This is a genomic window from Herminiimonas sp. KBW02, from assembly GCF_003852535.1.
Classification (GTDB): domain Bacteria; phylum Pseudomonadota; class Gammaproteobacteria; order Burkholderiales; family Burkholderiaceae_D; genus Oxalicibacterium.
On sequence record NZ_QAJP01000004.1, the window covers coordinates 676263 to 906948 of the forward strand.

Genomic DNA, 230686 nt, shown 5'->3' on the forward strand with positions numbered 1-230686 from the left:
ATCGACATCGATCCATCGTCGATTTCGAAGCGCGTCAAGGTTGACATTCCTATCGTCGGCAACGTCAAGGAAGTGCTGGTTGAATTGCTGGCGCAACTGGATGCAGCTGACGCCAAACCGAACAGCGTTGCGCTGTCGGCATGGTGGAAACAAATCAATGAATGGCGCAAACGCGATTGCCTGAAGTTTACTGATTCGACTGAAGTCATCAAGCCGCAATCGGTGATCCAGAAAGTCTGGGAAGTCACCAAGGGTGATGCATTCATCACTTCGGACGTAGGTCAGCATCAAATGTGGGCGGCACAGTACTATCCGTTCAACAAGCCGCGTCGCTGGATCAACTCGGGTGGTCTCGGCACCATGGGCGTCGGCTTGCCATACGCGATGGGTGTGCAAAAGGCGAATCCGGATGCAACCGTGGCCTGTATCACTGGTGAAGCATCGATCCAGATGTGTATCCAGGAGCTGGCGACCTGCAAGCAGTACCACCTGACACCGAAAATCATTCTGTTGAACAACCGCTTCCTCGGTATGGTTCGTCAGTGGCAACAGCTGGAATACGGTTCACGTTATTCCGAGTCCTACATGGATTCCCTGCCTGACTTTAACAAGCTGGTTGAGTCTTACGGTCACGTCGGTATGAAGATCGAAAATCCGGCTGATGTCGATGGCGCACTGAAAGAAGCGTTCGACATGAAAGACCGACTGGTATTCATGAATTTCATTACGGATCAAACCGAAAACGTCTGGCCTATGGTCAAGACAGGCAAAGGTTTGACTGAAATGCTGTTGGGTTCGGAGGATCTGTGATGCGCCATATCGTTTCTGTTTTACTGGAAAATGAAGCGGGTGCCTTGTCGCGCGTAGTAGGCTTGTTCTCTGCGCGTGGTTACAACATTGAAACGTTGACCGTGGCCCCAACCGAAGATGCAACCTTGTCGCGGATGACAATTGTCACCAGCGGCTCGGACGATGTGATTGAGCAAATCACGAAGCATTTGAACCGTTTGATCGAAGTGGTGAAAGTGGTCGACCTGACCGAAGGTGCGTTTATCGAACGTGAGCTCATGCTCATCAAGATACGTGCAGTCGGTAAGGAACGTGAAGAAATGAAACGTACTGCGGATATCTTCCGCGGTCGCATCATTGACGTCACGGACAAGACTTACACCATCGAGTTGACCGGTAACAAAACCAAGCTCGACGCGTTTATCGATTCGATCGATCGCACCGCGATTCTGGAAACTGTCCGTACGGGCGGCTCCGGTATCGGTCGCGGCGAACGCATACTCAAAGTTTAAGTAGTTCATTCACACCAACAACACCATTTAGGAACATCATGAAAGTTTTCTACGATAAAGATTGTGATCTGTCGCTGATCAAAGGTAAAAACGTTGCCATCATCGGTTACGGTTCGCAAGGTCACGCGCACGCGCAAAACTTGAACGATTCCGGCGTCAAAGTGACAGTCGGTCTGCGTAAAGGCGGCGCATCCTGGGATAAAGTGAAGAACGCAGGTCTGAACGTTGCAGAAGTCAATGACGCAGTTAAAGCTGCTGACGTCATCATGATCTTGCTGCCAGATGAAAACATCGCTCAGGTCTACAACGAAAATGTTGCTCCTTACGCTAAACAAGGCGCAGTACTGGCATTTGCACACGGCTTCAACGTTCACTACGGTCAAGTAGTGCCACGCGCTGATCTGGACGTCATCATGATCGCTCCAAAAGCGCCAGGTCACACCGTACGTGGTACTTACTCGCAAGGTGGCGGCGTGCCTCACCTGATCGCTGTGTACCAGGACAAATCCGGCGTCGCACGCGACATCGCTTTGTCGTACGCAATGGCTAACGGCGGTGGCCGTGCTGGTATCATCGAAACCAACTTCCGCGAAGAAACAGAAACCGATTTGTTCGGCGAACAAGCTGTTCTGTGCGGTGGTGCAGTTGAACTGATCAAAGCTGGTTTCGAAACCCTGACCGAAGCTGGTTACGCTCCGGAAATGGCTTACTTCGAGTGCTTGCACGAACTGAAATTGATCGTTGATCTGATCTATGAAGGCGGTATCGCTAACATGAACTACTCGATCTCGAACAATGCAGAATACGGCGAATACGTGACCGGCCCACGCGTCGTCACTGAAGACACCAAAAACGCAATGCGTCAATGCCTGAAAGACATCCAGACAGGCGAATACGCGAAGAGCTTCATCCTGGAAAACAAGGCAGGCGCGCCTACCCTGATTTCCCGTCGTCGTTTGACAGCTGAACACCAAATCGAAGAAGTTGGTGCAAAACTGCGTGCGATGATGCCTTGGATCGCAAAAAACAAACTGGTTGATCAAACCAAAAACTAAGATTCTTAGATCTTAAGCCGGGCATCATCCGGCATGTGCTTGCAAGCACATGCCGCGCTCGGACGAAAAGCCACGCATTAGCGTGGCTTTTTTTCGTCCTTACGTGCCTTGGATCGCTAAAAACAAATTACCTAATCTTGTAAAAAAGTGTGACGATTGCTGGTCGGAAAGAACTTAAGCAATAAGCTGGCTGTCGAATCGCAGCTTGCCTTTCTTTTACGGAGATTTCATATGTCACAATTCAAAACCCTGCTGGCTCTTGGTTGCGTTGCCGCTAGTGCGACTGCATTTGCTCAGGCGCCGGTACAAACGACAGGCACCCTGGTCATCGTTCCTGCTTACGGCGAAGTCAAACATGCGAATGACGAAGCGCGCCTGACGTTGATGGTGGAAGAGCAGGATAAGGACAAAGCTGCGGCTGCTTCGCGCGTAAATCAAAAAATGAAGCAGGGTACCGAGATCGTCCGTAAAGCCGATCCGCAGGCCGTGTTGAGCACACGTGGCTATTACACCTATGCGGTTTATCCAGAAGACCAGCCGCGCCAGTCCAATAAAGCGCGCCAGCCTACCGCATGGCGCGTCGGCCAGTATCTGGAAGTGAAAACTACCAACCTGAACGCTTTGCCTAAGACGGTCTCGGCAGCCCAGGGCGTGCTGGCCCTGAATGGCCTGCAATTCGGCCTGACCGATGCGACGGCGAAGAAACTCGATGCAGAACGTATCGACGCCACTTATAAAAACCTGACTGAACGTACTGCCGCGATTGCACGTGCGATGGGGCGCAATCCGGCTGATGCCGTGATGGATACCGTGGACTTTGAAGGTTCCGGCAACTACGCAGAAATGGCGGCTGCGCCCAAGATGATGCGTGCCTCGATGGCGGCGGATGCGGCGCCGGTGGAAGAGCCTAGCTTTGAACCTGGTGAAACAACGCTGAATATGCGCGTGGTAGGCAAGGTCAAGTTCCGTTAAGAGCGGCCGCGATATCGTCGCGGCTGCTTGATATCGCATCGCAGCATAAAATCCAAGGATGGCCGCTACCCCGGTAGTGGCCATTGTCGTTTTTAACGCATTTTCATCCCTGTTGCAGGGCAAGAATTATGCGATGTTTATAGCTGCCAGCCGCCGGTTACATTGCCCGTCTGATACACTACGCCTCCTGATCCTCCATCCATAGCGCTAGCTGAAAACAGGATAAGCATGTCAAGTTTCAATCGTCGAAAAGCGAAAAATAGCAAAGTCCCTTTTACCAAGCCACGTCCACTGGGCCGACTTGCACGTAGCAATCAAATTTTGCCATCCGAGACGGAGGAGGTTGTTATGCCGCGTCCCACTTTGCGCCGCCGTGGTATTTACCTGTTGCCGAATGCATTCACTACCGCCGGACTGTTTTGCGGCTTTTATGCAATCGTGATGGCAATGGGACAAAAGTTCGACTACGCTGCAATTGCGATTTTCGCCGCGATGGTGCTGGATGCGATTGATGGTCGTGTCGCGCGTCTGACGAATACCCAAAGCGAGTTTGGTGCGCAGTACGATAGTCTGGCCGATATGGTTTCCTTCGGCGCAGCACCCGCGTTGGTGGTGTATGTCTGGGCACTGCAGGATATGGGCAAACTTGGCTGGCTCGCCGCTTTTGTTTACTGCGCGGGCGGTGCTTTGCGCCTGGCACGTTTCAATACGAATATTGCCGTGGTCGATAAACGTTACTTCCAGGGCTTGCCTAGCCCGGCCGCAGCGGCACTGGTCGCTGGTTTTATCTGGCTGATGCAAGACCTGGGTTTTGTCGGTCCTGACCTGAGCTGGATCGCGTGGGGTATTACCCTGTACGCCGGTCTGACCATGGTGACTAACGTCCCGTTCTATAGCTTCAAGGACATCAACTTCCGCAAGTCGGTACCGTTTATCGGGATTTTCCTGATCGTGCTGGCTTTCGTGGTGGTATCCAGCGATCCGCCTAAAGTTTTGTTTGGTTTGTTTGTTCTGTATGGCTTGTCTGGCTACTGTGTTTATTTCTGGCGTCTGGCCAAAGGCAAGCCGGTCAGCAGCATCGTGCAGACCGAACTGGAACCACACGACGATCATTAATCTGATTTTTACAATAACACTTACACGAATAGCTTTTACCAGAAGCATTTCCCAAGGCGCATTTCCCAAGGACTCAACATGTCATCCAACAAACTCATCATATTTGACACCACCCTGCGTGATGGTGAGCAATCTCCCGGCGCTTCGATGACGAAGGATGAAAAAATCCGTATCGCACGACAACTGGAACGTTTGAAGGTAGACATTATCGAAGCTGGTTTCGCTGCTGCGTCGCAGGGCGATTTTGAATCCATCCATGCGATCTCCGGCATCATCAAGGATGCGACGGTGTGTTCGCTGTCGCGCGCGAATGACAAGGATATTGCACGTGCTGCCGAAGCGTTGGCGCCAGCCGAAAGAAAGCGTATCCATACCTTCCTCGCGACGTCTCCGTTGCACATGGAGAAGAAGTTGCGCATGACGCCGGATCAGGTATTTGAACAAGCGAAGATGGCGGTGCGTTATGCGCGCAATTTCACTGACGACATCGAGTTTAGCCCGGAAGATGGCAGCCGTTCAGATATCGATTTCCTGTGCCGCGTAATTGAGGCAGTCATCAAGGAAGGTGCGACCACCATCAATTTCGCAGATACCGTCGGTTACGGCGTGCCTGGTCTGTACGGCAATATGCTGAAGACCTTGCGTGAACGCATCCCGAATTCGGATAAGGCAGTCTGGTCCGTGCATTGCCATAACGATCTCGGTATGGCGGTGGCGAACTCGCTGGCTGGCGTGATGATCGGTGGTGCGCGTCAGGTGGAATGTACGATTAATGGCCTGGGCGAGCGTGCGGGTAATACCGCACTGGAAGAAATCGTCATGGCGGTGCGTACCCGCAAGGATCACTTCAATCTGGAAGTCGGCATCGATACCACTCAAATCGTGCCGACCTCCAAGCTGGTGTCGCAGATTACCGGTTTCGCCGTACAGCCGAATAAATCCGTGGTCGGTGCAAATGCATTTGCGCATGCATCCGGCATCCATCAGGATGGCGTGTTGAAGGCGCGTGACACCTATGAAATCATGCGGGCGGAAGACGTGGGCTGGAGCACCAACAAGATTGTGTTGGGCAAATTGTCCGGTCGCAACGCATTCAAGCAGCGTCTGGAAGAGCTGGGCATCACACTTGATTCCGGCGCAGAGATGGACGCTGCGTTTGTACGCTTCAAGGAATTGGCGGATCGTAAGTCCGATATTTTTGATGAAGACATCATGGCCCTGGTATCCGATGAACAGCAATCACACGAGAAGGAATACTACAGCTTTGTCTCCTTGTCGCAGCAATCGTCGACTGGTTCTAAACCGGCAGCGAATGTCGTCTTTGCTATAAATGGCAAGGAAGAAAGCTGCAAAGGCGAGGGTAATGGCCCGGTTGACGCTATCGTCAATGCGATTGAGTCCAAGGTTGAGAGCGGTGCTGAGTTGTTGCTGTTTTCGGTGAATGCCATCACTACCGGTACCGAGTCGCAAGGCGAGGTAACCATGCGTCTGTCCAAGGCAGGTCGTATCGTCAATGGCGTTGGTGCGGATCTCGATATCGTTGTCGCTTCAGCCAAAGCCTATATTTCTGCATTGAACAAATTGCATTCGAAGATAGAGAAGCTGAATCCGCAATTGTAGTGTGCGCGGGTAGTTGATCATGAAAAAGGCCTTGCTTGATAGCAAGGCCTTTTTGTTTGCAGCTGTGCAAAAATGATTTGTCGTCTGGGTGCGGCAGCGCACAGAGAGATGTATCGCGTCAATTTAAAATCGCAGCTCCTATACATCGCTTGATCACACTTGTTGTGCAAGGGGAGGCTGTATGGAGCATGCAGATAATCCGCATATCTTCCGACTTTTCCTGACCGCTTTGAGTCTGGTGGTTTTTACCATTGCTGCTGCAATAGCGATCGTTGCCTGGATCTCTGCGGTACCGGAAGCATACGCTGTTGATCTGGGACAGGCGCAGACATTGACTCCATATATGGTGTGGCACCAGTCCTGGCACTACAGCGCATCCTTATATGATCCGCTGACACTGGCCTACTGCCCAAAATAAATCAATGCTGGATCTGCAGGCCGGTGCTGCCCATGTTGTCTGGCGCATGCAGATTTAACTGCATGGCCTTCAGCGCATCAATAGCTGCAATGAATTGTTCGGACGCCATCGGGTGGCCCATAAAATAGCCTTGCAGCGTATCGCAACCCAGGGTCGTAAGAAATTCCTGCTGCTTCTCGGTTTCTACGCCTTCCGCCACGATACGCAAATTCAGCGAACGGCCCAGCGCCACAATGGCGGAGACGATAGACGCATCATCCGTACCCTGCGCCAGATCACGTATAAAGCCGCGATCTATCTTCAGTTCAGTCGCAGGCAGGCGCTTCAGGTAGAGCAGGCTGGAATAACCAGTGCCGAAATCGTCTATCGAAATTTCCACGCCGAGGTTGACCAATTGTTCAAGGATGGTCAGGCTGGCTTCGACATTGTGCATCGCGGTGGATTCGGTGACTTCCAGCATCAGCGATGTTGCGGGCAAGTTGTTGCGCTCCAGCGTTTCTTTGACCATCTCAACCAGATTGTCATTGCTGAACTGGACGGATGACAGATTGACCGCCATCTTCCATTCCTGGTAACCCTCGTCATACCATTTACGCATTTGTCGGCACGCTTCATCCAGCACCCATTCACCGATAGGGACGATCAGGCCGGTTTTTTCCGCCAGGCCGATGAAGTCAGCAGGTGCAATGATGCCGCGCACAGGATGTTGCCAGCGCAGCAGTGCTTCGGCACCGACGACGACGCCATCGGTGGTATTGAACTTGGGCTGATAGTGCAGACGGAATTCCTTGCGCTCCAGTGCCGTGCGCAAATCCTGTATCACCTGCAACTGATTGTGCGCATTGATATTCATCGATGATTCGAAGAAGTGATAGCCGTTACGTCCGGTACTCTTGGTGTGGTACATCGCTGCATCGGCGTGCACCAGCAAATCATGACGGGTCTTGCCGTCTTCCGGATACACCGCAATACCGATACTGGCCGAGATGCCAAGATTGTATTGCGCGATAGCGAAAGGCAGGCTTAGCGTGGTACAGAGTTTGTCCGCGACTGAGGCAGCATCTTCCGGCTCCTTGACTTCGATCAGCATGACGAATTCATCGCCGCCCAGACGGGCGGCAGTATCCTGCGCGCGGATGTTGTCGCGTATGCGTTGCGCCACATCGATCAACAACAAGTCGCCGATATGATGGCCGAGCGAGTCATTGATGGCCTTGAAACCATCGAGGTCGATAAACATCAGGGCAAAGCGACCTTGCTCGCGCACTGCCTTGTGCACCATTTGATCCAGGCGGTCTTCCAGTAAGGTGCGATTAGGTAATTTGGTCAGGTTGTCCTGCAATGCCTGCTTGGTCAATTCCTGGTTGGCAAGAGCCAGTGAACGCACCAGTTTGCCGGTCTGCGAATCGAGGCGGGCATCGAGTACGGAGGTCAGCAGTGCGATCGCCAGCACGGCGAGGGTGGTGACGATGACGACGATAGCCAGCCAACCGGGGCTGACGCCTGCGATCGCGGCACTGCAGATACTACCGAGCGGAAAACTAGCTGCGGCCATACCGGTGTAGTGCATGCCGATGATTGCTACACCCATCACAATGGCCGCCATTGCACGTAAGCGGCCGACATTTGGGGTGTTACGACGCAGGCGGAAAGCAATCCACAATGCAGCACCTGACGCACTGATCGCGATCAGGATCGATAGTGTAAATAGCCACGGATCATATTCAATGCCCGGTGTCATACGCATTGCTGCCATCCCGGTGTAATGCATGGCGGCGATGGCTACGCCCATCAATACGGCGCTGCTCAGCAATTTCGGGAATGGTAGTTCGGGTTGGCTGATGCGCCATAAGGCAAAACCGGAAGCGATTATTGCAATTAATAATGAGAGGATCGTAATGCCCAGATCGTAGCCGAGTGCGATCGGCAGGTTGAAGGACAACATGCCGATGAAGTGCATGGACCAGATGCCTATACCCATCGCTATTGCGCCGCCGACCAGCCATAAGGCGGCCCCCTTGTCGCTGGCGGAGTTGATCCTGCCAGCCATGTCCAGCGCCGTGTAAGAGGCGAGAATGGCGACCAGTAATGAGATCAATACCAGTAGCGAGTCGTAGTGTGCGGTCAGCATAGAAAGGCTTTATTCATTTAAAAAGGCAAACTGGTTTGATACGAAATTCGCAAGCTTCCTTGGTATTTCTTTCAGCGCGACTCTTGGCAGAAAAGCGCAGACGCTTTCTGTCTTTTATGCTCGTTTGGCTAAATGAAGATTGGCTTGATATTTCAACAACTTCTGCGGTGTTGAGGCAGCAAGAATGAAGTGGAATGGCGCGGATACTACGATTCCAATCGATGGCTCAGTATGCCTAACGCAGCGGACATTGTACCTTGCCTGTCAGAAATGTGGATTTAGCAGCAATAAGCGCCTATTTTGCCTTGAATTGCGCATCTGAATATATAACTAATGTGAAATCGAGACTTCATAGTTATATGTGCGTTGCCGAACAGAGTTGTGCGCGACATTGCTTCATATTGATTTTTACTGCCATCCCATACTGATAGTTATCGATCGGTATCTTCCACCAAAGAAAACGCGCTCAAAAAATTTTCACGCATGCTCGGATCGGTAGTGGCGATTCGCGGTCGAAGTTATACGTGACAGAATTCTCTACGGCACTCAGAGGAAAAACATGAGGGTCGGATTTGATGTTTTCTGAAAGGAATGATGATGAGAGAGGACGTGCTGGCGACCCTCAATGAATTAATTGAGGCATGCAGAGATGGTGAAGCAGGTTTCAAGAGCTGCGCCGAAGATATACATGATGGTCAATTGAAGCAACCTTTCCTGAGCCTCGCGCATGGTTGTAATGATGCGGCTCAGGAGTTAAGTGTCTTGCTGGTTTCACGCGGTGGTAATCCCGAACGGAGTCAACGTACGGCTGGTGGCTTGCACCGCCGCTGGATAGATATCAAGTCATCGCTAATGGGTAAAGACGATGATGCAATCATGAAGGAATGCGAACGCGGTGAAGATCTGGCGCTGAAAAGTTATCGTCGTGCGCTGGAGCAGGATTTGCCGCTGGATGTAAGAGCCGTGGTGGAGCGTCAGTACCAGGGTGTGATCCAACAACATGAGCTCATGAAAAATTTGCGTGATCGAGCTCATTTGTCCATGAATTGATAGCCCGCCCCTGATGCTTTGAACAGGGCGTTTTTTCGTACCGCTGCCAGGCGGAACATTGATGCACCTTTTAGGAGAAAACGATGATGGAATCCAAAGTAGATGATATTTCGAAAGATCTGCAAGCCTTGTCCAAGGATACGAAAGAGTTGGCACGTGAAGCCAAATCGCAGGCGGTAGAGAAAACCGGTGAGCTGAGTAAGAAATATGTAGAGTTCATGGACTCTGCTATTGCCGCCGCCAAAGAAATCCCGACCGTTGCAGTAAAAAAAACCAAGGAAGTTGCGTCGACCACAGATGACTATGTCACGCATAACCCATGGCGCGCAGTTACCATTTCCGCGGGGCTTGGTCTGGTGCTGGGATTTTTGTTTTCGCGCAAATAAGTCAGGCTTATGCCTTAGCGCGTATGTTCGCTCCGACCGAGGTCGGATAAATTCATCAGCCAGTCAGGTTCACGCCTGACTGGTTTTTTTACGAACTTAGGTTGCCTGCGAATTTATTTTCTATCCAGTGCCGGATAGAACGGTTTCCTGGGATGTAGCGCGCTGCCTTGCACATAGCCGATGCCTATGCTGCGCAATCGCTCCAGGGTCGCGTCGCTATCGACATTCGGTGCGATTGTTTTGATGCCCATTACATTGCTGATGTGTTGTATCGCTTCTATCTTCGCGAAATCGACCGGATCGTTTTCCATGCCGTGGATATAACCGCCATCGATTTTCAGGAAGTCCACGTCCAGATGTTTCAGGTAAGTGAAGGAAGACATGCCGCTACCGAAGTCATCCAGCGCGAAGCGGCAACCAAGTGGTTTCAATGTATCGATAAAACTCAATGCACGCGTGAGGTTGGTGATGGCGGTGGTTTCAGCAATCGCGAAACAAATCGAATCATAAGGCAGGGCAAAATGCACGAATTGTTCCCGTACGAAATCGATGAAGGTTTCATCATCGAGTGAACTGCCGGATATCTTGATCAGCAATACACGCAGATTGCCCTCTGACTTTAGTATCGATGCGGCTTGTTGCGCGAATACGGTACGTATTACCCAGCGATCTATGGTGGGCATGTAGTGGTAACGTTCGGCGGCAGGAATGAATGCGGTAGTCGGAATCAGGCGGCCGGCATCATCTGTCATGTAGAGACGTAGTTCATCAAAGAAGAAGCTGCCGTTGTCGCGGCGGATGTTGACGATTTCTTGTGAGTAGAGACAGAAGCCATCGTTTTCAAAGGCTTTTTGTATGCGCTCATTCCATTTGATTTCGCCTTGGTTCTGCGCCAGTTGATGATCTTCCGCGCGGTAAATATGAACGCGATTGCGACCGGTGTCCTTGGCGACATAGCAGGCGGCATCGGCAGCGCTCAGCAAGTCCGGCAGGGAGAGCGCATCGCTGTTGAAATTAACCAGGCCTATGCTGACGCCGATAGGAAAGATTTTGTCTTGCCACACAAAATGGAAGTCGCAGATAGTCTGGCGTAATTTTTCAGCAATGCGTACCGCGGAATCAGGTGTGCAATTCTCGAGGAAGGCACCAAATTCATCGCCACCCAGGCGTGCCAGTGTATCGCTGTCACGCACCAATGGTTGTAGCAAGGCAGTGATCTGGCGCAGTAGCTCGTCACCAGCGCTGTGGCCGCAGGTGTCGTTGACGATCTTGAATTGATCCAGATCCATATATAGCAAAGCATGCTGTTTGGATTGCAATGCCAGTGTATCGATAGCCACTTCCAGCCGGCGCTCGAATTCGCGACGATTGAATAAGCCAGTTAAAGGATCATGTGCGGCCTGGTGCGACAGCTGTATGGCAAGTTTGCGCGAGTCACTGACATCGTGGAACACCAGTACCACGCCGATGATTTTTCCTTCGCGATCGCGTATCGGCGCAGCTGAATCTTCAACCGCGTATTCGTTGCCATTGCGGCTGAGGAGAACCGTGTCCTTGATCAGCTCCACATTGCTTTGCTGCTCGAATACCAGTTCCACCGGATTCGGTACAGGCTCACGCGTGTGACCATTGATAATTTTGAAGACGCGGGTCGATGGCAAACCTTCGGCTTCAGTTTTACTCCAGCCGGTCAGGTTTTCAGCAACCGGATTCATGTATTCAATATTGCCCAGCTTATCGGTAGTGATGACGGCATCGGCAATCGATTCCAGCGTAACTTGTGCACGTTCTTTTTCAGCGAACAGAATAGCCTTCGATTGTTCACGTTCTGCTTCATGTTCCTGTAGTGAGTTGGCCATGCTGTCGAAGGCGCGTGCCAACTGGCTGATTTCTTCTTTACCGTATCTGATGCCGGTACGCGCATTCAGGTTGCCGCCCGCAAGCTGATCTGCGGTGCGTACCAGTGCTTTGACCCGGCGCAAGATGATGACGTCACCGACAAACCAGGCAGCGATCAGCGCCAGTAAAGCAATCACCGCTAGCGTGGTGAGTTCCATCATCTGCAGATGATTGGCGGGTGCCACGATGTCGTCCATCGGGATGCCGATGCTGACCTTGAAATTCGAGATATTGTTGGTGCCGACCGGTGCGAACGCATGCAGACGCGTCACGCCATCCGCATCTGTCAATGCGGAGGTGCCGAAGCCGACTTTGATCATCACATCGAACAGCGATTGCGGGGTACGTGTGCCTATCCATTTTTCCGGATTCGGTCGTCGCGCAATGATGGTGCCGTTGCTGTCCGCGGTGACCAGTACTGCACCGACCGGCAGTTCGATATCACTGACAAAACGATCCAGTACACTTAAATCGAGCGCCGCAAAAATCACGGCTTGTACATCACCGCTGTTGCCAATGATCGGATACATCAGGTTGATCGTATGTTTGCGTACGGTGCGGCCCATGATGTAATCGCCGGTGGCAAATGTTTTATTCTGCACAGCGCGTTTGAAATGAGCGCGGTCACCGAGATTGGTTTTTTCGGCCAGAGGTAGTGCGCTGCAACTGACGTCACCATTTAATTGAGCCACGCCAAAATTGACGTAGCCTTCATTTTTCTTAAGGATGGTGTTGAGGAATTGACCACATGTTTTTGCATCGCCACGCAATTCCGGAATAACCGACAGGACTGTTAACAGCTGTCGTGCTCCTTCGATTGAACGTGCTTCACTGGTCGCTGCCAGTTGCGTCAATTGTTGCAGATTGTCTTCTGCCATGCGTATGGCTTGTTGCCGCTCCTTCCAGGCGCCGTAGACCGTCAGAATGACCGGCGGCACAATCGCGAGCAATACCAGTACCAGCAAGCGCACGCGCAAGCTGTCGAAATTGGAACGGGAGGGCAGAGTTTTTTTCAATGCATGATCTTTTCAAATGGCGACGGCTTGCACGAAGCCCGGATTGACGCCGGACTGTACAAGCTATCTAGGCGCTGAAAGATATGTCTGAATGAGGATTTTCAGCGACCGCTGCTTACCTTGCGGTAGTGGTATGGTTAAGAATTTTCCTGCTTTGTTAGAAGCTAACGGGTAGCGGCAGCCTCGTCAAGCAGGGCGGGCTAATTAGCCCGTTGCTTGTAAATTTTTCAAATCGTTTTCAAACTGCGCTGCGCATTTTTTTAATTGTATAGTCTTTGACTTCCTTGGCTGGTTTGACCAGTTTGACTATGGCTAAAGTGCAATTGTCGGCCTTGCTGCCGGCGGCGCGTTTGCGCGCATTCGTAATCAGCATTTCGGAAGCCTTGCGCGGTGTATTCATGGCGATTGCAGCACCAAGTTCTGCATCGCTGAAATATGACCAGAGGCCATCGGTACATAAGAGGAAGGAATCACCCGCCTTCAGACCGTCGCGGCGATTCAGGCTGATATTGAAATCATTGTTACTGTTGCCAAGCACATTCACCAGCAGGTTGGCCAGCAAGGGATCTCTGGCCTGGGCCTCATCCAGCTTGTTTTCGGCTTTTAGCTGCTCCAGATAGGTGTGATCTGTCGTGCGCTTGATGCAGTTCGGGCCGTCGAAGTAATACAGGCGGGAATCACCTACATGCGCCCAGATCGCACTGTTTTGTGGCGTGATGACCAGCAAGACGACGGTGCTGTGTGGTTTCTTGTCGGATGACATGGCCGACAGCTTGATGACGGTATCAGCTTCACCCGCTATCGTATGCAGGACGGCTTCCGGATTGTCGGTCAGCGGCGAGAAACGCTCAAAAATCTGTTGCGCCGTACGCACGACTTGCTCTGCAGCCAGGGCGCCGCCGGATAAACCGCCCATGCCGTCGGCAATGACGGCTAACATATAGCCAGGTGCTTTTGGTGCGGCAAACAGGGCGACACGATCCTGTTGTTCGCTGCGGTCGCCTATGTGTTGCCCGGTTCCTGCTTCTATCTCGTATTGGCGCATGCGTGTTAGTGGATTAAACTGATGGCTAGGAATTGTTGCGTTTGATTATTGCATGCAGAGTCCTGCTGAAGTGAAAGCAGGGCTTTTAAATTTGTAAGAATTTTTTACAATTGAATGACGGTAGTTGACCGATGGTTTGAGGGCATTTGACGGCTGCAAAATGGCTGAATACCAGGGGAGGAGCCTGATCGCCGCTGTTTGCCGGGCCGGATGCGGCTACCCTGAAAATTTGAATTGTTTCATCGACAAGAAGACAGACAAGATATGACTATGAACACTGCGCACGCTCTTCTTCATCAACGTATAGTCGAACTGGAAGTCGAGCACCGGGATCTGGATGCCGTGATTGAAACCCTGGTAAGTGACGGACGCCATGAAGAGTTACAATTGCGCCGTTTGAAGAAACGGAAATTGCAGCTGAAAGACAATATTACATTGCTTAAAATGCAATTGATTCCGGATATTCCAGCCTGAGTCCTGCCCTCAGTCGCACGGATATTTTGATGTGCGCTTGTTCCCTTATTCCCCAACGTTTATAGCTAGACAGTTATTTTGATCGACGAACCTTCTGCATTGCCTGTAGCCGCCACACACGATGCCGAGATCGATCAGTTGTTTGGTGTAGATAGTCCGCTGGGTCATGCGGTGGGCGCTTTTCGCCCGCGTCAGTCCCAGACTGAGATGGCCAAGGCCATTGCACATGCCATCTCCAATCAAAGTACGCTGATCGCGGAAGCCGGTACCGGTACCGGCAAGACGTTCGCCTATCTGGTGCCTGCGCTGCTATGGGGCGGCAAGGTGATCGTTTCGACCGGTACCAAAAACTTGCAGGATCAGCTATACCTGCGTGACATCCCGAGCGTACGCAAGGCTTTGAATGCACCGGTTTCGGTTGCGTTGCTGAAAGGGCGTGCCAACTACGTTTGCCACTTCCATCTGGAACGCACTTTGCAAAACGGGCGCCTGACTTCGCGTGATGACGTCGGCCACTTGCGCGAGATTTCTCGCTTCATGAAAACCACCAGTTCCGGCGATAAGGCAGAGCTGTCGAAAGTGCCGGAAACCGCTTCCATCTGGAATCTGGTGACGTCGACTCGCGATACCTGTATGGGCGCAGAGTGTCAGTACTACCAGGACTGCTTTGTGATGAAGGCGCGCAAAGAAGCGCAGCAAGCCGATGTGGTCGTGGTCAATCACCATTTGTTCTTTGCCGATGTGGCATTGAAGGATACTGGCGTCGCCGAATTACTGCCGTCGGCCAATACGATTATTTTCGATGAGGCGCATCAGTTGCCGGATACCGCGACGCTCTTCTTTGGTGACACGATTTCAACGTCGCAAGTGCTGGAGCTGTGCCGCGATGTATTGGCCGAGGGTTTGTCACATGCCCGTGATGGTGCCGACTGGGCGGCTACGGTAACTCCGGTGGAGCGTGCGGCGCGCGATTTACGCCTGACTTTCCCGCAGGATATCGTGCGTCTGGCAGTCAACCAGATTGCTCCTTCGAGCACCTTCTTCCCGGCGCTGGAAACCCTGAAAGACCAGCTCGACAATATGATCGCCGTGCTGCAAAAGCAGGCTGAACGGGCAGACACCATAGAACAGTGTCGGGTGCGGGCGCTGGAACTGGCGATGCGACTGGACGCATGGAACAAGCCGCAGACCGAAGATGTCATCATCGGCCAGGAGTGCGTGTTGTGGGTGGAAGCGTACTCGACCTCGCTGCAATTGCACCGGACGCCTTTGTCTATCGCACCGATTTTCAACAAGCAACGCGAAGGTGTGCCGCGCAGCTGGATCTTTACTTCCGCTACGCTGGCAGTCAAAAACGATTTCAATCACTACAGCGCGCAAATGGGTTTGTGGGACGAACCGGCGCAATCCTGGCCCAGCCCGTTTGAATATGGCGAGCAGGGTTTGCTCTATGTGCCGACCAGCTTGCCGCAGCCGAATTCGCCGGAGTATACCGACGCCGTGATCGATGCCGCCTTGCCGGTAATCGAGGCTGCGGGTGGCGGCGCCTTCCTGCTCTGCACCACGATACGCGCGGTCAACCGTGCGGCCGAGCGTTTGCGCGAAGAGTTTGAACGACGCAAGCTGCCATTCCCGTTAATGGTGCAAGGCGAGGCTGGACGTACCGAATTACTTGATCGCTTCCGCGCTGCCGGAAATGCGGTGCTGATAGGCAGCCAGAGTTTCTGGGAAGGCGTGGACGTGCGCGGCGACGCTTTATCTGTCGTGATTATCGACAAGCTGCCATTTTCACCACCGGATGATCCGGTGCTGGCAGCGCGTATCGAAGCACTGGAGCGCAAAGGGCTGAACGGCTTTATGCATCATCAGTTACCTGCTGCCATTATCAATCTGAAGCAGGGTGCAGGCCGTCTGATCCGTGATGAGAGGGATAAGGGTGTGCTGATGATTTGTGATCCGCGTCTGATTTCCAAGCCCTATGGCAAGCGCATCTGGCAAAGCCTGCCGCCATTCAAGCGCACGCGTGAACTGGCAGTGGTGCAGGATTTCTTTAGCGCGATAGATGCGGCAGCCGGGATGGCAGAACAATCTGTGCATACAGACCAAGCCTGACAGACGCAGAATTTATGTGAATTGAGCTGCAAGCTTATGCGGCAGCGGCACTTGCTTCAGGTAAAATTCAGGGATGAAAATCCTTATCAGTAACGATGACGGTTACCTGGCACCGGGGCTGATTGCCCTGGCCGACGCGATGGCAGCAATTGCCGACATCGTAGTGGTAGCGCCAGACAGCAATCGCTCCGGCAGTTCCAATTCCCTTACCCTTGATCGTCCTTTGTCCGTTTACCAGGCGGCGAACGGTTTTTATTTCATCAACGGTACACCATCGGATTGCGTCCATATCGCGCTGACGGGGATTATGTCGGAACCGCCGGATTTGATCGTCTCGGGGATTAATCAAGGGCAAAACATGGGGGATGACACCCTGTATTCCGGCACGGTGGCTGCGGCTACCGAAGGTTTCCTGTTCGGTATCCCGGCCATAGCGTTTTCACAAGTCAACAAAGGCTGGGATCAGATTGATGCTGCAGCACGGGTGGCACGCGATATCGTCGAACGTCGTTTCGATAACTATGGCAAGCCGTTTCTGCTGAACGTCAATATCCCCAACCTGCCTTACGAGCAATTGAAACCGCCAGTGGCGACCCGCCTTGGCAAACGCCATCAATCGGAGGCAGTGATCAAGACACAGGATCCGCATGGTCGCGACATATTCTGGATCGGTCCCTGTGGCGGGCAAAAAGATGCGGGCGAGGGTACTGATTTTCATGCCACTGCGCTGGGTCATGTATCGATTACGCCATTGCAGATCGATTTGACGCATACCGCGCAACTGGAAGCCTTGAAGAAGGTTTTGGTATGACCGAAAAAAGCAAGCGCTTCCCGCTGTCCCTGTCTTCCATCGCCGAGAAAACACCGCGCAACGGTGCCAGGGCGGAACCGCAGCGCAAGGTAGCTACGCCGCAAACTGCCACCCTGAATGCCTCGCAACACAGCAAACGCACAGTGACTACGACGCGCACTGTTGAAGTGCCACGCAAAGCCGCCGCAGCGCCAGTGGCAACAGAACGTGCGACGCCGCTGGTATCGGAGTCCGTGCGCAAGGCGATGACTGCGCGCGTTGCGAAACAAGGGGTCAAGGACAGCAAGGTGCTGGCGGCGATGGACGCTGTGCCACGTCATTTATTCATGGAGCCGGCGCTTGCCAGCCAGGCCTACATCGATGCTTCGTTGCCAATTGGTTATCATCAGACCATCTCGCAACCGTACATCGTGGCAAGAATGATTGAAGTCATGCGGAACAATCAGCAGGGTGGTGTACTCAATCGTGTGCTGGAAATCGGCACCGGCTGCGGTTACCAGGCTGCGGTTTTGTCGCTGGTGGCCAAGGAAGTCTATTCCATCGAACGGATCAAGGGTTTGCACGAATTGGCAAAAGCCAATTTACGGCCTATGCGGGTTGCAAATATCCGCTTGCATTACGGAGATGGTATGCTTGGTTTGCCCCAGGCGGCCCCGTTTGATGGCATCATTTTGGCTGCGGCCGGACTGGAAGTGCCGCAGGCTCTGCTGGAACAAATGACGATAGGCGGGCGTCTGGTCGCCCCGGTTGGCGAGCGTCATCAGGTGTTGCAACTGATAGAGCGCGTCAGCAAATTTGAATGGAAAAGTTCGACGCTGGAGGATTGCCATTTTGTGCCGCTCCGTCCAGGTACCGTAACTTAGTCCCCGTATGCATAACATCGCTAAAGAATAATTGAACGTAATGAGAATAAACACAACTCGACAGATATTCCTGATATCGCTGGTCGGCTTACTCAGCGCCTGTAGTTCTACCCAGAACTCGGCCCCGGTTAGTGAGCGCAGAATCGGCGGTACCACCACTCCGCCCAAAGCGGCGGTGGAAGACCGTACCAGCTACACCGTAAGAAAAGGCGATACCCTGTATCGCATTGCGCTCGATTTTGGTCAAAGTTATAGCGAAATCGTGGCCTGGAATAATTTGGCCAATCCGAACGATATTAAAGTCGGGCAGGTGTTGCGTGTGGCACCGCCGGATGCCGCTTCCGGACGTAGTGGCGGTGCCCAGATCGGCACGATAGCCAGTTCGTCAGGCGTGGAAAGCCGTCCTCTGGGACCGCCGTCGGGTGCAACGGCCAGCACGGCCGCCAGCAATAAAACCAGTCCGCGCGGTGAAAAAAAGCCGTACTCGGATGCGACTTTAGCCGAAATGCAAAAACCGGATAGCGCGCAGACGGCGGCTACGGCGCCAGTACCTGTTGCCTCAACTGCCAAACCGGCAGCGCCGACCGAACCTGCCGCACCGGTAACATTGGCTACGGACGACGACAGCGTATCCTGGATGTGGCCAGCCGAAGGCAAGGTAGTCGGTACTTTTGATGACGGTCGCAAAGGCCTGGATATCGCGGGCAAGTCGGGGCAGGCTGTCATGGCAGCTGGTGCCGGCAAAGTGATGTATGCGGGTAGCGGTATCCGTGGTTACGGCAACCTGGTGATCGTCAAGCACACCAGCAATTTATTGTCCGCATACGCCCATAACAAGGCTATCCTTGTAAAAGAAGGACAAAATGTTAATAAAGGTCAAAAAATTGCTGAAATGGGGGATTCCGATTCCGATTCAGTTAAATTACATTTTGAAATTCGCCAGCAAGGCAAACCAGTCGATCCATCGAAGTTTTTACCTGGCCGATAATCGCTAATGACACGCAACCGCGACGTTCACGCAGAAGATGATGAAAACTCGGATGCATTGTCGTCCGAGCTCTCGCTGCAAGCCGACGATGATGCCGAGAAATCCGACATCACCGATGAAGACGGCGACGCTGTCGAATTGGGGGAGCGTGTCGCACCGGTAGAAGTTGCCGGTATCGACGAACTCAAGAAGGTTCTGGCAACCGAGCTGTCAACGGATGCCACCCAGCATTACCTGAATCAGATCGGTACACGTCCTTTGCTGACAGTGCCGGAAGAAGTGCATTACGCAACGCTGGCCAAACAAGGTGACTTTGCAGCGCGCCAGAAAATGATAGAGCACAACCTGCGACTGGTTGTGTCTATTGCCAAGCACTACATCAATCGCGGCGTCATCCTGCTGGACCTGATCGAAGAGGGCAATCTCGGTCTGATGCGGGCGATCGACAAATTTGAGCCTGAGCGTGGTTTTCGCTTTTCGACCTATGCCACCTGGTGGATACGCCAAAGCATAGAGCGCGCGATCATGAACCAGGCGCGTACCGTGCGTTTGCCGGTGCATGTGGTACGCGAACTGAATCAAACCTTGCGTGCCAAATTCCATCTTGAGGCCCAGCATCACGACGGCAAGGATGCGACCGCCGAAGATATCGCCCATCTCGTCGATCGCAGTGTGGAAGATGTGCAGGACATCCTGGCGCTGTCTGAGCATGCAACTTCGCTGGATGCGCCGCTGGATGGCGATCCGCAATCCAGCCTGATGGATTTGCTGCAGGGTGACCATGCCAACGATCCGGATGCGCTGGCCGAGCACAATGAAATGACAGTGCTGGTGCATGACTGGCTGGAAAAATTACCCGATAAACAGCGTCTGGTGATCACCCGTCGTTTCGGTCTGGACAACGATGATCCGGCCACGCTGGAGGCATTGGCAGCTGAGATGCACGTTACCCGTGAACGCGTGCGGCAGATTCAGCAAGAAGCGTTAGTCAAACTGAAACGTTCGTTGACGCGCACCGGAGTCGGCAAGGACTCCTTGCTCTAGTCTTGCCCAAATACGCGACAAAATGAGCGGAATTCGGCGCCAGGGCGCCGCAGTTTGATATCATCCGCCTTCGCTTTCTTTATCCCATTTAACGCAAGCCGCTTACGCACCTGATTCGCTTACGCGCTTGATTCTGAATTAGCTCCTATGCAGCAAACCATTATTGATATCGAATCCCTCGACATGGAAGCACGCGGTGTCGGCCATTTGCAAAATGAGGATGGCACACCGGGCAAAGTAGTTTTCGTCGAAGGTGCGCTGCCGAAAGAGCGCGTCGTTTACTCTTCCTATCGCAAGAAACCGAACTGGGAAGCAGCAAAAATGATGTCGCTGATCAAGGAATCGTCGCTGCGTACCAATCCTAAATGCGTATATTTTGGCGTTTGCGGTGGCTGCTCCATGCAGCATCTGGAGCCGAGTGCGCAGGTCGCATTGAAACAGCGCATTCTGGAAGATAACCTCAAGCACATCGGCAAGGTTAAGGCGGAAACCATGCTTCGTCCGATACATGGGCCGACCTGGGGTTACCGTTACCGCGCCCGTATTTCAGTGCGGAATGTGGTGAAAAAAGGTGGTGTGCTGGTTGGTTTCCATGAGCGCAAATCGTCTTTCATCACCGATATGAAGACCTGCGAAATCCTGCCGCCACATGTGTCGGCGATGCTGGTTCCCTTGCGTGAACTGATCGCATCGTTGTCGGTGATAGATGATTTGCCGCAAATTGAATTGGCGATCGGCCAGGGGGCGCAAGAGAAAGTCACGGCGATGGTCTTGCGCATCATGACGGCGCTGACAGCTGATGACGAAGTGAAGTTAAAGGCTTTTGCAGACCTGCATCAGGTGCAATGGTGGTTGCAGCCAGCAGGGCCGGACAGCGCTTATCAGTTCTATCCGACAGAAAATAACCTGCACTACGCACTGCCGGAATTCAACGTAAAGATGCCGTTCAAGCCGACAGATTTCACGCAGGTAAATCACCAGATCAATCGCGTGTTGGTCGCGCGTGCCTTGCGTTTGCTGGATGCGCAGCCGACCGATCGTATCGCTGATTTGTTCTGCGGATTGGGTAACTTCACTTTGCCGATCGCGACGCAAGCGCGTGAAGTCGTCGGTATAGAAGGCAGCACCACGCTGACGGAGCGTTCGCTGGAAAACGCGACTGCCAACGGCCTGGCCGATAAGACATCGTTTTATTGCCGTAACCTGTTTGAAGCGAAAGCAGGGGACTTTGTTGAGTTGGGTAAATTCGACCGCATGCTGATCGATCCGCCGCGTGATGGTGCGTTGGCCGTATGCGAGGCCTTGTCGGAATTGGGCAAGAGCCATCCGGACCTGCTGCCTGGTCGTATCGTTTATGTCTCGTGTAATCCATCGACGCTGGCACGTGATGCTGCGGTATTGGTGAACGAAGGGCAGTACGATTTGAAGAATGCGGGTGTGATCAATATGTTCCCGCATACCTCGCATGTGGAATCTATGGCAGTCTTTGAGCTGCGTCAGACACCTGCAGCGACTGCGTAAGCAAGCTGCAGGAATTAAAAAAAGCCGACTGAAAAGTCGGCTTTTTTGTTTATTGCACTGAAAGTTTATCAGTCGCGTTCGCCACCAAAGATGCCGAGCAGTGCCAGCAAATTGGAGAAAATGTTATAGACGCTCAGGTAAATGCCCAGGGTCGCGGTGACGTAGTTGGTTTCGCCGCCGTTGATGATGCGTTGTACATCATACAAGATGAAGGCAGAGAAGATACCGATCGCTACGACCGAGATCGTCAGTTGCAAAGCTGGCAATTGCAGCCAGATATTTGCCAGTGCGGCAACGATGATCACCAGTACGCCCATGAACAGCCATTTGCCGAGGCCGCTGAAGTCGCGTTTGGATACGGTTGCTACCGATGCCATAGTTGCAAGGATTGCAGCAGTGCCGCCAAAAGCCGTCATGATCAGCGAAGTGCCGTTGGCAAAGCCGAGGATGTGACCGATCAGGCGCGACAGCATCAAGCCCATGAAGAAGGTGAAGCCCAGCAGGAGGGCGACGCCCAGGCCGGAATTTTTGGTCTTTTCAATTGCATAAAAGAAACCGAATGCAATTGCCAAAAAGATAATCATGCCCATGAATGGGCTGCCAGCGAAGAAGGCAAATTTAAACTGTACGCCTATCCAGGCACCCAGCACGGTAGGGATCATCGAAAGGGCGAGCAGCCAGTATGTATTGCGCAAGACGCGATGGCGTACCGCCGTGGTGTCATAGGTAGACCCAAAGGTCTGCTGTAAATTGCTCATGGTTTCTCCAGGTAAATATCAAGCTCGAGTTGTTGCCAAGCAGGTTCTTGACATGCACATAGTATAAACGGTTCTGTTCTTAACGCTATCTTCACATTAAAAGCTCTTGTTTCTGCTTCAAGTAGATGGGGCTTTCATGGTAGAATTAAAGGTTAGTTGAAATATCAGAATTTTGTCTTAACCCTTTCATTTTATTGGAGTTTTTCAGATGGCAATCGAACGCACACTGTCGATTATTAAACCGGATGCAGTAGCAAAAAACGTAATCGGTCAGATTTATAGCCGTTTCGAAGGCGCAGGCCTGAAAATCGTCGCTGCTCGCATGACGCAATTGTCGCGTGCTGAAGCCGAAGGTTTCTACGCTGTGCACAGCGCACGTCCTTTCTTCAAAGACCTGGTCGATTTCATGATTTCCGGTCCTGTCATCATCCAAGTGCTCGAAGGCGAAAACGCAATCATCAAGCACCGCGACCTGATGGGCGCAACCGATCCGAAAAAAGCAGACAAAGGCACCATCCGTGCTGATTTCGCTGATTCAATCGATGCAAATGCTGTACACGGTTCCGACGCAGAAGAAACAGCGAAAGTTGAAATCGCTTACTACTTCCCGGCATTGAACGTTTACTCGCGTTAATTTGAAATTCTGTCTGTCGCCGACCATACTGGTTAAGGCGACTGGCAGACAGAAGCAAAAAGTGTTTTTATGACGACTCTCACCAATTTGCTGGATCTGGATCCTGCGCAACTCATCGCTTACTGCGGCGAGTTGGGTGAGAAGCCGTTTCGCGCCAAGCAATTGCAACGCTGGATACATCAATTCGGTGCCAGCGATTTTGACGCGATGACCGATTTGGCTAAATCGCTGCGTGACAAACTCGCCACGCGCGCGATCATCGCTGCACCCGCCGTGATTTCTGATCACACCTCTGCCGACGGCACCCGCAAGTGGCTGGTCGATGTGGGGCAGGGCAATGCAGTTGAAACAGTTTTTATTCCTGAAGAAAACCGCGGCACGCTGTGTATTTCGACACAAGCCGGATGCGCGGTGAATTGCCGTTTTTGCTCGACTGGCAAACAGGGCTTTAACCGGAATCTTTCGGTTGGCGAAATCATCGGCCAACTGTGGATGGCCGAGTTCGAATTACGTCGTACCAAAGGCATAGAGCCAGGCCCTAAGGGCGAGCGCCAGATCACCAATGTGGTGATGATGGGCATGGGCGAGCCTTTGTTGAACTATGAGCCTACCGTTACCGCATTGAAGCTGATGCTGGACGATAATGCCTACGGCCTGTCGCGCCGCCGTGTAACGCTGTCGACCAGCGGCGTGGTGCCGATGATAGACAAGCTGTCGCAGGATTGCGCAGTTGCGCTGGCAGTATCGCTGCACGCATCGAACGATGCCTTGCGCGATGGGCTCGTGCCATTGAACAAAAAATACCCGCTGGTGGAATTGATGGCTGCCTGCAAGCGCTATCTGGAGTTCGCGCCGCGTGATTTTGTTACCTTCGAATATTGCATGCTGGATGGTGTCAACGATAGTGACCAGCACGCACGTGAACTGATCGCTCTGGTGCGTCAGGCCGATGTGCCGTGCAAATTCAATTTGATCCCGTTTAATCCATTCCCTGAATCGGGTTTGACGCGCTCGCAGAATCCACGCATTAAAGCCTTCGCACAAGTGTTGATGGATGCAGGCATCGTGACCACTGTACGCAAGACGCGCGGTGATGACATCGATGCGGCGTGCGGACAGTTGGCAGGTGAAGTGCAAGATCGTACACGCGTACAAGACCGCATGAAGAAAATGGCGGAGTACCAGGAAAAATTTGGCAAGAATTTCGGGCGTATTGTGGAGATTTCATCTTGATGACAGCACGTCGATCGGCTTGGTTGGGAATGTCCCTGTTATCTGCAATCCTGTTGTTGGGTTGCGCCGCCAAACCTGCTGTTGCACCTGATAGTGAGCTGGCCACCAGTTTCGACAAAACAGATAATCAAAAGCGTGCCCGCATACGCTTGCAACTGGCGATAGGATATTACCAGCAAGGCCAGTTGAATGTGGCCCTGGACGAAGTCAAGCTGGCTTTGCAAACCGATCCTAATTCGGCTGATGCTTATAGCATGGCGGCCCTGATTTATATGGACCAGGGTGAAGCTCGCCAGGCTGAGGAAAATTTCATGCGTGCGCTGCGTCTGGCGCCGAACGATCCGGATTTGAGTAATAACTATGGCTGGTTCCTGTGTCAGAACGGACGCGCGAGTCAAGCCATTCCGTATTTCGAAGCAGCCCTGCGCAGCAAGACTTATCAGTCTCCTGCGAAGGCGCTGAATAATGCCGGCACTTGCAGCCTGATCCTGAAGGACAAGGTCGCCGCAGACCGTTATTTTAATGAAGCATTTCGCCTTGATCCCGGCAACCTGACGACCAGTACCAATCTGGCGCGTCTGAATTATGAGCGTGGTGATCTGGAGCGTGCCCGGTTTTATATCAATCGCGTGACCAAAGCAGATGTGCTGAGCGCGGAAGTGTTGTGGTTAGCAATCAAAATTGAGCGCAAGGTGGGCGATCGTGCCGCAGAAAACAGCCTCGTGACGCAATTGCGCCGCCGTTATCCGGACTCGGCTGAGTTTGCTGCCTATCAGCGTGGAGCCTTTAATGAGTAATGACGTGCCTGTGAATGAAGCTTTGAATGATGCGGTCCCGGAAGCGGCGCCAGAAACCGAGAAACGTGAGCCTGTGATTTCCGCAGGTGTACAACTCGCGGCCTTGCGCGAAGAACGCGGCTGGACCGTAGAGCAGGTCGCGAATCAACTGAACCTGGCCAGCCGTCAGATCCTGGCACTGGAGGAAGATAACTATGCGGCTTTGCCTGGCATGGTGATCGTGCGTGGTTTCATCCGTTCGTATGCGAAAGTCTTGCGCGTTGATCCTGCACCTATCCTGGCAGGAATCAAGGATGACACAGCCGCACCGGCGGTTTTGCCGCCTGAACGCAGTCCGCTTTCTGCTTCGTTTTCTGAAACCAAATTGCTGGCGTCGAATTCGCGTGGTCTGAATTCGAAGATGGTGCTCGGTGGCGGCATACTGGTAGTGCTGGGTGCGCTGGCTTATGCCGGTCAACACATGGGGTGGTTGTCGCACAGCACTTCCGGCTCACCGGCCAAAGTGGAAGAAAAGCTGGCGCCGATAGAGTTATCGGACGCGCCTGCAGCTGCGGTAGTAGAAGTGCCGCCGCCGATAGAAATTACTGAAGCCGGCCCGACAGAAAGCAAGCCGGCTGAAGTCAAACCGACCGAAGCTGCCAAGCCTGCGGCTGAAGCTGTGGCTGCGAAGTCGGCCGCGCCTGCAGTCGCTGCCGCAACAACTGCTGCGCCAGTAACGCCTGCCGCGGCACCTGCTGCAAAACCGACGCCGGTTGCAGCGGTGGTCAAGCCTGTTGTTCCGGTTGATAGCAAGAATGCCCTGGCGATCAATGTACGCGAAGATTCCTGGGTGGAAATCAAGGGCGCTGACAATAGCGTGTTGTTGTCCCGTCTGCTGAAAGCTGGCAGCTCTGAAGCTGTTGCCGTCACCGGTCCGGTGTCGGTAGTCATTGGTAACGCAGCAGGTGTAGATGTCACTTTGCGCGGTGCGCCGGTTGATGTGGTCACTGGAAACAGCAGCAACGTTGCCCGATTGAATTTGAAATAAAGCACTTATGTCGTCATCCAATCCGATAGCTACCGGCCCAGTTACGCGTCGCCAAAGCCGTATAGCGGTAGTCAGTTACGGCGGCCGTGAAGTTCGTATAGGCGGAGACGCGCCGGTGGTGGTGCAATCGATGACCAATACCGATACCGCGGACGTCATCGGCACCGCGATCCAGATCAAGGAATTGGCACGTGCCGGTTCGGAAATGGTGCGTATCACCGTCAATACGCCGGAAGCTGCAGCGGCAGTGCCGGAAATTTGCGAGCAACTCGACAAGATGGATATCGTCGTGCCGCTGGTCGGCGACTTCCATTACAACGGTCATAAATTATTGAATGACTATCCGGAATGCGCGAAAGCGCTGGCGAAATATCGCATCAATCCGGGTAATGTCGGCAAGGGTAATAAACGCGATACGCAGTTCGCGCAAATGATAGAAACCGCGTGCCGCTTTGATAAGCCGGTACGCATAGGTGTGAACTGGGGCAGCCTGGATCAGGAACTGCTGGCACGCATCATGGATGAAAACGCGGCACGTGCGACGCCGTGGAGTGCGCAAGCCGTCATGTATGAAGCATTGGTGACGTCGGCAATAGAAAACGCAAAGCGCGCGGAAGAAGTCGGCCTGGCGGGTGATCGCATCATCCTCTCGTGCAAGGTATCAGGTGTACAGGATTTGATCGCGGTGTATCGCGAACTGGCGCGTCGTTGTGATTATCCGCTGCACCTTGGTCTGACTGAGGCAGGGATGGGCAGCAAGGGTATCGTTGCTTCGACGGCAGCCTTGTCGGTGTTGCTACAGGAAGGCATAGGCGACACCATACGTATTTCGCTGACGCCGGAACCAGGTGGTGACCGCACCAAGGAAGTCGTAGTGGGGCAGGAAATTTTGCAGACCATGGGCTTGCGTAAATTTACGCCTATGGTGATTGCATGCCCGGGTTGTGGTCGCACGACTTCGACTGTGTTCCAGGAATTGGCAGACGGCATACAAACCTATCTGCGTGATCAGATGCCGGTATGGAAGAAGGAGTATCCGGGCGTGGAAGCGATGAACGTCGCAGTCATGGGTTGCATCGTGAATGGTCCCGGTGAATCCAAGCATGCAAATATTGGCATCAGTTTGCCGGGTACCGGCGAATCGCCGGCGGCACCGGTATTCGTTGATGGTGAAAAAACCGTGACCCTGCGCGGCGACAATATCGCCGAAGAATTCCACGCGATTGTGCTCGACTATGTAAAGAGCCACTACGGTAAAGAAAAAACCAGCGCTGCTTAAATTGCAGGCGCCACAAACAACTAGTTGCAGTAAATAAGTCTTTAAAAATAAATGTCAGATACCAAAAAAACAGAAAAAATCGTCGGCGTAAAGGGAATGAATGACATTCTTCCGGCTGACGCGCCTTTGTGGGAATTGTTTGAAAACACCGTGCACACTGTGCTCAAGAGCTATGGTTTTCAACAGATACGTACCCCTATCGTAGAGCCGACTGCATTGTTTGCACGCGGCCTGGGCGAGGTGACCGACATCGTCGAGAAGGAAATGTATTCCTTCACCGATTCCATGAACGGCGATCAACTGACTTTGCGTCCTGAATGCACGGCAGGTGTGGTGCGTGCTGCGCTCGAACACAATCTGACCTATGACGGCCCGAAGCGCTTGTGGTACGCGGGTCCGATGTTCCGTCACGAAAGACCGCAACGTGGTCGCTATCGCCAGTTTCATCAAATCGGTGCGGAAGCAATCGGCTTTGCTGGTCCGGATATCGATGCCGAACTGATCATGATGTGTCAGCGTCTGTGGGATGACCTCGGCCTGCAGGATGTGCGTCTCGAACTGAACTCTATCGGTAATGCCGAAGAGCGTAACAAGCATCGCGCCGATCTGATTGCATACTTTGAAAAGAATGAAGAGTTGCTGGATGCAGAAGCGAAAAAGCGCTTGCACAGTAATCCTTTGCGCATCCTGGATACCAAAAATCCGACTATGCAGGATATGGTCAATGCCGCGCCCAAGCTGCTCGACTACCTGGGTGAAGAATCGCGCGCGCACTTTGAAGGCGTGCAAAAGATTTTGCGTCACAATGCGATTCCGTTCACCATCAATCCGCGCCTGGTGCGCGGGATGGATTACTACAATCGCACCGTGTTCGAATGGGTCACTGATCAACTCGGTTCGCAAGGTACGGTTTGCGGCGGTGGTCGTTATGATCCGCTGGTTGAAATGTTTGGCGGCAAACCGACGCCGGCCTGTGGTTTCGCGATGGGTGTGGAACGCTTGCTGGAGTTGATGAAAGCAAGCGGCGAACAGTTTGCGCCGAACCAATGCGACGTCTATATCGTGCATCAGGGCGAGGAAGCGCAGTTGCAGGCGTCAGTCGTGGCGGAACGTTTGCGTGACGCCGGACTCGATGTGGTATTGCACTGCGCTGCAGCGACCGGCATCGGCAGCTTCAAATCGCAAATGAAACGCGCGGACGGCAGCGGTGCTGCTTACGCCGTGATTATCGGTGAAGACGAAATTGCGCAGGGCACGGCAGTCGTCAAGGAAATGCGCAACGTGGAAGCGGCTGGCAACCAAGCCAGTGTGCCATTTGAAGGCATTGCGGATTATCTGGTTGATCAGATCGTTGGCGCGCATGACCATGCGCACGACGAACACGTACATTATCATCATTAAACTTGGACCATCATGGCATACGATCACGCAGAGCAAGAACAATTAGCTACTCTTAAATCCTGGTGGAATCAGTACGGCAACATCGTTACCTGGGTACTCATCGTCGTGCTCGGTGCGTATGCAGCCTGGGCCGGTTGGGGGGCTTACCAACGTAGCCAGGCGACGCAGGCAGCGCAGTTGTATGAAGAGCTGCAAAAAGCCGTCGCTGCGCAAGACAAGGAAAAAGTGCAGCGCGCTGCAACGGATATGGAAGCCAAGTTCGCCGGCACTGCTTATGCGCAAATGAGTGCGCTGGCAGCGGCCAAGTCGGCATTTGATGCGAATGACTTCAAAACAGCCAAGGCGCAATTGCAATGGGTAATCGACAAAGGCAACAGCGATGAATACAAGGCTGTCGCCAAAGTCCGCCTGGCTGGCATTCTGCTGGATGAAAAAGCATACGATGAAGGCCTGAAAGTATTGGCAGGTACATTCCCGGCGCAATTCGCGAATGTAGTCAGCGATCGTAAAGGCGACATCCTGGTTGCACAGAACAAGCTGGATGAAGCGCGTGCTGCATATCAGGCTGCACTGGAAAAAACCGATGCCAAGAATCCTGCGCGTCAGCTGATCCAGATCAAGCTGGACGCCATCGGCGGTGCACCGGTCAAAAAAGCAGCATAAAAGCTCAAAGGAAAAGAAATGCAGAAGTATCGAATCGCATTAAAAGTACTGTCGGCCAGCCTGTTGTTGGCGACTGCCGGATGCTCATTCCTGTCATCGATGAATCCGTTTGCCAGCAAGCCATCGACGCGTAATACACCAGCGCCGCTGGTTGAGTTCAAGCAAACCATGACTGCCCGTACTACGTGGACGGCATCTGTCGGTAAAGCAGGAAACTATGCTTTTTCACCAGTTTTGGTGCGTAACGATCTTTATACTGCAGCTGCAGACGGTACGATTACCCGTCTGGATGCGACCAATGGCCAGTCGCTCTGGCGTATCAATGCCGGCATGCCTTTGACATCCGGTGTCGGCAGCGATGGCCAGACTATTGTCGTCGCAGGTGAGAAGGGCGTGGTACTGGCCTTTGATAACCAGGGCAAACTGCGCTGGAAGGCACAGGCCAGCAGCGAAATCCTGTCGACACCAGCGGTAGGCATGGATACTGTCGTTATCCGCAGCCTGGATAATCGCGTCGTTGCCTATGATGCAGAAACCGGCACCCGTAAATGGTTTGCCCAGCGTACAGCGCCACCATTGACGCTGCGTACTTCACCAGGCATCAGCATTGCGAATGGCAATGCCTACATCGGCCTGGCTGGTGGTCGTTTGCTGGCGGTTGCGTTGAGCACCGGTGCGCCACGCTGGGAAGTTGCGGTGGGTGATCCACGCGGTACCACCGAGCTGGAACGTATTGCTGATATCTCCGGCGCGCCGTTTGTCGCTGGTCGTGACGTATGCGCAGTATCGTATCAAGGCCGTATTGCCTGCTTCGATACCGTCAGTGGCACGCCGCGTTGGGGTAAAGCCTTCTCCAGTGATGTCGGCGTCGATGTTGATGGCAGCGCGGTGTATGCTGCGAATGAGCGCGGTACCGTGCAGGCATTTGCCCGTGATAGTGGTACCAGCATCTGGCAAAACGAGCAGTTAAAAAACCGTCGTCTGTCGACGCCGGTTTCATCCAACCGTGCGGTAGCGGTTGGTGACTACCAGGGTTATATCCATTTCTTCTCGAAAGACAATGGCTTGTTATTGGCACGTGTGAACACTGACGGCAGCCCGATACTCGGCGTGCCGGTTCGCACTGATGCGAATCTTATTTTTCAAACTCAATCAGGAACAGTGGTTGCCATCGCAGCCGAGTAAAACATTTGATGAAGCCGGTTATTGCACTTATAGGTCGACCTAACGTCGGCAAATCCACGCTATTCAACCGACTAACCCGGTCGCGTGATGCGTTGGTCGCTGACCTTCCGGGCTTGACGCGTGACCGGCACTACGGCGAAGGCCGTGTGGGCGAACGTCCGTTCCTGGTGATAGATACTGGCGGTTTCGAGCCTGTTGCCAAAGAAGGCATCATGCATGAAATGGCCAAGCAGACGAAACAGGCTGTCGCAGAAGCGGACGTCGTGGTTTTCATCGTTGACGGTCGTCAAGGCTTGACGCCGCACGATAAAACTATCACCGACTTCCTGCGCAAATCCGGTCGTTCCGTGATGCTGGTGGTGAATAAAGCCGAAGGCATGAAGTACACGACGGTTACTGCCGACTTCTATGAGCTCGGCATGGGTGATCCTTATGTGATCTCGGCCGCGCATGGTGACGGTGTTGCCGATCTGGTCGAGGAAGCACTGAACATTGCGTTCGCGCAGCGTCCGCCGGAAGAAGAAACACCGGCATCGAACGACAGAAGTATCAAACTTGCGATTGTCGGCCGTCCGAACGTAGGTAAATCCACGCTGGTCAATACCTTGCTGGGTGAAGAGCGCGTCATCGCATTCGATTTGCCGGGTACCACCCGCGATTCGATCGAAATCCCGTTTGAACGCGACGGCAAGCATTACACCTTGATTGATACTGCGGGTATCCGCCGTCGCGGCAAGGTATTTGAAGCGATTGAGAAATTCTCGGTAGTCAAAACCCTGCAATCAATTTCGGAAGCCAATGTCGTCTTGCTGTTGCTGGACGCCCAGCAAGATATCTCCGAGCAGGATGCGCATATCGCCGGCTTTATTCTGGAGTCTGGTCGCGCCCTAGTCATCGGTGTGAATAAATGGGATGGCCTGACTACTGACCGTCGTGATGCGATCAAGATGGATCTGGAGCGCAAACTGAATTTCCTGTCCTTTGCAAAAACACATTTTGTTTCGGCCTTGAAATCGAGCGGTATCGGTCCGATGATGAAATCTGTTGATAGCGCTTACGCGGCAGCCATGACCAACCTGTCTACGCCTAAGCTGACGCGTGCACTGATCGAAGCGGTCGAGCATCAGCAGCCGCGGCGTAAAGGTTCTATCCGTCCGAAACTGCGCTATGCGCATCAGGGTGGTATGAACCCGCCGATTGTTGTCATTCACGGTAATGCGCTGGAAGCGATCGATGCAAACTACAAACGCTTCCTGGAAAAGCATTTCCGAGAAACTTTTTCGCTTGTCGGGACTCCACTACGTATCGAGTTACGTTCTGGTAAGAATCCTTTCTCGCGTTCGGAAAAATAAGCGATTTGGCGAAAATGCCAGAAATCGATTACATTCCAATGGTTGGAACACTTGAAAAATAGCAAGATGCCTCAACCTCTTAAACACAACAACACACTGGAGCTGTCATGACCAACAAAGGGCAACTGTTACAAGACCCATTCCTCAATGCTTTGCGCAAAGAGCATGTACCCGTTTCGATCTACCTCGTTAACGGCATCAAACTCCAGGGTCATATCGAATCTTTTGATCAATACGTCGTCCTCTTGCGTAATACTGTCACCCAAATGGTGTACAAACACGCAATTTCCACCGTTGTTCCTGCACGTGCCGTGAACCTGAGCCTTGAATCAGAAGCTGAATAATTTATACGTCACCCAGTCGTGGGCGCAGGATTAATATGCGCGCAGTACTGGTAGGCCTTGATTTTGGCAAAGGCGATTTCGCTGCAAGCCTCGAAGAACTTTCCCTTCTTTCCAGATCGGCAGGTGCCGATCCGATCATGACGATCACTGGCAAGCGTTCCAGTCCGGACGCTGCCTTGTTTGTCGGCTCGGGTAAAGCAAATGAAATCGCTGATGCGGTCGTCGACCACGAGCTTGATATTGTCATTTTCAATCATGCTCTGTCGCCGGCGCAGCAGCGTAACCTTGAGCGTCATCTCAAGGTGCGCGTGGTGGATCGTACCAGCCTGATCCTGGATATTTTTGCGCAAAGGGCGCAAAGCCACGAAGGTAAGGTGCAGGTTGAATTGGCACAGTTGCAACATCTGGCGACGCGGCTGATACGCGGCTGGACTCACCTGGAGCGGCAAAAGGGTGGTATCGGCTTGCGCGGACCGGGTGAAACGCAGCTCGAAACTGATCGTCGTTTATTGGGTGTGCGGGTCAAGGCCTTGCGCGCCAAGCTGGATAAGCTGCACAAGCAGCATGCTACGCAGCGTCGTGCGCGTGGTCGTAATAATGCATTTTCAGTGTCGCTGGTCGGTTATACCAATGCTGGTAAATCGACCTTGTTTAACGCGGTGGCTAAAACCAGGGTACTGGCAGCCGATCAGTTATTCGCGACGCTGGACACGACCTCGCGTCGGATTTATTTGGGCGAAGCCGGGAATGTAGTCATTTCCGATACAGTTGGATTTATTCGCGAATTGCCGCACCAATTGGTTGCCGCTTTTCGCGCTACGCTGGAAGAAACCATCCATGCGGACTTGCTGTTGCACGTGGTCGATGGTGCGAGCCCGGTCCGGATGGAACAGATAGAGCAGGTGAATATGGTCTTGCGTGAAATCGGCGCCGACCATATCCCGCAGATTCTGGTTTGGAACAAGATTGATGCTGCCGGTCTGGAACCTGCTTTGGAACGTGATGAATATGATAAAATTCGTCGTGTTTTTATTAGTGCCCAGACTGGAAGCGGATTGGATCTATTGCGAGAAGCAATAGCCGAATGTGCGCAGGAGCGCGCCGCTGGATTAGAAGATGTATCACTAGTTGCATCTGACGACGTCAACGTATAAGTATTTACTTGGCCTTCCAACCCATTATTTTTCAGCCCGGACCGCAAAAGAATGCTCGTTTCCCTACTTAAAAAATTTGGTTTGAAGTTTTCGCTCAATGACCCGCGTTGGGGTCGTGGTTCCGATGACAATAATAAAAATCAGGATAACAAGCGTCCGAACGACGGCCCGCCTGATCTCGATCAATTGTGGCGCGATTTCAATCAGCGCCTGAGTGGCATTTTCGGCAACAGGAAAAATGGCGGCGGCGGTAACGGTGGCGATTCTTCCGGCGGCGGCGGCATAGGCGGCTTCAAGCCCGATATGCGCGGTGCCGGCATAGGCGCTGCCATCATTGCGGCGATCGTTGCATTCCTGTGGCTGGTCAGCGGCTTCTTCATCGTGCAGGAAGGTCAGACCGGCGTGGTCATGACTTTTGGTAAATACAGCCACATGACACCTGCCGGTTTCAACTGGCGCTGGCCGACCCCGATTCAAAGCCATGAAATCGTCAACGTCTCGCAAGTGCGTACGGTTGAAGTCGGCTATCGCGGCAACGTCAAGAACAAGCAACAGCAGGAATCGCTGATGCTGACTGAAGATGAAAACATCATCGACATCCAGTTCGCCGTTCAATACACATTGAAAAACGCATCCGATTGGGTCTTCAACAATCGTGAACAGGAAGAAATGGTCAAGCAGGTTGCCGAGACCGCGATTCGTGAAGTAGTCGGCCGCAGCAAGATGGATTTCGTCCTGTATGAAGGCCGTGAAAAAATCGCCTTCGACAGCAGCCAGTTGATGCAGCAAATCGTTGACCGTTACAAGTCAGGCGTACAGATTACCAATGTCACGATGCAAGGCGTTCAACCGCCAGAGCAAGTGCAGGCATCTTTTGATGATGCGGTTAAAGCAGGACAGGACCGCGAACGTCAAAAGAATGAGGGGCAGGCTTACGCCAATGACGTGATTCCACGTGCGCGTGGTGCGGCTTCGCGCCTGATGCAGGAATCGGAAGCATATCGTTCCAGCGTGACTGCGAATGCACAGGGTGAAGCGTCGCGCTTCAAACAAATTCTGGTTGAGTATCAAAAAGCGCCTGCCGTTACCCGGGATCGTATGTACCTCGAAACGATGCAGAAAATTTTCTCTAGCACTACTAAGGTTATGGTCGATTCAAAAGGTAATAACAGCCTGATTTATTTGCCGCTCGATAAGTTGATTTCCCAGTCTGCGGCGCCTGCCGGTGCTGCAGCGGATGTCGGTGCGATCAGACCGCCTGCTACCTCGTCTACAAGTGCGCCGGATACGGCCGCGCTGGAAGCACAGGAGTCGAGAGCCCGAGATAGCCGTAGTTCGCGTGATCGGGAGGTACGATAATGAATCGCCTGATCTCTTATGTCATCGTCGCGGTCATCGGCTTCATCGCTTTGTCGTCGACCCTGTTTGTGGTTGATCAACGCCAGTACGCAATTGTGTTTGCGCTGGGTGAAGTAAAGACTGTTATCAGTGAACCTGGCTTGCACTTCAAATTGCCGCCACCGTTCCAGAACGTCGTATTCCTGGACAAGCGCATCCTGACTCTGGATACGCCGGATGCAGATCGCTTCATTACTGCGGAAAAGAAAAACATCCTGGTTGATGCTTTCGTTAAATGGCGCATTGTTGATCCACGCCTGTACTTCGTCAGCTTTAGCGGTGACGAACGCAGCGCGCAAAACCGTATGGCGCAGATCGTCAAGGCTTCGCTGAACGAAGAAATTACCAAGCGCACTGTACGTGAAGTGATTTCCGGTGAGCGTGGCAAGGTGATGGACGGCATCCAAAAGAAAGTCACGGAAGAAGCCAAACAGATCGGTGTTGAAATCGTTGATGTGCGCCTCAAGCGCGTTGACTATGTCGACCAGATCAATAACTCGGTGTTTGACCGTATGAAGTCTGAACGTGCACGCGTCGCCAATGAGTTGCGTTCGACCGGTGCGGCGGAGTCTGAAAAGATCCGTGCAGATGCCGACAGACAGCGTACCGTTATTCTGGCTGAAGCCTATCGTGATGCTGAACAGATCCGCGGTGAAGGTGATGCCAAAGCGTCGCAAATCTATGCACAGGCATTTGGTCAAAGCCCCGAGTTCTATAAGTTTTACCGTAGCCTCGAAGCGTATCGTGCCAGCTTTAAAACACGTAACGATATGCTCGTGATCGATCCTAACTCCGAGTTTTTCAAGTATTTTAAAAACCCGACTTCGAGCGGAGCAGGCGCGAAAAAATAAGCCTGAGCGCCGTGTAAGCGAAATACATGCATGAAGTGATAGCCATCACTTCATGCAGTTTCTTTTTTATGGCGGCGACATGCATAAACGCAAATAAATTTAGTTTCTGGCGGAAATAACCCGTTTGCGGGTTGTCTCTTGCCTCGCTGATATAAGCCTGCCGTACGCTGTATCCCAATTTCCTTTTTCTGACTTTTTCGTTTCCCGTCATGCCAAACTGGCTGCTGCCTGAAAATATTGCTGATGTTTTGCCGTCTGAAGCGCGCAAAATTGAAGAACTACGTCGTGTCATTCTCGACAACTTCCACCTGTACGGGTACGAACTTGTCATGCCACCTATGCTCGAGTACCTGGACTCTCTGCTGGCTGGTGCAGGGCATGACATGGATTTACGCACTTTTAAACTGGTTGATCAGTTGTCCGGTCGTACGCTGGGCCTGCGCGCAGACATGACTACCCAGGTAGCACGGATAGACGCGCATTTGCTGAACCGTGCTTCGGTCACGCGCCTTTGCTACTCCGGCAGCGTGCTGCATACCCGCCCGAACGGTTTGCACGCTACCCGTGAGCCTTTGCAGATCGGTGCCGAGATATACGGCCACGGTGGACTGGAAGCCGATGCTGAAATCCAGGAATTGGCGCTGGCGTCGCTGGCTTTGGCTGGTTTCACCCAGGTAAGACTGGATTTATGCCATGTCGGCGTGTTGCGGGCGATCATCGAAAATGACGCAAATGCGCAAAAAGACGAGTCGGCACTGTATACTTTGCTCCGCGCCAAAGATGTTCCGGCGCTGCAGGAGATAACAGCTGCTTACAGCGACGAATCACGCCGTGCCTTGCTGGCTTTGCCTAGCCTGTATGGTGATGTGACGGTGCTGGCGCGAGCGCGCAAGGAATTGCCGGCTTTGCCGGGTATTACCAAGGCCCTGGATGAGCTGGCAGCATTGGCCAGCCTCGCGGGTGAAGCAAACGTGACGATAGACCTGGCCGATCTCGGTGGCTATCAGTACGAGAGCGGTGCGATGTTTGCGATTTATGTGCCGGGCCTGCCGAATGCTGTCGCGCGTGGTGGTCGTTACGATCACGTTGGTGAAGCGTTTGGACGTGCCCGTCCGGCGACTGGTTTCTCTATGGATTTACGCGAACTGGCGCGCTTATTGCCAGTAGCGGAACGCAAGCGCGCAATTCGTGCGCCGTGGGGCCGCGAAGCAGCATTGCGCACCAAGATAGTTGCATTGCGCAAGGCTGGGGAAGTAGTGATACAAAGCTTGCCCGGCTACGAAAACGATCAGGACGAGTTTGAGTGCGACCGCGTACTCGTACTTGAAGATGGAAACTGGATTATCAAAAATTTAGGTTAAGTGATGTCAACAAAAAGCATGGCAAAAAACGTTGTAGTTGTCGGTACCCAATGGGGCGATGAAGGTAAGGGCAAGATCGTCGACTGGCTGACAGATCACGCGCAAGGCGTAGTGCGCTTCCAGGGCGGCCATAACGCAGGCCACACACTGGTGATCGGTGGTCATAAGACCGCACTGCAATTGATCCCTTCCGGCATCATGCGCGAAGGCGTTGCATGCTACATCGGTAACGGCGTGGTCTTGTCGGTACCTGACGTATTGCGTGAAATCGACAAGCTGGCAGCGATCGGTGTAGAAGTCCCGTCGCGTCTGAAGATTTCGGAAGCCTGTCCTATCATCCTGCCGTACCACACTGCACTGGACGTGGCGCGTGAAGTTGCGCGCGGCGATGCAAAAATCGGTACCACCGGTAAAGGCATCGGCCCTGCGTATGAAGACAAAGTCGCACGTCGCGCTATCCGCGCTGCTGACTTGCTGAACGAAAAACGTTTCGCAGAAAAACTGCTGGAAAACCTCGATTACCACAACTTCGTGTTGTCGCATTACCTGAAGGTTCCGGCTGTCGATTATCAAAAAACCCTGGATGATGCGCTGGCTGATGTGCCACGTCTCAAGCCTATGGTCGGCGATGTATCGAGCGCACTGTACGCAGCGTATAACGACGGCGCCAACCTCTTGTTCGAAGGTGCACAAGGTAGCTTGCTCGACGTCGATCACGGTACTTATCCATACGTTACTTCGAGTAACTGCGTGGCAGGTAATGCTTCTACCGGTTCCGGTGTTGGCCCTAACATGCTGCACTATGTGCTCGGTATCACCAAGGCTTACACCACACGTGTCGGTTCGGGCCCATTCCCATCGGAATTGCCTACTGATGCAGGCGTTGGTAAACACCTGGCAACAGTTGGTCACGAATTCGGTACCGTTACCGGTCGTGCCCGTCGTTGCGGCTGGTTCGATGCTGCCTTGCTGAAACGTTCGGTGCAAATCAACGGCGTAACCGGTATGTGCTTCACCAAGCTTGACGTGCTGGATGGCCTCGAGTCGCTGCGCATCTGCACAGGTTACAAACTGAATGGCAAAACAATAGATATCTTCCCGGTCGGCGCAGAAGACGCGGCTGCCTGCGAACCTATCTATGAAGAAATGCCAGGCTGGAAAGAAACCACGGTTGGTGCAAAAACACTGGAAGCCCTGCCTGCAAATGCACGTGCTTACATCGATCGCATCGAGAAACTTGTAGGTGTGCCTATCGATATGATTTCGACCGGTCCAGACCGCGAAGAAACCATCGTATTGCGTCATCCTTTCAAATAAAAATTACTTAGTCCGACGAGTTGCACGATGCCAGAATCAGGCGATAAAGATCTATGGGTGACATGGGAAGCCTATCACCAGGCAATCGAGCGTCTGGCTCTGCTTGTGCACGAGTCGGGTTGGGAATTTGACCAGGTACTATGCCTGGCGCGTGGCGGTCTCCGCCCCGGCGATGTGTTCTCACGTATCTTCAATGTGCCGCTGGCGATTTTGTCGACCAGCTCATATCGCGAAGATGCGGGCAAAGAGCAGGGCTCGCTGGATATCGCCAAACACATCACGATTACAAACGGAACTCTGGGTGGCAAGGTATTGCTGGTCGACGATCTGGTCGATTCCGGAGTCACGCTGGAACAAGTGCAGCGTCATCTTTCCGAAAAATTCCCCGCAGTGACAGAAGTAAAATCTGCCGTCATCTGGTACAAAGCTTGCTCGTCTGTAGAGCCGGATTTCTATCTCGACTATTTGCCGCATAATCCGTGGATACACCAGCCATTTGAAGAGTACGATGGCTTGCGTCCGCATCAATTAGCAGCATGGTTGCGCAAAGGTGAAACAGAATAGGGCACGTCGTCACTGATGTGTCATTTTCTGCAGGCAATATCTATGCGTTGCAGAAGTAAGCAACAAAATAAGTAACGAAGAAAAAACGTAGGAATTAAAAACAAGTTTTCGCAAAGAGATTTTTGCGATATCTGAAGTGTGCTGCGTGCGTTTGAAGTGAGCTCGTATGAGCCAGGAAATAAATGCGACCGGAAAAAGAAAAACCCCGTTGACGAATCAACGGGGTTTTAATAACTTGGTGCCCACGGAGGGACTCGAACCCCCACACCTTGCGGCACATGGACCTGAACCATGCGCGTCTACCAATTCCGCCACGTGGGCCTTACATGAAAGATGAGCAGTATAGCGGATATTCATTGGAAGTCAATCATTGATTGCGATTAATTTGCATGTTTCTCGACTTATTATGCAAATACTGTCGTCGTCCGTTACACTGACTCCCGTTCTAATAACAATTAACCAAAACAGCTTTTGAGCCAATACTCTTATACCATTCCCAGCCGCGAGGAAATTCTCGGCATCTTACGTACGGCCACCGGTTCGCACGACGCCTCCACACTTGCTACTGCTCTCGGCGTAAAGCCTGATGAGATGGACGGTCTGATGCGTCGCCTGAATGCGATGGAGCGCGATGGACAAATCAAACCAGATCGCGCCGGCAATTATCAGCTTGCCCATTCTTCCAACTTTATTGAAGGCCGCGTAAGCAGTCATCGTGACGGCTACGGTTTCCTGATTCCTGACGACGCCAGTGCCGATATCTTTTTGCCTGAAAAAGAAATGCAAAAAGTACTGCACGGTGATCGCGTGCAGGCACGCATCATAGGCACTGACCGTCGTGGTCGCCCTGAAGGCACCATCGTCGAAGTTGTTGCACGTGCAAACACACATGTCATCGGTCGCTTGCTGAACGAAAACGGCGTGTGGGTAGTTGCACCTGAAGACAAGCGCATCGGCCAGGACATCATGCTGGCCGGTTCGCCAGGCAAGGCAAAAACCGGGCAGGTCGTCAGTGTAGAACTGACCGAGCAACCTTCGCGTTTCAGCCAGCCTGTCGGCAAGATCGTCGAAGTCCTCGGCGACATTGATGACCCAGGCATGGAAATCGAAATCGCAGTGCGCAAATATGGCGTACCGCATGAATTTTCTGAAGCAGCGAAAAAAGCGGCAGCCAAATTGCCGAACGAAGTGCGTGCGGTTGATTTGCATGATCGCGTCGATTTACGCGATGTGCCTTTGGTCACCATTGATGGTGAAGATGCACGTGACTTCGATGATGCCGTGTATTGCGAACCATGCAAAATTGGTCGTGCTGATGGCTTCCGTCTGATCGTTGCGATTGCAGACGTTAGTAACTACGTCAAACCGAATGAAGCAATCGATGTCGATGCACTGGAGCGCAGCACCTCGGTGTATTTCCCGCGTCGCGTGATTCCTATGCTGCCGGAGAAATTGTCTAACGGTTTGTGTTCGCTCAATCCGGGCGTGGATAGATTGACGCTGGTGTGTGATGCCGTGATTACTGCCAAAGGCGAAATCAAGGCTTACCAGTTCTATCCGGCAGTCATCCATTCGGCTGCGCGCCTGACCTATACCGAAGTAGCGGCTATCCTGGGCAATACCAAGGGCATAGAAGCGACCAGGCGTCCGGCGCTGGTGCCGCACCTGCTGAATCTGTATGGCGTCTACCAGGCCTTGCTGCAAGCACGTCATGCACGCGGTGCGATCGACTTTGAAACAACCGAAACCTATATCGTCTGCAATGAAGTCGGCAAGATCCAGCAGATCCTGCCACGTACGCGTAATGAAGCGCACAAACTGATTGAAGAGTGCATGCTGGCGGCCAACGTGTGCGCAGCTGACCTCTTGCAGCGTCACAAGCATCACAGCCTGTATCGTGTGCATGCGCTGCCGACCAAGGAAAAATTGAATCAGGTTCGCACCTTCCTCAAGCAGGTCGGTTTGAATCTGGGTGGCGGTGATAAGCCGACTGCATCGGATTACGCAGAACTGATGCCGAAGATTAAAAATCGTCCGGATGCATTACTGTTGCAGACCATGTTGTTGCGCTCCATGCAGCAAGCTGTCTACAGCCCGGAAAATATCGGCCACTTTGGTTTGTCGTATGAAGCCTATGCGCACTTCACCAGCCCGATCCGTCGTTATCCGGATTTGCTGACCCATCGCGCCATCAAAGCCATCCTGCAAGGCAAGAAGTATGAGCCGCGCGGTATGGATACCAGCACGCTGAATACCATGTTGTCGCCTGCAGCGCGCAAGAAGCACGCGCAGGACAAAGCCGAAGGCAAGCAAAAGGCAGAAGGCGACCTGGCGATCTGGGAAGCACTGGGCATCCATTGCTCGGCGAATGAACGCCGTGCTGATGAAGCATCGCGTGACGTTGAAGCCTGGCTCAAGTGTTACTTCATCCGTGACAAGCTGGGTGAGGAATTCACCGGCACGATTTCCGGCGTGGCGACTTTCGGCATCTTCGTGCAGCTCGACTCCCTGTTCATCGAAGGCATGGTGCATGTCACCGAGCTCGGTGCGGATCATTTCAAATTCGATGAGGCGCGTCATGAGTTGCGCGGTGAACGTACCGGCATTCGTTATCAGCTGACCGACCGTGTAACCGTCCAGGTCAGCCGTGTCGATCTGGATGCGCGCAAGATAGATTTGCGTCTGGTGAACGAACCTGGCATCCGTACCGTGCTGAAAAACGAAGCACGTCGTGCCGACAACGAACATCAGCAACGTAGCCAGAAAGCGGAAAAGAAAGCAGCGAAATCTGCAACGAAAACAACTGCTGTGCCGACCGCGGCGGCTAAAAAGACCAAAGCCAAGCGCACCCCGGCAACACCGCATAAACAACGTGCACCAGCAGTGCACTCTAAATCAGGTAAGAAGAAGCGATAAAAATGAAGAGCAAGATGATTTTCGGCTTTCACGCCGTCACGGCGCGTTTGCGCCATGAAGCCTCTTCGGTAGAAGAAATCTATATTGACGCCGGTCGTCATGACCAGCGCATGAAGGACTTGATACGCGCGGCCGAAGGTGCCAAGGTACGTATTATTCCCGCCGACGACGCACGTCTGAGCAGCATCGTCGGCACCCGTCGCCATCAGGGCGTGGTGGCCAAGGCCGGTGAATTGTCGCTGGCGCGCAATCTCGACGAGTTGCTGGACGCGATTGAAGGCCCGCCTTTGTTGCTGGTACTGGATGGTATTACCGATCCGCATAATCTCGGTGCCTGCCTGCGCGTCGCTGACGGTGCCGGTGCGCATGCGGTCATCGCACCGAAGGATCGCGCTGTCGGCCTGAATGCGACCGCTGCCAAGGTCGCCAGTGGTGCTGCCGATACCGTGCCTTACATCACGGTAACGAATCTGGCGCGTACCCTGCGCGAATTGAAAGAGCGCGACATCATGCTGATCGGTACAACCGACGACTCCGAAAAAGGTTTGTACGAAGCCGACTTCTCCGGCCCGGCTGCTCTGGTCATGGGCTCGGAAGGTGAGGGCATGCGTCGCCTGACGCGCGAAACCTGTGATGTCCTGGTTGGCATCCCGATGTTTGGCTCGGTAGAAAGCCTGAATGTCTCGGTAGCCTCCGGCGTCTGTCTCTACGAAGCCCGCAGACAGCGCATCGCCACCGGTTCTTAAGCAGCGCCTGACAGCATGGCGGCACCGGCCAGAAATCGCCGGTGTCCGCCATGATTTTCGTTAACAGGCTAATATTGCTACCTGAGCATTTTCCGCATATCCATATTTACTTTATGTTTAGCCGTATTCGAGAAGACATCGCCAATATCATCGCCCGCGACCCTGCTGCGCGCAGCGAATGGGAGGTTATTACCTGCTATCCGGGCTTGCACGCCATCGTCATGCAACGCTGGGCACATTGGTTCTGGAACCACGATTTAAAGTGGCTGGGACGCTTTACTTCGCATATCGCACGCTGGCTGACCGCTATCGAAATCCATCCTGGTGCAAAAATAGGACGTCGCGTTTTTATCGACCATGGTTTCGGCGTAGTGATCGGTGAAACCGCTGAGGTCGGTGACGATTGCACGATTTATCAGGGGGTGACCTTGGGTGGTACTTCGCTCAGTAAAGGGGCGAAGCGACATCCTACCCTGGGTGCAGGTGTGATTATTGGTGCCGGTGCGCAAGTCTTGGGTGGCTTTACGGTCGGTGAGGGCGCCAAGATCGGTTCCAATGCAGTGGTGGTGCGCGAAGTCCCGCCAGGTGCCACCGCAGTCGGTAACCCGGCGCGGATTATCCAGAAAGACAATGCCCGCGATGAAGCCGCTGCGCGCATGTTTGCTGCGTATGGTGTGACACCAAATGGCGATGATCCTTTATCCAAGGCTTTGCACGGTTTGATCGATAATGCCGCGACACAGGAACATCAGATCGAGCGTATTCTGGCGGCACTGAAGTGCGCCGGCATCGATTGCGAAACCCTGAATGCCACCGAGAAATTTGATCCTGAACAGTTGAACAAACTGGTTGAGTAAGTAAAGCCATGACAGATGAAGTAAGCAATATTCCTGCTGCCGATGCGCAGGGTGACGGACAGGTCGTATTCGATGCGGGTGCACTGCGTGTGCTGGCAGTATTAGCCGAAAAAGAAGCGCTGACGCCGGATGCCTATCCGATGTCTATCAATGCACTCACCAATGGCTGTAACCAGCTGACCAGTCGTGATCCGGTGATGGCGCTGACCGAAGCTGATGTGCAGCGTATCCTGCAGGATTTGATCGCAGACAAATTTGTCTCCGAGGTGAATCAGGCGGGCGCACGCGTGAGCAAGTATGAGCACAGACTGCGCATGAAGTGGACGCTGGAGCAGGATAAGCTGGCCGTGCTGACGGTCTTGATGTTGCGTGGTATCCAGACTGCTGGTGAGATACGTACGCGCTCAGGCCGTTTGCATGAGTTCGCTACGATTGCTGATGTGGAAGCAGCATTGCAATTCCTGATCGACAAATATCCGCCGCTGGTCGCACGCTTGCCGCGCGCGCCTGGTACCAAGGAAACGCGTTATGCGCCCTTATTATCGGGAGAGGTATTTCCTGAGTCGGGTGAGTTGCCTGCAGCTGCAAGCGGTGGTGTAAGCCGCCATGACCGCATCGGTCAGCTGGAAGCAGAAGTGGCTGGCCTGCGCGACGAAGTCGAAGCTTTGAAAGCGCAGTTCCAGCAATTCAAACAGCAGTTCGAATAAGTATTAGCCAAGTCGGTGCCTAGTTGCCGACTTCGCTTCCATTCAAGGTGTAACGGTGGATATTGCTTGCCGTATCCAGTGCCAGCCAGTCACCGCGCTCCGCCGGAGCGTGATCCAAATCCCAGTCTGACAATACATAGCGTATGCGTGCTGCACCATCGATTTGATAATCGTGTTTTGCCGGGCGATGAGTATGACCATGGATCATGGTGGCACTGCCACTGAGACGGAATAAACCTGCAATCGCTTCCTGATTTACATCCATGATGTCGTAAGACTTGTCACGTTGGGCGGCACGGCTGCCGGCGCGCAAGTTTTCGATGATGGCTTTGCGTTGCGCCAGAGGCTGAGCCAGGAAGTTTTGTTGCCATTCGGGCTGGCGTACTTGCGCACGGAATTGCATGTATGCGGCATCGTCGGTGCAATAGGCGTCGCCATGTGTCAGCACCAGCAAACGGTTGGCGATCGTGGAGACATAGGGATCGGGCAGCAAGCGTATACCGGTTGCCTCTGCAAACCTGGTTCCGACCAGGAAGTCGCGATTGCCGGCCATCCAGAAGATTTCTACGCCGCTTGTACTGACTCGTTTCAGTGCATGGACGACTTGCTGATAGTAGGGATCGTCCAGGTCGTCATCACCGGCCCAGGCTTCGAAGATATCGCCGAGCAGATAAAGTTGTCGCGTGTGTACTGCGTGTTGTTGCAGGAAATTAAAAAAAGCCTGCGTGGTGCGAGGCATGGCTGCCTGCAAATGCAAATCGGAAACAAAAAGCGCAGCCATTGCTGGCTGCGCTTGATTCGTCGAAGCAGAGGATAGGGAAGAGCTCATATCGTGCATCGAGATAGCTAAGTAAGTAAATGTCGGGCGCTTAGATTACTTCTGCTTTTTCGATGACTACGTCGTCTACCGGTACGTCTGCGAACATGCCGCTGCGTGTGGTTTTGACTGCGCGGATTTTTTCAACGACATCGGTACCGTCGGTGACTTTGCCGAATACGCAGTAGCCCCAGCCGTCCTGACCTGGATAGTCGAGGAAGCTGTTGTTGTTGACGTTGATGAAGAACTGAGCGGAAGCCGAGTGTGGTGCCGAAGTACGTGCCATTGCCAGTGTGTACATATCGTTTTTCAAGCCGTTCTTGGCTTCGTTTTCGACTGGTTCATTGGTCGGCTTTTGTTTCATGCCAGGTTCGAAGCCGCCACCCTGAATCATGAAGCCATCAATGACGCGATGGAAGATGGTGCCGGCATAGTGACCAGAGTTCACGTAGGCGAGGAAGTTCTCTACCGTTTTTGGCGCTTTTTCTGCGTCGAGTTCGATAGTGATGTTGCCGTGATTGGTGGTGAGCAGAACTGCCATATTTATTCCTTGATAAATGTAGGGGGATGAAAAAGACTAAAAATCAGTGTTGATGATTAATTGATGACGGTAGCTGATTCTATGATGACTGGTGTGGTTGGTACATTTTGATGGCCGCCACGATTGCCGGTGCTGACGTTCTTGATCTTATCGACGACTTCGGTGCCTTTGATGACTTTGCCGAAGACTGCATAGCCCCAGCCGTCACGGCTAGGATAGTTCAGCATACTGTTATTTGCGGTGTTGATAAAGAACTGTGCAGTAGCGGAGTGCGGCGAGCTGGTGCGTGCCATCGCGATGGTGTAGATGTCATTCTTCAGGCCGTTCGACGCTTCGTTCTGGATAGGCGCGCGTGTCGCTTTCTCTTTCATGTCTTTATCGAAGCCGCCGCCCTGGATCATAAAGCCATCGATCACGCGGTGGAAAATGGTGCCGTTGTATTGGCCGCTTTTTACATACTGCACAAAATTCTCTACGGATTTAGGTGCTTTGTCCTGGTTCAGTTCCAGCACGATCTCGCCCATATTCGTTTTCAGTAATACCTGTGGTGCATCGGCAGCTTGCGCAAATTGCAGCATGCCTGACATTGATACGGCGGCAACCATGGCCAGGGCGTGGCGACGAGAAAATTTCATGCGGGCTTCTTTCATTTAAATGAAGGTGGGTAGTTCTGTAAGCTAGAGCTGGTTCCTGGTACAGATGAAGCTAAAGGATAAATATTCAATAGCCCTCAGCTTGCAGGATCACTCGCGCTGTCATATTATGCCGTCCCGCTTGCGCTTCGGTACGGAGCCGTCTCTAATTTTGTGCAGGTTTCAGTGCGGCGGGAAAGGCAAAGATAAAATGCAATCTTGCGCCAGAACCAGTGCAGATAAGCAACTTGGTCGGCGGTTGCGCTTTTTATCAATGCTATACTGCTACAAATTCGTGCTGCCTAACATGCCGCGAAACGAGCATTTTATCAAAAAAGAAGCATCACTAAGTGTTTTGGCAGCGTTGCCGCAGCTGCGCCCCGGAGTTGCTGATGCGCGTAAATGGCGATGCGCAGCTAGCCTTGTGACAAATCTTAGCCGAAACAGACAACCATTCATGAGTGCCCTGAAGATCTACAATACGCTGGCGCGTGATAAGCAGCCGTTTACTCCTATTGAACCGGGCAAAGTCCGGATGTACGTATGCGGCATGACCGTATACGACTACTGTCACATCGGACATGCGCGCGTTATGGTGGTATTCGATCTGGTGCAGCGCTGGTTGCGGGCTTCTGACTATGAAGTTACTTATGTGCGCAACATCACCGATATAGACGACAAGATCATCAGGCGTGCCGCCGAAAATGGCGAGTCCATTTCTGCCCTGACACAACGCTTTATCGATGCGATGGATGAGGATGCCGCTGCGCTGGGCGTACAAAAACCGGATCACGAACCGCGTGCGACCAATTTCGTGCCGCAAATGCTGGGTCTGATCGAAGCGCTGGAACGTAATGGCCTGGCTTATAAATCATCCGATGGCGACGTGAATTATTCCGTGCGCGATTTCCCCGGGTATGGCAAGTTGTCCGGCAAGTCGCTGGATGATCTGCGCGCGGGTGAGCGTGTGGACGTCAACACCGGTAAACGTGATCCGCTGGATTTCGTCTTGTGGAAATCATCAAAAGAATCCGAGCCGGAAGAAGTGAAGTGGGCATCGAAATGGGGCAGTGGTCGCCCGGGCTGGCATATTGAATGCTCGGCCATGGCGTGCGAGTTGCTGGGTGAGCAATTCGATATACACGGCGGCGGTGCCGATCTGCAGTTCCCGCATCACGAAAATGAAATTGCACAGTCCGAAGGTGCGAGCCAGCATACCTTCGTCAACTACTGGATGCACAATGGTTTCGTGCGTGTCGACAATGAAAAAATGTCGAAGTCGCTGGGTAATTTCTTCACTATTCGTGAAGTACTGGCGAAATACGATTCCGAAGTCGTGCGCTTCTTCATCTTGCGCGCGCATTACCGCAGCCAACTGAATTATTCCGATGCGCATCTGGATGATGCACGCAACGCCTTGACACGTATGTATACCGCACTCAAGGATGTGGCGCCGGATGATGCACCGCTGGACATGGCGGAAGCACATGCCGTGCGCTTTGCCGATGCGATGAACGACGATTTCAATACACCGCTGGCAGTGGCCGTATTGTTTGAGCTTGCAAACGAAATTAATAAAACAAAATCGCCCGCTTTGGCGCGCCAACTGGTTGGACTCGCTGGTATAGTCGGTCTCTTGCAGCGCCCGGCCCAGCAATTCCTGCATGCCGGACTAGCTAACGGGGAAGATGGCGGGATGGAAACATTTGTCGTCGAGCAAATCAATGCGCGTGTTAACGCCAAGAAGGCGAAGAACTTTGCCGAAGCTGACCGCATCCGTGCCGAGCTGCTGGAGAAAGGTATCATCCTGGAAGATAAACCGGGTGGCCTGACTGAATGGCGAAGGGCTTGAGCTGATGGGGAAAACGATCGCCACTGCGGAAACCCGTATCCTGCCAGTCTACTGGGAGGAGGCCAAGGCCGAGCTGATGAAGCGCGACCGTATCCTGCGCAAGCTCATCCCGCAATTTGGCGATTTGCATCTGGTCGGTCGCGGTGAGGCATTTTCCACATTGGCACGTTCCATCATCGGACAACAAATTTCGACCAAAGCTGCCGACTCGGTCTGGCAGCGCTTCCTCGAAGTCTGCCCAAAATGCACGCCGGCACAGGTGATCAAGGCTGGTGACAAGCTGGCAACTTGTGGCTTATCCAAGCGCAAAGCAGAGTATATTTTCGATCTGGCCGACCATTTCAAGGCAAAACGTGTCAATTGTGACAAGTGGGCCGAGATGGAAGATGAAGAAGTTATCGCAGAGTTAATTCAAATTCGCGGCATCGGACGCTGGACAGCGGAGATGTTTTTGATATTTAATCTGCTCCGACCAAATATTTTGCCGCTGGACGACCTTGGTTTGCTGGCGGGTATTAGCCGTAATTATTTTTCTGGCGAGCCGGTTTCGCGCAGCGATGCGCGGGAAGTAGCCGCCAACTGGGAGCCTTACCGTACTGTTGCGACCTGGTATCTGTGGCGTAGCCTGGATCCGGTAGAAGCAGCAAACTAGGTAGATACGAAATCCACCACGTGTTGAATCATAAAGGTGCACGATGAGTAAAACGACTTTCCTCGGCTTTGAACAGCCGATAGCAGAACTCGATTCCAAGATCGAAGAGCTGCGCTTTGTACAAGATGACTCTGCAGTTGATATCTCGGAAGAGATCGATCGTCTGTCGAAGAAGAGCCAGCAACTGACTAAAGATATCTACGCCAAGCTCACGCCATGGCAAGTGTCGCAAATCGCACGTCATCCGCAACGTCCATACACCATGGACTATGTGAATGAAATCTTCACTGACTTCCACGAATTGCACGGCGACCGCAGCTACGCGGACGATTTGTCCATCGTCGGCGGCCTGGCACGTTTCAATGGCATGCCTTGCATGGTCATCGGTCATCAAAAAGGTCGTGACACCAAAGAACGCAGCATGCGTAACTTCGGTATGCCGAAGCCGGAAGGCTATCGCAAGGCGATGCGCCTGATGAAGCTGGCTGAGAAGTTCGGTTTGCCGGTGTTCACATTTGTCGACACCCCGGGTGCATTCCCTGGTATCGACGCGGAAGAGCGCGGACAGTCAGAAGCGATTGGCCACAATCTGTACGTTATGGCCGAATTGAAAGTGCCGCTGATTGCAACCATTATTGGTGAAGGCGGTTCAGGCGGCGCGCTGGCAATTGCAGTCGGTGATGCAGTATTAATGTTGCAGTACTCGACCTACTCGGTGATCTCGCCGGAAGGTTGTGCTTCGATTCTGTGGAAATCTGCAGAGCGCGCATCTGATGCTGCAGAAGCACTCGGTCTGACCGCGCATCGCCTGAAAGCCATGGGCCTGATCGACAAGATCATCAATGAGCCGCTGGGTGGCGCACATCGCGATCCTAAGCAAATGGCTGCATTGGTCAAACGTGCGCTGGCCGATACCGTGCGTCAGTTCCAGGGCATGAAAACCAAGGACCTGCTGGCAGCACGTCATGAGAAACTCATGAGCTACGGTAAATTCAAAGAGCTCAATACACCGGAATGATGCGTGACGAATAAAGAAACTGCGTCTATGCAAGCTGGGTTTGAACGCGCGTTAGGGGAGATCCGGACGCGCGTTTCTCTTTCCGGCTCCGGTGTCGCTAAAATCGCGCTGGCTTACAGTGGTGGCCTTGATTCAGCGGCCTTGCTGAATTTACTGCATGCATACGGACAAGCGCAACAGCTGGAAGTCTATGCCTTCCATGTACATCATGGCTTAAGTGCAAACGCCGATGACTGGCTGGAGCATTGCCGCGCGCAGTGTGCCGCACTGGGTGTGACTTTCGATGCGCGTCAGGTACAGATCGTCAATAAGGAAAAGAGCGGTGTAGAGGAAGCGGCGCGGCAAAGCCGCTACGCGGCATTGGGCGATATGTGCCGTGCGCATGGCGTGCCGCTGCTATTGACTGCGCATCATCTGGATGACCAGGCAGAAACCGTGTTGCTGCAACTCTTGCGTGGCTCCGGTGTGGCTGGGCTGTCAGGCATGGATAGCGCGAATCATGCAGCGGATCTGCTCGGTGATGCGAGCTTGCTGATGGGGCGTCCGTTGTTACAGGTGACACGTGAGGATTTGCAGGCCTACGTTAGCGCGCACGCGATCCAGTTTGTCGAAGATGAATCCAATCTTGATCCGCGCTATGCGCGTAATTCCTTGCGTCATCAGGTCATGCCTAAACTGGAAGAGCATTTTCCAGGTTTCCAGCAACGCTTTGCGCGCACCGCACAGCACGCACAATCAGCACAACGTTTATTGATAGAACTGGCCGCTGAAGATTTGCAGCAATGCTTGGATGGCAAGTGCGTGGATGTGAGCAAGCTGAAGCTGTTCAGCGCAGACCGCATCGACAATATGCTGCGTTACTGGTTTGGTTTGCGCGGTGTGCGCATGCCGTCAACTGCCTGGCTGAATGAAATGCGCACGCAATTGCTGGAAGCAAAACACGATGCGCAGTTATGCGTCACGCATGCAGACTGTCATATCCGGCGCCACCGTGACCGTGTCTACATCACGCCTAAATTCGATCCGGACCTGTTGCTGCAGCCGCCGCGTTCGTTCAACTGGCAAGGCGAAGCCAGCCTGCATTTCCCCAGTTTCGGCGGCACTTTGTTCTTTGATCCGGCGGAGCAGGGCATCGCTGCCGATTGGTTACGTGCGCAAACACTGTCTATCCAATTGCGCAGCGGCGGCGAACGTTTGAAACCGGCATGGAATCGCCCGACCAAAAGTTTGAAGTACCAATACCAGGCGTGCGATGTCCCTGCCTGGGAGCGTGAGCGCCTGCCACTGGTTTTTGCAGGCAGGCTGTTGTTTGCTGCTGGTATCGGCATGGATTGTCACGCACTCAACACCGAGGCCGGCAGCAATATTCAACTACGTTGGCAGTTCGATCAGACTTAAATAGCGCCGTATCAAGAACAGAAAGCGCGCAGACCCGGGATTTTTGGTGATTTTGATAAGGCAAGGCGCTGGCACGGCCTTGTCGGACTTGTCATTCTGCGCTGCACGCTGTAAAGTCGAGGGTTGATTTTTCACGCTTTTCTCTTCTTTTAAGAGCTCGTTCACTATCCCTATGGCTTTAATCGTTCACAAATACGGCGGCACTTCGATGGGCTCCACCGAGCGCATCAAAAATGTTGCCAGACGCGTCGCCAAATGGCATGACGCTGGTTATCAAATCGTAGTGGTGCCATCGGCGATGTCCGGTGAGACCAATCGTTTGATCGGATTGGCCAAAGAAATCATGCCGCAACCGGATCCACGCGAACTGGATATGCTGGCTTCGACCGGCGAGCAGGTTTCTGTCGCCTTGCTGGCCATGGCTTTGCAATCTATCGGCAAGGAAGCCGTATCGTACGCAGGCTGGCAAGTCGCGATTAAGACGGATTCCGCTTTCACCAAAGCGCGTATCCAGTCTATCGACGATGTAAAAGTGCAGAAGGATCTGGATGCAGGCCGTATCGTCATCATCACTGGTTTCCAGGGAGTGGACGATGACGGCAATATCGCAACGCTGGGTCGTGGTGGTTCCGATACTTCGGCAGTGGCTGTTGCAGTAGCGTTGAAAGCGCAGGAATGCCTGATTTACACAGATGTTGACGGCGTCTATACGACTGACCCGCGTGTCGTGTCGGAAGCGCGTCGCCTGAATACCGTTACCTTTGAAGAGATGCTTGAAATGGCATCGCTGGGTTCGAAAGTACTGCAGATTCGTTCTGTCGAATTTGCTGGTAACTACCGGATGCCGACACGCGTGCTGTCGTCGCTGACCGATCCTATGATACCGCTGGAAGAAGAAGCAAAATCCGGCACCCTGATTTCGTTTGAGGAAGATACACACATGGAACAAGCTGCCATCACCGGTATAGCATTCAATCGCGATGAAGCGAAAATTACCGTACTGGGCGTACCAGATCGTCCAGGCATCGCGTATCAGATCCTGGGGCCGATTGCTGCGGCAAATATCGAAGTCGACATGATCATTCAAAACCAGTCCGTCGACGGCAAAACAGACTTCACCTTCACCGTGCCACGCGGCGATTACGCCAAGGCTGTGGATGTGCTGAATGAAAGTGTGAAAGCACACATCGGCGCTGCCAGCATCCAGGGCGACACTAAAGTATCCAAAGTATCCGTGGTTGGTGTCGGCATGCGCAGCCATGTTGGTATTGCATCGCAAATGTTCCGTACTTTGTCGGAAGAGGGCATTAACATCCAGATGATCTCTACTTCGGAAATCAAGATTTCGGTCCTGATCGACGAGAAGTATATGGAATTGGCGGTTCGTGCTTTGCACAAGACATTTGATCTGGAAAAAAGTAACTAAAAAAGAAAATAAGTCATACTGAAATGCATAGTTTTGGGTTGACCAGACATGCATGAAAAGTTATGATGCTGGACCTTCTGGTAACGGGCTGTCGACGTTGCTGAAGTAATGTGGAGACGTGGCCGAGTGGCCGAAGGCACTTCCCTGCTAAGGAAGCATATGGGCTTAAACCTGTATCGTGAGTTCGAATCTCACCGTCTCCGCCAAAGAATTGAAAGCCCTTGATGAAAATCAAGGGCTTTTTTTCTTTCTCGAATTGGATAGAGTCACTTTTACTGGAATACGTATTTTGAACACGAAGAGAAGCAAGCGCTGGGATGGGAAGATAGATACGCTGACCGCGGATTACCTGAAGGATGTCGTAACGCAGATGAAGTCCTACGGCGATCGCGTGCAGTTCGCATTGAATGGGCCGGGACAAAAGCCTCACTATCAGGTCATCAATAGTTTTGAAAAAAAAATGGCATTCGACAGCAATAATCATTTGCTGCATCCGACTGAAGAAGAGTTCGTCGGCGCCAATGCAACGCCTGTGCTGACGCTGGCGCAGATAGAGAATGCAATAGCCAGTGTTGGTGTGAAGCGTGTGACCACCACCACGCGTGCGGTACGCAGCGTACGAGGCAGCAGCACGCCGGCAACGCGTCCGGGTGACCTGATCGATATCCAGAAGTACGAATACTTCAAGAACAACGTACAGAAGCTGCCGGAAGGCATACGCGCCTATTCGCAAGACATTACCAATCTGATGAAGAAGGGCATGACGGCTGAAGCTGCTTTTGGTGAGATCGTCGAACAATACTTCTGACGGACCGGCGAGCATGACTCGCCTGGTCTGGATCTAAAAAAGCCCGCATCGTCTGGATGCGGGCTTTTTTATTGGCCGTAGCGGTCAGTGTGTGGCCATCCGGCGCTGAGATGACGTCTGTGCGTAATTGGCGCACTCAGACTCGGTAAATTTTTTCCCCGGTCTGCACAATTTTAAATTTTGCATCGGATAGCGGGTCGAGTGCGCGGCCATCTGCCAATTGATAAGTTTTGGAGCCTGGCAGTTCGTCCGGGTCGGGCGTACTGATAGGCGTTTGATAAACCTCAACGTGGTAAGCGGCACCGGTCTTTCCTTTGGCATCGAATTTTTCTACCAAATCCATAAGAGTCTCCTTTGGGTTGAGGGTGAGATAACAATACCAGATTTTGTTAGTCGTGCCAGTGGCATTCTGATGGTCGTTAAATGATTGCCTGAACAATAACAAATCATTTATCAACTAAGGAGAAGGGCATCTGATTTGCTTATTGAGTTGTCAATTCAATAAGCAAAGTGTAATAAATCGAAAAAAAATCAAAATATTTTCATGTAAACCCTAAAGTTCCGGTTTTCGCGGCCGTTATCAAATTCAGACAGCAGGGATTCTTTCCTGATTTTGGGCTCTGAAAATATTTTAAAAATATTTTGTTTGAACCCTAAAGTTTGGAAAAAACGTGCCGTTAAAGAGACAAGAGCCTCAAAAGAAGTTCATTTTTTTGTCTCTGGAGTCGATTTTTGGAAAATTCTGTATCCCCCAGAATTACTGAAAATTGCCCCAAAACATGCTTTTTTATAAGCAACATCTGAATATGGAATGAATGCTCAGATGCAATATACAAGCCACTCTCCGCCTCATTTCATGTGAGCGCGTATTGAATGCTGGTCGACGTTTGTAAGACAAACGCCTACCGGCTTATTGTCGTTTTCTCTGTATAAAAATACAGAGGCCTGCCTATTCCAGCCCCTAGTTTCCCCCTGCAGAATGCAATCACTGGCTACACATTACCGCCAGGAAATTCACAGATCAGGGGATAACATGACAACTAACGACATCATTGCTGAAATTCGTGACGCCAATCTGGGTTACTTAATGCTTGCACAACAAATGATCCGTTCCGATAAGGCGACCGCAATTTTCCGCCTCGGGATCAGCAATGAGATCGCTGACCTGATCGAAGGCATGAACAATGCCCAGATCCTCAAACTCGCTGGCGCCAATATGATGCTGGCCCGCTTCCGCTTCGATGATGGTGCCATCCTCGGCATGCTGACCAATTACAACAAAGATCGTTCGCTTGCGCATTCGCACGCAGCTATCCTGATGGCAGGACAAGCTGTTGAGCAAATCGCTTAATTAAGCAGTCGCTGATCGTATTGTTGTAATTCTTCAGAAGCGAGCGAAAAAAATGGCCAAGAAAAGTGTAGTGACAGAAGCACAAGAAATTCAGCTTGCAATCGAGCTCATTAATTTGGGTGCACGTCTGCAGTTGCTGGAATCGGAAACCACTCTGTCGCGCGAGCGCTTGCTGAAGTTGTATAAAGAATTGCGTGGTGTATCTCCACCTAAGGGGATGCTGCCATTTTCGACTGACTGGTTCATTACCTGGCAACCGAATATTCATTCTTCATTGTTTATGGGCATCCATAAATACCTGATCGAACACGCACAAATCTCTGGTATTCAGGCTGTGATGAAAGCGTACAAGCTTTATCTGGAGCAGGTTGAGCTGGGTACTGATGGCGAGCCTGTTTTGTCATTGACGCGCGCCTGGACTCTGGTACGATTCTTCGATAGCAAAATGCTGGCAACCGCATGTTGCAGCGAGTGTGGCGGCAACTTCGTCGTGCATCGCCTCGATTTGAATGCAAATTACACCTGTGGCTTGTGCCACATGCCATCCCGCGCAGGTAAAACCAAACGTGCCAAGGCAGACAGTCTGCTGGCAGCCTGAACGGATCGCCTTATTATTGAAAGAGTGTCTGTGTGAAGAAAGTGGGGCGCTCCGGCGCAAAGTCGGCGCCTCCAGGGACGGTATTCCAGATACCGGCAGTGCAAGCCCTCCTGTTTCAAATCTCCTCCTTTTTTATAGTCTTGCTGCTGGCTTATAGCCTGGCGGCGCTGTCCGGCTGGTCCATGAATGTGCTGGTCGCTGCATGCCTGCAAGGTGTGATCGCTGCCGGGCTGTCATGGTGGCGCGGCATGGCGCCGTGGTGGTTGCTGATACAATTGCTGTTTTTACCGGTGCTGTTGCTGACCTTGAGCTTGCAGTGGTCGCCATTTATTTTCCTGGCGGCCTTCCTGATCTTGTTATTCCTGTACTGGAGTACGTTTCGTACGCAGGTTCCGTATTACCCGTCACGTCTGTCTACATGGCAGGCGGTCGAAGGTTTGCTGCCGCCTGAGCAAAAAATCAGCTTTATAGATATCGGCAGTGGTCTTGGCGGCCTGGTGATGAGTCTGGCACGACGACGCCCGGAAAGTCGTTTCGTCGGCATTGAAATTGCACCATTGCCGTGGCTGGTGAGCAGCTTGCGCGCGCGCTTCGGTGCCAGTGGTGCACACTTTGAGCGGGGTGATTACGGTCGCCTGAATTTTACCGATTACGATGTGGTGTTTGCCTATCTGTCGCCAGCCGCGATGCCGGATTTGTGGCGCAAGGCGAAGGCAGAAATGCGCAGCGGTACTTTGCTGCTTAGTTATGAGTTCATCATCCCCGGGGCTCCGCCCGATATCGTGCTGGCACCCGACGCAAGTGGCGTCCAGCTTTACGGCTGGCGTATCTGAGCCAATCTAAGCTTGCCTCCGGACTTTATTTCAGCGATTCCTCTCCGATAATCACTCAAGTTCCAATAATTCACGCCGTTGAATGCATATGAGCGCTTGAGCGGTCAATACCACCCTTATATACAACAGGTACGGTGTCATCCTGGTTGCGCGTATGCAACTGTTAGGGCAATAATGGCAGTCTAAACCTAAGAAAAACGGAGCGAGCGCACTTGTTAGTCATCATTGGATATCTAGTAGTCGTCCTATCGGTCTTTGGCGGCTTCGCTCTGGCCGGCGGTCATTTGGCTGCCTTGTTTCAACCCCTTGAGTTGCTCATGATTGGTGGTGCTGCGGTTGGCGCCTTCTTTGTCGGTAATAACGGCAAGGCGATCAAGGCGACGATGAAGGCTTTACCCAGCGTTTTCAAAGGTTCCAAATATACGAAGAGTTTGTATATGGAACTGATGACGCTCTTATTCGAAATTCTGACCAAGGTCCGTAAAGAAGGTCTGATGTCGATCGAAGGTGATATCGAGTCGCCGGAAGAAAGTGCGATTTTCGCCAAGTACCCGACGGTGCTGGCCGATCACCACACCATCGAATTCATGACTGATTACCTGCGTCTCATGGTGTCCGGCAATATGGATGCCTTCCAGATCGAAAATCTGATGGATAACGAAATCGAAACCCATCATGCCGAAGGTGAAGTACCGGTGCATTGTGTGGCTAAAGTCGGTGATGGCTTGCCGGCATTCGGTATCGTGGCAGCGGTGATGGGTGTGGTACATACGATGGAATCGGTGGGCCTGCCACCGGCCGAGCTGGGGATGCTGATCGCGCACGCGCTGGTTGGTACCTTCCTCGGTATTTTGCTTTCCTATGGTTTCGTGACGCCTTTGTCGAGCCTGCTGGAACAAAAGCTGCATGAATCTTCCAAAATTTTCCAATGTGTGAAAGTGACTTTGCTGGCTAGTCTGAATGGCTATGCTCCGGCGCTGGCAGTGGAATTTGGCCGTAAGGTATTGTTCTCGACTGAACGTCCTTCCTTCAGCGAGATGGAAGAACACATCAGACAGTCGAAAACAAAATAAACCCATTTATTAATTTTGCATCGCAAGTAAAAAAGCAATTTAACGGAGACTGGCATGGCTGACGAAGGACTCCGTCCCATCATCATCAAACGTATCAAAAAATCCGGGGGCGGCCATCACGGCGGCGCCTGGAAAATCGCCTACGCCGATTTCGTCACGGCGATGATGGCGTTCTTCTTATTGATGTGGTTGCTGGGCTCAACCACCAAAGGCGATCTGCAAGGGATCGCCGATTTCTTCAGTACCCCTTTAAAAGTAGCCATGGCTGGCGGTTCCGGTAGCGGCGACAGCTCGAGCGTGATCAAGGGCGGCGGCAAGGACATGACGCGCATCGACGGTCAGCAGAAAAAAGGTGAAGACCTGACGCCGGCCAAGAACTTCAACCTGAAAGCGGCGGAAGCAGAGCTTGAGCGCCAGGAAGTCAATCGCCTCAAGGCTTTGAAGGAACGTATAGAGAAAGCCATCGATACCATACCCGGTTTGCAGCAATTCAAAAATCAGTTACTGATCGACATCACGACTGAAGGTTTGCGCATTCAGATCGTGGATGAAAAAAATCGTCCGATGTTTGCATTGGCACGTGCAGAGTTACAGCCTTATACCAAAGTCATCCTGCATGAGATCGCCAAGATTCTGAACGATATTCCTAACCGTATCAGCCTCTCCGGTCATACCGATGCATCCCGTATTCCAGCGGCGAAAAAAGCTATAGCAACTGGGAGCTGTCTTCCGATCGCGCCAATGCGTCACGGCGTGAACTGGTCGCTGGTGGCATGGCCGAGAACAAGGTATTGCGCGTGGTTGGTTTGTCGTCAGCGGTGTTGTTCGATAGTTCTGACCCGCTGAATCCGGTTAATCGCCGCATCAGCATCATTGTGCTGAACAAGAAAGCAGAAGATTCGATCACGAAAGAAAATAAGAAAGTCGAAGTGAGCGACAAGGAGAGTGCGCAGGAAGTCGTCGAGAATGCGGTGAATGCGCAGCAAGTGAAGCCAGCCCCAGTTGCACCAGCAGCTCCGGCAGCCCCAATTGCAAGATAAGCAAAGTGCTGTAAGTAAACGAAATGAGCGGGTGCTTCCATGACAATAAAAAAATCGTTGGCGCTGGAAATAAAAGAACTGTTGACTGGCTTGTCTGAACACGGGAGCCAGCATCTGTCGGAAATCGAAACGGATCTGGTGCAGACCAACATCCTGTTAAGTGAAGCGATAGACAAACTAAGCGCCAGTTTCATGGCGATACACGCAGCGGTGAGTGCGCAACAGCAAATGGTCGATGCACTGCTGGTACAGGCCCCGGCCGCGGCGGTTGGCGAACTTCGGACCAAGGCAGCGCAGATCGACCAGCATGTGAATGCCGCGGTCACGGGTTTGCAGTTCCAGGATATGACGAATCAACTGATAGGTCGCGCGATGCAACGCCTGGTCGGAGTACGCGATGTACTGGAAGTACTGGGCACACATAGTGCAGCGATACCGGGTGATGCAGATCAGAACCAGTTGCAGGCTTCGCTGGAGCAAGCGAATGCCAGCCTGAATACGCAAAGCACTAACCTTGAGAATGAATTGTGGAAAGCCGTGCGTCAGACGCATATGGAAAGCGGCGACGTCGAACTGTTTTAAATACGAATTTAAATTTAGATAACCAGGCCTACAGGCCTGAAACGAAAATGGGCAGGGGTAAAGATGGCAAAGACAATATTGGCGGTCGATGATTCGGGTTCACTGCGACAAATGGTGGTCTTCAGTTTGAGGGCGGCCGGCTATCAGGTGACGGAAGCCGTTGATGGACAAGATGGTCTGGATAAGGCGAAGACGCAGGTTTTTGATCTGGTATTAACCGATCAGAACATGCCGCGTATGGATGGTTTTTCGCTGATACGAGCGTTGCGCGCGCTGTCGACTTATCAAAAAACACCGATCCTGGTCCTTACCACCGAGTCCAGCGACGAGATGAAAGCCAAAGGCCGCGCCGCTGGTGCCAATGGCTGGCTGGTCAAGCCTTTTGATCCGCAACGACTGACTGAAGTCGTGAAAAAAGTGATAGGTTAATACATATCATGAGTTGCAACATCATCATGCGCACAGATAACGGAGCAGAACGATGACCATCGATATGAGTCAGTTCTTCCAGGTATTCTTTGATGAAACGGAAGAACTCCTGGCCGAGATGGAAAAACTGCTGCTGGCGGTGGACGTATCGGCTCCTGATGAAGAAGACTTGAATGCGATTTTCCGCGCCGCCCATTCGATCAAGGGTGGTGCTGCCACATTTGGCATTACGGATCTGACCGAAGTCACGCACGTGCTGGAAACCTTGCTGGACAGAATCCGCAAAGGTGAGATGGCCTTGATGGCCGAGCACGTCGATGCATTCTTATCCGCTAAGGACGTGCTCAAGATGCAGCTGGATGGTCATCGCCTGCATACGCCGGTGGATCTGGATGCGGTTGCTGATGTGCGTATCTTGCTGGAGTCCTTGTCGCAGGACGAGGCACCGGCACCACAAGCTGCTGCAGTAGTTGCCGCAACACCGGGTGATGTTTCAGGTGATCGCCGCTTCCGCATCGAGTTACCACAAACCTCAGCACGTGATGTGGATGCACTGGCGGCCGAACTGGGCTTGCTGGGCGAGATACAGCGCGATGTACTGCCCGATCAACGCGCGGTATTTACGCTGAGTACGCAAGAAAGTGCAGACGACATCATTGCGATTTGCTCGTTTATTCTTGATCCACAAGACTTAAAAATTACCGAAGAAGCCGTCATCAAGGGTGTGCATCAATCGATCGATGACCGCAGTCGCAATGAGGAGGAGCAGGGCTACGGTTTCTTCGAGCCGCTGCACTCGACGATTGCCGAAAATGCGCAAGGTTATGGTTTCTTTGCGCCGTTTGTTCCCTTGCCTTTGCCGGATGCCGGCAGCAAGGATGCGTCCGAACAGGATGAAGAAAAAAACAATGCGCTGGCGGTGGAGGAAGTGCACGCGGTAGCTGCAACGGACAAAAAGCCAGCGGCGAAACGCGATGCAGACAAGACGACTGTCAGTGCAGAGTCGTCATCGATACGTGTTGGTATAGAAAAAGTCGATCAGCTGATTAATCTGGTCGGCGAACTGGTCATCACTCAAGCGATGATAGAGCAGCGCACCGGCGCGCTTGATCCTATGCAGCACGAGCGCCTGCTCAACAGTGTCTCGCAATTGACGCGCAATACACGTGATCTGCAGGAAGCGGTGATGTCTATCCGCATGATGCCGATGGATTACGTGTTCTCACGCTTTCCGCGCATGGTGCGTGATCTGGCTTCCAAGCTGGGCAAAAAAGTGGAATTCGTCACGCATGGTGCGGCGACTGAGCTGGATAAAGGTTTGATCGAACGGATCGTGGATCCGTTGACGCATCTGGTACGCAACAGCATAGACCATGGCATTGAAATGCCGGAGGCGCGACTGGCGGCAGGCAAGTCGGCGTCTGGCCAATTGTCGTTGTCAGCCGGTCATCAGGGCGGCAATATCATTATTGAAGTCAGTGATGACGGTGGTGGTTTAAGCCGCGACCGTATCCTGGCCAAAGCCAAGCAACAGGGTTTGCCTGTCTCCGACGATTTGCCGGATGAAGAAGTCTGGCAACTGATCTTTGCACCGGGTTTCTCAACCGCCGAAGCTGTAACCGATGTCTCCGGCCGTGGTGTCGGCATGGATGTGGTGAAGCGGAATATCACCGCGATGGGTGGTTCGGTTGATATCCGTTCCAGCAAAGGTTATGGCACGACGATTTTGATTTCCTTGCCGCTGACGCTGGCTATCCTGGATGGCATGTCCATCAAAGTCGGCGACGAGATTTATATCCTGCCGCTCGGCTATGTGGTTGAGTCGTTGCAACCGGAGCTGGCAGATATCAAAGAGATCAGCGGGCAAGGCCAGGTCATCAAGGTCCGTGGTGATTATTTGCCATTGATCCCGTTGTATAAGATTTTCAGCATAGAGCCGCGCTTTGTCGATCCGTCGGAAGGCATCGTTGTTATCCTGGAATCGGAAGGCAAAAAAGCCGCATTGTTTGTCGATGATTTGGTCGGCCAGCAACAAGTTGTAGTCAAAAATCTAGAATCGAATTATCGTAAGGTGGCTGGAATATCGGGAGCCACGATTCTCGGTGACGGCGGAGTCGCGCTGATTATCGATGTGGCGGCCTTACTGCGTTCAAGCCGTCAGTTAAACGACGAATCCATTTATTCCTGAAGAGGAGAATCGCATGATTCACAATATACAAAACAATACGACCGGTGCAGAAAACGGCAATGAATTCCTGGCATTCACCCTGGGCAAGGAAGAGTACGGTATCGATATCCTGAAAGTTCAGGAGATCCGCGGCTATGAAGCCGTCACCCGTATCGCTAATGCGCCTGAGTTCGTTAAAGGCGTGGTCAACCTGCGCGGCATCATCGTGCCTATCGTTGACATGCGCATCAAATTCAACCTGGGTGAGCCTACCTACGATCAATTTACTGTCGTGATCATCCTGAACATCGCCGGTCGCGTAGTCGGCATGGTGGTAGACAGCGTATCCGACGTGATCACCTTGTCTCCTGAGCAAATCAAGCCAGCACCGGAAATGGGTACCGCTTTCAATACCGATTATCTGATTGGTCTGGGTACTCTGGACGAGCGCATGCTGATCCTGGTGGATATCGATAAATTGATGTCCAGCAGCGAAATGGGTTTGATAGAAAAAATCGCAGCTTAAGACTGAGTCGTAAAAGATTGCCGGGTAGGCGAGCAGCAGGACGCTACGCAAACAGTCGCGTGTAAGTTTTGGCAATACGCATATCGGACAGAGGGGAAATGAGTTCCAATATGCAGCAGGCGAAAGGGGAATCTGCAGTATGAAAACAACTACTCAAGGTAGGGCAGAAGGTAGCAAAGAGTTCGAATTCACCGCGCGTGATTTCGAACGGGTCCGCGCCTTGATACATAAGAAGGCTGGCATCGCACTGGCCGAAAGTAAGCAGGAGATGGTTTACAGCAGGCTCGCACGCCGTTTGCGTGCGACCGGTATCGGTTCTTTCGTCAGCTATCTGGATCAGCTGGAGCAGGGGGGCAGCGATGAAGAGTGGGAAGCATTTACCAATGCGCTGACCACCAATCTGACTTCGTTCTTTCGCGAGGCGCATCACTTCCCGATTCTGGCCGATCACATCAAAAAAATTAAGGAGCCTATCGAGATCTGGTGCTCAGCCGCTTCTACCGGTGAAGAGCCGTATTCGATAGCGATGACCGCGTGTGAAGCGTTCAATACGCTGACGCCACCGGTTCGTATTATCGCGACCGACATTGATACCAATGTGCTGAATACCGGTGCCAATGGTGTCTACTCGATAGACCGGCTGGACAAGATGGCGCCGGAGCGCGCCAAACGCTTCTTCCTGCGCGGTAAAGGTGCACGCGAAGGCATGGTGCGGGTGCGTCCGGAATTGCGTCAGATGATTACCTTTAAACAGGTCAATCTGCTGGAAAGCAACTGGGGTATTTCAGGGCAATTTGATGCGATCTTTTGCCGCAATGTAATGATCTATTTCGATAAGCCGACGCAGGGCAAGATCCTGGATCGCTTCGCGCCGCTGATGAAGCCGGACGGTTTGTTGTTTGCCGGTCACTCCGAAAACTTCCTGTATGTCACCGATGCATTCAAATTGCGCGGAAAAACGGTTTACGAGTTGGAGCCCAACAAGAAGGCGGGCTTGTCGCAACCACGTCGGGCGTAAGAATCTATGAATGAACTGACCAAAGAGCATTTCGCTACGAACGTCTATTACGACCGGACATTCGACCGCGACGCAGCCAAGATCCTGCCGGGTGAGTATTACTACACCGGCAAGGACATGCTGATTGTCACTGTGCTTGGGTCATGCGTATCGGCTTGTATACGTGATCGCGTAACCGGCGTCGGCGGCATGAATCACTTTATGCTGCCGGATGGTGGTGGCGATGCGGATAGCCCGATTTCTGCATCGGCACGCTATGGCACCTATGCGATGGAAATCCTGATCAATGATTTGCTGAAGGCGGGTGCGCGTCGTGAAAATCTGGAAGCCAAAGTGTTCGGTGGCGGCAATGTACTGAGCGGTTTCACTTCGATCAACGTTGGTGAACGCAATGCGCAGTTCGTACGTAATTTTCTCAAGGTGGAAAACATACGCATCGTGGCGGAAGACCTGAACGACATCCATCCGCGCAAGGTTTACTACTTCCCGCGTAACGGCAAAGTGCTGGTGAAGAAACTCAGGCAACTGAACAACAATACACTGGCCAATCGCGAGCAGGATTATGCAAACCGTCTGCAATCAGGCGCTGTCAGCGGAGATGTAGAACTCTTTTCCTGATGCAAATAAATATATCTATCAATAACTATAAAAACGTTTTGCCAGGGTAGCCTCATGAAAATTAAAGTATTGATCGTCGATGATTCCGCGCTGATACGTAGCGTCATGAAAGAGATCATCAACAGCCAGCCGGACATGGAAGTCGTCGGCGTCGCACCAGATCCCATCGTTGCCCGTGAACTGATCAAGCAAACCAATCCGGATGTATTGACACTGGACGTCGAGATGCCGCGCATGGATGGTCTCGATTTCCTGGAAAAACTCATGCGCCTGCGTCCTATGCCGGTGGTGATGGTTTCTTCGCTGACGGAACGCGGTTCGGACATTACTTTGCGTGCTTTGGAGCTGGGCGCGGTGGACTTTGTCACCAAACCGAAGATGTCGATCCAGAGCGGCATGCTCGAATATACCGAATTGATAGCAGACAAAATCCGTACTGCTTCCAAGGCGCGTATCAAGTCGCGTCAGATCACACCGCATGATGCCAACAAGGTTGCTGGCGAAGTATTGCCGATGATACGCAACCCGCTGACCAGTAGTGAGAAGCTGATCATCATCGGCGCATCCACTGGTGGTACCGAGGCGATCAAGGATTTCCTGATGCAAATGCCATCCGATTGCCCGGGTATTTTGATCACGCAACATATGCCGCCAGGCTTCACCAAATCGTTCGCACAACGGCTCGACAGCTTGTGCAAGATCAGTGTGAAGGAGTCTGAAGGGGGCGAACGCGTACTGCCGGGACATGCTTATCTCGCGCCTGGTCATTCGCATTTGCAACTGGTGCGCAGCGGTGCCAACTACATGACGCAACTCGATCAGGGGCCACCGGTCAATCGTCATCGTCCTTCAGTCGATGTGCTCTTTCACTCCGCTGCTGTGCACGCAGGTAAGAATGCTGTCGGTGTGATTCTTACAGGTATGGGTAAAGATGGTGCATTGGGTATGCTCGAGATGAAGAACGTCGGCGCCTACAACTTTGCGCAAGACGAAGCTTCATGTGTCGTATTCGGCATGCCGCGCGAAGCAATTGCGGTGGGTGCGACCCATGAGGTTGGTCCCTTGCAAGCCTTGCCAGGCATGGTTCTGGGCTATCTTGCTGCACACAGCAGCCGCGCCTTGCGTGTCTAAGTGTTGATTTACGACAAGTGCTATCGGATTTCTCGCAAAATTTATGTATCCTCAGTGCATAATAGTGAGAGCTCAAAAAAGCAGATGTTGTAGACCATGTTCGATTCCTTGCAGGATCGATAAACATTTAGAGATTTAATGGAGTAATTCATGTCAGGCCCAAACACCAAATTTTTAGTTGTTGATGATTTCTCAACGATGCGTCGCATTGTGCGTAATCTCTTGAAGGAACTGGGCTACACGAATGTAGACGAAGCCGAAGACGGCGCGATGGCACTTGCCAAACTGCGGAGTGAACAATTCGATTTCGTCGTGTCAGACTGGAATATGCCTAACATGGATGGTCTGACGATGTTGCAGCATATCCGTGCCGATCCGGCACTGTCGAAGTTGCCGGTGTTGATGGTGACGGCTGAAGCCAAGAAAGAAAACATCATTGCAGCAGCACAGGCAGGTGCAAACGGTTACGTCGTCAAGCCGTTCACTGCTGCGACGCTGGATGAGAAGCTGGCAAAGATTTTCGAAAAACTGGCTGCTGCAGGAGCCTGAGTTGACTAGCCAATCATCTGTACAGATGGTGGATGCTGTAGCGGGGATACCGCAGGATGAAGTGCTGTCGCGCGTCGGTCACATGACGCGTGCCTTGCACGAAAGCTTGCGTGGCCTGGGTTTCGATCAATTGGTAGAGCGTGCATCGCATGATATTCCGGATGCACGTGATCGCCTCGACTATGTAGCACGCATGACCGAACAGGCAGCCCAGCGCGTATTGAATGCGACTGAAGCAGCCGGGCCATTGCAGGAGCAAGTACAGTCTGATGCGGCCGCGATGTCGGCACAATGGCAACAGGCCTTGCAGGGTGGTTACTCGGAAGACAAATACAAAGCGTTGGCAGAGCAAACCATTGCACATCTGAACGCGACGCAAGCGGCGACGACGGAAACACGCCAGCATCTGATGAATATCATGATGGCGCAGGACTTCCAGGATCTGACTGGTCAGGTTATCAAAAAAGTCACCGAGCTGGCGCACGGCCTGGAGCAGCAACTGCTGCAACTGTTGGTCGATTACGCTCCGGCGGAGAAAAAGAAAGAAGTTGATAGCGGTTTGTTGAATGGACCGCAAATCAATCCGACCGGCCAGGATGTAGTGGCAGGGCAGGAGCAGGTCGACGATTTGCTTGAAAGCCTGGGTTTTTGATTGACTCCCAGGCCACGCCACGCATGCCGCTTTCGGTCACTGTGTAGTACTTATCCCTGAATTCCCATGTCTGAATTGAAATTCATCGTACGTGAGCCTTTGCTTAACGCCGCGCAGCAAATCCTGGGCTATGAGCTCTCGTGGTTTGGTGGTGAGCAGGGTGGCGGCATGGCCAGCGATGAAGACTTGCTGGAATTGGTGGAGGTGGTTGCTGCACAATTACAGGGTAGCGACACTGCCGGCCAGTTGAACGGCAGCTTGCTGTTCCTGGAGGCGACGCCGGCTTTGATCGCCGCAGATGTGGTGCGCAAGCTGCCAGCGAAGAATACGGTATTTCGCCTGACTGTGACGGATCTTGCTGATCCCGAAACACTGAAGGCAGCCAGCGCATTGCGGCAGCGAGGTTACGGTATTTCCTTGCGCGGCGCAGATGCGCTCAAGACAGGTAATCCCTTGCTGCAGGTCGTCAGTCATATCGAAGGACGGCTGAGTCATGAGCAGGGCGCTGCGATACCGATCGCTGCCTTGCAGTCGGCGAGCGTCAAGGCGGTCGTGCGCAAGCTGTCATCCTGGCAGGAATACGACGTTTGTGCGTTGCAGGGCTTGCACGCGTTTATTGGAAATTTGTACCTGACACCGCGTGCCAACGCCGAGAAAAAAGGATGGAACGCGGCACAAATCATCATCCTCCAATTGATGGAGATGTTGCGCCAGAACGCGGACATCCGTGAACTGGAAGAAGTCCTGAAACGCGACGCCGCGCTATCCTACAAACTCTTCCGTTATATCAATAGCGTCGGCTTCGGCCTCGGCGCCGAAATCCAGTCCCTGCGCCATGCAGTGACCATGCTGGGTTACTCGCCGCTGTACCGCTGGCTGTCGTTATTGCTGGCTACCGCCAGTACCGGCAGCCATGCTGCCGTCCTGATGCAGACCGCGATCGTGCGCGGGCGCTTTGCGGAATTGGCCGGGCAGGGCATTCTGCCGAAAAATGAAGCCGAAAACCTGTTCGTGGTTGGCATGTTTTCATTGCTGGATCGTTTGCTGGGCATGCCTATGGAAGAAGTCCTGGGCAAAATCCAGCTGGCGGAACCAGTCGTCCAGGCCTTGTTGACGCGTGATGGCATGTACGGCCCTTTCCTTGCATTAGCCGAGGCGTGTGAGCAGAATAATGGCAATATTGCAGCACTGGCCGATTCGTTGTTCATCAGCGCGCGCCAGGTCAATGAAGCCCATTTGGCCGCCTTGTTGTGGGCCCAGGCCCTCAAAATTTAGTTTTTCCCTGCCATTCTCCGCTTTGCATGACCGAAAAGCGGCACCTTCCCCCCCTTATTCCCCCGATTAGTTCGGGGCGTTCTGACCAATAATCTACTCATAGGTCCGTATAGCGTCGTGTTGCACGCTGGCGGAAGCACCTCAGGAGTCGGCTTTGGCTGAAGAAAGTGATCTCGAAAAGACGGAACCCGCGTCACCGCGCAAGCTGGAACAAGCGCGGGAGCAGGGTGACGTGCCGCGTTCGCGCGAGCTGGCGACTTGTACGCTGTTGCTCGCCGCGGGTGCTGCTTTCTGGATCCTGGGTGGTCGTATGGTAGGCGAGCTGAACAAGATGCTCGCCGCCGGTCTTTCCTTTGATCGTGAGATGGCTTTCGACATGGAGCTGCTGCTGGCACACGCCGCTGCCAGCATTATTGATCTGTTGATTGCGTTTGCTCCGGCGGCCCTGATTCTGATCGTGGTGGCATTGGCTTCGCCTGCGCTGATCGGCGGCTGGCTGTTCAGCGGCAAGGCGCTGCAACCGAATTTCGGCCGCATGAACCCGATCAAGGGGCTCGGCAATATGGTCTCCAGCCGCGCTGCCGTCGAGCTGGGCAAGGCGATCGCTAAAACCATATTGATCGGCTGGATCTCGTGGATGGTGATGCGGCATGAATTCGACGCCGTCATGGCGCTGAGCGTCGAACCGCTGAAAAGCGGTACCGAACATTTGGGACACCTGCTGGTGCTCAGCTTCATTTTCATTGCAGCTGGTCTGGTGATCGTGGCTGCGATTGATGCGCCTTACCAAATGTGGCAACACGCGAAGAAACTGATGATGTCGCGCCAGGATGTGCGCCAGGAGTCCAAGGAGTCCGAAGGTAACCCGGAAATCAAGGCGAAGATCCGTCAGCAACAGCGTGAAATGGCCCGCCGCCGCATGATGTCCGAAGTGCCGACCGCAGACGTGGTGGTGACTAACCCGACGCACTATGCGGTCGCACTCAAATATTCCGAAAACGGCATGCGTGCCCCACGCGTCATTGCCAAAGGTGCCGATGAAGTCGCGGCCAAGATCCGTGAGCTCGCAATGGAAAACAATGTTGTGTTGCTGGAAGCGCCGCCACTGGCGCGTGCGCTGTTCCGCCACACTGAACTCGGCGATGAAATCCCTGAGGGCTTGTACATCGCAGTGGCTGAAGTCTTGGCTTATGTATTTCAGTTGCGTGCGTATAGCAAACATGGTGGTGCGCGTCCGGTCAAACCGGGCGATCTGGATGTACCGCCGGAGATGGACCCACTTAATCCCTCTGCAGCCGATGCAGATTCGAATGGCCTGCCACAATGAATAGCCTGAAATTACCCGCCTGGATGACCGGTCAAGGATCGCGTGCCGTTGCTGCGCCGCTGATTATCATCATGATGCTGTCGATGATGGTGCTGCCGCTGCCGGCGATCGTGCTGGACATCTTCTTCAGCTTCAATATTGCGCTGTCCATTATCGTGCTGCTGACTGCGCTGTACACAGTCAAGCCGCTGGATTTCATGGTGTTTCCGACCGTACTGCTGGTCAGTACCATGCTGCGCCTGTCGCTGAACGTAGCTTCGACCCGTGTCGTGTTGACGGAGGGGCATAACGGCCCGGATGCCGCAGGTAAAGTGATTGAGGCTTTCGGCCACTTCCTGATCGGCGGTAACTACACAGTCGGTATCGTGGTCTTCGTGATCCTGACCATCATTAACTTTACGGTCGTCACCAAAGGTGCTGGTCGTATCGCCGAGGTGGGTGCACGTTTTGCCCTGGATGCGATGCCGGGTAAACAGATGGCGATTGACGCCGACCTGAATGCCGGCCTGATCGGTGAGCAGGATGCACGTCTGCGTCGTACCCAGGTAGCGCAGGAAGCAGAATTCTATGGTGCGATGGACGGTGCCAGTAAATATGTGCGCGGTGATGCGATCGCCGGCATTATCGTCACCGTCATCAACGTGGTTGGTGGCCTGGTAGTCGGTATGGTGCAGCATGATATGGGCTTCTCCGCTGCGCTGGAAAACTATACATTGCTGGCGATTGGTGACGGCCTGGTCGCACAGATTCCTTCGCTGATCATCTCGACTGCTGCCGGTATCGTCGTATCGCGCGTCGCCAGTGAGCAAGACATTGGCGGCCAGCTGATCGGTCAATTGTTTGCGCGTCCACAAGTGCTGTACATCACCGCAGCTATTATCGGCGGCATGGGTCTGATCCCGGGCATGCCGCACGTGTCGTTTCTGTTCCTGGCCAGCCTGATGGCCGGTGCTGCCTACCTGATCTCGCAGCGCAACCTGAAAGCACCGGAAGTTGAACCGGAAGTGACGGCACCGCCGCCAGCACCGGAAGTAGAAGAAGCGACCTGGCAAGACATCGTGCAAGTCGATACGCTGGGCCTCGAAGTCGGCTATCGCCTGATTCCATTGGTTGATAAATCGCAAAGCGGTGAACTACTGCGTCGCATCAAGGGCATACGTAAAAAATTCGCCCAGGAGGTCGGCTTCCTGTCGCCGCCAGTGCACATCCGCGACAACCTGGAACTGAAACCATCTGCTTATCGCATCACGCTCAAAGGCGTGGAAGTAGGTAGCGGTGAAGCGCTGGCGGGTCAATTCCTCGCGATCAATCCGGGCATGGTCAGCGGCACTTTGCCGGGACCGACCACCAGCGATCCAGCCTTTGGTTTGCCGGCAACCTGGATCGATTCCAGCATGCGTGAACAGGCGCAAGGCATGGGCTATACGGTGGTAGATGCCGGTACCGTGGTGGCAACTCACCTGAATCATTTGATCACCACGCACGCAGCCGAATTGCTGGGTCGTCAGGAAGTACAGCAATTGCTGGATCACCTGACCAAGGAATCACCGAAACTGGTGGAAGACCTGGTGCCTAAACTGATCCCGCTGTCGACCCTGCAAAAGGTCCTGCAAAATCTCCTGATCGAAGGCGTCCATATCCGCGATATGCACACCATCATCGAAACCATGACCGAACATGCCGCCTACATCCAGGACGTCAATGAACTGACCGCTCTGGTACGTGTAGCGCTGGGGCGCGCCATCGTGCAGCAACTGTTCCCGTCCTCCAATGAACTGTCGGTGATGACACTTGATAACCGCCTTGAACGTCTGTTGACACAAGCGTTGCAGGGTAGTGGCGCAGACGGTGCCGGTATCGAGCCAGGCCTGGCCGATACCATCGCCGCGCAGGCAGAAGCCGCGACGCGTCAACAGGAACAATTAGGATTAACACCGGTACTGCTGGTGCCAGCGCAATTGCGCGCATTGCTGGCGCGCTTCCTGCGCCGTGCCTTGCCGCAACTCAAAGTGCTGTCGCATGCAGAAGTCCCGGATTCAAAAACAATCAGAGTAACTAGCTTAGTTGGAGGTCAGATATGAACGTCAGGAAATTCACGGCAAGCACGTCACGCGGCGCATGGAGTCTGGTGCGCGAAGCACTCGGACCTGATGCGGTCATTCTCTCGAATCGCGCTATCGATGGCGGGGTTGAGATCCTGGCGCTGGCTGGTGAGGATATGGCCTCGCTGGCAGAACCCATGGTCGAGCGTGCTGCCATTTCCGAAACCACACTGGCTTCGCTGGTGCCGCATCACAAGCCGACTCAGCCAGCGCCATTGGCCCTGACCTCGAACGTATCAGATGCAGCCCCGGCGTCTGACCGCGTGGAAATCAGCACTGCTGAACTCAACAATATGATGAGCGAAATTCGCTCCATGCGCGGCATGCTGGAAATCCAGCTGTCTGAACTCGCATGGAACGATCCGCAAAAACGTGAGCCGGTGAAGTCGACTGCATTGCGTGAAATGCTGGCAGCCGGTTTCAGCGCCAGCCTTGCGCGCTACCTGATCGCCCGCTTGCCTGCCGGTGCCAGCAATCAAAGCGGTATGGACTGGATCAAATCCATCCTCACCCGCAATCTGACGACCATAGGCGATGAAAATGAAATCCTGGAAAAGGGCGGCGTCTATGCGCTGGTTGGTCCTACCGGTGTAGGTAAAACAACAACCACAGCCAAACTGGCCGCGCGTTGCGTCATGCGTCATGGCCCAGGCAAGCTGGCACTGATCACGACTGACGGCTACCGTATCGGCGGCTACGAACAGCTGCGTATCTACGGCAAAATCCTCGGCGTCATGGTGCACTCGGTCAAGGATGAAGCCGACCTGCGCATCGCGCTGGATGAGCTCAAGGGCAAGCATACTGTCCTGATCGACACTGTGGGCGTCAGCCAGCGCGACCAGATGGTGGCGGATCAGATCGCCATGCTGGCTGGTGCCGGTGACCAGGTGAAGCGTCTGCTGTGTCTGAATGCGACTTCGACCGGTGAAACGCTGAATGAAGTTGTACGTTCTTACATGGGCGATGGCCTGGCAGGTTGTATATTGACCAAACTCGATGAAGCTGCAACCATTGGCAGTGCACTAGATGTAGTCATTAGACAGAAATTGAACTTATACTACGTCGCGAACGGACAACGCGTGCCGGAAGACCTGCACGTCGCGAATCAACAGTATCTGGTAGACCGGGCCTTTAAACTCAAGCGTGAAACAGCGCCATTCCAATTGGGTGATGCGGAGATACCTGCTGTGATGGCAAATACCGTCCGTGCAATGAATGATAAGAGTTTGCGTGAGGTGATTCTTGGCTAGTTTCGAATGTGATCAGGCAGAAGGTTTGCGGCGTATGCTCGCAGGACCGAAGCCGCGCATTTTTACATTTTTATCTGCGACTTCGGTGGCTGATAAAAGCGCGATGCTGGTCAATCTGAGCGCCTCGCTGGCTTTAAGCGGTAGTGATGTGGTGTTGCTCGACGCCTGCATTTCAAACGATGGCATCAGTCATCGCATGGGCGCAGAGTTGCAGGCGACGCTGCTGGATGTGGCACGTCAGGAGCGTGCTCTGAACCAGGTCGTGCATGCGATGCCGCAGGGCTTTGGCCTGGCTTCGCTGACGCGTGGTTCCTTGCGCGCTGCGAATGGCAGTGATCAGCATCAGCAACGTCGTTTGTCGAACGCCTTTGGTGTGTTGGCAGCGCAATCCGATGTACTGATGGTCGATGCTGAACTGGATATGAACGATAACTTTGCTATCCCGGCGATGGGCAATGGCGAAATCATCGTGCAGGTAACACCCGGTGCTGCCTCCATCAAGAAAGCATACGCACTGATTAAAAGATTAAACGCGCAATTGGGTCGCCGTCCGTTCGGCATCCTGGTGACTGGTGCCGATGCACAGGAAGCCGCCGTTGTTTATCAAAATATGGCGCAAGCTGCCAGTCGTTACCTGGCCTTGCAATTACATTCCGTTGGTTTTGTACCGCAGGACGATCATCTGACACGCGCTGCGCGTTTGGGACGGGCAGTTATTGATGCCTTCCCGCTGGCAGGCGCATCAGTCGCGTTCCGCGGCCTGGCTGAACGTTTTACCTTGCCCGCTCACAGCGCCAAGTTTGGAGCCTGATTCACACATGTATACAGCGGCCGGAAAATCGGACAAAAATCATCTGGTAGGTGAGCATGCGCCGCTCGTCAAGAAGCTGGCGCACCAGATGAAAGCCAAGCTGCCGCCCAGCGTAGAAGTCGATGATTTGATACAAGCCGGCATGATCGGTTTGCTTGATGCGGTCAGCCGCTATGAAGAAACGCACGGTGCGCAGTTCGAAACCTATGCAGTGCAACGCATACGTGGCGCCATGCTGGATGAGCTGCGCAGCAGCGACTGGATGCCGCGCAGCATGCGGCAGAACATGCGCAAGATCGAGGTGGCGATGAACACCTTGCAGCAACGCCTCGGACGTGCGCCGAATGAAAGTGAAGTGGCGAAGCAGCTCAAGCTGTCGCTGGCCGACTATCAGGACTTGCTCAGTGATGGTGGTGGCCACCAACTGGTGTACTACGAAGATTTTCACGATACCGAGGACAACGAACACTTCCTTGATCGCTATTGCACCGATGAGTCTCCGGATCCTCTGCAGAACCTGATGAATACCGGCTTCCGCGCCGCCGTGATCGAAGCGATCCAGGCACTGCCGGAACGTGAAAAAATCCTCATGGGTTTGTACTACGAACAGGAAATGAACTTGAAGGAAATTGGCGCCGTCATGGGGGTCACCGAATCACGCGTATCGCAATTGCATAGCCAGGCTATCGCCAGGATGCGTGCGAACTTAAGGGAGAAAGCGTGGACTGGGGTAGCTTAGTTGGTATAGCACTGGCGCTGGGCGGCATCCTCCTCGGGCAAATACTCGAAGGCGGCGCTTTAGGTTCGCTGGTACAGCCTGCAGCCTTCATCATCGTCGTAGTCGGCACAGTCGGTGCGGTCCTGCTGCAAAGCGGCTGGCGCAACTTTGTGCAGGGCGTAAAAATGGCCGGCCAGGTCTTTATGCCGACGGACGACAACTATCCGGGTTTGGTCAAGGACATTACTGCGTGGAGCGTCATCGCACGCCGTGAAGGTTTGCTCAGCCTGGAGCGCGTGATCAAGGACGTCAAAGATCCATTCGTCGCACATGGCCTGCGCCTGATCGTCGATGGCGTTGACCCAACCAAATTGCGTGACGTGCTGGACCTGGAGATAGGTGCATACGAAACGCGTCAACGCCTGGCTATTAAAATATGGGAAGCGGCGGGCGGCTATGCGCCGACCATCGGTATTCTGGGTGCGGTATTAGGTTTGATCCACGTGATGGAAAACCTGTCCGATCCGAGTCGCCTCGGTAGTGGCATCGCAGTAGCTTTTGTGGCGACGATTTATGGTGTGGGTTTTGCCAATCTGGTATTCCTGCCTATCTCAAGCAAGCTCAAGGCGCTTGTCAGCCGCGATATCTTCAAACGTGAAATGCTGGCAGATGCGTTTGCCGGTATTGCAGCAGGTGATAATCCGCGCTTGATCGAAGAGCGGATGAGCGTCTATACGAGGTAAGCTATCTTGCCCACAGCGTCGGCAGATTAATCCACCATGACACGTAGAAGAAAATACGAAGAAGAGCATGAAAACCATGAACGTTGGCTGGTGTCTTACGCCGATTTCATTACGCTCCTGTTCGCCTTCTTTGTTGTCATGTACGCGATTTCATCCGTCAACGAAGGTAAATACCGCATCCTCTCCAGCTCACTGGGTATCGCCTTCGGTGGGGTAGCTGCGAAGACAGAAACCATCAAGGATCCGGTCAGCCCAAGCACTCCCGTTCTGCCGTTACCGATTCAATCGCCTGCGCAACGCGCGAATGAAGCTGTCGTCAAACGTGAAAAAGCACGCATGACCAGCATCGCACGCGACATCCTCAAGGCCATGGCACCTCTGGTTAGTCAGGGCAAGGTGCGCGTCACGCAAACCAATCGCGGTGTCAGTGTTGAAATCAATGCGAGTGTGTTGTTTGCGCCGGGCGAGGCAAAGCTGAATGCGCAATCGGAAGCGGCATTGCGTGCGGTGGCTCAGGTTCTGAAGGACGTAGATAACGACATCCAGGTCGAAGGCCACACCGATAACACGCCTATCAACAACTCCATGTTCCCATCCAACTGGGAACTCTCTGCCGTACGCGCCAGTAGCGTAGTGCGCTTATTCCTGGCCAGCGGTGTCGCCGAAAAACGCCTGGTCGCCATGGGCCACGGTGCCAACCTTCCTGTCGATAGCAATGACACGACAGAAGGGCGCTTACGCAATCGCCGCGTGCAATTGATGATCCTCTCGGGCATGCCTGATGTGGTGACTGAAGTGCCGGTTACTGCGGAAGATTAAGGCGATCTTTTCAGGTCGTTGTCCCTCTTTTGCGACGTAGTATGCGGTGCAAAGCTGCATTTGAGACAACTCTCCAGTCATCCATTTTTCTTTAGATTAGTTTCGGAAAGCCAGTTTTCATGCACCAACTATGTGCATGTCTACTTTCCCTGTACGCCTTGCCCAGCTTGACTTTGCTTCACATGTAAAGTCATTGAATTCAATAAATTCTTTTAATTGTTTTTAAAAATCATTATTTGTCGATAAGAATCATCTTTTCGCATTTATCATTATTTAACAAAATGCCCCATGATCATGGGAGGCGCTTGCGCTACATTCTCTATATTGTCTTGTATTTCCTTATGGCAACATTTTGAATGGTTCTGGAGCCGCAATCGCAATGCATAAGCAAGTCGCTGTACATCCTCTCTTTCGCAAGTCGCTTTTTTCATCTATTTATTTGCTGATCGGCGGGTTCCTCTGTCTCTCCCCAGTGTTTGCGCAAAGTCCTGCGGCCGACGAGTTGTTACGTCAGCAGGAGCGCGAGCGGCAATTACGTCTGCAACAAGAGCAGACGCCAGACGTTCGCCTGCAGGCTCCGGCAGCACAGCCGATAGCAATACTCCCGGAGAATGAAGCACCTTGTTTTCGCATTGATCATATTTCGCTACTCGGTGATGCTGCCGAGCGTTTTCAATTCGGCCTGAAAAGCGTGATTGCAGGTACCGACTCGCCTATAGGCAGATGTCTGGGTGTAAACGGTATCAATCTGGTAGTGAGCCGCATACAGAACGTGATCGTCGATAACGGATACGTAACGACTCGTGTACTGGTGTCGCCGCAAGATCTGAATGCAGGCAACTTAGTGCTCACGGTGATTCCAGGGCGCGTGCGCAACGTCAGGTTTGCGGCTGACTCTGATCCACGCGGCACCAAATGGAATGCGATCCCGGTTCAGTCCGGAGACATTCTGAATCTGCGCGATATTGAGCAAGGACTGGAAAACTTTAAACGTGTTCCGACTGCGGCGGCTGATATCAAGATAGAGGCAGCAGAAGGTGAAGGCGCGCAGCCAGGACAAAGCGACCTGGTGATTTCATATAAGCAGGGCATTCCTTTTCGCATGTCTGTTTCTGTCGATGATTCAGGTTCCAAATCGACCGGTAAATATCAGGGTGTTGTCACGCTGTCCTATGACCATATGCTGACACTGAATGATTTGTTTTATGTCAGCTTCAATCACGACTTGGGTGGTGGCGATAGCGGGGCAAGGGGAACGCGTGGTGGCGTCGCGCATTACTCGATACCGTTGGGCTATTGGTTGCTGAGCACGACCGCTACACGTAATCGCTACTTCCAGACCATCGCAGGTATAAACCAGAATTACGTTTATTCGGGTATCAGTGCCAGCAATGACCTCAAGCTGTCTCGTGTTGTGTATCGGGATGCGCAACGCAAAACGACGCTGGCCGTACGCGGCTATCTCAAAGAATCCAATAACTACATCGAAGACGCTGAAATAGAAAACCAGCGCAGGCGCACTGCAGGATGGGAATTCAGTGTCGCCCATCGTGAATTCATGGGCCCGAACACGCTTGATATCAATCTCGCTTATCGCCACGGCACGGGCGCATTCCAGGCACTACAAGCACCGGAGGATGCGTTTGGTGAGGGAGCTTCGCGTCCCAAAGTCTGGAATGCAGACGTTTCCTTATCTGTCCCTTTCCAGCTCGCACAACAAAACTTTCGTTATCTCGGTGCATTACGTGCACAGTGGAACGACACGCCGTTGGTACCGCAGGACAGATTTGCAATCGGCGGTCGTTACTCGGTCCGTGGTTTTGACGGAAACATGATGCTGTCTGCTGATCGCGGCTGGACTTTGCGTAATGACATAGGCATGGTCCTTGGCCCGATAGGTGCAGAGCTATATCTCGGCGTCGACTACGGCGAAGTTGGTGGGCAGTCGAGTCGCTACCTGATAGGCAAGCGGCTGGCGGGTACTGCGCTGGGGCTGCGCGGTAGTGTACTGGGCGTTTCATATGACATTTTCGTAGGTCAGCCAATAAAAAAACCAGATGGGTTCAGGACTGCAAATACGACCGCGGGCTTCAATCTGAACTGGAGCATCTAGTAAAAACGTGTGATTCGTATCTATCACGTTCTCATATTGAATAAATCAGGCAAGAGGCAGACATGAACAAGCACCTATATCGCATCGTCTTTAATAAAACACGCGGCATCATGATGGCGGTCGCGGAAAATGTATCTGCACAAGGTAAGGGCGATGCCGCATCGTCTTCGTCAGGCGTGTTTAAACCGACGATGGAACAGATTTGCTTGCAGCTGAAATCTATATCTTTCGCTGCCAAACTGACTGCGGGTGTCATGACAGTCATCATGCCTTTTGCTCATGCGCAGATCGTCGCAGATCCAACTGCACCGAATAATCAGCGTCCTACCATCGTGCAAACAGCGAATGGTCTGCCGCAAGTCAACATTCAGGCTCCATCGGCAGCAGGTGTATCGCGTAATACATATAGCCAGTTCGACGTGCAGAGCAATGGTGCCATTCTCAATAACAGCCGGGACAATGTACTTACCCAAACCGGCGGCTGGGTGCAGGGTAATCCATGGTTAAACGGAGGCTCCGCACGAGTGATCCTGAATGAAGTCAACTCCAGCAATCCTAGTCATCTGCGTGGCTACGTCGAAGTCGCAGGGCAGAAAGCAGAAGTCATCATCGCTAATCCGGCGGGCATACAAATCAATGGTGGCGGATTCATCAATGCTGATCGCGTCACACTCACGACGGGAACTGCAACAAGCAATCCGGTCAATAACGGATCATTGGAAAACTATCGCATCACGCAAGGCACCATCAGTGTTGAAGGCCTGGGTCTGGATACGCGTGGCGCAACCTACACAGACATCCTCGCCAGATCGGTGCAAGTCAATGCCGGTATCTGGGCTAATAAGTTAAAGGTTGTGACAGGTGCTAATGAAGTCAATATCAACAACCTGGATTACGCGGGTAATGTGGCGCAAGGTATTACCCCTATTACAGGTACAGGGTCGGTTCCGCAGTTCAGTCTTGATGTCGCAGCATTAGGTGGCATGTACGCTGGCCACATCTTTCTGGTTGGAAGTGAAAGCGGCATGGGTGTGCGTAATCAGGGTGCCATCAATGCGAATGGCGGCAACCTTGTTCTGCTATCAAATGGATTCCTTACTAACGAGGGGGCAATGCAGGCTGCATCGTCGAATGGCAGCGGTGGCAAGCTACATATTGATACGGCGGGAAATATCACCAACAGTGGCGCTCAAGCAGTTATCAGTGCGCAGGATCAGGCCGATATAGTTACGAGTGGAAATCTACTCAATACTGTAGCTGCGCGTATCGATGCGAATAATAATCTTGCTATCACGGCAGGTTCACTAAGCAATGAAGGTAAGCTAGGTGCAACAGATAAGCTGGTCGTGAATGCTACAAATATCGATAACGCAGCAACGGGTGAGATAGCTGCCAACATAGCAAAGTTAACTGCAGCGAACAATCTCAGCAATCGCGGCTTGATCGACGGAACGGAAACCGTCTTACGTGCGGATCAACTCGACAACATAGGCACGGGTCGCATCTATGGTGATCAACTCGCTATTGCGGCAAATACACTGAATAACGACAGTGAAACACTAGCCAGCCTTCGCTCTGATGCCGTCATCGCTGCTCGTCAGCGTATGGATTTGGGTGTCGGTACCCTCAACAATCGAAATGGATCATTACTCTTTAGTGCAGGTACAGAAGAAACTGCGTTGAATATCGGACGTAGTCTGGATGCGCAAGCGCATGCCACAGGTAAGGCTGATGTCGTCACCAATCAAGCAGCAACGATAGAGTCGATGGGTGGCATGACCATTGCTGCGGCCAAGATCAATAATCTGAATCCTGATTTCAGCACGCGTACCGATACCACTAACGAATCTACCTATATTCACTACATACGTTTGGGTGGCACCAGATATCTGGAAAGTTCGCTGGGGCGTTGCTTTAAATGCGCATCGGATCGCTTCGATGACGGTGATCCAAGTTTGCCTCGACTCGAATATGTGGCCCCTAGCAGTGCCTATCCATTTGAGGCTGGCTTTTCTCGTGTTCCGTATCAACTGAATACATATGAATACTATGAGACAGAAACAGGAGGGATGTCTGTCCAAATTCCTTATCTGTATCCAGCGGATAGTCCGGTTTGGAAACTCTTTGGTGTTGCGGTCGGTGATCAGGTAACACTGAGAAGTTATCTGCAAAGCTACAACCAAAGCATCATTTCCCGCGCCTATCGCGACTTCTATCAGATATGGGTAACGAGTACGCAAACCGTGCAGACCGTTGTCGATAATGCCGGCACGCCAGGACGGATCATCTCGGCTGGTGGAATGACGCTATCTGGTGCTGCGATTCTCAATGACAACAGCCAAATCATGGCTGGCGGTAATCTGGACATCTCCGGCGCTAGTCTGACAAATACAGAAACGATGGGGCAGCGGGTGGTGACCGATTTTGGCTCCTTCCGCGGCGATAGTGTGAAGTACAAAGGTTACGGCATACACGCGGGCTACTTTGGTAGCGGTGCTTATGTCGAAGTGACGGAGAGCGTCACAACCAAACTCGATACATCGGTCGCCAAAGGCAACACCAGCATCTCAGGAAGCGGGACGCAAGTTGCCGGGCCGCGTACGCCACCTAGCAGCCTGCTGATACTTAATCCTGATCCGAACGATAGTCATATCTACAAGGGCGACCCACGGTTCAATAACAAGCAACAATGGCTATCCAGTGATTACATGTTGCAGGAACTTTCTACTGATCCAAACACGATACAAAAACGTCTGGGTGACGGCTTCTATGAACAAATGCTCATTCGCGAACAAGTCGCGGAACTGACAGGGCGCAGATTCCTTGATGGCTACGCCAGTGACGAAGCGCAGTATCAGGCACTGATGCAGGCTGGCACTGCTTATGCGAAGCAATGGGAGCTAGTACCTGGCGTTAGCCTGACACCTGCACAGATGGCGGCGCTCACTAGCGATATCGTCTGGCTGGTTGCACAAGAGGTAGTGCTGCCGGATGGAACGATCACTACAGCGTTGGTGCCGCAGGTATATGTCGTGCCTAGACCTGGCGATTTGTCCACTGGCGGCTCATTGCTGGCAGGACAGAACGTTAATATCCAACTCTCGGGAGATCTCAAAAATTCCGGCACCATCGCTGGGCGTAACGTCATGCAGATCAACGCAGACAATGTGCAGAACTTTGGAGATATAGCCGGCAAAACAGTGAATGTAGCGGCACAGGAGGATTTGCTTAATATTGGCGGCAGCATTGTCGCAAAGGATAGTCTGACTGCAAGCGCAGGCAGAGACTTTGTCATCGAAAGTACAACCAGTACGGGCACAGCATCGTCTGGACGCTCCAGCAGTTCTCTCACTCAGATAGACCGCGTAGCTGGGCTGTATGTAACAGGTGATAAGGGCATTCTTGTAGCCAGTGCAGGTAATGACTTTAGCGTTCTGGCAGGTGTGCTAGCTAGTTCAGGTGATATGCAGGTTTCAACTGAAAATAATATGAACCTGGGTACGGTAGGGACTGGATACAAAAGCGATCTCACTGCGAATGATCGTAACTACATGCGGGCATCCGGAACTCAAGATGTTGGTAGCCAGATTGTTTCCGTTGGTAAAACTACTTTAACCGCGGGGAATAATTTTGAAGCAAAAGCCGCTACTGTTAATGCCATAGGTAATGTAAGTGTTAATGCCACAGGTGACGTCCAAATTGCCGAAGGCCGTGCGACCAGCCAAAGCGATGATGCACGGTATGCCAAGAGCAAAGGATTTCTTTCTTCATCCAGTACCGAAAGCCGTGAGCAAAGTTCGAGTAATAGTGCCATTGGTAGCTACTTTGGTGGTGACAGCGTAACCATAACATCCGGTGGGAATGCTGTAATCAGAGGCTCTGTAGTCATTGGCGACGCCGATACGAAAATAGCCGCGGATAAAAATTTGATCATCGAAGCGGCGATCAGCTCTAGTCAGTCAAGTACATTCTCTGATTCGCGAAAAGGTAGTCTAATCTCGAGCAAGGAAAACAAAAAAACTACCGAAAGCTTTAATACACAAGTGGTGGGGAGTTCCGTCAAAGGAAATAACGTTACGCTTTCTGCAGGCAGTGATATTGCAGTGATAGGTAGCCAGGTTGATGCAGTGAAGGATGTTACCGTCAGTGCCGGGCAAGATGTCTTGATTGCTGCGGCAATTGAGGACCACAATACTGCACAAACAAGTGAAACAAAACGATCCGGATTCTCGGGAAGTTTCCAGACAGGTTTGTCCGTGGGTAGCAGTAAGAGCAATCAGACCCTCGATCAACAAGGGCAGCTTGCGATTACATCCAGCATCTCCGGAAGCAATGTCAAGATCAATGCAGATCGAGATGTGAATGTGCTCGGCAGTGCGGTACTGGCTGATAAAGATATCAACATCGCCGCGGGCAGGAATATCAATATAGACGTCGTCAAAGAAGCACAGAGCACGACAAGTACCAGTAAAAGTTCCAGTACCAGCATAGGGCTGCATCCGAGCCTGAGCGGCAGCATGACCATCCTCGGCATCAATTCTGACAAGCAGAATGGTCAAGCGGACGGACAGAGCTCCGTCCCCAGCTTACTGTCAGCTAATAGCGGCAACCTCACCATGGTGGCTGGTAATGCGGGTACGCAGGATGCCACCATCACGACACGCGGAGCGGATCTGTTGGCGGGAAATGCGATTAAGCTTGAAGCTGATCGCATCGATCTGTTAGCAGCACGTGACACGAGCAGCAGTAGCAACCAGACAGAAAGTAAGAGTTTCACTGTGGGTAGCAAACCTGCGGGGCAGATCGGCGGGCTCATCAATAGCGCAATCGAGTCGGCGATGGCGGCCAGTCAAGGGAGCGGCAACGACAGGCTGGATAATGCCCTGGCCTTAAAGGCTGGTTACGACACATACAAAGCGATAGAGAAAGGCGCTGCACTTGCCAATGGTGTCAAAGACCTGGCACAAGGCGCGGACCCAGGTGGAGCTGCGTTTGGTGTATCCATTAGTGTCGGTAGCTCTAAATCGAGTAGCACTAGCAGCTCAGCAAGTACGGAGGTTACAGGTAGCAATTTGCAAGCCAAGTCTATCGACCTGAATGCACGTCAGACCGATATCACCATGGAGGGCGCTAAACTTCAGGCAGAAACGATTAACCTGGAGGCCAAGCGGGACGTGATCTTGGTCGCCGCTGCCAATACCAGCGAAGTACATAGTGCTAATAAATCGTCGAGTGCAAGTGTCGGCATCACCATCGGCATGGGTCAGCAAAGTGGCATCAGTCTCCAGCTAGGTGTGCAAAATGCCAAAGGCAAAGCCAATGGAGAAGAAACCACCTATGACAACACTCTCATCACTGCCACAGATAAGCTCACGATAAAAAGCGGTAATGACACGACCTTGCAGGGGGCGCAACTCGCAGCCCAGCAAGTGAAAATGGAGGTGGGTGGCGACCTTACTATTCAGACTTTGCAGGATCAAAGCAAATACGAAAGCGAACAGAAGAGTAGTGGCTTTGGTCTTAGCTTATGTATCCCCCCGTTCTGCGTGGGGGCTAGCTCGGTCTCCGTCAATACAAGCAATCAAAGTATCAAACATAATTACCAAAGTGCACAAGGACAGAGTGGTATCTCGGTGGGTGATGGCGGCTTTGATATCACCGTAGCCAATGCGACAGATCTGGTTGGTGCAGCTATTACCAGTACAGCCGACAAAGCAAAAAATAACCTTAGCACTGGTAGTCTGAGCAGCAGTGATCTGAACAACGTACAAGACACTGCGACCAAAAGCAACAGCTTTAGTGCTACGGCTAGTTTGGGAAAAGGGGCCACGATCTCTGAAAATATAACTAAATTAGGTAATGACAGTGCACTCAATTTACTAGGAAATGCTGCTGCAAATAAAGCCTTGCCAAAAGATGAGCATGAGCAAAGCCAGACCCTCAGCGTCATCAGTCCGGCCAACATCACCATCACTGGTAGCGACGCAGAGCAGAACGCACTAAGCCAGCAAACGGCGGAAGAGCTTACTAACCGTGACGCATCGACGGCCAACGGCGCACTCAGCAATACGCTCACACTGCAGCAAGCAGCCGAGCTGGAGAAAAAGATGCAGCAGGCGCGCCTAGAGGAACAGGCCGCTCGTTTGATGGGGACTTTAGGGCAGCAGTTAGCTGGTGATATTGGGGATCTAGCAGGGAAAAAAGAAGCTGGTCTTAAGATTCAAGCGATGGAAGAAAATGACATTGAAAAAAAAGCTATGCTTAACGCGGAGGCTGAAAAATGGTCTGAAGGGGGGATTTATCGTGTTGGGCTTCATGCCGTTGTAGGTGGTTTAACCGGGAGTTCTGCTGGAGCGTTAGGAGCAGGTGTTAGTGCCGCGCTTATACCCGAAATAGGCAAGACTATTCAAGCTCTCGAATTATCTTCTGAAAGCAAGCAAATGCTCACTATTCTAGTTGGTGCTGCCATAGGCAGTGCTGTGGGAGGAGCAAACGGTGCAGCAACATCATTAAATCAAACTAATAATAACTATCTTAAACATCAAGAAAATGCCAAGTTACAAGAAGAAATGAGTGCCTGCGCCATTTCTTCTAATAGTTCAACTTGTAGAGAAAATGTGGCAAATAAGTACGTCGAAATATCTAGAAAAAATGATGATGAACTACGTCAGGTTTGTAATACGTCTCCTATGAGTGATAGTTGTCAAAATGGGGTTAAAGAAGTACTGAACTATACGGGGGATCAAAGTTGGAAAAAATATTTTGTGATGTTTCCATCTGCTCTATCTGAAACACCAATCGGTTTTAATGAAATGGATAATGATATTGCTAGAACCAGAAACGATATGCTTGGTTTAATCATTGGCAGTAGTGCGCTGTATTCGGCAATAAATGATATTGAGTCGCGCGCCGATTTTTTCGGCACGATGTATGCGCAGACCGGAGCGGTTTGGTTTAGAGAAGCGGAGAAGGTCTCTAGAAATGATTTACAAGGTATGTTATTTGAATTGGGAAATAAATTGAATCAATTGGGATCTTGGCGAGATGAAGCAGGAAAAGTAATTATGTCGTCAGGTTATGACGAGTTTAAGAATATCTACAATAATCCAAATATTGATCCTACTTTATGGAGCATAGATAGGCTGAAGAACGAGCAAAATAATATTGAATTGCAAAAAATTCATGAAAAATTTATCCCTCAATTTGCGGTTGGAACAAAAGGCTTTATGGAGTGGAAGGGAAAAGTTGGGAACATATTAGATTCAAATGAGAGAATTAAAACAGGCTGTATAAATATGGGAATAACTCAAGGGTGTGCGAAGTGATCGTCAACTTTTTAATTGCGTTATCTTTTCTATCGATGCTAATTCTAATGCCGATAGGGGTGATTGTTTTCTCTGTGATATTGGCGAAATCGATTCTTCATAAAGAATGGATTAGAAGGATTGAATACATTAAAAGGTATTTACCTTTCGTTGGAATTATTTGTGTAGTGCCATCGTTGGTATTTACTGCTCTGTTGCTCCACGCTATTTTCTTTTCTAAAAGTGAAATTGAGTATTTTCATTTTCATTATATGAATGTTTTATTATTTTCCTGTCTTGTTTCGACGATAATTTTTTTACTTTGGTGCGTTCAGGTAAAAATGGAGCGGGTGATTAGCGACAAAATTTACATAATATGGTTTGCAAATACTGCTCTCTTCACCTATCCAATCTCGGTATATATGCTTCTTAAGATGATCGTAAATTTTCTTTCTGGGGAATTACTGTTGGCTTAGTGCTTTACCTTATCTGTCTTTCATTAAGTACCGGCTTTTCCAAAAAATCTTCACAAATGTGTAAAAAAATTTCTTTAATAGCAGCAGGTTTACTCCTAAGCGGCTGCAACACACTCAAACAAAACGTCGTTGTCAGCGAACCTACAGGAGGAGAGCGCGCAAGAGTCCGAGTCGTTATTCAAGACATCGATTACCGTGGAGTGCGTGCTTATCCAAACAGCGCATGCGTGAATGATAAGTTGCCAGGAAATGGCATGGTAGCCAATGTTCAAATGGTTCTTGGCTTTGAAAAAAATCTGAACAATAAAAAAATCGGTATGCCTGAGACGGAATATTCTGTTGACAAGAATTTTGTGAGTTCAGAGATTTATGTCGCAGCTAATGAACCGATTACATTCAGGTTTCACAAGCCAAACACAAAGATTGAAAGAGGGATATATTCGACCTGGCTTAATGACGGTTGTTATATGAAAAAAACATTCATCCCCGAGCCTAACGCTGATTATGAGCTGATTTTTACCGACGTTCCGCAATGTCTGGCAACAGCGCAGAAGATAGTCAAGACTAATGAGTCCGTGACGATGGTGCCGGTTGAGTATAAGGATACGACTGACTGCGGAAGAAAGAGATAAACGATCAGATGGTCGATGATTAAAATGCCTGGCATGTGCCAGGTATTTTTTTGTCTGCTCTGTATGCAATGGAGGCGATAAACTGGACTTGGGGCTAAAGACCATGCGCGAGTGGCGAATAAACGGTAATCTGATGTTGTTTAGTCTGGATGGCCCATATAGCACCTATGCCTAAAACATCTCATTTGACTCGTTCCCACCTGCGCCTGACGTCTATCATCCTGATCGCCGTCATAGTCGCGCTGATCATGCCTGATTCATGGAATCTCGTCACGCGCGCCCTGGCCGGATGGAATGTCGCGGTGTGGGCGAATTTGTTGCAGATGGGATGGTTGATGACGACGTCTAGCCATGCGCGGGTGAAGGCGATAGCGGAGCGTGAGGATGCCGGAGCAGGGACGGTGGTGGGGATTTTGTCTATTGCTGCGCCTTTGAGCTTGCTCGCGATTATTCTTGAGCTGACTTCGGCCAAAGGCCTGGCTGGCTCTGAGCAGCTTTTACATTACGCGTTCACCGGCGTGACGGTGCTCGGTTCCTGGTTGTTGCTGGGTGGTGTGTATACGCTGCATTACGCACGGCTGTATTACCAGTCGTCGGTGAAGAGCAGGGCCTTGAAGTTCCCGGATGCGGAATTGAATCCCGATTATTGGGACTTCCTTTATTTCTCTTTTACGATTGCCGTCGCGGCGCAAACTTCTGATGTGACGGTGATGTCTTCTGGCATGCGCAAGGCGGTGCTGGCGCAGTCGGTGTTGAGCTTTTTGTTCAATGCCGCGATTATCGGTTTATCGATCAATATTGCGGCAGGTTTGATCGGTACCTGATCACGCTAGCTTCGTGACTCGTCTTATTTCTTTTTACGTCGTGCCAGCTCGGCAGTCAGCTTGCCCATTTGTTTGTAGAGCTTGCCATAGCGTTTATCCCAGCCGTTGACGGCGCGATATTGTTTGACGACGGTAGCGATGTCACCACGCGCTATAGGACCAGTCAGCGCCTGTTCCGGGCCTATCTGCAATACGTTCTCGCTTGTTTCACGTACCAGTGACGCAATCATCTTTAACGCGATGTCTTGCGGTATGTCTGCCTGGCCGTAAGTTTGTACTGCGGTATCTAGCAGTGTGACGAGATAGTTGGAGGCGAAGACCGCGCCTGCGTGATACAGCACTTTGCTTTCTCGCTTGATAGCAACCGTTTGCGCGCCTATGGCGGCAAATATGGGCGCGAGTGCATTGAGTGCAGCCTGATCGCCTTCCATGCCGCAGTACGTGCCCGCAAAATCTGCTGCTACTTTCTCAGGCACTGCAAAGCTGCGTATCGGATGAATGCTGGCAACTGCTGCGCCGCAAGCACTGGCACTGGCCAGTATGCTGGAAGAGAGCGCGCCGCTGCAGTGGAAGACTATGCTGCCTGCCGGCAAGCGCCCGCTGTCAGCCAATGCGTCGCAGCAAGCTGCGATCTGGTCGTCGGGTGCGGCTATGAGGTAGATGTTGGCTGTCTGCAGGTCGGCGTAGCTGCTTGCCACGCGACCAGTGCCTGCAAAAGCAGCGGCGCGTGCGCCGCTAGTGACCGAAGTATTGAGGATGTCCAGTATCTGGACAGTCTGATGCTGCACCCACAAGCGCGCCAGCGTCTGGCCGACTTTGCCGCAACCGATGATGGAGAGTGTTTGCGGTTTGCTCATGGGTTCAGACCTAGCTGTTGACCTGTTCCAGCGCTTCCTGCTGTTCCAGCCATTCCGCTTCCAGTTGTGTCACTTCCTTGGTGTAGAAGGTCTGGTCGGCCAGCAGTTGCTTCAGTTCTTTTTTGTTTGCAGCATCGTAGATGAGCGGATCGGCCAGTTTTTCATCTACGCTGGCTTTTTGCGCATTGCGCTTGGCAATTTGTTCTTCCAGCTTTTTGATTTTCTGTTCTATCGGCTTTTTACGGGCCGCCAGTTTTTGGCGTTCTTCCGCTTCCTGCTTTTTCTGTTCACGCTTGTCTACTGCGCTGACAGTGGCAGCGGGTGCGACCGGGCTGGCCGATTTTTCCTTGACTGGTGGCAGGCTGGCATTGGCGGCTGCATTTTTTGCATCCAGCTTGGTTTTGAAGAGCCAGTCTTTGTAGTCGTCGAGGTCGCCATCAAAAGGTTGCAGCTTGCCGTCGGCAACGATGATGAATTGATCGGTGGTCGCGCGCAATAAGTGCCTGTCATGGGATACCACAACCAGTGTGCCTTCGAACTGCGCCAGCGCCATGGTGAGCGCTTCGCGGGTTTCCAGATCCAGATGGTTGGTCGGTTCATCGAGCAGCAAGAGGTTAGGGCGTTGCCAGACGATGAGCGCCAGCGCCAGGCGTGCTTTTTCTCCACCGGAGAACGGCGCGATTTTGCTGGTGACCATGGTGCCGTTGAAGTTGAAGCTGCCGAGGAAGTTGCGCAGCTCTTGTTCACGTACGGTCGGTGCGATGTGCATCAGGTGCCACAGCGGCGATTCATCATGGCGCAGCATTTCTACCTGGTGCTGGGCGAAGTAGCCGATAGCCAGGCCTTTGCCGAATTGCGATGAGCCGTTGAGTGGCTCCAGTTCACCTGCGATGGTTTTGATCAGCGTGGATTTACCGGCACCGTTGACGCCGAGCAAGCCGATACGCTGGCCGATTTGCAGCGAGAAGTTGATGCCGGAAACGATTTTCTTTTCCGTGATCGAGTAGTCTTTTTCATCCTCAATACGGTAACCGGCATCGACGGCCTCCATTACCAGCAATGGATTTGGTGCATTCGCCGGTTCGCGGAATTCAAACGAGAACTCTGCCGCTGCACGCAATGGTGCGAGCTCTTCCATCTTCGACAGGGCCTTGATCCGGCTTTGTGCCTGGCGGGCCTTGCTGGCTTGTGCCTTGAAGCGGTTGATGAAGGATTCCAGATGCGCACGTTGGCGAGCTTGTTTTTCCATCGCGCTTTGGGCGAGGATCATTTGCGCGGCGCGTTGACGCTCGAAATCCGAGTAGTTACCGGAGTAACGCTTCAGCTTGCGCTCATCAATATGCACGATGACGTTGACGACGCCGTCGAGGAAGTCCCTATCATGCGAGATGACGATCAGGGTGCCGGCGTAACGCTTGAGCCAGTCTTCCAGCCAGATGATGGCGTCCAGATCCAAATGGTTGGTCGGTTCATCGAGCAGCAAGAGGTCAGACGGGCACATCAGCGCTTGCGCCAGGTTCAGGCGCATACGCCAGCCACCAGAGAAGCTGGCGACCGGTTGATCCATTTGCGCCATGGTGAAGCCCAGGCCGAGCAGCAGTTGCTCGGCGCGCGAACGGACGGTGTAAGCGTCAGCATCCGCCAGCGCGCTGTATAGCTCGCCGATCAGGGTGCCGTTGTCTATGGTGTCCGGTTCGCTTTCGAGGAAGGCGAGTTCTTCTTCCAGGCGGCGCAGCGTGACGTCGCCGTCGATGGCATAGTCGATGGCTGAGCGTTCCAGCGGCGGGGTTTCCTGCGCTACATAGGCGACGCGCCATTTGGCCGGGAAGTCGATGGTGCCGAGGTCGGCATGCAGTTCACCGCGCAGCATGCCGAACAGGCTGGATTTGCCCGCACCGTTGGCACCGATCAGGCCGATTTTGTCGCCCGGATTGAGCGTGACATCGACGTTGTCGAGTAGCGGCTTGATGCCGCGCATGAGGGAAACTTGCTGAAAACGAATCATGTAATTTGTAAGCCGCTGGCACGTTGTGTCTGTGTGCCAGTGGCTTTGCTTCTTTAGAGAATGATTAAAAATGGCTGGCTTGTCATAGCCAACCGAAATCGCGGCTCGCAGCATTCATGGGAATAGCTACCAGCGGCGGTGCAGGCTTCAGGCCTGCCGGATTACTGTCAACCACGCTCACGCATCAGCACGATGCGGGCAGGTACGACCTTATTGCAATTGATCTGCAGTGATCAGGAATACCATGTCGTCACCGGCGCTGGTGGTGAGCCAGGTCAGGTTCAGTTCCGGGAATGCCGCTTCTGCGAATTCACGTTCATTACCGATTTCGACCATCAGCAAACCGTTAGGCGTCAGGCGTTGACCTGCGCCGGCAACGATTTTGCGTACCAGATCCATACCGTCGGTACCGCCTGCCAGTGCAATTTGCGGTTCACGCAGGTATTCCGGTGGCAGCTTGCTCATGGAGCCCGAATTGACGTACGGCGGGTTGGTGATGATGAGATCGTATTTGTATTCAGGCACGTTCGCATACAGGTCGGATTCGATCAGGCTGATGCGGTGATCCAGTTCGTATTCGGCGACATTGCGCTTTGCTACATCCAGCGCATCGGTGGAGATATCCACTGCATCCACATGTGCATTCGGGAAGGCGTCGGCCAGCATGATAGGCAGGCAGCCGGAACCGGTGCAGAGCTCGAGAATGTTATTCACTTTGTCCGGATTGCTGACCCACGGCGAGAATTGCTCAGGGATCAGTTCGGCGATGAAGGAGCGCGGCACGATGACGCGTTCATCGACATAGAAGCGATAGCCGCCGAGCCAGCCTTCATTCGTGATGTAAGCCGCAGGCAGGCGCTCATCAGCGCGTTGTTCGATGACGCGCAAGACTGCATCGACTTCTTCCTGCAGCAGGCATGCATCGAAGAAAGGATCGAGTTTGTCCAGCGGCAGCTTGAGTGTGTGCAGGATCAGGTAAGCGGCTTCATCCAGTGCATTGGTGCTGCCATGGCCGAAGAATAGTTTCGCGGTATTGAAGCGGGTAACTGCGTAACGCAGCAAGTCGCGAATGGTAGTGAGTTCGTTAGGCTTGGTAGGCATGGTTCGGTGCAACTAAGTAAAAGGATGATGCCTGATGCAGAATGACTGCAGCAGGAGGTTTTTTATCGATGCTGTGCGCCAGCCTCAGAGCAGCAGGTTTTCCATCGTACGGCGATAGATGTTTTTAAGCGGATCGATGAAGCGAACTTCGATGTGTTCATCGATCTTGTGGATGCTGCCATTCGGCGGGCCAAACTCGACGACTTGCGGACAGATTTGCGCAATGAAGCGTCCGTCCGAGGTGCCGCCTGTGGTTGACAGTTCGGTGGTCACGCCAGTTTCGGATTTGATCGCATCGCTCATCGCATCGCTCAGTGTGCCTTTCGGCGTGAGGAAGGGATGCCCGCTGATCGACCATTTCAAATCGTATTCGAGGCCGTGTTTGTCCAGGATTGCGTGTACGCGTTTTTGCAAACCTTCTACCGTGCTGGCGGTGCAGAAGCGGAAGTTGAAGTCGATGACGACGTTGCCCGGAATGACGTTCGATGCGCCGGCGCCGCCATGGATGTTCGATACTTGCCACGAAGTCGGCAGATAGTATTGATTGCCGTCATCCCATTTCTCGGCGACCAGTTCTGCCAGTGCGGGTGCGCATTGGTGGATAGGGTTGCGTGCCAGTTGCGGATAGGCGATGTGGCCTTGTATGCCTTTGACGGTGAGCTTGCCGGACATGCTGCCGCGGCGACCGTTCTTGATGGTGTCGCCCAGGACGTCGGATGAGGTCGGTTCACCGACTACGCAGTAATCGAGTTGCTCGCCGCGTGCTTTCAGCGCGTTGCAGACGATGACGGTGCCGTCGGTCGCCGGGCCTTCTTCATCGCTGGTGATGAGGAAGCCGATCGAGCCTTTGTGGTCAGGGTGTGCGTGCACGAATTCTTCTGCCGCCACCACCATCGCCGCGATTGAGGTTTTCATGTCAGCGGCACCGCGGCCGTAGAGTTTGCCGTCGCGCTGGGTAGGGACGAACGGTGGCGAAGTCCATTGCTCGAGCGGGCCAGTCGGCACGACGTCGGTATGACCGGCAAATACCAGCAGCGGCTGCGCAGTACCTTTGCGCGCCCACAGATTGGTCACGCCATCGGATTCTATGGTTTCGCAAACGAAGCCCAGCGGGGCCAGCAATTCGATCAGGCGCGATTGGCAGCCTTTGTCTTCCGGTGTGACGGAGGAGAGGGCGATCAGTTCTTCGGTCAGTGCGAGCGTTTTGCTCATAAATTAGTCTTGAAAAATTTGTTGATAGAGTTCGTCGGAAAAACCAACGCTGGATTTTTTGTCCTTGACCAGTACCGGGCGCTTGATGACCGATGGCGATTCCAGCATCAGTGCAGTGGCACTGGCGGCATCGGTGATTTCGGCCTTGCGTTCATCCGGCAGCTTGCGCCAGGTTGTGCCTTTGCGATTGACCAGCACATCCCATGGCACGTCGCGCAACCAGGTTGTGATCAGGTCTGCGTTGATGCCATCTTTTTTGAAATCGTGGAAGACGAAATCGGTGCCGTTATTACTCAGCCAGGTGCGCGCTTTTTTGACGGTGTCGCAGTTAGGTATGCCGTAGAGGGTAATCGTCATGTCTACATCTTCAGGGTAAATTCGGTAAAGCTTGCTTCTTCCTGCTCCGGTGCTTCTTCCTGCACCGTTTGCGCAGAGTTGTTCAGCAACCAGAACAGATTGCTGGCCGAGTCAGCGTGTGCCAGTGCCTCGTCCTGTGTGACGAGACCATCCTTGATCAATTGCATCAGCGCTTGTTCAAAGGTTTGCGAGCCAGGCGACAAACTTTTTTCTATCGCTTCCTTGATCAGTGCAATTTCACCTTGTTCTATCAGCTCGGCGATGTGGCGTGTGTTCAGCATGACTTCGACAGCTGCACGGCGCTTGCCGTCGAGTGCACTGATCAGACGTTGCGACACAATTGCGCGCAGGGTCGAGGACAGATCGGCGAGCAGCGATTGCCGGTTTTCTATCGGGTAAAAATTGATGATGCGGGTCAGCGCCTGGTAGCTATTGTTCGCATGCAGGGTCGCGACAACCAGATGGCCGGACTGCGCATAAGCGAGTGCTGCCGACATGGTTTCCTTGTCGCGTATCTCACCGATCAGGATGCAATCGGGAGCCTGGCGCAGGGCGTTTTTCAATGCTATTGGCAAGTCGCTGGCATCGCTGCCTATCTCGCGCTGGTTGACGATGGACTTCTTGTTGCGGAACAGAAATTCAATCGGGTCTTCCAGCGTCAGGATATGACCGGTAGCGATGGTGTTGCGATGATCGAGCATGGCGGCGATCGTGGTCGATTTGCCGGAACCGGTCGAGCCGACTACCAGCAGCAAACCACGTTTCTCCATGATCATATCGGCCAGGATAGGTGGCAGTGCCAGGCTGTTCAGCGGCGGGATTTCGCCCGGTACATAACGCAGCACGGCAGAAATACTGCCGCGCTGGCGGAACGCTGATAAGCGGAAGCTGCCGACACCCGTCACCGGTATGCCGATATTGAGTTCGTTTTCACGATCCAGTTCTTCCAGCTTGGCTGGCGGGACAACTTCGGCCAGCAAGGTCATGACGGCATTCTGGTCCAGCTTCTGCTGGTTGATGGGTACCAGATTGCCGTTGATCTTGATGTGGATAGGCGAGTTGACTGCAATAAACAGGTCAGATGCTGCTTTTTCCTTCATCAGAAGGAATAATCTATCCATTGCCATAGCTGTCCCGGTTCAGAAAAGTGTAAACGCGTGTTGCAGTGATGCCGACTTACTTAGTCACGCAGCAATTCGTTGATCGCTGTTTTCGAACGTGTTTGCGCATCGACGCGTTTGACGATCACTGCGCAGTACAGGCTGTACTTGCCATCAGCGGATGGCAAGTTGCCGGAAACGACGACGGAACCGGCTGGGATACGGCCGTAGGTTACTTCGCCGGTTGCACGGTCATAGATCTTGGTCGATTGGCCGATGTAGACACCCATCGAGATAACCGAGTTTTCTTCGACGATAACGCCTTCAACGATTTCCGAACGTGCACCGATGAAGCAGTTGTCTTCGATGATGGTCGGGTTCGCTTGCATAGGTTCCAGTACGCCACCGATACCGACGCCGCCGGACAAATGCACGTTTTTACCGATTTGTGCGCAGGAACCGACGGTGGCCCATGCATCAACCATGGTGCCTTCATCGACGTACGCGCCGATGTTGACGAAGGACGGCATCATGACCACGTTTTTGCCGATGAAGCTGCCGTGACGTGCGACTGCAGGTGGTACCACGCGGAAGCCGCCTTTGGCGAAGTCAGCTGCGGTGTAGTTCGCGAATTTGGTTGGTACTTTGTCGTAGAACTGCATGTGGTCGCCGGATGGCATGGTGATGTTGTCTTCCAGACGGAAGGACAGCAATACTGCTTTCTTGACCCATTGATTGACGACCCACGAGCCGCTGTCTTTTTGCGCTACGCGCAAGGTGCCTTCGTTCAGTTGGGCGATGACTTGCGCGACTGCGTTACGCACATCTGCAGGTGCATTTTTCGGGGAGAAATCCGCACGGTTTTCCCAGGCTTGGTCGATGATCTGTTCGAGTTGTTGAGTCATTTGATGGTCTTGTCAGTTGATAGAAATGATTACTAGGATAAATTACGCTGCAGTACTGGCCAATTTCTTGGCGAATTCGACTATGCGTTGCGCGGCTTCGAGGCATTCGTCCACTTCGGCGACCAGCGCCATGCGGACCCGGTTCTGCCCCGGATTGATGCCATGTGCTTCGCGGCCCAGATAGCTGCCTGGCAATACCGTGACATTATATTCGGCATAGAGGCGCTTCGCGAATTCAACATCGCTGATGTTGACGAGTTTGTCGACCCTGGCCCACAGGTAGAAACCGGCGTCCGGCAGGGAAACGTCCAGAACTTCCTGCAGCAAAGGCGTGACTTGATTAAATTTCTTGACGTATTTCTCGCGGTTTTCGATGACGTGCTGCTCGTCGTTCCAGGCGGCAATCGACGCGCTTTGCACGGACGGGCTCATTGCGCTGCCGTGATAGGTGCGGTACAGCAGGAAGCTCTTGATGATTTCTGCATCGCCAGCGACGAAGCCGGAGCGCATGCCTGGCACATTCGAGCGTTTCGACAGGCTGGAGAAGCCGATCAGGCGCGGATAGCCGGTGCGGCCCAGCTTGTGCGCCGCTTCCAGGCCACCTAAAGGTGCTTCCGCCTTGAAATAGATTTCCGAATAGCATTCATCGGCCGCGATGACAAAGCCATAGCGATCCGACAAGGCGAACAGTTCAGCCCAGTCTTCCAGCGTCAGCACGGCGCCAGCCGGATTGCCCGGCGAGCAGATGTAGACCAGTTGCACGCGCGCCCAGACATCCGCCGGGATGCTGGCAAAGTCAGGTGCGAAGTTACGGGCCGGATCGCAATTGACGAAGTAAGGCTCGGCACCGGCCAGGTAGGCGGCGCCTTCATAGATTTGGTACAGCGGATTCGGGCAGACCACCAAAGCCTGCTTGCTCGGATCGATCACGGTCTGGGCCAGTGCAAACAAGGCCTCGCGCGAACCATTGACTGGCAGTACCTGTGTGGCCGGATTCAGCTTCGGCAGGTTGTAGCGACGCTCCAGCCAGCCCGCGATGGTGGCGCGCAGCGCATCGGTGCCGGCGGTGGTCGGATAGACTGCGAGCCCGTCGAGATTGTCCGCCAGTGCTTTTTGTATAAAAGCCGGGGTCGGATGCTTCGGTTCACCGATGCCGAGGCTGATAGGACGATAGGCAGCGTTCGGCGTGACAGCGGCAAACAGTTGCTTCAGTTTTTCAAAAGGATAGGGTTGGAGCTGTTTAAGAAGTGGATTCACGGCTGAGGGCAGAAATGTGAGTGTGATGTTCGTAGTCGCTGTTTGCGCTGCCGCTTTGCATGAGCGACAACCGCAGGCTTTATTTACACGAGGTTCAAAGTGGCAACATTATACCGCCCATGGCGACAGAACCGCTGCCTGCGTAAACTCTGGCTGTAAATGATTGGAATCGTTGTTCCAAATGCTATGATTAGCCCCTTTTACGGCCTCTTTTGCCGCATCCGCCACGCTGGCCGGATGCTTGATAAATATTTAATTTGCGCTGCATATTCTAGGAACGGTTGATAACGTGCGTCTAACTTCCATTAAATTATCGGGATTCAAGTCTTTTGTTGATCCGACGAATTTTCAGGTGCCGGGTCAATTGGTCGGTGTCGTCGGCCCGAATGGCTGCGGCAAGTCCAATATCATCGATGCTGTGCGCTGGGTTTTGGGTGAATCCAAGGCTTCCGAGCTGCGCGGTGAATCGATGCAGGACGTTATTTTTAACGGTACGACGCACCGCAAACCGGCGGGGCGTTCATCGGTTGAGCTGGTGTTTGACAATGGCGAGGGCAAGGCTGCCGGTCAGTGGAGCCAATACGCAGAGATCGCAGTCAAGCGTACGCTGACGCGTGACGGTACCTCGACTTACTACATCAACAATCAGGCGGTACGCCGCCGCGACATCCAGGACATCTTCCTCGGTACCGGTCTGGGTCCACGCGCTTACGCGATCATCGGGCAGGGCATGATTTCGCGCATCATTGAAGCGCGTCCGGAAGAGCTGCGTATCTTCCTGGAAGAAGCTGCGGGTGTGTCGAAGTACAAGGAACGCCGTCGCGAAACCGAAAACCGTTTGCAGGACACACGCGAAAACCTGTTGCGTGTCGAGGATATCCTGCGCGAGCTGAATACCAACCTGGAAAAGCTGCAAGGCCAGGCTGCTGTCGCGCAAAAATTCCACGAACTGCAAGCTGACCAGGACGAGAAGCAAAAGCTGCTGTGGCTGCTGCGTAAAACCGAAGCAAAGAACGAGCAGGAAAAATTCTTCCGCGATATCGAAAAAGCGCAGACCGATCTGGAAGAACAAACCGCCAAGCTGCGTCACGTTGAAACCGAGCTCGAGCACATGCGCCAGGCGCATTACTCCGCTGGTGATCGCATGCATCAGGCGCAAGGCCATCTGTATCAGACCAACTCAGAAATCGGCAGCCTGGAAGCACAAATCAAATTCGTGATCGAATCGCGTACCCGTCTGCAGTCGCAACTGAATTCGCTGACCGCACAACGCGATCAATGGCAACGCCAGGGCACACAATTCCAGGACGATCTGGTTGAAGCTGAGATGCATCTGGAAGAGCAGGCGATGCGCGTTGAGCAGGCGCAGGAAACCGCGCAACGTGAAAACGATCGCTTGCCGGCGCTGGAGCAGGCATGGCGTGAAGCGCAACTGAAAACGACCGAGTCGCGCGGCAAGATCATGCAGGCGCAACAGCAGATCGAACTGGAATCTGCACATCAGCGCAATGCGTCGAATATCTTGTCCGGCCTGACTGTACGTCGCGAACGTCTGCAGCAGGAAAAGCAGGGTTTGAATTTGCCGGATAGTACGCATCTGGCTAACCTGAAGATGCAGCTGGAAGAGAAGCAGGCGACGCTGGAAGAAGCGACCGCGCAACTCGAAGTCGCGCAAGAGCAATTGCCTAAGCTGGAAGAAGAACGCCGCGCTGCGCAGGAACAGGTCAATACCGAAACTGCTAACAATGCGCAACTGGAAGCACGTCTGTCCGCACTCAAGCAGTTGCAGGAAAACGTGCAGACCCAGGGCAAAGTACAGCCGTGGTTGCAAAAACATGAATTGGGCGAGTTGCCGCGTCTGTGGCAAAAACTGCAGATAGACCAGGGCTGGGAAACCGCGCTGGAATCCGTCTTGCGTGAGCGTACCTCGGCATTGGAAATGTCGAACCTGGATTGGGCCAAGGCCTTCTTCAGCGATGCACCACCAGCCAAGCTGGCCTTGTTCACACCGAATGCGACTGCGTCCGAAGCGGTGGAAATACCAGCTGGCCTGAAGCCTTTCCTGAACCTGCTGCAACTGAATGATCCGGGTCTGCGCGCATTGATGCAGGACTGGTTGCATAACGTGTATATCGCGGAAGATACCGCTGCGGCTTTCGTAGATCGCAACAAGCTGCCGGTCGGCGCTTATTTCGTCACACGTCAGGGCCATGTCATCAGCAAGACCAGCGTGCGTTTCTATGCTTCCGATTCGGAGCAGGACGGCATGCTGGCACGCCAGCAGGAAATCGAAAACATCACCAAGCAATTGCGTGCGCAGCACATGCTGGCCGATGAAGCGAAATCGCGCTCGATCCGCTCCGAATCCGCAGTGACGCAAGCGACCCAGCGCCTGCAGGAAATTCGCCAGCGCGTGAATACGCTGACGCAAGCAGTGCATGGCTTGCAAATCGATGTGATGAAGCTATCCGAAGTGCAGGAGCGCTTTAACCAGCGCAGCACGCAGATTGCAACTGATCTGGAAGAGATCGCGATGCAGGAAGCCGAGCAGCAGCAAGTCAAGGCGGAATCAGAAGCGAAGTTCGAGCAACTGGATGCCGAGCTCGGCGAGCTGCAAGAGACACATGAAGAAGGTCAGACCGATTACCTGAACAAAGAGCAGCAACTCAACGATGCGCGTCAACGTGCACGTGATCTGGAGCGTGCGGCGCAGGAAACCGCGTTTGCCGAAAAATCACAGCGCAACAAGATCGAAGAATTAAAGCGCAGCATTGCCACTGCACTGGAGCAGGCGGCGCAACTGTTCGCGAATATGCAGCAGGGCAGCCTGGAACTGGAAAGCCTGGACGATCAGGCCGCACAAGCTGGTTTGCAAACCTTGCTGGATACCCGTAGCGAGCAGGAACGTGCGCTGGCGGATGCACGCCATGAACTGGATCAGTTGACGCAGCAATTGCGCGGCCATGACGAAGCACGCATGCAGGCGGAACGCAGCCTGCAACCGCAACGCGACCGCATTACCGAGCTGCAGTTGAAAGAGCAGGCCGCGCGCCTGAATCAGGAACAGTATGCGCAGCAATTGCTGGAAGCCGAGGCAGATGAAGCGGCACTGGCAGAGAAGCTGAACAGCGATATGCGTCCATCCTATCTGCAAGGTGAAGTCACACGCCTGACGAATGCGATTGCCGCGTTGGGTGCAGTCAACCTGGCAGCGCTGGACGAACTGGCGACGGCATCGGAACGCAAGAACTTCCTCGACGCACAAAATGCCGACCTGACCGAAGCGATCACGACGCTGGAAGACGCGATTGCGAAGATCGACAAGGAAACGCGCGAATTGCTGCAAGACACCTTCGACAAGGTCAATCATCACTTCGGCGAATTGTTCCCTATCCTGTTCGGTGGCGGCCAGGCCAAGCTGACCATGACCGGCGACGAGATCCTCGATTCCGGCGTGCAGGTGATGGCGCAGCCACCAGGCAAAAAGAATGCAACCATTCACTTGCTGTCCGGTGGTGAAAAAGCCCTGACCGCGACGGCACTGGTGTTCTCGATGTTCCAGTTGAATCCGGCACCGTTCTGTCTGCTGGATGAGGTTGACGCACCACTCGATGATGCGAATACCGAACGTTTCTGCAATATGGTTAAACGCATGTCGGCGCATACCCAGTTCCTGTTCATCTCGCATAACAAGATTGCGATGGAAATGGCGCAGCAGCTGATCGGTGTGACCATGCAGGAGCAGGGTGTGTCACGTATTGTGGCGGTGGATATGGAGTCGGCCGCCGATTTTGCGTCTGAAGCGCAGCTGGCCTGAATGTAGCCAGCTGCTGACGTATTCGTTTTATGCAGTGGTGAGAAAGCGGAACGATTCAACGACTGAATAGTCGGTGATATGGATGCTTTCCCGCATGTTTTTCAGAGGGCAATCTGGCTTGACAAGGCAGATTGCTAAAATTAACCTGAGTTCTAAGAGTCGCAAGTGCATCAGTGACGCTGGTCGCCGCCATGTAACTTTATCGGCAGGCGCGCGTTATGGATGTATAGATTGACGACCATCCAACCTTTGGATTTTTATGACCCTATTTGCTTCTTCCCGATTTGCTCGCGGCGCGCGTAGCGTGCAGCCGAACAGATTTTCCCTGCAATCCACAGCTACGGCAGGTGCAGCATGAATGATCTCCAGACCAGTTTGTTCGTGATCGGCGGCGTGATCGTTGTCGGCGTTATTTCTTACAATAAGTGGCAGGAGCATAAGGCCAAGAAAAGCGTCGAGCGCGCTTTTTCCTCGTCGCACGATGATGTGCTGATGGCACCGGAGGGACGCGAGTCGCCGGAAGAACGCATGGAGCCAACCATAGACGGCGAGCGCCATGAGCCTAGCTTTTCGGAAAATCCATACGATGCTGCTCCAGTGCAGCAAGATGCAGCGGTGCCGCATGCAGAAGCGGAGCTGGATGCGCCGGTTGATTTCGTACAGCCGGTAGAAGAAAAAGAATTGCCTGTCGATTACCTGATTGATTGCACGATTCCGCTGACATTAACGACGCAATTGCGTGGTGAGAAAATCCTGCCTGCTTTGCAATCGCTGCGCCATGTCGGCAGCAAGCCTGTGCATTTCGCCGGTCAGCATATCGACGGCGGCTGGGAAGCGATTACCCATGGCGGCATCTATAAGTCGCTGATGGCAGGCGTACAACTGGCGAGTCGCAGCAACGCCCTGAACGAGCTGGAGTATTCCGAGTTCGTGATGCGCCTGCGTCAGATCGCCGATGATTTCGATGCCGATCCGGATGTGCCGGACATGGCGGAAGTGATGGTGACAGCGCGTTCGCTGCATCACTTCGTGACTGAATACGACGCCAAGCTGAGCGTGAATGTACATACCAACGGTGCGCCATGGTCGGTCACGACCTTGCTGGCGGCGCTGGAGCGTCAGGGCTTCGACGTGCGTCCGGAAGGTCGTCTGGTGATGCCGGATGGCGATGGCGGTGTGTTGTTCTCCCTGTCTACCAATGTCACGCTGGCAGAAGAAACGACCAGCCGCCTGACCCTGCTGCTGGATGTGCCTGTGGTGGCACCGGCACGTGACGGCTTTGGTGCGATGACCGCTTGTGCACGTTCACTGGCAGCACGTCTGGACGGTACCGTGGTGGATGACGGCAACCAGCCATTGTCGGACGCATCACTGAATGAAATTTCCGGTCAACTTGAAGTGTTCTACGCCGACATGGAAGCGGCAGACATTCCTGCAGGCTCCACCAGGGCATTACGCTTATTCAATTAAATTATGCAGCCGGATTTGTTTTCTACGGCATCGCAAACAGATGCAAACGCGAAGCCGGAGGAACCGGATGCCAGTAATCCCCCGGCACGCGCAGCATGGTTACGCGATGAACTGAATCGCCACAATTACGCTTATCACGTCCTCGATAATCCCTCCATTCCTGACGCGGAATACGACAAGCTGTTCCGCGAGTTGCAGGCACTGGAAGCGGCCCATCCCGAACTGCTGGTAGTTGATTCACCGACACAAAGGGTGGGCGCACTGGCATTGTCTGCCTTCCCGCAGGTGACGCATTCAGTGCCCATGCTGTCGCTAGGCAATGGCTTTGAAGATGAAGACATCATTGCCTTTGATCGTCGCGTCAGCGAAGGCCTGAATATTACCGAAGTCGAATATGCCACCGAACTGAAGTTCGACGGCCTTGCAATCAACCTGCGCTATGAAGATGGCGTACTGGTAGAGGCGGCTACGCGCGGCGACGGTGCGACCGGTGAAAACGTGACGACGAATATCCGCACCGTGCGTGCGATTCCGTTGCGTCTGCATACAAAAACGCCACCTAAAGTGCTGGATGTGCGCGGCGAAGTGATGATGTACAAGGCAGACCTGGCGAAGCTGAATGCACGGCAACGCGATGCAGGCGCCAAGGAATTTGCCAATCCGCGCAATGCGGCAGCTGGCAGCTTGCGGCAACTGGATTCACGCATTACCGCGCAGCGTACCTTGCGTTTCTTTGCCTACGGAGTAGGGCTGCTGGAAGGCGCGGAGATGCCAGTCTCGCATTCGGCTTTGCTTGACTGGTATGCCGAGCTGGGCCTGCCGGTCTGTACCGAGCGTGCAGTGGTAAAAGGTGCGGCTGGTTTGCTTGAATTCTATAAAGCGGTCGGACAAAAACGTCCTGGCTTGCCGTATGAAATCGACGGCGTCGTCTACAAGGTCAATAGCGTCGAGCAGCAGCAACAGCTGGGTTTTGTCTCACGTGCACCGCGTTATGCGATCGCCCATAAATTCCCGGCGGAAGAAGCGCTGACCACGGTGCAGGGCATAGAAGTACAGGTAGGACGTACTGGTGCGATTACACCGGTAGCGCGCCTGGCACCAGTTTTGGTCGGCGGCGTGACCGTCACCAACGCAACCTTGCATAATGAAGACGAGGTCAGGCGCAAGGATATCCAGATCGGCGATACCGTGATCGTGCGCCGTGCTGGTGATGTGATTCCTGAAGTAGTCGCCTATGTGCCGGAAAAACGTCCGGCCGATGCGCAACCCTTTGTGATGCCGACCGCTTGCCCGGTCTGTAACTCTCCTATCGTGAAGCTGGAAGATGAAGCGATTGCACGCTGTTCCGGCGGCTGGGTGAAGTGCGCAGCGCAACGTAAGGGCGGTTTGCTGCATTTCGTTTCCCGTCGCGCGATGGATGTCGAAGGTCTGGGCGATCAACTGGTTGAACAGTTGGTAGATAAACACATCATTACCACCGCAGCAGATTTATACAAACTGGGTTTCCGTGCACTGGCCGAGCTGGATCGCATGGCAGACAAGTCAGCGCAGAATGTATTGGCCGCGCTGGAAAAATCCAAATCGACCACGTTGGCGCGCTTTATTTATGCGCTGGGAATACGTCATGTCGGCGAAGCGACGGCGAAGGAACTGGCGCGCCATTTTGGTAATCTGGAGGCGCTGTTGCAGGCGTCCGAAGAGCAGTTGCTGGAAGTGGCGGATATCGGTCCGGTCGTGGCGCAATCGATAAGAAGTTTCCTCAGCGATCCGCTGAATACGGAATTGATTGAACAATTGCAGGCGGCTGGTGTCAGATGGCCCGAACACGTGGTGGAGAACAAGCCCAAGCCTTTCGCAGGCAAGACCTTCGTTCTGACCGGAACCCTGCCGACGCTGAGTCGTGATCAGGCCGCTGAAAAAATCGAGGCGGCAGGTGGCAAGGTCGCCGGTTCCGTCTCCAAGAAAACCAGCTACGTGGTAGCGGGTGCCGAGGCCGGTAGCAAGCTGGCCAAGGCAGAGGAGTTAGGCATCGCCATACTTGATGAATCTGCATTGCTGCAATTATTGGAAACTCATGAGCAAAATTAGAAAAGCCGTCTTCCCCGTCGCAGGCCTCGGCAGCCGTTTTCTGCCCGCCACCAAAGCCCAGCCGAAGGAAATGCTGCCTGTCGTCGACAAGCCTCTGATCCAGTATGCGGTGGAAGAAGCGGTCGCGGCCGGGATTACCGATATGGTCTTTATTACCGGTCGCAATAAACGCGCGATTGAAGATCATTTCGATACAGCTTACGAGCTGGAATCCGAACTGGAAGCGGCGAACAAGAATGCCTTGCTGGAACTGGTGCGCAACGTTATTCCGAAGAGTATCAATTGCATCTATATCCGTCAGTCGGCCCCGCTGGGTCTCGGCCACGCCGTTTTGTGCGCGCGTCCGGTAATCGGCAACGATCCGTTTGCCGTCTTGCTGGCGGATGACTTCATGGATACCGCTGACGGTGTGAAACCGGTGCTGGCGCAGATGACAGACGTGTTCCAGCGTGAAGGTCATAGTGTGTTGGCGGTACAGGATGTACCTCGCTCGGATACCAAGCAATACGGGATAGTAAGTGCGACGGCGTATCAACCGCAGCTGGAATTGGTGAATGCGATTGTGGAGAAACCGCAGCCTGATGTCGCTCCATCGACGCTGGCCGTAGTTGGCCGTTATGTGTTGAGCAACAAGATTTTTGATTATCTGGAAACCATCGGCAAAGGCGCAGGCGGTGAAATACAATTAACCGACGGCATCGCTGCGCTGATGCAGGCTGAAAAGGTATTGGCATATCGTTACGATGGCCAACGTTATGATTGCGGTTCCAAGCTGGGTTACCTGAAGGCGATGGTGGCGATGGGGCTCAAGCATCCTGAAACCGGTGCAGGTTTTACTGAATATTTAAAATCATTGAAATGACAGTCCGAGAAATTTTAAAAATGGGCGATCCACGCCTGTTACGCGTGGCAGAGCCAGTCAGGGAGTTCGGTACACCCGAACTCGAGGCGTTGATCGCCGATATGTTTGAAACCATGCACGCGGTGAATGGCGCGGGTCTGGCTGCGCCGCAAATCGGCGTCAATCTGCGCCTGGTGATCTACGGCTTCAAGCAAAACACCCGTTATCCGGATGCGCCGCCAGTGCCGGAAACCGTGCTGATTAATCCGAAGCTGCGACCGTTGTCGGCCGAGATGGTGGATGGCTGGGAAGGCTGTTTGTCGGTGCCGGGTTTGCGTGGTGTGGTGCCGCGTTTCAGCGCCTTGCACTATGACGGTTTTGACCAGTACGGTAATGTCATCAGCCGTGATGCGGACGGCTTCCACGCCCGTGTTGTGCAGCATGAATGCGATCACCTGGATGGCATCCTGTATCCGATGCGGATTACTGATTTATCGCAATTCGGTTATGTCGATGTCTTGTTCCCGGACCTCGATCCGAACGACGACGATTGACGATAGCGGAGAGATACGTAAAAAAGGGCGACTTGAGGTCGCCCTTTTTGTTGTGTGTGGCCAGACTTTAAAACTTGTGTCGTATGCCGACGTTGAACAGCTTGTCGGTTTTGCCGGGGCCGGTCACGCGATAGGCGGCATTGTCATCGTTGCTCAGGCGCGCCCAGCTGGTGTACAGATTGGTGCGGGTGGACAGGTTATGTGTGTAGCCGAGAGCGATCTGGTTTGCATTGGCATTGTTGATGACCTTGTCACTCTTGTGCATATAGGACGCCATGATGGTGTCGGCGGCTGTCAGGTTGACCTTCAGGCCGATCAGGGAGTCACGTGTGTCCAGCGTGCCATAGCCTTTGTTCATGGCATAAGCGATAAACGGTTGCAGCAAACCGAAGTTGTAGTTACCGCCGATCAGCGTGGTCTTGGTGCTGTCAGTCGCGGTCGCGTTGTTGGTGTTCTGATAGGTTAAGACCGCAGCGATCGGGCCGGATGCGTAGCCGATGGCGCCTGCCACGGTACGTCCCGAGCTGGTGCTGCCGGCGACTTCACCAAAGCTGTACGCGGCCTGACCATTGATACCGTTCTTCGCGGCAAAGCTATAGTTGACGGTGTTGTCTATGCGACTGCCGCCATAGTTGAAGATGCGGACCGAATCGCCCGCGAGGGTATCGGCAAACGGATCGAATACGGAAGAGTTGGTGAAGACCATGGTCTGAATGCGGCCCAGTTTTACTTCACCGAAGTCGCCAGCCAGACTGACATAGGATTGCCGATTAAAGAACAGGCCCGGAGAACTGAGCGCACCACTGTCTGCATTGAAGCCGGCTTCGAGAACAAAGTTGGCCTTCAGTCCGTTCCCGAGATCTTCGGTGCCCTTGAAGCCGATGCGGCTGACGCTCTGGTTGCCGCTATCGATACCGACTGTACGACCGCTGCCGGCGTTCTCTATCTTTAAACCCAGATCGACCACGCCATACATGGTGACGCTGCTCTGTCCGTAGCTGGCTCCTGCCATCGACGCCAACATTGAAAATGCGAATAGAGTTTTTTTCATTTATCCACTCCCTTTTGTTTTCAGTTGAAACAACGATCTGATGACAGCGTGCTGCCAGCTTGGGTTGCGTTACTAAACTTAGGTCGGTATTAAATGTAATTCAACTGCATTTTCCCGCGTCGGACTGTCCACGTTGTGACTAGTGTGGATGCACCGGAATGCGTTGATATTGAACCAATATCGATGAGAGAGGGGGATTTATTTACGAAGTTAACTGTGGTCAACAAATTCTGTTGCGCTTTTGGCGACAGTTACTGGTGCGGAGGAAGAAATGATGGAAAGTGCGGGTGCGGGGAGGGTGGCGAGCCACCCTCAGCTTGGCTCAGTTCATGTTCAGAACTGTTCGTCTTCACGCAGGTAGCGCCATTGACCTACCGGCAAATCACCGAGTTTGACGTTGCCTATGCGTACCCGTTTCAGACCGATTACTTTCAGGCCGACCATGTCGCACATGCGGCGGATCTGGCGTTTCTTGCCTTCGCGCAGGATGAAGCTGAGTTGATCTTCGTTTTGCCATTTGACCTTGGCTGGCAGCAGTTTTTTGCCATCCAGTGTGAGTCCGTGATTCAGGCGTTTCAAATCCGCTTCCGGCAGTTTGCCCGGCTTGGTGTATTGCACACGTACCAGGTATTCCTTCTCTACCGACGTATCTTCGCCGATCAAATGTTTGGCGATGCGGCCATCCTGTGTCAGTACCAGCAAACCTACCGAATCAATATCGAGCCGGCCCGCAGGCACCAGGCTGCGCAGTTGTGTCGGGTGGAATTGGGTAGGCGCTTTATCTTCGTTCCAGCGCGTGCTGGCATTGACCAGAGCGACAGCAGGTTTGTAGCCGTCTTCGGCCTGGCCGCTGACATAGCCCATTGGTTTGTTGATGAGTACGGTAACGCGTTTGGATTGTTCTGCTGCGGCTTGTCGTTCGACGGTGACGCGTTGCGTCGGCAAGACCTTGCTGCCTAGTTCCGAAACGACTTTGCCATCGACACGCACCCAACCGCGCGCGATCCATTCGTCGGCTTCGCGCCGCGAGCAAAGTCCAAGCTCGGACATACGTTTGGAAAGGCGGAGTGGTTCATTCATGATGGTGCAATTCTATAAAACTGAAATTGAAAAAATGCGGTAGTGCAGGGTATAGCGATCAGACGCGCAAGGCATCCAGTAAATCTGTTTCCAGCTGGATCTGGCTACGTGGATTATTCAGCACCTGGCCATCGACCAGGAACACGTCTTCCACCCGTTCGCCGAGCGTCATGACTTTGGCCGTGTGCAGATTGACTTTGTATTTCGCCAGGACGTTAGCAACTGAATACAGCAAGCCATTCCTGTCGTTGGCGGAGATCGTCAGCAAGTAGTAGCGGCCGCGTTCATCCGGACGCAGGTCGACAGTAGGGGTGGCCGGGAAGTTGCGGCACAGGCGTGACAGGCGACCTTTGCAAGGCGAAGGCAAGTCCAGTTGTGCGCTCAGTACTTCAGTCAGCTCATGTTCGATCAGGCTGATCAGGTCGCGATAATTATCGGCGAAGGCCGGCTCGGTCACCAGGAAGGTATCGAGGCCGTAACCGTGTTTGGTGGTGTGGATCTTCGCATCCAGAATGCTGAAGTTCTTGCGATCAAAGTAGCTGCAGATGCGGGCGAACAGATCGGGCTGATCCTTGACGTAAACCGTGACTTGCAAGCCTTCGCCTATCGGTGCGAGGCGACATTTGACGACCGGTGTCGGGCTGTCTATTTTGTCGTACAGCGTGCGGGTTTGCCATGCGATGTCGGCCGCATCGTGACGCAGGAAATAGACGACGTCGAGTTGCTTCCACAAGGCTTCATGCGCATTGCTGGACAAGCCGTACAGGCGCAACGATTTCAGTGCTTCTTCCTGGCGATTCTTGAGTTCGCGATCAGCCGACGGTGCATCGCCGCCGAGTGCGCGTAAGGTCATGTTGTACAAGTCTTCCAGCAACTTGCCTTTCCATGCGTTCCATACTTTGGGGCTGGTGCCGCGAATGTCGGCGACGGTCAGCAGATAGAGTGCAGTCAGGTGACGTTCGTCACCGACCAGTCTGGCAAAGTTGCTGATGACTTCGGGATCGGACAGATCTTGCTTTTGCGCGATTTGCGACATCATCAAGTGGTTTTCAACGAGGAAGACTACCAGTTCGGTTTCTTCTTCCGTCAGACCGTGATCGACGCAGAATATGCGCGCATCTTCCTTGCCCAGTTCCGAGTGATCACCACCGCGACCTTTGGCGATGTCGTGGAATAGGGCTGCGATGTAGAGCAACCAGGGCTGGCCGAAGTTGGCCGCGAGCTGGCTGCAGAACGGGTATTCGTGTGCATGTTCGCTCAGCATGAAGCGGCGCACATTGCGCACCACCATCATGATGTGCTGATCGACGGTGTAGACGTGAAATAAGTCGTGCTGCATCTGGCCGACGATCTTGCGGAAGTTCGGCAGGTAACGGCCCAGTACACTGGTCTGGTTCATGCGGCGCAAGGCGTGCGTGATGCCCTGCGGTGCCTGCAGGATCTTCATGAACAGCGCACGATTGACCGGATCGCGGCGGAATTGATTGTCTATCTTGAAGCGTGCATTCCAGAGTGAGCGGAAGGTGCGCGCCGTCATGCCTTTCAGCTCCGGATGCAGGGACAGCAGCAGGAAGACTTCCAGCATGGTCGAAGGCTTGACTTCGAAGGTGTCGTCATTGGCGATGTCGATGAAGCCGTTGACTTCGTTGAAGTCTTCGTTGATCGCGACCGGCGACGTCATTTGCGGGAACAATTGCGCTTCTATGTTTTGCAGCAGGATCGCATTGAGCTGTGTGACGGCCTTGGCTGCAAGGTAGTAGCGCTGCATCAGGTATTCGCTGGCGCGGCGGGTTTCAGTGGTCTTGAAACCGATCGATTCGGCGATGGCGGTCTGGATGTCGAACACCAGGCGATCTTCATGGCGATTTGCAATGATGTGCAAACGTATGCGCACATCTTTGAGTGAGCGTTCTTTTTGCGTGAGCTGGCGTGCTTCGGTCGGCGTGATCAGACCTTGTACTGCCAGTTCGCGCCAGGAGTTGCCGAGTCCGGCTGCTTTCGAGACCCACAGGATGACTTGCAGATCGCGCAGGCCGCCCGGGCTTTCCTTGCAGTTCGGTTCCAGGCTGTAAGGCGTGTCTTCGTACTTGGCGTGACGCTGACGCAGCTCCAGGGTTTTGGCCTGGAAAAAGGCTTGCGGATCCATCGCCGCATTGCAGCGGACTTTGAGTAACTGGAACTGGCTGGCGTTACCGATGACCAGACGTGCTTCCAGCAGGCTGGTTTGTACCGTGATGTCGGCTTCCGCTTCGTTCAGACATTCGTCTATGGTGCGTATGCTATGACCGATTTCGAGGCCGATGTCCCAGAACAGTTGCACCAGCTCTTCCAGCTTCGCTTGTAAGGCAGCGTTCGGCGCTTCATGCAGCAGGATCAGGACGTCGACATCGGAATGCGGGAATAACTCGCCGCGACCATAGCCACCGACGGCGACCAGGGCGGCGCTATCCGGCAGTGCAAAGGCGGTCCATGCCTTGCTCAAGGCAGCATCGACATTGATTCTGAGTTGCGTTAGCAAATGCTCGGCCTTGCCATCCTGTAAAAAACGATCAATGACGATTTGACGTTCGGCTTTGAGTTCTTCTTTTAAGGCAATGGCAAGTGAGGGCATGGATGCTTGGCGGTGAATTCAGGCGTTAATTTCAGGTGCTAACTCAGGCGTCAACGGCTTGAGGAGTGGTAGCCGGTGGCACGATGAATTCAGGTGGCGCCGGAGTGCCAGCTGATTGTGTCAGGATTTCGTAGCCGGTTTCTGTTACCAGTACAGTATGTTCCCATTGTGCGGACAGGCTGCGATCCTTGGTTTTGATGGTCCAGCCATCGCCCATTTCGCGGATTTCGCGACGACCAGCGTTAATCATCGGCTCAACCGTGAAGATCATGCCTGCTTCGAGTTTTTCCAGGGTGCCGGGACGGCCATAGTGCAGTACTTGCGGCTCTTCGTGGAATACCTTGCCGATGCCGTGGCCGCAGAATTCACGTACTACGCTGTAGCCGGCTTTTTCTGCGTGCTGCTGGATGACGTAGCCTATATCGCCCAAATGTGCGCCCGGTTTGATTTTGGAAATGCCCAGCCACATGCATTCATAGGTGATCTGGGTCAGGCGGCGTGCCAGGATCGATGGTTCGCCGATAAAGAACATGCGGCTGGTGTCGCCGTGGTAGCCATCCTTGATGACGGTAATGTCTAAATTGACAACGTCGCCGTTTTTCAGGACTTTATCGCCCGGGATGCCGTGGCAGATGACGTCATTGACCGAGGTGCAGATTGCTTTCGGGTAAGGCGTGTAGCCTGGCGGGCAATAATTCAGCGGGGCCGGGATGGTGCCTTGTACGTTCACCATGTATTCATGGCAGAGGCGATCCAGCTCCCCGGTGGTGATGCCGGTTTTTACAAAAGGTGTAATGTAATCAAGGACTTCGGATGCGAGTCGGCCTGCGATGCGCATGCCTTGTATATCTTCTGCGGTTTTAATTGAAATATTGCCCATAGGAAGCCGGAAATTGCTGGAATGACAGCATGAAAAAATTGTTTGATGAGGAATTATAGACGAGCGGGCATTTATTCGCCGGGCAATGTGGCGGGGCACTTGAAAGGCGTGGCGGTTATAGGGTAGAATCTTGGGCTTGCTTGAATTAACTTTTATTTAATTAAGTCGGGCAAGACTTTATGTAAATCGCGAACTCGTTCGAAAAGGGTGCTGCGGTCAGGCTGAGAACGGCCAATTGACCACGGTGACTGAGCGGGTTCCAGACCTTAACCCTGGAGATATTATGTCCGTAACAATGCGCGAAATGCTGGAAGCTGGCGTCCACTTTGGTCACCAAACACGCTTCTGGAACCCAAAGATGGCCCCTTTCATTTTCGGCCATCGCAACCGTATTCACATCGTTAACCTCGAAAAAACGATGGGCATGTACCAAGAGGCGATGAAGTACATCCGCCAATTGTCGTCCAATCGTGGCACCGTCCTGTTCGTAGGTACCAAACGTCAAGCACGTGAAACCATCGCAGCTGAAGCGCAACGCGCTGGCATGCCTTACGTTGATCAACGCTGGTTGGGAGGCATGCTGACCAACTTCAAAACGATCAAAACATCGATCAAGCGTTTGAAAGAAATGGAAGCATCGATCGAAGACGGTTCCGTACAAAAACTCAGCAAAAAAGAAGCGCTGATGTTTGAACGCGAAAAAATCAAGCTGGAAAAATCCATCGGCGGTATCAAGGATATGGGCGGCATTCCTGACGCAATTTTCGTGGTTGACGTTGGTTACCACAAAGGTGCGATCACTGAAGCAGCGAAACTGGGCATCCCAGTTATCGGTGTAGTCGATACCAACCACTCGCCAGAAGGCGTTACCTACGTTATTCCAGGTAACGATGATTCCTCCAAAGCGATCATGTTGTACGCTCGTGGCGTTGCTGACGCAATCCTCGAAGGCCGCGCAAACGCGACCAACGATCTGGTTGAGTCGATCAAAGGCGGCGACGACTTCGTTGAGGTTAACGAGCAGGCTTAAACCCTGCCTCTGATGGTTTGAGCGTCAGAACAAAAGGGGCAACAGCGGTTCGCCCCTTTTTTTCGAGCGCATTTTGAACGTAATAAGATACTAGACGTCTGAACTGGCGTCCGATTGTTAGGAGATTGTAATGGCCGTTATTACTGCAGCGATGGTTGGTGAACTGCGTGCGCTCACCGATGCGCCGATGATGGAATGTAAAAAAGCATTGACGGAAGCCGACGGCGATCCGGTCAAAGCAGAAGAGATCCTGCGCGTTAAGCTCGGCAGCAAAGCTTCCAAAGCAGCTACCCGTGTAACCGCTGAAGGCGTAGTTGCAGCCTATGTATCCGGTAATGTTGGCGCGTTGATCGAAGTCAACTGCGAAACCGACTTTGTTACCAAGAATGATGATTTCCTCGGTTTTGCCAATACCCTGGTTAAACTGGTTGCAGAAAAAAATCCTGCTGACGTTGCTGCTTTGTCGGCTCTGCCACTGGAAGACAAAACTGTTGAAGAAACCCGCGCTGCCCTGATCGGTCGCATCGGTGAAAACATGTCGATCCGCCGTTTCGTGCGTTTCGAAACCACCGGCAAGCTGGCTTCCTACCTGCACGGTACCCGTATCGGCGTGATGGTCGATTTCGAAGGTGCTGACGAGCAGGTTGGTAAAGACGTAGCGATGCACATCGCTGCAATGAAACCAGTTGCATTGTCGTCGGATAACGTTCCGGCTGACCTGATCGCTAAAGAGCGTTCGGTTGCTGAATTGAAAGCGGCAGAATCGAACAAGCCAGCAGACATCGTCGCCAAGATGATCGAAGGCTCGGTACAGAAATACCTGAAAGAAGTTTCCCTGCTGAACCAATCGTTCGTTAAGAACGACAAGCAAACAGTGGAACAAATGCTGAAAGAAGCCAAATCGACAGTCAAATCGTTCACGATGTTCGTGGTCGGTGAAGGCATCGAGAAGAAACAGGATGACTTTGCTGCAGAAGTGGCAGCACAAGTAGCCGCAGCAAAACAGGCGTAAGCGAAAAAAATCGGGCCGGAAGGCCCGTTTTTTTAGCATCATCAAGTATCCTTTGATGAGCTGACAGATTAAGATTTCAAGCGCCGGCTTTTATCGAGCCGGCGCTTGAAATCTGAAAATCAGGTAAGAACTGTATCCCAGTAAAAACCGGACATAAAAACAAGGAATCCAGCCCATGACAACCCCAGCTTATAAACGCGTTCTTCTCAAACTTTCGGGCGAAGCGTTAATGGGAGACGATCCGTACGGTATCAACCGTGCCACTATCGAGCGTATGGTGGCGGATGTGTCAGAAGTAGCAAAACTGGGTGTGGAACTGGCTATCGTCATCGGTGGCGGCAATATTTTCCGTGGTGTGGCACCGGGCGCGCAAGGGATGGATCGCGCGACGGCTGACTACATGGGTATGCTGGCTACCGTCATGAATTCGCTGGCGCTGGCTGATGCGATGCGTCAGGTCGGTATCACCGCCCGCGTCATGTCGGCAATTGCGATCGAGCAGGTCGTTGAGCCGTATGTGCGTCCGAAGGCATTGCAGTACCTGGAAGAGGGCAAGATCGTGATCTTCGCCGCCGGTACCGGTAATCCGTTTTTCACCACCGATACTGCAGCAGCTTTGCGCGGTTCGGAAATCGGTGCAGAAATCGTTCTGAAGGCGACCAAGGTGGATGGCGTGTATAGCGCTGATCCAAACAAGGACCCGGACGCAACCCGCTACGCGACGATCTCTTTCGACGAAGCGATCTCCAAACACCTGCAAGTGATGGATGCCACCGCATTCGCACTCTGCCGTGACCAAAAACTGCCGATCAAGGTATTCTCTATCGTTAAGCCGGGCGCGCTCAAAAGCGTGGTGATGGGCGAAGACGAAGGTACCCTGGTCCACGTATAAGATTTAAATCCCGCTGAAATTCAATTCAGGTTTAACTCGTTGTAAAAGAGGAGAACAGTAATGACTGTTGCAGATGCAAAGAAGACAGCCGATCAAAAGATGCAGAAGTCGATAGAGACTCTGAAGGCTGATCTGGCAAAAGTACGTACCGGCCGTGCACACACCGGCATACTCGATCACGTGATGGTTGAGTACTACGGCAACCCGACTCATCTGAGCCAGGTCGCCAACGTGACCCTGATTGATGCGCGTACCATCGGCGTCCAGCCGTTTGAAAAGAAGATGGTTGCCATCGTTGAGAAGGCAATCCGTGAAGCCGACCTCGGCCTGAATCCTGCAACCCAGGGTGAATTGATCCGCGTGCCGACTCCGCCGCTGACCGAAGAACGTCGCAAGGAAATGGTCAAGCTGGTCAAGAGCGAAGCAGAAGACGCCAAAATCGCTGTGCGTAATATTCGCCGTGACGCCAACGAAGCACTGAAGAAACTGGTCAAGGAAAAAGCCTGCTCGGAAGATGACGAGCGTCGTGCACAGGACGAGATCCAGAAACTGACTGATAAATTCGTGCTCGAAATCGACAAACTGGTCGTAGAAAAAGAAAAAGAAGTGTTGACGGTTTGAGTCTGCACTCAATTCCTTCATCCCGCTTTTCGCTGCCGGTCGCTCAACGATGACGTCGCCTAGCTCAACCCAGTTTGTACCGGAAGTCTCGCTGGTGCCGCGTCATATTGCCATCATCATGGATGGCAATGGGCGCTGGGCCACCAAGCGTTTCATGCCGCGTGTGGCGGGTCATGTCAAAGGTGTGGAAGCGGTACGCGGTATCGTCGAAGCATGCGCCCGGCAAGGCGTCGAATATGTGACTTTTTTTGCCTTCAGCTCGGAAAACTGGCGGCGTCCGGAAGACGAAGTCTCGCTGTTGATGCGTCTGTTCGTGACTGCGCTGGAACGCGAAGTATCGAAGATGCATGCTAATGGCATCCGTCTGAAGATAGTCGGCGACCTCAGCCGTTTCGACGACAAGCTGCAGAAGATGATTTCTGCCGCCGAGCGCAAGACAGCGGGTAATACACGCCTGACCGTCACTATCTGTGCCAACTACGGCGGACGCTGGGACATCATGCAGGCGGTGAATCAAATGCTGGCGGCTCATCCGGGCAGCAGCGATTTCACTGAGGAACAGCTGGCACCTTATCTGTCGCTGGCCTACGCGCCCGAGCCTGATCTTTTCATTCGCACCGGCGGAGAAGAGCGCATTTCCAATTTCCTGTTGTGGCAACTGGCTTATACCGAGCTGTATTTCACCGATACTTACTGGCCGGATTTTGATGCGGCCGCATTGGAGCTGGCTATCACTTCCTATCAGCAACGTGAACGGCGCTTTGGTCGTACCAGCGCACAATTGGCCGAGCAATCGCCGGTGGCCAAATGCTAAAAACGCGCATCATCACTGCAGTGGCATTGCTGGCAGTGCTGCTGTTGGTGATTTATTCCGGGTCCTTCGTTGCGTTTGCTGTGCTGACTACTGCGTTCTTCGCAGCAGCAGCATGGGAATGCCTGCGTCTGTTCGGCAATAAAGGCCCGCAGATCGGCGCGGCGTTGTGGACAGCCGCATTTGCCTGGCTGATCTATAGCGGCAGCTTCAAGCAAAGTGTGTTTCTGGCAGCGATGTGCGTCGCGATCTGGGCCTTGCGCCTGACGCCGTCGCTGGCGCTCGGCTTGCCCGCCATGGCCAGCTTTGCGAATCGTCTGCTCACCGGTATTTACGGCATCGCCATCCTCGGCGCTTTCATTGCCTTGCTGGTTCTCTACAATCATTCCGCGCTGTATATGTTCTCGGTCATGGCTATCGTCTGGATCGCGGATATCGGTGCTTATTTCAGCGGCAAGGCCTTCGGCAAGCGCAAACTGGCACCGTCTATCTCCCCGGGCAAGTCATGGGAAGGTGCAATCGGTGGCGGCATTCTGGTGCTGTTGGCAGCGCTCGCCAGCATGGCTGCGCCTGCACTGGGCGATACCTTTGCTGTGCGGCTATACCAGACCTGGGGCTGGCCGGGCTTCTTGGCAGTTCTGATCGTGATGGTCGCGGCCAGCATCGTGGGCGATCTGTTTGAGTCACAACTCAAGCGTCGCGCCGGCATGAAGGACAGCAGCAATCTGTTGCCGGGCCACGGTGGCGTACTGGACCGGATCGATGCCTTGATCCCGACACTGCCGCTGGCGGCACTTATCACTTATTGGATGTAAGGCAGAAATGCAGCAAATCACGATTCTGGGTTCGACCGGTTCTATCGGTGTTTCCACCCTGGATGTTATTGCGCGTCATCCTGAGCGCTATTCGGTTTACGCATTGACGGCGCAAAGCAAGGTTGACGAGCTGGCGCAGCAATGTGCGCGTTTTAAACCGCAGGTTGCGGTAGTGGGTTCGGCCGAAGCCGCGAAGAAATTGCAGATGTTGCTGGATGCGCAGGGCTTGCATACGCAGGTCGGCCACGGCGAAGCAGCGTTGTGTGCAGTAGCCAGTGCACCGGAGTGCGACAGCGTGATGGCGGCCATCGTCGGTGGTGCTGGTCTGGCGCCTACTTTGGCAGCGGCACGTGCCGGCAAGCGTGTCCTGCTGGCGAACAAGGAAGCGCTGGTGATGTCCGGCCCGCTGTTGATGGAAGCGGTAGCTGCCAGCGGCGCCATCCTGATGCCTATCGATAGCGAACACAATGCCATTTTCCAATGCATGCCTGCTTCCTGCCAGCGCACACCGCTGGCGCATGGCGTGGAAAAAATCATGTTGACGGCTTCCGGTGGTCCTTTCCTCAAGCGTGATGTGAATACGCTGGATCAGGTGAGCTGGCAGGAAGCTGTTGCCCATCCGAAATGGGTGATGGGGCGCAAGATTTCTGTCGATTCCGCCACCATGATGAACAAGGGGCTGGAAGTGATCGAGGCGCATTGGTTGTTCGATGTGCCGGCCGACAAGATCGAGGTCGTGATCCACCCGCAAAGCGTGGTGCATTCGATGGTGTCCTACGTCGATGGCTCGGTGCTGGCGCAGCTCGGCAACCCGGATATGCGCACCCCGATTGCCCATGCGCTGGCTTACCCGGAACGCATCAGTTCCGGCGTGCCACCGGTCGATTTGATTCAAATTGCGCAACTTAGCTTCGAACGGCCGGATTTCTTAAGATTTCCATGCCTGAAACTGGCGTATGATGCTCTGCAAGCAGGCGGCTCCGCCCCTGCGATTATGAATGCCGCCAATGAAATTGCCGTACAGGCATTTCTCGACAGTCGCATCGGTTTCCGTGTGATAGACCAGTTGATCGCACGCGTGATGGATGCAATGCCGTCGGTGGCGATTACGGATATCGAATCGGTTTTTGCGCAAGATCGTAGCGCCCGTGAATTAGCCAACTCATTTATACCGTCATGATGCTGCTGCAAACCATACTCGCATTTGCCGTTGTACTCGGCGTACTGGTGATCGTGCATGAGCTCGGTCATTACCTGGTCGCACGCTGGTGCGGTGTCAAGGTGTTGCGTTTCTCGGTCGGCATGGGCAAGGTGGTTTACTCGCGTCGCTTCGGCGCGGACCAGACCGAATGGGCAGTTTCCATCCTGCCGTTAGGTGGTTATGTGAAGATGCTGGATGCGCGTGATGATGAACTGGGCGACATATCGCCGGAGGACATGAAGCGCGAATTCACCCGGCAATCGGTGTGGCGCCGGATCGCAATTGTGGCAGCTGGGCCGATAGCAAACTTCCTGTTGGCGATTGCGGTGTTTGCCGGTCTGTATAGCTATGGTATCCCTGAGCCTGCGCCCAAGCTGCGTGCGCCAGCCGAAAAATCGGTGGCTTACCAGGCTGGCTTGCGCGGTAATGAGCTGGTTACTTCCGTCAATGGTGAGCCAGTACAGATCTGGAACGACTTGCGCTGGCAAATGGTGCAGTCCGTCATCAATAAGCAGCCAGTGCGGCTGGAAGTCGAAAGCCCTGTGGCCGGTGCGCCGGATGCAAAGCATATCCAGACCATTACGCTGCCGGTCGACAGCATTTCTCCGAATGAACTTGAGGGCGACTTTCTTGGCAAGCTCGGGATAGACCTCGCGCGTCCGCCTGCTGTCCTGGGGCAGGTGGTGCCTGACGGGCCGGCCATGAAGGCGGGCCTGCAGCAGGGTGACCGCGTGCTGCGCGTGAATGGCGCACCTATCACCGACGGTTTGTCGCTGGTAGAGCTGGTACGGGCGTCGCCGGGGAAAAATCTTGAAGTCGATGTGCTGCGCAATGGCCAGCCTGTGAGCTTGCGTGTAGTGCCGGACGAGGTAAATGCCGATGGCCAGACTTTCGGCCGTATCAAGGTCGAAGTGCCGATGGCACCGGATATGGTGGTCGCGCATCACTCGCTGTTCGGGGCTTTGCTGAAGGGCGTGCAAAAAACCTGGGATACCAGTGTTTTGACGATCAAAATGGTCGGCAAAATGATCATCGGTGAGGTCTCCTGGAAAAACGTGACCGGACCGATTACGATCGCCGATTATGCTGGTCAAACTGCCCGTATCGGCTGGATCAGTTATCTGAGCTTTATTGCCTTCGTCAGCATCAGTCTGGGAGTGATGAATCTGCTACCTATCCCAGTGTTGGATGGGGGGCTTTTGCTGTATTATGCTGTGGAAGTTTTAACAGGTCGTCCGGTCTCCGAACGCTTTGGTGCAATCGCCCAGCGCGCAGGTATAGGGATATTAATGACCTTGATGCTGGTAGCAGTCTTTAATGATATCAATCGCCTGATCTCCTAGGGATGCAAGCCTTTTTCAGACCAAGGTCTGACTAGTACAACCATTTACGATAGCCAATGAAATTATATTCAGAGCTTTACTCCTTGCCGGTATTTCCCCGTCGTCTTATCGCTATTGCTGCCTTCGCGTTGTGCTCAGGCTATGTGCATGCGGCTGATCCGTTTACGGTCAAAGACATTCGGGTCGAAGGTATTCAGCGTACCGAAGCCGGTACCGTTTTCAGCTACCTGCCGGTACGCGTAGGCGAAACATTCACCGATGACAAAGGCGCTGCAGCGATTAAAGCGCTGTATGCAACCGGTTTCTTCAAGGATGTACGGATAGAAGTTGAAGGCGATGTGCTGGTGGTGTTTGTGGAAGAACGCCCGGCGATTGCCAGCGTCGAGTTCACCGGTACCAAGGAATTTGAAAAAGACCAGTTGATCAAGGCGCTTAAAGAAATCGGCGTAGGCGAATCGCGTATTTATGACAAGGCGCTGGTTGATCGCGCTGAGCAGGAATTGAAGCGTCAGTATCTGTCACGCGGCCTGTACGGCGTACAGATCACGACGACCGTGACGCCGCTTGAGCGTAATCGTGTATCGGTTACCTTTGCCGTGGATGAAGGCGACGTTGCCCGCATCAAGAATATCAATATCATCGGCAACAAGGCGTTCAGCGAAAAAGAACTGATCAGTTTGCTCGCCTTGCGTACGCCGGGCTGGTTCACCTGGTACTCGAAAGCTGATCAGTATTCGAAACAAAAACTGGCTGGCGATATCGAATCGCTGAAGTCTTTTTATCTGAACCGCGGTTATATCGAGATGCAGATCGAATCGACGCAAGTCTCGATCACGCCGGACAAGAAAGATATCTTCATCACCATCAATATCAAGGAAGGCGAGAAGTTCAACGTTTCCGACGTCAAGCTGGAAGGCGAGATGCTGGGACGCGAAGCCGAGTTGAATTCATTGGTGCAATTGAAAAAAGGCGATGTCTTCTCCGGTGAGAAACTGACCGCCAGCACCAAGAACATTTCCGATCGTCTGGGTAACTTCGGTTATGCGTTTGCGAACGTGAATGCAAATCCGCAAATTGACCGCGAGAAGAAGGAAGTTGCCTTCACCATCATGATCGATCCGGGCAAACGCGTTTACGTGCGTAACATCAACATCGGCGGCAATACCAAAACGCGCGATGAAGTGATCCGTCGCGAAATGCGCCAGTTTGAAAACTCGTGGTACGACGCTGAAAAAATCAAATTGTCGCGTGACCGTATTGACCGTCTTGATTACTTCAACGACGTGACAGTGGAAACACCGGACGTTGCAGGCAAGACAGATCAGGTAGACGTCAATATCGGCGTTACCGAAAAACCAACCGGTAACATCATGCTGGGTGCGGGTTTCTCCAGCGCGGATAAATTGTCCCTGAGCGGTGGTGTGAACCAGGCAAATGCCTTCGGTAGCGGTAATACCGTCGGTGTTAACGTCAATACCAGCCGTCTGAACCGTACCATTGCGCTGTCCAGCACCAATCCATACTTTACGGATGATGGTATCAGCCGCAGCTACGAGGTATTCCTGCGTACCACGCGCCCACCTACCATCAACACGGGTGAATACCGCATCCGTACCACCGGTGCGAACATCAAGTTCGGTGTGCCATTTACCGAGTTTGATACGGTGTTCTTCGGTGTCGGTGTGGAACGTACCGAAGTGCAGACCTACACAAATGTCACGAACTTTAATGACAGTCCGGAAGTCTATAAGCGGTATGTTGATAGTATCAACAACGTACAGAATGATGCGTCGAACCCGAATAGTGCTTTCTCGCAAGGTATTCATAACGCTTCGACCACCGGTTTGCCTTTGACCGCTGCATGGCAGCGCGATAATCGCGATAGTGCCTTGGTACCTACCCGCGGTCGTTATCAACGTGCCAACTTTGAGTTTTCGCCTGCCGGTGATGCGAATTACTATCGTGCAACTTACCAGCACCAGTATTTCAAACCATTGTTTACGAATGTCACACTGGCTTTGAACGGCGAGGTTAACTACGGTAAAGGTCTGGGCGGTAAAAACTACCCGATTTTCAAAAACTTCTACGGTGGTGGTATCGGTTCGGTTCGTGGCTATGAAAGTTCGTCGCTGGGGCCTAAGGCAGGTAACGGCGATCCGCTGGGTGGTTCGGCGCGTATTATCATGAATGCGGAATTGCAATTGCCATTCCCGGGTTCAGGCATAGATCGCAGCTTGCGCTGGTTTACCTTCTTCGATGCGGGTAACGTTTATGCTGACGGATTTGGCGGCGGCGGCCTGAAAACTTCGGTGGGTCTGGGTCTGAGCTGGGTCTCGCCTATCGGTCCGCTCAAGTTGAGCTTCGGTAAGGCCCTGAATGCGACGACTTCCGGCACAGTGCAGGAAAAAGATCGTACGCAAGCGTTCCAATTCCAGTTGGGTACAGGTTTCTGATCGCTTGAGGCATAATAGGCGGTCGGTATTGAAATTTGAAACACGGAGAATTATTTTGAAGTCCTTCATTAAATCGTCAGTAGTCTCCAAAGGCGTGGCAGTTATTGCTGCGGGTTTGTGTTTTGTTTCCGTTGCGCAAGCGCAGGAAACACGCATTGGTTTCATCAGCACTGAGCGTGTATTCCGCGAAGCGGCGCCGTACAAGGCGGCACAAGTCAAGCTGGAGCAAGAGTTTGCCAAGCGTCAGAAAGAATTGCAGGACCTGGCCAATCGCCTGAAAAACCTGGCAGACAAGTTCGACAAGGATGCGCCGGTATTGTCTGATTCGGAACGTACCAAGCGTCAACGCGAACTGGCAGATGTGGATAAAGAGTTCCAGCGTAATCAACGTGAATTTAAGGAAGACTTGAACCAGCGTCGTAACGAGGAAACTGCTAGCGCGATCGAACGTACCAATAAAGTGATCAAGCAAATCGCAGAAGCAGACAAATACGATATCGTGTTGCAGGAAGCGGCCTATGTAAGTCCGCGTATCGACATCACCGATAAAGTCATCAAAGCGCTGGGCAAATAAAATAAAAAGGCAACGATGAGCACTCGGCTGGGAGAATTAGTCGAACGCTTGGGGGGCCGGTTGATAGGCGACGCCGACATCGCAGTTGTCGGTATCGCACCGTTAAACGATGCTGACGCATCGCACATCACGTTTCTTTCCAATCCCAAGTTCAGAGGGCAGGCCGCGCAAACACACGCGGCCGCTTTAATTTTGTCTGCTGCAGACGACGAGATCGTTGCGGCCGACTATAAGGGTGCGCGCATCGTCACGGCGAACCCTTACGCTTACTTTGCGCGTGCCGCACAGTTTTTTGCCGCCTTGCATGCGCATATTCCCCCGGCTGGCATACATCCGAGCGCCAGTGTAGATCCGGGTGCGCAAGTGGCCGCCAGTGCTTCCATCGGCCCGTTTGTCACGGTAGAGGCAGGTGCAGTCATTGAAGACGGTTGCGTGGTCGATGCCGGCTGTTTTATCGGCCGTGATGCTCACCTCGGTGCAAACACCCATTTTTATCCACGTGTCAGCTTCCTGGCTGGTTGCCGGATCGGGGCGCGCGGCATTATCCATTCCGGCGCGGTGATAGGCGCAGATGGCTTCGGTTTTGCCAATGAGGGCGGGGTCTATATCAAGATTCCGCAGACCGGCGCGGTCAGGATAGGCGACGATGTGGAAATCGGCGCCAATACCTCGATAGACCGTGGCGCGCTTGCAGATACCGTGATCGAAGATGGCGTCAAGCTGGATAACCAGATCCAGATCGGTCACAACTGCCATATCGGCGCGCATACGGCCATGGCTGGCTGCGTCGGAGTAGCAGGTAGCGCCATCATCGGCAAATACTGTACTTTTGGCGGGGCCGCGATGGTGCTGGGACATCTGACCATCGTCGATCACGTGCATATTTCATCGGGCAGCATGGTGTCACGCTCGATACGGGAGCCGGGGCAGTACACGGGGTTTTATCCACTGGCCAAAAATGCCGAGTGGGAAAAATCAGCGGTCATTGTGCGCAATTTGGCGACGATGCGTGAGAAAATCCGCGAATTAGAAAAAACTATTAAAACGCTAGACGACAAATCAGAATGAATAACACAGAAATGAAAACACTCGACATCAATCAGATCAAGCAATACCTGCCGCACCGCTATCCTTTGCTGCTGGTTGATCGCGTGTTGAACTGGGAGTCGGGCAAGTCGATCACCGCGATCAAGAATGTCACCGTGAATGAAGAGTTCTTCAACGGCCACTTCCCGCACAAACCGGTCATGCCGGGTGTCCTGATGATAGAAGCGCTGGCGCAAACCGCTGCCTTGCTGTCTTTCCTGACCATGGGTCAAAAGCCGGATGACAATAGCGTGGTTTATTTCATCGGTATCGACGGTGCGCGCTTCAAGCGTCCGGTGGAACCAGGCGACCAGCTGAAAATGGAAGTTGAAATTTTGCGTAATGCGCGTGGTATCTGGAAGTACAAGGCAACCGGTTCGGTCGACGGCCAACTGGCACTGGAAGCCGAACTGATGTGCACCATGCGTACGATTAACGAGGCGAGCCCGGCTGCGGGGCAGTAATGTCATTGATCCATCCAAGCGCGATTGTTGATCCCAAGGCACAACTTGATCCTACAGTTGAGGTCGGTGCGTATACGGTCATAGGCCCTGATGTCGTTATCGGCGCCGGCAGCAAGATCGGTCCGCATGTCGTGATCGAAGGGCACACCACCATAGGCATGGAAAATACAATTTTCCAGTTCGCGTCCATCGGTGCCGCACCGCAGGACAAGAAATACGCTGGTGAGCCTACGCTGCTGACGATCGGTGACCGCAACACCATCCGTGAGTTTGTCACCATCAATCTGGGCACCACGCAGGACGTGGGTATTACTCGTCTGGGCAGTGACAACTGGATCATGGCTTATGTGCACATCGCGCATGATTGCCAGCTCGGCGATAACATCATCCTGGCCAACAACGCGACCCTGGCTGGCCATGTACACCTGGAAGACTGGGTGTTCCTCGGTGGCTTTACTTCGGTGCATCAATTCTGTCGTATAGGTGCGCACGCGATGACTGCGTTTACGGCTGCTGTCAGCCAGGACGTTCCGCCATTCGTCACGGCCGCCGGTAATCGTGCGGTACCAGCGGGTATCAATAGCGAAGGCCTGAAGCGCCGTGGTTTCAGCAGTGAACAAATCATGGCCATCAAGCGCGGCTACAAGACTATCTACCGTTCCGGCTTGCCGCTGGACGACGCCAAGCAAGCCTTGCAGGCGGAAGAAGCCAAATCGCCGGACGCCGCACCTTATCTGCGTCAGTTACGCGAATTCATAGAAGCATCTCCCCGTGGCATCATCCGTTAACAACACCGGAAGCGTCGCCGGAAGTACGGCCATTGCCATGGTCGCTGGTGAAACCTCCGGTGATTTGTTGGCAGGTCGTTTGTTATCCGGTTTGCGTCCGCACATGCCGGATGCCTATATGCACGGTATCGGTGGTCCGCACATGGCGCAGCATGGCTTTGTCAGCGACTTTCCGATGGAGAAGCTGTCGGTGCGTGGTCTGTTCGAAGTCCTCGCGCATTACCGTGAAATCAAGGGCATACAAATCGCCCTGCGCGATCAGTTGCTGGCCGAAAAACCCGCCGTATTCATAGGCGTGGACGCACCGGATTTCAATCTGGGGCTGGAAACACAACTCAAGAGCGCCGGCATTCCGACCATGCATTTCATTGGCCCGTCGATCTGGGCCTGGCGCGGTGGTCGCATCAAGAAAATCGCACGCGCTGCTTCGCATATGCTGGTGATCTTCCCGTTTGAAGAAGAAATCTATCGCAAGGCGGGCATACCCGCGACTTACGTTGGCCATCCGCTGGCGCAAGTGATACCGATGGAACCGGACCAGGCAGGTGCGCGTACTATGCTGGACTTGCCCGCAACCGCTCCGGTTGTCGCTATCCTGCCTGGCAGCCGGATGTCCGAATTAAAGTACAACGCAGTGGCTTTTGTTGCTGCTGCCAAGATACTGTTACAACGTGACCCGAATCTGCGCATCGTGGCGCCGATGGCGGGTGCGGCGCAACGTCGTTATTTTGAAGAGTTGATCGCACAAGCTGGTTTGCAGGACGTGCCTGTGCAAATACTGGACGGGCAATCGCATCGCGCACTGGCTGCCGCCGATGCAGTATTGGTTGCGTCCGGTACGGCTTCACTCGAAGTCGCGCTGTTCAAACGACCGATGGTGATCGCGTACAAGATGATGAGCGCTTCATGGCATATCTTGCGCCATATGGCTTATCAGCCGTGGATAGGTTTGCCGAATATCCTGGCGCAGGAGTTCCTGGTGCCGGAATTGTTGCAGGATGCGGCAACGCCGCAAGCACTGGCAGACGCGCTGTGGCCGCAGTTGCAGGACAGCGCATTGCGTGAACGCCTGCAGCGTCGCTTTACCGAAATGCACCACAGCTTGTTACGCGATACGGCAGGCGAGAGCGCCCGTGCAGTCATCGAATTGATAGAGCAATCACGTAGTGGCAGCGTTTAACACTAACGCAAACCAACGCAGTACAAGAAAGCATCTCCGTGAAAAAAGAAGACCCGAATCTCTCATTGTTCAGCTTCATGGACGAGGACATCATTTGCGGTGTGGATGAGGCCGGTCGCGGCCCGCTCGCCGGACCTGTATTTGCTGCTGCTGTCATTCTTGATCCGCAACGGCCGATAGACGGTTTGCGCGATTCCAAAAAACTGACAGAAGCAAAGCGCGATGCACTGGCAGTCGATATAAAACAATATGCGTTATCCTGGTCGATTGCACAGTGCTCGGAAGAAGAAATCGACAGTCTGAACATCCTGCAGGCGACCATGCTGGCCATGCGTCGTGCGATCGAAGGATTGCATGTTGTGCCGACGCTGGCGCTGATCGACGGTAATCGCTGCCCGGTGACGAACGTGCGCTCTGAAGCCATTATCAAGGGCGACGATAAGGTTGCGGCCATTTCCGCTGCCTCCATCCTGGCCAAGACGGCGCGGGATCATGCGCTGGGCATCTTGCATATCCAGTATCCGCATTACGCTTTCGATCAGCACAAAGGCTATCCGACGGCCCTGCATCTGGAGCGTTTGCGCGAACATGGTGTGTCGCCGGTGCATCGCAAGTCGTACGCACCGGTGCGCGCCTTGCTTGGCGATGCTGCGGGCAAACGCTGAGGTGAGATCAACATGACGATGAAAACCATTTCCTCACGCGACAACCCGCTCTACAAAGAGTTAAAGCATCTGGCCGCCAGTTCACAGGCGCGTCGCAAGGCAGGGCGTACGCTGCTGGACGGTGTACATCTGTGTGAAGCATATCTGGAAAAAATTGGTTTGCCGCCTTTGTGCATAGTCGGTGAAACGGCTTTGCTGAATGAAGAAGTGAGTGTGATCGTCCAGCAGTGCAGTGACAGTCATACGCAGTGCATCATCTTGCCTGATGCCTTGTTCCTGGCCTTGAGCCAGGTTGAGCATGGTGTCGATTTATTGTTTGTGATCGATACGCCGGAATTGCAGCAAACACCGCGCCTGACGCAATCGGCGGTGCTGCTCGACAGAGTGCAGGATCCGGGTAACTTCGGCTCTATCGTACGTAGTGCAGCGGCAGCTGGTATCAAACAGGTTTATTGCAGTGCCGGGACGACCTTTGCGTGGTCGCCGAAAGTACTGCGTGCCGGCATGGGCGCGCACTTTTTGCTGGAAATATTCGAAGGCGTTGATCTGTCTGATCTGCTCGGACGCGCAGACATCCCGGTGATTGCAACCAGCTCGCATGCGGATAAACAGCTCTATGAAGTGGATTTGCGTCAGCCTGTCGCCTGGCTGTTCGGCCATGAAGGACAGGGCGTAGCTGAAGACTTGTTGGCGCGTGCTACGTATCGCGTTTCCATCCCGCATCTGGGGGCGATTGAATCACTGAATGTCGCGGCCAGCTCCGCTGTCTGTTTCTTCGAACAGGTACGGCAGCAAACCTTGATCAAGTAGTCAACCTCAGTCGGATCGCTGGTCCGATTTGATTTCCTGCAGTATCGTCGCCGCAATTTCTTCAATTGATTTTGTGGTTGACGACATCCAGCGTATGCCTTCGCGGCGCATCATACGCTCCGCCTCATTGATCTCGTAACGGCAGTTTTGTAGTGCAGCATATTTGCTGCCGGGTAAGCGTTCATTACGAATTTCCGCGAGGCGGTCAGCCGCAATCGATAGTCCGAACATCTTATGCTTGTATTCTTGCAAGCCGCTTGGCAATTTGCCGCGTTCAAAATCGTCGGGAATCAAAGGATAGTTCGCCGCCTTGATGCCGTATTGCATCGCCAGAAACAGGCTGGTAGGCGTTTTTCCGGAGCGCGAGACGCCAACCAGGATGACGTCGGCAGCAGATAAATTCTTGTGCGACTGGCCGTCATCATGCGCCAGCGAAAAGTTAATTGCCTCGATCCGGTTCTTGTATTCCTCCGAATCGGTACTGGTATGGCTGCGGCCTATCGTGTGTGTCGATTTGACGCCCAGCTCCTGTTCCAGCGGCTCGACAAAAGTTTGAATTAAATCCATGTGCATCCCCTGGGATAGGCGCACAATGCTGGATAAATCGGATTTCACCAATGTAGAAAAAATGATAGGGCGCTGTCCGTCGGCAGCGAAAGTTTCATTGATTTTCCGCAATGCATCATAAGCCTTGTCCGGTGTGTCGATGAACGGCAAACGGACTTGTCTGAAGCGCATTTCAAACTGCGTTAGTACCGAATGACCGAATGTTTCCGCTGTGATGCCCGTGCCATCGGAGACAAAGAACACAGTGCGTGTGCTGGCCGGATTGCGGTCGACAGGTGGGCTCATGGAATAGTGTAAGGATGCTGTAAGTTAAAAAATGCTGCGCTGCAGTGCGAACTCGTAAGACTTTGGGTAAAATGTCGGCCAATTGCTCGAACATGTTACGGCCTTACTCGAAGAATAACAAAAACTGTTGCCTATCTGTCGCCTCATAAGGGCGTGCACGAAGATTTTTTTTCATCAAAGCAGAGGTTGTTATGTCGATTGCATTACAAACGGGGAGCAAGTATGACCCGGCAGTAGAAGGAAACTACGTCGTTTCCTTCGATCGTTTACGGATGTCCGATGTGGACTCCGTTGGCGGTAAAAACTCGTCTTTGGGCGAGATGATCAGCCAGCTTGCAGAAGCTGGCGTCAGGGTGCCGGGTGGTTTTGCCACTACAGCACAGGCGTTCAGGGATTTCCTGGCGTATAGCGAAAACGGTGGCTTGAGTCTGGCACAACGTATCGCCGATCGTCTGGAAGGCCTGAATATCGATGATGTGCGTGCACTGGCGCAAGCCGGTACCGAGATTCGTCAGTGGATAGTGGAAACACCATTCCAGCCGCAATTGCTGGAAGACATCAAGCAATACTATCAAGACCTGGCTGCAGATTCCTCCAAGGAAATGTCGTTTGCCGTGCGTTCTTCTGCGACAGCAGAGGATTTGCCGGATGCGTCGTTTGCCGGTCAGCAAGAAACCTTCCTCAACGTTGTCGGCATCGATAATGTGCTTGAAGCAATCAAGCATGTCTTCGCTTCGCTCTACAACGACCGTGCAATTTCCTATCGTGTACACAAAGGCTTTACGCATGCTGAAGTTGCATTGTCAGCTGGCGTGCAGCGCATGGTGCGTTCCGATAAGGGCGCGGCCGGTGTGATGTTCACGCTGGATACCGAATCCGGTTTCCAGGATGTGGTTTTCATCACCTCCAGCTATGGTCTCGGCGAGACGGTAGTGCAGGGCGCGGTGAACCCGGATGAATTCTACGTGCACAAGCCTATGCTGGAACTCGGCAAGTTGCCTATTATTCGCCGCAATATCGGTTCCAAGCTGATCAAGATGGAATTCACCGACGAAGCCAAAGCGGGTCGTTCGGTGCGTACCGTCGATGTGCCTATCGGTATGCGTAATCGTTACTCGCTGACAGATGAAGAAATCGTCGAACTGGCGAAGTACGCGGTCATCATCGAGAAGCACTACGGTCGTCCGATGGATATCGAGTGGGGCAAAGACGGTTTGGACGGCAAGCTGTACATCTTGCAAGCGCGTCCGGAAACCGTGAAATCGCAACAAAAAACCACTGACGTCCAACAACGTTTCAAACTCAAGGGCAGCGGTTCCGTATTGACCGTCGGTCGCGCCATCGGTCAAAAGATCGGCGCCGGCCCGGTACGTGTGATTCTCGATCCGGCCGATATGGAACGTGTACAGCCAGGCGATGTGCTGGTAGCAGACATGACCGACCCGAACTGGGAACCAGTCATGAAGCGTGCTTCCGCTATCGTCACCAATCGTGGTGGCCGTACTTGTCACGCGGCGATTATTGCGCGTGAACTGGGTGTGCCAGCGGTGGTTGGTTGCGGCGATGCGACCGAGTTCCTGACGGACGGTACGCTGGTGACAGTGTCTTGCGCGGAAGGTGACGAAGGCAAAGTGTATGACGGCTTGCTGGAAACCGAAGTGACTGAATTCGCACGCGGTGATTTGCCTGAGCTGCCGTTGAAGATCACACTCAACGTTGGTAACCCGCAACTCGCATTCGACTTCCAGAGCATCCCGAATGCCGGCGTTGGCCTGGCGCGTCTGGAATTCATCATCAACAACAATATCGGTGTCCATCCAAAAGCAATTCTGGAATATCCGCATATCGATGCTGATCTGAAAACTGCAGTGGAATCGGTCGCACGTGGCCATGCTTCGCCTAAAGCGTTTTACATCGACAAGCTGGCAGAAGGCATTGCCACCATCGGTGCAGCGTTCTGGCCTAAGCCTGTGATCGTGCGTTTGTCCGACTTCAAATCGAATGAGTACAAAAAGCTGATCGGTGGCTCCCGTTACGAACCGGATGAAGAAAATCCGATGCTGGGCTTCCGTGGTGTTGCACGCTATCTGGCGCCGGATTTTGCTGAATCCTTCGAGATGGAATGCAAGGCGATGAAGCGCGTGCGTGACGAGATGGGTTTGACCAACGTTGAAATCATGGTGCCATTCGTACGTACGCTGGGTCAGGCGGACAAAGTGATCAAGCTGCTGGAAAAGAACGGCCTGAAACGCGGTGAAAACGGCTTGCGCATCGTCATGATGTGCGAAGTACCGTCGAACGCGATTCTGGCTGAAGAATTCCTCAACTACTTCGATGGCTTCTCTATCGGCTCCAACGATCTGACCCAACTCACATTGGGCCTGGATCGTGACTCCGGTATGGAAATCCTCGCTGCTGATTTCGATGAACGTGATCCTTCAGTGCTGGCGATGTTCTCGCGTGCGATTGCTGCATGTCGCAAGCAGGGTAAATATGTCGGTATCTGCGGTCAGGGCCCATCGGATCATCCGGACTTTGCTGAATGGCTGATGAAGGAAGGTATAACGTCGCTGTCGCTGAATCCTGATTCGGTGATCGAGACCTGGCAAAGCCTGGCCAAACGTCTGTAATGTATTAAGGTAGTAAGGCAGTCGGGTGTGTGAATTTATGTTGCTACACAGTTTTTTAGACTAGACTGTGTGCACCCGACTGTTGATAAGTCTTATCGTGGTTACTTAACCCTCGTCGCCCAACGGTCCACGAGGGTTTTTTGCTTTTGGGATCAAGGAAAGGAAAGCACATGACGGACTGGATGATTTGGTTTGCTGTGGCCTGCGTGCTGGTCGTACTGGAAATGGCAACCGGCACCTTTTATCTGTTGATGATAGGCATAGGAACGGCAGCAGGTGGTCTGGCCGCACTGGGCGGCATGGGTGTGCCTGAACAATGCCTGATTGCAGCAGCCGTTGCCGCGCTGGGAACCTTTGCTTTGCGCCGCAGTAAATTCGGCCGTCCTGATCATACTGATGCGGCGCGTGATCCGAATGTGAACCTCGACATAGGGCAGGTGCTGGAGGTCGCAGAATGGCGTCATGTCAATGCAGACTCGTACACTGCACGCGTGATGTATCGCGGCGCTTTATGGGATGTGGAGCTGGCTCAGGGCGAGGCCGCAGTGCCGGGGAAATTCATCATACGGGAAGTACAGGGTAGCCGTTTAATCGTCAATAACAGTGACGCCACCGCTCACGCACAATAAAGGGAATAACACTATGTTTGATACTACTAGCGTCACTATTTTCCTGCTGATAGTCGCCATAGTCTTTGTCATCAAGACCATCAATGTGGTGCCGCAGCAGCATGCCTGGGTAGTGGAGCGTCTGGGTAAATACCATGGAACCCTGGGCCCGGGCCTGAAGATCGTGCTGCCTTTCATCGACCGCATCGCATACAAGCATTCGCTGAAAGAAATCCCGCTCGACGTACCTATGCAAGTCTGTATCACCAAAGATAATACGCAGCTGGAAGTAGACGGCATTCTGTATTTTCAGGTGACCGATCCTATGCGTGCCTCCTACGGTTCATCGAATTACATCTCCGCGATTTCGCAGCTGGCGCAAACCACACTGCGTTCCGTGATCGGTCGCATGGAGCTGGACAAAACTTTTGAGGAACGCGACCTGATCAATCACGCGGTGGTCGGTGCGGTGGATGAGTCCGCCGCCAACTGGGGTGTCAAAGTCCTGCGCTACGAGATCAAGGATCTGACGCCGCCTAAGGAAATCCTGCATGCGATGCAATCGCAGATCACTGCTGAACGTGAAAAGCGTGCGCTGATTGCGGCATCGGAAGGACGCAAGCAAGAGCAGATCAATATTGCGACCGGTGAGCGGGAGGCATCGATTGCACGTTCGGAAGGTGAGAAACAGGCAGCGATCAACCGTGCGCAGGGTGAAGCATCGGCCATACTCTCTATCGCAGAAGCGACGGCGGAGGCAATCCGTAAGACTGCTTCGGCTATTCGTGAGCCAGGTGGTTCGGATGCGGTTAACCTGAAGGTGGCAGAACAGTATGTCGAAGCCTTCGGCAAGCTGGCGAAGACCAATAACTCGATTATCATCCCGGCCAATCTGGGCGATATGAGCGGCCTGATCGCGACCGCCATGCAGGTAGTGAAATCGCAGGGCGCGGCAGGCAAGTAATGCTGTCGCAGATTAAATAAAAACGGCGCCTGCGGGCGCCGTTTTTTATCGCCGGTTCTGTTTCATCACGGCCTGGATTTCACGCTGGGTATCGCGCTGCTTTTCGGTATCACGTTTGTCGTGCTGTTTTTTGCCCTTGGCGAGGCCGATTTCACATTTGATATAGCCACGCTGGTAGTGCAGGTTGAGCGGTACCAGCGTGTAGCCGGAACGCTCCACCTTGGCGCTGAGTTTCTTGATTTCCTCAGACTTCAGCAAGAGCTTGCGTGTGCGTACCGGATCAGGCGTAATGTGGGTGGAGGCGGTCGCGAGCGGGCTGATATGCGAGCCAAACAGGAAGATTTCCTCGTTGCGGACGATGACGTAGGCTTCCTTGAGCTGCACGCGCCCGGCGCGGATGGATTTGGCTTCCCAACCTTGCAATACGATGCCGGCCTCGAAGCGCTCCTCGATAAAGTAATCGTGGAATGCTTTTCTGTTGTCAACAATGCTCATGAGTTTCGGCTAGGGGTCGGTTAAAATGGATACTTCGCGATTCTATCAAACGGTTCATATTCGATGGCGGTAGTACATAAATCAGTCTTGTTGGGCTACAGCGCTGAGCAAATGTTTGCGCTGGTAGACCGGGTCGAGGATTATCCTCAATTTTTGCCATGGTGTGGCGGGGTCGAGGTCAAGCAGCGGGAAGAAGGCCGGCTGGTCGCCAGCATCATGATCAATTACCACGGCGTCAAACAAAGCTTCACCACGGAAAACACCAATGTGCGCCCGGTTTCGATGACCATGCGCCTGCTGGAAGGGCCGTTCAAGCAATTACACGGCACCTGGACTTTCAAGCCTTTGCGGGAAGATGCCTGCAAGATCGACTTCGACCTGCAGTATGAATTCTCGAATCGCCTGATCGAGCAAATCATCGGACCGGTATTTAATATGATCGCTACCAGCTTTGTCGATTCATTCAGCAAGCGGGCGGATGCAGTATATGGCTGATCCGGCTTCCATCCATATCCAGATTTGCTACGCGCGCCCGGACCGGCAATTTTTGCTGGAACAGACGGTGCCTGAGGGAACGACCATACAGCAGGCCATCCAGAATAGCGGAATTATCCAGCAAGCGCCGGAAATTGATGTCAGCGTCTGGCGTGTGGGTATCTATGGCAAGCTGAAAACCCTGGATACCGTACTGCGCGAGCATGATCGGGTGGAAATCTACCGGCCACTTATCGCTGATCCCAAGGATACGCGTCGCAAGCGTGCCGACCATAAAGCCGTTAAAAAAACTGCCTGATACCGTTGCCGGTGGCAGGCAGAGATTTTCAGGTCGTCTTCCCTGATTACTTGCAGTCGTTCAGTACGCGCCGACTCTCTTTTATTTCCTGTTCGCGTTCTTCATCGCTCAGATAAACCCGTTCCCCGGATTGATCCATGCGGCTGACGCGCTGGCCTGACTCCAGCACGCGGTTATAGGCGGTCGCACGCTCGCAATTCTTCTTCTGATCTGCCGCCTGTTTGGCTTTTTGCTCCGCTTCCTTGTCTTTCTCGGCCTGCGCTATCCGGCGCTTCTGGAAATCGACATTTTTGTCAGCCAGGGTAGGCGGCGCCTTTTTTGTCATATCGACATCTTTTTCCGCCTCGTCCGTGCTGGCTTCCGAGGCGGTACGCAATGGCGTGCCCGGGGCTTTCAGGATTTTGCTGGTCGGTACTGAAGTTGGTGGCGGGCGATCCGAATACTGCTTCACGCCTTTATTATCCAGCCAGATATATTGTGCAAACGCGGCGCTGGTTCCGAGAGTGAGGATGAGTGCGAGGGTGAGGCGGGCAAAACCAGTTGAACGCATGACTAATCCTTCAGGGGGAAAGCGATAAATAGTTGTGCGATTTCGCCATGCTTCCTGCCTGCTGTCAATCAATACGACAATTTGTCGACAAGCTTTTTCGCAAGTGCAAGACGCAGCAAACGGATTTCTGTATAATTCGCTTTTGCGCCACTAGGAAAATACTATGCGTTTATTACAAAAAGCACTCACATTCGATGACGTGCTGCTGGTTCCGGCTTACTCTGACATTCTCCCAAAAGATACTTCCCTTGTTACGCGCCTGAGCCGTAACATCACCCTGAATATCCCTTTGCTGTCGGCAGCGATGGATACTGTGACTGAAGGTCGCCTTGCGATCGCAATGGCGCAAGAAGGTGGCATCGGCATTATTCACAAAAACCTGACTGCGAAAGAGCAGGCACGTGAAGTTGCCAAAGTAAAACGTTTTGAATCCGGCGTCGTACGTGACCCGATTACCATTCCGCCTGACACCAAGATCCGTGACGTGCTCGCCTTGTCGCAGCAACATGGCATCAGTGGTTTCCCGGTCGTCGAAGGCAAGACCGTGGTTGGCATTATCACCAACCGCGATTTGCGCTTTGAAAACGAGCTGGATGCGCCTGTCAGCAGCAAAATGACACCGAAGGAAAAGCTGGTCTACGTGCCGGACGGCGCGGATCTGGTTGAAGCCAAGCGCCTGATGAACAAGCATCGTCTGGAACGCGTGCTGGTCGTCAACGACGCCTTCGAACTGCGCGGTCTGATTACCGCCAAAGACATCCAGAAAGCAACCGAGCATCCGCTGGCCTCGAAAGATAGCCAGGGTAAATTGCGCGTTGGCGCAGCAGTCGGCGTCGGCGCCGACAACGACGAGCGCGTAGACCTGCTGGTCAAGGCTGGTGTGGACGTGATCGTGGTGGATACCGCGCACGGTCATTCCAAAGGCGTGCTGGATCGCGTGCGCTGGATCAAGGATAACTACAAGGGCGTAGACGTCATCGGCGGCAATATTGCTACCGCGGCAGCTGCGCTGGCACTGGTTGAACACGGGGCTGACGGCGTCAAGGTCGGTATCGGTCCTGGTTCGATCTGCACCACGCGTATCGTCGCAGGTGTCGGTGTGCCACAAATTACAGCTATCTCGAACGTCGCTGATGCACTCAAAGGCACAGGCGTGCCATGTATCGCCGACGGCGGCATCCGCTTCTCCGGTGATATTTCGAAGGCACTGGCCGCAGGTGCTTCCAGCGTCATGATGGGCAGCATGTTTGCCGGTACTGATGAGGCGCCGGGCGAAGTGATTCTGTTCCAGGGCCGCAGCTACAAGGCTTACCGCGGTATGGGCAGCCTGGGCGCGATGGCCGATGGTTCGGCCGACCGCTACTTCCAGGATCCGGCCAACAACGTTGATAAATTCGTGCCGGAAGGTATCGAAGGTCGCGTTGCCTACAAAGGCAGCATGGTCACCATCCTGTATCAACTGGTAGGCGGCGTACGCTCCTCGATGGGTTACTGTGGTTGCTCGTCGATAGACGAATTCCGTGAACGTGCCGAGTTTGTAGAAATCACTTCGGCCGGTATGCGTGAGTCGCATGTCCATGACGTGCAAATCACCAAGGAAGCGCCGAACTATCGCGCTGAATAAGGTCGCTGCATGGCACTGACAGCAGAACTTGCCAGCCCTGCATTTGATAGCAGCAGGAGCCGGCAAGAAGATCTTACCCACGCTGTTGCACGCATAGAGCGGCTGGGAAAACATCTGTTTGGCGTGTCAGCCTGTATCGTTTATTTACATGTGACGGATGACTCCGGCTCATCTTTAGCTACAGCTGCACATGCGTTTTGTGCGCAACTGGATCTGACGGATGACTTGCAGGTGGTGCCGGAAAAATCGTCGCCATTCCAGGCAGCTCTGGGCAAGATAGATAATCTGGACGTACGCTTTTATGCATTGCAGCCTGTGCGTAATCGCGACGGACAGATAGTCGGCAGGATAGGCCTGATACATGAGCGACCGCGCATGTTCACCGAAGGCGACAAGCACTGCCTGCATGATCTGGTCGCTGTGCTGGAACGGGAGCTGCATGCACATATGTCGTCAGCATCGCCCGCCGCAAAGTAATCAGCTTGAAAATTAATCGTTCCACCTAGAAGCATTAGCCAACTATCCCATGCATTCGAAAATACTCATCCTCGATTTCGGTTCCCAAGTCACCCAATTGATCGCACGCCGCGTGCGCGATTCCGGTGTTTTTTCTGAAGTCTATCCATACGACGTCAGCGATGAGTTCGTACGCAACTACGGTGCCGCTGGTGTGATCCTGTCGGGTGGCCCGAATTCGGTCATCGAAGGCGACGAATCGCCGCGTGTACCGCAAGCCGTATTTGAGCTGGGTGTGCCGGTGCTGGGTATCTGCTATGGCATGCAGGCGATGGCAGAACAACTGGGCGGCAAGGTAGAAAACGGCAAGGTACGTGAATTCGGTTACGCTGAAGTGCGCGCACATGGCCATACCGCATTGTTGAAAGACATCAGCGACTTCACTACAGCCGAAGGGCATGGCATGTTGAAAGTCTGGATGAGCCACGGTGACAAGGTCAATGAAATGCCGCCAGGCTTCAAGCTGATGGCATCGACCCCGAATTGCCCGATCGCCGGGATGGCAGATGAAGCGCGTCGCATGTACGCATTCCAGTTCCATCCTGAAGTGACACATACCGTACAAGGTAAAGTCATCATCGCGCGCTTCGTGCATGAAATTTGCGGCTGTAAATCGGACTGGAACATGCCGGATTACATCGCTGAAGCAGTTGAAAAAATCCGCCAGCAAGTTGGCAGCGACGAAGTTATCCTCGGCTTGTCCGGCGGCGTAGACAGCAGCGTTGCTGCTGCGCTGATCCATCGCGCGATTGGGGATCAGCTGACCTGCGTATTCGTCGATCACGGTTTGCTGCGCCTGGATGAAGGCAAGATGGTAATGGAGATGTTTGCCGAGAACCTCGGCGTCAACGTCATCCACATCGATGCAGTCGATCAGTTCATGGGGCATCTGGCCGGCGTCAGCGATCCGGAAGCCAAGCGCAAAATCATCGGTCGTGAATTCGTCGAAGTCTTCCAGGTGGAAGCAGGTAAGCGCAAGAATGCAAAATGGCTGGCGCAGGGCACGATCTACCCGGACGTCATTGAAAGTGCAGGCAAGGGCAAGAAGGGTCACACCATCAAGAGCCACCATAACGTAGGCGGCTTGCCGGAAACCCTGAATCTGCAATTGCTGGAACCACTGCGTGAATTGTTCAAGGATGAAGTGCGTCAATTGGGCGTAGCGCTCGGCCTGCCACACGACATGGTGTATCGCCATCCATTCCCAGGCCCAGGCCTCGGTGTGCGTATCCTCGGTGAAGTGAAAAAAGAATTTGCCGATCTCTTGCGTCGTGCCGATGCCATCTTCATCGAAGAACTGCGCAAGACCCCATTCGTGGCTACACCAGGCGCATCCGAAGCAACGGACAACGGTATCCCGCACCGCAACTGGTACGATGCGACCAGCCAGGCGTTTGCCGTCTTCCTGCCAGTAAAATCGGTAGGCGTGATGGGCGATGGCCGTACCTATGAATACGTGGTGGCTTTGCGTGCAGTACAGACGCAAGACTTCATGACCGCACACTGGGCGCACTTGCCGCATGAATTGTTGGGCAACGTCTCGAATCGCATCATCAATGAAGTACGCGGTATTAATCGCGTGGTCTACGATATTTCTGGTAAGCCGCCTGCGACGATTGAGTGGGAATAAGCTTTTCAGTCAGACCTGTTTTGGTCGCTGCAAGTAAATAAAAAAGCCCGTGTAATCACGGGCTTTTTTATTGTGGCTAAGAAGGCCTGCCACGCTTGTAGTAGTCGTTACATTGCAAACAGTTGAAATGCAGCTTAGCTTCTCTCAAGTGATCTGCCCAGACTCAACAAGAACTCAACAGCAAGTTGTGTACGCACGGACGCTTGACGCGTCTTTTCATACACGACGGCCAGCGGCGCACCGATACTTTCATAATCAATGAGGACAGGAAGCAGTCGACCTGCATCCAGCGCAGCAGCAACGACATAGTAGGGCGCTTGCAGCAAACCTTGCCCGCCTTCGGCCAGTGCAAGCAGTACGGTGGCGTGATCACTTGCCAATGGTCCGATCGGAAAGTGGCTGTAATGTTGCCCGTTGCGGCTGAAGGTCCATGGGCGGAATTGGCCGCTATTGGCCATCACATAGCGCAGGCATATATGCTGCTCCAGATCTTGCGGCGTCTCGAGTGCGCCGTGTTTTTGCAGATAAGCAGGAGCTGCCACCGTCAGGAAGCGGTGCGCTGGCAGTGCACGTGCTACCAGACGTGAGTCGGGTACTTCTCCCAGCATCACGGCAAGATCGTATCTTTCTGCCGTCATATCCACATGCCTGTCGGTTAGCTTCAATTCGATTTCGAGGCCAGGATATAGCTTCAGCCATGTACTGAGGGCAGGTGCGACGACATACTGCCCGAAACTGACCGGTACACAAATGCGTAGTCGGCCGCGCCAGGGGTGAGACGGCTCTGGCGAGCAGACTGCGCGCATCTTCTATCGTCGTCATACCGTGACGGCAAGCATCGAAGAAGGCTTCGCCATCACTCGTCAAGGTGATCTGGCGCGGCGAACGATGGAAGAGGCGTACGCCGACTTCTGCTTCCAGACGCGCTACGGCTTTGCTGACGGCCGATGGGCTGACTCTTAGCAGGCGAGCAGCACGTGTGAAATTGCCTGCTTCAGCAGCGCGCACGAAGGTCGTGATGTCGGTCAATGGGTCCATATTTATCGTTCCCTGAGTTCATAATTACTTTGAATTTTGCGGTCTTATCATGACAAGTGATCATACCTATAGTGGACTCCTCGCAACTACTCAAGGAGTCTCAAATGCTCAAGTTAATACGTCATTTGTTTTACCAACTCATGTTGTTGTCACCAATGCTTGCTTATGCCAGTGGTGGACATACTTTGCCTCCACAGCAAGCGCCGCATAACGGAAAGTCTGCACTATTGATGATCGAGTTCGTTAATGAGTGGCTGGCACCAGATGGCAAGTTGCGCGGCCTGATGAAGGATGAGCGGCAGTTCAATCGATCGCAGCTGGCGGCACAGCAGGTACTGGCGGCGGCGCGCAAGCAAGGTATGCCGGTGATCCACGCGACATTGCAGCTGTCAGCGGATTACCGCGAATTCGGCAATTTGAGATTTGGCTTGCGTGGCGCGATCCCTAGTGCCAAGACTTGGCAAAAACAGGATAACGGTTGGCAGTTCTATCCCCCGTTCGCGCCGGTATCTAATGAATTCGTGATTAGTGGTCGGGCCGGTGCAAGTGCATTTGCCGCCTCCGATCTGGATAACTATTTGCGCGGTCAGGGTATTACGCGACTCTATCTGGCAGGCTATGCCACTCATGTCTGCATAGAATCGACGCTGCGTGCTGCGCATGATTTGGGATATGAAGCCATCGTATTGAGTGATGCAACGGCGGCTTTTAATGCACAACAACAGATGCATGTTTTGCAGGATGTCGTGCATCACTTCGGTTGGGCAATGTCGACACAACAGTTTGTTGAACGTCTGTCGGACTTGCGACCTCAGCGGATGACGCCGAGTGCGCAATTACGTACGTTGACAGCACCGGGGCCGGAAATCCCGGGGATTTCCGGCGCGGTAGCGGTGCAAGATGGCTTGCTCTTGCTCAGTGGCCACGTCCCTGTGGCAGCAGATGGAAGTGTGCCTGCCACGCTGGAAGGGCAGCTGGAGCAGACTTTCCAAAATCTGGATGAGACCTTGCGTCATGCCGGAAGCAACCCGCAACAGATCGCACGTATGACTTTTTATGTGAGTGGCTATATACCTGAACAGCTGGAGACCATACGAACCGTCCGTGATCGCTGGTTAAAGGGGCATGCACCAGCGAGCGCGTTGATAGGGGGGCAGGCTTTGTATCGGCCGGACGTGAAGGTTGAGATAGATGCGATTGCGGTGCGGCACTGACAAATCTCGCATGCGCAGAAGTTAAAAATCACATGAAAAAGCCCCAATGATGCTTAGTCATTGGGGCTTTTTAATATTTATGCAGTTGAATTGATTCAGAACAAACGATTCACGCTCAACAAGAAGTTACGCGGCGCGCCTGGCATGCTGGTAGAGCGCCAGTAACGTTTGTCCGTCAGGTTGGTAACGGCAAGGGTAACGGTCCAGGGCAGCGCACGATAGCCGACGGATGCATCCCAGCGCGTATAGCCGGAACGCCGCGCTTTATTGTCATCGTTGGCGTAGGTCGGACCACGATAAGTGACACCGGTTTCACCATACCAGTTGGCAGTCGGTACGTAGCGCAGGAAGGCGTTGCCGTTTTTGCGTGCGATACCGCTTTTTTGATTGCCAACCAAAGCAGGATTGGCAAGATTCTTTGTGATCTCTGCTTCTTGCAAGCCTATGCCGCTACGGATGTACCAAGTCTGTGCCAGCTTGCCTGTCAGGCTGGCTTCTATGCCGCGTGAGCGTTCCTGGCGGCCGGTTGCCCAGGTATAAGGATCATTGACGGCATCTGGCTGATAACGGATGTTGTATTTCTCCATGCTGTAGATGGCAAGCTGACTGGAAAGGTTGCCATTCAGCCAGTCACTCTTGACGCCTGTTTCTATCTGACGCGAATACTGCGGTTCGCTATCGTAAATTGCGCTGCTGCCAGTTGCTACGGAGATCATGCCGCGACCGCCATACGGGGCAAAGTTTTTGCTATACGACAGGTAAATGCTATGTGCTTCGACAGGTTGCCAGATCAGTCCGACACGCGGGCTCACAGTGTTGCCGCTGTATCCGCGTTGTTCGTTCTTGATGAGATTGAGTGAGTTAAATGTAAAGCGATCAAAGCGCAGGCCGGCCAGAACTTTCCATTGCGGTGTTATTTCGATCAGATCCTGCAGATAGAGGGCGGATGCATCTGCCTTGTGACGATTCGCCGTTGTGTAAGGGCCAGTAGGAGTTTTACTGTGCGTCCAGACCGGATTGTAAGGGTCTACTCCATACGGATAACGGGATGGGTTAGAGCTGCTTGCTCCTGCTGTTGTGAAACTTGGATTGCGATTTTCTTTCGTGAATTCCAGACCTGCCAGTACGTCGTGTTTGATACCGCCGGTCCGGAATTTGCCTGCGAGATCAAAGGAGTTTGTCAAAGAGGTGTTGTCCGCTTCTTGCCAGACACGAGTAAAGGTTAGCTGTCGTGTCCCCGCATTGTATGTTCCTGCGTACAAATTATCGAAATTCTGGCTGGCTTCATGCAATGCCGAAGTCCATTTCAGCGACCAATCGTTACCGAAGTCATAGGTCAGTACTGAGCGAAACATTTGCATGCGATCTTCCATATAGTCTTGCGGATGCGCATAGGCAGTACGGAAGTCTACGCCTGGAGGCAAGTTGTTGTATGACGGCCCACGGTCTGGTCGGCGCCATACTTTGTCGTAAGTGTACTGTGCCAGCCAGGTGAAGCCCCGCTTGTTGTCATACAGAATACTGGGAGAAATCATTTTGTTTTGATTGGCGATGCCTCGACGGAAGCTGTCGGCTTCTTCGTAGTCGATGGTCAGGCGTGCGGCCAGGTTAGGCGTGATGATGCGATTGAGATCGATGGTGGTGCCACGATTTTTCCATGAGCCGCCACGCAGGCCTACACTGCTGGGACTATCGAAGTTAGCCTGTTTGCTGACGAGGTTAACGACGCCACCACCTTGCCCCCGTCCGTACAGGACAGAGGCAGGGCCTTTCAATATCTCAATACGTTCAACGTTGGCGGTGCTGCGTCGGATTTGTCCGCTGGCACGGGCACCGTCACGATAGATGTCACCAGAGCTTGCCTCAAAGCCGCGTATCGTAAGGCCGTCACCACGTGTGTCGTAAGAGGTATCGATGCCGGGTGTGCCATCGAGCAGGACGCTTAAATCGTTTTGACCGTAGACCTTGGATTTGCTCATTTCCAGGGTGTCTATAGTCTGCGGTATATCTTTGATGTTCATCGCGGTTTTAGTTGCCGTGCTCACTGTTTTGACGCGCGCATCATCGTGGTCAAGTACATCGGGCGAGACATAGACATGGGGGAGAACCTGGTGCGGAATCTTGTTTTTTTCTTCCGCTTCTTTTTCTGTAGACGGTGATGTTGTGGTTTGTGCAGTCACTGCAGTGTGCGTGCAGGCCATCGCAACAGCCAGGGCGATACGTTTGATTTGTAGATGCAAATGGGTAGGCGGCATAAGGTTTTCTCGGATGGTTCTTTAGCGGTGTCGAGGCATGTATTCAGGACGAATTAACTGTCCTTTCTTGCTGGTCAATCCTCTCTTGTAAATGAGAATCATTATTAATAAATGAGTTGGCAATATAGCTTGAATGACGGTCCCAGATGCTTGAGATAGTTCCGTAAAGAGCAGTGGGTGGCGCAAGCCGGTCAGGCATGCTGTCGCAGCGACAGCTATGTGCAGATGGGGAATCGGGATACGCGCGGACACTTTCCCAATAAAAAAGCCCCGATGACTAGTCGTCATTGGGGCTTTTTATGGCGCGTTGATTTCTTACCAGCGATGCGTATAGCTAATCGCAAATGTCGTACCGGCTGCAGGCAGGCGGCTGTTGTTGTTACCACTGCGTACCAATTGGCTGTATAGCGGCAGGTAGTATTTATTGAACAGGTTTTCTATGCCCAGCGTGATGGAATCTTTTTTGCTCAGCTTGTAGCGCGATACCAGATCCACTGTGTAGTAGCCGTCTACGTTAGCGCGTGCAAATTGCGTTTTGCCATCGGCCAGGCGATAGTCTTTAGCTGCGAACCATGTGAATTGCGCGCGATTGCTCCAGCGTTCGTTAGGCTGGTATTGCACATACGCGGTGACTTTGACCGGCGGGATGCGATAGCCGGTCATTTGCTGGTCCTGTTTGGCTCCTTGCGGCAATTCGCGTCCCTGCATCCAGGTGAATGTGCCGCCGCTTACCCATTTCTCGTTGTCGCTGTAGTAATCGACCGTGGCTTCAACGCCGTTGATTTTTTCGCTGGTGCGTGCGAGCACGAGTCCATTGTTGAATGATTGCACTCCGCCCAGATCCGAGCTGGAACGGAATAGTGCGAAGGTAGCCACGGTATTGCTGAAGCGCCCGCGCCAGCCCAGTTCGTAACTATCTGTTTTTACCGGTTCCAGTTGCGATGAGTTGATATTGAAGGAGGCATTTGCATTGCGTAATATCACACCGATGTCCGGCAGGTCGAAGCCCTGACTGACGGATGTATAGAATTCCTGCCCCTTGACCGGTTTGAATGTCAGCCCGGCGTTATATACGACGGCATCGTAGCTGACCTTGCCGCCTTTGATCGTGGTCGGGCTTGCCAGTTTGGATTGGGACAGCGGCTGGAAGTCGTTGAACGATGCGCTGGCTTTTTCGTAACGCAAACCGCCTTCGGCCGACCATTGTTCATTGAATTTGTATTGCAACTGCGCGAAAGCACCCATGCTGCGTGTGGTGAGCCACGGCATGTAAGTACGTTGTCCGGTTTTGCGGAATACCAGGCCGCCGCTGGCATCGTAAGCAGCCGGATCAAAGACATCCAGCGGCATGTTGCTACGTTCCTGGATGAAGTCTGCACCCCACAACAGTTTGGCTTTTTGGCCGCTGCCCAAAGGTGTATCCATGGTCAGGCGGCCGCCAAAGACTTTGTTGTTTTGCATGACCTGATCGATATTGTTGCCACGGTTAACGTTGGCGCGTGCATCGAACGGAGTGAAGCGCGTGAAGTTGTCGCGGCCATACAGCAGCGCAGAGAGTGAACTACCCAGGATGTCCTTGTGTTCGTAGTTGGCGCTTAGCAAAGTGTTTTCCACCTCGTTCTGATTTGCCAGATTCAGGCCCTGTATGGCACGCGCTGTCGCTGTGCCTATCGGCGTGCTGGCGATCTTCGGATCGGTGGCGTAGTCGGTATTTTGTTTCGCACGCAAGTAGCTGGCGGAAAGTTGCAGGCGTTGATTTGCATCGATGCGGAAACCCAGTTTGCCGCCGAGACTGTAAGTATTCGAGTCGAACAGATCACCCTGGCTGGCATCCGGTGCAATGCGGTCACCGTGCGCATCGTAGGAGCCGCCTATGCGACGGTACGAAGCATCGACTTCATAGTCGACCACATCGCCTTTGCCGGAAAAGTAATGTTGTACCTGTGCGCCCAAACCATCCTTGTTGAGTCTGGACAATGAACCGTTCATCGATATCGTGGTTTCCGCTATCGGTTCGCCACCAGCCGGACGCGTACTGACCGAAATGATGCCGCCGCTGGCGCCGCTGCCGTAGATAGAGCTGCTGCCACGCAGTACTTCTATCCGGTTAATACGGGCAGGATCGATATTGACCAGATTACGTGATGAGTCGCGATTGGTATTGAGCGGAATCCCGTCTACCAGTATCAGGGCGTTACGGCCACGCAGCGTCTGACCGTAGTCGGTCAGCGAGCGACTGGAGTCCGACAAGCCTGGTACGGCTTTGGTCAGCATGCTGCCTATGCTGTTGGGTGAAATGGCGCGCAGGTCGTTCAGTTCCTGGTCTTCGATCACTGTGATCTGGCGTGCGGGTTGCGCCACACTGCCACCCATGCGTTCGTCGGTGACGACGACGGTAGGCATCACGGTTGCATTATCTGGTGTGTTGGCATCACTGATTTCGCCGGCGCTTTTACGGCGGATGCTTAATGCGCCTCCCGGCGTGGTTTCAGTCAGCAAGTCACTGCCAGCCAGTGCCTGGCGTACTGCTTCACCCGAAGAAATGCGGCCATTGATGGCTGGTGCCTGGCGCCCGCTGATGAGACCCGGATCGGCAATGATGGTGCGGCCGCTGAGCTGGCCTATGCGGGTGAGTGTGGTGCTGAGTGGTCCTGCAGGGATATTGAACTGTACAGCGCTAGTCGCGGCAGTCGTCTCTGCGGCTTGTGCCCATACAGCGGATTGGGTGCAGGCGATAGCAACGGCAAAGGCGATGCGACTCAGCTTTAAGCGAGGAAGGTGTAGATGCTGCATGTATAAGTCCCTTATGGTTGGTTTTCACTAACCATGTGGAGCGAAGCAGAAAAACCCCTCATGTTTTTTAAAATAAATTGTTGATCGGGCTAGGCAGACATGAGATCTATGGTGATCAGCCAGTTACCGTACTGCTGCATTTGCAGCGGTAAAGCATGTACCAGCGTGCGTAAAGTATGGGCTGGATTGTCGAGCGGGAATACGCCGAAGGTACGTAGCGCGGCTGCCTGTGGCGAGATGCGGATATAGCCGCTGTAATATGGTTTGAGCGCTGCAATGATTTCAGCCAGGCTGGCATTTTCCACGGCCAGCATACCGTCAGACCACGCAGCCAGGGCGCCGGCGTTGCCGCTGATACGATTTGCGGAAGCTGAATCGAAGACCGCGCCTTCACCTTCACGCAAGCGTAGTTGCTGGCCATCGCGTGTGCGCAGGTCTACGCTGTGTGCCAGCACGACTACCTGCGATTGTGTATCGCGCTGCTGGACCAGGAAGCGGGTACCCAGTGCCCGCACCATGCCGTGTGCGGTCTCGACGATAAAAGGGCGGTTGCTATCGGGTGCGACACTGGCGATCAGTTCGCCGGCACGCAAACGCAGCTGACGGGTGTGTTGGTTGAAATCGACGTCGGCTGCCGAGCGTGCGTTGAGTTGTACGCTGCTGCCGTCTGCGAGTGTAAATGTTTGTCTTTGTCCGGTACCGGTTTGCAGGTCGGCCATGAGTTGGCCTATGGCGAGCTGCCGTTCTGCCAGCAAAGCGGTAGCGCCGCTTACGCCAGCGAATACGAGTGCGCCGCGCAGCAGTTTGCGGCGGCGTGCGCTAAGCAAGGTGCGTTGTGCCGCCTGCAGCTGGCCTGGTGTACGCAAACCGACGTCGCGTACGATTGCAAGCGAGTCATTCAATAAGCCGGCGACGCGCTTCCACGCCAGTTCATGTGCCGGATCGGCGGCCTTCCATAGTTCAAAGGCGCGTTGTTCAGACGCGGTCATGGTGTCCGACTCAAAACGGATTAACCAATCCACTGCCGCATGGACGATATGGTCATTGCTTGTGTACGTGCTGCCGGCCGGATTCATGGTGCCCATTTCAGGCATTCCAATATCGCGCGTTTCATATGGCGTTCGACAGTCGCGAGGGAGATGCCCATGCGCTTGGCGATTTCCGGATAAGTCAGTCTATCCAGACGGCTATATAGAAATGCTGTTTTGACGGGCAGCGGGAGTGCGTCCAGCGCGCGATCGATTTGTTCTATTGCTTCTATCAGTACGGCGCGTTCTTCGGGCGACAGGGCAACCGCTTCAGGCTGCAGCATCAGTGATTGCAGATAGGCTTTTTCCAGGTCCTGCCGACGCCAGAGATGAAACAGTACGCGTTTGGCGATAGTCGTGAGGAAGGCGCGAGGTTCTGCTATGACTTCAGGATGTTTGTTTTCCACCACCTGCGCAAAAGTTTCCGCAGTCGCATCTTCCGCATCGGCGCGACTGGACAAGCGGCGCTGCAGCCGGGTGAACAACCACGGCTGATGTTCGATGTAAAGCTTCTCGATAATGGAGGTCGGCGGAAGGTGGTTCACAGCAGGATCCGTGTGAGGGATAACAGATGTATCTGGGTAATGCGCGTAAATGAGAATGATTATTATTGAATGGCAACCCGGATTAGCTCAATATCTGGATGCGCTGATCAGAATATTTGGCAGAAAGTGTTGCTAATCGTCCGCAGGTCAGCTTTGATTTACAAAGGTAATTCGCGCACTTATTTGATATTGCGCAAATCAGATCCTGCCTATAAGCGGCACAATCCATATCAGATTGCATATGTCCGACATAAGGAATCGCATATGTGTATATCGGCCTGCAATGTGAGAATCGGAAGCCTGAGGAAGGTCACAGCTCCGATGCGATGAACCAATAATTGAAGGAGAAGAAATGAAAGTATGGAAACCAGCACTCGTATTGATGATGGCAGGCTTGAGCGGCCAGGTAATGGCGGCAAATTGTTCAGTTGAGATCAGCAGCAATGATGCCATGCAGTTCGATAAAACCAGCATTTCGGTACCGCAAAGCTGCAAACAGTTTACGGTCAAGCTCAAGCACAGCGGCAAGATGGCCAAAAACATCATGGGCCATAACTGGGTGCTGACCAAGACAGCAGATATGCAAGGTGTGGCCAGCGATGGTATCGCGGCCGGACTGGACAAGAGTTACCTGAAGGCGGGTGATGCACGTGTTATCGCGCATACCAAGGTGATCGGTGGCGGCGAGAGCGATACGATCAGCTTTGCACCATCCAAGTTGAAAGCAGGTGAGGCCTACTCCTTCTTCTGCTCCTTCCCCGGTCATTCGGGCATCATGAAGGGCACAGTACAAGTGACGAAGTAAGTCCGTTGTACAGGTCGCTGACGAATAGTGTATTTGTCAGCGACGCATCATTCCGCTTTGTTTCAAAATTAAATTCGACAAACAAATTCACTCAGTTAAAAGTTAAGTCAGCCGGTATGCTGTTTGGACTGCGCGACATTTGATAGCTATACCAGAGGCTTTGAGCAATTCTTTGTGCCGACGTATAGGCACGTTCACCCATGGCCTGATTCGGCTGTTCTTTTGTGGTTTCCAGAAACAGGGCCAGCCAGCGCTGGAACAGTGCTTCATCCAGGTGCGGCAAGGCGATATGCTTTTGCATTGGTGTGCCACTGTAGCGACCACTGCCGCGCAGGATAGACGACCAGAAATCCACCAGCTTGTTTAAATGATGCTCCCAGTCATCGACCAGGCCATTGAAGATAGGTCCCAGTATCTCATCGCGCCGGACCTTGGCGTAAAAGGCGTGTACCAGTGTTGCGACTTCGTCGTCAGTGCATAGATCTTCTGCAGGCACTTTATTCTCCAGATGAATGATGGTTAGAACTCATTTTACAAATATCCGCGAGTGCGAACGCGGATATTTGTGAAATGAGTTCTAGTCAGCCGTATGTATATGATAGACCGCGTCCTCTTCCTCTATTAACGCTTAGTCTGTAACTGCCGGAATTGATCTGGCGCAAATTCTCATGACTGACCTGCGGCTTTGAATATGTCCTGCAGCCATTCGGTAAACACGCGTATACGTGCTGATAGCTGGCGGTTTTGTGGATACAGCACGGAAAGTGGCATGCGCGGAGGTGGCGTGTCTGGCAGGATCAGTTGCAGGCGACCATCCTTTAATTCCTGCTCGATGTGGTAACGCGGCATTTGCACGATGCCGATGCCGGCAAGCGCGCAGCCAGCGTATACCGCGGCACCAGTCACCGAAATGGCGGTGGGTAATACGGTGGAGTGCATGCGACCATCCACCATGAATTCCAATGGAAAAGGTTTGCCGCTGGCGCTGGAGATGTAGTTGACCGCTTTGTGCCGCGCGAGGTCTTCTATGCTGCGCGGCTGGCCGTATCGGGTCAGGTATGCCGGGCTGGCGCAGGTCACCTGTTCCAGCATCGCGACGCGACGTGCGATCAGTGATGAATCCTGTGGTGTGCCGCCGCGTAGTACGCAATCTATGCCTTCGCGCACCAGATCGACCAGACGATCACTTTCATCCATATGCAGTTCCATGCCCGGATAGCGCGCAAAGAAAGCTGGCAGGGTCGGCACCAGGAAGTGGGCCGCGACCGTCCCTTGCACGCCGACGCGCAGCAAACCTTTGGGCGCGGTATTGCGGAATGCGCCGTCAGCTTCTTCGATGTCGGTTAACAGGCGTACGCAACGCGTGTAATACGCATCGCCATCCAGTGTCGGTGTCACCAGTCGCGTCGTGCGGTTCAGCAGGCGGGAACCCAGGCGTTCTTCCAGGCGCGTCATTGCATTGGTGACGGTGGCGCGCGGCAGTTGCAAGTCTTCGGCAGCCTTGGTGAAGCTGCGCCGCTCCATGATGCGCACGAAAATCTGCATTTCCTGGATTCTATCCATGATTTACGGCCTTATTGTTGGTAAATATCGAATAATGATGTCGATTTTACCCTGATTATCTTTTGTTTTGTTTGTTGCACACTCTCGTCACTCCCACTCATTAAGGAAGCAGACCATGAGCAAGCAAGCAAAAAAAGTAGCCATCATTACCGGTGCATCGCGTGGCATAGGCGCGGCGATTGCAGAGCGCCTGGCCAGCGACGGGTTTGCGGTTGTTATTAACTACGCCAGCAGCGCAGGCGAGGCCGATGCCCTGGTCGCCAAATTGCAGGCCGCGCAGCATGAAGCGATAGCGGTGAAAGCGGATGTCGCCAATTCCGCAGATGTGCGCCGCCTGTTTGATGAAACAGAACAGAAGCTGGGCAAGGTCGATGTGCTGATCAATAACGCCGGGATTTTGCAGATGGCTGCATTGGCGGACACCAGTGATGAATTGTTTGAGCGTACGTTCAGTATCAATGTGCGCGGCACTTTCAATACCTTGCGTGAGGCAGCAACGCGTTTGAATGACGGCGGTCGGGTGGTGAATTTTTCCAGCACCACAGTAGCGATGAATTTGCCTAACTATTCGGTCTATACCGGCAGCAAGGCGGCGGTCGAAGTGTTGACGCCCATCTTCGCGAAGGAAATGCGGGGTCGTAACATTACCGTCAATGCAGTGGCGCCGGGACCGGTTGCGACGGACCTGTTTTTCAATGGCAAAACCGAAGCGCAAATACAGCAGCTCGCCAATATGCCGCCATTGCAAAGACTGGGGCAGCCAGACGATATCGCTGCAACCGTGTCCTTCCTGGTTGGGCGTGATGGTGGCTGGATTAATGGTCAGGTATTGCGCGCGAATGGTGGCCTGGCATGAAGTTGTAATCGCCGGATCAGTGTTGCGGAGTTATTCACGGTCTGCGTGCGGCGCTAAAAAACGTGAAGATAAAAAGCATCGCTTCCTGTCGGAGGCGATGCTTTTTTTATTTCTCTTATTCTTAAAATGAATATCGTAAAGCACCTAAATTTGATGTGGCGCAAATGTTGGAATTTTCAGCGCGCGATAATGATCGCCATGTTGTGACGCAGTCAACGGCTGTGCACGACTAAGAACTGATATGGCTTAACCACCTCCATCTGATCCTGTTTATGCAGGCAGGCCGGGCGTATGCTGTGTTCCACCCCATCGAATAAGATGTAATGAAATAAGTAGGACCACACAAGAGTGTGGCAATGCGTAATAATGCAAGGCACTATGCATACCAAACCAGCCGCTTTCCAGCGATTGCGATCCGGTACAGGATTCGAGGTCGGAAGTTTGCTGCAAGTCTTTGCATCCTTGCTGTGGTTGCCACAAGCCGGTTTGTTGGCCTATGCACTACAGCGATTGATGGATGGTGCCGGTATTGCTGCAGTCTATCTTCCTGCTGTCCTGATTTTTATCCTTGGTTTGGTACGTGCTGTCTGTGACGCTGCAGGTGTGCGTCGCATATTCAAAACAGCGCGTGCTGAATTGTCCCTCATGCGTGAGCAGGTCGCTGCATCGCTGGCTGCACGTTCACCGCTGGATGCCGCCAGACCTGCGTCCGGTCTCGCTGCCAGTGTGATGGCCGAGCAGGCCGAAGCTGTCATTCCTTATCTCACCCGTTATCGTCCGGCCCGGCTACGCACCATGATTGTGCCGCTTGCCATCCTCATGGTCGTTACCCCTTTGTCCTGGATAGCTGCGCTGGTCCTGCTGATTGCCGCGCCATTGATTCCGATGTTCATGGCACTGGTAGGCTGGCGCGCGAAAGCGGCGAGTGAAGCGCAGATGGTGGAGATGGGTGGCATGAATGCCTTCCTGCTGGATCGCTTGCGCGGCCTGGCGACCCTGCGCACGCTGGGTGCTATCGAAGCGACTGCGTTGCGTTTGCATGCGTCAGCACAAGCGTTGCGCATGCGTACGATGGCAGTGCTACGTATCGCCTTTATGTCGTCGGCGGTGCTCGAATTGTTTGCGGCACTCGGTGTTGCCATGGTGGCGGTGTACATCGGTTTTCATTTATTGGGGCAACTCGAATACGGTGCCTGGGGTACACGCCTGACCCTGGGGCAGGGTGTGTTCATTCTCTTGTTGTCTCCGGCTTTCTTTGAGCCTTTGCGTGAGTTGTCTGCGGTCTGGCATGACAGGGCGGCGGGTGATGCTGCGTTGGAAGCACTCGATAATTTAACTGCAGACGGTTTGCTGTTGCCGGATGCAGGCACAACGTCAAATGAAGCTGTAGCCGCGACGGTGCATGCTGCGCCGACAGTTACTATCCGGCAGTTGTCCTTTGCGTATCAGGGTAGTCATGCATCGGTATTTGATTGCCTTGACTTGCAGATCGCTGCCGGTGAGCGTGTCGCCGTCATGGCTGCCAGTGGTGGCGGCAAATCCAGTTTGCTTGCTTTGATTGCCGGCTTGTTGCCGCTGCCACAGGGGAGCATCGCTATCGATGGCGTGCTCTTGTCTGCGCACAGTGCGGCTGGTTTGCGCAAGCGCATGGCGTGGATAGGACAGAAGCCGCATATCTTCGCTGGTTCGGTACATGCCAACGTGGCCTTGCGTCGGGATGGTGTCAGCGCAACAGATGTTGCCGCCGCGTTGAAATTTGCCGAACTCGAAGGTGTCGCGCAAGCGCGTCCAGGTATCGCACTGGGCGAGGGCGGTGCTGGCTTGTCCGGTGGCGAAGCAGTGCGTCTGGCACTGGCACGTGCAGCAGCTGATCCGCATGCTGATTTACTGCTGGTCGATGAACCGACCGCGCATCTGGATCAAGCCACTGCGCTACAAGTGAGCGACGCCTTGCTGCAACTCGCCCAGGGTAAAACCATGATTGTGGCGACGCACGATCCGGTACTGGCAGCGCGCATGGATCGCGTCATCTTGCTGCAGGCGGAGGAGCAAGCATGATCCTCTGGCGCGATCTTGCTCCGGTACTGCGTCTGTTTGCTGACGCCTGTCGCAATAAATTGTTATTGGGGGCGCTGCTGGCAGCCACCACCGTACTGTCCGGCATGGCTTTGCTGGGTTTGTCGGGCTGGTTTATTACCGCCACCGCGATTGCCGGTCTGAATACGACACTTGCATTTACCTTTGATGTATTTATGCCGTCCGCAGGTATACGGCTGTTGGCACTGGGTCGTACTGCCGCGCGCTATGGCGAGCGACTGGTGACGCATGACGCGACGCTGGAAGTCCTGGCGAGTTTGCGTGTGCGTCTGTTCCGCGCCTGGGCGCGGCCGCAGGCAGCGCGTCGCTTGCTGGCACGACCCGCGCAATTGCTGTTTCGCCTGACTGGTGACATAGATGCACTGGATTCCTTGTACTTGCGCGTACTGGTGCCGCTTGCATCTGCATTGTGTGCGGCGCTGGCACTCGGCGTGGCGCTGGCCTTTTTGCAATGGTGGCTGGGTCTGGCATTGGCAGCATGGCTGATTGTCACGGGTTTGCTGATTGCACTGATGGTTGCGCGCAGGGCGCAACCGGACGCGCGTCGCCGCAGTTATGCGCTGGAAGCACTGCGTGCGCGCAGCATCGATCTGGTCGCCGGCCAGACTGAGTTGATCATGGCCGGGCAACTCGATGCGCAGAAGCATGCACTGGCCGTAGCGGACCAGCACCTTGCGCGTGCGGATGATGCCTTGAACCGGCTTGAGGCGCAGGCCGGTATGGCTTACAGCATCGTCGGCACCATCACGCTGACGGCCACCTTGCTGCTGACGGCAGCCCTGGTCAGTACTGGTGTGCTGAATGTGCCGCTGGCGGCACTGGCAGTGTTACTGGTGTTGACGGCGACCGAGCCGTTTTCTGCATTACGTCGTGGTGCGCTGGAACTGGGGCGTACCGTTCTGGCAGCGCGCCGTCTCGGTACGCGCATACAGGCGACAGACGAAGGTGCTGCGGCGATGCCGCGACCACCCGCTGGCCTGGTGCTGCAGTTGACGAATGTCAGCGCACATCCTGCTGGTGCAGATGTCCATGCCCAGGAGGCCAATATCCTGAAGAATATTTCGCTGGCATTGTCGGCCCGTGAGCGCGTGGCCTTGATCGGTGCCAGCGGCGCCGGTAAATCCACTTTGCTGGCCTTGATCGCTGGCGAACTGTCGGCACGCTCCGGCAATGTTTGCGTGGCCCCGCATAGCTTGCTGACGCAGCGTACCGAATTATTTCAGGACAGCTTGCGCGACAACTTGCGCGTGGCGGCTCCGGATGCCGACGATGCACGGCTGTGGGAGGTACTGCACAGCGCCGGGCTGGCTGACGATGTTGCAAATATGCCAAATGGGCTGGATACGCGCCTGGGCGAGGGCGGGCTTGGCTTGTCTGGCGGGCAGTTACGCCGCCTGGCGCTGGCGCGGCTGTTACTCCGGGATGTGCCGCTGTGGCTGCTGGATGAGCCTACCGAAGGGCTGGATCAGGCCACGGCGCACGATGTTTTACGAGGTCTGGATACGCTGGCCGCAGGGCGCGCTTTCCTTCTGGCAACCCATGTACGGCGTGAAGCCGAACTCGCAGACCGCTTGGTTTGTTTGCAACATGGGCGTATTGTTGCCGAAGTGAAGCGTAGCGATGCAGATTTTGTAGGTGTGTTGAACAGTTTGCGGCCGGATTAAACACCGGGGTAAACAGTTGAATACGACGAAGAATTCAAGTCATTAAAGGGAGCTACATGGAACTCGATATTGTTTCTTTATCACGGCTACAGTTCGCCGCCACGGCGCTGTATCACTTTCTCTTTGTGCCCCTAACGCTGGGGCTTTCCATCCTGCTGGCGATCATGGAGACGGTCTATGTCATGACCGGCCGCGTCATCTGGCGCGACATGACCAAGTTCTGGGGCACGCTGTTCGGCATTAACTTCGCGATGGGTGTCGCCACCGGTATTGTGATGGAGTTCCAGTTCGGCATGAACTGGAGCTACTACAGCCACTACGTCGGCGATATCTTCGGCGCACCGCTGGCGATTGAAGGCTTGATGGCTTTCTTCATGGAAGCAACCTTTGTCGGCTTGTTCTTCTTTGGCTGGGACAAGCTGTCCAAGGTAGGGCATTTGATCACCACCTGGGCTGTGGCCATCGGTTCCAATTTCTCGGCTTTGTGGATTTTGATTGCGAATGGCTGGATGCAAAATCCGGTCGGCGCAGTCTTTAATCCCGACACCATGCGCATGGAAGTCAGTGACTTCTTCGCGGTGCTGACCAATCCGGTGGCACAGGCCAAGTTTGTGCATACCGTGTCGGCTGGCTATGTCGCGGCTTCGATTTTTGTGCTGGGTATTTCGGCCTGGTATGTATTGAAGGGACGTCATCTCGACATCGCCAAACGCTCGATGACAGTCGCAGCTTCATTCGGTCTGGCCGCATCACTGTCGGTAGTGGTACTCGGTGATGAGAGCGGTTATCTGTCGACTGAACATCAAAAGATGAAGCTGGCTGCAATCGAAGGCATGTGGGAGACACAGGATGCACCCGCGTCTTTCACGCTGATTGGTTTTCCGGATCAGGAAGCACGCGAAAATCATTACGCGATTCATATCCCGTTCATCATGGGTCTGATCGGTACCCGTTCGCTGGATACCACCATCCCCGGCATCATTGAGTTGGTTGAGCGTGCCGAAGGTCGGATTTCGAATGGCCTGAAAGCCTACGATGCCTTGCAACAGATACGTGCTCAGGGCGGCACAAAAAATATCTCGCACGAGCTGCGTGCGCAGTTCGAAGATAACGGCGGTGATCTCGGTTACGCCTTGCTGTTGCGGCGCTATGTCGATGATCCGTTGAAGGCAACGCCGGAACAGATCCAGAAGGCAGCCTGGGATACGGTGCCGCATGTGTGGCCGCTGTTCTGGAGTTTCCGCATCATGGTGGCGATCGGTATGTTCATGATCGCGCTGACGGCAACCTTCTTCGTGTTGTCGGCACGTCGCCAGCTGGATCGTTACCGCTGGTTGCTGAAGGTCGCCGTGTGGTCTATTCCGTTACCGTGGATCGCGATTGAAGCGGGCTGGCTGGTTGCTGAGTTTGGCCGGCAGCCGTGGGTGATTGAAGGGGTATTACCGACTGCGGTCGCTGTATCGAATCTGGGTATCAAGACACTACTGATTACGCTCGCCGGTTTCATCGCGATTTATACGGTGTTGCTGATCATCGAGCTGAAATTGTTGTTCAAGATAATACGCAAGGGGCCTGTAGATGAGCATGTACCTGATGAAGGCGTCAATGTTCGCGCCAACCTCCCATCCGCACCAACTTCCGTCGTGGAGCCACTATGATTTTGCACACACTTATCGACTATGACGTTTTACGTCTGATTTGGTGGTCCCTGATCGGGGTACTGCTGATCGGTTTTGCCGTGACTGACGGCTTTGATCTGGGCAGCGGTATTTTGTTGCCTTTCGTTGGACAAACCGACCTGGAGCGACGCGTCGTCATCAATAGCGTCGGCCCGGTGTGGGAAGGCAATCAGGTCTGGCTGATTCTGGGTGGCGGTGCGATTTTTGCAGCGTGGCCGCAGCTGTATGCGGTGGCGTTCTCCGGCTTCTATCTGGCGATGTTTGCCATTTTGACCGGCCTGATCTTGCGGCCAGTGGCATTCAAGTTCCGCAGTAAACGCGAAGATCCGGTGTGGCGTGCGCGCTGGGATTGGGTCTTGTTCTTCAGTGGTTTGGTGCCGACGCTGATTTTTGGTGTGGCGCTGGGCAATGTGTTGCAGGGTGTGCCGTTCAGACTTGAGCCCAGCATGCATATTTTCTACGACGGCAGTTTCTTCGGCCTGCTGAATCCGTTTGCCGTGCTGTGCGGACTGGTCTCCATTGCAATGCTGGTCATGCATGGCAGCGCCTGGTTACAGTTGAAGACAGACGGTGCAGTAGCAGGGCGTGCGCGTAACTATGGCAGTGTGGCAGCGCTTGCAACCATATTGTTCTATGCAGTAGCTGGCTTGCTGTTATGGAAGTACATCGATGGTTATCGCATCAGCAGCGAGATTGATCGGTTCGGACCATCGAATCCCTTGCTGAAAACCGTGGAAGGTCATGCCGGTGCATGGTTCGCCAATTACGCCGCGCATCCGTGGACGATGGCCGCGCCAGCCGCTGGCTTTGTCGGTGCACTGGGTGCTTTCTTCGGCTTGCGTTTCCGTCGCGAAATCTTTGCCTTGTTGTGCAGCAGCCTGAGCATCAGCGGCATCATTCTCAGCGTAGGTGCTTCGATGTTCCCCTTCATCCTGCCTTCGTCGATAGATCCGCGCGCCAGCCTGACGGTATGGGATTCATCATCCAGTCATCTCACGCTGTTCATCATGCTGGTGGTAACCGCAGTCTTTATCCCGCTGATCGTCGCTTACACCACCTGGGTGTATCACGTGCTGTGGGGCAAGGTGAATGAAAAAGAGATACGGGAAGAAACCGGACACGCTTATTAAAGCGCGGGCATTTCATCGTTGCTACCACCTGCGGGTGGCGGCACAGACGAACTAACGATAAGGAAAAAGATTATGTGGTATTTCTCATGGATGCTGGGCTTGCCCCTCGCGGCCGCTTTCGCAGTACTGAATGCGATGTGGTACGAACTGATGGACGATGAGGCGATTCGTAAAGAGAAGCTGAACAAGCCGTCCTGATTTGCAGTACACGAATGGACATGAATTACGCGCTTATCGCGCGGCAATTGATGTCCATTTTCGCCAGACGGCGTAAAATCGATACCCTCGCTTATCCGTTCACATCGGTCATCGTCCGCCACGGATAGGCGCTCATACTCAGGCGTTGCACGATATGCGGCAGCGCTTTAGCTGATTTGGCTATTCTTGAAACCAGGGTTAGATGCACACCGTCACGATCATCCTCATTTTGCTTCTTGCCGTGGTGGCGAGCGCTTTTGTAGCCCGCCTGCTGCCGATTAAAGTCCCGTTGCCGCTGGTCCAGATTGCCACCGGGACTGTGCTGTCCTATGGTTTTGGCATCAGCGTGCCACTGGATCCGGAATTCTTTTTCCTGTTCTTCATTCCGCCTTTGCTTTTCCTCGACGGCTGGCGCATCCCCAAAAGTGCTTTCTTCCGTGATGCGCGTCCTATCGTGACGCTGGCAATCGGCCTGGTGCTGTTTACGGTCGTTGGCATGGGTTACTTCATACACTGGATGATCCCGGCTATCCCGCTGGCGGCTGCATTTGCCCTGGCTGCCATCCTGTCGCCGACCGACCCGGTCGCAGTGTCTGCGATTGCATCGCAAAGTCCGATTCCGTCGCGCCTGATGCATATCCTGGAAGGTGAGTCGCTGCTGAATGATGCCTCCGGCCTGGTGTGTTTCCGCTTTGCGGTAGCGGCGGTGATTACCGGTAGTTTTTCCTTGCTGGATGCTTCGCTGGAATTCCTGCAGGCGGCGGGTGGCGGTTTGCTGGTCGGTATTGCGGTGGCCTGGCTGATCGGCATTTTGAATCGCTGGCTGGTGGCAGCCGTCGGCGAAGATCCGGGTACGCAGATCCTGATCAGCCTGCTGGTACCGTTTGCCGCCTATCTTGGTGCTGAACATATCGGTAGTTCCGGCATCCTGGCCGCTGCCGCTGCGGGTATCACCATGCACTATGCCGATCTGGTCGGGCGGCGCCTCGCTGCCACCCGCATGCAGCGGCGTGCGGTGTGGGACACGATACAAATGGCCTTGAACGGCGTGATCTTTGTGATTCTCGGTGCGCAATTGCGCGCGACGGTCGAGGGTTTGCCGGGGATCGCGATAGAAATGGGTCTGAGTACCGCGTGGTGGCTGGCTTTCTATGTGCTGGCGATTACTGTGGTATTGGCGGTGCTGCGCTTCCTGTGGGTCTGGGGCTCGCTGAAATTTACCGTATTCAAAGGCAAACGCAATGAGGGCGAAGAAATCATCAAGCCGCCATTCAAGTTGTTGCTGGTGACGGCGTTTGCCGGTGTGCGCGGGGCGATTACGCTGGCGGGTATTTTGACTTTGCCTTTCCTGTTGCCGAATGGCGCGGAATTCCCGGCGCGCGATTTGCTGATTTTCCTGGCCAAGGGTGTGATCCTGCTGTCCTTGTTGACGGCCAGCATTGCTTTGCCTCTGCTGACCAGTGACCTTGAGTTTGCACCGGAACCGCTGGTCGGGGCGGCTGAAGGACAGGCGCGGGCGGCAGCTGCGGAGGCGGCGATTCGCCGTATTGAGCAATTGATGCAAACCATGAGCGCGAATGATGCCTATTCGGAAGCGGCAGCGCGTATTACCGAGTTGTACCAGCGTCGCCTCGATTATGGCAACGAGGGCGACGAAGCGGCACGTTTTCAGGCGCAAGCAGAGGCAGAACGCAGCCTGCGGCTGGAAGCGATACGGGCGGAACGGGATGAATTGTTCCAGATGTGGCTGAATGACAAGCTGGATGATTCGGTGCACCAGCACCTGCTGCGCGAACTGGACCTGATCGAAGGTGCATTATCACGCGCGGACTAAGTCCGGTATTTGTCTGGCATAAGGCGTGAAAAGGTCGGCTGGTCTATAATAGCGGCCTTCGACCATGCCATTAAAACCACATCTGGTAGCCAGCCCGGATAGTCCGGTTCAGCCATCGTGACGGTGGCAGCAAGTCCTTCATTTTCGCGAACTATGCTGGCTTCTGGCGCATAAGGCGATTATTTAATTACATCGGCACACACAGTGACTTACAGCGTAAAAGAGATTTTTTATACACTACAGGGCGAGGGCGCGCACGCCGGACGGCCTGCGGTGTTTTGCCGCTTTTCCGGTTGTAATCTGTGGACCGGACGCGAAAGCGACCGCGCGACTGCGGTGTGCCAGTTTTGCGATACCGACTTTGTCGGTACTGACGGCGAAGGTGGTGGCAAGTTTGCCAGCGGCACCACGCTGGCGAATACGATCAACGCCTTGTGGCCGGAGTCATATGCGGCGAGCAAGTATGTCGTCTTTACCGGTGGCGAGCCTTTGCTGCAACTGGATGCCGAGCTGATCGATGCCATGCATGCAGTCGGCTTCGAGATTGCCATTGAAACCAATGGCACCTTGCCGGTGCCGACGGGTGTCGACTGGATCTGCGTCAGCCCGAAAATGGGCTCGCAACTGGTGGTGCGCAAAGGAAATGAATTGAAGGTCGTGATCCCGCAGGCGGAGCAATCGCTGGCGGCATATGAAGGACTGGATTTCGAGCATTTCTTTGTGCAACCGATGGATGGCCCGCTGGCCGAACAAAATACCAAGCTCGCGATTGATGTCTGCAAACGCAATCCGAAATGGAAGCTGAGTTTGCAGACCCATAAACTTTTACAGATACCGTAAGCCCTTATGTTGACTATTACACGCAAGCTGGAATTCGATGCCGGTCACCGCATTCCCGATCACAAAAGCCAGTGCCGCAATCTGCACGGTCACCGCTATACGCTGGAAATCACGTTGCTGGGCGAAGTGATCGATGTTGAAGGCAGCTCCGATAACGGCATGATCATGGACTTTTCCGACATCAAGGCGCTGGCGAAAGAACATCTGGTTGATGTCTGGGATCACGCTTTCCTGGTGTATGAAAAAGATGCGAAGGTAAGAGAGTTCCTCGAAAGCATACCGGGCCACAAGACTGTCATCATCGATCGTATTCCTACCGTGGAAAACCTGGCGCAGACTGCATTTAACATCCTGAACGCGGCGTATCAGGATCGCTTCGGCACGGGCTTGCGCCTGCATAAACTGGTGTTACATGAAACACCGAACTGCTGGGCTGAAATCACGGCTGAAGGCTGATCACCGACCATGCAAGACGCTCTCTTCATGCAACAGGCGCTGGAACAGGCGCGCCATGCATGGACGCTGGGTGAAGTCCCGGTCGGCGCAGTCGTGGTCAAGGATGGCGTCGTCATCGCAACAGGCTACAACCAGCCTATAGGCAAGCACGACCCGACTGCCCATGCTGAAATCATGGCCTTGCGTGCGGCGGCTACCGTGCTGGGTAACTACCGTTTGCCGGGCTGCGAACTCTACGTCACGCTGGAACCTTGCGTGATGTGTTCCGGTGCCATGATGCATGCACGTCTGGCGCGGGTGGTGTTTGGTGCACCTGATCCCAAAACCGGCGCCTGCGGTTCTGTCCTTAATTTATTCGAGCAAAATCAGCTCAACCATCACACCCAATTCACCGGCGGCGTACTGGCCGAAGAATGCAGCAGCTTGCTGAAAGAATTCTTTGCCGAACGCCGCAAGGCTGCCAAATCCATTCCGTCCGGCGCAAACTGAGACCGAACGCGGTTTCAAAGACGGCTTACACAGCTTTCATCTGAAGTTGAACCATAGGCCTGGTCTGTAATCCTATCCTTGATCCCCCGATGAGGAGTGCGCACGATGGAAGCAAATCGTTACACAGCGGCAAGCAATGAAGGTAGTACGCCGAAACCGCCGAGTATGTTGTTACTGGCGCTGGAAGGACGTGCACCTTGGGAACTCGGTGCGGCTTTGCTGGCGGCTCCTATGTTGAAAGATGTTCCTGCGGGTGATGGTCATCCGGTCATGGTGTTGCCGGGTTTGATGGCGGGCGATACTCTGACTTTTTTCCTGCGACGATACCTTGGTAAATGCGGCTATCAGGCCTATGCCTGGAAGCAGGGCCTGAATCTCGGGCCGCGTGAAGGTTTGCTCGAGCGTTGCATCGCCCGTACCCGTGAACTGAGCGAAAAACACGGCAAGAAAATCAGTCTGATCGGCTGGAGCCTGGGTGGAATTTACGCACGGGAAATTGCCAAGGCCCTGCCGGATCATGTGCGTTGCGTGATCACCCTGGGTTCGCCTTTCACCGGCCATCCGACTGCGACCAATGCCTGGCGCTTGTATCAAATGGTCAGCGGCAAGCCTGCTATCGATGACGTGCAAATCGCTGAACTCAGGAAAACTCCGCCGGTGCCGACTACCTCGATTTTCAGTCGTACCGATGGTATTGTGTCGTGGCAATGCTGTGTGGAGCAGGAAACTGATCTGTCGGAAAATATCGAAGTGCACGGCAGTCATACCGGCATGGTGGCCAATCCGACGGTCTTGTATGCATTGGCCGACAGGCTGGCACAGCCGGAAGGGCAGTGGCAGCGCTTCGATCACCGTGGTCATCAAGGTGTTAAAAAAATCATTTATCGTGATCCGCAACGTACTTAAGATATGCGTGATCGCATCAGTCTTTATTTGAAAGCTCCGCCTTGCCGACTATCCATGTAAATAATGTAGACATTGCATACGAAACCCAGGGCGATCCAGGCAATCCGCCCATCCTCCTGATCATGGGGCTGGGCATGCAGCTCATCTCATGGCCGAAGGCATTTTGTGACGGTCTGGAACGCCAGGGCTTTTACGTCATCCGCTTTGACAATCGCGATAGCGGGCTGTCGAGCAAACTCCATCATCTGGGTAAACCGAATACGCTGCTGGCCCTGATCAAGATGGCGTTCCACATACCGCTAAAGGCTGGTTACACGCTGGATGATATGGCGGCGGATGCCATCGCCTTGCTTGATGCACTGGGAATCGAGCGCGCCCACATCGTCGGCGCTTCGATGGGCGGCATGATTGCGCAAATCATCGCAGCCAGGTATCCGGATCACACCATCAGTCTCACATCCATCATGTCTACCAGCGGCAGGCGTGGCTTGCCGGGCCCGACCAGGGCGGCACGCAAAGTCTTGTTCAGCCGCCCGCCTGCGGCCAACGATCAGCAGGCTGTGATCAATCATTTCGTCAACACCATGAAAGTGATCGGCAGCCCGGCCTACCCGGTCGCCCATGAAGTCTTGCAGGAGCGGATTACGGAAAGCGTGCAGCGCAGCCTGGAGCCGGTTGCGACCAAGCGTCAGTTGCTGGCGATAGGTGCTTCCGGTGATCGCGTGGATTTGCTGAAGACAGTGAAGGTACCAAGCCTGGTCATACATGGTTCCGAGGATCCTTTGTTACCGCTTGCCTGCGGCCGTGAAACAGCGGAACTGATACCGAATGCAGTGCTGCAGGAAATCGACGGCATGGGCCATGATTTGCCGGATGGCCTGAACGATCATCTGTCACAACTGATCGCTGAACATTGCCATGCCGCTGCCAGGCTGTATGGTCCTACTGAATAAAATATGAACGCAGAATTGAATCAGGCTGTACGCATGCTGAATGCGAGTGTAGACGGGGCGCCGATAGTGATAGGGTTGGTCGCTGCCAGTGGCTATGCGGTGAATACGGAGGCAGTTGCGCGCGGCATAGAGAACTTGCAGGCGCAAGGTTGCATAGTCAAAAACTTCAGCGATGCCGAGCGAAAATTCCAGCGCTTTGGCGCGACCGATGATGAGCGTATTGCGCAATTATATGCAGCCGCCACCGACCCTGAGGTTGATATCGTTATGGCATTGCGCGGTGGTTATGGCTTGACCAGATTATTGCCTGAGCTGGACTTCAAGCTGCTGGCGGAGAGCGGCAAGTTATTTGTCGGCCACAGCGATTTCACTGCCTTGCAAATGGGCTTGCTGGCGCATAGCGGCGCTACCAGTTTTGCCGGGCCTATGTTGTGTGACGACTTCGTACGCGAAGAACTTAGCGCCTATACGCTGAACAGTTTCTGGCGCTGCGTAGCGCAAGCCGAACATGCGCTGACGGCACAAGTTGCAGGCAATCCGGAGTTGGAAGTCAGTGGCACCTTATGGGGCGGCAATCTCGCGATGCTGGCGCATCTGGTGGGTTCGCCTTATTTGCCGCGGGTAGAGGGTGGCATTCTGTTCGTCGAAGACGTGAATGAACATCCGTATCGCGTTGAGCGCATGGTTTTGCAGCTATTGCATGCCGGTGTGCTGGACAGTCAACAAGCGCTGCTGCTGGGTGATTTTTCCGCTTATCGACTGACCGATTACGACAATGGCTACGACTTTGAGCAAATGGTGGCTTATCTGCGGGCGCATTTGCCTATCCCTGTGCTGACCGGCTTGCCATTCGGACATGGTCGCGACAAGGCGACGCTGGCGGTCGGCGCGCGAGCCACGCTGAGTTCGCAGGCAGACGGTTTCAGCCTCAGCATGCAGAGCTATCCTGGCCTGAAAAAACAGATTTAATAGATAAAAGAGCAACAAATCAGGTCTTGCAGCCTGTGTACACAAAGCCGCTCCGGTTTTGCGCGCTCGCGTACACGGCTGTTCACCCCCTGAGATGGTAGAATAGACGGTTATTCGATTTATATCCGCAAAGGCTTTATCAGTGTTATCTACAGCTAATATCACGATGCAGTTCGGCCCCAAGCCGCTGTTTGAAAATATTTCCGTCAAATTCGGCGATGGCAATCGTTACGGCCTGATTGGTGCCAACGGTTGCGGTAAATCCACTTTCATGAAAATCCTCGGTGGCGATCTTGATCCGTCGGCGGGTAACGTCATGCTTGATTCGAACGAGCGCCTCGGTAAATTGCGCCAGGATCAGTTTGCGTTTGAAGAAATGCGCGTGCTGGACGTGGTCATGATGGGCCATACCGAAATGTGGGCTGCCATGTCCGAACGCGATGCGATCTACGCGAATCCTGATGCGACCGACGACGACTACATGAAGGCCGCCGACCTGGAAGCCAAGTTTGCCGAGTACGACGGCTATACAGCAGAAGCACGCGCCGGTGAATTGCTGTTGGGCGTCGGTGTATCCATCGACCAGCACCAGGGTCCTATGAGCGCGGTAGCGCCGGGCTGGAAGCTGCGTGTTCTGCTGGCACAGGCCTTGTTCTCGAACCCGGATATCCTGCTGCTCGACGAACCAACCAATAACCTGGATATCAACACCATCCGCTGGCTGGAAGACGTGCTGAATCAGCGTAATTCGACCATGATCATCATTTCCCATGATCGTCACTTCCTGAATCAGGTATGTACGCACATGGCGGATATGGACTACGGCACGCTGAAAGTCTATCCAGGCAATTACGATGACTACATGCTGGCATCGTCGCAGGCACGTGCACAGCAACTGGCCAACAATGCGAAAGCCAAGGATAAAGTCGCCGAGTTGCAGGACTTCGTACGTCGTTTTGCGGCAAACAAATCGAAAGCGCGCCAGGCAACCTCGCGTGCCAAGCAGATCGAAAAGATCAAGGTGGAAGACGTCAAGCCATCCAGCCGTGCGAACCCGTTCATCCGTTTTGACGGTGAAAAGAAGCTGCACCGCCTCGCGGTCGAAGTGGAAGCGCTCAGCAAGAAATATGATCGCACCATCTTCAATGACTTCAACCTCATGGTGGAAGCAGGTGAGCGTATCGCCATCATCGGCGCCAACGGCGCTGGTAAAACCACTTTGTTGCGCAGTATCGGTGGTGCGGACATCACCGGCCTTGATCCGGATCATGGTAAAGGCAAGTGGGCGGAAAACGCCAACGTCGGTTACATGCCGCAAGATCCGACCGAAGACTTCGCCAGTGATAAAAACCTCACCGACTGGATGGGCCAATGGACCAAGGAAGGTGACGACGACCAGGCTGTGCGTTCCATCCTCGGCCGTTTGCTGTTCGGCGGCGATGATGTGAAAAAATCGGTCAAAGTCCTGTCCGGTGGTGAAAAAGGTCGCATGACCTACGGCAAGCTGATGCTAGGTCGTCACAACGTGTTGCTGATGGATGAGCCGACCAACCACATGGATATGGAATCCATCGAATCGCTGAACATTGCACTGGAAAAATACGCCGGTACCCTGATCTTCGTTTCGCATGATCGCGAATTCGTATCGTCGCTCGCTACCCGCGTACTGGAAGTGAAAGAAGGCGAAATTATCGACTTCCAGGGCACTTACGAAGAGTATTTGACCAGCCAAGGCATCGAATAAGATTGTGATTGCAAAAAAGCGCGGCGTGGATTTATCCCCGTCGCGCTTTTTTACATGCGCATTCCGTGCGTCATTGCGAGAGAGGCAACAACCCTCAGCTGAAAATGGCGCTACAATTCGTAGCTCACTGTCACTCCTGCTAGAGCAGCGGTAGACAGATAACAGATTTTGTTCATGCGTAAGCATGACCCCTAGCAACAGATAAACATCGCATTCAATTATTCGACCAGCCATGCAAATCCAGCCAATCAAAACCGTTGAATTCGAACGTCCTGCCATGCAAAGCGGCACCAGCTGCACTGCCCAGGCATGGGCGCGGACCCCGGCCGCACCGTCGCCGGAAGAGAAGATTGCACTCAAGGAACGCATCAAGCGTTTGTTGAAAGAGCGCGAAGCCGTTCTGGTCGCGCATTACTACGTCGATTCGGACTTGCAGGATCTGGCCGAAGAAACCGGCGGTTGTGTTTCCGATTCGCTGGAAATGGCACGCTTTGGTCGTGATCATCCGGCCAAGACCCTGGTCGTCGCCGGCGTGAAATTCATGGGCGAAACCGCCAAGATCCTGAGCCCGGAAAAAACCATCCTGATGCCGGATCTGGATGCGACTTGCTCGCTCGATCTCGGTTGCCCGACAGATGAGTTCTCCGCATTCTGCGATGCGCATCCTGATCGCGTCGTCGTGGTCTATGCCAACACCAGTGCTGCAGTCAAAGCGCGCGCCGACTGGATGGTGACTTCATCGATCGGTCTGAAAATCGTCGCGCACCTGCACGCGCAAGGCAAAAAAATCCTGTGGGCACCGGATAAACATCTCGGTGGTTACATCCAGAAGCAAACCGGTGCCGACATGTTGTTGTGGCAGGGTTCCTGCCTGGTGCATGATGAATTCAAGGCAGTCGAACTGGAACTGCTGAAGAAAGAACATCCGCTTGCGAAAGTACTGGTGCACCCGGAATCGCCTGCTTCGGTGGTTGCATTGGCTGATGCCATCGGTTCGACTTCGCAATTGATACATGCAGCGCAAACCATGGATGCGCCTGAATTCATTGTCGCGACCGACAACGGCATTCTGCATAAGATGAAAGCGGCCGCACCCGGCAAAATCTTCATCGATGCGCCGACCGCAGGCAACAGTGCTACCTGCAAGAGCTGCGCGCATTGCCCATGGATGGCGATGAATGGTTTGCAAAACCTGGCAGACGTACTGGAATCCGGCCGCAACGAAATCCATGTCGATCCGGAAATCGGGCGCAAGGCGACGGTCTGTATCGATCGCATGCTCGACTTCGCTGCGGCAGAAAAAGCCAATGTGCGTCCATCCAGCGATCTGGCAAAAGAACAAAAACTGTTTTCAGGAATAGGCCCGGCATGAGTTTGTTGCGTAATCCGTTTGCTCCGTTCGATGCAGCATTGGCTGCAGCGTTTGAAAGCAATATAGAAACAGCTCTGGCAGAAGATGTCGGCACCGGTGACGTCACCGGCAAGCTGGTACCAGAGCAGGAAATCGTTCAGGCTCGCGTCATCGTGCGTGAAGCGGCAGTGCTGTGCGGTGCGCCGTGGTTTGAAAGTGTGATGAAGCGCCTGGATGCTCGTATCAACATCACCTGGCACTATGCTGAAGGTGATGTGATGACGGCGGACAGTGTAGTGTGCGCGATAGAAGCGCCTGCACGTGCCTTGCTGACGGCAGAACGCTCGGCGCTGAATTTCCTGCAATTGTTATCAGGTGTTGCGAGTGCGACGCGTGAATATGCCGGTATCGTGGCAGGCACCAAGGCAGCCATCCTGGATACGCGTAAAACGCTGCCAGGGCTGCGTCTGGCGCAGAAGTATGCGGTACGTGTAGGCGGCGGTAAAAATCAACGCCTGGCGCTGTATGACGGTATCCTGATCAAGGAAAACCACATTGCCGCGGCGGGTGGTGTCAGTGCGGCGATGAAAGCGGCTCTGGCATTGAATGCAGGTGTGACGATACAGATAGAAGTTGAGAGCCTGGCTGAATTGCAGGATGCGCTGGAGGCTGGTGCTCAGTCGGTGTTGCTGGACAACTTCTCGCTGGATGACATGCGGGCGGCGGTTGCCTTGACGGCAGGGCGTGCTTTGCTGGAAGCATCGGGTGGGGTTAGCCGTGAGTCGGTGCGGGCGATTGCTGAGACCGGGGTTGACCGGATTTCTATCGGGGCGTTGACTAAGGATGTGCGGGCTACGGATTATTCTTTGCGGATTGTGGGGTAAGTAGTCGCCTGGATGTTTTGGGGAAAGCCGCTTTTAGCGGCTTTTTTAATGCCTGGTTTATCAAGTGATTTGTTGTTGATACAGTTTTTTCTTCGTGGAGAAGTGCGTTGCCGGGCTACCCCCGGCAAACCAAGGCTGATCGAAGAAAGAACCGAATCAGTAACATCAACACGCCAATCAAAGCGCAAACCACAAACCAAACAACCAATAAAAAAGCCCGGATAACCGGGCTTTTTCACAAGCGAATCAAAGATTATTGAATCTTTGCTTTGCTACGCAGTTGTTGCTGGAACGCCTGCAGTTTTTTCTGTTGCAGCGATTCCGCGATTTGCGGTTTCACTTCTTCCAGGGTAGGGATCTTCGCTGTACGTACGTCGTCCAGTTTGATGATGTGGTAACCGAATTGGGTTTTCACCGGTGTTTCCGACAGTTCGCCTTTTTTCAGGGCTACCATCGCATCGGAGAATGGCTTCACGAACGAAGCTGGGGATGCCCAGTCCAGGTCGCCGCCGTTTGCTGCCGAGCCAGGATCTTTGGAAGATGCTTTGGCCAGGTCTTCAAACTTCGCGCCGCCTTTCAGCTTGGCGATGATGGCTTTTGCTTCGTCTTCTTTTTCAACCAGGATGTGGCGAGCGTGGTATTCCTTGTCGCTGGCTTGTGCCTTGAAACGATCGTATTCAGCCTTGATGTCGGCATCCTTGACCGGATTCTTTTTCAGGTAATCAGCAACCAGGGCGCGGATCAGGATCGATTGGCGTGCGATTTCAATCTGGTTTTTGACGTCCGCTTGTGCACCCAGGCCCAGTTTGTCTGCTTCCTGGATCAGGATTTCACGGTTGATCAGTTCATCTTTGACCATCGCGCGCAGTTCTGGTGTGTCTTGCTGACCTTGGGAGGTCATTTGCTTGATCATGACATCAGCGCGGGAAGATGGAATGGGCTTGCCATTCACTACGGCCAGGTTTTGTGCCATCGCAGGCAATGAAGCAGATACGATTAAAGCGGCCAGCAAATGAGCAGGTTTTAAGGTCATATTTATTCCTAATGGAAGTTATTTTATTTGAGAGTGACAGCTATTAATTCTCAGCGCGCGTCAGACTTCGGATGGCGCTAGAGCAGTAATGGCTAATGCATGTATTTCTTTGTGCATCATGTCATCGAGACAATCATACACCAGCCGATGGCGATTTATACGGCTCTGCTTTTCAAATTGCGCCGAAATGATGCGCAACCGGAAATGTCCGCCACCGGAGGCTGCACCGGCATGGCCAGCATGCAGGGCAGATTCGTCTTCCAATTGACATTCGAGCGGCGCAAAAGTTTCGTTCAGCCTGGCCTGGATACTATCCATACGTGCGCTCATTGCGGTTCTTTCATGTATTTGGAGAGGAAAAGGCTTTGCGCCACGATGAAGGCAACCATCAGTCCCATGCCGCCGAATAACTTGAAGTTGACCCAGGTTGCAGTGGAAAAACTATAGGCAACGTATAGATTGATCAGTCCCATCGTTATGAAAAAGGCGACCCACGACAGGTTGAGGCGATGCCAGATGCCTTCCGGCAGTGACATTTGCTTCTCCATCATGGTGCGGATCAGGTTCTTCCGAAGGAAGATTTGACTGAAGAGCAGGGCGGCAGCAAAGCACCAGTAGAGTACGGTCGGCTTCCATTTAATGAAGGTTTCGTTATGGAAGTAGATGGTCGCACCACCGAAGACGACGATGATGGCGAGCGACAGCCACAAGGTTTTGTCTATCTTTTTGCCTTTGACCAGCAGGTAGGCGATCTGGCAGACGGTCGCGACGATGGCAATTGCGGTCGCCAGCAGGATAGGTGCTTGCGCTGCAGTGACCAGTCCATCGGACACGACGCCGGACAGGTATTGCTGGCCGAAAGCCTGCGCTGCTTCGGTATTGCCTTCGCCCCATTTGAAGACGCCGAAGAAGAGGATGACCGGGAACAGGTCGAACAAAAATTTCATGTGAGCTAGCCTTATTTCAGTTCTGGAGCCGGGTCAAAACGCAGCGACGCGGAGTTGATGCAGTAACGCAGGCCGGTCGGCGGCGGACCGTCATTGAAGACGTGACCCAGATGCGCATCGCAGACGTTGCAGATGACTTCGGTACGTATCATGCCGTAGGCGCGGTCCATCTTTTCCTTGATGTAGTCCGGGTTCAGCGGTTTGAAGTAGCTCGGCCAGCCGCAGCCGGAATCGAATTTGGTATCGGATGCAAATAGTGGCGTATTGCAGCAGACGCAGGTGTAGATGCCGAATTCGTGATGGTCCCAATAGCGGCCGGTGTATGGCGCTTCGGTCGCGGCATGGCGCGTCACGTCGTATTCCATGTCATCGAGCATGGCACGCCATTCGGCGTCGGTTTTGATTACTTTGTCTATCATGATGAACAACTCACTTCCAGATCGTTGGCCCAGTCGGGCGGTAGTGCAGCATATTTCTCATTCTCAGGCTGCTCGTCAAACGGTTTTTCCAGCACTTGCAGCAATCTAGCGACTTCAGAGTAGTCCTTATTCTGCGCTTTTTCGATGGCGATTTGCGCAAGATAATTACGCAGGATGTATTTGGGGTTGACTGCATCCATTGCAAGCTTGCGTTCGCTGTCTATGCTGTTTTCCTGCTGCAGGCGCGCGCCGTATTGTAGCGCCCAGGCATCAAATGCGGCACGGTCGATGAAGAGATCGCGCAAGTCTTCATGACTATCGCCGTTGCCCGGCTGCAGATTGCCTAGCTGGCGGAAGAAAGTCGTGAAATCAACATGGCTGTCCTGCAGGATGCTAAATAGTGCGTCGATCAGCTGGCGATCGTCGGACTGGCGTGTTTTCAGGCCCAGTTTGGCGTGCATCAATTCTTCAAATTTCTCGGAATATGCCGGTTTGTAGATACGCAGCGCGGCCTGGGTTTCATCCACATCGCCTATCAGTGGCAACAGTGCCTGGCCCAGTGCGTAGCAATTCCATTCGCCGATCTGTGGCTGGCGCGCATAGGAGTAGCGGCCTTGCTGGTCGGTGTGGTTGCAGATGTGGGTGGCATTGAAGGCTTCCATGAAGCCGAACGGGCCGTAGTCGAGTGTCAGGCCGAGTATCGACATATTGTCGGTATTCATCACGCCGTGCATAAAGCCGACTGCCTGCCAGTGCGCGATCATGTGTGCGGTGCGCAGCGTGACTTCCGTCAACAAATCCTTGTACGGATTGGCGCTGGCACGGAACCATGGATAAAAGCGGTCGATGACGTAATCGGCCAGTACCTTCAGCTCATCATGTTTCTCGTTATAGAACCAGTGTTCAAAGGAGCCGAAGCGGACGAAGCTTTGTGCGACGCGAGTAGCGACGGCAGCGGTTTCTGCCTGTTCGCGCATGACCAGCTGGTCTGAGCCAGTGACGCACAGTGCGCGCGTGGTCGGGATGCCGAGCGCGGCCATTGCTTCCGAACACAGGAATTCACGTATCGATGAGCGCAATACGGCACGACCGTCGCCCATGCGCGAGTACGGCGTCAGGCCTGCGCCTTTGAGTTGCAGTTCGAGCCGACCGGAGGGTTCCGTTTCCGGCGCGGGTACATCTCCAAGCAGGATGGCGCGACCATCGCCGAGCTGACCGGCCCAGACACCGAACTGATGACCGGAATAAACAGCTGATAACGGTTTGGATGCAGGTAACAGGCGATTGCCGGTAAATGTTTCGATAAAAGCTTCGGAGCTTGCTTCAGCCACGTCCAGTCCTATCAATGCCGCGGTCGATGCGCTGGCGCAGATCAGGTAAGGATCAGGCAAAGGCGTGGGCATCAATGCCGTGTAGTGCGCAGGCGGCAAGCTCGCGAAGGAGTTCTCCAGCGGCAGGGTGTCGGTGCGATAGAGCGGGTACGGCGGCTTCGGGGCATTCATATTACATTCCTGAGTATCTATCGCGGCTATCTGACAACCACTACAGTAGTGTTACGGTATTGACGTGTATATAGCGACGTCGATATAAAGTTAAGAGCGTATTTTGACAGAGAAGCGAAAATTGGTTACATGCATCTGTGAAAACACAGCTTTTAAAACCCTGCGGTCAGATTCGGTTTTAGGTACAAATATCCCATATATATGGTATAAAAATGACCATTATTTCCAAGAAGAAAATCATCGACTAATGCTCATGCGTATTTCATCCCTCGTACTTGCCGCTGCTTTTACTATCACTGCTTCCACTTCCTTTGCTGAAAATGTCCGGATCGCCTTTATCGATCCGCTGTCCGGCCCGTTCGCACCGGTAGGACAGAACCTGTTCAACAGTTTCAAGACTATTGCGGAACTGTCGAATCAGAAACAATGGGGTGGCCAGAATACAGTGGAGATCGTCGGCTTCGATAACAAGGGGAGTCCGCAGGAGTCGCTGATCCAGCTGAAGTCAGCCATCGACCAGGGCTACCGTTACATTACGCAGGGTAATGGTTCCGGCGTCGCCCTGGCGCTGATTGATGCCATCAATAAACACAATGATCGCAATCCCGGCAAGGAAGTACTGTTTCTGAATCACTCGGCCGGAGATCCGGCGCTGACGAATAGCAAATGCAGCTTCTGGCATTTCCGTTTCGACGCCCATTCCGAAATGAAGATGGAATCGCTGACCACCTACATGGCCAGAGATCCGAAGATCAAGAAGATTTACATCATCGGCCAGAATTATGCGCTGGGGCAGGAAGTATCGCGTTCTGCCCGTGCCTATATGGCGCGCAAGCGTCCTGACGTACAGATAGTCGGTGACGATTTGCATCCTATCGGCCAGGTGAAAGACTTTTCGCCTTACGTCGCAAAGATGAAGGCATCCGGTGCGGATAGCATTATCACAGCCAACTGGGGCGCTGATCTGGCCTTGCTGGTGAAGGCTGCGCGCGACGCCGACCTGAAGGCGAATTTCTATACCTTGTATGCGGCTACCACTGGCGTGCCGACTGCGATGGGCGCAGCAGGCCTGGATCGCGTGAAGTACGTGGCCTACTGGAATCTGAATAATGAAACCTATGCAGGCAAGGAAATCATCGAAGGCTTCAAAAAGAAATATAACGATGATTACTACGCGATGGCGTCCTATACGATGCTGGCCATGCTGGGCAAGGCCTTCAAGGAAACCGGTTCGACTGATCCGCTGAAAGTTGCGCTGGCGCTGGAAGGCATGAAAGTAAAAAGCCTGAATGGCGAGGTCGAAATGCGTAAATCCGATCACCAGGCGCAACAACCCTTGTATATTGCTACCTGGGTCAAGCAGAACAACACCGATGTGAAGTTCGATCAGGAAAACACCGGTTACGGCTGGCGTACCGATCAAAAGATCGATGCCTACGTGGCTGCGCAACCTACTTCGTGTCAGATGAAACGTCCGTCACGCTAATCCGTGATGCCGTGCTATCCGGCTCGGCATGATTCCCCTTATATGAAATGAAGAAGAACCAGGCGTGCCGCAGCATGCCTGGCCAGGAAAGAACGGGCACGTGGAATTTACGCTGATCTCATTGCTGAATGGTTTGAGCTACGGCTTGCTGCTGTTTATGCTGTCATCCGGGCTGACCTTGATTTTCAGCATGATGGGCGTATTGAATTTCGCGCACGCCAGTTTTTACATGATAGGGGCCTACTTTGCCTATAGCATCAGTACTGCCATCGGCTTCTGGCCGGCGCTGCTACTGGCACCGCTGGCGGTAGGTTTGCTTGGCGCGCTGGTCGAACGTTACGGTTTGCGCGTCGTACACAAATACGGCAACATCCCTGAGCTCTTATTCACCTTTGGTCTGTCCTACGTCATCGTCGAAGTAGTGCAATTGGTCTGGGGCCGGGTTGCTGTTCCATACGCCATCCCGGCGGAGTTGCAGGGTTCGCTGTTTACTTTGTACACGACTACCTTTCCCATCTATCGCGGCTTGATGATGCTGGTAGCGATCCTGATGCTGGTCGCCATTTACTTCACATTAACGCGCACGCGCATCGGCCTGGTGATACAGGCGGCCTTGACGCATCCGCAGATGGTGGAGGCGCTGGGGCACAATGTGCCGCGCGTGTTCATGTGGGTGTTTGCCGGTGGTTGTGCACTGGCAGGATTGGCTGGGGTCATCGGCGGTAATGCCTTTGTTACAGAACCGCATATGGCACATGCGCTGGGTAGCATCATCTTTGTCGTGGTGGTGGTCGGCGGCATGGGATCGCTTGGTGGTGCCTTGCTGGCATCCTTGCTGATCGGTGTATTGCAGACCTTTGCTGTAGCGCTCGACTTTTCCTTGTTACATGCGCTGGCTGCAATCGGCGTCAGCATCAATCCAGATGCTCCTGCTTATAGCGTGCTGCGACTGACGATTTCGCAAGTCGCACCTATCCTGCCTTATTTATTGCTGGTGTTGATCCTGATCTTCCGACCCAAGGGTTTGCTTGGAAAGCGGGACGCATGAGCATGGCGCCTGTTAGCTATCGTCAGCGTTGCATGATCTGGTGCGGCTACGTCGCGCTGCTGGTTTTTGCGCCGCTCGTCTTCACGCAAAGTGCCGCGCTGTCCTTGTTGTGTCAGATGGGTACCTTCATCATCTTTGCGCTGTCGTACAACATGTTGCTGGGGCAGGGTGGCATGCTCTCCTTTGGTCATGCCGTGTATTCCGGGCTGGGCGCTTTTTGCGCGATCCATGCAATCAACCTGGTAGCGGCAGGGAATCTGCATATACCGGTTACGCTGATTCCACTGGTTGGCGGCATCGCCGGTTTATGCTTCGGTGCCTTGTTCGGTTATGTAACGACGCGGAAATCCGGCACCACCTTCGCGATGATTACCCTGGGGATCGTGGAACTGGTGTTTGCCTGCTCGCTGATGTTTCCGGAATTCTTTGGCGGTGAAGGCGGTATCTTCACTGACCGCGTGGTGGGCGAGGCTTTCTTCGGCATTACTTATGGTCCGCAGATAGAGGTCTATTACCTGATCGCGGCCTGGCTGCTGTTGAGTACAGTCGCGATGTATGCTTTTACGCAAACACCGCTGGGACGCATCATCAATGCGGTGCGTGACAATCCCGAGCGGGCTGAATTCGTCGGCTACGACCCGCAGTGGGTACGTTATCTGACATTGATGCTGTCTGCTTTCTTCGCCGGGATTTCAGGTGCGTTGACCGCTATTAATTTTGAAATCGTCAGTGCAGAAAACGTCAGCGCCTTGCGCTCGGGCATGATCCTGCTGTTCACCTTCATAGGCGGCACCGGCTTTTTCTTTGGCCCCATCATCGGTGCGATCGTCGGGGTTTTCCTGACGGTGGTTTTGTCCAATTATACGAACGCATGGCAGCTATACCTCGGCGTGTTTTTCGTCTTGCTGGTGATGCTGGCACCGGGCGGTATCGCAGGCTTGCTGATGCAGTTTGTGCATCTGCTGCGGCATCGCAAGCTGATGCAAATGGCGCCGCCTTTGCTACAGGTTTGCGTCGCAGTGGCGCTGATGCTGGCCGGTTTTGTGGTGCTGGTTGAGATGTTGTATCACCTCAGTCTGAATGCGCGGCATGGCACGACGCTGACTTTGTCAGGCTGGACGCTCGACACGGCACAGCCGCAGGGCTGGCTGACAGGTTTGTTACCGCTGCTGATGGGCGCCTTGCTGTGGTGGCGTGCGCGGCCTCGTTTACGGCAAGCATGGACGAGCGTTAATCTGGAAATTGAAAACGCCTTGCAGGTGCGACCATGAATCCGCTTGCACTGGAACTGAAAGATGTACGCAAACGTTTTGGTAATGCCGAGATTATCTGCGGTGCCAATTTGCAGTTGCCGCAAGGGCAGCGCCTTGCATTGATAGGCCCGAACGGCGCCGGTAAATCGACGTTGTTCAACCTGATCTCCGGGCGCTTTACGTTGAGCAGCGGCGACATACTGTTGAACGGCAGCAGCATCGTCGGGCAGAAACCGTATCAAATTAATCGGCGCGGTTTGTCGCGCAGCTTCCAGATCACGAATATCTTTCATCGTCTCAGCGTGTTTGAAAACCTGCGCTGCGCAGTGCTGTGGTCGCTCGGTTATCGTTATTCATTCTGGCAGCGGCTGAATGGTTTGCGTGATGTCACGCAGCGCGCCGAACAGGTGATGGAAGAAATCGGCTTGCAGCGCCGTCGTCATGTACAAGCTGATTTGCTCAGCTATGCAGAGCAACGTGCGCTGGAGATAGGCATCACCATCGCGGGTGGGGCAAGCGTGCTCTTGCTGGATGAGCCGACCGCCGGCATGAGCCGCTCGGAATCGGATGCGGCGGTGGAGTTGATACGCAAGGTGAGCGCAGGCAAGACGCTGCTGATGGTGGAACACGATATGGATGTCGTCTTCGGTCTGGCCGACCAGATTGCAGTCCTTGTTTATGGCGAGATCATCGCCTGCGATACGCCGGATCAGATTCGTAACAATTCTTTGGTACAGCAAGCCTATCTGGGCGCGATGGAGTCCACATGAGCGCCTTGCTCGAAATTAACGATCTGCATGCCTTTTATGGCAAGAGCCATGTCCTGCATGGCGTGTCGTTGAGCATAGGGCAGGGTGAAATTGTCAGCCTGCTGGGACGCAATGGTGTCGGACGCTCGACTACGGTCAAAGCTGCGATGGGCATGGTCGAGGCGACTGGCTCGATACGTTTCAAAGGCGAAGAAATTCTCGGTTTGCCGACTTACAAGATTGCGCGCAAGGGTTTGGGTTATGTCGCCGAGAGTCGCGAAGTATTTCCGACGCTGACCGTAGCGCAAAACCTGTTGTTGGGTGCGCAGGAGAAGTCGCGCTGGCGTGCGGACGATATGTATCGCCTGTTCCCGCGCCTGCAGGAGCGTCAGCACGTGCAGGCTGGCGTGCTGTCTGGCGGCGAACAGCAGATGCTGGCTTTGTGCCGCACCCTGATGGGTGATCCGGAACTGATCATGATAGACGAGCCGACCGAAGGGCTGGCACCGCAAATGGTGCAGCTGGTCGCTAACTTCTTGCAGGAACTGGTGCAGCGCGGCGTATCAGTTTTACTGATAGAGCAGAAGCTCGCCATCGCCCTCGAGATTTCACAGCGCGTATATGTGATGGGGCATGGCCAGGTTGTGTTTGAAGGCAGTCCGCAAGATTTACAGGCGCAAACCGCGATCAGGAACGAATGGCTGGGCGTCTGAGCGCCTGTGCAGCAATCCTGACTTTACACATGTCATCATTAATCGCTATTTTCTCCTTGCTCCCGCAGTTGCTCTGAATTACCTTACTCATCACATGGGATAGTTATCGCCTATCCGATATATTTAAACAATCAAATTCTGATTTTGATAGTTTTTGTATAAAGTTCATAGGCGGTCACTATTCAGGAGTCTGTATGTCCCGATCTTTGTTGCAGTCGCTTATGCCATCGTCATCGCCGGTCTGGCTTGAAGTACTGGCAGCTATTGCGTACGGCCATTGAGCGGGGACTCGCGCAGCGGTCTGTAGTGGTTGCCTTCCTTTTCGATTAATTTTACGTGGCTCATACAGAACCACGCCAACTCCAGGAGACTCCATCATGTCAAGCGAAGCCAAGTGTCCTTTTCCCCATGCCGCGAGTGGCGGCACAACTAACAGAGACTGGTGGCCCAACCAGTTGCGCGTCGATGTGCTCAACCAGCATTCGAACAAATCCAACCCTTTGGGCGAGAAATTCAATTACGCAGAAGAATTCAAGAAGCTCGACTACAAGGCGCTGAAAGCCGACCTGGTCAAGCTGATGACCGATAGCCAGGATTGGTGGCCGGCTGACTTCGGTCACTACGGTCCGCAATTCGTGCGCATGGCCTGGCATGCAACAGGTACCTACCGCATTATGGATGGTCGTGGCGGTGGTGGGCGTGGACAGCAGCGTTTTGCGCCGCTCAATTCCTGGCCGGATAACGTCAACATTGATAAATCGCGCCGCTTGCTGTGGCCGATCAAGCAAAAGTATGGGCAACGTATCTCATGGGCCGACTTGCTGGTATTGACCGGCAATGTAGCGCTGGAATCCATGGGTTTCCGCACCTTCGGTTTTGCCGGTGGTCGCGCTGACGTATGGGAGCCGGATACAGATGTTAACTGGGGTGCAGAAACGACCTGGCTGGGTACCGACAAACGTTTCACCGGTGATCGCGAGCTGGACGAAAACCTGAGTGCGACGCACATGGGCCTGATCTATGTGAACCCGGAAGGCCCGGACGGCAGCGGCGACTATATGGCTGCGGCCAAGGATATCCGCGCTACTTTCTACCGCATGGCGATGGACGATGAAGAAATCGTCGCGCTGATAGCTGGCGGTCATACTTTCGGTAAAACCCACGGTGCTGCTCCCGAGTCGCACAAAGGACCGGAGCCTGAAGGTGCGCCTATCGAAGCACAAGGCCTGGGCTGGATCAGCAATTTCGGTCAGGGACATGGCAAGGACACCGTTTCGAGCGGCCTCGAAGTAACCTGGACCAAGACACCTGCATTGTGGAGCAATAACTTCTTTGAAAACCTGTTCAACTTTGAATGGGAAATCACCAAGTCGCCGGCAGGAGCCAAGCAATGGGTAGCGAAGAATGCCGAGGAAATCATCCCGGATGCACACGTCAAGGGTAAATTCCACAAGCCGACCATGCTGACCACCGATCTGACGCTGCGCTTTGATGCTGAGTTTGGCAAGATTTCCAAACGCTTCCATGAAGATCCGCAAGCGTTTGCCGAAGCATTTGCGCGCGCCTGGTTCAAGCTGACGCACCGCGATATGGGCCCGCGTTCACGCTACCTTGGTCCGGAAGTACCGAAGGAAGAGTTGATCTGGCAAGATCCGATTCCGGAAGTCGATTACAAGCTGGTGGATGCAGCAGATGTCGCTGCACTGAAAGCCAAATTGCTGACTTCAGGATTGTCCGTGAGCGAACTGGTCGGTACCGCCTGGGCTTCAGCATCGACTTTCCGTGGTTCGGACAAACGTGGTGGTGCCAATGGCGCACGCATCCGCCTGGCACCGATGAAGGACTGGGAAGTGAACCAGCCTGCGCAACTGGCCAAGGTACTGAAAGTGCTGGAAGGCATACAGGCTGAATTCAATCAGTCTGCTACCGGCGGCAAACAGATTTCATTGGCTGACCTGATCGTGCTGGCGGGTAGTGCGGGCGTGGAGCAGGCTGCCAAAGCTGCAGGTGTCAACATCACCGTGCCATTTGCAGCAGGACGCAATGACGCACGTCAGGACCAGACCGATGTGGAATCCTTCGCTGCACTCGAGCCACGTACCGATGGTTTCCGCAATTACGTCAGCAAAAAGAGCCGTGTGCCAGCAGAAGTTGCGCTGATAGATAAGGCACAGTTGCTGTGTCTGAGCGTGCCTGAACTGACAGTGCTTATCGGTGGTTTGCGCGCAATCAACATCAACGTGGACGGTGCTAAACATGGTGTGCTGACCAAGACTCCAGGTGTGCTGAACAATGAAGTGCTACTCAATCTGCTGGATATGGGGACGCAGTGGAAGCCAGTGGAAAATGATGTGAATGTGTTCGAAGGGCGCGATCGTAAGACGGGTGAAGTCAAATGGACGGGTACACGGGCCGATCTGGTTTTTGGCTCCAACTCCATCCTGCGCTCGGTAGCCGAGGTGTATGCCGAATCCGATGCGAAAGAAAAATTCGTCAAGGATTTCGTCTCCGCCTGGGTCAAGGTAATGAACGCGGATCGCTTCGATCTGGCGTAACAGCAGTAAGGCAGTCTGAGTAAAGAAAGCGATGCATCTGTCCGGATGCATCGCTTTTTGTTGCGCGTTAAGTTAAATCAGCCATAATCGGCATACGTACACACACCAGCGAACTGCCATGCACATATCCGCCGCGATTCCCATCATGCGTATCTTTGACGAAGCCAAGGCCAAGGAGTTTTACTTTGATTTCCTCGGCTTTAGCTGCGATTGGGAGCATCGTTTCGGAGATAATTTTCCGGTGTATTTGCAGGTGCGACGTTCGTCGCTGATCCTGCATTTGAGTGAACATTACGGCGATGCGACGCCGGGCTCGGCGATCTTTATTCCGATAGAGGATATCGATAGCCTGCACGCAGAGTTGCTGGCGAATGATTATAAGAACGCTAAACCGGGTGTGCAGGATTTACCTTGGGGACGCATGATGGATATCACCGATCCGTTTGGCAATCATCTGCGTTTTTGTCAGCAGTCGTCCGACTAGTCAATTCATTCAATCTGCTACACAATAATTTTCTACCGATAGTTCCCTGATGTAGTGCAGATACTGTTCTGCATTCGCATCCAGGTCTGCATCCGGGATTCCATGTTCTACACCGTAGCAGGCAAAGGCTGGCAGGTATTCGGCGCTGATGTATTCAATTGTCACGCGTAGTGGGCGTAGCAGTTCTTCCAGCGTGTAGTGATAACGTCCATTCTGCTCGTAGTCGATGGCCTTGATGCCAGCCGAAACTGCGACGCCTATACGTTTTCCGGCGAGTTTCTCTGTGCCGCGCCCATAGGCAAATCCATGCGTCAGTACTTCATCCTGCCATTGCTTCAGTAGCGGCGGGGTGCTGAACCAGTAGAGCGGGAATTGCAGGATGATGGTGTCGTGTTCGAGCAGCAGCTTTTGTTCTGCTATCACATCGATCTGGCCATCCGGGTATTGTTCGTGCAGTTGATGGATGGTGACGATATCCGTATTTTTTTGCAATTCCTGTAACCATCTTTTATTGATCACGGACTTGTGTATGTCGGGATGCGTCACAATAACGAGGATCTTCTTGCTGTTCATGATGTGTCCGGTAGTTGTTTGATGACGCATCCTAGCAATGCAGGCGGTGCCTGAAAAGTAGGCACTTTTTTGTTCCTGCTAATTTACACATGAGAGATAGGTGAAGATATGAAGGTTACGGGATTCAAGTTTCCGATTGATGCAACGTTGTATCTGATAGGCGGAAAATGGAAGTGCACGATACTGTGTCACTTGCTGGAACAGGTGCAGCGCCCCGGTGAATTACGTCGCCTCATGCCGGGCATTTCGCAAAAGGTATTGACTGAACAATTGCGCGAACTGGAGAGTGATGGCGTGATAGAACGCATCGTTTATCCGGAAGTACCTCCGCGCGTAGAGTACAAGCCGACCGAGTTTGGCTTGTCGCTGGGCGAGATTATTAACGCGATGTGCGACTGGGGACAGGTGAACTTTGACCGCATCACGGAGGCGCGTGTTCGTCGTGATGGTGAGTGAGCGATGAATGTGTGATGCGCTGCTTATAGCCAGTACTCGAGGCGTCGCGCCATCCATTCTTTCATGCGATTCGAGAACGGGCGTTTGTCCCATTCTTCCGCTGTGATCTCTATCGAATTTTTCAGGTCTTCATTGAACGCGCTTTCCATCACATCGCCGAAAGCACGATCCAATGCGATCAGATTTACTTCACGATTGTGCAGGAAGCTGCGCATGTCCAGGTTGGTCGAGCCGACAGTAGACCAGTAGCCATCGATCACGGCAGTCTTGGCATGCAGCACCGATGCCTGTAACTCAAAGATGCGCACACCAGCTGCCAGCAGCTCGCTGTAAAACGAGCGGCCTGCGTGCATGACCAGACCAGCATCCGACATGCCGGGAAAGACCATCTTTACATCCACGCCGCGTTTCGCCGCATTGGTGATGGCTTGCACCAGTTGTACATCCGGTACGAAGTAGGCATTGGTAACGTGGATCGAAACCTTGGCTTCCTGCATGGCCAGCACGTAAGCTTTGTACACCTCATAGTTGCCGCCTGGTTCACTGCCGATCACGCGTACCACTTTGTCGCCCATGCGCGTCAATGGCGGGAAGTAATTGCGCGTTGAGAGATTCTCATTTTTCTGGCTGACCCAGGTTTGCATGAAGAGCCACTGGAAAGAGGCGACTGCCGGACCCTCAACCTGAATGTGCGTATCGCGCCATCCAAGGTCTTCATCGTCCTGTTTCTTGCTCGAACGGAACAGCGATTTTGATGAGTAATCGCTGCTGATATTGATGCCGCCAGTGAATGCGATACGTCCATCGACTATCAGTATCTTGCGATGATCGCGATTATTCAGGCGCGTCGAGAAAGCGCGTTTGAAAGGGTTAACCGGGCTGAATTCCAGCAGATTGATGCCACTGTCACGCAGCTTCTTGAAAAACTCCGGCGGCGTATTGATAGAGCCTATGCTGTCGTAAATAATATTGACCTGCACGCCTTCGCCTTGCTTTTGCATGAGCAGCTCGGCGAACTCGGCGCCGATCGCATCTTCGTTGAAGATGTAGGTTTCCAGGTTGACGTGATCCCTGGCCGCACGTATTGCTGCCAGCATCGCACGCATGGTATCGGGGCCATCATTGAGCAAGGTCAGTTTGTTGCCTGCGATGAGCGGACTGCCGGTAGCGGCTTCTTCCAGTGCCGCCAGTTCAGGCAGGGCGACATTGTCGCTGCGCAGGCGGCGCGCCAGCAATGATTCTGTTTTTTCTTTGGAGAGGGTGCTGCCCTGGGCGGTTTGTATGGTCGCCGAGTCTTGCGGTTGCAGGGAAGTTTTTAAATATGTGACGTCCGGTAGCGAGGCACATGCCGAGAGAGAAAGGCTGGTGAACAGTAGGCCTATGCGAGTAAAAAATGGTGTACGTACTAGGAGGTTACGAGACATTTTTTTCGGATATTCCGTTGGCTATTTCAAATCAATCGATAGAGCATTTTTTCATTAGAATCAGTCTTAATCTTGCCACTAATTTGTATAGGCGCCGAGTTTTATTTCACCGGATAAAACAACAGCATGAAAATTTTACAAAACGTATTGCAAAACGGTTAAACCTGATCGCAAGCCGGTGGTTTTCAAATGAAAAGCGGCGCACCATGAATTCGATCAGGTACGCCGCAATTCGTTACAGCGACAAGTGTTGGCGGATGAAATATCAGGCGGCTAACGGTGCGCCGTGATCATCCAGTTTGAAGCTGCGCACGGTAAGAGCCAATTGCTCCGCCTGGTTTTGCAGGGAGGCAGCGGCAGCGGCTGCCTGTTCCACCAGCGCTGCATTTTGCTGTGTGACTTCGTCCATTTGGCCGATGGCCTGATTGACTTGCTCTATGCCTGCACTTTGTTCCTGGCTGGCAGCAGTAATTTCCGCCATGATGTCAGTGACCCGTTTCACACTGGTAACAATCTCATCCATCGTGGTGCCGGCTTCTGCTACCAGTTTTTCACCCGTATCAACGCGCGCGGCCGAGTCGCCTATTAATGCCTTGATTTCTTTGGCGGCAGATGCCGAGCGTTGCGCCAGGTTGCGTACTTCTGCCGCGACTACCGCAAAGCCGCGACCTTGCTCACCGGCGCGGGCTGCTTCAACCGCTGCATTCAGGGCCAGGATATTGGTTTGGAAGGCAATGCCATCAATTACGCTGATGATATCGCCTATCCGTTTGGATGATTCATTGATGGACTCCATCGTGACCACCACCTGGGAGACGACTGCGCCACCTTTGAGGGCGATGTCCGAAGCACTGGCGGCCAATTGATTGGCCTGTCTGGCATTGTCTGCATTTTGCTTGACGGTAGAGGTGATCTCTTCCATCGACGACGCCGTTTCTTCAAGGGCGCTTGCCTGTTCCTCAGTGCGTGAAGACAGATCCAGGTTACCTGCCGCGATCTGATTCGATCCGGTCGCGATTGCATCCGTGCCGTGGCGGACCTTGGTCACGATGCGCATCAGATTTTCATTCATATCCTTCAGTGCATGCAACAACTGACCGGTTTCATCCCTGGAGCTGACGTCGATTTTGGCGGTGAGGTCACCCGACGCTACCGTGCGCGCGATATCGATGGCATTGCTTAATGGTCGCGTCACGCTGGTGATGATCCAATAGGTGAGGCCGGTGCCCACTATGGTGAGTATGGTCAGGGCCAATAAGATGGTTTTAGTCGCCAGCTCATTTTGCTCTTGTGCGGCTAGTCGATTGTGTTCACGGATATTGGCTGATTGCTTGCTGACATAACTAACGATTTGATCGATTTTTTGTGTAGGTTCGCGATCCATGCCTTTCACCAATGCATCGATCTCGGCTACGCCGCCCGTTGCGATGTGATTGTTTTGTCCGAGGGCAGCCAGATAATTTTTCTCCAGTTGCAGCAGCGAGGCCTGAGCCTCATTCAGTAGCGGAGAGCTCAGCTGCAGCTTGCTGAAGATCGCACGCAGTTCATTTAAGCCGTCATTGGTTGCTTTGCCTTGTTTGATGAAGGCGGCTTTGTACCTGGCGAAGTCAGTAGTGTTGTGACCGCGCAGCAGGATATTTTTCCATTCCTGAATCTGGATTTTGAAATCGACTTGTGCCTTGCGCGCCGTGTCTACCGTGCGTTCCACATCGGATGCTTGTTCAAGCGTTAACATCATGAGCGCATTGGATTGCTTGATGGTGCTCCATCCTGTCAAACCGAGGGCGATCGAACCCAGAATTAAAAATGTGCTGAGCAGAATCAGACGACTGGAAATTTTGACATTTTGTATGCGCATGTTGACTACCTTTTAAACCCGGCAGGACGCCGTAAGCCTATAACGGCGAGGCATATACAAACTCAAGCGTTTTTTTGCTGCATTGCAATTAAAAAAGCGGGCATGCATAAAGAATGCCGAATCGCTGCCGTTAAAGATAGAGAAACGCCATTCCCGGCGTATGGATGTGAGGTGGATATGGACGTAAGCAATATTGCCAGCCTGGCGAGCAGCATGGCGCAGCAGCGCACCAGCAACGAAGTGGCATTGACTGTGTTCAAGAAGGCAATGGATATCCAAAGCACGACGGCGACGACTCTGCTCGACGCTATTCCCAAAGTCAGCCTGCCAGCCAACATAGGACAAAACGTCAACACCACCGCCTGATTGCCGACTTCCGCATTGTGGCAAGCTATGCGACCATAGCCCACGATACGGCTGTTTAGCACAGGAGATGGTATGACGATGGAAACGGCAGATGCGGTATTGACGTTCTGGTTTGGTAACGAATCGGATGATACAAAAACCGCAGCACAACAAAACAAACTCTGGTGGTCCAAGGACGCGGCAACAGATCAGGCCATCAGCGCCCGCTTCAAGAGCAGTACACTGGCTGCTGCCAATGGTGAACTGGATGAGTGGGCCGCGCAACCGCGCGACTTGCTGGCGCTGATCCTGCTAACGGATCAATTCCCGCGCAATATGTATCGTGGCTTGCCGACTTCGTTTGCCTTCGATGCGCTGGCCTTGCAGTGGACCTTGATTGCGCTGGATCACGGCTTCGAACGTCATTTACGCCCGATAGAACGGGTCTTCCTTTACCTTCCGCTCGAACATTCCGAAGTGCTGGAACATCAGCATCGTTCAGTGCAATTGTTTGAACAGTTGTCGCTGGATGTACCTGCATCGCATAAGGAAACCTTTGCCGGTTTTACCCAGTTTGCGATCAAACATAGAGATATTGTGGAGCGCTTCGGGCGCTTCCCGCACCGCAATGAAATCTTCGGGCGCGAGACTACGGAAGAAGAACACGCGTTCCTGCAAACGCCGGGCTCTTCATTTTGATTTCTGACGGGGAAATGTAGACAGCGGGCAGGACGCCCGCTGTTTTGTTTCAGGCTACTGCTTTTGCTACCGGCCAGGCGCGCATCGCGGCTGATGCAATGGCCAGCAATTTATCGCGGTCACAGGTATCTCGTGCCTGCATAGTCATGCCTTGCAGGACCGCCGCATAAAAATTGGCCAGCGTGGCAGCGTCTATGCTGGTTGGCAGTTCGCCTTCCTGTATGCCTTGTTCTATGCGCGCCGTAATCATGCCTTCGATATTCTCGCGGCGCTCGGTCATGACGGTTTGTACATGTTCGGCGGAAGCGGAGCAATTGGTGGCGGCCATCACAACCAGGCAGCCGGGCGGGTGACTCGGGCAGGTGTTATCGACGGCGCTGCTTTGCAATAAACGTTCTATCGCATCGCGTGCGGTCGGTGCTTGCGCAAACATATCTTGCAGCGCATCGCATCGTTTGGTGGAGTAACGCTCCACCGCTTCCAGGAAGAGTTGTTCTTTGTCGCCGAAAGCCGCGTACAGGCTGGGCGGCGTAATACCCATCGCGGATGTCAGTTCGCTCAGCGATGCAGCTTCATAGCCGTAACGCCAAAACACCAGCATCGCGCGCTCGAGCGCAGCTTCCCGGTCGAAAGAGAGCGGCCGACCACCTTTTTTGCGTGGTTTGTCGGCTTGTTCGGATTTATTTTCCATTTCCATAGCGATCGATAGTAAACCCCTTGACAGCTTTAAACAAGCAATATACAGTCACATCATACTTTCATAGTGATCGCTATGAAATATGAAAGTGTCATGAAATTGAAATATTTTTTAAGGCCTTTCGGCCATCAAGGATCGTTCTTTTAGTTTCTATCTATCAACTTTTATTTACTGACGAAGCAGTGAGTGTACCAAATGAAAAACCGTCTCTACCAAATAACCGTTGTTGCTGCCAGTACGCTCGCGCTGTCTGCCGCGATGCGTAATGAGGCACTGCAAGACATGATTTACGACAGCGCCCTGACCGGCGGCGCGGTGTGGGCCGGTGCCACCGTCTCACTGGGCAACTTCGGTCTAAGCCTTCCTGCCGAGCATTAAGCCATGCGCAAGAGCGACATCATGCCACTAATTGCCGATACGCGTCGGCTGCCTGGCTTTTTGTCGTTCCCGGATCCTGTACACCAGGCAGCGACCGGAGGGGAAAACGCGCAGCGATGTTGATTTTTCATCGTAACGAATTTCTTTAGCTACCAATTTTTCACAGATTACTTTTCAGGGAATGAAAATGAAAACATCAACTACTCCACGTTTTTCCCGTAGTGCCATTGCGATAGCGGTCGGCGTCTTATTAATCGTTGGCGCGACCACCGTGTCACTCACAGGTCGCGCAGAAAAAACGCCGGCCGCAGCACCGGCAGCAGTCAGCGTCACCGTTGCCAGCGTACTGGAACGCTCGGTAACCGAATGGGATGATTTTTCCGGACGGGTAGAAGCGGTCGAACGGGTTGAGATCCGGCCGCGTATTTCCGGCACCATCGATGCCGTACATTTCCAGGATGGCCAATTGGTGAAGAAGGGCGCGTTACTGTTCACCATCGATCCGCGTCCATACAAAGCAGAACTGGCGCGCGCCGAAGCTGCACGCGCCGGTGCACAAGCGCGACTGGCACTGGCAAAAACCGAACTCGAGCGTACCAAACGTTTGCTGGAAGAACGTGCGGTTGCACAACGTGAACTTGATACCCGCGAAAACGCCATGCAGGAAGCGGATGCCAATCTGAAAGCAACTGATGCGGCGGTACTGACTGCGCGTTTGAACCTGCAATACACCGAAATTACCGCACCGGTTGCCGGTCGTGTCTCGCGTGCAGAAATCACCGTCGGCAATCTGGTCGCTACCGGCCCGACCGCGCCGACGCTGACCACCGTGGTGTCGGTGTCGCCGGTCTACGTCAATTTTGAAATCGATGAGCCTACTTATATCCGTTACGCAGGTAATGGCACGGTCGGTAACAGCGGTGTGAACCGCATACCGGTATCTATCGGTTTGACCAGCGAAGACGGTTATCCGCGCAACGGTCACGTCAAGTCCTTCGACAACCGTCTCGACACCGGCTCCGGCACGATACGGGTCCGCGCAGTATTCAATAACGAAGACGGCACACTGACGCCAGGCATGTATGCGCGGGTACGTACCGGCGATTCCAATGCCAAGAATGCTTTGCTGATCGATGATAAGGCCGTTGGCACCGACCAGGATAAAAAATACGTCATGGTCGTCGGTGCTGATAACAAGGTGATCTATCGTCCGGTCAGCCTCGGTCCTATCGTTGACGGTTTGCGCGTGGTACGCAGCGGTTTGCAAAAGGATGAGCGCATTGTTGTCAACGGTTTGCAACGCATACGCCCGAATGACACGGTGACCCCTGAAGTCGTGAAGATGGATGCACGTGTCGCCAGTGCCGATACAGTGAAGCCGGCAGGGCAGGCGGCTTCCAGCGCAGTCAACTAAATCAGGAACGACCTGGCTGACTACGCTCCCCACATTTAAAAAGAAAAACTGAAATGAATATCTCTCGATTTTTTATCGATCGCCCCATCTTTGCCGGCGTTTTGTCGGCCATCATCCTGATCGGTGGTCTGATCTCGATGCTGAATCTGCCGATCTCTGAATATCCGGAAGTCGTACCGCCATCCGTGGTGGTCAAGGCCAACTTCCCGGGTGCCAACCCGCAAACCATCGCGGAAACCGTATCTACCCCGATAGAAGAGCAGATCAACGGCGTCGAAGGCATGTTGTACATGCAGTCGCAGGCTACCTCCGACGGCCTGATGACCCTGACCGTTACTTTCAAACTCGGCGTCTCGCCGGATCAGGCGCAGCAATTGGTGCAGAACCGCGTCAACCAGGCTTTGCCACGTCTGCCCGATGTGGTGCAGCGACTCGGTGTGACGACTACCAAGAGCTCGCCGGATCTGACGATGGTGGTCCATCTGGTGTCGCCTAATGACCGATACGACATGGCTTACCTGCGTAACTACGCCGTGCTGAACGTGAAAGACCGACTGGCACGTTTGCAAGGGATCGGCGCGGTGCAGTTGTTTGGTTCCGGTGATTACTCGATGCGCGTCTGGCTCGACCCACGCAAAGTAGCGGAACGTGGTTTGTCCGCGAATGATGTGGTTGATGCCATCCGCCAGCAAAACGTTAACGTGGCGGCTGGTGTGATCGGTGCCTCGCCTTCGGTACCTGGCGTTGATTACCAGATATCGGTGAACGCACAAGGTCGCCTCAGCACTGAAGATGAATTCCGCGATATCGTGATCCGTACTTCGCCGGATGGTGTCGTTACGCGTCTGCGTGATGTCGCCCGCGTTGAGCTGGGTGCCAGCGAATACGCGTTGCGTTCCTTGCTAAACAATAAGTCTGCGGTCGCGATTCCTATCTTCCAGTCGCCTGGTTCCAATGCGCTCGATATTTCGAACAATGTGCGCAAGACCATGGCCGAGCTGAAGAAAGACATGCCGGAAGGCGTCGACTACAGCATCGTCTATGATCCGACCCAGTTCGTCCGCGCTTCGATAGAAGCGGTAGTGCATACGCTGCTGGAAGCGATCCTGCTGGTGGTGATCGTCGTGATCATCTTCCTGCAAACCTGGCGTGCTTCCATCATTCCTTTGCTGGCAGTGCCGGTCTCGGTTATCGGTACTTTCGCGGTGATGATGGGCCTGGGCTTTTCGATCAATGCGCTCAGTCTGTTCGGGCTGGTGCTGGCGATTGGTATCGTGGTCGATGATGCGATTGTGGTGGTGGAAAACGTCGAACGGAATATTGAAGACGGCCTGACCGCACGCGAAGCAACTTATAAAGCGATGCGTGAAGTGTCGGGTCCGATTATCGCGATTGCGCTGACCCTGTCGGCAGTGTTTGTGCCGCTCGCCTTCGTCAGTGGCCTGACTGGTCAATTCTTTAAACAGTTCGCGTTGACGATTGCTATTTCCACTGTGATCTCTGCGTTCAACTCGCTGACCTTGTCGCCGGCACTGGCTGCCTTGCTGCTGAAGAGCCACGGCGCGCCTAAAGATAAATTCCAGTTGGCGATCGACAAGGCGTTTGGCTGGTTTTTTGTCCGCTTCAATCGTGTTTTCCATCGTGGTTCTGAAAACTACGGCGGTGGCGTGACCGGCATCCTGAAACGCAAATCTATTGCGCTGGCAGTGTACGCGGCACTCATCGGTGCCACCATGTTCCTGTTCCATCATGTACCGGCCGGCTTTATTCCAGGTCAGGACAAACAGTACCTGGTTGGTTTCGCGCAATTGCCGGATGCATCTTCGCTCGATCGTACCGAAGACGTGATCCGTCAAATGTCTGAAATCGGCATGAAGACACCAGGCGTGGAATCGGCGGTGGCGTTCCCGGGCTTGTCGATTAACGGCTTCGTGAACAGCCCGAGCTCCGGCATTGTGTTCATGTCGCTCAAACCGTTTGAAGAACGTCGTAGCAAAGACTTGAGTGGTCCGGCGATTGCACAAAAGCTGAACCAGCAAATGTCCGGCATCAAGGGTGCATACATTGCGATGTTCCCGCCGCCACCAGTGCAAGGTCTCGGTACCATCGGTGGCTTCAAGCTGCAGATCCAGGACCGTGGCGCTTTGGGCAAGGAGGCGTTGAACGATGCATTGAAAGCCTTCCTGGCCAAAGCGTACCAGGCACCTGAACTGGCTGGCATGTTCTCCAGCTATCAGATCAACGTGCCGCAACTGTATGCGAACCTGGATCGCACGCGTGCCCAACAACTGGGGCTGTCGGTACCGGCCGTGTTCGATACCTTGCAGGTTTACCTCGGCTCGTTGTACGTCAACGATTTTAATAAGTTCGGTCGTACCTTCCAGGTGCGCGTACAGGCAGATGCACCGTTCCGCGCGCATGCTGAAGATGTTGGTTTGCTGAAAGCACGTAACAAGAACGGTGAAATGGTGCCTTTGTCGTCGGTCCTGAAAATGACACAGAGCTACGGCCCTGATCAATTCATTCGTTACAACGGCTTCCCGGCAGCGGACGTGAACGGTGGCCCGGCTCCCGGTTACAGCACTGGTCAGGCGCAGGCAGTGGTAGAGCGTTTGCTGGCAGAAACACTGCCGCGCGGCATCAGCTATGAATGGACCGAGATTACGTATCAGGACAAGATCGCTGGCGATACCTTGTTTGTGATCCTGCCGCTGGCGATGTTGCTGGTGTTCTTCGTCTTGGCTGCACAGTATGAAAGCCTGACCTTGCCATTGGCTGTGTTGCTGATCGTGCCTATGGGCTTGCTGTCTGCGATCTTCGGTGTCTGGCTGACGGGTGGCGACAACAACATCTTCACGCAGATCAGTCTGATCGTGCTGGTGGGGCTGGCCTGTAAGAACGCGATTCTGATCGTTGAGTTTGCGCGTGAACTGGAGCATCAGGGACGTGGCATCTATGAAGCAGCGATTGAGGCAGCACGTTTGCGTCTGCGTCCTATCCTGATGACTTCGATTGCGTTTATCGCTGGTGTGGTCCCGCTGATCCTGTCGACCGGTGCGGGTGCAGAAATGCGTCATGCGATGGGTGTGGCGGTGTTCTCCGGCATGATAGGTGTGACTGCGTTCGGTTTGTTCCTGACGCCTATCTTCTACGTGCTGTTGCGTACGCTGGAAAAGAAATTTACCCGCAAGAAAGCGGTGGAGGATGAAGCGTATGTCGCACATCCGGCCCCGGTTGCGGTAGCGGACAATCCGCACAATTACGAGGTGTGATGATGAAGAAATTTAATTTATCCCTGAGCACGATGGTAGCGGCGCTGGTACTGGCCGGTTGCTCGACGGCGCGGCCGCCGGAACAGCTCAAGCTGGATCTGCCGACCGCATACCGTGAGCAAGCTACCGCACTGGATGGCGCATGGAAACTGGCGGCGCCAGCTGATAACAAGGATCGCGGTGCATGGTGGAAGGTGTTTGGCGACGACCAATTGAGTGAGCTGATTGTGGAAGCAGGCAAGGCTAACCTGAACCTGGCGATTGCACTGGCGCGCGTGAAAGATGCGCGTGCGATTGCCGGTGTGGTCGATGCAGATCGCGGCGTGCAGGTAGACGTTGGTGTCGGTCCGACGCGCAGTGGAAATGCACAGGCTGCCAGCACCACATATCGCGCACCGCTGAGTTTCGGCTATGAAGTGGATCTGTTCGGTCGCCTGTCCGATGCCAGCCGTGCCGCCAAGCTGGATGCGGAAGGGCAGGAAGCGGCTTACCGTTCGGTCTTGCTGGCTTTACAGTCTGACGTCGCGCAGCAGTACTTCACGATACGTTCGCTGGATTCGGAACTGGACGTCCTGCAAAAGACGGTGTCCCTGCGTCAGGAAGCGCTGGAGCTGACACAGCACCGCTACAAGGCAGGTGATACCAGTGAGCTGGATGTGGCGCAGGCAAAAACTGAGTGGGCCACCACCAGTGCTGAATTGGAAGGGGTCAAACGTCAGCGTGCGCAGCGTGATCACGCATTGGCGATTTTGCTGGGCAAGGCCCCCGCCGAATTCACCTTGCCGGCAGCGCCACTGGTCGCTGCAGTGGTGACGGTGCCATCCGGCTTGCCGTCCGACTTGCTGGAACGTCGTCCCGATATCGCGCAGGCACAGCGTCAGCTGGCAGCGTCCAGTGCACGTATCGGCGCAGCCAAGGCCGCCTTCTTCCCGAAATTGCTGCTGACCGGATCGGCTGGCTACGAGTCGAATGAGTTACGCGACTTGTTCAAATGGTCGAGCCGCAGCTGGATGCTGGGTCCGGTGGTCGGCACCATACTGAGCATGCCTTTGTTTGATGGTGGTCGTAACCGTTCCAACCTGGAGCGTGCTGATGCCAACTACGAAGCGCTGGTTGCCAACTACCGGCTGCAAGTGCTGGTTGGCTTCCAGGACGTCGAAGACAACCTGAGTGCCTTGCGTACGCTGGACCGCCAACTGCAATTTGAAGATCAGGCTGTCAGCTCGGCGCAACTGGCTGCACGCCTGGCCGACTCGCGTTATCGCTATGGCTCGGCCAGCTACTTCGAAGTGATTGATGCGCAGCGTTCCAGTCTGTCGACACAACGGTCGAAGATACGCAGCACGGGGCAGCGCGCAGTGGCATCGGTCGGCCTGATACGTGCACTCGGTGGTGGTTGGGATACACCGGCCGCCAAAGATGGCCTGGCATTGGCAGTCCAGCCATAAGCAAAGTTTGCGAGGTGCTGTAGTTGACGCCGATTGGAAGAAGTCTTCCAGTCGGCGTTTTTTTATCTGCTCACGGCTGTACACGTCTGGCAAGCTGGTTTTCTCTCCGGCAATTCATGCTCCCATCTTTATGTGATGACAGTCACTTTTGCTTGCAATTGTTTGCGGCAAACTGCTGCCGTAAAAACGCGCCTTGCGATAATATGAGGCAGCTATCGCAGTTCAGATCAAAATCGCACCATCCCACACATCGCTTTTATTCAGGAGGCAGCATGTTCACCCAACATTTTTCCAAAACGGCACTGGCAGTTTCATTGAGCCTGGTTGTTTCCGCGGCCTTTGCCGTATCACTGGCAGATCTGAGCAACAAGGATGCAACGACAGGCGTGAAAGCGGCGCTGGAAAAAGGCGCAACTGTCGCCGTCTCCAAACTCGGTGTGGAGAATGGTTTCCTGAATAATGAAAAAGTAAAAATCGGTTTGCCTAGCGTCGTCGAAAAAGCGATGCCTATCCTGAAGATGACCGGGCAGGGTAAGAAGGTAGAAGAATTACAGGTGTCGATGAATCACGCAGCCGAATCTGCAGTTGCGTTGGCTAAACCATTGTTGCTCGATGCAGTGAAATCGATGTCGGTGACCGATGCGAAAAATATCCTCACCGGTGGCGATACCTCGGTGACCGATTTTTTCCGTCAAAAAACCGCGACACCTTTAGGTGCGCAATTCCTGCCAGTCGTTAAAAAGATCACCGATAAAAATGGCCTGGCGCCGCAATACAACGCCATCATGGGCAAGGTAGGGTCCAGCGGTCTGGTATCGCAGGATGAAACGACGGTCGAAGGCTACGTTACCAAACGCGCACTCGATGGCCTGTATACGATGATCGGCGAAGAAGAGAAAGCGATACGCCAGGATCCGGTTGGTGCCGGTAGTGCCATCCTGGGCAAAGTTTTTGGCGCCTTGAAGTAAGTGCGCGTTTTACTTTGAAAAATGGCCGGCGGCTCATACGAGCCCGTCGGCCAGAGTGTTTTTTCCGATAGCATCGAACACGAGTATCGGTGCCTGCGAATTCGTGGGTGCAGGTGTAATCACAGGTGTGGGTTCTATTGCCTGATTCTGTGCGTTGCGTTCATTGCGCCTGTATTCGCACGGCGAAATTTGTAGGTGCTTGCGAAACAGTTTGGAGACATGCTCTCCATTTAAAAATCCACAGCGCCTGGCAATTTTATCGACAGGCAAATCTGTCCGTGCCAACTGCTGACGCACTGCGTCGAGACGCAGGTGCAGTAAAAATTCATGTGGCGTCCATCCGGTCTCGCGCTTGAATTGTCGCTGGAAATTACGTTCACTCATCGAGACGTAGTTGGCGGCATCAATGATGCTGATGGCTTCAGCCATGTGTTCTACAAACCAGCGCGATGCTTGCTGTATTTTTGTGCAGGTAACAGGTTCAGCAATTTTGCTGGGTCTTACCGGAATTTGTTCACGCCGACGTTGCGTTACCTGCAGGCTTTCAGCAACACGCTTTGCGACGCTGCTGCCTAAATCATCTTCCAGGAACGCCAGTGCGAGATCGGTCGCCATGCCGACTTCGCTGGCAGTGAATATGCCATCGTCTTCCGTCGTGCTGGCGTCGCGCTCAACTTTGATTTGCGGAAATTCACGAATCAATTTATCTTGCAGCGCCCAGTGTGTCGTCGCGCGTTTCTGATCCAGTAAGCCTGCTGCCGCCATGACGAAGACGCCGGTGCATACGGCGCCGATGCGTCTCACATTGCTATTGGCATCTTGCAGCCAGCCGACCAGACCAGGATCACGATACGCATCAAAGTTGCCGGTGCCGCTGGCAATCAATATTGTGTCGAAATTGTGATTGTCATGCGGTGGCAGAGGCAAGGTCATGATCTGCACACAAGTCGAAGATCGTATGATGCCGCCGTTGAGGGAAAGAAGGGATATTGCATATCCGGATTGACCTGCAAAGACTGACGAAATTAATTTGTCTCCTACGCCGAACACATCTGCTGCACCAATTACATCAGCAAGTATGACGCCTTCAAAAACGATAATTCCGATGTGTCTGATAGTCCGTGTAGTCTCGGATAAAGCCGGTAATTTGAAAGACATTTGTTCCATGTCATATCTCCCGCCTAACTTATGTTCTTATTTCTTCTATTCACTAAATAAAAAATTTATTGCCAGTGAATAATATTTTTCTAGACTGATGAAGGTGAGATGATTGCCCATCGCCATGATAAAAATCACCTTTTCAATATATGCTTATTTAATCCTAAGCGCATCTAAATTTGCTGAGAAGAACATTACGATTTGTGAACCTTTGTTTCGAATTACTTGCTCTCAAGCATATCTTTCAAGCGGGCATTTTCTAAAGCAAGTTCTGCCACGATTTGTTTAAGTTTGTTGTTCTCTTCCTGCAGACATTTCAAGTCTTGCGGAAAGCCTGGCAGTGCACTGTAACGCTTCTTCCAATCAAGAAACGTATGCTCTGAAACACCGGCTTGCCGCAAGACATCTTCCAACGGAATGCCTAGCTCCTCTTGTTTCAAGGCAGCTGCGATTTGATCGCTTGTTATCGTACGCTTCATCGCAGGGCCTTTGATTCAGTTGATTGCAGGAATTATTTCTCTCTGTAAATTACATCTGTCTACAATTGCTCAAACTTAAGGAAGCGGTTCCAGGCCCATACGTTTGCGTACGATAGGATCCGAATACTGGTCGGCCGAGCTTTGCATGACCGAATAGGTTTGCACTGGATTTGCTGCATCTTGTTTCGGTGCGCTAGGACAGGAACGACCGGTTGCTTCGATTGCTTTGCGATTGGCTTCGCTTTGGCAAAGCAGCGCAAGCGCAACATCATTCATGCCCATGGCGCGGAACTCTCTCGAGTCGAGGCGGCGTACGCATGCTTCGTCAACCATCGTGATACCACCTGTCAGGCCGAAGCCGACTGCTGATACACCCAACGATACCGAACCCATACAGGTGTCGGACAAGGTTGTTGTCAGCGATGGAGCAAGCACACCTGGTACATTTTTGACTGTGTAGCTGCCGCCGTAATCAACTGTTGCTTTCGTATTGTTGGCACTACTACCTGCTTCACCGACTGCGCCCAATGGAGCTGCAGCGGCTGATACACCACCGGTGCCGGCATTTACTGAGACATTCACATTCGACGCACCGCCGGATGCCGAGCCGCCGGTTGCACTACCGCCGGTTGCTGCACCACCAGCACCACCAGCACCACCGGTTGCAGATGAAGATGAATTGGACGTGGGTGCTGCACTTGCGCTCGAGCCTGATCCGGAGCCTGACCCATGTCCGTGCGGGCTTCCTGCCCATGCTGGCAAGGCAAACATCGAGGCTACCAGCAGGCCTATAAGATTGCTTTTCATGGCTGCTCCATCACAATGACGACGCTTTTTTAAATGAGGAAGAGAGTTGCCTCTCTTCCTGTCTGGCTACTATGTTGATAGCCGGTTTGCTCCTGGCTTAGTGAACAGCGATTGCCGCCGAATTGCCGCCATTGCCACCGTTGCCGCCAAACGCTGGACCGCTCTTAGCATCGCCGCCGATAGTCACCGACTTGCCATCGCCGGCGTAGTTGCCGTTGCCGCTGCCGGAGGCTGCGTCACCGGTGGACGATTTGGTTTGTCCGCCGATTGCAAGAGAGTTGCCGTTGAATTTCTGCGTTGCTGAAGCATCGCCTGCTTTTGCGCTGCCACCACCGCTAGCTTGGTGGCCACGGCTGCCGTGACCGCCACCGGAGGGTGCTGCAGCTCCGACTTTAGCTGTGTTGCTGACGTTGGCAGTTGTGTCGCCACCGAATGACTTAACGCCGCCGGTGCTCGTCCAGTTGCCGCCGGTGTTTGCAGTGCCGCCGGAATTGTTTTGAGTTGCGTTCCCGCCGCTTGCGTTGCCGCCTGTGGTCGCGCCGCCTGTAACGTTCCCTGATGTTGCGCCGCCACCGGCACCCCCAGCGCCACCGACTGAAGCGGCTGATACGTTACCGCTGGGTGCTGGCATGGATGGACCCCCATGGCCATGACCGCCTGCAAAAGCAGCTGCGGCGAACAATGAGGTGATGGCTGCTGCAATGATGTGCTGTTTCATTTTTGTTTCTCCTGAATGTGGATAGAGTGTTGTTTACCTTGATGTCTCATTCAAAGTCACCGGAGGGCAGGTAGAAAAGTATTGAGTTAGCACCTGTCTTCGGATCAATCCACTTATGCCAGCGGCCTACTGGTTTCGTTTGGATTGGCTTGATATTAGGTCGCGGAATCTTTTTCTTGGCGACAAAACCTTGGCTACTTAAGACAGCCGCGCATGGCGGTTTTTGGCAAATGGCTGAACACTTTATGTGATGTATCAGTAGGTATTTTTTTTGTGTATGGACTGCCATATGAAATGAAAATGCGTAATGAAATTTCGTGCATTTTCATAGAGAAAAAATGAAAAAAAGAGTGAAGTTTTTTTATTTATGATGAGTGATTTTTTTTAGATAAATTTTTATAAAAAAACGAAAAAAAAGCATCCGTTAAAAACGGATGCTTATCGTTCTTATTCCAAAAAATGGCGCGATACAGATCGTTCTACTTACGTCGACGATTGTAAATTTGTTCGTGGATTATTTTTTTCAAAAACCTTCAAGTACGATTTTCCCTTTTGCTGTATTGCTCTCTAGCAAGGCGTGTGCGCGCTTCAGGTTGCTTGCATTGATAGTGCCGAAATTTTCAGCTACCGTGGTTTTAATAATGCCGGTATCGATCAGTCGCGCAACTTCATTCAGTAGTTCGTGTTGCTTGTGCATATCGACAGTTGCGAACAATGCGCGCGTGAACATGAATTCCCAGTGCAGTGAAATGCTTTTTCGCTTTAGCAAGCGACAATCAAGCGCAACCGGATCATCGATCAATGCAAGCTTGCCTTGTGGTGCAAGCGCTTCCACGATTTCGGAAAAATGTTGCTCAGTCTGATTCAGGCTAGCCACATATTTAACATTGTCTATGCCGATTTTTTTCAATTCCTGACTGAGGGGGTGGGCATGGTCGATCACGTGATGTGCGCCGAGTTCACGTACCCATTGTTGTGTGTGCGGACGTGAAGCCGTACCGATCACAGTCAGGCCGGTAAGCTGACGCGCCAGTTGCACCAGGATGGAGCCGACGCCACCGGCCGCGCCTATGATGAGTATTGCTTCCTTGCTGTCGGCCGGAACTTCGAGTCGTTCAAACAATAATTCCCATGCCGTGATCGCAGTCAAAGGCAAGGCCGCTGCCTGCGCAAAATCCAGCGAGCTCGGCATATGCCCGGTGATGAACTCATCGACCAGGTGCAATTCGCTATTGGTGCCGGCGCGCGCAATCGAACCTGCATAGAACACGCGATCACCCGGTTTGAATAAGGTCACGGCATCGCCTACTGCACGCACGATGCCGGCGGCGTCCCAGCCTATGACTTTGTATTCGCCATCTGGCGGATTGGCGCTGCTGCGAACTTTGACGTCAACCGGGTTCACCGATATGGCCTGAACTTCAACCAGCAAGTCGTGACCGCTGGCTATCGGGTCGGGCAGAGTGACGTCGAGCAGGGATTGCTCATCCTTGATTGGTAATGCACGTTTGTAGGCGATGGCTTTCATGCTGGGTTCCTTATAGAAATGAGCGGCTTGCCTGTGATTTGCAAGCACCATGCACGCAGTTTCCGCTATATTCTCTTTATTGAAAATACGTTGAATAAACTATCACTTTCAAAAATAAAATGAAAATACCGCGTATTGAAGATTTGATGCTATTTGTGCAGGCTGCCGATTGCGGCGGTTTGTCTGCCGCTGCACGCGAACTGGATATCGCTCCGGCTGCGGCCAGTGCCGCCCTCAAACGGCTGGAAGCAGCGCTGGGGGCGCGCCTGTTCGTGCGCTCCACGCGCAGTTTGCGGTTGACGACGGATGGCGAGCGCTATCTGGTGCATGCGCGTGCGGTACTGCTGGCGCTGGATGAAGGTGCTGCCAGTGTGGCGCGTGATGCGCAAACGATAGGCGGCGATCTGAGTTTGTCGATCCCGTCTGATCTGGGGCGCAATGTGATGCTGCCGTGGCTGGATGAATTCCAGGCGCAACATCCGGCGCTTCGCCTGCGCATAAGGATTAGTGACAGGCTGGCTGATCTGTACCGACAGACAATCGACGTGGCCATCCGTTATGGTGAGCCGGAAGACTCCGGCATGGTGGCCTTGCCACTGGCGCCGGATAACCGGCGTGTGCTGTGTGCTTCCCCCGCTTATTTCAAACGGCATGCAGCACCTCAGAAGCTGAGCGATTTGCAGTCGCATAATTGCCTGCGCTTTGTATTGGGCGACGCCGTGCATGAGCGCTGGAATTTCTGGCGCAACAAGAAAATGGAAACCATCACGGTGGACGGCGATCGCGTCAGCGATGACGGCGATCTGGTGCGGCGCTGGGCGCTGGCAGGAAATGGGCTGGCCTATAAATCGCGACTGGATGTCAGCAACGATTTGAAGAAGGGGCGCCTGATAGCGACGTTAAGCAACTATCAGGGCGAGCGTGCGCCGTTGAACCTGGTATGTGCACATCGCCTGATGCTGTCGCCGGCGGTGGTCAGCTTGCGCGACTTCCTGCGCCAGCGCCTGGAACAGCTCAAGGATGGATGAGCAGGAAGGATGAAGCTAGTCTGCTCAGACTTTCATATCATTGCTGATCCAGTCGAAGACCGAGGTGTGCGTCGGTTTCCAGTCCAGTTCCTTGCGCGCCAGTGCTGCGGTGACGCGGCTGTTGGAGCCGAAGGAGTAGACGGCATGACCGTAGCCCCATTCCTTGATCGCTTCTTCCACCGGCCATGATTGCGGCCGTCCGAGTTGCAGGCGTTGCGCAATAGCGCTGACGATATCGGCGTACGATGCTTCGCCGTTTTCTACAAAGTAGTAGGAACCTGCGCGTGCATTTGTCAGGGCGAGCAAATACAGTTCGACCACGTCCTTGATATGGACGTTGGACCAGACATTCACACCCTGGCCGACGTAGCGTGCAATGCCGCTCTTTTGAGCCTGCGCGACCAGCGGCGGGATTTGCACACTGTCCGCGCTGACGCCGAGGCCGGTACCGTAAATCATGGTATTGCACAGGATGACCGAACGTACATCGCGTTTGGCTGCATCGCGTATCAATTGATCGAGCGAAGCGCGTGCGGCTTTTTCCGGCACTACTGCAACCGGCGTGTCTTCTGCATACACCTGGTCCGATTTCCATGCACCGCGCGCATCGTCGCCGACCACGCTGGAGCCGCTGGTGTGGATGAATGCCTTGCCGGAACCTGCCAGTGCATCCAGCATCGCTTCGACTGAGGGGCGGTGATCCGAGCTGGCGGCATTGATGACGGCATCTGCCTGCTGCGCTTCATGTGCCAGGATGGCGGCCTCGTCGAGTGTACCGATGACAGGGTCTATGCCTAACGCTTTTACTTTTTCTGCCTGTGCCGCGGTGCGTACCAGACCACGTACGGTATAGCCTTCCTGCAGCAAACGTGCTGCCACCGAACCACCGATATAACCTGCTGCACCCGTAATAAATACTTTCATGATGTTGTCCTTACATTCTTTTATATAAGCGGCGCTGTGCGAGTCGCGGATAGCGCCGGATGTCGGGGCTTCAGGCTGACGCCGGAAGCTGATGGTCACACTATGCCGGTATTTATTGTTGAGAAAAATAGCTGTACTATCAAATGATATTTGCTTGAGAATCAACAATAGGTGTCAACAATGGATATCAATTCAGACGATTTAAAGACCTTTGTTGCGGTGATAGATAGTGGCACTTTAGGCGCCGCTGCGCAGCACCTCGGACTGACCACCTCGGCTGTCAGCCGTACCTTGTCGCGGCTTGAAGAAAAACTGGCAACGACTTTGCTGACCCGTACCACGCGTCGCATGGAGTTGACCGATGAAGGGCGGCTCTTGCTGAACAAGGCACGCAGCATCCTGGCGGCGATGGATGAGGCGGAAGAAGCGATACGTGTACGGCGACAGCGCCCCAGCGGCCGCTTGCGCATCGATGCCGCTTCGCCGTTCATCCTGCATGTGATCGTGCCGCATGTGGCAGAGTTTCGTGCGCTGTATCCGGATATCACACTGGAACTGACCAGCAATGATCAGATTGCCGATCTGCTGGAACACAGGATAGATATTGCGATACGCGTTGGCGAGCTGACTGACTCCACCTTGCATGCGCGTCCTTTGCGTTCCGGTGCGATGGCGATACTGGCCAGTCCTGATTATTTGAAAAAGCATGGCGTACCGAAGAAGCCGGCAGACCTGGCACAGCATCAGACGCTGGGCTTCCTGCAGTATGAAAGCGGGAATAGCTGGCCTTTGCGGCACGACGGTGGCGAGTGGCTGGCGACCACACCGGCATTGCTGGCGTCCAGCGGCGAAACCCTGCGCGCACTGGCATTAGCGGGACAAGGCATCGCCTGCCTGTCGGAGTTCATGACGAAGAAAGATATCGCCGCCGGTACGCTGGTGCCGATACTCGGCAAGTTTTACACCGGTTACCAGCGCCCGATACACGCGGTGTATTACCGCAATACGCAGCTATCGCGCCGTATCAGTTGCTTCCTCGAGTTCCTGCAGCAGAAGATGTGAGTGAGAAGTGTCAGGCCTGGTCTGGCTGGTAACACCAATGCCAGGGTTCATAGATGAAGCCCAATTGGTTATCGCGCGGATACGACAGCGTAAAGCCAAAGCGACCAGCGTGCGTACATAGCCAGCGATAGGCTGCGGTGTCGTGGAATTCTTCCTCCGTTGCCATGCAGCCTGGTGTGTTGATGTCGATGGCGCGGCCGGTGTGGTGTTCGCTATAGCCGGGCGGTGCGCTCAGGGTCAGGATTTTTTCTATCGGCATGTAACGCTCCAGTTTGTACTGGATGATTTCTATTTGCCGTTCTATCGAACGAAAGGCTGAGACGACTTCCAGCACGATGCCATCATCTGCCGCCGCCTGTTTCATTGCATGCCATGCGTCCGCTGTGGCTGGCGTCATCTGGAATTCACGCCCGTTGGCGTCTGTCTCTGCAACGGTCAGTTCGTCCGCTTCGGCATAGAAGGGCAGCTTTTTCGCGCTGATCAATTCCAGCGAAATGCCGAGTTTGTCCAGTTCCTGGTGAATGCGATCCTGATAGCTAAGTGATGGGAGTTCGTGTTTCATGCGTGTACGGATGTGCGTAAGGTCAGGCCTGAGGGGTAAGACCGAGTTCTGCTTTTAATTCTTGCGTTGGACGGGCATGCTTTTCTATATACATAGCCTGGTCGGCGTATTTCAATAATTGCTCTTCGCTGTCACCGTGATCCGGATAGTGCGCGATGCCTATGCTCGGGACGGCGCTGAGCGTGTGCTTGTCTACGGTGATGGGCGGGCGCAGGGCCTCACGGATCTTTTCCGTGACCAGAGCGGCATGTTCCGGCAACGGAATCGGCTGCAGCAGGATCACGAATTCATCGCCGCCTACCCGTGCCACAGTATCTGATTCCCGCAGGCAATTTTTCAGGCGGTGCGCGACCTCCTGCAGCAGCAGGTCGCCGACGTGATGGCCCAGCGTGTCATTGACTTGCTTGAACTTGTCCAGATCGAGGAACAGTAGTGATAAATGCCCGCGTTCACGACGTGCCTTCAGCAAGGCGACGCGCAGGCGGTCATACAGCAGTGCGCGATTGGGCAGGGCCGTGAGCTGGTCGTACTGCGCCATGTATTGCAAACGGGCCTGCATCTGCTGACGTTCGATTGCGGTCGCAATCTGGGTCGAGACGAACTGCAGCAATTCCTGATCCTGTTCGTTGTAGCAGGTTCCGCCCGGATAGCTTTTGCATACCAGCACACCTATCGTGCCGTTCTGTGATTTGAGCGGTACACCCAGCCAGCATAGTGGCACCGTGTTGACGGTGATTTGCTGCTCGGTCAGGTAATCCTGCATGTTTTCGGGTGTCAGCAAAAGTGGCTGGCCGTTCAGGATGACTTCTTCGCATAGGGTGCTGACTGGAACGCAGGTTTCGGGCATCGTGTCGATGTGATAAGGAAAGCTGAGGCTATTGTTTTCCTGGTCGTAAAGCGCAACGGCAAAATTATCGACCGCCAGCAGCGTGCCGATGATTTGATGGATGTTCTGGAAGAGGGTGGGCAGGTCTGCGGCCGTTGATGTTGCCTCGGAAATCGCGTAAAGCACGGCTTGCTTGGACTCGGCACGCTTGCGTTGTGTAACGTCGCGTGCAACGCCTATCCGGACCTGGTCCGGCGGTGACCAGCGCGTTGACCACATAATGTAGGCAATTTGACCATCTTTGCGGATGTAGCGATTCTCGAAATTCAATTGCGGCTGGCCAGCCATGACCTGCTGTACTGACTGCAGGGTGCGTTCACGATCTTGCGGCACGATCATGTCAAACATGACGCGACCCAGCATCTCTTGCGGTGTGTAGCCAAAAATGCGCTCGCAGGCTGCGCTGGCAAACAGCACACGGCCATCAGCATCAACCGCAAAGACGGCGTCTATCAGAAGATCGATGAAACTGACTGGCAGTGTGTAAGGCTTCGTTTCCATGTGAGGAAAGCTAATTCAACAGAATAGTGTGAGTATGCCCGGATATTGGAAAAAATGGCGGACTAGCTGCGTGCGCATATGAAATCGTCGCATCAATGCAGCAATGTGCTTGCATGAACATTGATTGCACGCATGTCACCCGGCAGCCATGCAAATAATATGGCTTCCGATGCCGGTATCATGACCCGCGATACCTAGTGATTACTGACCGGCGTATTGCTCCAGTTCCATCTCCAGTCGTCTCTTCTCGGTATTGCTGATGAAGCTGGCGGCAATGCCATTGCGGGCCAGTTGTACGACTTCGTCACGGCTCAGTGCCAGCGCCGAGGCTACCGCCAGGTAATTGGCGTTCATATAGCCGCCGAAATAGGCCGGATCGTCCGAGTTCACGGTGACGATCACGCCGGCGCGCAGCAGGCGCGCCAGATTGTGCTGTGCCATGTCATCCACTACGCATAGTTTCAGATTGGACAGCGGGCATACGGTCAGCGGCATGCGCAGTGCGATCAGGCGTTCTATCAATGCCGGATCTTCTTCGCTGCGCACACCGTGATCGATACGTTCGACCTGCAGCAGATCAAGGGCGTCGCGTACGTAAGCCGGCGGTCCTTCTTCCCCCGCATGGGCAACAACGCGGAAACCGAGTTCACGACAACGGGCAAACACGCGTTCAAACTTTTCGGGTGGATTGCCGCGCTCCGATGAGTCCAGGCCTATGCCGGTCCATAAATCGGCATACTCGTTGCGCAGCGGCAGCGCCTGCTCCAGTGTGACGAAGGCGTCTGCCTCCGACAGGTGACGCAGGAAGGACATGATCATTACGCTGGTGAAGCCGTGCGTGTCGCGCGCTTCGCGTAATGCGCGCGCAATCCCGGCAAATACGACTTCGATAGCAATGCCGCGTTCGGTATGTGTTTGCGGGTCGAAGAAGATCTCCGCATGCCTGACCTGATCGGCACGTGCCTGCGCAATATAGGCGGCGGTCATGTCGTAGAAATCCTGTTCAGTGCGCAAGACATTGGCCCCGGCATAGTAAAGGTCGAGGAAGGATTGCAGATCGGTGAAAGCATAAGCCGCACGCAGGCTCTCGACGCTGTTGTAAGGCAGCGCAATCTTATTGCGTTGGGCCAGCGCAAAGAGCAACTCAGGCTCCAGCGTGCCTTCTATATGCAGATGCAATTCGGTCTTGGGCAAACCTTCGATGAAGGTGCGCATGGCATCGGGGAGGGGAACGGTGGCTGGTGTGTTCATGGCGACGTAACCTTCAGATAGGGTGAGCTGATGCCTGATCTTACCTGATGTCGGCTGCCATCCGGGTAATGGCGTGGGCATAGTGATCATTCAATTTTGTAGTGATGAATCGAACTGCGTTATTATGCGTGCCAAAGAAATAGCTTCCGGAAAACAGGTTTTAGCTTAGGGGTGACTAGTGAAATTCAAGATGAATCAAAATTCTATCTTTGCCATGCTGCTGCGCTCGCCGTGGTGGATTAGTGCAGGGATAGCCTTATTTATTGCGTTGATTGCAGCTGCGGTCGTACCGCGTCCCTACGTCATTTACGGTATTTTCACGGGTTTCCCTTTTATGGTGATCAGTGTGATTGCCTTGCGCCGGCAATGGGGTAAACCTAGCGCGACGCGTGCCGCGGAAATCCTGCAGGCGGTACGTGCAATGTCGTGGCGTGATTTTTCGGTGGAAATTGAAAATGCATTGAAACGTGACGGCTTTGTAGTCACGCGCATCGATTTGCCGGAAGCGGATTTCTCGATCACCAGTGAAGGACGTACTGCCCTGGTCAGCTGCAAGCGCTGGAAAGCGGCCAGTACCGGCATCGAAATCCTGCGCGATTTGCAAAAGGCGAGGGAAGCCAAGGCAGCGCATGATTGCTTTTATATTACGTCCGGCGACTTTACGCAGAACGCCATGCAATTTGCAGTCGAAAACAAAATGCGTCTGGTGCATGGCGAAGGCCTGGCCAAGTTACTGCGCAAGATGAAGACGGCGAACGCCAGCTAAGTTGCGCTATCGATAGCAGGGCGCTTCCCGCGTCCTGCAGTTATCTACCCGGCCTGGTGCCGGGTTTTTGCATTTGGGGCGTGCTCAAATAAATACATCATATTGTGATATGATTTGCGACTTCTGTATTTTGATCTCAGTTGCCGCCTGGCACATCCACTCTTATGAGCAGCTCCGCACCACTGGAACAAGCCGATTTCGAGGCCTTGTCCGAATTCCGTTATCAATTACGCCGTTTCCTCAGGTTCAGTGAAGATGCTGCCCAGAGTGCCGGGCTGACGCCTTTGCACTATCTGGTATTGCTGCATATCAAGGGTTTCCCAGGGCAGGACTGGGCGACGATAGGACAACTGGCTGAACGTCTGCAAATGCAACATCACGGCGCCGTAGCGCTGGTGTCGCGTTGCGAAAAAGCCGGCCTGGTGACGCGCAGTCCAGGCGTGCACGATAAGCGCCTGGTTTGTGTGCGCCTGACGGCGCTGGGCGAAAAGAATTTGCGTCATCTGGCTGAGTTGCATCGCAATGAATTGCGCTCGCTGTCGAATGTATTCAAGGTGGCGCGCATTTCTGCATTTAACGATAGTGAAGGCGGGGCATAAGATCATGCATCAGACTGCAAGCAAGCATCAGCGCGATTTCTCGCTGGATAAACGGATACTGTTGTTGTGTGCAATCGCAGTAGTGATCGGTGCCATCAGTACCGTTGCTGCGTATGTGTTGCTGAACTCGATACATTTCTTCACCAATCTGTTTTTCTTTCAGACTTTTTCCTTCGAGGACAGATCGCCGGCTAATCATACGCTCGGCGCATGGGTGATCGCCTTGCCGGTTATCGGCGGACTGATCGCCGGGCTGATCGCCCGTTACGGCTCTGAGAAAGTGCGCGGCCACGGCATCCCGGAAGCGATAGAGGCGATCCTGTTTCGCAAGAGCCAGATGTCGCCCAAGGTGGCAGTACTCAAACCGCTGACCTCCGGCATTGTGATCGGCAGCGGTGGTCCTTTCGGTGCTGAAGGTCCCATCATCATGACGGGCGGTGCGATCGGTTCGCTGATTGCGCAGAATTTCTCCATCAGTGCGGCAGAGCGCAAGACCTTGCTGGTGGCTGGCGCCACGGCCGGGATGACAGCGGTGTTTGGTACGCCGGTGGCGGCCGTTTTGCTGGCAGTGGAGTTACTGCTGTTTGAATGGCGGCCGCGCAGTTTGTTGCCAGTGATCCTGGCGTGTGCGGTGGCGGCTTTTTGCCGACCCTTGTTGCTGGATTCCGGCCCTTTGTTCCCGCTGCATACCGCGCCGGTCGGTATGGCAGCATTTGCGATTTGCATCGTGGCTGGTTTGTTGAGCGGCATGCTGTCGGCCAGTATGTCGCTGGCGCTGTATCGCGTCGAAGACTGGTTCGGCAAATTGCCGGTGCACTGGATGTGGTGGCCAGCCATAGGCGGACTGGTGGTTGGCATCGGTGGTTACTTCCAGCCGCGTGCGCTGGGTGTCGGCTATGACGTGATTTCTGATCTGCTGAATAATCACATCGCGCTATCGGTCGCCTTGTCGCTGCTGCTGGTTAAGGCGGTGATCTGGGTGGTGGCGCTGGGTTCCGGTACGTCTGGCGGTGTGCTGGCGCCGTTGCTGATGCTGGGGGCCGGGCTGGGTGCGGTGATTGCATATTTTTTCCCCGGCAGCGATCCGACTTTATGGCCTCTGGTGTGCATGGCTGCGGTACTGGCAGGCGTGCTGGGAGCGCCGTTGACGGCTGCTATTTTTGCGCTGGGACTGACCGGTGATTTCAATGCCTTGCTGCCTTTGTTGCTGGCAACCGGCGTGTCTTACGGCTTTACGGTGCTGCTGATGAAACGCTCCATCATGACCGAAAAAATTGCCCGTCGAGGCCTGCATATTTATCGCGAGTACAGCGTTGATCCGCAAGAGCGGGCGTTTGTCAGTGAGGTGATGACGAAGGATGCGGTGAGCATCGCTGCACATCTGACCCTGCACGAAGCGGCACAGCAATACTTTGGCAGCGAGCAAAAGCATCGCAGCTTCCCGGTAGTGGATACGCACGGCACATTGCTGGGCATGCTGGAACGTGACAATTTATTGCATCACATCGCTTTGCATGGCGGCGATCAGCAACTGGCGGCGATATTGGATACCGGACACGCGTCACTGGCATTGCCGACCGAGACTTGCCAGGTAGTGGGGCGTCGCATGGCGATCCAGCATGCGGAACGGCTGCCGGTGGTGGCGGATAAGGAGTCGCGCCGACTGCTCGGCATTATCAGTCGCAGCGATTTGCTCAAGCCTGCGCATACGGTATTCCATGAGGAGCATGTGCGCGAACGTCTGTTCCGTTCTTCCTGATTCATCCAGGCAAAGAAAAACGGCAAGCAGTGTAAGGCTGCTTGCCGTTTTTTTTGGGGCCTTGTGAATGAGCTGTTATGAATTAGCTGTTACCCGCGTTCTTTTCCTGCAGTGCTTTTTCCAGCTCAGCTATGCGCAGGCGTTGTGCGCGGTCATTGGCCTGGCGCTCGGTAATGTCGCGTGCGACCGCCAGTGCACCCAATACTTTGCCTGCCTCATCCTTCACAAAGCCGAAGCTCATATCGACATAGATGCGTGTGCCGTCCTTGTGCATGGAGCGGGTGGTCAGCACCTTGTCGGCATACTTCATCTGGCCGGACGACATGGCATGGTTAAAACCGTTGTTATGGCCTTGTAGCAGTTGTTCAGGAATGATGATGTCGAGCGGGCCATCGATCACGTCTTCCGCCTTGTGGCCGAAGATGCGTTCTGCGCCGCTATTCCAGATTTGAATCATACCTTGCGGATCGGCAAAGATAATGGCGTCCGGGGCCTGATCTACGATGGCTTTGGATAAGGCCAGATTGACAGCTTCATTGGTGGTTTGCATTGCTTCTCCTCGTTGGCGGCTGCAGCTATAGGCTATACAGAATCAGGGTTTGATGTAATTGCTGGTCAGGCTGTGCTCGTACAGCGCAGCGATCATATCGGTTTGGGAAATCATGCCGACCAGGCGTCCGCGATCGTCGATCACCGGCACCTGGTGCAATTCGGAATCCGACATCAGTGGTACCAGGTCCAGGATGGACTGGTTTTCATCAGCGGTCAGGACTTCCTTGGTCATGATCTGGCCGACGACTTCATGTTTCTCGGTATGACTCAGCATGGACGGCGTGATCAGATGCTTGAGACGTTCGGTCAAACCTTCATGGGGTTCGAGCTCCGCGTGCTTGAGGAAGTCTGCCTTGGTGACGATGCCGATGACATGGCGACCGCGATCAATCACCGGCAACGCGGTCAGGTCATGTTCCTGCAGGATGGTCCAGGCTTCCGCCAGCGTGGTGCCGAATTCTGCCGTGACAACATCCCTGGACATGACGGCCGCACACACGGTTTCGCCCAGGCGGCGGCGATAGGCCTGCATTTCGGTTTGCAGCATGATGGCTTCGAGATCGTCGCGGCTGATATCGAGCACCTGGTTATAGCGGGTCAATACAGCATCCAGATCTTCTGGTGCGATACCGATGCGCTCGGTCGGTGCGACATCTTTAGTATTGTGTTTGTTTGCGTTGTCCGGCGGCAATGGGCGATGCGGGTAACGGCGACCGGTGGCATTGTTGTAGAACAGGGCGGTGATTAGCAGCAATGCCGAATTTAATGCGACCGGGATCAATACGAAGTTATATCCCATCGCATGCACGGCCGGGCCACCGAGTACGGCGGTCAGTGCCACTGCGCCACTGGGTGGGTGGATACAACGGGCAGCGAACATCGCACCTATCGCCAGTGCAGCCGCGACGCCAGCTGCCAGTATCGGCTCATCGATCATTTTGGCGCAGGTGACGCCTATGATGGCGGCCAGAATATTGCCGCCCATGATGGACCAGGGCTGTGCCAGCGGACTGGCGGGTACGGCGAACAGCAAGACCGACGAAGCGCCCATGGGGGCGATCAGCCAGGCTGCGTGGATATCTTTGCCGAGGATGAAATAACTGCACAGACCGGTGAGGACGAGACCGAACAAGGCGCCGGCACAGGCGCGCATTTTTTCATATCGATCGACGGTACCGGGTGTAGGGAAGATGCGCGTGAACGACTTCCATGCCGATTGAACCATACTGCTCCTAGAACTCATTTCATAAATATCCGCGAGTGCGAACGCGGCTATTTGGGAGGTAGTGCAAGGCGTGTCGCGCTGCCAAGGGTGGTCCCCTTGGCAAGCGGCGCAACGCAGCAATACGCCCAAATAGCCCGTTCCCTTCGGGTTCTTACCAAAAGCGGCGCTGGCCGCGTTGTGCTCCTTGCGCATAGGCCACTATGCGACGCGTCGCACGCCTTACCAGCACCGCTTTTGGTAAGAACGCATCTCACGGATATTTATGAAATGAGTTCTAGTTACTTGTTCCTGCATTACATCACAGCCTGCGGGTATGGTGCTGTTTTATAAATTTGCGGTGTTGACGTCTGACAGCAAGATATATGCAAGCATGGATATGCCCCATAAAGGTGAAAGTTTAAATATGTTGCATATGAAATGCAATATATATTCAAATTATTGTTTTTATACGGCCAGCTATACAGGCATGAGCCGAAATGCAGGCTATTGGTTAAAAACATTCATCTCAATGCCGGCAGGGAACAAATAAAATAGCTGGCAGAAAATCAGGAAGCCGGCGAAACCGGTATTGCTTCAGGTTTGCACACACCACTATAAATAGCGCTTCGATTCAGATTGCGCGCCCACAAGGAGATACACATGTCGGTTATTACCAATATCGAAGACTTGCGCGTACTCGCGCAGAAGCGTGTTCCCCGCATGTTTTACGATTATGCCGACTCCGGTTCATGGACTGAATCCACTTACCATGCCAACACCAGCGATTTCGCGCAAATGAAATTCCGCCAGCGCGTCGCGGTGAATATGGAAAACCGTACCCTCAAAACCAAAATGGTGGGGCAGGACGTGCATATGCCGGTAGCGATCGCACCGACCGGTCTGACCGGCATGCAGCACGCTGATGGTGAAATCCTGGCGGCGCGCGCGGCTGAAAAGTTCGGCATTCCTTTCACGCTGTCGACCATGAGTATCTGCTCGATCGAAGATATTGCTGCGCACACCAGCAAGCCGTTCTGGTTCCAGTTATATGTGATGAAAGACCGGCCTTTCATCGAGCGTCTGATCGAGCGCGCCAAAGCGGCGAAATGCTCGGCGCTGGTCCTGACGCTGGATTTGCAGATCCTGGGCCAACGCCACAAGGATTTGAAGAACGGTCTGTCGGCGCCGCCTAAGTTGACGATTGCCAACATCCTCAACATGATGACCAAGCCGCGCTGGTGCATGGGCATGCTGGGTACGCCGCGTCGCAACTTCGGCAACATCGTCGGTCACGCCAGCGATGTGTCGGACATGTCGTCCTTGTCGTCATGGACTTCGCAGCAATTCGACCTGGCCTTGTCATGGAAAGACGTCGAATGGATCAAGCGCTGCTGGGGTGGCAAGCTCATCATCAAAGGCATCATGGATGCAGAAGATGCGCGCCTCGCAGTAGAGAGTGGTGCGGATGCCATCATCGTCTCCAATCACGGTGGTCGTCAGTTGGATGGCGCGCTGTCCAGCATCGCTGCCTTGCCTTCCATCGTCGCGGCGGTAGGCGAGCAGATAGAAGTGCATATGGATGGCGGCATACGCTCGGGACAGGACGTCATCAAGGCGCTGGCGCTGGGTGCAAAAGGCACCTACATCGGTCGTTCTTTCCTGTACGGCCTGGGCGCAATGGGCGAAGAGGGCGTGACCAAATGCCTGAAGATTATTGAAAACGAACTCGACCTGACGATGGCATTTTGCGGTCTGACCGACGTCAAGAAAGTCGATCAGCACATCCTGATACCGGGTACTTACTGATAGTTAGCCAGGCCAATAAAAAAGCGGTGCATCTGTAAAAAGATGCACCGCTTTTGTTTTGTCAGGTTGCTTTAAACCCCGGGATTGATGCGGCGCGCCAGCAGCATCGCCATCGCTGGCGTCAGTGCAAAGCTCAGGAACAGCCAGACTGCCGCAGACTGCGCACCGGTGGTGCCACCCGGTGCAGTGATGCCAGCCGCATTCACGACCAGACCCGCAATCGCAGCGCCGATTGCCATCCCGTACAGCTGTACTGTTGTAATGGCGGCTGAAGCGGTGGACTCTTCGCCTTGCGGTGCAACTGTCAACACGCGTGTCACCAGGTGCGGCCAGCCTATGCCGACACCCGCACCGGCACCAGCTAATGCGATTGCACACAGTGCCATATGCCAGCTCGGTGCAAGCCCGAGATTGAATGGCAGCAGGAGTGCGAGAGCCAGCAAGCTAATCGCGCAGAGCGCAGGCCCGGCGCGCAGGAGTCGCGCCGCACCGATATTGCCATGCCCGGAAAACAACAAGGAACCCACACTCCAGCCTGCCGCCATCACTGCAGTCAGGTAGCCCGCAACCAGCGGTTCATGACCATGCAGGGTTTGCAGGAAGTAGGGCACAAAAATCTCGGTCATGACGCCGATCAAGAGCAAGGCGATGCTGGCATAGATGGCTCCCAGCGGCGTGCTGACGACAGTACCCAGCGTGGGCAGCATATGGGTGCTGGCACGACGTTCGCAGAATATCGTTGCTACGCCGAGCAGCAAGCCCGCGCCTACGCCGACTGCTTGCCACAGCAATGCCGGCGACAGGCTGCCTGCAGCGATGGCCAATACGGAGATGGTGAGCAGCACAATTTGTTGCAGCGGCACAGGAGGTGTTGAAGTATCGCGCGGGACAGTCGCCAGGTTTGCCGGGCGCAATTGCGCAGCGACCAATGCTGATTGTGCGAGCGCAATCGGCAGCAAAGTCCAGAACGCCCAGCGCCAGTGACCTGCTTGCGCGAACAAACCGCCGACCGCTGGCCCGCACAAGGTAGAGATACCCCACATGCCGGACACCAGCGCAATCGCACGTGGCCACAAAGGTGCGGCAAACACCACGCGTATCAGTGCGTAACTGAGTGCCGCCAGCAAGCCGCCACCCAGGCCTTGTACACTGCGTCCGGCCAGCATCATAGGCATGGAAGCGGCCATCGCGCAGATGGCCGAGCCGACCGCGAAAGCAAGCAAGGCAGACAGATATGAACCGCGCGGCCCGAGTGCGGCCAGCACGCGCACTGAAAACGATGCCCCTATGATGGAGGTAACCATGAAGAGGGTAGTGTTCCACGCATACCAGTCGAGGCCACCGATTTCATGCACGACTGAGGGCAGGACAGTGGTGACGATATGAACATTGATCGCATGCAGCGCAACGCCGCCGGTCAAAGCCAGTGCGCGCAAACCGTTCTGGCCGCGTATTAAAGCACTCCAACTGGCGGTGGGGATGTGGTTGTTACTCATTAATTCCTCGACATGATGGCTGCGACGGCCTATTATCCAAACATTTTCTTGGATATTAGGCTGCGCGCATGAATTATGCAAGTAATTACTTTGAAAATAAGGATGCCACGCATGAGCGCATCCTTTTATTCATCAAAACCAAGGGCCCGATCTCGACCGCGGATTTGGCGCGCGAGCTGGAAATGACGCCGGAAGCAGCGCGTCAACAGGTGCAAAAACTATTGATCGCAGGCCTGATCGCCGGACGGCAGGAAGCGGCAACAGGCGTCGGTCGTCCACGCCAGCGCTGGGTCCTGACCGAAGCCGGTTACGCCCGTTTCCCCGATACCCATGCACAACTCACGGTGCAATTGCTGGACACCGTACGCCACTTATTTGGTGATGAAGGCCTGGAGCGGCTGATCGGCCAGCGCGAAGAAGAAACGCGCATCGTCTACCAGCGCGCCTGCAGTGGGAAAGACTTGCCGGAACGCTTGCACAGTCTGGCTGAAGTCCGTAGCGCGGAAGGCTACATGGCGCGGGTAGAGCAGGACGGCGAGGATTGGTTGCTGATAGAAGATCATTGCCCGATCTGTGCGGCGGCGCGTACCTGCCAGGGATTCTGTCGCTCGGAATTGCGCGTATTCCAGGAAATCGTAGGGGATGAGGCTACGGTCACGCGCGAGCAACATCTGTTGGCAGAGGCCGGGCGTTGCGTTTATCGGATCGTCGCGAAGTAAATCTGCTTTCCGATTGCGGCGTGACAGAATAAACTGCTGCTTCCAGATAAAATCCATCAGGCCCCGCGGCCACTACACCATGCATACCGCTTCCAGCGCGCAGGACGAACTCAGTACAGACTTGAGCGAAGAGCTCGAGCTGCGCATAGGGAACGACTTGTTCGATCAGGGCTGGTCGCAGCAGGATGGATTTTTGTCTGCAAGACTGAGCGCGGCACTGGCGGAAGAATGTCGCGCCTTCATCGCTGCCGGTGCCTTGAAAAAGGCGGGCATAGGTCGGGGCGAAGAGCAAACGATACGGCCGGATATCCGTGGTGATCACATACTGTGGTTGCGTAGGGGGCAGTCTGCTGCCTGCGATCGCTACCTGCAATTAATGGATCAATTGCGTGTCGCATTGAATCGCAGCTTCTTCCTCGGGCTGGAGGAATACGAAAGCCACTTCGCTTTCTATCCGCCCGGTACCGCTTACCAGACCCACCTCGACCGCTTTCGTGATGACGACAAGCGCACCATTTCTGCAGTGATTTACCTCAATGACGCATGGCTGCCGGAACACGGCGGCGCACTGCGTATGCATCCGGAAGACAAAGCGGCGGTAGAAGTGTTGCCGCTGGGTGGTCGGCTTGTGGTGTTCCTCTCGGCGAGCATGCCGCATGAAGTGCTACCGGCGACGCGGGATCGTTTGTCGCTGGCTGGCTGGTTTCGGCGTCGCGCTTAGCCTTCACAATTCATCCCGGCTAGCAAGGCCAACCCTGTCTGTTCGTTTGTTGTTGAGCTTCCCTGAGTATCAGCAAACAAGGGCAGGGCATCCTTTGTCTTTTCAGCATCATTCGCTTCTATCTGGCGTGCTGCGACGCATGTAAGCAGCTGATGACATAAGTAGTGTCCGCAAATTTACTAAATATGACATTTGTTTACTTGGCAAATCGCCGCAAACATCTAACATGTCAGGCTAATAAATATTGATCGTCATATTAAATATACCTATCGTCTTTCTTTTTTGATGATCAGCGTATGTAAGTCAGGCGGCGTTGCGCAACTCAGCAACACGCATCTCGGGAAATATCATGCAATCCGTAAGAAATCTAAATATTGGCAAGAAACTGGGCCTCGGGTTCGGCGCGGTAACCGTACTCATGCTCTTGCTGGCCGCCTTCGCGATGGTGCGCATATCTGGTGTGACAGATGCGTTCAATAAGCAGCATCAGGTGCAATTGCAAAAACTGGCGCCACTTTACGTCGCGCGCGAAGCGTTGGCGCAAACCGGTCTGGCGGCGCGCAATGCTTTGATCTTTAGCGATGAAGCGAGCGCGCAGAAGGAACTGGCCATACTTGATGAGCAAAAGGAAATCTATCTTGCCGCGTTGGCAGAGCTTGCGCCTCGTTTCGGCAGCGATGCCAATTTCAAGAAGGTGGAAACCGGCTTGCTCGCGATGGCAGAAGAGTTAAAGCGACCGCGCCGTTATCGCAATGAGAAAGACATGGCCGCTTACGGCAAATTTCTGGTCGAGGAGTGCAGCCCATTACGGCGTCAGATCGTGACGGACATCGATGTGGTGCTTAATCAGGTGCTGGCAGAAAACGCCCGGGCAACGCAGAAAACAGAAGGCATCCTCGAGGAATCCATGAAGTTCGTGCTAGGTCTGGCTGCAATCGCACTGATGGTTAGCGTCGCGATTGCTGTCATGATCACGCGCGGCTTGTTGCGCCAGCTTGGTGGCGAGCCGACATATGCCGTCACGATTGCCGGAAAAATAGCGCAAGGTGATCTGGCGACCGACATCGTTACCCGTCCTGAAGACAGATCCAGTCTGCTGTATGCACTCAAGGCCATGCGCGACAACCTCGCTTCTATCGTTCGCGAAGTGCGCATCGGTACGGATACGATGGCAGCATCGTCGTCAGATATCGCGCTTGGCAACTCTGATTTGTCGTCGCGTACCGAGCAGCAGGCGTTTGCACTTGAAAAAACAAATGCAGAAATGTTGAAGCTGACCGAGACCGTCCAGTTGAATGCTGACAATGCACAGCAAGCCAGTCAGCTTGCTGTGAGTGCGTCACAAATCGCTACCCACGGCGGCACGCTTGTAGAGCAAGTGATCGCCACGATGGAGTCGATAGACGCTTCGTCACGCAAGATAGTAGAGATTATTGCCGTCATCGATGGCATTGCTTTCCAGACGAATATCCTGGCGTTGAATGCAGCCGTTGAAGCGGCAAGGGCGGGTGAGCAGGGGCGTGGGTTTGCGGTGGTAGCCGCCGAGGTGCGTAGTCTTTCGCAACGCTCAGCGAGTGCGGCAAGAGAAATCAAGACGCTTATCAATGATTCCGTGGGCCGGATCGAAGCAGGTAGCGTGCTCGTGAGCGAGGCCGGTGCAACCATGGAAAAGGTGGTTGCCAGCGTTCGTCGCGTGACCGACGTGGTGGCGGAGATCAGCATCGCCGGACAAGAGCAAAGCGCAGGCATCAGCGCAGTCAGCAGGGCGGTGACAGAAATGGATCAAGGCACGCAACAGAACGCTGCTTTAGTTGAGCAAGCCTCGGCAGCTGCAGACTCGCTGCGTGATCAGGCGGATAAACTTTCCCGTCTGGTGCAAACTTTTGTGCTGGCTGACGCATCTGCATACGAAACGATGGTCATGCACAATTCTGCTATACCTGCGCTTGCATCGAACGACGGTTCAAGCTCGGGGGTGAAGCGCTTGAGCCATGGCTGACTGGTAAATAAGTACATCAAGAGACCTAAACTTTTGGTGTGCTGCCAAAACGCCAGGAAAATCATCTACTGCATTTACAGTATTGTCATCCGTTTCTGACGTTGATATGCTCCCGCCCTTTAAATCATAAAACATGGCTGAAGGCTCAACTCTGATCGCGCCGACTAGCCACTTGACGATACTGTCGACGTCCTAAATGGCTACCCCTCACAAATATCGGCGTCCTGTACGGCCTGGCGCAGTCTATTCGCTGGCAGGCTTGCTGATCGCATCCTTGTCTGTTTCGGCCGCACCAGCAGCAGCGCAAACCATGCCCGATGCCGGACGCCTGCTGGACGATATTCAGCCCCCGAGGCAATTGCAAAAAAGTAGTGTCGAGGCGCTCCCTGCGCCCTTGCCACGTGCGCCGTTACAGCTTCCGGCTGATATCAAGGTCCAGGTCGAGACCATCCGTATTACCGGTGCCCAAGCCTTCCCGGTGGCTGAGTTGCAAGACCTCGTAGGCGACCTGACCGGCGGTCAACATAGCCTGGCCGAATTGGAACAAGGCGCGATGCGTATCACGCAGCATTACCGCGAGGCGGGCTATCTGTTAGCCCGGGCCTATTTGCCGACGCAGGAGATCAAGAACGGTGTAGTCGACATCCAGGTACTGGAAGGGCGGCTGGGCAAGCTCTCGCTGAATAACCAATCCAGCTTCAGTGATGACCGCATACGCGAACAGGTGGCGGGGATAACGCCCGATCAGGCCTTGCGCGGCGACACGGTAGAACGCGGATTGTTACTCCTGAGTGATATCCCTGGCCTGGTTGTGCGCTCGACCTTGTCGCCAGGCGCTTCGCTGGGTACCACCGATCTGGATATACAGGTAAAGAATGGCAAGCCCTATGACGCCAACGTAAGTGTAGACAATCTCGGTAATCGTTATACCGGTGAAGCACGCATCAATGGCAGCGCGACCTTGAACAATCCTTTGGGTCTGGGCGATGCATTGCAATTAAATGCCTTGAGTTCAGGTAGTGGCCTGGTCTATGGACGTTTGAGCTATCAATTACCAATCAATCGCCAGGGCACCCAGATCGGGGCGGCCTATGCCCAGATGCGTTATCGGCTCGGTGAAGAGTTCAGCAATCTCGATGCGCATGGTACGGCACGTATCGCCAGTTTCTATCTTCTCCATCCGCTGCTGCGTAGTCGCCAGGCCAATCTTAATCTGCAAATTAATGTTGATCACAAAGAGCTCGACGACAATATTGATCTGACGGCCACTACCACGAGGAAGACACTCAATAATCTAAGCGTGGGGTTGTCTGCTTATCGCAACGACGATGCGATGGGCGGCGGGATCAGCCACGGTAGCCTGAGCGTCACGGCGGGCAAGCTGAAACTCGACGCCGAAAGCGCTGCACTGGACGCACTTGGTCACAATACGCAAGGCAACTTCATCAAGAGCAATATCCAGCTCGGTCGATTACAGCGATTGAGTCAGCGATGGAATCTGTCAGCGCAATTGAGCGCGCAATACGCTGGCAATAACCTCACTTCTACCGAAAAAATGTCGCTGGGTGGTGCCTACGGCGTACGTGCATATCCGCAAGGTGAAGCGCCCGCCGATGACGCATGGTTGCTTAACCTGGAGCTGCGTTATGACGTCACACCGCAAGCGCAAGCGCTCTTGTTTTACGACGGCGCGGAAGGCCGTCTGAATCACAAGCCTATTGCTGTTGATGGAAACAATCGCCGCTCGCTCTCGGGCGTGGGCACTGGCATACGCTGGGCTGGGCCGCAAGGCTTGAGCTTGCAGGCCAGTGTAGCCTGGCGCACAGACGATGCACCGAACTCCGACAAGGACAAGACACCTCGAGCCTGGCTACAGATAGCCAAGCGCTTCTAAGACTCAGCAAGAGGAAAAACCATGCAACATTACCACTGCCCCGTCCGCCATATTTTCCGCGAAGATAAGCCGCAATACCGGCTCAGCCCGGCGCATCGCATACTGGCAATATTTGCCGGTAGCGTAATCGCCGTGGCGACCCCATTTGCCTGGGCAGCCCCGGCAGATGGGGTGGTGACTAGTGGCAGCGGCACCATCAGCAGCAGCGGCAATGTCACCAACATCGTTCAAGGTAGCAACAAACTTGCGATTAATTGGGGCAGTTTCAATATCGCCAGCAATGAAACCGTCAATTTCATCCAGCCCGGCCGCGATGCGATTGCCTTGAATCGCATCATTGGTAGCGGTGCCACCGAAATCTACGGCAAGCTCAACGCCAACGGCCAGGTATTCCTGCTGAACCCGAATGGCGTGTTGTTTGGTGCCAGCGCCAGCGTCAATGTCGGCGGCCTGCTGGCCAGTACCTTGAATCTCAGCGACGCGGACTTCAATGCCGGCAACTACCGTTTTACTTCTGTCAGCAATAGTGCCGCCGGAATTATCAATCAAGGCAACATCACCGCTGCAAACGGCGGCTACGTCGCTTTGCTGGGGAGCCAGGTCAGCAATCAGGGCACCCTGGTCGCCAGGCTGGGCAATGTGACGCTGGCGGCAGGCAGCGACATGACGCTCGACTTCGCCGGTGACGGCTTGTTAAGCGTCAAGGTAAACCAGGGTAGCCTGCAGGCGCTGGTGCAGAACAAGCAACTGATCCAGGCCGATGGCGGCACGGTCGTGATGCACGCCAAGACTGCGGACAGTCTGATACAGGCAGTCGTCAATAATGACGGCATGATCCAGGCCAACGCGGTGGATACACGCGATGGTCGTGTCATGCTGGTCAGCGACAATGGGCAATTGCAATTGAATGGTGACATCCGTGCGCAAGGCGGTCGGGTATTGGCCGATGCTGGCAACGGCGACACCATGCTGCAAGGCCGTGTCGATGTGTCCAATGCGACTGGCCAGGGTGGCCAGGTCAGTCTGCTGGGTGAGCGCGTCGGTTTATTTGGCACGGCTCAGGTTGATGCCAGTGGACGTGACGGTGGCGGAACAGTGTTGATCGGTGGCGACTTCCAGGGTAGCAACGCTGCGGTACGCAACGCCAGCCAGACCGTGGTATCCGCCGCTACGCAGATTGATGCGAATGCTACAGGGAGGGGTAATGGCGGGCGCGTCATCGTTTGGTCCGACGGTACGACAGTGGCGCAAGGAAAAATTAATGCGAAGGGCGGTGATAGCGGTGGTGATGGCGGCTTCGTCGAGGTATCCGGCAAGCAGACGCTCAGTTTCAGCGCACAGGTCGACACGCGCGCTGCGCTCGGTACCATGGGTAGCTTGCTGCTTGATCCGACCGATCTTGACGTGATCGACTGCATGAATACTTGTGGCTTCACGTTGCCGGTCATCGGTTTTGGTGACCTGCCCAGCGGCCAGTCGACAATACTGGGTGCCACCTTGAGCAGTGCGACGAGCAATGTCAGTCTGCAAGCGACCAACAGTATCAACTTCTACGATCCGGTATCTATCGCCGCTGCAGGCAAATCGCTGACCGCCGAAGCTGGTAACACCATCAATGTGTACAACACCATTTATGCTCCTGGCAGTGTCAAGTTAAAGGCGCCATCTATTTATATTTCGAGTAATGTTGACAGCGGCAGTAGCGTCCATTTGCTGGCAGATGGTCTAACCATATCGGGAGGGTCTGGCTCCCTCGTTAATGCACCGAGAGTCATCATTGAGCCATACAGCGCCGGATTTGGCGTGTCCGTTGGCGGCATGGGGGCGGGTGGTACCTTGACGCTATCAACAGGGAGCCTGGCCGGGATAGACGGAAATGCCAGCCTGACCCTGATGGGCAGTAATATCGATCTCAACGCTACGCTGAATCGTAGCGGTGACACCATCATGGTGGCCAGCAGTAGCTTCGCAAGCTATGTGGCCAACATGTCTATCGGTGGCCGCTACCTGGTCTATGCTGCTAATCCCGTTACCAGCAACCGCAATGGGGCAGGCTCCTACAGCAAACATTACAACGTGAGCTATGACGGTACCACGCCTAGCTATGCCGGCAGCGGCAACTGGTTTTTATATAGCATAGCGCCGACTTTGCAACTCACTCCGACGGGCGGCTCCATCGTCTACGGCAACGCACTGCCTTCCGGCTATACCATCGGTACCGGAGGATTGATCGACGGTGACACACTGACCACCGCCGGCATCTCCGGCACCCCTACGTTCGGCGTCACAGCTGGTAGTACGTCGGCATCAGGCCATCTCAATGTGGGCAGCTATGCGCTGGATTACACCGGTAACCTGGCCTCCAGCCTCGGCTACCAAATTGTATCCAATGCAGGTAATGTGACTGTCACCCCGGCTAGTCTGACCGTCAGCGGTGCTATCGCACAAAACAAGACTTATGACGGCAATACCAGCGCCACCATCAGCGGCGGCATGCTGAATGGCTTGTTGACGGGTGACGCGGTCGTCCTCAACCAGAACGGTAATTTCGACAGCGCATCCGTAGGCAATGGCAAGACTGTCAATCTGGCGTTCAGCCTAAGCGGTGCAGACCAGGGCAACTATGTATTGAGCAACCCAGGCGGTAACACACTGGCCAACATCACGAATAACACGCGTAGCACGCAAGCTCTGGCCTGGTATCAGGCTGCGATCAATAGCGCTGATCATCCAGATTTTGCTCCGACATTCACGACACAAGCTGGCCTGAATATTGTTAATCAGGATGCGCCAGCTGCGAGTGGAACAGATCAAGCGGAGCAGCCGCGCAACGATAGTAGCAACGATATCGCTGGTAAGAAGGATGCCGCCAATAGTGTGTTGACCATCATTGATGGCGGTGTATAAGCGACAGGAACTATACAGAAGCGGACGACAACTACAACGCTCGACGGAAACGCTAAGGGAAGCGAGCAGTCTGATGGCCCGTTGAAAAACTGGGCCATTTTTTATGGCAGGTCGGAGAGCAGTGCGACGATTTTTGATGGTGCCGGAAGGTGTAATTCTCCCGTATACACACCCAAGCCTCCCAATTACTCATCAAATGCACGACTTGACGCTGATAGGTGATGCTGTCGCTCGTGGCGCCGAAAGAGGCTCGCTTTCGCAAGAGGTTTAGATGCCAAGCGAGATTAGAAAGCCAAACGGAATCTTGAACATCACTGAAAATTGCTATTCGGTGATGTCTTTGCAGAAAAAACAGATAGAAATTTCTCTGTCAGCAAGCCGAGCAAAGAATTTATTGCGGAGCTAAAGATGGCGTTAGTTGTATTGTCGCAGTGAGGGCAGTGCGTCCAGTTTTCGAGCTTACTTCAAGTGTTCCGTGTATGGCAATGATGCGCGCATGCATGCTGCGCATGCCGACACTGATGCCAGCCTGGCGCACAGCGGCGACATCGAAACCGACGCCATTGTCTTCAACGCTGAGCACCAGCACATCGTATTCAGGTAGATGCATTCGAACTTCTACACGTCGCGCACGGCTATGCTTTACAACGTTAACCAGCGACTCTTCCAGCAGTCGTGTCAACGTCAGGCATTGCAAAGCATTCGGCGACGTGCGCCACTCAGCTGGCAATTGCCAGGTAGCGTCTATCTCGAGTTCATCGAAGAGCTGCATAAAACGGTGACGCAAGGGCGCGATCCATTCAGTTGGCGTGGCTGGTACTTTGACACCAGCACTGGATCCACTGTCTATGGTTTGTCGCAAATCGTCGCGGATGAGTTTGAGCATGGAGAGAACCTGCTGGTTCTGTAGAGGCATATCTGCTTGCTGCACCATTGCCATCATGCGTACTAGCGATCCGCCCAATCCATCGTGCAGGTCATGAGCGATTTGCAGTCTTTCTTGCAGCCGATTATTTGTCAGTGCCAATGCGTGTTCACGCTCCAGCGTCGCACTGAGGTCGGCACGTGCGCGACCAATACCTACTTCCAGCTGATGATTGAAGCGGTCAATTTGTCTCATGTTGCGCGCATGGCGCAAGCCAAGTATTCCTGACATAGCGAGTGTGGTCGCAATACTACTGATCGCGCTATACGCGCGGCCATTTTCGATGATCTTTAGTAGCAGCAACAGATCATGCAAGACAACTGCAAAAAAGAACAACAACAAGCCAGCCAGAATCACATGTTCGGTTTTTCGGGTGCGCCACGCGTGGAAAGGAAACTGCAGACAGTTGATAAAAAAGAGTGCGGCTGGGATGAGTATGCCAATTCCCAATGCTCCGGCAAGATAGGCTGCCGGTGCCACCATCAGCATGACGACCAACAGGGCCGCACCTGTCCACATGACCTTTTCTATTCGAGGCAGCGATTGCCCACCAAATCGCCAGGTAAACATGCAAAAACTCGCGACATACAGAATCGCCATGACCGCATTGGCTTTGGCCGCCATCACAGAGTCTGGAAATGGCCAAGGAGTGGTGGCGAGCACGTTAGATGCGAACAGTACCCAGAATAACGTCATCAATGCATACCAGCCATGCTCGCTTTGTGTGCGACGCATCAGCCAGATGCAGAAGAATAAGATACCCATCACAACATTTACGACAATGTTGACCACGAACAGAGTGCGATTTTGCCATTGCAAGTCTTCATAAAGCTGCAGAGTGGCGTGTAGCTCGCCTAAGTATACCGGGCCTAGTCCCGGCGTCTGTCCGGCGACACCAATGACTCTGACCCATAAGGTATTGACGCCGTCCTTCAACAGCGTTTCTGGCAAGCGCCAGTAGCGTGGCATATTCCAGCTGCGCGAGAGCGGTTCGGTCAAGTGTTTGTCGCGCCAGATCTGGCTGTCATTGACATAGACTTCGCCTGCCATGACGATAGATTCAAGTGCCAATGCAACGGGACTTGAACGCTGGTTTTGTCCATTTATACATTGGCGTTGCCAATCGACGCGATACCACGCAGTACCGCTGTAGTCTGGCCAGCGTGATGTCCAGTTATCAGGCAAGGTGACGGTCTGCCATTTTGCATCGACCGGTCGGCGGCCATCAGCATCTCCCTGTGTGGATTGAACCTTGAGTATCTGTGCTGTACACGCGGTAGTTACGCTTGTCTGGGCATACGCAGGCGCAATCAATGCTATCCAACAGATAAATGCGAGCAACCTCAACCGATCAATCCACGCGAACGTGCCTCATGGATGGCGCGTGTACGGGAAGACACCGCAAGCTTGCGATAGATATGTTTGACATGACATTCAACGGTGTAGCGCGACAAATGCAGTTGCTCGGCGATTTCGCGATTGCTTAGGCCTTGTGCGACCAGGCTGAGAATTTCATTTTCGCGTGGGCTTAAGGTTTCGCCACTCGCCGTGTCGGTAGCTTGCTCTGCCTTCGGTTTTAATTCGTCGATGATCCGGCGTGCGACGAAGGGATCGATAGGTGCACCGCCGCGCAAAACACTGCGGATGGAGAGTAAAACTTCCATATCGTCGCGTTCCTTGAGTACATAACCAGTTGCACCAGCACGCAAGGCGGCAAGAATCGCATCTTCGGTACACCAGGCTGAGATGACGAGAATCGCGAGACTTGGATCGGCCGTATGCATTTCTGCAATCAGATCAATGCCGCTGCCATCAGGCAGGCCTAGGTCGACTAGCGCCAGCGCGATTGGCTGATTCGCCAGACAAATGCGTGCCTCGGCGAGTGATGACGCTGTCACCAAGGCATCGGGCGTATAGCCTAATTGTTGTAGCAAACCTTCCAGGCGGCGTTGAATCAGCTGCTCGTCCTCCACCAAAAGGACGGGGGCGGGCAGGGTGGATTCAACAGAGAAAGTATTGGCTGCCATCGAAAGAAACGTAGGGTGAAATTATCCAGAGTGTACTGTGAACCAAGGAGGGTAATTTGAACATACTTGAAAACTGGTATTTTGAAATAAGTATAAAGCCATCGCCGCTCATCACTCATCTACAACATACCGCCGAAATATACTTCAAATACCTATTTTCAGTGATGTTCAATCAGATGCATTCGTGTATTCTCTTGCCAGGAAAACATCAAGCCAATACAAAAGACAGGCGCAGATATCCGGATATCTGAACTGATCTGAGCAAAAAAATAGTGATCCAACATCCCTTGATAGGGATGGCGCAGCTGGTCGCGCAAGCGGACTACGACGATATCGGCGAGTGGTCAGTCAGTACTGCAGCTCCTATTTTTTGATCGTTCAGTAGTCCGTCGACCAAAGCAAATATCGGCATATTAAACAGTCAGTAACCATACATCATGTCTATAAAATCTAAAAAGCGTCGCTTGCAACGGCCGTCAGTAAAAAAAAGTAGCGAACTTTCAGTCATCGTTTTGGCGGTCGGCTTCGCACTGGGTAACAGTGCTCATGCCAATGCCGCGTGCACTCCCGTTAACACCAATGTTACGGTTGTGGGCCCTGAAAGCTGTGTGGCGTGGAGTGGCGGAAATCTTACGGTGGCGAACGTCGGGGGGCTTAGTGACGTAACGGCTGTCGAGGTATCAGGCATCGTAGGCACACTGAGCAATGATGGCGTAATCGACGGCACTACTTCCGGGATCCACAACACGGGCGCTATGACCGCCCTGAACAACAACAAGACCATTTCAGGCGGCACCTATGGTATTCATAGCGACAACGGTAGCAGTATCACTTCGCTGCATAACACTGGCACCGGTACGATTAGTGGTGACACCGGCATTTTGGCAGGAAACCTGACGCCAACTGGCTCGATCACTATTGGTACCATCACCAACGACGGTTCCATCTCGGGAACGGGCAACGTCGGTGTCGGCGCCAGTACCAACGCGACTATCGGTACCCTGGTCAATACCGGCACCATCACAGGCTTTCTGGGCGGCGTTGCCAATGCAGGCAATATCAACATATTGAACAATAGCGGAACCATCTCAAGCAGCGGTTATGCCATTTATAACGCAGCAACCGGCACCTTTGGCCCTATCACCAATAGCGGTATGATCGCCGGTACGATCGCAAATTTCTCTGCCAATGACCTGACTATCAACGGTGCCAGCGGTGCCAGTTTCGGGATTTTGACAGGTTACAGCGGAGGCCTGGGCAACGCTGATCGGACTGTAATCACCAATACCTTTTCAAACCTCACCTTCAACTCCGGCAATCTTCTGCTGAACAATAACATCAACGTCGGCACCCACACGGTTAGCAACACCGCAGCCACGCTGCAGATCAATAACGGTATTACCGTCACTGGCAATTACAATCAAGGCGCTGGCGCAACCCTGCTCATAGGCGTTGCGAATGGTGCAGTAGCTACAGGCGCCGTTAACTCTGATAGCGGTTACGGTCGTTTGGTGGTTTCAGGTAATGCCACGATTGCCGCCGGTTCAGCGGTCACGTTAAAACCATTAACTACCTACGCCTTCGCTGCAGGTCAACGCTTTGTCGTGGTAACTGCGTCTGGTGTCGCTAGCTACAACGAGCATGCATTGAATTATGCTGCCTCCGGCTATACAGGGTCTCTCTTTGGTAGCAATGTAACGTCCGGTGGCACTAACAATCTGGTAGTAACACTGGGAACAAATCCTGCCACCCCAGCACAGTCTTCCCCTGCAACCTTACCGAATGCTGTCGCTGCACTTGGCGGGCTATCTGGCTACACAGGTATCGATCCGGCTCTTTTAAATTTGTTCAATGCAGGTCAGGCATTGAATCTGGGTTCCACCGCAGATGCCAACCGCGCTGGCCGTCAGTTAAATCCTGTCTCATCACCTGTAAGCAGTCAGGCAGTTACCGCGCCCACAGTCGACACACTTAATATCGTGGCCGCCCATACTGATAGTTTGCGTTTGGCACAGACCGGCAGAGCCAGCGGTCTCTCTGCTGGCTCTGCGGCATCTGCTACCGGCGTATGGGGACAAGCTTTCGCTGGGCAAGCCAGACAGGATGAGCGTGATGATGTCAGCGCTTATCGTGCCAATTATAGTGGCCTGTTATTTGGCGTTGACCAGCAGTTGGACGAGCGCTGGAATATAGGCGGGGTATTCAGTTATAGCAATGCTCGCATCCGTGACACCGGTAGCAATGCAGGTGATTCCAGTGATGTGGACGCTTACGGTTTGCTGGCTTACGGTAGTTATAGTGGTCAGCCCTGGTATCTGAATTTCTCTGCAGGCGCAGTCCAGCAGCGTTACGCTACGACCCGTATCGTCAGCTTCCCTGGTTTCGCTGGCGTTGCTACCGGCAAGTTTGACGGCATGCAGTATGTGGCGAAGGCAGAAGTGGGTTATCCGCTGGCCACAGGTAATGTCACCACCACCCCATTATTAGGTCTGACCTATAGCCGCTTGAACCAGGATGCCTATACGGAAAGCGGCGGCAACGGCGCTGCGCTGGCCGTTGGTGCAACTAGCGTCAATTCGCTGCAAAGTGATCTGGGTGTTAAATTCGAACGCGAACTGGCGACTTCGTATGGGAATTTGATACCGAGCCTGAAACTGGCCTGGCGTCATGAATTTGATAATAATCGCGTGGCGACCAATGCACGTTTTGCAGCAGATCCAAGCGGCGAAACCAGCTTTACGTCGCTTGGTGTCAGCCCGATCAAGAATTCGGCGATGATCTCTTTGGGTGCAACGCTGTTACGCCAGAAAAATTTGAGCTTGTCCGTTCGTTATGACTTGCAGACAGGATCAGGCTTCCTTGCCCAGAGTGGTAGCTTACGTTTGCGTAAATTGTTTTAATCTGCGGAGCTGGATGTCGCTGTCGTGAGGAGTGCATCAAGAGCTTTCTAAACTCTTGATGCACCAACAAAGCGCGAAGGAAGTCAAACAGTTAGATGGCTCGTCGCGTGACGAACAGTCTCAGGGTTTGCTCGGATCCAGCACTTTTACCGTGCGCCAGCGGAAGTTGTCGTTATCTGCCGGAATCCACTGCAGGCACCAGGGATTGATGCATTCCTGCCCCTCGGTTCCTGGTGCGACAGCCAGGAAACTTTCCTCGTCGTAGTGCTGTACCTCGGACCGCTGCCAGGTCATGCAGAATTTACAGCGGATTTCGCCAAAGCCTTTTTTCATCGCATGGTCCCACTGTTACTTATGCGGACACAACTGCCAGATATGAATGGCAAATAGCTTGGGTGTACACAAGTGTCATTGGGCTGGAAAGCAGGGGGCTTATTCATTCTTGATCAATTTTGATTCAAATGCACGGTGATAAAACCTGTGCAAGAAGGATACTCTTTAGTTAAGCAATCAATCGATTAAATGAAATTCTTTCAGCGCTGGCAGAAAATTCATATTCTCATGTTGCGCTCGAGTGAGTTTAATTAAAGCGAATCTCTGCAGCGGATTCAAGGTCTGCCATGTCTCATCTTTTAAATGCACATTTTTTTCCTGAGCCTTTTTTGCGATGGGGTCAGGAATTGCATCTTCCGATAACCAATATGGTGTGAGATCTATACCCATATTGATCACCGCTTCATCTGTTTTCTTAATCTCGTCGCTTAAATACGCCCGGTACTTATCAATATCCATGGGGAGCTCGGTCGGCAGCAACATCAGATTTTCGCGTATAGAACGATCGAGCTGATTCCAGGCTCGCAGGGAAAGTTTCATGCCGCATCGGTCCAGCTTGAAGCGAACGATCATCGGTATGCAGCAGAGCGCATCTATAAAATCTGACTCGAATTCAAATAGCAGGTGTGCGACCGGCGAATTTTCAACGGCCTGAGTACGGGATATTAATGATTTTTTCATGGCTGATTACTGATCCTGCATCGAATTTGTCTCTGTGAAAGAGTGTGTCTATCGTTGGGTGAAAAATGACATAACGGTGAGCAAGAAAAAATCGCCCGGCGAAAAATGGCATAACAAGAGACCAGGTTAAAGCGTTCGGTGAAAAATGACATAACGATGAGCATAAACCATTTCGGGCTGGCTTGGATATTTAGGGAGGGAATTTAGTACTTGGCCAGTTTCTGCAGGGCGTCCAGTTCTTTGACAGATGCAGCGTTCATGCGCTCTTCAAGCGCGATGTATCTATCCAGCAGCGCTTCCCCCAGTGGGGTTAATGATGTGCCGCCACCGCCTTTTCCACCAGAAATCGTTGCCACTACGGGCTCTCCGAATCCCTGATTAAGCGAATCGATCAATAACCAGGCACGTTTATACGGTATGCCCAAAGCCCTGCCTGCAGCAGAAATAGAGTGAGTTTCACGTATTTGTTGCAACAAATCGATCTTGCCTGGCCCTATGGATATTGAGTCGCCTATAGAGATGCGCGGACGGACGATGATCGCGGTTTTAGCGTTGGACATGTTATTGATGATGGGTAATCGGTATCTTGTCGCGTATTTTACGTTGGATACTTGAATGTAATAACGAAGTTCTTGAATCCGTATGGATTAACTCGCCGATCATGATAACTGGTGGGACAAACTTAGACGCAACCTGAGGGAGCAATCAACTGCATGGCTATAGGCCTGCAGCCGTAAGCTCTTCCCATTTTCAATGAAGGATAAACGCAGCCTGATCTACGTCACTGACGATATCTACTATTCAGGTGCTGGTACGCTGCGCCCGGCGTACGTCGGTCTGCGCGTGCGCTACTGATGTAGCCCGAACGCATGAAAAAAGGCGAGCCTGGTGCTCGCCTTTTTTACTCTGCCTTCATTCCGGTTTGATCAAGGCCCGGTTTTTCCCGACAAACAGGATGTGATCAGCGGCTATTCCTTGTTGTGCCAGCTCATTACGATCCACCACCACCAATTCATTGTGTGTGTTCTTGTTGAGTACGGCGTCTGGTTCGTAGTGCAAGGCATTGCGGGCATAGTAGTCGGATGAATACTCGGGACGTACCTTGTACGCGAGCTGCATGCCCGGTACGGCGGCACGGTGGAAGGCCTGTATCAAATCACGGTCGGAATTGGCGCTGGCTTTGCTGACGACATACGGGCCGCACATGACGGCTAGCAGTGCCAACAGCGCGATAGCAATACCGGTGCGGCTTTGAGTTTTGGTTGAGGTGTTTTCCAGCCAACGCGCCACCAGCACGCTGAAAGGCAAGGCAGCGGTCAGACCATAAGTCCAGATGATGTTGCGGCTGAAGGTGAAGAACAGCAGCGGCGCCAGTGTCGCACACCAGAGGAAGCGTTCGATAGCTAATGATTGCTTGGGCCGCTTACTGAAAAAGCGCAGCAATTCACTGACGAAGACCCCCAGCCACGGCAACATGCCTATGCTCCAGAAGATCCAGATCGCACCCATAGGTTGTTGCTGCGCGATGCCGTAGTGATCACCTTTCCAGCCGGGAACCAGGAAGCGCGAGAAGTGCTCGCCGATGATGAAATAATTCAGGAAGCCCGGGTTGGTGTACTCGGCTGCGATGTACCACGGCATGAAGATACCCAGCGCCAGCGCCACGCCACCCCAACTGAATACATGGCGGAACATTTGCCACGGACGGCGTTCCACTAATGCATACGCGATCAGCGGCAAACCTATCAATGCCCAGGTCGCCAGGCCCTTGCACAAGGCACCGAGTCCAATCATGCTCCAGAACGCGAGCCGCCATTTGAAGGCGTCATCACCAATACTATTCAGTGTGCGCCAGGCGAAGTAGAGCGCAGCAACGATGATCACCATTTGCAGTGCATCAGTCATGACTGCACCGGCACACAGGAAAAATAGCGGCGAAGCAGCCAGTACCGGTGCGACCAGCCAGCTGCGACGCAGCTTCATCTCTCGCGCAAAACCCATCGCAACGATGACAGCGAGCAAGGATGCCAGCAATGCCGGCAGGCGCGCGGCGAACTCATTGATGCCAAATATTTCCATCGAGATGGCACTGGCCCAGGTCGAGAGTGGTGGCTTGGCAAAGAAGGGCGTCTGTGGATCGATATGTGGCATTAGCCAGTAGCCATTGCTGACGGCTTGCCGTGCGATTTCACCGTAACGTGCTTCGGTCGTATCCGCCAGCGGCAGCAGCGCCATCAAGCCTATGCGGTAAGCCAGCAGCAGTAGTGCCGCGGCCAGCAAGTACCAGAGATAGGCGGGGACGTGGCGGGCGCGGGATGGATTTACTGCTGCAAGCGAAAACGGTTCAGGAAATGTTTGGGGATTCATGCTGTTCTCTGAGGGGAAAGGCGGTGCGTGTCGCGCTGCGTGAGCGTGGGTCGGCGACCATCTGTTTGATGCGTAGGGTGGCGAGCAAGCCCTGGCCATCATCGGGATTGCCCAGTTCTATGGTGGCGTCGTGCTGGGCGGCGATGGTTCTTGCGATGAAGAGGCCGAGGCCGCTACCGGAAACGCCGCTGCCTTCGCGTCGATAGAAGCGATCAAAGACACGTTCCCGGTCTGCGGCTGGTATGCCGGGGCCGTTATCGGAGACTTGCAGAAGTGCATAACCGTCAGCGCTGGATACACTGACATCAACGCGGCCATATGCCGGGGTATAGCGCACCGCATTGTCAACCAGGTTGCCGAGCAGGATGCGCAAGTTCTCTACATCACCATAGGCGTAGATAGCGTGGTCGCTGCCGTCGGCTGCTGCGATCACACCGAGGTCCACGTGCTTGTGTTCGGCCTGCGGTGCAAGGTCGGAAACCACGCCTGCAACCAGTAGTTGCAAGTTCACTTTCTGGTAACGTCGATCCGGCAAGCGTCCTTCATGCCGTGCCAGTGTCAACAGTTGTTGCACCAGGTGGCTAGCGCGGTTCAGGCGCTGATGCAATTTTCCCAGACCCGGCTGTAGTTCGGGATCCTGATTGTCGCGCTCGACGAGTTGCAGTTGCAGCTTGAGTGCAGCCAGCGGTGTACGCAATTCATGTGCGGCATCCGAGACGAAAGCACGCTGCGTCGTGCGCGCTTGCTCCAGGCGTGCCAGCAAGCCATTCAGGGCCAGCAGCATGGGCTGTAGTTCCGGCGGATAAACGCCATCGCTGATGCTCTCCAGTGTTTCCGGTGTACGCTGGTTGATGGAGGCTGCCAGGCGTCCTATCGGTTGCAGTGCGCGCCCGACGACGATCCAGATTAGCAGACCCAATAAGGGAATCAGTACGACGAATGGAATCAGCGAACGCAAAGCCATGGATGCGGCCATGCGATTGCGGATGGCGGTGGGTTGCGATACCTGAATGAAGCGGCCTTGGTCGAGCTGGCTATAGACGCGCCAGTTTTGCTGGTTCAGCCTGGTTTTGCTGAAGCCTATGGTGTTGACCCGGCGCAGCTGTATGGTTGGTGCCGATGTAAACAGTAGTTGATTATCCTTGTACCAGATCTGCAGCATGACTTCGTCTTCCGAGTCATCGCCCACCTGCAGCGTATGGCTGACTGATAGTTCGGTAGGGAAGGCGGTGGCAATCTGTTGCAACTGATAGTCGAACATTTCATTCATCTCATGCCGTACTTGTACATAGGTGGCAAAGCCGGCAAGCAAGGTGGCGGAGATCATTCCGCCAAACAGATACATGAGTAATTTGCGGCGTATGCTGATCATGCTGCCAGTCCCAGCTTGTAGCCTATGCCGCGTACGTTCTTGATGAAGTCCGTACCGAGCTTTTTACGCAAGCCGTGCACATAGACTTCGATCGCATTGCTGCCTATCTCTTCATTCCAGCCATACAAACGTTCTTCCAGTTGTGCGCGTGACATGACGCGTCCTGGCTGGTCTATCAGTGCCAGCAGCAGTGCAAACTCGCGCGCCGATAAATGCAGCGGTGCGCCTTTGTAGGTAATGGTGCGGGTCGCCGGATTGATGCTGAGGTCTGCGTAGGTGAGTTCCGGATTGCTGCGTCCGGCACGGCGCCTGATCAGCGCGCGCATGCGGGCGAACAATTCATCGAGGTCGAATGGTTTGACCAGGTAGTCGTCGGCGCCCGCATCGAGACCCTGTATGCGGACGCTGGTCGCATCGCGTGCCGACAGGATCAATACTGCGGCATCACCATGCTTGCGGCGATAATCATCCAGTACGCGGATGCCGTCTTTGCGCGGCAAACCGATATCGAGCAGGATCAGGTCGTAGCTGTGATTGCATAGCGCCAGGTCGGCTGCATGGCCGTCCTGTACCCAATCGACTGCGTAGTGTTCCTTGCGTAATCCTTCTTCCAGGCTCTCGCCTATCATCGTATCGTCTTCTACCAGTAGTACCCGCATGCTTGCTCCATTCATGGCAACACCGACCCTGTCGAGGTCAGCCTGAGCGAGCAGGCTAGCGCTACCGACGTTAAGAGCGGGTTAAGCATACGTCTGCTTGCCTGAAGGAAACTTGCTGGTAGTCGTGAGGTGTAAGCGCTGCTGGTCAAACAGCATGGTGACGCTGGTGACCCAGGCCAGCGAGAGCAAGAGACTGGCGGCGATGTCGGACGGATAGTGCAAGCCGAGATACATGCGGCATAGTCCAACCAGCAGCACAAATACGCTCGCTGCGGCCATGATGCTGCGCAGGTGACGCGACGCACGCAGCAGGAACACCAGAGCCAGCGCCAGTGTCATCGCCTGCATCGCATGGCCGCTCGGGAAGCTGAAGGTGGTTTCCGGCGCGGCCAGCGCCCACAAGGCCGGGCGATGACGTTCGACTACATGTTTGACGACCACATTCAGGATGGCGGAACCGCCGACGGCTACCAGCCAGAACATGACGGCATGCCATTGTCGTTTTAGTGCCAGCAGCGCCAGTACCAGCAGGCTGAGTGCGGTAACGGCGGCCGATACTTTCAGAGCAATGCTGTTCAGTAAAGGCGTTGCATACGCATGCAGTGCGAGCAGGAAGGATGAGTCGAAGGCGTAGCCGACGTCGTTCTTGATATCGATTGCAAGTGCACAGAACAGCAATACCGGCAGGAATACGCCGAGCAAGGGCATCACGCTCTTGATGGACAGCTTTTGCGTGCGCGCGGTGGCGACTAGGGATGTGTAAGGTGGCGCTTTATCAGTCTGGTTCATGCCTGCTTCCCGTTTTTAACTGGTACGGGAAGCAGATTAGGCGGCAATACTTAAGGACAACTTAAGGCGGTTTGCGCCCTGGTGAGGTGTAATCAGCGGTCGATTTTTCGTACCAGGGTATTGCTGGCGTTCAATTTGCGGCCGTTAGCCGAGCGCGCTTCCATTTTTGGTATGGCCTTGCCGCTTTGCTTTTCCAGCAACAGCGAACGCGGTTCATTTTTATCAAACAGA

At 53.7% G+C, this 230686-nt stretch carries 204 protein-coding genes, 2 tRNA genes and 2 pseudogenes (2 of these 208 only partly in view); 143 read left to right on the plus strand and 65 right to left on the minus strand.

Translation table 11 applies throughout. The annotated features are described in order from the left end of the window. The 7 genes from DBR37_RS07495 to DBR37_RS07525 form a co-directional block, all read left to right on the plus strand. Positions 1 to 810, plus strand: the 3' end of a protein-coding gene (locus DBR37_RS07495; RefSeq protein WP_124573823.1) for an acetolactate synthase 3 catalytic subunit. 942 nt of this gene lie to the left of the window's left edge; only the last 810 of its 1752 coding nucleotides appear in the window; its start codon lies beyond the left edge, outside the window; its stop codon occupies positions 808 to 810. Then, on the plus strand, positions 810 to 1301 hold the full coding sequence (gene ilvN, locus DBR37_RS07500) for an acetolactate synthase small subunit (RefSeq protein WP_012080002.1): 492 nt from the start codon (positions 810 to 812) through the stop codon (positions 1299 to 1301). Before DBR37_RS07495 ends, ilvN begins: the two co-directional genes overlap by 1 nt. Positions 1302 to 1339: 38 nt before the next feature. Next, the gene (ilvC, locus tag DBR37_RS07505; protein ID WP_124573824.1) at positions 1340 to 2356 is read left to right on the plus strand and encodes a ketol-acid reductoisomerase; all 1017 of its coding nucleotides are present in this window, start codon (positions 1340 to 1342) and stop codon (positions 2354 to 2356) included. Positions 2357 to 2587: 231 nt separating this feature from the next. Then, a complete protein-coding gene (locus tag DBR37_RS07510) occupies positions 2588 to 3328 on the plus strand; it encodes an SIMPL domain-containing protein (protein WP_124573825.1) in 741 nt (246 codons plus the stop codon). Positions 3329 to 3556: 228 nt separating this feature from the next. Continuing rightward, positions 3557 to 4444: a CDP-diacylglycerol--serine O-phosphatidyltransferase gene (gene pssA, locus DBR37_RS07515; protein WP_124573826.1), complete on the plus strand. Its 888-nt coding sequence runs from the start codon at positions 3557 to 3559 to the stop codon at positions 4442 to 4444. Positions 4445 to 4522: 78 nt separating this feature from the next. Then, the gene (locus tag DBR37_RS07520; protein ID WP_124573827.1) at positions 4523 to 6064 is read left to right on the plus strand and encodes a 2-isopropylmalate synthase; all 1542 of its coding nucleotides are present in this window, start codon (positions 4523 to 4525) and stop codon (positions 6062 to 6064) included. A gap of 181 nt (positions 6065 to 6245) precedes the next feature. Next, positions 6246 to 6482 (plus strand): hypothetical protein, encoded by a 237-nt coding sequence (locus DBR37_RS07525; RefSeq protein ID WP_124573828.1) that lies wholly within the window; start codon positions 6246 to 6248, stop codon positions 6480 to 6482. A 1-nt stretch (position 6483) separates the two neighbouring features. On the opposite strand, the gene DBR37_RS07530 is transcribed toward DBR37_RS07525, so the two are convergent. Next, positions 6484 to 8613, minus strand: a complete 2130-nt coding sequence (locus DBR37_RS07530) for a bifunctional diguanylate cyclase/phosphodiesterase (protein ID WP_124573829.1) — start codon at positions 8611 to 8613, stop codon at positions 6484 to 6486. Between the two features lie 591 nt (positions 8614 to 9204). Here DBR37_RS07530 and DBR37_RS07535 point away from each other — a divergent pair. Further along, entirely contained in the window at positions 9205 to 9663 is a 459-nt protein-coding gene (locus DBR37_RS07535) for a PA2169 family four-helix-bundle protein (RefSeq protein WP_370454234.1), read from the plus strand. Positions 9664 to 9746: 83 nt separating this feature from the next. Then, positions 9747 to 10049, plus strand: coding sequence for a YqjD family protein (locus DBR37_RS07540; protein WP_233588303.1), 303 nt, complete (start codon positions 9747 to 9749; stop codon positions 10047 to 10049). 113 nt (positions 10050 to 10162) lie between these two features. Here DBR37_RS07540 and DBR37_RS07545 read toward each other — a convergent pair whose 3' ends face one another. Together DBR37_RS07545 and DBR37_RS07550 are read right to left on the minus strand one after the other, a co-directional pair. After that, entirely contained in the window at positions 10163 to 12964 is a 2802-nt protein-coding gene (locus tag DBR37_RS07545; RefSeq protein ID WP_124573830.1) for an EAL domain-containing protein, read from the minus strand. Between the two features lie 238 nt (positions 12965 to 13202). Next, entirely contained in the window at positions 13203 to 14009 is an 807-nt protein-coding gene (locus tag DBR37_RS07550) for a PP2C family serine/threonine-protein phosphatase (RefSeq protein WP_124573831.1), read from the minus strand. Positions 14010 to 14279: 270 nt separating this feature from the next. Here DBR37_RS07550 and DBR37_RS07555 point away from each other — a divergent pair, with 270 nt between their 5' ends. The 7 genes from DBR37_RS07555 (at position 14280) to rlmD (ending at position 21822) form a co-directional block, all read left to right on the plus strand. Further along, positions 14280 to 14483 carry a YdcH family protein gene (locus tag DBR37_RS07555; RefSeq protein ID WP_124573832.1) on the plus strand — a complete coding sequence of 68 codons (204 nt, stop codon included), beginning with the start codon at positions 14280 to 14282 and terminating at the stop codon, positions 14481 to 14483. A 78-nt stretch (positions 14484 to 14561) separates the two neighbouring features. Beyond that, positions 14562 to 16595, plus strand: a complete 2034-nt coding sequence (locus DBR37_RS07560) for an ATP-dependent DNA helicase (protein ID WP_124573833.1) — start codon at positions 14562 to 14564, stop codon at positions 16593 to 16595. A gap of 73 nt (positions 16596 to 16668) precedes the next feature. After that, positions 16669 to 17406, plus strand: coding sequence for a 5'/3'-nucleotidase SurE (surE, locus tag DBR37_RS07565; RefSeq protein WP_124573834.1), 738 nt, complete (start codon positions 16669 to 16671; stop codon positions 17404 to 17406). Beyond that, positions 17403 to 18269 carry a protein-L-isoaspartate(D-aspartate) O-methyltransferase gene (locus DBR37_RS07570; RefSeq protein ID WP_124573835.1) on the plus strand — a complete coding sequence of 289 codons (867 nt, stop codon included), beginning with the start codon at positions 17403 to 17405 and terminating at the stop codon, positions 18267 to 18269. Before surE ends, DBR37_RS07570 begins: the two co-directional genes overlap by 4 nt. Positions 18270 to 18309: 40 nt before the next feature. Continuing rightward, complete coding sequence (locus DBR37_RS07575) at positions 18310 to 19257, plus strand: peptidoglycan DD-metalloendopeptidase family protein (protein ID WP_124573836.1); 948 nt, start codon at positions 18310 to 18312, stop codon at positions 19255 to 19257. A gap of 6 nt (positions 19258 to 19263) precedes the next feature. After that, complete coding sequence (gene rpoS / locus DBR37_RS07580) at positions 19264 to 20301, plus strand: RNA polymerase sigma factor RpoS (RefSeq protein ID WP_124573837.1); 1038 nt, start codon at positions 19264 to 19266, stop codon at positions 20299 to 20301. A 147-nt stretch (positions 20302 to 20448) separates the two neighbouring features. After that, positions 20449 to 21822, plus strand: a complete 1374-nt coding sequence (gene rlmD, locus DBR37_RS07585) for a 23S rRNA (uracil(1939)-C(5))-methyltransferase RlmD (RefSeq protein WP_124573838.1) — start codon at positions 20449 to 20451, stop codon at positions 21820 to 21822. Positions 21823 to 21890: 68 nt separating this feature from the next. On the opposite strand, the gene DBR37_RS07590 is transcribed toward rlmD, so the two are convergent. Continuing rightward, on the minus strand, positions 21891 to 22580 hold the full coding sequence (locus DBR37_RS07590) for a Bax inhibitor-1/YccA family protein (protein WP_124573839.1): 690 nt from the start codon (positions 22578 to 22580) through the stop codon (positions 21891 to 21893). A gap of 208 nt (positions 22581 to 22788) precedes the next feature. Between DBR37_RS07590 and ndk the strand changes: the two genes are divergently transcribed. The 13 genes from ndk (at position 22789) to hflC (ending at position 35898) form a co-directional block, all read left to right on the plus strand. Continuing rightward, complete coding sequence (gene ndk / locus DBR37_RS07595; protein ID WP_012079984.1) at positions 22789 to 23214, plus strand: nucleoside-diphosphate kinase; 426 nt, start codon at positions 22789 to 22791, stop codon at positions 23212 to 23214. Between the two features lie 69 nt (positions 23215 to 23283). Next, a complete protein-coding gene (gene rlmN / locus DBR37_RS07600) occupies positions 23284 to 24447 on the plus strand; it encodes a 23S rRNA (adenine(2503)-C(2))-methyltransferase RlmN (RefSeq protein WP_124573840.1) in 1164 nt (387 codons plus the stop codon). Between the two features lie 29 nt (positions 24448 to 24476). Then, positions 24477 to 25244 (plus strand): type IV pilus biogenesis/stability protein PilW, encoded by a 768-nt coding sequence (gene pilW, locus DBR37_RS07605; protein WP_233588304.1) that lies wholly within the window; start codon positions 24477 to 24479, stop codon positions 25242 to 25244. Continuing rightward, positions 25237 to 26271 (plus strand): helix-turn-helix domain-containing protein, encoded by a 1035-nt coding sequence (locus tag DBR37_RS07610; RefSeq protein ID WP_124573842.1) that lies wholly within the window; start codon positions 25237 to 25239, stop codon positions 26269 to 26271. The genes pilW and DBR37_RS07610 overlap by 8 nt, the downstream gene beginning before the upstream one ends. Positions 26272 to 26278: 7 nt before the next feature. Continuing rightward, complete coding sequence (gene ispG / locus DBR37_RS07615) at positions 26279 to 27550, plus strand: flavodoxin-dependent (E)-4-hydroxy-3-methylbut-2-enyl-diphosphate synthase (RefSeq protein ID WP_124573843.1); 1272 nt, start codon at positions 26279 to 26281, stop codon at positions 27548 to 27550. 51 nt (positions 27551 to 27601) lie between these two features. Continuing rightward, positions 27602 to 28951, plus strand: coding sequence for a histidine--tRNA ligase (gene hisS / locus DBR37_RS07620; protein ID WP_124573844.1), 1350 nt, complete (start codon positions 27602 to 27604; stop codon positions 28949 to 28951). A gap of 12 nt (positions 28952 to 28963) precedes the next feature. Then, entirely contained in the window at positions 28964 to 29614 is a 651-nt protein-coding gene (locus DBR37_RS07625; RefSeq protein ID WP_124573845.1) for a tetratricopeptide repeat protein, read from the plus strand. Positions 29615 to 29632: 18 nt separating this feature from the next. Then, a complete protein-coding gene (bamB, locus tag DBR37_RS07630; protein WP_124573846.1) occupies positions 29633 to 30799 on the plus strand; it encodes an outer membrane protein assembly factor BamB in 1167 nt (388 codons plus the stop codon). Positions 30800 to 30807: 8 nt separating this feature from the next. Then, complete coding sequence (gene der, locus DBR37_RS07635) at positions 30808 to 32151, plus strand: ribosome biogenesis GTPase Der (protein WP_124574196.1); 1344 nt, start codon at positions 30808 to 30810, stop codon at positions 32149 to 32151. A 107-nt stretch (positions 32152 to 32258) separates the two neighbouring features. Then, a complete protein-coding gene (gene hfq, locus DBR37_RS07640; RefSeq protein WP_012079975.1) occupies positions 32259 to 32495 on the plus strand; it encodes an RNA chaperone Hfq in 237 nt (78 codons plus the stop codon). A gap of 35 nt (positions 32496 to 32530) precedes the next feature. Next, positions 32531 to 33649, plus strand: coding sequence for a GTPase HflX (hflX, locus tag DBR37_RS07645; RefSeq protein ID WP_124573847.1), 1119 nt, complete (start codon positions 32531 to 32533; stop codon positions 33647 to 33649). Between the two features lie 51 nt (positions 33650 to 33700). Beyond that, positions 33701 to 35008: an FtsH protease activity modulator HflK gene (gene hflK / locus DBR37_RS07650; protein WP_124573848.1), complete on the plus strand. Its 1308-nt coding sequence runs from the start codon at positions 33701 to 33703 to the stop codon at positions 35006 to 35008. Next, positions 35008 to 35898, plus strand: coding sequence for a protease modulator HflC (hflC, locus tag DBR37_RS07655; RefSeq protein WP_124573849.1), 891 nt, complete (start codon positions 35008 to 35010; stop codon positions 35896 to 35898). Before hflK ends, hflC begins: the two co-directional genes overlap by 1 nt. On the opposite strand, the gene DBR37_RS17190 is transcribed toward hflC, so the two are convergent. Further along, positions 35858 to 36190, minus strand: a complete 333-nt coding sequence (locus DBR37_RS17190; RefSeq protein WP_199739091.1) for a hypothetical protein — start codon at positions 36188 to 36190, stop codon at positions 35858 to 35860. The genes hflC and DBR37_RS17190 overlap by 41 nt on opposite strands. On the opposite strand from DBR37_RS17190, the gene DBR37_RS07660 reads away from it, so the two are divergent. Genes DBR37_RS07660 through DBR37_RS07670 form a run of 3 tightly spaced genes read left to right on the plus strand, consistent with a single transcriptional unit; the run spans position 36108 to position 39140 of the window. Then, on the plus strand, positions 36108 to 37259 hold the full coding sequence (locus DBR37_RS07660; protein WP_124573850.1) for an ATP phosphoribosyltransferase regulatory subunit: 1152 nt from the start codon (positions 36108 to 36110) through the stop codon (positions 37257 to 37259). The two genes, DBR37_RS17190 and DBR37_RS07660, sit on opposite strands and share 83 nt — an antisense overlap. A 3-nt stretch (positions 37260 to 37262) precedes the next feature. Continuing rightward, the gene (locus DBR37_RS07665; protein ID WP_199739062.1) at positions 37263 to 38576 is read left to right on the plus strand and encodes an adenylosuccinate synthase; all 1314 of its coding nucleotides are present in this window, start codon (positions 37263 to 37265) and stop codon (positions 38574 to 38576) included. A 27-nt stretch (positions 38577 to 38603) separates the two neighbouring features. Continuing rightward, positions 38604 to 39140 (plus strand): phosphoribosyltransferase, encoded by a 537-nt coding sequence (locus DBR37_RS07670; RefSeq protein WP_124573852.1) that lies wholly within the window; start codon positions 38604 to 38606, stop codon positions 39138 to 39140. A gap of 236 nt (positions 39141 to 39376) precedes the next feature. Here the strand turns inward: DBR37_RS07670 and DBR37_RS07675 are convergent. Beyond that, positions 39377 to 39461, minus strand: a tRNA-Leu gene (locus DBR37_RS07675). 150 nt (positions 39462 to 39611) lie between these two features. Between DBR37_RS07675 and rnr the strand changes: the two genes are divergently transcribed. The 4 genes from rnr to DBR37_RS07695 all read left to right on the plus strand — a co-directional run bounded on the left by rnr (position 39612) and on the right by DBR37_RS07695 (position 44366). Beyond that, positions 39612 to 42056: a ribonuclease R gene (rnr, locus tag DBR37_RS07680; RefSeq protein WP_124573853.1), complete on the plus strand. Its 2445-nt coding sequence runs from the start codon at positions 39612 to 39614 to the stop codon at positions 42054 to 42056. A 2-nt stretch (positions 42057 to 42058) separates the two neighbouring features. Beyond that, complete coding sequence (gene rlmB / locus DBR37_RS07685; protein ID WP_012079967.1) at positions 42059 to 42802, plus strand: 23S rRNA (guanosine(2251)-2'-O)-methyltransferase RlmB; 744 nt, start codon at positions 42059 to 42061, stop codon at positions 42800 to 42802. Between the two features lie 113 nt (positions 42803 to 42915). Beyond that, on the plus strand, positions 42916 to 43659 hold the full coding sequence (gene cysE, locus DBR37_RS07690; protein ID WP_124573854.1) for a serine O-acetyltransferase: 744 nt from the start codon (positions 42916 to 42918) through the stop codon (positions 43657 to 43659). Positions 43660 to 43667: 8 nt separating this feature from the next. After that, positions 43668 to 44366 carry a YceH family protein gene (locus DBR37_RS07695; protein ID WP_124573855.1) on the plus strand — a complete coding sequence of 233 codons (699 nt, stop codon included), beginning with the start codon at positions 43668 to 43670 and terminating at the stop codon, positions 44364 to 44366. 19 nt (positions 44367 to 44385) lie between these two features. Here DBR37_RS07695 and DBR37_RS07700 read toward each other — a convergent pair whose 3' ends face one another. The 3 genes from DBR37_RS07700 to DBR37_RS07710 all read right to left on the minus strand — a co-directional run bounded on the left by DBR37_RS07700 (position 44386) and on the right by DBR37_RS07710 (position 46359). After that, positions 44386 to 45147: a UDP-2,3-diacylglucosamine diphosphatase gene (locus DBR37_RS07700; protein ID WP_233588305.1), complete on the minus strand. Its 762-nt coding sequence runs from the start codon at positions 45145 to 45147 to the stop codon at positions 44386 to 44388. Between the two features lie 88 nt (positions 45148 to 45235). After that, positions 45236 to 45724 carry a peptidylprolyl isomerase gene (locus DBR37_RS07705; RefSeq protein ID WP_124573857.1) on the minus strand — a complete coding sequence of 163 codons (489 nt, stop codon included), beginning with the start codon at positions 45722 to 45724 and terminating at the stop codon, positions 45236 to 45238. A 56-nt stretch (positions 45725 to 45780) separates the two neighbouring features. Then, positions 45781 to 46359, minus strand: coding sequence for a peptidylprolyl isomerase (locus DBR37_RS07710; protein WP_124573858.1), 579 nt, complete (start codon positions 46357 to 46359; stop codon positions 45781 to 45783). Positions 46360 to 46813: 454 nt separating this feature from the next. On the opposite strand from DBR37_RS07710, the gene cysS reads away from it, so the two are divergent. The 7 genes from cysS (at position 46814) to DBR37_RS07745 (ending at position 53510) form a co-directional block, all read left to right on the plus strand. Further along, on the plus strand, positions 46814 to 48208 hold the full coding sequence (gene cysS / locus DBR37_RS07715) for a cysteine--tRNA ligase (RefSeq protein ID WP_124573859.1): 1395 nt from the start codon (positions 46814 to 46816) through the stop codon (positions 48206 to 48208). Positions 48209 to 48212: 4 nt separating this feature from the next. Next, the gene (locus DBR37_RS07720) at positions 48213 to 48860 is read left to right on the plus strand and encodes a DNA-3-methyladenine glycosylase (RefSeq protein ID WP_124573860.1); all 648 of its coding nucleotides are present in this window, start codon (positions 48213 to 48215) and stop codon (positions 48858 to 48860) included. 43 nt (positions 48861 to 48903) lie between these two features. After that, positions 48904 to 49878: an acetyl-CoA carboxylase carboxyltransferase subunit alpha gene (locus tag DBR37_RS07725; protein WP_012079959.1), complete on the plus strand. Its 975-nt coding sequence runs from the start codon at positions 48904 to 48906 to the stop codon at positions 49876 to 49878. Positions 49879 to 49905: 27 nt separating this feature from the next. Beyond that, positions 49906 to 51276 carry a tRNA lysidine(34) synthetase TilS gene (gene tilS, locus DBR37_RS07730; RefSeq protein ID WP_124574197.1) on the plus strand — a complete coding sequence of 457 codons (1371 nt, stop codon included), beginning with the start codon at positions 49906 to 49908 and terminating at the stop codon, positions 51274 to 51276. 172 nt (positions 51277 to 51448) lie between these two features. Further along, the gene (locus DBR37_RS07735) at positions 51449 to 52702 is read left to right on the plus strand and encodes an aspartate kinase (RefSeq protein ID WP_124573861.1); all 1254 of its coding nucleotides are present in this window, start codon (positions 51449 to 51451) and stop codon (positions 52700 to 52702) included. Between the two features lie 112 nt (positions 52703 to 52814). Next, a tRNA-Ser gene (locus DBR37_RS07740) sits at positions 52815 to 52908 on the plus strand. A gap of 83 nt (positions 52909 to 52991) precedes the next feature. Beyond that, positions 52992 to 53510, plus strand: coding sequence for a hypothetical protein (locus DBR37_RS07745; protein WP_233588307.1), 519 nt, complete (start codon positions 52992 to 52994; stop codon positions 53508 to 53510). Positions 53511 to 53646: 136 nt separating this feature from the next. Here DBR37_RS07745 and DBR37_RS07750 read toward each other — a convergent pair whose 3' ends face one another. Next, the gene (locus DBR37_RS07750; protein WP_124573863.1) at positions 53647 to 53853 is read right to left on the minus strand and encodes a hypothetical protein; all 207 of its coding nucleotides are present in this window, start codon (positions 53851 to 53853) and stop codon (positions 53647 to 53649) included. Positions 53854 to 54543: 690 nt separating this feature from the next. Here DBR37_RS07750 and flhD point away from each other — a divergent pair. The 26 genes and pseudogenes from flhD to DBR37_RS07880 all read left to right on the plus strand — a co-directional run bounded on the left by flhD (position 54544) and on the right by DBR37_RS07880 (position 86471). Next, the gene (gene flhD / locus DBR37_RS07755; RefSeq protein ID WP_012079955.1) at positions 54544 to 54861 is read left to right on the plus strand and encodes a flagellar transcriptional regulator FlhD; all 318 of its coding nucleotides are present in this window, start codon (positions 54544 to 54546) and stop codon (positions 54859 to 54861) included. A 52-nt stretch (positions 54862 to 54913) separates the two neighbouring features. Further along, the gene (gene flhC / locus DBR37_RS07760) at positions 54914 to 55459 is read left to right on the plus strand and encodes a flagellar transcriptional regulator FlhC (RefSeq protein ID WP_124573864.1); all 546 of its coding nucleotides are present in this window, start codon (positions 54914 to 54916) and stop codon (positions 55457 to 55459) included. 32 nt (positions 55460 to 55491) lie between these two features. Continuing rightward, the gene (locus DBR37_RS07765; RefSeq protein WP_124573865.1) at positions 55492 to 56292 is read left to right on the plus strand and encodes a trans-aconitate 2-methyltransferase; all 801 of its coding nucleotides are present in this window, start codon (positions 55492 to 55494) and stop codon (positions 56290 to 56292) included. A 212-nt stretch (positions 56293 to 56504) separates the two neighbouring features. Beyond that, positions 56505 to 57365 (plus strand): flagellar motor stator protein MotA, encoded by an 861-nt coding sequence (gene motA / locus DBR37_RS07770; protein WP_124573866.1) that lies wholly within the window; start codon positions 56505 to 56507, stop codon positions 57363 to 57365. A 54-nt stretch (positions 57366 to 57419) separates the two neighbouring features. Continuing rightward, positions 57420 to 58405: pseudogene (gene motB / locus DBR37_RS07775) on the plus strand (flagellar motor protein MotB). 39 nt (positions 58406 to 58444) lie between these two features. Next, on the plus strand, positions 58445 to 58987 hold the full coding sequence (locus tag DBR37_RS07780; protein ID WP_124573867.1) for a chemotaxis protein: 543 nt from the start codon (positions 58445 to 58447) through the stop codon (positions 58985 to 58987). A 63-nt stretch (positions 58988 to 59050) separates the two neighbouring features. After that, a complete protein-coding gene (locus DBR37_RS07785; protein ID WP_124573868.1) occupies positions 59051 to 59416 on the plus strand; it encodes a response regulator in 366 nt (121 codons plus the stop codon). Positions 59417 to 59468: 52 nt separating this feature from the next. Next, positions 59469 to 61604: a chemotaxis protein CheA gene (cheA, locus tag DBR37_RS07790; RefSeq protein WP_124573869.1), complete on the plus strand. Its 2136-nt coding sequence runs from the start codon at positions 59469 to 59471 to the stop codon at positions 61602 to 61604. A 13-nt stretch (positions 61605 to 61617) separates the two neighbouring features. After that, positions 61618 to 62109: a chemotaxis protein CheW gene (locus DBR37_RS07795; RefSeq protein WP_124573870.1), complete on the plus strand. Its 492-nt coding sequence runs from the start codon at positions 61618 to 61620 to the stop codon at positions 62107 to 62109. 139 nt (positions 62110 to 62248) lie between these two features. After that, positions 62249 to 63127 carry a CheR family methyltransferase gene (locus tag DBR37_RS07800; RefSeq protein WP_124573871.1) on the plus strand — a complete coding sequence of 293 codons (879 nt, stop codon included), beginning with the start codon at positions 62249 to 62251 and terminating at the stop codon, positions 63125 to 63127. A 6-nt stretch (positions 63128 to 63133) separates the two neighbouring features. Then, complete coding sequence (gene cheD, locus DBR37_RS07805; protein WP_124573872.1) at positions 63134 to 63745, plus strand: chemoreceptor glutamine deamidase CheD; 612 nt, start codon at positions 63134 to 63136, stop codon at positions 63743 to 63745. Between the two features lie 54 nt (positions 63746 to 63799). Beyond that, positions 63800 to 64876, plus strand: a complete 1077-nt coding sequence (locus DBR37_RS07810; RefSeq protein WP_124573873.1) for a chemotaxis response regulator protein-glutamate methylesterase — start codon at positions 63800 to 63802, stop codon at positions 64874 to 64876. Positions 64877 to 65026: 150 nt separating this feature from the next. Next, entirely contained in the window at positions 65027 to 65425 is a 399-nt protein-coding gene (gene cheY, locus DBR37_RS07815; RefSeq protein ID WP_124573874.1) for a chemotaxis response regulator CheY, read from the plus strand. A 25-nt stretch (positions 65426 to 65450) separates the two neighbouring features. Then, on the plus strand, positions 65451 to 66077 hold the full coding sequence (gene cheZ / locus DBR37_RS07820) for a protein phosphatase CheZ (protein ID WP_199739087.1): 627 nt from the start codon (positions 65451 to 65453) through the stop codon (positions 66075 to 66077). A gap of 66 nt (positions 66078 to 66143) precedes the next feature. Continuing rightward, positions 66144 to 67352, plus strand: coding sequence for an EAL and HDOD domain-containing protein (locus tag DBR37_RS07825; protein ID WP_124573876.1), 1209 nt, complete (start codon positions 66144 to 66146; stop codon positions 67350 to 67352). A 154-nt stretch (positions 67353 to 67506) separates the two neighbouring features. Further along, on the plus strand, positions 67507 to 68679 hold the full coding sequence (flhB, locus tag DBR37_RS07830; RefSeq protein WP_124573877.1) for a flagellar biosynthesis protein FlhB: 1173 nt from the start codon (positions 67507 to 67509) through the stop codon (positions 68677 to 68679). Next, positions 68676 to 70760 carry a flagellar biosynthesis protein FlhA gene (flhA, locus tag DBR37_RS07835; RefSeq protein WP_124573878.1) on the plus strand — a complete coding sequence of 695 codons (2085 nt, stop codon included), beginning with the start codon at positions 68676 to 68678 and terminating at the stop codon, positions 70758 to 70760. Before flhB ends, flhA begins: the two co-directional genes overlap by 4 nt. Next, a complete protein-coding gene (flhF, locus tag DBR37_RS07840) occupies positions 70757 to 72031 on the plus strand; it encodes a flagellar biosynthesis protein FlhF (RefSeq protein ID WP_124573879.1) in 1275 nt (424 codons plus the stop codon). The genes flhA and flhF overlap by 4 nt, the downstream gene beginning before the upstream one ends. Beyond that, on the plus strand, positions 72024 to 72842 hold the full coding sequence (locus DBR37_RS07845) for an antiactivator of flagellar biosynthesis FleN protein (RefSeq protein ID WP_124573880.1): 819 nt from the start codon (positions 72024 to 72026) through the stop codon (positions 72840 to 72842). Before flhF ends, DBR37_RS07845 begins: the two co-directional genes overlap by 8 nt. 7 nt (positions 72843 to 72849) lie before the next feature. Next, a complete protein-coding gene (locus DBR37_RS07850) occupies positions 72850 to 73581 on the plus strand; it encodes an RNA polymerase sigma factor FliA (RefSeq protein WP_124573881.1) in 732 nt (243 codons plus the stop codon). After that, entirely contained in the window at positions 73563 to 74303 is a 741-nt protein-coding gene (locus DBR37_RS07855; protein WP_124573882.1) for a flagellar motor protein, read from the plus strand. Before DBR37_RS07850 ends, DBR37_RS07855 begins: the two co-directional genes overlap by 19 nt. Before the next feature lie 36 nt (positions 74304 to 74339). Then, on the plus strand, positions 74340 to 75122 hold the full coding sequence (gene motD, locus DBR37_RS07860) for a flagellar motor protein MotD (protein ID WP_124573883.1): 783 nt from the start codon (positions 74340 to 74342) through the stop codon (positions 75120 to 75122). 379 nt (positions 75123 to 75501) lie between these two features. Beyond that, positions 75502 to 77235: a ShlB/FhaC/HecB family hemolysin secretion/activation protein gene (locus tag DBR37_RS07865; protein WP_124573884.1), complete on the plus strand. Its 1734-nt coding sequence runs from the start codon at positions 75502 to 75504 to the stop codon at positions 77233 to 77235. A 62-nt stretch (positions 77236 to 77297) separates the two neighbouring features. Then, the gene (locus DBR37_RS07870) at positions 77298 to 84560 is read left to right on the plus strand and encodes a hemagglutinin repeat-containing protein (protein ID WP_124573885.1); all 7263 of its coding nucleotides are present in this window, start codon (positions 77298 to 77300) and stop codon (positions 84558 to 84560) included. 511 nt (positions 84561 to 85071) lie between these two features. Continuing rightward, positions 85072 to 85647 carry a hypothetical protein gene (locus tag DBR37_RS07875; protein ID WP_124573886.1) on the plus strand — a complete coding sequence of 192 codons (576 nt, stop codon included), beginning with the start codon at positions 85072 to 85074 and terminating at the stop codon, positions 85645 to 85647. A 167-nt stretch (positions 85648 to 85814) separates the two neighbouring features. Next, a complete protein-coding gene (locus tag DBR37_RS07880) occupies positions 85815 to 86471 on the plus strand; it encodes a DUF1345 domain-containing protein (protein WP_124573887.1) in 657 nt (218 codons plus the stop codon). 23 nt (positions 86472 to 86494) lie between these two features. Here the strand turns inward: DBR37_RS07880 and DBR37_RS07885 are convergent, their stop codons facing one another. The 8 genes from DBR37_RS07885 to dapC form a co-directional block, all read right to left on the minus strand. Beyond that, a complete protein-coding gene (locus tag DBR37_RS07885; RefSeq protein ID WP_124573888.1) occupies positions 86495 to 87328 on the minus strand; it encodes a Rossmann-like and DUF2520 domain-containing protein in 834 nt (277 codons plus the stop codon). Between the two features lie 10 nt (positions 87329 to 87338). After that, on the minus strand, positions 87339 to 89333 hold the full coding sequence (locus DBR37_RS07890; RefSeq protein WP_370454235.1) for an ATP-binding cassette domain-containing protein: 1995 nt from the start codon (positions 89331 to 89333) through the stop codon (positions 87339 to 87341). A 210-nt stretch (positions 89334 to 89543) separates the two neighbouring features. Continuing rightward, complete coding sequence (gene prmB, locus DBR37_RS07895) at positions 89544 to 90434, minus strand: 50S ribosomal protein L3 N(5)-glutamine methyltransferase (RefSeq protein ID WP_124573889.1); 891 nt, start codon at positions 90432 to 90434, stop codon at positions 89544 to 89546. An 84-nt stretch (positions 90435 to 90518) separates the two neighbouring features. After that, positions 90519 to 91646 carry a succinyl-diaminopimelate desuccinylase gene (gene dapE, locus DBR37_RS07900; protein WP_124573890.1) on the minus strand — a complete coding sequence of 376 codons (1128 nt, stop codon included), beginning with the start codon at positions 91644 to 91646 and terminating at the stop codon, positions 90519 to 90521. 3 nt (positions 91647 to 91649) lie between these two features. After that, the gene (locus tag DBR37_RS07905) at positions 91650 to 92003 is read right to left on the minus strand and encodes an ArsC family reductase (protein WP_124573891.1); all 354 of its coding nucleotides are present in this window, start codon (positions 92001 to 92003) and stop codon (positions 91650 to 91652) included. A gap of 2 nt (positions 92004 to 92005) precedes the next feature. Further along, on the minus strand, positions 92006 to 93130 hold the full coding sequence (locus tag DBR37_RS07910) for a PilT/PilU family type 4a pilus ATPase (RefSeq protein ID WP_124573892.1): 1125 nt from the start codon (positions 93128 to 93130) through the stop codon (positions 92006 to 92008). Positions 93131 to 93183: 53 nt separating this feature from the next. Next, positions 93184 to 94008 (minus strand): 2,3,4,5-tetrahydropyridine-2,6-dicarboxylate N-succinyltransferase, encoded by an 825-nt coding sequence (gene dapD, locus DBR37_RS07915; protein ID WP_124573893.1) that lies wholly within the window; start codon positions 94006 to 94008, stop codon positions 93184 to 93186. Between the two features lie 42 nt (positions 94009 to 94050). Beyond that, positions 94051 to 95265: a succinyldiaminopimelate transaminase gene (dapC, locus tag DBR37_RS07920; protein ID WP_124573894.1), complete on the minus strand. Its 1215-nt coding sequence runs from the start codon at positions 95263 to 95265 to the stop codon at positions 94051 to 94053. A 289-nt stretch (positions 95266 to 95554) separates the two neighbouring features. On the opposite strand from dapC, the gene smc reads away from it, so the two are divergent. The 5 genes from smc (at position 95555) to def (ending at position 104035) form a co-directional block, all read left to right on the plus strand. After that, on the plus strand, positions 95555 to 99082 hold the full coding sequence (gene smc, locus DBR37_RS07925; RefSeq protein ID WP_124573895.1) for a chromosome segregation protein SMC: 3528 nt from the start codon (positions 95555 to 95557) through the stop codon (positions 99080 to 99082). Positions 99083 to 99436: 354 nt separating this feature from the next. Then, complete coding sequence (locus DBR37_RS07930; RefSeq protein WP_124573896.1) at positions 99437 to 100552, plus strand: cell division protein ZipA C-terminal FtsZ-binding domain-containing protein; 1116 nt, start codon at positions 99437 to 99439, stop codon at positions 100550 to 100552. Between the two features lie 3 nt (positions 100553 to 100555). After that, positions 100556 to 102640, plus strand: coding sequence for an NAD-dependent DNA ligase LigA (gene ligA, locus DBR37_RS07935; RefSeq protein WP_124573897.1), 2085 nt, complete (start codon positions 100556 to 100558; stop codon positions 102638 to 102640). Beyond that, positions 102627 to 103502 (plus strand): UTP--glucose-1-phosphate uridylyltransferase GalU, encoded by an 876-nt coding sequence (gene galU / locus DBR37_RS07940; RefSeq protein ID WP_124573898.1) that lies wholly within the window; start codon positions 102627 to 102629, stop codon positions 103500 to 103502. Before ligA ends, galU begins: the two co-directional genes overlap by 14 nt. Further along, positions 103499 to 104035 carry a peptide deformylase gene (def, locus tag DBR37_RS07945; protein ID WP_124573899.1) on the plus strand — a complete coding sequence of 179 codons (537 nt, stop codon included), beginning with the start codon at positions 103499 to 103501 and terminating at the stop codon, positions 104033 to 104035. The genes galU and def overlap by 4 nt, the downstream gene beginning before the upstream one ends. Positions 104036 to 104102: 67 nt before the next feature. On the opposite strand, the gene DBR37_RS07950 is transcribed toward def, so the two are convergent. The 4 genes from DBR37_RS07950 to map all read right to left on the minus strand — a co-directional run bounded on the left by DBR37_RS07950 (position 104103) and on the right by map (position 109657). Further along, entirely contained in the window at positions 104103 to 105086 is a 984-nt protein-coding gene (locus tag DBR37_RS07950) for a porin (RefSeq protein ID WP_124573900.1), read from the minus strand. A 333-nt stretch (positions 105087 to 105419) separates the two neighbouring features. After that, positions 105420 to 106166, minus strand: a complete 747-nt coding sequence (locus DBR37_RS07955) for a pseudouridine synthase (protein WP_124573901.1) — start codon at positions 106164 to 106166, stop codon at positions 105420 to 105422. A gap of 58 nt (positions 106167 to 106224) precedes the next feature. After that, complete coding sequence (locus tag DBR37_RS07960) at positions 106225 to 108777, minus strand: [protein-PII] uridylyltransferase (RefSeq protein ID WP_124573902.1); 2553 nt, start codon at positions 108775 to 108777, stop codon at positions 106225 to 106227. A 43-nt stretch (positions 108778 to 108820) separates the two neighbouring features. Continuing rightward, positions 108821 to 109657, minus strand: a complete 837-nt coding sequence (gene map, locus DBR37_RS07965; RefSeq protein WP_124573903.1) for a type I methionyl aminopeptidase — start codon at positions 109655 to 109657, stop codon at positions 108821 to 108823. Positions 109658 to 109940: 283 nt separating this feature from the next. Here map and rpsB point away from each other — a divergent pair, with 283 nt between their 5' ends. The 16 genes from rpsB to DBR37_RS08045 all read left to right on the plus strand — a co-directional run bounded on the left by rpsB (position 109941) and on the right by DBR37_RS08045 (position 125402). Beyond that, on the plus strand, positions 109941 to 110687 hold the full coding sequence (rpsB, locus tag DBR37_RS07970) for a 30S ribosomal protein S2 (protein WP_124573904.1): 747 nt from the start codon (positions 109941 to 109943) through the stop codon (positions 110685 to 110687). Positions 110688 to 110817: 130 nt separating this feature from the next. Then, positions 110818 to 111699, plus strand: coding sequence for a translation elongation factor Ts (tsf, locus tag DBR37_RS07975; protein WP_124573905.1), 882 nt, complete (start codon positions 110818 to 110820; stop codon positions 111697 to 111699). A 175-nt stretch (positions 111700 to 111874) separates the two neighbouring features. Beyond that, positions 111875 to 112591: a UMP kinase gene (gene pyrH, locus DBR37_RS07980; protein WP_124573906.1), complete on the plus strand. Its 717-nt coding sequence runs from the start codon at positions 111875 to 111877 to the stop codon at positions 112589 to 112591. Positions 112592 to 112651: 60 nt separating this feature from the next. Beyond that, complete coding sequence (gene frr, locus DBR37_RS07985) at positions 112652 to 113212, plus strand: ribosome recycling factor (protein WP_124573907.1); 561 nt, start codon at positions 112652 to 112654, stop codon at positions 113210 to 113212. 49 nt (positions 113213 to 113261) lie between these two features. Further along, positions 113262 to 114026, plus strand: coding sequence for a polyprenyl diphosphate synthase (gene uppS / locus DBR37_RS07990; RefSeq protein ID WP_124573908.1), 765 nt, complete (start codon positions 113262 to 113264; stop codon positions 114024 to 114026). Continuing rightward, entirely contained in the window at positions 114020 to 114838 is an 819-nt protein-coding gene (locus DBR37_RS07995) for a phosphatidate cytidylyltransferase (protein WP_124573909.1), read from the plus strand. Before uppS ends, DBR37_RS07995 begins: the two co-directional genes overlap by 7 nt. 7 nt (positions 114839 to 114845) lie before the next feature. Continuing rightward, a complete protein-coding gene (gene ispC, locus DBR37_RS08000) occupies positions 114846 to 116018 on the plus strand; it encodes a 1-deoxy-D-xylulose-5-phosphate reductoisomerase (protein ID WP_124573910.1) in 1173 nt (390 codons plus the stop codon). Next, positions 116015 to 117382, plus strand: a complete 1368-nt coding sequence (gene rseP, locus DBR37_RS08005; RefSeq protein WP_124573911.1) for an RIP metalloprotease RseP — start codon at positions 116015 to 116017, stop codon at positions 117380 to 117382. Before ispC ends, rseP begins: the two co-directional genes overlap by 4 nt. Positions 117383 to 117438: 56 nt before the next feature. Next, the gene (gene bamA / locus DBR37_RS08010; RefSeq protein WP_124573912.1) at positions 117439 to 119835 is read left to right on the plus strand and encodes an outer membrane protein assembly factor BamA; all 2397 of its coding nucleotides are present in this window, start codon (positions 117439 to 117441) and stop codon (positions 119833 to 119835) included. 55 nt (positions 119836 to 119890) lie between these two features. Beyond that, complete coding sequence (locus DBR37_RS08015) at positions 119891 to 120409, plus strand: OmpH family outer membrane protein (RefSeq protein WP_199739063.1); 519 nt, start codon at positions 119891 to 119893, stop codon at positions 120407 to 120409. A 15-nt stretch (positions 120410 to 120424) separates the two neighbouring features. Beyond that, positions 120425 to 121477: a UDP-3-O-(3-hydroxymyristoyl)glucosamine N-acyltransferase gene (gene lpxD / locus DBR37_RS08020; RefSeq protein WP_124573913.1), complete on the plus strand. Its 1053-nt coding sequence runs from the start codon at positions 120425 to 120427 to the stop codon at positions 121475 to 121477. A gap of 11 nt (positions 121478 to 121488) precedes the next feature. Next, positions 121489 to 121959 (plus strand): 3-hydroxyacyl-ACP dehydratase FabZ, encoded by a 471-nt coding sequence (gene fabZ / locus DBR37_RS08025; protein WP_124573914.1) that lies wholly within the window; start codon positions 121489 to 121491, stop codon positions 121957 to 121959. Then, the gene (gene lpxA, locus DBR37_RS08030) at positions 121959 to 122747 is read left to right on the plus strand and encodes an acyl-ACP--UDP-N-acetylglucosamine O-acyltransferase (RefSeq protein ID WP_124573915.1); all 789 of its coding nucleotides are present in this window, start codon (positions 121959 to 121961) and stop codon (positions 122745 to 122747) included. Before fabZ ends, lpxA begins: the two co-directional genes overlap by 1 nt. Next, positions 122731 to 123927 carry a lipid-A-disaccharide synthase gene (lpxB, locus tag DBR37_RS08035; RefSeq protein WP_199739064.1) on the plus strand — a complete coding sequence of 399 codons (1197 nt, stop codon included), beginning with the start codon at positions 122731 to 122733 and terminating at the stop codon, positions 123925 to 123927. Before lpxA ends, lpxB begins: the two co-directional genes overlap by 17 nt. A gap of 77 nt (positions 123928 to 124004) precedes the next feature. Next, entirely contained in the window at positions 124005 to 124592 is a 588-nt protein-coding gene (gene rnhB / locus DBR37_RS08040; protein WP_124574201.1) for a ribonuclease HII, read from the plus strand. Positions 124593 to 124610: 18 nt separating this feature from the next. Continuing rightward, complete coding sequence (locus DBR37_RS08045; RefSeq protein WP_199739088.1) at positions 124611 to 125402, plus strand: RNA methyltransferase; 792 nt, start codon at positions 124611 to 124613, stop codon at positions 125400 to 125402. Between the two features lie 6 nt (positions 125403 to 125408). On the opposite strand, the gene DBR37_RS08050 is transcribed toward DBR37_RS08045, so the two are convergent. Beyond that, positions 125409 to 126254: a pyruvate, water dikinase regulatory protein gene (locus tag DBR37_RS08050; RefSeq protein ID WP_124573917.1), complete on the minus strand. Its 846-nt coding sequence runs from the start codon at positions 126252 to 126254 to the stop codon at positions 125409 to 125411. A 191-nt stretch (positions 126255 to 126445) separates the two neighbouring features. On the opposite strand from DBR37_RS08050, the gene ppsA reads away from it, so the two are divergent. From ppsA to DBR37_RS08065, 3 genes are all read left to right on the plus strand, one after another. Then, the gene (ppsA, locus tag DBR37_RS08055; RefSeq protein ID WP_124573918.1) at positions 126446 to 128884 is read left to right on the plus strand and encodes a phosphoenolpyruvate synthase; all 2439 of its coding nucleotides are present in this window, start codon (positions 126446 to 126448) and stop codon (positions 128882 to 128884) included. Positions 128885 to 129054: 170 nt separating this feature from the next. Further along, the gene (locus DBR37_RS08060; protein ID WP_124573919.1) at positions 129055 to 129513 is read left to right on the plus strand and encodes an NfeD family protein; all 459 of its coding nucleotides are present in this window, start codon (positions 129055 to 129057) and stop codon (positions 129511 to 129513) included. Positions 129514 to 129526: 13 nt separating this feature from the next. After that, positions 129527 to 130456 (plus strand): SPFH domain-containing protein, encoded by a 930-nt coding sequence (locus DBR37_RS08065; protein WP_124573920.1) that lies wholly within the window; start codon positions 129527 to 129529, stop codon positions 130454 to 130456. A gap of 45 nt (positions 130457 to 130501) precedes the next feature. Here DBR37_RS08065 and smpB read toward each other — a convergent pair whose 3' ends face one another. Beyond that, positions 130502 to 130951, minus strand: coding sequence for an SsrA-binding protein SmpB (smpB, locus tag DBR37_RS08070; protein ID WP_124573921.1), 450 nt, complete (start codon positions 130949 to 130951; stop codon positions 130502 to 130504). 63 nt (positions 130952 to 131014) lie between these two features. On the opposite strand from smpB, the gene DBR37_RS08075 reads away from it, so the two are divergent. Next, on the plus strand, positions 131015 to 131446 hold the full coding sequence (locus DBR37_RS08075) for a type II toxin-antitoxin system RatA family toxin (RefSeq protein ID WP_124573922.1): 432 nt from the start codon (positions 131015 to 131017) through the stop codon (positions 131444 to 131446). Continuing rightward, a complete protein-coding gene (locus tag DBR37_RS08080) occupies positions 131439 to 131744 on the plus strand; it encodes an RnfH family protein (RefSeq protein ID WP_124573923.1) in 306 nt (101 codons plus the stop codon). The genes DBR37_RS08075 and DBR37_RS08080 overlap by 8 nt, the downstream gene beginning before the upstream one ends. A 46-nt stretch (positions 131745 to 131790) precedes the next feature. Here DBR37_RS08080 and DBR37_RS08085 read toward each other — a convergent pair whose 3' ends face one another. Further along, positions 131791 to 132294 carry a DUF4124 domain-containing protein gene (locus DBR37_RS08085; protein ID WP_124573924.1) on the minus strand — a complete coding sequence of 168 codons (504 nt, stop codon included), beginning with the start codon at positions 132292 to 132294 and terminating at the stop codon, positions 131791 to 131793. A gap of 163 nt (positions 132295 to 132457) precedes the next feature. Here DBR37_RS08085 and guaB point away from each other — a divergent pair, with 163 nt between their 5' ends. The 3 genes from guaB to guaA are packed head-to-tail and all read left to right on the plus strand — an operon-like array spanning position 132458 to position 136064. Continuing rightward, positions 132458 to 133918, plus strand: a complete 1461-nt coding sequence (guaB, locus tag DBR37_RS08090; protein WP_124573925.1) for an IMP dehydrogenase — start codon at positions 132458 to 132460, stop codon at positions 133916 to 133918. 9 nt (positions 133919 to 133927) lie between these two features. Next, positions 133928 to 134395 (plus strand): GAF domain-containing protein, encoded by a 468-nt coding sequence (locus DBR37_RS08095; protein ID WP_233588308.1) that lies wholly within the window; start codon positions 133928 to 133930, stop codon positions 134393 to 134395. Positions 134396 to 134444: 49 nt separating this feature from the next. Then, the gene (gene guaA / locus DBR37_RS08100; protein WP_124573926.1) at positions 134445 to 136064 is read left to right on the plus strand and encodes a glutamine-hydrolyzing GMP synthase; all 1620 of its coding nucleotides are present in this window, start codon (positions 134445 to 134447) and stop codon (positions 136062 to 136064) included. 134 nt (positions 136065 to 136198) lie between these two features. Here guaA and DBR37_RS08105 read toward each other — a convergent pair whose 3' ends face one another. Together DBR37_RS08105 and DBR37_RS17400 are read right to left on the minus strand one after the other, a co-directional pair. Beyond that, entirely contained in the window at positions 136199 to 136870 is a 672-nt protein-coding gene (locus DBR37_RS08105; RefSeq protein ID WP_124573927.1) for a substrate binding domain-containing protein, read from the minus strand. 55 nt (positions 136871 to 136925) lie between these two features. Continuing rightward, positions 136926 to 137102 (minus strand): annotated as a pseudogene (locus tag DBR37_RS17400) (LysR family transcriptional regulator); the annotation flags it as partial. Positions 137103 to 137206: 104 nt separating this feature from the next. On the opposite strand from DBR37_RS17400, the gene DBR37_RS17255 reads away from it, so the two are divergent. Then, positions 137207 to 138316, plus strand: a complete 1110-nt coding sequence (locus tag DBR37_RS17255) for an isochorismatase family protein (RefSeq protein WP_233588309.1) — start codon at positions 137207 to 137209, stop codon at positions 138314 to 138316. Between the two features lie 95 nt (positions 138317 to 138411). Here DBR37_RS17255 and DBR37_RS08125 read toward each other — a convergent pair whose 3' ends face one another. The 4 genes from DBR37_RS08125 to DBR37_RS08140 all read right to left on the minus strand — a co-directional run bounded on the left by DBR37_RS08125 (position 138412) and on the right by DBR37_RS08140 (position 144937). Beyond that, on the minus strand, positions 138412 to 140571 hold the full coding sequence (locus DBR37_RS08125) for a TonB-dependent siderophore receptor (protein ID WP_199739065.1): 2160 nt from the start codon (positions 140569 to 140571) through the stop codon (positions 138412 to 138414). Positions 140572 to 140886: 315 nt separating this feature from the next. Further along, positions 140887 to 143364, minus strand: a complete 2478-nt coding sequence (locus DBR37_RS08130) for a TonB-dependent receptor (RefSeq protein WP_124573928.1) — start codon at positions 143362 to 143364, stop codon at positions 140887 to 140889. 89 nt (positions 143365 to 143453) lie between these two features. Continuing rightward, positions 143454 to 144449 carry a FecR family protein gene (locus DBR37_RS08135; RefSeq protein ID WP_158610238.1) on the minus strand — a complete coding sequence of 332 codons (996 nt, stop codon included), beginning with the start codon at positions 144447 to 144449 and terminating at the stop codon, positions 143454 to 143456. Further along, positions 144437 to 144937, minus strand: coding sequence for a sigma-70 family RNA polymerase sigma factor (locus tag DBR37_RS08140; RefSeq protein ID WP_199739066.1), 501 nt, complete (start codon positions 144935 to 144937; stop codon positions 144437 to 144439). The genes DBR37_RS08135 and DBR37_RS08140 overlap by 13 nt, the downstream gene beginning before the upstream one ends. 352 nt (positions 144938 to 145289) lie before the next feature. Between DBR37_RS08140 and azu the strand changes: the two genes are divergently transcribed. Continuing rightward, positions 145290 to 145742: an azurin gene (gene azu / locus DBR37_RS08145; RefSeq protein ID WP_124573931.1), complete on the plus strand. Its 453-nt coding sequence runs from the start codon at positions 145290 to 145292 to the stop codon at positions 145740 to 145742. 91 nt (positions 145743 to 145833) lie between these two features. Here the strand turns inward: azu and DBR37_RS08150 are convergent, their stop codons facing one another. Beyond that, positions 145834 to 146238, minus strand: a complete 405-nt coding sequence (locus DBR37_RS08150; protein ID WP_124573932.1) for a group III truncated hemoglobin — start codon at positions 146236 to 146238, stop codon at positions 145834 to 145836. 170 nt (positions 146239 to 146408) lie between these two features. Then, positions 146409 to 147305 carry a LysR family transcriptional regulator gene (locus DBR37_RS08155; protein WP_124573933.1) on the minus strand — a complete coding sequence of 299 codons (897 nt, stop codon included), beginning with the start codon at positions 147303 to 147305 and terminating at the stop codon, positions 146409 to 146411. Between the two features lie 115 nt (positions 147306 to 147420). Here DBR37_RS08155 and DBR37_RS08160 point away from each other — a divergent pair, with 115 nt between their 5' ends. From DBR37_RS08160 to nadC, 16 genes are all read left to right on the plus strand, one after another. Beyond that, positions 147421 to 148161 carry an SDR family oxidoreductase gene (locus DBR37_RS08160; protein WP_124573934.1) on the plus strand — a complete coding sequence of 247 codons (741 nt, stop codon included), beginning with the start codon at positions 147421 to 147423 and terminating at the stop codon, positions 148159 to 148161. A gap of 378 nt (positions 148162 to 148539) precedes the next feature. Then, positions 148540 to 150219, plus strand: coding sequence for a thiol reductant ABC exporter subunit CydD (gene cydD / locus DBR37_RS08165; RefSeq protein ID WP_233588310.1), 1680 nt, complete (start codon positions 148540 to 148542; stop codon positions 150217 to 150219). Continuing rightward, on the plus strand, positions 150216 to 151922 hold the full coding sequence (gene cydC / locus DBR37_RS08170; protein WP_124573936.1) for a thiol reductant ABC exporter subunit CydC: 1707 nt from the start codon (positions 150216 to 150218) through the stop codon (positions 151920 to 151922). The genes cydD and cydC overlap by 4 nt, the downstream gene beginning before the upstream one ends. Positions 151923 to 151978: 56 nt before the next feature. Continuing rightward, positions 151979 to 153580 (plus strand): cytochrome ubiquinol oxidase subunit I, encoded by a 1602-nt coding sequence (locus tag DBR37_RS08175; RefSeq protein ID WP_124573937.1) that lies wholly within the window; start codon positions 151979 to 151981, stop codon positions 153578 to 153580. Next, the gene (cydB, locus tag DBR37_RS08180) at positions 153577 to 154731 is read left to right on the plus strand and encodes a cytochrome d ubiquinol oxidase subunit II (RefSeq protein WP_124573938.1); all 1155 of its coding nucleotides are present in this window, start codon (positions 153577 to 153579) and stop codon (positions 154729 to 154731) included. Before DBR37_RS08175 ends, cydB begins: the two co-directional genes overlap by 4 nt. 72 nt (positions 154732 to 154803) lie before the next feature. Then, on the plus strand, positions 154804 to 154929 hold the full coding sequence (gene cydX, locus DBR37_RS08185) for a cytochrome bd-I oxidase subunit CydX (RefSeq protein ID WP_012079865.1): 126 nt from the start codon (positions 154804 to 154806) through the stop codon (positions 154927 to 154929). Positions 154930 to 155131: 202 nt separating this feature from the next. Then, entirely contained in the window at positions 155132 to 156763 is a 1632-nt protein-coding gene (locus tag DBR37_RS08190; protein ID WP_124573939.1) for a Na+/H+ antiporter, read from the plus strand. 204 nt (positions 156764 to 156967) lie between these two features. Continuing rightward, positions 156968 to 157603, plus strand: a complete 636-nt coding sequence (queE, locus tag DBR37_RS08195; RefSeq protein ID WP_124573940.1) for a 7-carboxy-7-deazaguanine synthase — start codon at positions 156968 to 156970, stop codon at positions 157601 to 157603. Between the two features lie 6 nt (positions 157604 to 157609). Beyond that, positions 157610 to 158059: a 6-carboxytetrahydropterin synthase QueD gene (queD, locus tag DBR37_RS08200; RefSeq protein WP_012079862.1), complete on the plus strand. Its 450-nt coding sequence runs from the start codon at positions 157610 to 157612 to the stop codon at positions 158057 to 158059. Positions 158060 to 158068: 9 nt separating this feature from the next. Further along, positions 158069 to 158548 (plus strand): tRNA adenosine(34) deaminase TadA, encoded by a 480-nt coding sequence (tadA, locus tag DBR37_RS08205; protein ID WP_124573941.1) that lies wholly within the window; start codon positions 158069 to 158071, stop codon positions 158546 to 158548. A gap of 105 nt (positions 158549 to 158653) precedes the next feature. Then, positions 158654 to 159454 (plus strand): triacylglycerol lipase, encoded by an 801-nt coding sequence (locus tag DBR37_RS08210; RefSeq protein WP_124573942.1) that lies wholly within the window; start codon positions 158654 to 158656, stop codon positions 159452 to 159454. A 41-nt stretch (positions 159455 to 159495) separates the two neighbouring features. Next, complete coding sequence (locus tag DBR37_RS08215; protein WP_124573943.1) at positions 159496 to 160407, plus strand: alpha/beta fold hydrolase; 912 nt, start codon at positions 159496 to 159498, stop codon at positions 160405 to 160407. Positions 160408 to 160410: 3 nt separating this feature from the next. Continuing rightward, positions 160411 to 161376, plus strand: coding sequence for a muramoyltetrapeptide carboxypeptidase (ldcA, locus tag DBR37_RS08220; protein WP_124573944.1), 966 nt, complete (start codon positions 160411 to 160413; stop codon positions 161374 to 161376). Positions 161377 to 161518: 142 nt separating this feature from the next. Continuing rightward, the gene (locus tag DBR37_RS08225) at positions 161519 to 163120 is read left to right on the plus strand and encodes an ABC-F family ATPase (RefSeq protein ID WP_124573945.1); all 1602 of its coding nucleotides are present in this window, start codon (positions 161519 to 161521) and stop codon (positions 163118 to 163120) included. A 232-nt stretch (positions 163121 to 163352) separates the two neighbouring features. Then, on the plus strand, positions 163353 to 164492 hold the full coding sequence (gene nadA, locus DBR37_RS08230) for a quinolinate synthase NadA (RefSeq protein WP_124573946.1): 1140 nt from the start codon (positions 163353 to 163355) through the stop codon (positions 164490 to 164492). Further along, positions 164489 to 165355: a carboxylating nicotinate-nucleotide diphosphorylase gene (nadC, locus tag DBR37_RS08235; RefSeq protein WP_124573947.1), complete on the plus strand. Its 867-nt coding sequence runs from the start codon at positions 164489 to 164491 to the stop codon at positions 165353 to 165355. Before nadA ends, nadC begins: the two co-directional genes overlap by 4 nt. Here the strand turns inward: nadC and DBR37_RS08240 are convergent. The 6 genes from DBR37_RS08240 to DBR37_RS08265 are packed head-to-tail and all read right to left on the minus strand — an operon-like array spanning position 165331 to position 169256. Continuing rightward, a complete protein-coding gene (locus DBR37_RS08240; RefSeq protein ID WP_124573948.1) occupies positions 165331 to 165594 on the minus strand; it encodes a hypothetical protein in 264 nt (87 codons plus the stop codon). The genes nadC and DBR37_RS08240 overlap by 25 nt on opposite strands. A 14-nt stretch (positions 165595 to 165608) precedes the next feature. Beyond that, the gene (locus DBR37_RS08245) at positions 165609 to 166388 is read right to left on the minus strand and encodes a peptidylprolyl isomerase (protein WP_124573949.1); all 780 of its coding nucleotides are present in this window, start codon (positions 166386 to 166388) and stop codon (positions 165609 to 165611) included. A 60-nt stretch (positions 166389 to 166448) separates the two neighbouring features. After that, positions 166449 to 166718, minus strand: coding sequence for a BolA family transcriptional regulator (locus DBR37_RS08250; RefSeq protein ID WP_124573950.1), 270 nt, complete (start codon positions 166716 to 166718; stop codon positions 166449 to 166451). Next, entirely contained in the window at positions 166715 to 167335 is a 621-nt protein-coding gene (locus tag DBR37_RS08255) for a septation protein A (protein ID WP_124573951.1), read from the minus strand. The genes DBR37_RS08250 and DBR37_RS08255 overlap by 4 nt, the downstream gene beginning before the upstream one ends. 11 nt (positions 167336 to 167346) lie before the next feature. After that, positions 167347 to 167754 (minus strand): peptide-methionine (R)-S-oxide reductase MsrB, encoded by a 408-nt coding sequence (msrB, locus tag DBR37_RS08260; protein WP_124573952.1) that lies wholly within the window; start codon positions 167752 to 167754, stop codon positions 167347 to 167349. Beyond that, positions 167751 to 169256, minus strand: coding sequence for a YdiU family protein (locus tag DBR37_RS08265; protein ID WP_124573953.1), 1506 nt, complete (start codon positions 169254 to 169256; stop codon positions 167751 to 167753). The genes msrB and DBR37_RS08265 overlap by 4 nt, the downstream gene beginning before the upstream one ends. A gap of 247 nt (positions 169257 to 169503) precedes the next feature. Between DBR37_RS08265 and DBR37_RS08270 the strand changes: the two genes are divergently transcribed. The 7 genes from DBR37_RS08270 (at position 169504) to DBR37_RS08300 (ending at position 177544) form a co-directional block, all read left to right on the plus strand. Then, complete coding sequence (locus DBR37_RS08270; protein ID WP_124573954.1) at positions 169504 to 170742, plus strand: branched-chain amino acid ABC transporter substrate-binding protein; 1239 nt, start codon at positions 169504 to 169506, stop codon at positions 170740 to 170742. 100 nt (positions 170743 to 170842) lie between these two features. Next, a complete protein-coding gene (locus DBR37_RS08275) occupies positions 170843 to 171790 on the plus strand; it encodes a branched-chain amino acid ABC transporter permease (protein WP_124573955.1) in 948 nt (315 codons plus the stop codon). Then, positions 171787 to 173061, plus strand: coding sequence for a branched-chain amino acid ABC transporter permease (locus DBR37_RS08280; protein WP_124573956.1), 1275 nt, complete (start codon positions 171787 to 171789; stop codon positions 173059 to 173061). Before DBR37_RS08275 ends, DBR37_RS08280 begins: the two co-directional genes overlap by 4 nt. Continuing rightward, positions 173058 to 173813, plus strand: coding sequence for an ABC transporter ATP-binding protein (locus tag DBR37_RS08285; RefSeq protein WP_124573957.1), 756 nt, complete (start codon positions 173058 to 173060; stop codon positions 173811 to 173813). The genes DBR37_RS08280 and DBR37_RS08285 overlap by 4 nt, the downstream gene beginning before the upstream one ends. Beyond that, entirely contained in the window at positions 173810 to 174505 is a 696-nt protein-coding gene (locus DBR37_RS08290) for an ABC transporter ATP-binding protein (protein ID WP_124573958.1), read from the plus strand. Before DBR37_RS08285 ends, DBR37_RS08290 begins: the two co-directional genes overlap by 4 nt. A gap of 377 nt (positions 174506 to 174882) precedes the next feature. Next, complete coding sequence (gene katG, locus DBR37_RS08295) at positions 174883 to 177060, plus strand: catalase/peroxidase HPI (RefSeq protein WP_124573959.1); 2178 nt, start codon at positions 174883 to 174885, stop codon at positions 177058 to 177060. Between the two features lie 118 nt (positions 177061 to 177178). Further along, positions 177179 to 177544 carry a glyoxalase superfamily protein gene (locus DBR37_RS08300; protein ID WP_124573960.1) on the plus strand — a complete coding sequence of 122 codons (366 nt, stop codon included), beginning with the start codon at positions 177179 to 177181 and terminating at the stop codon, positions 177542 to 177544. Positions 177545 to 177553: 9 nt separating this feature from the next. Here DBR37_RS08300 and DBR37_RS08305 read toward each other — a convergent pair whose 3' ends face one another. Continuing rightward, positions 177554 to 178117, minus strand: a complete 564-nt coding sequence (locus DBR37_RS08305) for an NAD(P)H-dependent oxidoreductase (RefSeq protein WP_124573961.1) — start codon at positions 178115 to 178117, stop codon at positions 177554 to 177556. A gap of 108 nt (positions 178118 to 178225) precedes the next feature. On the opposite strand from DBR37_RS08305, the gene DBR37_RS08310 reads away from it, so the two are divergent. After that, a complete protein-coding gene (locus DBR37_RS08310; protein WP_124573962.1) occupies positions 178226 to 178573 on the plus strand; it encodes a helix-turn-helix domain-containing protein in 348 nt (115 codons plus the stop codon). A 23-nt stretch (positions 178574 to 178596) separates the two neighbouring features. Here DBR37_RS08310 and cls read toward each other — a convergent pair whose 3' ends face one another. Next, complete coding sequence (gene cls / locus DBR37_RS08315) at positions 178597 to 179997, minus strand: cardiolipin synthase (RefSeq protein ID WP_233588312.1); 1401 nt, start codon at positions 179995 to 179997, stop codon at positions 178597 to 178599. A 265-nt stretch (positions 179998 to 180262) separates the two neighbouring features. Further along, positions 180263 to 181855, minus strand: a complete 1593-nt coding sequence (locus DBR37_RS17360; RefSeq protein ID WP_124573963.1) for a methyl-accepting chemotaxis protein — start codon at positions 181853 to 181855, stop codon at positions 180263 to 180265. Between the two features lie 177 nt (positions 181856 to 182032). Between DBR37_RS17360 and DBR37_RS08325 the strand changes: the two genes are divergently transcribed. Continuing rightward, positions 182033 to 182221: a YjfB family protein gene (locus DBR37_RS08325; RefSeq protein WP_124573964.1), complete on the plus strand. Its 189-nt coding sequence runs from the start codon at positions 182033 to 182035 to the stop codon at positions 182219 to 182221. 72 nt (positions 182222 to 182293) lie between these two features. Then, on the plus strand, positions 182294 to 182899 hold the full coding sequence (locus tag DBR37_RS08330; protein ID WP_199739067.1) for a DUF924 family protein: 606 nt from the start codon (positions 182294 to 182296) through the stop codon (positions 182897 to 182899). A gap of 49 nt (positions 182900 to 182948) precedes the next feature. Here DBR37_RS08330 and DBR37_RS08335 read toward each other — a convergent pair whose 3' ends face one another. Continuing rightward, positions 182949 to 183590: a TetR/AcrR family transcriptional regulator gene (locus DBR37_RS08335; RefSeq protein ID WP_124573965.1), complete on the minus strand. Its 642-nt coding sequence runs from the start codon at positions 183588 to 183590 to the stop codon at positions 182949 to 182951. 201 nt (positions 183591 to 183791) lie between these two features. On the opposite strand from DBR37_RS08335, the gene DBR37_RS08340 reads away from it, so the two are divergent. From DBR37_RS08340 to DBR37_RS08360, 5 genes are all read left to right on the plus strand, one after another. Then, the gene (locus DBR37_RS08340) at positions 183792 to 183974 is read left to right on the plus strand and encodes a hypothetical protein (protein ID WP_124573966.1); all 183 of its coding nucleotides are present in this window, start codon (positions 183792 to 183794) and stop codon (positions 183972 to 183974) included. A gap of 187 nt (positions 183975 to 184161) precedes the next feature. Further along, on the plus strand, positions 184162 to 185388 hold the full coding sequence (locus DBR37_RS08345; protein WP_124573967.1) for an efflux RND transporter periplasmic adaptor subunit: 1227 nt from the start codon (positions 184162 to 184164) through the stop codon (positions 185386 to 185388). A 53-nt stretch (positions 185389 to 185441) separates the two neighbouring features. Next, the gene (locus tag DBR37_RS08350; protein ID WP_124573968.1) at positions 185442 to 188660 is read left to right on the plus strand and encodes an efflux RND transporter permease subunit; all 3219 of its coding nucleotides are present in this window, start codon (positions 185442 to 185444) and stop codon (positions 188658 to 188660) included. 2 nt (positions 188661 to 188662) lie between these two features. Beyond that, positions 188663 to 190108: an efflux transporter outer membrane subunit gene (locus DBR37_RS08355; RefSeq protein ID WP_124574207.1), complete on the plus strand. Its 1446-nt coding sequence runs from the start codon at positions 188663 to 188665 to the stop codon at positions 190106 to 190108. A gap of 272 nt (positions 190109 to 190380) precedes the next feature. After that, positions 190381 to 191076 (plus strand): DUF4197 domain-containing protein, encoded by a 696-nt coding sequence (locus DBR37_RS08360; protein ID WP_124573969.1) that lies wholly within the window; start codon positions 190381 to 190383, stop codon positions 191074 to 191076. Between the two features lie 33 nt (positions 191077 to 191109). On the opposite strand, the gene DBR37_RS08365 is transcribed toward DBR37_RS08360, so the two are convergent. From DBR37_RS08365 to DBR37_RS08385, 5 genes are all read right to left on the minus strand, one after another. Continuing rightward, positions 191110 to 192243: a GlxA family transcriptional regulator gene (locus DBR37_RS08365; protein WP_124573970.1), complete on the minus strand. Its 1134-nt coding sequence runs from the start codon at positions 192241 to 192243 to the stop codon at positions 191110 to 191112. A 212-nt stretch (positions 192244 to 192455) separates the two neighbouring features. Next, the gene (locus tag DBR37_RS08370) at positions 192456 to 192713 is read right to left on the minus strand and encodes a transposase (protein WP_124573971.1); all 258 of its coding nucleotides are present in this window, start codon (positions 192711 to 192713) and stop codon (positions 192456 to 192458) included. A 75-nt stretch (positions 192714 to 192788) separates the two neighbouring features. Further along, on the minus strand, positions 192789 to 193520 hold the full coding sequence (locus tag DBR37_RS08375) for a histidine kinase (protein WP_124573972.1): 732 nt from the start codon (positions 193518 to 193520) through the stop codon (positions 192789 to 192791). Between the two features lie 97 nt (positions 193521 to 193617). Further along, a complete protein-coding gene (locus tag DBR37_RS08380; RefSeq protein WP_124573973.1) occupies positions 193618 to 194238 on the minus strand; it encodes a hypothetical protein in 621 nt (206 codons plus the stop codon). Between the two features lie 523 nt (positions 194239 to 194761). Continuing rightward, entirely contained in the window at positions 194762 to 195766 is a 1005-nt protein-coding gene (locus DBR37_RS08385) for a zinc-binding alcohol dehydrogenase family protein (RefSeq protein WP_124573974.1), read from the minus strand. A 125-nt stretch (positions 195767 to 195891) separates the two neighbouring features. On the opposite strand from DBR37_RS08385, the gene DBR37_RS08390 reads away from it, so the two are divergent. Next, entirely contained in the window at positions 195892 to 196794 is a 903-nt protein-coding gene (locus DBR37_RS08390; protein ID WP_124574208.1) for a LysR family transcriptional regulator, read from the plus strand. A gap of 24 nt (positions 196795 to 196818) precedes the next feature. Here the strand turns inward: DBR37_RS08390 and DBR37_RS08395 are convergent, their stop codons facing one another. Further along, on the minus strand, positions 196819 to 197718 hold the full coding sequence (locus DBR37_RS08395; protein ID WP_124573975.1) for an NAD-dependent epimerase/dehydratase family protein: 900 nt from the start codon (positions 197716 to 197718) through the stop codon (positions 196819 to 196821). A 180-nt stretch (positions 197719 to 197898) separates the two neighbouring features. Between DBR37_RS08395 and DBR37_RS08400 the strand changes: the two genes are divergently transcribed. Further along, on the plus strand, positions 197899 to 198780 hold the full coding sequence (locus DBR37_RS08400; protein ID WP_124573976.1) for a LysR substrate-binding domain-containing protein: 882 nt from the start codon (positions 197899 to 197901) through the stop codon (positions 198778 to 198780). A 10-nt stretch (positions 198781 to 198790) separates the two neighbouring features. Here the strand turns inward: DBR37_RS08400 and DBR37_RS08405 are convergent, their stop codons facing one another. The 3 genes from DBR37_RS08405 to DBR37_RS08415 form a co-directional block, all read right to left on the minus strand. Next, entirely contained in the window at positions 198791 to 199342 is a 552-nt protein-coding gene (locus DBR37_RS08405; protein ID WP_124573977.1) for a D-alanyl-D-alanine carboxypeptidase family protein, read from the minus strand. Positions 199343 to 199364: 22 nt separating this feature from the next. Further along, positions 199365 to 200729 (minus strand): GGDEF domain-containing protein, encoded by a 1365-nt coding sequence (locus DBR37_RS08410; RefSeq protein ID WP_124573978.1) that lies wholly within the window; start codon positions 200727 to 200729, stop codon positions 199365 to 199367. Between the two features lie 201 nt (positions 200730 to 200930). Then, positions 200931 to 201980, minus strand: a complete 1050-nt coding sequence (locus DBR37_RS08415; protein ID WP_124573979.1) for an adenosine deaminase — start codon at positions 201978 to 201980, stop codon at positions 200931 to 200933. A 190-nt stretch (positions 201981 to 202170) separates the two neighbouring features. On the opposite strand from DBR37_RS08415, the gene DBR37_RS08420 reads away from it, so the two are divergent. The 3 genes from DBR37_RS08420 (at position 202171) to DBR37_RS08430 (ending at position 205104) form a co-directional block, all read left to right on the plus strand. Next, positions 202171 to 202746 carry a restriction endonuclease gene (locus DBR37_RS08420; protein ID WP_124573980.1) on the plus strand — a complete coding sequence of 192 codons (576 nt, stop codon included), beginning with the start codon at positions 202171 to 202173 and terminating at the stop codon, positions 202744 to 202746. A 164-nt stretch (positions 202747 to 202910) separates the two neighbouring features. Next, complete coding sequence (locus tag DBR37_RS08425) at positions 202911 to 203345, plus strand: MarR family winged helix-turn-helix transcriptional regulator (RefSeq protein ID WP_124573981.1); 435 nt, start codon at positions 202911 to 202913, stop codon at positions 203343 to 203345. Between the two features lie 4 nt (positions 203346 to 203349). Continuing rightward, the gene (locus DBR37_RS08430) at positions 203350 to 205104 is read left to right on the plus strand and encodes a chloride channel protein (protein ID WP_124573982.1); all 1755 of its coding nucleotides are present in this window, start codon (positions 203350 to 203352) and stop codon (positions 205102 to 205104) included. 82 nt (positions 205105 to 205186) lie between these two features. On the opposite strand, the gene DBR37_RS08435 is transcribed toward DBR37_RS08430, so the two are convergent. After that, positions 205187 to 205654 (minus strand): PAS domain S-box protein, encoded by a 468-nt coding sequence (locus tag DBR37_RS08435; protein ID WP_124573983.1) that lies wholly within the window; start codon positions 205652 to 205654, stop codon positions 205187 to 205189. A 42-nt stretch (positions 205655 to 205696) separates the two neighbouring features. Continuing rightward, a complete protein-coding gene (locus DBR37_RS08440) occupies positions 205697 to 206881 on the minus strand; it encodes an HPP family protein (RefSeq protein ID WP_124573984.1) in 1185 nt (394 codons plus the stop codon). A 639-nt stretch (positions 206882 to 207520) separates the two neighbouring features. On the opposite strand from DBR37_RS08440, the gene DBR37_RS08445 reads away from it, so the two are divergent. Next, positions 207521 to 208666, plus strand: a complete 1146-nt coding sequence (locus DBR37_RS08445) for an alpha-hydroxy acid oxidase (RefSeq protein ID WP_124573985.1) — start codon at positions 207521 to 207523, stop codon at positions 208664 to 208666. A gap of 71 nt (positions 208667 to 208737) precedes the next feature. On the opposite strand, the gene DBR37_RS08450 is transcribed toward DBR37_RS08445, so the two are convergent. Then, positions 208738 to 210162 carry an MFS transporter gene (locus tag DBR37_RS08450; RefSeq protein WP_124573986.1) on the minus strand — a complete coding sequence of 475 codons (1425 nt, stop codon included), beginning with the start codon at positions 210160 to 210162 and terminating at the stop codon, positions 208738 to 208740. A gap of 68 nt (positions 210163 to 210230) precedes the next feature. Between DBR37_RS08450 and DBR37_RS08455 the strand changes: the two genes are divergently transcribed. The 5 genes from DBR37_RS08455 (at position 210231) to DBR37_RS08475 (ending at position 218402) form a co-directional block, all read left to right on the plus strand. Further along, complete coding sequence (locus DBR37_RS08455; RefSeq protein WP_124573987.1) at positions 210231 to 210881, plus strand: metalloregulator ArsR/SmtB family transcription factor; 651 nt, start codon at positions 210231 to 210233, stop codon at positions 210879 to 210881. Positions 210882 to 210960: 79 nt separating this feature from the next. Next, positions 210961 to 211602: a 2OG-Fe(II) oxygenase gene (locus tag DBR37_RS08460; RefSeq protein ID WP_124573988.1), complete on the plus strand. Its 642-nt coding sequence runs from the start codon at positions 210961 to 210963 to the stop codon at positions 211600 to 211602. A 349-nt stretch (positions 211603 to 211951) separates the two neighbouring features. Beyond that, complete coding sequence (locus DBR37_RS17365; protein WP_124573989.1) at positions 211952 to 213601, plus strand: methyl-accepting chemotaxis protein; 1650 nt, start codon at positions 211952 to 211954, stop codon at positions 213599 to 213601. A 196-nt stretch (positions 213602 to 213797) separates the two neighbouring features. Continuing rightward, positions 213798 to 215495, plus strand: coding sequence for a ShlB/FhaC/HecB family hemolysin secretion/activation protein (locus tag DBR37_RS08470; protein WP_124573990.1), 1698 nt, complete (start codon positions 213798 to 213800; stop codon positions 215493 to 215495). 21 nt (positions 215496 to 215516) lie between these two features. Next, positions 215517 to 218402, plus strand: a complete 2886-nt coding sequence (locus DBR37_RS08475; protein ID WP_124573991.1) for a filamentous hemagglutinin N-terminal domain-containing protein — start codon at positions 215517 to 215519, stop codon at positions 218400 to 218402. A gap of 391 nt (positions 218403 to 218793) precedes the next feature. On the opposite strand, the gene DBR37_RS08480 is transcribed toward DBR37_RS08475, so the two are convergent. Beyond that, complete coding sequence (locus DBR37_RS08480; protein WP_233588313.1) at positions 218794 to 220668, minus strand: ATP-binding protein; 1875 nt, start codon at positions 220666 to 220668, stop codon at positions 218794 to 218796. Between the two features lie 2 nt (positions 220669 to 220670). Beyond that, the gene (locus tag DBR37_RS08485) at positions 220671 to 221354 is read right to left on the minus strand and encodes a response regulator transcription factor (protein ID WP_124573993.1); all 684 of its coding nucleotides are present in this window, start codon (positions 221352 to 221354) and stop codon (positions 220671 to 220673) included. Between the two features lie 635 nt (positions 221355 to 221989). Between DBR37_RS08485 and DBR37_RS08490 the strand changes: the two genes are divergently transcribed. After that, positions 221990 to 224254, plus strand: coding sequence for an autotransporter domain-containing protein (locus DBR37_RS08490; protein ID WP_233588314.1), 2265 nt, complete (start codon positions 221990 to 221992; stop codon positions 224252 to 224254). Positions 224255 to 224374: 120 nt separating this feature from the next. Here the strand turns inward: DBR37_RS08490 and DBR37_RS08495 are convergent, their stop codons facing one another. The 8 genes from DBR37_RS08495 to DBR37_RS08530 all read right to left on the minus strand — a co-directional run. Continuing rightward, on the minus strand, positions 224375 to 224587 hold the full coding sequence (locus tag DBR37_RS08495) for a hypothetical protein (protein WP_124573995.1): 213 nt from the start codon (positions 224585 to 224587) through the stop codon (positions 224375 to 224377). Between the two features lie 177 nt (positions 224588 to 224764). Next, positions 224765 to 225268 carry a nitrate reductase associated protein gene (locus DBR37_RS08500; protein WP_124573996.1) on the minus strand — a complete coding sequence of 168 codons (504 nt, stop codon included), beginning with the start codon at positions 225266 to 225268 and terminating at the stop codon, positions 224765 to 224767. Between the two features lie 203 nt (positions 225269 to 225471). Beyond that, positions 225472 to 225828, minus strand: coding sequence for a winged helix-turn-helix domain-containing protein (locus DBR37_RS08505; RefSeq protein WP_124573997.1), 357 nt, complete (start codon positions 225826 to 225828; stop codon positions 225472 to 225474). Positions 225829 to 226180: 352 nt separating this feature from the next. Beyond that, on the minus strand, positions 226181 to 227635 hold the full coding sequence (locus tag DBR37_RS08510) for a glycosyltransferase family 39 protein (protein ID WP_158610239.1): 1455 nt from the start codon (positions 227633 to 227635) through the stop codon (positions 226181 to 226183). Beyond that, complete coding sequence (locus DBR37_RS08515; protein ID WP_124573999.1) at positions 227613 to 229007, minus strand: ATP-binding protein; 1395 nt, start codon at positions 229005 to 229007, stop codon at positions 227613 to 227615. The genes DBR37_RS08510 and DBR37_RS08515 overlap by 23 nt, the downstream gene beginning before the upstream one ends. Then, positions 229004 to 229666: a response regulator transcription factor gene (locus DBR37_RS08520; protein WP_124574209.1), complete on the minus strand. Its 663-nt coding sequence runs from the start codon at positions 229664 to 229666 to the stop codon at positions 229004 to 229006. Before DBR37_RS08520 ends, DBR37_RS08515 begins: the two co-directional genes overlap by 4 nt. An 81-nt stretch (positions 229667 to 229747) precedes the next feature. Then, positions 229748 to 230455 (minus strand): phosphatase PAP2 family protein, encoded by a 708-nt coding sequence (locus DBR37_RS08525; RefSeq protein ID WP_124574000.1) that lies wholly within the window; start codon positions 230453 to 230455, stop codon positions 229748 to 229750. 92 nt (positions 230456 to 230547) lie between these two features. Next, positions 230548 to 230686 carry the final stretch of a helix-turn-helix domain-containing protein gene (locus tag DBR37_RS08530; RefSeq protein ID WP_233588315.1) on the minus strand. It continues 311 nt past the right edge of the window, so the window shows 139 of its 450 coding nt (coding positions 312–450); its start codon lies off the right edge, out of view; it ends in the stop codon at positions 230548 to 230550.

Coding starts and splice junctions, on each gene's coding strand:
- ispG (WP_124573843.1), top strand. CDS start 26,279: ATGTCGTCATCCAATCCGATAGCTACCGGCCCAGTTACGCGTCGCCAA.
- DBR37_RS08425 (WP_124573981.1), top strand. CDS start 202,911: ATGAGCAGCTCCGCACCACTGGAACAAGCCGATTTCGAGGCCTTGTCC.
- DBR37_RS07880 (WP_124573887.1), top strand. CDS start 85,815: ATGCCTAAAACATCTCATTTGACTCGTTCCCACCTGCGCCTGACGTCT.
- DBR37_RS07930 (WP_124573896.1), top strand. CDS start 99,437: ATGAATGATCTCCAGACCAGTTTGTTCGTGATCGGCGGCGTGATCGTT.
- DBR37_RS08045 (WP_199739088.1), top strand. CDS start 124,611: ATGAAAACCATTTCCTCACGCGACAACCCGCTCTACAAAGAGTTAAAG.
- DBR37_RS08050 (WP_124573917.1), bottom strand. CDS start 126,254: ATGAGCCCACCTGTCGACCGCAATCCGGCCAGCACACGCACTGTGTTC.
- cheD (WP_124573872.1), top strand. CDS start 63,134: ATGAATGAACTGACCAAAGAGCATTTCGCTACGAACGTCTATTACGAC.
- ispC (WP_124573910.1), top strand. CDS start 114,846: ATGCAGCAAATCACGATTCTGGGTTCGACCGGTTCTATCGGTGTTTCC.
- DBR37_RS08285 (WP_124573957.1), top strand. CDS start 173,058: ATGAATCCGCTTGCACTGGAACTGAAAGATGTACGCAAACGTTTTGGT.
- DBR37_RS08270 (WP_124573954.1), top strand. CDS start 169,504: ATGCTCATGCGTATTTCATCCCTCGTACTTGCCGCTGCTTTTACTATC.
- hflX (WP_124573847.1), top strand. CDS start 32,531: ATGCGCGCAGTACTGGTAGGCCTTGATTTTGGCAAAGGCGATTTCGCT.
- DBR37_RS08175 (WP_124573937.1), top strand. CDS start 151,979: ATGGAACTCGATATTGTTTCTTTATCACGGCTACAGTTCGCCGCCACG.
- DBR37_RS08305 (WP_124573961.1), bottom strand. CDS start 178,117: ATGAACAGCAAGAAGATCCTCGTTATTGTGACGCATCCCGACATACAC.
- rpsB (WP_124573904.1), top strand. CDS start 109,941: ATGTCCGTAACAATGCGCGAAATGCTGGAAGCTGGCGTCCACTTTGGT.
- rseP (WP_124573911.1), top strand. CDS start 116,015: ATGATGCTGCTGCAAACCATACTCGCATTTGCCGTTGTACTCGGCGTA.
- DBR37_RS07870 (WP_124573885.1), top strand. CDS start 77,298: ATGAACAAGCACCTATATCGCATCGTCTTTAATAAAACACGCGGCATC.
- der (WP_124574196.1), top strand. CDS start 30,808: ATGAAGCCGGTTATTGCACTTATAGGTCGACCTAACGTCGGCAAATCC.
- tadA (WP_124573941.1), top strand. CDS start 158,069: ATGCAAGACGCTCTCTTCATGCAACAGGCGCTGGAACAGGCGCGCCAT.
- DBR37_RS08410 (WP_124573978.1), bottom strand. CDS start 200,729: ATGGAAACGAAGCCTTACACACTGCCAGTCAGTTTCATCGATCTTCTG.
- hflC (WP_124573849.1), top strand. CDS start 35,008: ATGAATCGCCTGATCTCTTATGTCATCGTCGCGGTCATCGGCTTCATC.
- DBR37_RS07590 (WP_124573839.1), bottom strand. CDS start 22,580: ATGAGCAATTTACAGCAGACCTTTGGGTCTACCTATGACACCACGGCG.
- hisS (WP_124573844.1), top strand. CDS start 27,602: ATGTCAGATACCAAAAAAACAGAAAAAATCGTCGGCGTAAAGGGAATG.
- DBR37_RS08065 (WP_124573920.1), top strand. CDS start 129,527: ATGTTTGATACTACTAGCGTCACTATTTTCCTGCTGATAGTCGCCATA.
- DBR37_RS08290 (WP_124573958.1), top strand. CDS start 173,810: ATGAGCGCCTTGCTCGAAATTAACGATCTGCATGCCTTTTATGGCAAG.
- cysE (WP_124573854.1), top strand. CDS start 42,916: ATGTTTAGCCGTATTCGAGAAGACATCGCCAATATCATCGCCCGCGAC.
- rlmN (WP_124573840.1), top strand. CDS start 23,284: ATGACGACTCTCACCAATTTGCTGGATCTGGATCCTGCGCAACTCATC.
- flhC (WP_124573864.1), top strand. CDS start 54,914: ATGGCCAAGAAAAGTGTAGTGACAGAAGCACAAGAAATTCAGCTTGCA.
- DBR37_RS08415 (WP_124573979.1), bottom strand. CDS start 201,980: ATGAACACACCAGCCACCGTTCCCCTCCCCGATGCCATGCGCACCTTC.
- DBR37_RS07510 (WP_124573825.1), top strand. CDS start 2,588: ATGTCACAATTCAAAACCCTGCTGGCTCTTGGTTGCGTTGCCGCTAGT.
- flhA (WP_124573878.1), top strand. CDS start 68,676: ATGAATAGCCTGAAATTACCCGCCTGGATGACCGGTCAAGGATCGCGT.
- DBR37_RS08060 (WP_124573919.1), top strand. CDS start 129,055: ATGACGGACTGGATGATTTGGTTTGCTGTGGCCTGCGTGCTGGTCGTA.
- hfq (WP_012079975.1), top strand. CDS start 32,259: ATGACCAACAAAGGGCAACTGTTACAAGACCCATTCCTCAATGCTTTG.
- DBR37_RS07850 (WP_124573881.1), top strand. CDS start 72,850: ATGTATACAGCGGCCGGAAAATCGGACAAAAATCATCTGGTAGGTGAG.
- DBR37_RS08345 (WP_124573967.1), top strand. CDS start 184,162: ATGAAAACATCAACTACTCCACGTTTTTCCCGTAGTGCCATTGCGATA.
- DBR37_RS08420 (WP_124573980.1), top strand. CDS start 202,171: ATGAATCAAAATTCTATCTTTGCCATGCTGCTGCGCTCGCCGTGGTGG.
- DBR37_RS08380 (WP_124573973.1), bottom strand. CDS start 194,238: ATGAAACAGCACATCATTGCAGCAGCCATCACCTCATTGTTCGCCGCA.
- DBR37_RS08095 (WP_233588308.1), top strand. CDS start 133,928: ATGGCACTGACAGCAGAACTTGCCAGCCCTGCATTTGATAGCAGCAGG.
- DBR37_RS07995 (WP_124573909.1), top strand. CDS start 114,020: ATGCTAAAAACGCGCATCATCACTGCAGTGGCATTGCTGGCAGTGCTG.
- DBR37_RS08330 (WP_199739067.1), top strand. CDS start 182,294: ATGACGATGGAAACGGCAGATGCGGTATTGACGTTCTGGTTTGGTAAC.
- DBR37_RS08510 (WP_158610239.1), bottom strand. CDS start 227,635: ATGAATCCCCAAACATTTCCTGAACCGTTTTCGCTTGCAGCAGTAAAT.
- DBR37_RS08325 (WP_124573964.1), top strand. CDS start 182,033: ATGGACGTAAGCAATATTGCCAGCCTGGCGAGCAGCATGGCGCAGCAG.
- flhF (WP_124573879.1), top strand. CDS start 70,757: ATGAACGTCAGGAAATTCACGGCAAGCACGTCACGCGGCGCATGGAGT.
- DBR37_RS08440 (WP_124573984.1), bottom strand. CDS start 206,881: ATGGTTCAATCGGCATGGAAGTCGTTCACGCGCATCTTCCCTACACCC.
- DBR37_RS08160 (WP_124573934.1), top strand. CDS start 147,421: ATGAGCAAGCAAGCAAAAAAAGTAGCCATCATTACCGGTGCATCGCGT.
- DBR37_RS08210 (WP_124573942.1), top strand. CDS start 158,654: ATGGAAGCAAATCGTTACACAGCGGCAAGCAATGAAGGTAGTACGCCG.
- DBR37_RS08130 (WP_124573928.1), bottom strand. CDS start 143,364: ATGCAGCATCTACACCTTCCTCGCTTAAAGCTGAGTCGCATCGCCTTT.
- uppS (WP_124573908.1), top strand. CDS start 113,262: ATGACGTCGCCTAGCTCAACCCAGTTTGTACCGGAAGTCTCGCTGGTG.
- DBR37_RS08280 (WP_124573956.1), top strand. CDS start 171,787: ATGAGCATGGCGCCTGTTAGCTATCGTCAGCGTTGCATGATCTGGTGC.
- DBR37_RS07910 (WP_124573892.1), bottom strand. CDS start 93,130: ATGGCAATGGATAGATTATTCCTTCTGATGAAGGAAAAAGCAGCATCT.
- katG (WP_124573959.1), top strand. CDS start 174,883: ATGTCAAGCGAAGCCAAGTGTCCTTTTCCCCATGCCGCGAGTGGCGGC.
- DBR37_RS07670 (WP_124573852.1), top strand. CDS start 38,604: ATGCCAGAATCAGGCGATAAAGATCTATGGGTGACATGGGAAGCCTAT.
- nadC (WP_124573947.1), top strand. CDS start 164,489: ATGAGTTTGTTGCGTAATCCGTTTGCTCCGTTCGATGCAGCATTGGCT.
- DBR37_RS08265 (WP_124573953.1), bottom strand. CDS start 169,256: ATGAATGCCCCGAAGCCGCCGTACCCGCTCTATCGCACCGACACCCTG.
- DBR37_RS08445 (WP_124573985.1), top strand. CDS start 207,521: ATGTCGGTTATTACCAATATCGAAGACTTGCGCGTACTCGCGCAGAAG.
- cheZ (WP_199739087.1), top strand. CDS start 65,451: ATGGTGGATGCTGTAGCGGGGATACCGCAGGATGAAGTGCTGTCGCGC.
- lpxA (WP_124573915.1), top strand. CDS start 121,959: ATGTCATTGATCCATCCAAGCGCGATTGTTGATCCCAAGGCACAACTT.
- bamA (WP_124573912.1), top strand. CDS start 117,439: ATGAAATTATATTCAGAGCTTTACTCCTTGCCGGTATTTCCCCGTCGT.
- tsf (WP_124573905.1), top strand. CDS start 110,818: ATGGCCGTTATTACTGCAGCGATGGTTGGTGAACTGCGTGCGCTCACC.
- galU (WP_124573898.1), top strand. CDS start 102,627: ATGAGCAAAATTAGAAAAGCCGTCTTCCCCGTCGCAGGCCTCGGCAGC.
- rlmB (WP_012079967.1), top strand. CDS start 42,059: ATGAAGAGCAAGATGATTTTCGGCTTTCACGCCGTCACGGCGCGTTTG.
- DBR37_RS07525 (WP_124573828.1), top strand. CDS start 6,246: ATGGAGCATGCAGATAATCCGCATATCTTCCGACTTTTCCTGACCGCT.
- def (WP_124573899.1), top strand. CDS start 103,499: ATGACAGTCCGAGAAATTTTAAAAATGGGCGATCCACGCCTGTTACGC.
- DBR37_RS17255 (WP_233588309.1), top strand. CDS start 137,207: ATGCTCAAGTTAATACGTCATTTGTTTTACCAACTCATGTTGTTGTCA.
- dapD (WP_124573893.1), bottom strand. CDS start 94,008: ATGACTCAACAACTCGAACAGATCATCGACCAAGCCTGGGAAAACCGT.
- cheA (WP_124573869.1), top strand. CDS start 59,469: ATGACCATCGATATGAGTCAGTTCTTCCAGGTATTCTTTGATGAAACG.
- pilW (WP_233588304.1), top strand. CDS start 24,477: ATGTCCCTGTTATCTGCAATCCTGTTGTTGGGTTGCGCCGCCAAACCT.
- DBR37_RS08135 (WP_158610238.1), bottom strand. CDS start 144,449: ATGGGCACCATGAATCCGGCCGGCAGCACGTACACAAGCAATGACCAT.
- DBR37_RS07665 (WP_199739062.1), top strand. CDS start 37,263: ATGTCAACAAAAAGCATGGCAAAAAACGTTGTAGTTGTCGGTACCCAA.
- DBR37_RS07800 (WP_124573871.1), top strand. CDS start 62,249: ATGAAAACAACTACTCAAGGTAGGGCAGAAGGTAGCAAAGAGTTCGAA.
- DBR37_RS08350 (WP_124573968.1), top strand. CDS start 185,442: ATGAATATCTCTCGATTTTTTATCGATCGCCCCATCTTTGCCGGCGTT.
- DBR37_RS08250 (WP_124573950.1), bottom strand. CDS start 166,718: ATGAGCGCACGTATGGATAGTATCCAGGCCAGGCTGAACGAAACTTTT.
- DBR37_RS07825 (WP_124573876.1), top strand. CDS start 66,144: ATGTCTGAATTGAAATTCATCGTACGTGAGCCTTTGCTTAACGCCGCG.
- DBR37_RS08085 (WP_124573924.1), bottom strand. CDS start 132,294: ATGCGTTCAACTGGTTTTGCCCGCCTCACCCTCGCACTCATCCTCACT.
- ligA (WP_124573897.1), top strand. CDS start 100,556: ATGCAGCCGGATTTGTTTTCTACGGCATCGCAAACAGATGCAAACGCG.
- DBR37_RS08190 (WP_124573939.1), top strand. CDS start 155,132: ATGCACACCGTCACGATCATCCTCATTTTGCTTCTTGCCGTGGTGGCG.
- ppsA (WP_124573918.1), top strand. CDS start 126,446: ATGTCGATTGCATTACAAACGGGGAGCAAGTATGACCCGGCAGTAGAA.
- rlmD (WP_124573838.1), top strand. CDS start 20,449: ATGCAGCAAACCATTATTGATATCGAATCCCTCGACATGGAAGCACGC.
- cysS (WP_124573859.1), top strand. CDS start 46,814: ATGAGTGCCCTGAAGATCTACAATACGCTGGCGCGTGATAAGCAGCCG.
- DBR37_RS17360 (WP_124573963.1), bottom strand. CDS start 181,855: ATGCGCATACAAAATGTCAAAATTTCCAGTCGTCTGATTCTGCTCAGC.
- DBR37_RS07550 (WP_124573831.1), bottom strand. CDS start 14,009: ATGCGCCAATACGAGATAGAAGCAGGAACCGGGCAACACATAGGCGAC.
- cydC (WP_124573936.1), top strand. CDS start 150,216: ATGATCCTCTGGCGCGATCTTGCTCCGGTACTGCGTCTGTTTGCTGAC.
- DBR37_RS07540 (WP_233588303.1), top strand. CDS start 9,747: ATGATGGAATCCAAAGTAGATGATATTTCGAAAGATCTGCAAGCCTTG.
- DBR37_RS07865 (WP_124573884.1), top strand. CDS start 75,502: ATGCATAAGCAAGTCGCTGTACATCCTCTCTTTCGCAAGTCGCTTTTT.
- cydD (WP_233588310.1), top strand. CDS start 148,540: ATGCATACCAAACCAGCCGCTTTCCAGCGATTGCGATCCGGTACAGGA.
- DBR37_RS08455 (WP_124573987.1), top strand. CDS start 210,231: ATGAATTATGCAAGTAATTACTTTGAAAATAAGGATGCCACGCATGAG.
- dapE (WP_124573890.1), bottom strand. CDS start 91,646: ATGAGCAAAACGCTCGCACTGACCGAAGAACTGATCGCCCTCTCCTCC.
- DBR37_RS08300 (WP_124573960.1), top strand. CDS start 177,179: ATGCACATATCCGCCGCGATTCCCATCATGCGTATCTTTGACGAAGCC.
- lpxD (WP_124573913.1), top strand. CDS start 120,425: ATGAGCACTCGGCTGGGAGAATTAGTCGAACGCTTGGGGGGCCGGTTG.
- hflK (WP_124573848.1), top strand. CDS start 33,701: ATGCTCGTTTCCCTACTTAAAAAATTTGGTTTGAAGTTTTCGCTCAAT.
- DBR37_RS08360 (WP_124573969.1), top strand. CDS start 190,381: ATGTTCACCCAACATTTTTCCAAAACGGCACTGGCAGTTTCATTGAGC.
- DBR37_RS08355 (WP_124574207.1), top strand. CDS start 188,663: ATGAAGAAATTTAATTTATCCCTGAGCACGATGGTAGCGGCGCTGGTA.
- DBR37_RS07725 (WP_012079959.1), top strand. CDS start 48,904: ATGAGTAAAACGACTTTCCTCGGCTTTGAACAGCCGATAGCAGAACTC.
- ldcA (WP_124573944.1), top strand. CDS start 160,411: ATGAACGCAGAATTGAATCAGGCTGTACGCATGCTGAATGCGAGTGTA.
- DBR37_RS08405 (WP_124573977.1), bottom strand. CDS start 199,342: ATGAAACACGAACTCCCATCACTTAGCTATCAGGATCGCATTCACCAG.
- DBR37_RS08505 (WP_124573997.1), bottom strand. CDS start 225,828: ATGTCCAACGCTAAAACCGCGATCATCGTCCGTCCGCGCATCTCTATA.
- DBR37_RS07535 (WP_370454234.1), top strand. CDS start 9,205: ATGATGATGAGAGAGGACGTGCTGGCGACCCTCAATGAATTAATTGAG.
- queD (WP_012079862.1), top strand. CDS start 157,610: ATGTTGACTATTACACGCAAGCTGGAATTCGATGCCGGTCACCGCATT.
- nadA (WP_124573946.1), top strand. CDS start 163,353: ATGCAAATCCAGCCAATCAAAACCGTTGAATTCGAACGTCCTGCCATG.
- DBR37_RS07795 (WP_124573870.1), top strand. CDS start 61,618: ATGATTCACAATATACAAAACAATACGACCGGTGCAGAAAACGGCAAT.
- DBR37_RS08470 (WP_124573990.1), top strand. CDS start 213,798: ATGGCTACCCCTCACAAATATCGGCGTCCTGTACGGCCTGGCGCAGTC.
- DBR37_RS08400 (WP_124573976.1), top strand. CDS start 197,899: ATGGATATCAATTCAGACGATTTAAAGACCTTTGTTGCGGTGATAGAT.
- DBR37_RS07780 (WP_124573867.1), top strand. CDS start 58,445: ATGACAATAAAAAAATCGTTGGCGCTGGAAATAAAAGAACTGTTGACT.
- DBR37_RS08460 (WP_124573988.1), top strand. CDS start 210,961: ATGCATACCGCTTCCAGCGCGCAGGACGAACTCAGTACAGACTTGAGC.
- msrB (WP_124573952.1), bottom strand. CDS start 167,754: ATGATAGACAAAGTAATCAAAACCGACGCCGAATGGCGTGCCATGCTC.
- DBR37_RS07960 (WP_124573902.1), bottom strand. CDS start 108,777: ATGCCCTCACTTGCCATTGCCTTAAAAGAAGAACTCAAAGCCGAACGT.
- cydB (WP_124573938.1), top strand. CDS start 153,577: ATGATTTTGCACACACTTATCGACTATGACGTTTTACGTCTGATTTGG.
- DBR37_RS08475 (WP_124573991.1), top strand. CDS start 215,517: ATGCAACATTACCACTGCCCCGTCCGCCATATTTTCCGCGAAGATAAG.
- DBR37_RS07875 (WP_124573886.1), top strand. CDS start 85,072: ATGTGTAAAAAAATTTCTTTAATAGCAGCAGGTTTACTCCTAAGCGGC.
- DBR37_RS17365 (WP_124573989.1), top strand. CDS start 211,952: ATGCAATCCGTAAGAAATCTAAATATTGGCAAGAAACTGGGCCTCGGG.
- ilvC (WP_124573824.1), top strand. CDS start 1,340: ATGAAAGTTTTCTACGATAAAGATTGTGATCTGTCGCTGATCAAAGGT.
- DBR37_RS08395 (WP_124573975.1), bottom strand. CDS start 197,718: ATGAAAGTATTTATTACGGGTGCAGCAGGTTATATCGGTGGTTCGGTG.
- ndk (WP_012079984.1), top strand. CDS start 22,789: ATGGCAATCGAACGCACACTGTCGATTATTAAACCGGATGCAGTAGCA.
- DBR37_RS08515 (WP_124573999.1), bottom strand. CDS start 229,007: ATGATCAGCATACGCCGCAAATTACTCATGTATCTGTTTGGCGGAATG.
- DBR37_RS08310 (WP_124573962.1), top strand. CDS start 178,226: ATGAAGGTTACGGGATTCAAGTTTCCGATTGATGCAACGTTGTATCTG.
- DBR37_RS07700 (WP_233588305.1), bottom strand. CDS start 45,147: ATGGCTGCGCTTTTTGTTTCCGATTTGCATTTGCAGGCAGCCATGCCT.
- DBR37_RS07950 (WP_124573900.1), bottom strand. CDS start 105,086: ATGAAAAAAACTCTATTCGCATTTTCAATGTTGGCGTCGATGGCAGGA.
- cls (WP_233588312.1), bottom strand. CDS start 179,997: ATGTCTCGTAACCTCCTAGTACGTACACCATTTTTTACTCGCATAGGC.
- DBR37_RS08375 (WP_124573972.1), bottom strand. CDS start 193,520: ATGAAAAGCAATCTTATAGGCCTGCTGGTAGCCTCGATGTTTGCCTTG.
- DBR37_RS08340 (WP_124573966.1), top strand. CDS start 183,792: ATGAAAAACCGTCTCTACCAAATAACCGTTGTTGCTGCCAGTACGCTC.
- DBR37_RS07735 (WP_124573861.1), top strand. CDS start 51,449: ATGGCTTTAATCGTTCACAAATACGGCGGCACTTCGATGGGCTCCACC.
- DBR37_RS07695 (WP_124573855.1), top strand. CDS start 43,668: ATGACAGATGAAGTAAGCAATATTCCTGCTGCCGATGCGCAGGGTGAC.
- DBR37_RS08255 (WP_124573951.1), bottom strand. CDS start 167,335: ATGAAATTTTTGTTCGACCTGTTCCCGGTCATCCTCTTCTTCGGCGTC.
- DBR37_RS08370 (WP_124573971.1), bottom strand. CDS start 192,713: ATGAAGCGTACGATAACAAGCGATCAAATCGCAGCTGCCTTGAAACAA.
- DBR37_RS08155 (WP_124573933.1), bottom strand. CDS start 147,305: ATGGATAGAATCCAGGAAATGCAGATTTTCGTGCGCATCATGGAGCGG.
- motD (WP_124573883.1), top strand. CDS start 74,340: ATGACACGTAGAAGAAAATACGAAGAAGAGCATGAAAACCATGAACGT.
- DBR37_RS08080 (WP_124573923.1), top strand. CDS start 131,439: ATGGCTGATCCGGCTTCCATCCATATCCAGATTTGCTACGCGCGCCCG.
- DBR37_RS08385 (WP_124573974.1), bottom strand. CDS start 195,766: ATGAAAGCCATCGCCTACAAACGTGCATTACCAATCAAGGATGAGCAA.
- DBR37_RS07885 (WP_124573888.1), bottom strand. CDS start 87,328: ATGAGCAAACCGCAAACACTCTCCATCATCGGTTGCGGCAAAGTCGGC.
- DBR37_RS07520 (WP_124573827.1), top strand. CDS start 4,523: ATGTCATCCAACAAACTCATCATATTTGACACCACCCTGCGTGATGGT.
- DBR37_RS07890 (WP_370454235.1), bottom strand. CDS start 89,333: ATGATTCGTTTTCAGCAAGTTTCCCTCATGCGCGGCATCAAGCCGCTA.
- DBR37_RS08105 (WP_124573927.1), bottom strand. CDS start 136,870: ATGCGCGCAGTCTGCTCGCCAGAGCCGTCTCACCCCTGGCGCGGCCGA.
- DBR37_RS07555 (WP_124573832.1), top strand. CDS start 14,280: ATGAACACTGCGCACGCTCTTCTTCATCAACGTATAGTCGAACTGGAA.
- pyrH (WP_124573906.1), top strand. CDS start 111,875: ATGACAACCCCAGCTTATAAACGCGTTCTTCTCAAACTTTCGGGCGAA.
- DBR37_RS17190 (WP_199739091.1), bottom strand. CDS start 36,190: ATGACACGACGTAGTTCTTCAATTTTGCGCGCTTCAGACGGCAAAACA.
- pssA (WP_124573826.1), top strand. CDS start 3,557: ATGTCAAGTTTCAATCGTCGAAAAGCGAAAAATAGCAAAGTCCCTTTT.
- surE (WP_124573834.1), top strand. CDS start 16,669: ATGAAAATCCTTATCAGTAACGATGACGGTTACCTGGCACCGGGGCTG.
- cydX (WP_012079865.1), top strand. CDS start 154,804: ATGTGGTATTTCTCATGGATGCTGGGCTTGCCCCTCGCGGCCGCTTTC.
- DBR37_RS08125 (WP_199739065.1), bottom strand. CDS start 140,571: ATGCCGCCTACCCATTTGCATCTACAAATCAAACGTATCGCCCTGGCT.
- guaB (WP_124573925.1), top strand. CDS start 132,458: ATGCGTTTATTACAAAAAGCACTCACATTCGATGACGTGCTGCTGGTT.
- rpoS (WP_124573837.1), top strand. CDS start 19,264: ATGACACGCAACCGCGACGTTCACGCAGAAGATGATGAAAACTCGGAT.
- DBR37_RS07905 (WP_124573891.1), bottom strand. CDS start 92,003: ATGACGATTACCCTCTACGGCATACCTAACTGCGACACCGTCAAAAAA.
- DBR37_RS08075 (WP_124573922.1), top strand. CDS start 131,015: ATGGCGGTAGTACATAAATCAGTCTTGTTGGGCTACAGCGCTGAGCAA.
- fabZ (WP_124573914.1), top strand. CDS start 121,489: ATGAAAACACTCGACATCAATCAGATCAAGCAATACCTGCCGCACCGC.
- DBR37_RS08485 (WP_124573993.1), bottom strand. CDS start 221,354: ATGGCAGCCAATACTTTCTCTGTTGAATCCACCCTGCCCGCCCCCGTC.
- frr (WP_124573907.1), top strand. CDS start 112,652: ATGACTGTTGCAGATGCAAAGAAGACAGCCGATCAAAAGATGCAGAAG.
- DBR37_RS07720 (WP_124573860.1), top strand. CDS start 48,213: ATGGGGAAAACGATCGCCACTGCGGAAACCCGTATCCTGCCAGTCTAC.
- DBR37_RS07955 (WP_124573901.1), bottom strand. CDS start 106,166: ATGAATGAACCACTCCGCCTTTCCAAACGTATGTCCGAGCTTGGACTT.
- azu (WP_124573931.1), top strand. CDS start 145,290: ATGAAAGTATGGAAACCAGCACTCGTATTGATGATGGCAGGCTTGAGC.
- DBR37_RS08450 (WP_124573986.1), bottom strand. CDS start 210,162: ATGAGTAACAACCACATCCCCACCGCCAGTTGGAGTGCTTTAATACGC.
- DBR37_RS07810 (WP_124573873.1), top strand. CDS start 63,800: ATGAAAATTAAAGTATTGATCGTCGATGATTCCGCGCTGATACGTAGC.
- DBR37_RS07610 (WP_124573842.1), top strand. CDS start 25,237: ATGAGTAATGACGTGCCTGTGAATGAAGCTTTGAATGATGCGGTCCCG.
- map (WP_124573903.1), bottom strand. CDS start 109,657: ATGGGCAATATTTCAATTAAAACCGCAGAAGATATACAAGGCATGCGC.
- smpB (WP_124573921.1), bottom strand. CDS start 130,951: ATGAGCATTGTTGACAACAGAAAAGCATTCCACGATTACTTTATCGAG.
- DBR37_RS08495 (WP_124573995.1), bottom strand. CDS start 224,587: ATGAAAAAAGGCTTTGGCGAAATCCGCTGTAAATTCTGCATGACCTGG.
- guaA (WP_124573926.1), top strand. CDS start 134,445: ATGCATTCGAAAATACTCATCCTCGATTTCGGTTCCCAAGTCACCCAA.
- DBR37_RS07785 (WP_124573868.1), top strand. CDS start 59,051: ATGGCAAAGACAATATTGGCGGTCGATGATTCGGGTTCACTGCGACAA.
- DBR37_RS07710 (WP_124573858.1), bottom strand. CDS start 46,359: ATGAAATTTTCTCGTCGCCACGCCCTGGCCATGGTTGCCGCCGTATCA.
- DBR37_RS08500 (WP_124573996.1), bottom strand. CDS start 225,268: ATGAAAAAATCATTAATATCCCGTACTCAGGCCGTTGAAAATTCGCCG.
- rnhB (WP_124574201.1), top strand. CDS start 124,005: ATGGACGAGGACATCATTTGCGGTGTGGATGAGGCCGGTCGCGGCCCG.
- DBR37_RS07705 (WP_124573857.1), bottom strand. CDS start 45,724: ATGGCAGTTCTGCTCACCACCAATCACGGCAACATCACTATCGAACTC.
- tilS (WP_124574197.1), top strand. CDS start 49,906: ATGCAAGCTGGGTTTGAACGCGCGTTAGGGGAGATCCGGACGCGCGTT.
- DBR37_RS07750 (WP_124573863.1), bottom strand. CDS start 53,853: ATGGATTTGGTAGAAAAATTCGATGCCAAAGGAAAGACCGGTGCCGCT.
- DBR37_RS08365 (WP_124573970.1), bottom strand. CDS start 192,243: ATGGAACAAATGTCTTTCAAATTACCGGCTTTATCCGAGACTACACGG.
- DBR37_RS07625 (WP_124573845.1), top strand. CDS start 28,964: ATGGCATACGATCACGCAGAGCAAGAACAATTAGCTACTCTTAAATCC.
- DBR37_RS08430 (WP_124573982.1), top strand. CDS start 203,350: ATGCATCAGACTGCAAGCAAGCATCAGCGCGATTTCTCGCTGGATAAA.
- DBR37_RS08245 (WP_124573949.1), bottom strand. CDS start 166,388: ATGACCTTAAAACCTGCTCATTTGCTGGCCGCTTTAATCGTATCTGCT.
- bamB (WP_124573846.1), top strand. CDS start 29,633: ATGCAGAAGTATCGAATCGCATTAAAAGTACTGTCGGCCAGCCTGTTG.
- prmB (WP_124573889.1), bottom strand. CDS start 90,434: ATGCCTACCAAGCCTAACGAACTCACTACCATTCGCGACTTGCTGCGT.
- ilvN (WP_012080002.1), top strand. CDS start 810: ATGCGCCATATCGTTTCTGTTTTACTGGAAAATGAAGCGGGTGCCTTG.
- DBR37_RS07570 (WP_124573835.1), top strand. CDS start 17,403: ATGACCGAAAAAAGCAAGCGCTTCCCGCTGTCCCTGTCTTCCATCGCC.
- cheY (WP_124573874.1), top strand. CDS start 65,027: ATGTCAGGCCCAAACACCAAATTTTTAGTTGTTGATGATTTCTCAACG.
- DBR37_RS08435 (WP_124573983.1), bottom strand. CDS start 205,654: ATGCAAACCACCAATGAAGCTGTCAATCTGGCCTTATCCAAAGCCATC.
- DBR37_RS07530 (WP_124573829.1), bottom strand. CDS start 8,613: ATGCTGACCGCACACTACGACTCGCTACTGGTATTGATCTCATTACTG.
- DBR37_RS07660 (WP_124573850.1), top strand. CDS start 36,108: ATGCCAAACTGGCTGCTGCCTGAAAATATTGCTGATGTTTTGCCGTCT.
- DBR37_RS08335 (WP_124573965.1), bottom strand. CDS start 183,590: ATGGAAAATAAATCCGAACAAGCCGACAAACCACGCAAAAAAGGTGGT.
- DBR37_RS07575 (WP_124573836.1), top strand. CDS start 18,310: ATGAGAATAAACACAACTCGACAGATATTCCTGATATCGCTGGTCGGC.
- flhD (WP_012079955.1), top strand. CDS start 54,544: ATGACAACTAACGACATCATTGCTGAAATTCGTGACGCCAATCTGGGT.
- DBR37_RS08520 (WP_124574209.1), bottom strand. CDS start 229,666: ATGCGGGTACTACTGGTAGAAGACGATACGATGATAGGCGAGAGCCTG.
- DBR37_RS08525 (WP_124574000.1), bottom strand. CDS start 230,455: ATGAACCAGACTGATAAAGCGCCACCTTACACATCCCTAGTCGCCACC.